This window comes from Parapedobacter indicus, assembly GCF_900113765.1.
Taxonomy (GTDB): domain Bacteria; phylum Bacteroidota; class Bacteroidia; order Sphingobacteriales; family Sphingobacteriaceae; genus Parapedobacter; species Parapedobacter indicus.
Genome location: NZ_FOQO01000010.1, coordinates 1 through 230,686 on the forward strand (window position 1 = coordinate 1; position 230,686 = coordinate 230,686).

Here is a 230,686-nt window from a genome sequence, read left to right on the forward strand (position 1 = left end):
GGGCCTCGGCTTTTACGTTTCAAATCCATGTCATAATACCCCTCGATTTTGGCCTTCAGCTTTTCGGATCGTTCCACATAAAATGCAATTTTTTCGAGTGCGTCTCCCCATCCCTCAAAAGGCGACCTAAGTATGTATCTTTCGGTATTATATTGAGTCAGCAATAGTTCCCACTTATGCTTAAATTCTTCCGGTGTATACCACTCGTCAGCGATATGGTCATAAATCCACTTATGCTCGTTCCAGGCTTCAAGCATGAACTTCTTAGCATATTTTTCAAGGCTCGTTGTAACGAAGAATCCCGGTATTTTTTTCATAACCACAAATGTAAAACTAAATATTTTAGTATTACAAGCGGCAGCGAAAAATGTTACATTGGTTGGTGTAAATCGGTAAAAAAATAACCCCCATCCGTAGACAGGGGTTCGCCCCAAGGGCTGGGGCTTCAACCTAAACCTATTGTAAAGGTAATAAATTCAATCCAGTTTCCAAATCTTTTCGGAAATCACTGTTGCCCCATAACGAATAAGCATCTCTTCCATTTTATCTAGCGATAAGGATTTCCCTGATCGTAGATAAGACTTCCACCCGGATACTGTCCGACGGTCAACACCTAGCTTTTTGTATACGCCACGTTCCTCCAGCATCTTGGAAAACGCCTCTTTGGTGCCTACTACCATAAATATATCCCCAGCACTATCAGTGCAATTGTGATGGCGATATCAAGCCACGTGAACACGATTCGGAACTCGATATTTAATTCCGCGTTATCACCCCTTATCCAAGCAGCCAAATAATTGAATAATTGTCTAATCATTGCTATATTTGCTTTACAGAACACAAAGGAAAGAACCGGGAGCCTAGCCCCCGGTTGGTGAATCACAGAATCCATTTAAGGACTTTTCTCACCGACTTGAATTTAAGTTTGACGACCAATTCAAGTCCTTTCTTTGTTATGATTAACTTAATCATATACAAATATACAAAAATGTCTTGAAATGTCAAGACTTTTTTTAAATTTTTCTTGATTTTATAGATACCTCCTCCCCGATGATTATCCCCATATCTTTCAAATAGTCCATCAATTCAGCCAATGTGCTATGGCGTGTATACTTGATGATGGTCGTGAGTTTAACCCCGTCTTCAACCATATGAATGCAACGCGTATGCTTAAACGCGTACAACGTAACACCTTCAGGAATATATATAGCCCTTCTTACTTTAATGAATCGCTTTCTAAAATATCCTTCACACACCGACTTTGGTCCAGGCGTCCCTGTGCTGGTGAAGATGTAGTCGGTGATTTTGTATTGGTGTAAGTTGAGCTCTCGAAGTATTTGGGCAAATTCATCATCTATTGGTATCCATTGCGTTCGCTTGCTTTTTGTGTTATCGCTTGGCGCCATTATCCGACGTGACACCAAATCTATGTCCCCAACCTTTAATAATCTCAATTCGGCATCTGGCCGAAGGCAAGAATAGTAAATGAACCTACAAAATTGGTACAAGTATGGATCTTTTTCCTTTGTCCAGTTCAAAACATCGCTCAATGTTCGGTTATCAAAAGGGATATTTCCTTTTTTTACAACCGATAGGCGCTTTATTTTTTTACAAGGATTTGTTTTGAGGTAATCATCATAATTGTCGACGTAATAACCCATGAAGGCTTGTATATCGTTAATATAGGAATTGTAGGTCTTGTTTGACCAAGAACGTTCGACGCGGTATTTGTTAACGAATTCGAAAATCATCTGCTTGGTTACGTCGTCAATGTTCAACATACTGAATCCGTTCATGTCAAGGTATTGCTTTAATAATAGCAACCTGTTTTCGTACACCCGGAATGAATTCCGTTTTAATGTTGATTTGACCGACAGCAGGTAATTATCGATACAATTGATGATATTGTATTTGGAAAGGCTGGTCTTATTGTAAGATTTGAATACATGAAAAGGATTGAATCCCAGCCCGAGTAAAGTCTTGATACCCTCCTTGACGATTTTTAATTGACGCTTACGTTCGGATAAAGTATGTACCGAGTTGATGGATTTACAAACCCTGAACCGCTGATATAGCGGTTCATTGGGTTTGCGTAACTTTTCGGGTTTAAGGAAGTGGTAAGAAACAAACCATTCCTTTGATAAATCGCCCCCCGCGTCATAGCTACCTACGTGCTTATATTTTGGCATTTCTGTCCGCTTTTTGTCAGGTGCTTTCCTAACAAGCTGCGAATCAGGGGTTATTTGGTGGAGTCGGAGAGATTCGAACTCTCGTCCAGTCATGGTGTAATATACGCTTTCTACATGCTTAGCTTCCGTTTTATTGTCGGGAAAGGGAAGGCCGGCTGCTCGCCTATACCATTTTCCTTAGTCGCTGTGTCTCGCCGGTCCGTCGCGACGCCGAATCGGCCAGTTCCATAAATCGATGTCCCTGATGCTACGCTACGGAACCAAGCGTGAGCGGAACAAAAGCTGAGCTAATTCTAAATTAGGCAGCTAAGGCGTAGTTATTTTCGCCATTTATAAAGTTGAAAGTTTGGATTAAAGCGCAATACTAACAACGCGCTGCATGCTTACATAACCACCGCCATCCTGTCAATTCCGGTCGACCCCATGGTATGAAATAGTGTACAAAGATACGGAGTTTTTCTGTTTATGTCAAGAAATGGAGGCTAAACGTAAAGATACCGCATTTTTGTGAGCCTGGAGGCCCTCCAGTTCGGCCAATACTTCCACCGTAGGACCAATGTTCCGCAATCCATCCGTGGTAATGTGCTGAAACGTGATTTTCTTGACAAAGGCATCCACCGAAACCCCGGAGTACGAGCGGGCAAAGCCGCTCGTGGGTAAGGTGTGGTTGGTGCCCGAAGCATAATCACCGGCACTTTCCGGCGTCAGGTGTCCCACGAATACCGATCCCGCATTACTAACTTTCCGCAACAGCGGCTCCCAATTGTCTGTTTCAAGGATCAGGTGTTCAGGAGCATACCGGTTACTGAAAGCGATGGCTTCCTCAAGATCCCCACATACTATCGCATAGGAATTGGCAAGGGCTTTTTCTGCTACTGTTGCACGGGGAAGTTGAGCTAGTTGGACTTTCAACGCCGTCTGTACCCCATCAATAAGGTACGGATCCGTACTCACCAGTATTGCTTGGCTATCTGCACCATGTTCTGCCTGTGCAAGTAAGTCAGCCGCTACGTATTCTGGATTGGCCGAGCCATCGGCGATGACTAGCACTTCCGATGGGCCAGCTGGCATGTCAATGCTGACGTTGGCCAGTCCCTGCACCAAACTTTTGGCTTTGGTGACGTATTGGTTACCAGGTCCGAAAATCTTGTCTACCCTGGGCACACTTGCCGTACCGTAAGCCATAGCGGCTACGGCTTGGGCACCCCCCACCAAATAGATCCGGTCTATCTTCAGCAATTGCAAGCAATAGGCGATGTACCCGTTTATCTTGCCATCCGCCTGCGGAGGTGAACAGACCACAATTTCCTTGCAGCCAGCAATGCGTGCTGGGACACCAAGCATGAGCAACGTACTGGGCAAAACCGCTGATCCGCCGGGAATGTACAATCCGACTTTTTCGATTGGGCGGGGTTCTCTCCAGCATTTAACACCAGGCATGGTCTCAATAGCGCGTTCCTTGCGCAATTGAGTTTCATGAAACCGGTAGATATTGGCAAAGGCTATTTCCAGGGCGCGCTGTTGCTCCCGCCCAATAGTCGAAGCCAGGGCGGCAATCTCTTCAGCCGTCAAATATAGCTGTGTCAACTGTACTCGATCCAGCTTTTCCGCATACTTCTTAAGTGCAACGTCCCCATTTGTTTTCACATCTTCAAGGATATCCGTGACCAACTGTTCGATGTTTCGCGACGGGTCAGTGTTGCGTGCCAGAAGTCGCTCGAAATCGGGCGCTTGTAGCGAGGAATAGCGGTACGTCTTTAGCATGCCTTATATGATAATCTTTTCCACGGGCATCACGACGATTCCCTGAGCGCCCGCAGCTTTCAGTTTGTTGATTTTTTCCCAGAAATCCTGCTCAGATATCACCGTATGTACGGCAACCCAGTTTTCCTCGGCCAGCGGAACTAGGGTAGGGCTTTTGACACCGGGTAGCAAGGATATGATTTCATTCAGGTTATCGCGTTCGACATTCAGTACCACATATTTGGTTTCCGCCGCCCGGAGAACGGATTGAATACGCTGCATCAGCTCACGGACCACTGGATTGCTGTCTATGCCGTTTTTACTGATCAGGATGGCTTCCGATGTCATAACGTCCGCAAACGGCACCAGCCCGTTGCTGCGCAGGGTGCCGCCTGTGGAGACAATGTCGAAAATGGCATGACTCAACTCCAATGCAGGTGAAATTTCCACCGAACCGGAAATCATTCGGATATCGGCGGTGATCCTGCTTTCGGTCAGGAATTTCTGAAGGATAACAGGATAGGAGGTAGCAATTGCTTTGCCGTTCAAATCGGACAGTTCCCGGATATCGCTATGGTTGGGTACCGCGATTTTAAGACTGCACTTGCCGAATCCGAGCCGTTGCAGGTAACGCACTTCCGCCTCGGTTTCTGCAATCACGTTTTCTCCCACAATGCCAAGATCAGCGATCCCGTCCTGTACATATTCGGGGATGTCGTCATCCCGAAGGAAAAGAATTTCCAGTGGGAAATTGGATACCGTGGTGATCAGCGAACTTTTGTAATTTTCAAAGTTCAGCCCGCAGTTTTTAAGCAATTGTACCGACTTTTCATTGAGCCTGCCGGATTTTTGGATGGCTATTTTGAGATTTTTCAAGGATTTAAATTTAATTATTAATAAAGACTAAACATCGGGATTCTTTGCTTCACGTAGAAACATACAGGTTTTCATTCGCCGCAAGGGCGATGATGGAAATGTACGTGATGAAAGAAGACACTCATGTTCACTATTAATAATCGCATGGTGGAATAATTTGGCAAATATAAAAGGTAAGTGCCGGGAAACAAAAAATATTGAAAATTAATTTGTGTAACGATAAATTGCAATAATTCATCAAAAAATGTACTTTGGCTAAATCAAAACAGGAAGTGAACATATGGCGAAGGATTTGACTAAACAACCGGAAACAGATACGGATAACGGAACACAGGTTCTCGAAGAGGGCATACACCATGTCAATAATCCGGTATTGGATCTGCCGGAAATCGTGAAAAACTATTTGGGGCCCGTGGCGGGATACCATCAGGAAAACAATAATTATTATTTTAACGATGGCAGTGCAAGTGTAGAGATAAAGGTGGTCAGTGACGAGATTATACGTGTACGGCTGGCACCCAGGGGGCAATTTTTAGAAGACTTTTCCTATGCGGTACCCCAATCGGACCAACACGTGGCCGTATATAATTTTGAAGAGGATCAGCAGGCTTATCGCGTGAAAACAAACACCGTGACGTGTGTCATTAATAAAGCCGATTTTCTCGTGTCCTTTGCCGACCGTGAAGGAAACGAATACAACAGAGATTTTGCACCGATGCATTGGGAGGAAAACCCTGATTTCGGTGGATACTATGTGTATTGTACCAAACTCGCGTTGGCCAATGAGGCATTTTACGGATTGGGAGACAAACCCACTCACCTGAATCTCCGCGGAAAACGGTTTGTTAATTGGAACTCCGATACCTATTCATTCCAGTTTCATCAGGATCCGTTATACCGGAGTATCCCCTTTTATATTGGTTTGCATGAAGGAGATGCCTATGGTATTTTCTTCGATAACACCTTTAAGACTTATTTTGATTTTGCCGCCGAGGCGCATGACCAAACGAGCTTTTGGTCGGAAGGTGGCGAGTTGCAGTATTACTACATCCATGGACCGCATATGATGGACGTGGTGAAGCGTTACCATACCCTAACCGGTACACATTACCTGCCGCCGCTATGGGCTTTGGGATTCCACCAGTGCCGATGGAGCTACTATCCCGAAAGCAAAGTGAAAGACCTCGCAAGGAACTTTCGCGAACGTAAAATTCCCTGCGATGCCATTTATCTGGATATCGACTATATGGATGGCTATCGTTGTTTCACCTGGAATAAAAGGTATTTCCCCGATCCGAAAAAGATGATTAAGGAGTTGGCCGACGATGGTTTCCGCACCGTAGTCATCATTGACCCAGGGATAAAGGTTGACGAAAACTATTGGGTATTCCGCGAGGGGAAGAAAAACCGTTATTTCTGTCGTCGGGGCGATGATTATTTCATGGAAGGCTACGTGTGGCCAGGCCGCTGCCAATTTCCAGATTTTACCAATGTTGAAGTACGTGAATGGTGGGGCGGGTTATTTAAAGGTTTGGTGGAGGCCGGCGTGGCCGGCGTATGGAATGACATGAATGAACCTGCCGTATTCGGCAGGGGTACATTCCCCAATGACGTGCGCCATAATTTCGATGGCTACCGCGGGTCGCACCGTAAAGCACACAACGTCTACGGTATGCAGATGGTGCGTGCTACTTACGACGGATTGAAAAAGCTGTTTCAGAATAAACGCCCGTTTACGATTACCCGTGCTGCATACGCCGGTACGCAGCGCTATGCTTCGGTGTGGACGGGCGATAATGTGGCTACGTGGGAGCACCTGCGACTGGGCGCGCTCCAGCTTCAGCGATTATCAACGTCCGGTATGCCTTTCTGCGGCACGGATATCGGGGGCTTCAGCGGCGAACCCGATGCCGAATTATTTACCCGGTGGATACAGTTCGGTGTATTTTCGCCCTTTATGCGCGCACATTCCGCGGGCGATACGGCGGAACGCGAACCTTGGAGTTTTGGAGAAGAATACGAAGCCCTCAACCGCAAATTTATCGAATTACGGTACAAGCTATTGCCCTACATTTATTCCGTATTTTGGGAGCATACGAGATACGGTTTCCCCATTCTCCGGCCGATAGCAATGATTGAACAACGGTTGGATGGCAACATTCAGCGGGAAGAGGAATTTTGTTTCGGCGATAAAATATTGGTGTCACCCGTGTTACATCCCGGGCAGCAAAACAAAATGGTATACCTGCCTGTTGGTGAGTGGTATGACTATTGGAACGATAGCCTGTTGGAAGGTGGTCAAGAACACGACGTGGATACACCGATCGATAAAATGCCAATATTCATCAAAGCGGGAACTGTATTGCCGGAATATCCCGTCATGCAATACGTCAGCGAGAAGAAAATAGATTCACTCAAGCTGGTTATTTATCATACGGTGCGGGAAGCCAATTCGTATCTGTATGAGGATCATGGGGACACGTTTGCATACGAACAACAGATTTATCTGGAAAAGAAATTTGTGGTAAAAGGTACTTCCGATAGTTTGAGTATCAATCAATATGTAGATGGCTTGTATTCGGAGAAATACGATACATACGATCTGCAACTTGTTGCCCTTCCCTTTAAAGTACGGCAGGTAAGAGTAGACGATACGGCGGTTCTAGTCGAATCGGATGCGACAGGAAGATATACGGTGAAGGTGTCCAAGGATTTCCGAAGTATACAGATTACAGGATGATGGATCGGGTTTGATACCATGGTTGTCCAATTATAAACGATATAGTTATGCAGGGCTTGGTAGAAGTTTATTCGCTGTTTACGGATTTTGATATAAGCCTTTTCCGGGCAGGTAGGCACTATAAACTGTATGAAAAGTTCGGTTCACACGCCATCCTGCGAAAGGATAAGGCGGGGACTTACTTTTCGGTGTGGGCTCCCAATGCTGAATCGGTATCTGTGGTGGGTAATTTCAACGGATGGAATCCTTATTCGCATATGTTATATGTCCGGTGGGACGGATCGGGCATCTGGGAAGGATTTATCCCGGACGTAGGCGTAGGCGAACTTTATAAATACCACATCCGTTCGTATCAAGGGGAAGTGCACGAAAAGGGCGATCCGTTTGCGTTACAATGGGAGCGGGCGCCCAAAACGGCTTCCGTTGTTTCCACTACCTGGTATGAATGGACCGATGACGCATGGATGAACAAACGGCATGAGTACAATGCACTCAATAAACCCATTGCGGTGTATGAAATGCATTTGGGTTCCTGGATGCGCAGTCCGGATAATCCCCAGCAATTGTTGAATTACCGCGATATCGCCGATCGCTTAGTCGAATATATCAAAGAAACGGGTTTTACGCATGTGGAACTATTACCGGTTATGGAGCATCCCTATTATCCCTCATGGGGATACCAGATTACAGGGTATTTTGCAGCTTCGTCGCGTTATGGTTCCCCCCAGGATCTGATGTATCTTATCGAACAGCTGCATCTTAATGGAATCGGGGTGTTATTGGACTGGGTGCCATCTCATTTCCCCAGAGATGCCCATGGCCTGTATCGGTTTGATGGGACACACCTGTATGAACATGCGGATCCACGGCAAGGGTATCATCCCGATTGGGGATCTTATATCTTTAATTATGGACGAAACGAGGTTCGGTCATTTCTAATCAGCAACGCATTGTTTTGGCTGGAGAGGTATCACGCGGATGGGCTTCGCGTAGATGCCGTGGCGTCCATGCTTTACCTGGATTATTCGCGCAACGAAGGCGAGTGGATACCGAACGAATACGGCGGCCGGGAAAATTTAGAGGCTATCGGCTTCCTCAAAGAACTGAACGAAGCGGTTTATAGCCATTTCCCCGATGTGCAAACCATCGCTGAGGAATCCACTTCCTGGCCGGGAGTGAGCCGTCCGACGTTCAGCGGTGGACTGGGGTTCGGCATGAAATGGATGATGGGATGGATGCACGACACCCTGCAATACTTCAGCCGCGATCCGCTGTACAGGCAGCATCACCATGGGCAGCTTACGTTTAGTATGCTGTATGCCTTCCATGAGAATTTTATGTTGCCGCTATCACACGATGAAGTAGTACACGGAAAAGGTTCGATGGTTCATAAAATGCCTGGCGATGAATGGCAGCGCTTTGCGAACCTGCGGTCACTATACTTGTATATGTATACCCATCCCGGTACGAAATTGCTGTTTATGGGATGCGAATTTGGACAGACGGCTGAGTGGAATCACAATCAATCACTGGACTGGCATTTAATGCAATATGAACCACATCAGGGAATGTTTGCATTCATCAAAGCGCTTAACTACCTGTACCGAAATGAACCGGCACTTTATGAACACAGCTTTAGTCAGGATGGGTTTGAATGGATAGAGGGGGGAGATGCGGTAAATTCGGTGGTGGCCTATTCGAGAAAAGGGATCGATGCGGAAAACGACTTGCTAATTATCTTAAATTTAACACCCGTAGTGCGTTATTTTTACCGATGTGGCGTGCCTTCACCGGGTGAGTGGAAGGTATTGCTCAATTCAGATGAGGGTACTTATTTTGGTAGCGGCATCGAGCAACAGACAGTGCAGGCGGAGCCGATTCGGTGGATGAATAAGGAGTGGTCGGCCAATTTTACACTGCCGCCCTTAGCAGGATTGGTATTTAAAAAAAAGAAGCGTAATGCCGAGTGAGCCGAAACATATCATACATTTAAGTGCAGAATGCTATCCGGTTGCTAAAGTGGGGGGACTTGGCGACGTCTTGGGATCGCTGCCAAAATATCTTCAACGTGCGGGGTTACGTACGTGGGTCGTTATGCCCTGGTACAACAAACCGTTTGTGCAACAGCGTGAATTTGAGCAAGTTTATACCGGAAGTTTCCAGCAGGGATCACGACCGTTAGAAGTACAAGTATATAAGGAAAAAGAAGACGTTTTGGGATTTGGTTTATACCTGATCAAAATACCTGGATTGCTGGATCGCGAAGAGCCCTACGGTTATACAGACGAAAGCGAACAATTTATGGCTTTCCAGCATGCTTTTCTGCATTGGATTACAGAAACCGGCATCACGCCGGATGTCGTGCACTGCCACGATCACCACACTGGGCTTATTCCCTTCTTGATGTATCATTGTGAGCGCTTTGCTGACTTAAGGCATGTACCGACTGTCGGTACCGTACATAACGGACAATACCAGGGATGGATGGATTGGAACAAAGCGATCCTGTTACCTCCATTTGATACTTGGAAGTGGGGACTGCTGGATTGGAGCGGGGTTATCAATCCACTCGGTGCACTGATTAAGTGCTGCTCGGTGTTCACAACCGTATCTGAAGGATATCTTGATGAGCTAATGACGCAGGCCAATGGCTTGGAACGTCTGTTTGCGATGGAACGTGCTAAAGGCGTCGGTATTGTCAACGGAATCGATACAACCATATGGGATCCTGCCGGGGATGCGATGCTCCCATACCATTACCGGATAGCTAATGTGCAATCCGGCAAGCGCAAAAACAAGGAATTTTTAAGTAAAGCGTATGGCTTGGACCCTGAAAAGCCATTGCTCGCGTTCATTGGCCGTTTTGCGGGGGAGAAAGGTGCTGATCTTTTGCCAGAAATTATCGAAAACTTATTGGACGACGCAGCTGTTTATCTAACGATCATGGTATTGGGCTCGGGAAATCCGCAGGTTCAAGCAAGCATCGCTTACCTTGCCGAAAGATATCCTGGAAAGTTGGGTGCTTACATCGGTTATCAAGAGGAATTGTCTCATCGCATCTATGCGGCGGCAGACTTTTTGCTGATGCCATCCCGGGTGGAACCCTGCGGGCTTAACCAGCTTTATTCCATGCGTTACGGTACTATTCCGGTTGTGCGAAGCACTGGGGGTCTGAAAGATACCGTGAGTGATATTGATGTGCAGAACGGCTATGGGATCACGTTTCTAGATGCTAACACGGCCGATGCCGCAGAGGCCATCCGTCGTGCCCTTTCGTTGTATGCTGATAATCAACGGATGCAACAACTTCGAAAACATATCATGAAGCTCGATTTTTCGTGGGACAAGTCGGCTGCCAAATACATGGAAATTTATCAGAATATAACCAATAAATTATGATCAAGCACAACGTGATTTCTGTCGTACTGGGAGGAGGAAAGGGGACACGCCTTTATCCATTGACACACCAACGCTCCAAACCAGCGGTTCCCATTGCCGGTAAATACCGGTTGGTGGACATACCGATTTCCAACTGCCTCAACTCGGGGTATAACCGGATTTTTGTACTGACTCAGTATAACTCTGCATCCTTAAATTCCCATATTAAAAACACCTACAATTTCAGCGTGTTCAGCAAAGGGTTCGTAGATATACTGGCCGCGGAGCAAACACATGAGGGTGAAAAATGGTATCAAGGTACGGCTGATGCTGTACGGCATTTACTGCGTTATCTACAGCACCATGATTACGAACATCTGTTGATCCTTTCCGGTGACCAACTGTATCAGATTGACTTTCAGGAAATGATCGAGAATCACATCGCTGCAGAAGCCGAAATATCCGTTGCGACGATTCCGGTGAATGCGAAAGATGCGACGTCATTCGGTATACTCAAATCCGATGAGGAAGGGAATATCACGTCCTTCATCGAAAAGCCGAACAGCTCGCTGCTCCCACCTTGGGTATCTGAGGTAAGTGAGGAAATGAGAACGGAAGGTAGGATATACCTGGCTTCCATGGGAATCTACGTGTTTAACAAGACTGTCCTGAAAAAGATTTTGGCCGAAAGTTCAGGTGTGGATTTCGGTAAGGAATTATTGCCAGAGGCGATCGGTAACTACCGCATTCACAGCTATCAATACCCTGGATATTGGACAGATATTGGTACCATCGACTCTTTCTTCGAGGCAAATATCAGCCTCACCGATGATATTCCGAAGTTTAATCTATTCGACAAACATACCATCTTTACCCGTGGGCGTATGCTGCCGCCCTCTAAAGTGTCGGGTACCAAATTGGAGAAGGTCGTAATTGCGGATGGCTGTATCGTTGCCGGTGAAGAGATCGAGCGGTCGGTTATCGGCATCCGTTCGCGCATCGGTGCCGGAACGGTGATTAAAACGACGTATATGATGGGAAGTGATTTTTACCAAACGCTGGAGGAAATCGCGCATACAAACACGCAGGACAGCCCCTTGGTGGGCGTCGGCGAAAATTGTTATATTGAAAATGCAATCCTCGATAAAAACTGCTGTATCGGGAATAACGTCCGCATCAAAGGAGGAGCACATTTGGAAGACGGCGATTTTGATACCCACGCCATCCGCGATGGCATTATCGTTGTAAAGAAGCGAGCTGTCATTCCATCGGGTACTGAAATCGGTTAATTTCGTAAGTTTGCCACATGGCAAATTATGATACGATTGTCGCGTTGGCCACCGCAACAGGAAGTGGGGCCATTGCTGTTATCCGCCTTTCGGGTCCGGAAGCGATACCCTTGGTCAACCGGGTTTTCAAAGGAAAGAATTTGGCAGAGCAGGCTTCACACACCGTGCATTTCGGTACCCTAAGAGACGGAGCCGAAGTGCTCGATGAGGTGCTGGTTTCTTTATTCATTGCTCCGCATTCGTATACCAAAGAAAATGTCGTCGAAATTTCCACGCATAACTCACGGTATATCATCGAGCGGATTATCCAACTGCTGATCCGGCAAGGTGCCCGTGCAGCCCGTCCTGGAGAGTTTACACTCCGCGCTTTTCTCAACGGACAGATGGATCTCTCCCAAGCCGAAGCTGTGGCAGATCTTATTGCATCTACATCGGCGGCTTCGCACCAAGTGGCTATGCAGCAAATGCGCGGCGGCTTTTCCAATGTGCTAAAACAGCTCCGCGAACAGCTTATCCAGTTTGCATCGCTGATAGAGCTTGAACTCGATTTTTCAGAAGAGGACGTTGAATTTGCCAACCGCGCTCAACTGAAGGCGCTCATATTGGAGATAAATAATGTCATCCAGAAACTCATCGCTTCGTTCGAGCAGGGCAACGTTTTGAAAAACGGCGTGCCGGTGGTGATTGCCGGGCGACCCAACGTAGGCAAGTCCACATTGCTCAATACGCTGCTTAATGAAGAACGGGCCATCGTTTCAGACATCGCGGGTACCACGCGCGATACCATTGAAGATGAAGTCAACATCCAGGGTGTGACATTCCGATTTATCGATACCGCTGGTATCCGGGATACGCTCGATGTTATTGAAGCCAAGGGTGTAGAACGCACGCGTGAAAAAATGAAAAAAGCGCGGCTTATCGTGTATCTCGCAGATCCCCAGCACGACGATCTCGAAGAAATAAAGAACCAGTTAGCCGAAGTGGAACAATTGGACGTACCTTATGTCACAGTGGTAAATAAGGTGGATTTGCTAACACAGGAGCACGTGGATACGCTATACACCATCGATCCGCTGTTCATCTCCGCCAAGAATAATGTGGGGGTTGAGGAACTGAAAGCGGAATTGCTGCACAAAGTAAATCTGCATGACTTGGGTACGGATGATGTGCTGGTAACCAATATACGCCATGTGGAAGCCCTACGGAAGACAGAAGATGCATTGCAGCGCGTGCTTTATGGCATTGATGGTGCTGTCACATCTGATTTTCTTGCGATGGATATCCGGCAGGCGCTGCACCACCTTGGCGAAATTACGGGATCAGTATCTACCGATGATTTGCTGGATAATATCTTTTCGAAGTTTTGCATCGGGAAGTAAGGTGTCTTTCTGTAATTAGAGATGTATACAGAGATAGTACCCCGATGAGTTTATTAAAGAAGCAAACCCATAAATCGGGTGCGCGACGAATAATTGGTGAACGATGAATAATGGGTGAACTATTAGTTTTAAGATGAGAGTAAGTACCGGTTTATTATTCCTGTTCATGGCGATCCAATGCTGTGGACAGAGTAAAGAACGTATGAAGGCAAATGGCAACGGGCCAATATATCGACTTAAGGTAACGAGTTCCTTATCGTACACCATCCGGGTAAACGGAATAACGACGGCCAGCAAAAACCAAAACGCGGGAAACACAAGATGGTTTCTTATCAATAACTGCATTCCCGCGTCGGGCAGTCAGGAGTTGGAAATCACGATCCGGCCGGCGATGACCGATGACGGAATGAACCACGAAGTGGCTTTGGGAAATATAGGAGATGACCATGTATTTAATGTCGAGATCGAGCGCATGGTGGGCAGCGAAGGTGCCGGAGGGTCGGCGGTTATCTATCAGTATCAATTACCGGAAGGTAATTATTCCCGGCGAGAAGCTTTTGTTCATAAAGCAACCTTTGAAGCAGACGTGCCTTATAGGCTTGAAGATTGGCGGAAAGGGAAGACGTTTGACACCACAGATAGCGTGATGCTGAAAGCGAAAGTTGTGGAGTTTTATCAAAAGCTGAAACATTATTATGAGCATCGCAACGGTGCTGAATATGTAAAGCTTATTGAAAAAGGGATGTATAACTTGGCGCAGGGAGCCTATTTCGGGGATGATGCATTGGATAGGCTGAAGCAAAGCAAAATAGACTTCATTAACAAGCAGCCGCGAATATTAATGGATCTTGATAGCTACCAGTTGGAAATTTCGGGGAATGGAAAGCTTGTATCGCTAAGAAGAACCGATGGATATAACAGGGGAGAAGGTGTACTGCGGAGAAAATATACAAAGAATGGGCGGGAAACCGTACATGTGGATGATATATGGCTCTACGCCCCCCGGGGCACCGATTCAATTGATGACTCAGAGATGTTTGAGATTATCGTATATCAAAACCTAGTTAAACCCTATTTACCTTGATCTAATAGGCTTCTGCTTCGGGCATGGCTTCCAATAATTTGCTTTGCTGGATTTTGTGTTGAAACACGTCATGAAATGCCATCCGGGCGCTGTTGGTGAGGAAAAAGTCCTTGTTTTCGTAATGAGCTGAAGCATAAATTGTTTCCTCAAATTCCGACGTATCACACCCATACCTGATCCAGTTTTGCCCGTCTTCGTCGTCGAATAATATCATGACATGGTTTCTGGCGGCGTGTGGATCTTCGCCAAGGTAGTGCCGCGGCAATCCGCTTAAATTGCCGCTTTCCCACTCGACCACTTCTTCCGGGATAAGCGAACCGAATATAACGACGGCACCATATTCAGCTTGGATGCGCTCAATGTGACGGTTGAGTTTCGCAACTTGCTTCTCCGTTAAAAGCCGCTGGTTTACTTCGCCAAAGCCTAGTTTGGCATAGCCCACATCAGCATACCTTACCCGTTCGTAGTTTTTGAGCTCTTTTTGAGCGAAGAGGAGAGTGGGGATGAGGAAAAACATTCCTGTCCAAATGAAAGGGTGATTTTTTGTAACCGCAGGCAGCATAATGGCAAACTTACATAAAAAACAAAAAACCATTGGTTTATTTGCTGTGAATCAAATCGATTAGGTTGCATATAAAAGTAAATATAGCTAAGTTTGGCTTATTAATCAGAAGTTCGATCCACGTAGCATCAACGCTCATTCCTGAACGTGGAAGCTAAATTATTTTAATCAAAGGCTCCCCGTGAAGACGGTATAAGTACTGACAACTGAAAAATAAAACAAACAGATGAAAGTAAACAAAGCGGTTTCCCTGTTAGCGATTTGTGCGATCGTTCCCAGTTTAAGTATTGGACAGCCTTCAGAAGTGCGAGAGGTGGAGCAAGCGGTGCAAGCCCTGACCCAAGCCATGATCGATGCTGATGGCCCTACGTTGCGGAAGCTAACGGCTGAGGCATTGTCCTATGGTCATTCCAGTGGGAAAATTGAAACCCAATCTGAATTTGTAGAAACATTGGTCACGGGCATATCCGTCTTTGAAAACATCCAATTGGAAAACCAGACCGTAGAAGTAGTGGATAATACTGCTATTGTTCGACACATTTTTGAGGCAAAGACCAACGACAAAGGTAAAGGACGGGGTACCGTGAAGCTAAGTATCCTGTTGGTATGGGTGAAGGATGGGACGCAATGGGTGCTATTGGCACGTCAGGCTGTTAAGGGTTCCTGATTTCGGTATTTTCCTCTTCTTCTTCGGTCTTCCGATTTACGGTAAACAGGCGCCGGAGGAACTCGTCAAACGTGTAGAATTCCTGGCGATAAACCAGTCCAAGCGCACTGACGTAATTTTCGTTAATGGTAAGCGGCAGAAAATTCCGGCTGTTCAGCCGATTGGATCCGCGTAATACCAAACGCCCGTCTTTGCGGATTAAATAGAGCAGCTCGGCATCCGTTACGATGCGATCACTGAACACATTCAGGTCGTTGAGATTGCGCCTATCAGTTACCCCCCCTGTAAAAATTAGCCGGTCATTGAAAAGACGTACAGATGCGCTTGCGTCGTTTAGTGAGCGGATATTCAGGTCTACAAATTTAAGATTCAGTGACTGGGATATAAGGTTGTTTAGTTGATTGAAAGCCAGCTCAGTACCAGCACTCAATAAGGTGTTATTCAGTTCTCGGCTGAAGTCTGCTTCAGATCCCGGGACAAAGCTACGGCGCACAATCAAGCTCAGGGCTTGCTGATTTACATTATTGGCATCGCTGAGGTAACTCTGCAGCTCATCTTTCACATAAGGGTCGTTGGGAAAATTAAGAGCAAATGTAATGTCAGGACGCATCAGGTTGCCACTTAGGTTCATTACCGCATGGGCAAGTACACGCTGTTCAACGGTTTCCCTTCCGGCCGCGTTGTAGAGTGGGCCCAAGCTGGTGCGTTGCCCATATACGGCGGCTAGATTGACGGTTGCATCGGTGGGTTGTCCCGTCCAGCGTATATTGCCGCCTTGATTGATGTCAAATATTTTGTTGATAAAATCTTGTGCAGTAAACGTGAATTTTCCGTTGTTGAACGTGTAATCACCAAACATTTCAAAGTCTCCGAGGCTCGATACGCGCATAGAAAGCAATCCTTCACCGCGGCCTGTCAATTCGCCCAAGTCGGTATATAAACTAGTTTCTGCGGCCGGTGTTATCTGTAAATCCATATTCATGCTCAACCCATTGAATAAGCGGGCTTGCGGATGTTGTGTATCAAGGGTATCATGACTCACAAAGTGAATGAAGTCATTGTCGCTTACGGTGCCAGTCGCATTCAGCGGAATGTAGAAATGTGTGTTTTCTTCTGTCCGTGCTTGTATGGATATGTTGATGCCATTCGTGGGGCCGTTGAAGGCAAATTTCCCGGTTCCATAGGCTGTACCGTAATATAGTGGGTTGTCCCTAAATGTGGTGTTGAGAACGAGAAAATTGGTTGCATCGATATTCACCGCTATATTTGGGATCAGTGGATTGCGCATGTCTACACTTCCGTTGGCGATGGCTATATTATTTTTAGGATCCGTAATTGTCAGATTCTTGAGCAAGATGGTACTATTGGACAATGAAACTTGATCGTTAATCCGGTAAGGTGTTCGGAGGTAATTGACCGTAAACCCCGCGTTGTGCAGATAACAGGTACCATTTATTCGAGGTTCAGAAACCGATCCTGCAATATTTACATCGGCTGAAATCGTTCCGCTGATATCCGATACAAGTCTACTAAGAAAGGGTTGGAAAAGTACCAGTTCGGTTTGATCAAGGTTGGCTTTTATCGCCAGCTGATCTGTTGCACCAGTTGCGTCATACGTTCCCGTGGCCATTGCGGTCGTTGTTCCACCGCGCGTGGTCTCCATTTTTACGTTTACCAGCTCGCGGACGCGGTCGAAATCGGCTTGTAGGATCATATCTCCGATTTCGGTACGATTAACGTAAACATCTGCTGCGGCAATATCTGCCGACAAATAGGGATTCTTTAAAACCGAGGTTACTTCCATGTGACCATTAAGTACCCCGCTTAGCTGAACTCCGGAGGGGAGTGTGGCCGAATTGAAGGTGGCAAGATTGAAATTCTGAAATGTAAATAACACCTTATCCTCCCGATTTCCAGATATAAACCCTTCTAATTTAGCTATTTGATCGTTGTTTGAAATTTCTAGGCCTCGTATATCAAGTCTGCCACCTTCCAAATAGAGCAACGTCTTTTCATCAAGTTTCCAAAACTCATGGTTCAAGACCAGCGTCGATGGCAGTACGCGCATTTTTATGGGTTGATCTTTCTCGAAGCTTACCAGCCCGTTAAAATCCAGTTGGTTGCCGGCCGTCACATCGGCCAGTTTCAAATTGGTATGCAGGGTATCGTTTGCCAGCGTATGGGAAAGATTAACATTGTTGACATACAGACTGTCTGAAATGCTGATCCGGTCGGCAGTAAGAAATAAGCGCAACGCACCGGAATGGGTTGACTCGTCAACAATCAACCGGTCTATAGTTAAGGTACCATGTGATAACTTAGGCACGAGTAGATTGATATTAGCCGCATTGTCGGCGGTAGAAAAATGCCCATTCACAAATGCTCCTTCTGGTAACATCAATTTTGGAAACCATAGTGCCGTAACGGCTTCAATATTTTTAAGTTCCAAATCGAAATCAAAAGCTTGTTTCCCTAAGGAACCAATCTTCAGGTCCATGGAAGGAGCATATTGCATCGCTACCGATTTAAAGTAACTGCCCAGGCTGGTTAAATCTATTTCGCCATGCAAAGTCGCATTTGCCAGGTCCGACTTAATAGCTAACGTGCGATGCTCTTGGTTACCATTGGCAGATAATGTCAGCGAATCGACTACATATCGATCCGTGTTGGTTAGAAACTGGACATTGTGTATGGCAATGTCTCCCTGAATATCGTTGATCGTACTGCCCTTGAAATTGCTGACTATGGAAGCATTTTCGACGGTGATCGGCGACTTTTTATATAGATGGATCGGATAGAGGTTCGCATAACCTACCTTCGCTGTGAAGGTGTATTCTGGGAATTTAGGATTGAGGTTGACATCGCCGTCGAAGTGTAGTTGTAAATTAGGATCATTAATCGCTATATCACCAGCAAATTGCATTTCAGCAAAGGTGCCTCCGAGATTGATGTTACGATATCGGTAGGCGCGGAAATCGAGGTAGTCAACCCGGCCTGTCACTGTACTGTTGATATCCCGTAAGGCAAAGCCACTTCCTTCTATCGTGATATCAAATCCGCTGGATCCGAGTTGTCTCTGTTGCAATAACGTACCTAAGTCAAATGCGGTAGTTAAAAGTTGGCCGGAGTAAGTGATTCCGTTGCGGATGTTGAGGTTGATGTCTGTAGTAACCGTGCCCAGTTGGGTTTGAAGCAATCCGTTGGCGACAAAATCGTAATAATGCCCCCGAAGTGCACCTTGATAGGTCAAATTGCCCATGTGGTCAACGAGGGTAGGCAGCTTTAATGTAGGTGAATTGCCCAGTTGCGGTACAAGCGTTTCAATATCATGACGGTTTGTCGAAAAGCGGTTTAGGTGCATATCGAACAGCGTTTGTTCGATATCCGGTAAGCCTTGAATTGTAAAATTGCCTGCCAGATAGGTATTGTTACCTGTCCGTAACATGACGTGCCTTGCATTGATAGCTGAAATTTTCCCGAAAAATGAACCTGATAAACGGACATCGAAACGTGTAGTGGCTACCTTAGGAGCGAAAAACTCGATGTCTTCTGAATGAATCCGCGCGCCGTTCAGGTTTAACTCAATATCAACCGCATCGATAAAGTTGCGAAAAGATGAAAAATCGTCGTATCCAAACCGAACGTAATCACCGAGTCGGCTCCGGTTGGTTTCTACATATAATTCGCGCAGTTCGATGCTGTTGGTATCTATCAATGCCAGTGTATTCATTTCGCGAACCCTGAATCCGCTTTGCTCGCGGAATTGGAGGTTTTTGACGGTCGATTTGAACAAATGGTTGGTAACATCGATGTCTGTGAAATCTCCGTCGAGTTCAGTGAGTTGAATATCGTTAAAATCAATGCCATTACTCACAGAAGGCCTTCCGACGCGTTTGTATCCGATCGAAGTATTAGCAAGTGTTACGGCGCGAAGATCGAGCCGCATGCGATTCCCTTGCTTTTTTTCCGTTGGTGTGGCCCGAAAGTAATCGATTATAAACGAGAGATTGGTACGATCACGGTCACGTTTGATGAAGAATCGGCTGTCGGTAATAGCCAGTTTTTTTATGATAACTTGTCTTTCACGTAGTTTCCAGAGATTTACGGATGCTGTCAGTTCGTTTGCATATAATAGGGTGTCACCATCCAAATCGGCTATGTAAAGGTCGTTGAGTATTAATGAAGAAAAGGGGCTGAAATACAGGCTCTCCAACGAGATGGTTGTGTGAAGCTCATTGGCAAGATAAGCAGCTGCTTTTTGCGCAAAATATGTTTGGACAGGTTTATATTGCAACGCAAAGATGAGACTCGCCGAAAGCAATAGAATTCCGGCTACTGTCCATAACGATATCTTTAATATTTTTTTGATATTTTTGCCCTTATTAAGCGTTCAAAATAGTATCCATGTCCATTATTCTAGGTATTGAATCATCCTGCGATGAGACATCCGCGGCCCTTTGTATAGACGGAAAAATCTGCACAAATATTATTGCAAATCAAACCGTCCATGAAAAATTTGGTGGGGTAGTACCTGAGCTGGCTTCGCGCGCACATCAGCAAAACATCATTCCTACCGTTGGACAGGCTATCCGCGAGGCAAAAGTACATAAAAATGACATAGATGCAGTAGCCTTTACGCGAGGGCCTGGGTTATTGGGCTCATTACTCGTAGGAACGTCTTTTGCCAAGGCTTTTGCGCTGGCACGAAATATTCCGCTGATTGACGTCAATCACATGCAGGCACATATCCTTGCACATTTTATCGAAGAACCATTTCCCGGGTTTCCATTTTTGTGCCTGACGGTTTCCGGAGGACACACGCAATTGGTATTGGTGAAAGATTATTTTCAAATGGAATTGATAGGGCAGACGTTGGATGATGCGGCGGGGGAGGCCTTTGACAAAACAGCCAAGATTCTGGGACTACCCTATCCAGGTGGCCCATTGATAGATCGATATGCGCAGTTGGGCGATGCAGAGGCATTTGCATTCCCAGAACCTCAGATTCCCGGCCTGAATTTCAGCTTCAGTGGTTTAAAAACATCGATTCTCTATTTTGTACAGAAAAAGGAAGCTGAATATCCCGGTTTTATCCAAGATCATCTAAACGATATATGTGCATCGGTACAGGCACGTATTGTATCCATTTTGATCAATAAGCTAAAACGGGCGGCGAAAGAGACCGGAGTAAGGTATATTGCGGTTGCGGGCGGGGTCTCTGCCAATTCTGGACTACGTGCGGCCGTGACCAAGTTGGGCGAGGAGCAGGGATGGCAGGTGTTTATTCCGCGATTTGAATATTGTACGGACAATGCAGCGATGATTGCCATAGCAGGACACTACAAGTATATCGCCCGCGACTTTGTAGGGCAGGACGTAGCACCGCTTGCTAGATATAATTTGTGAAAAATGGAAAGTTGAAAGAAAAATAACAGAATGCTGAAAGCCCGCAGCTGATAACTAAAAATAAAACAAATGAACTGGACACCCAATTCCGATCGTTACGAAAACATGATATTTAACCGATGCGGCAGAAGCGGACTAAAGCTCCCCGCAATTTCCCTCGGTTTGTGGAATAATTTTGGAGATAATGTTCCGCATCAAACGAAACAAGCCATATGCAGGCAGGCTTTCGATCTGGGTATCACGCACTTCGACTTGGCAAACAACTACGGTCCTCCTCCAGGTAGTGCCGAACAAGCGTTTGGTCGGATTCTGAAAGAAGACTTTGCCGGCTATAGGGATCAGCTGGTTATCTCATCGAAAGCAGGATATGACATGTGGCCGGGGCCCTATGGCGAGTGGGGTAGCCGGAAATACGTAATAGCGAGCTGTGATCAAAGTTTGAAAAGGTTAGGGATAGATTATGTGGATATTTTCTATTCACATCGGTTTGATCCGGAAACACCGCTCGAAGAAACGATGGCAGCGTTGGATCATATTGTCCGATCGGGTAAAGCGTTGTATGTCGGTATTTCCTCGTATAATTCGAAACGTACGCGGGAGGCGGTAGCGATCTTGAAAGACTTAGGTACACCCTGCCTTATTCACCAACCCAGTTATTCACTGCTCAATCGTTGGGTGGAAACAGATGGATTGCTGGATACGCTGGATGAATTGGGAGTTGGATCGATTGTTTTCTCTCCACTGGCGCAGGGTTTACTAACCAATAAATACCTAAATGGGGTGCCCGCTGATAGTCGGGCGAAAAATATCAAGCATTTTTTTCATAATGATTTTCTGAGTGAGCAAAACCTCAGGAATGTTGGGGAACTCAACGCAATTGCACAACGGCGTGGACAGACACTCGCGCAGATGGCCATCGCCTGGGTATTGAGGAAAGGGCGTGTGACTTCTGCGCTTATCGGAGCCAGCAGGCCGGAACAAGTAACAGATTGTGTTGGCGCATTGAAAAATCTTGATTTTTCCGCTGCTGAATTAGCCGAAATAGACACGTATGCCAAGGAAGGCGATATCAATATCTGGGCAAAGTCTGCGGAGCTGGAATAGGTTATTTGGGACGGTCTTTCCATTGTTGGCTGAACGACTTTTCAGCGAGCCGAGGTAAATCCCGATGCTTACCCCAGGCCTTTTTGAAAAACCGGCGAAGTAGGAAGTTTTTGACTTTTCCGCTGAAAAGATCGATGATCCCGCGTTTGGTGATAGCGAATGTAAAGCCCTTCCACGCCAACTTTTCGGTTTTGGCAACAATGCCGTTGTTGACGGCATCCCGCCGGTTAAGCAGCAACATCTGATGGATATCTATTTTGACCGGACACACTTCAGAGCATTTGCCGCATAAACTGGAGGCATAGCTAAGGTGTTTAAATTCTTCCATACCCCGCAGGTGGGGGGTAATGAGGGATCCGATTGGTCCGCTGTACGTGGTGTTATAGGTATGACCGCCTACATTTTTGTAAATGGGGCAACCATTTAAACAGGCACCGCAACGGATGCAATACAATCCCTGGCGTTGTTCTTTTTGCGCCAGCAGGGTTGTACGCCCGTTGTCTAGTAATACGACATACATCTCTTCCGGTCCATCCGTTTCCCCCTCTTGCCTAGGTCCACCGATAATACTATTGTATACCGTAAGACGCTGTCCAGTTCCATGGCTGGACAGCAAGGGCCAAAACAAATCAAGGTCCCCTAAAGAAGGAATAATTTTCTCAATACCTACGATGGCGATATGTATCTTAGGGAACGTAGTGGTAAGCCGTGCGTTTCCCTCATTCTCCGTTATGGCAATACTGCCGGTATCCGCAATGAGAAAATTACCTCCTGTAATGCCTACATCTGCCGATGTATAGGGTTCACGGAGCAATTCGCGTGCTTTGAGTGTGAGTTCCTGTGCACTTGCATCAAGCGGTGTGCCGAAGCGCTCATGGAAGAGCGCGGCAATGTCCTGCAAACTGAGATGCATGGCAGGGGTAACAATGTGATAAGGTTTTTGACCAAGTAGTTGTACGATGTATTCACCCAAATCTGTCTCAAGCGTGTTCACCCCCTTTTTTTCAAGGAAATCATTCAGTCCGATTTCCTCCGTGGTCATTGATTTTGATTTCACGACGGTCTTTGCACCGGCGCGCTGCATGATTTTCCAGATTTCTTCCCGTGCTTCATCTGCATCGTTTGCCCAGATAACCTTCCCGCCTTTTTGGATGAAATTCGATTCAAACTCGGGCAAAAGCTTATCCAGGTTTTCCATCATTCGCCATTTAATGATGTGTGCTTTACGTTTGGAATTTTCAATGTGGTGAAAATGGGTGAGCCCAATTTGGACCGCGGTATCGTATTTGTCAATATTGTAATTGATGATCTGCCGATGGCGCGGCTCAAATGCCTTGGCGGCACTGTCTTTCAGAAAAGTGGTTTCTTGTGCAGACGGCATATGCAGCGTATTTCTACACTAAATAACGTATGAAAATCAAAAGTGTTGTCATGGGCGCTTCGTGGTAATGGCCAATTCCGTCAACTGCTCATCGGAGATGACCGAAGGTGAGTCAATCATAACGTCCCTTCCCGAATTGTTTTTGGGAAAGGCAATCACATCCCGGATGCTGTCCAACTCGGCAAATATGGCTGCCAGCCGATCAAAACCAAAGGCGATGCCTCCATGAGGAGGTGCTCCATAGGTAAACGCATCCAAAAGAAAGCCGAATTGCTTCTGTGCTTCTTCGGCGCTGAATCCAAGATGCTTGAACATAAGTGATTGTAACTGACTATCGTGTATACGGATCGAGCCACCGCCTACTTCCGTGCCATTGATAACTAGATCGTAAGCATTGGCACGCACGTTGCCCGGTTGGCTATCCAGCAACGAGATGTCTTCAGGCTTGGGAGAGGTGAAAGGGTGGTGCATGGCGTGGTAACGGCCGCTCTCTTCGTCCCATTCCAACAGCGGGAAGTCGACCACCCACAGGGGAGTATACCTGCCTTTGTTCCGTAATCCGAGTTGTGATCCCATTTCAAGGCGGAGTTCACCTAATTGTTTTCTCACTTTATCGGTTTGTCCTGCCATCACCAGCAGTAAATCACCCGGCTTGGCATCAAAAGCCGCAGCCCACTGTTCAAGTTGCAGGGGCGTATAAAATTTGTCGACCGACGACTTCAATGTGCCATCTTCATTGTAGCGGAGGTATACCAGTCCACTCGCACCGATTTGGGGCCGTTTTACAAAATCTGTCAGGGCATCCAATTGTTTGCGGGTATAGGTTGCACATCCTTCGGCTTTGATACCTACGACAAGCTCTGCTTGATCAAATACAGGGAATCCCACTCCTTTAAGGGTGTCGTTCAGTTCGACGAAAGGCATACCAAAGCGGAGGTCAGGTTTATCCGAGCCATACAGACGCATTGCCTCTTCATAAGGCATGCGCGGGATATCTCCGAGGTCAATACCCTTCACCGCTTTGAACAGGTGCTTGATAAGGCCTTCAAAGACTCGCAGAATATCTTCTTGTTCTACAAAGGCCATTTCGCAGTCTATCTGCGTGAATTCGGGCTGTCTGTCCGCACGTAAGTCCTCGTCGCGGAAACACTTCACGATTTGGAAGTAACGGTCAAAACCCGACACCATCAGCAGTTGCTTGAATGTCTGCGGCGATTGCGGAAGCGCATAGAACTCACCGGGATTCATGCGACTTGGTACAACAAAATCACGAGCCCCTTCCGGTGTAGATTTGATCAGTACCGGGGTTTCCACTTCCAGGAAATCTTGCCCATCAAGGTACTTGCGCGTTTCCTGGGCAAGTTTATGCCGCAAAATCAAATTGTTGCGTACCGGACTGCGCCGCAGGTCCAGATAGCGGTATTTCATTCGCAAATCGTCACCACCGTCGGTGTCATCTTCGATCGTAAAAGGCGGTAGTTTTGCCGGATTAAGTATTTCAAGTGATGAAACCTTCAGCTCGATATCACCGGTCGCCAATTTGGGGTTTTTACTTTCCCGCTCAATAACCTGCCCTGTGACTTTAATGACATATTCCCTACCCAGTTCCCGCGCTTTGCTCCGCAACGCATCGTCGTCGGCTGCGTCAAACACCAGCTGAGTGATCCCGTACCGGTCTCGTACGTCAATAAAGGTCATTCCACCAAGATCTCGAGACTTTTGGACCCATCCACTCAAAACTACCGTCTTGCCCAAATCTGTAAGGGTCAGTTCACCGCACGTATGTGTTCTATGCATTTTTTCCGTTAGATTAAACGGCAAAAATAGCGGTTTTTTTGGAACAACCACAATACCATCAGCACAAGCATCCGGCATATGCGCGACCTAACGGTACATTTTCACCGTTGTTCAGCAAAATGTTGGATGCACTGCGCGCCCGGATCGCATCTTTATTGATCAGATAGGATTTATGTATCCGGATAAATTTTTTGTTGGTTAAGATGGTCTCGGAAACTTCCTTCAGGCATTTGCGGAGCACTATTTTTTTACTGGTCGTGATAAAAGTAGTGTAGTTTCCTTCGGCGTGGGCATAAATCATTTCATCTACCGGGATTTTTGTCTTGTGTTTCCCGTTAGGGAGAAAGATGTTTTGGTCATCTTCTGTTGTTTCAATGTGATTGAACGCAATTTCGATAGACGCATATACATCATTCCGGTTGAACGGCTTGACGATGTATCCGGCTGGCTTGGTCGATTTTGCGGCTTCAATGGTGCTGCGGTCGGCATGCGACGTAAGGAAAATAAAGGGAATACGGTAACTCCGGTTGATCTCATGCGCTAGATCAATTCCCGTCTTTTCCCCGGAAAGAATGATGTCAATTAATAGTAAATCTGGCTGATTACTCTTGATAATGGATACTGCGTCTTCATAGGTCGTAGAAATCCCACATACGTCGTATCCCAATTCTTCAAGCATATATTCCAAATCCATCGTGATGATGAGCTGGTCCTCTACGATAAGTATCTTTTTTCGTCTCATGTGATCGATAAAGGTTATATAATGACTTGTTTTGTTAAAATTCTGTATCTAATCTTTGATCGCAGACTAAAGTAGATAGACTTCGCTTATTTTGTTGTAGGATTTTGTCTACATTATTATAATTATCTATTTATCAGTTAGTTGATAAGGTGGTTTGTGGCTGGTTATTGACAGGCGCCGTCTTTTAATACCCATACCCTCGAGGTGCTGCTACTACGAGGTGTCGGTACGTCTTCCTCCTGTATTTCATATCCCAAAACAATACTTCCTCGCTGAGGGTTGCCTATGGCGGTCAATACGACACGATCTCCCTTATCTAATTGGACACTTGCTGCAAAGGGAAATGAATCCGGCTCAACCGTAACCATCCCTTTGCCGGTTTGGTAAGTAATCGAAGATACTCTTGCGTCGTCATATGCGAATACCTGATAGGTTACTAAAGTTGGTCTGGATACATGCAAGGCTTCGATGTCGCAATCGCATTGCCGGGGATACAACTCTGTGCGCTTATCACAAGACAAAAATGGAGGAATGATTAGTAATAATGTGCTGACAACAGTGACTAAGTGCATAGTAGTCTTATAGGTGTTATACCGACAAAGATGCCTATAAAACAGAGGCAAACCTGATAAAATACCTTGCTATTTTTGGTTTTGTAGCGATTTCACTACAAATATCAAAGCACCCGATTTAGCTGAATATGTACGCGACTTATATGTGGAAAACTTTTTTGTGGGGAAAAGTGGGAGGAAGTGGAGTAAATTCCTACTTTTACATCATATTTATTGGGTAAAGTGGACATATGGGGCACCTCATTGGCGAATTTGATTGCAAGTTAGACACCAAAGGAAGGATGGTGTTGCCAGCTGCGCTTAAAAGGCAAATGCCTGAAGTAGAGCAGTCTGGGCTTGTTATTAATCGTGGTTTTGAGACGCATTTGGTTATTTATCCAAGAGGCGAGTGGGATAAGATTACGGCTAAGTTGGCAAAATTGAATCAGTATGTGGCGAGAAATCGGAAATTCATACGCGATTTTACCCGAGGGGCCACAGAATTGACGTTGGATTCAGCTGGCCGCGTGCTGCTGCCTAAATCCCTACTAGAATATGCAGGGATTGAAGCGGAAATTGTGCTTTCCTGTCAGTTCAATAAGATTGAGGTTTGGTCGAAGGATGCATACAATAAGTTGTGGGAAAACGATGAAGATGACGACTTCGCCGCACTCGCGGAAGAAGTGATGGGCGGAGGAAATTTAGATACCGGCGAAGATGAATAGCACCTATCATGTACCTGTAATGCTCAGCGAATGCATGGATGCGCTGGCGATAAAGTCAGAAGGTGTATATGTCGACGTAACATTTGGGGGCGGAGGGCATTCAAGAGAACTGTTAAAGCGATTAGGGCCGAAGGGGAAATTATATGCATTTGATCAGGACCCCGATGCGTTGCGAAACGCGATGGATGATGAGCGATTCGTGCTTATTCACCAAAATTTCAAGTTTTTGAAAAGCAATTTGCGGCTTCATGGCGTCAGAGAAGTCGATGGCATACTAGCTGATCTGGGGGTGTCCTCTCATCAATTCGATAGTGCCGCGCGTGGGTTTTCAACCCGTTTCGAAGCAGTGTTGGATATGCGTATGGATCAAGCAGGTGAATTTGATGCGAAATATGTGCTGAATACGTATTCCGAGGCAGATCTTCATCGCATCTTTGGAATGTATGGTGAGCTGCATAATGCGCGTACTTTAGCGAAAACCCTCGTAGCCGCGCGCGCCAATCGGCCGATTCATACCGTAGAGACATTAAAAGAGTTGGTAAAAAAAGTAACGCCACGTGGTAAAGAGCATAAATATTACGCACAGCTATTTCAGGCGTTACGCATTGAAGTGAACGGTGAATTGGAAGCGTTGCAGGAATTTCTTCAGCAGAGTGTCTCCGTGCTTAACCCGGGAGGGAGACTGGTGGTGATGTCTTACCACTCGTTGGAAGACCGATTGGTGAAAAATTTTATGTCCAAAGGTAAATTTAGGGGAGAAGTGGAAAAGGATTTTTTTGGGCATGAAATCAAGCCCTTGAAGTTGGTTACCCGCAAAGCAATAGTGGCCAATGAAGAAGAGGTAGTTCTTAACAGCCGGGCACGTAGTGCTAAACTCCGTGTAGCGGAAAAGATATAGTGAAAATATGGCAAGGAACGTATATAAACAACAGCCATTAAGTGAAGAACAACAGGTCGAACTGCAGGAAACTGTAGAAGAAAAAGCTGATGCCACGCGTACGTTTTTTCAAACGCTGTTTGCATCCGATTGGTTTTCGTCTGCCGCATTTGTAGGGTATATTCCGTTTATTGCTTTTATCGGATTGCTAGCCATCATTTATATTGCAAACAGGCATTATGCCGAGCGGACGGTGCGGGAGATAGATCAGTTAGGGAGAGAGGTAAAAGAGATGAACTGGGACTACAAATCACTGTCGGCAGATTTTATGAAGTTGACTACCCAGACCGAAATTGCAAAGCGGGTGGATAGTTTGGGATTAAAAGAACGGACTGAGCCGCCCAAAAAATTAAGGATCGTCAAACCAAAAAAATAGCGGACGGATTAAATTACACAGACATGAATATCAGAACCGACATATTACTAAGAGTGTATCTGTCCTTCGGACTGATTGTATTGTTTGCGGTAGCCGTGCTAGTCAAACTTTTCCATTTGCAATATGTAGAAGGAGAAACATGGCGGGCAAAAGCCGATAGCATGTCTACCCGCTATGTAGATGTCGAAGCAGTACGCGGGAATATTTTTTCAAACGACGGCAGCCTGTTGGCGACATCCGTGCCGGAATATGATCTCCGGATGGATTTGTTGGCTCCAGGTATTGAAGATAACGATGTGTTTTATTCAAAGGTAGACTCTTTGGCAGCCAAATTATCTTCGTTTTTCAACGACAAATCTTCGGCCCAATATTCCCGGCTACTGAAAGAGGCACGCAAGAAAAGGAACAGGTATTATTTGGTAAAACGTGACGTTGGTCATCAGGAATTGAAACAAATCAGGGAGTTTCCCATCTTCAACTTGGGAAAATATAAAGGTGGATTGATCGCTGAACGCAAGAACAAGCGGATTTTGCCTTTTACCAATTTAGCGGCGCGAACCATTGGCTATAAGATTCCGGCCGAAGACGTACACGTGGGGCTGGAAGGTGCATATGGCGAATATATCGACGGACAGAGCGGTAAGCGCTTGGTACAACGCATAGCCGGTGGTGTATGGATGCCTGTAAACCGTGAAATCGAGGTGGCACCAGTCGATGGTTCGGATATCATTTCGACAATAGACGTCAATATGCAGGATATGGCTCAGCGCGCATTGGAAAAGCAATTAATTGCGAGCGACGCCGATAATGGCTGTGTGGTTTTAATGGAAGTAGAAACGGGCGAAATACGGGCCATTGCCAATTTTACTAAGGATACAGACGGGAAATACCGCGAAAAATTCAATTATGCCATCGCACAGAGCGCTGAACCGGGCTCGACTTTTAAACTCGCGTCTTACTTGGTTGCATTGGAAGATGGGAAAATTGATACAAATACCATCATCGAAACAGGAAATGGCACGTATCAGGTGCACCGGCACACCATCAGGGATACGCACGCTTATGGAACAGTGACCGTAAAAAAAGCATTCGAAGTGTCGTCGAACGTGGCTATCACCAAAATTATCAATACCTATTATAGGGATAGTCCGGCAGCATTTACCAAGCACCTGCATGCGTTGCACCTCAATGAACCGCTTGGCCTTCAGATTCCCGGTGAAGGTAATCCCTTAATCAAAACACCGGAAAGCAAAAGCTGGAGTGGACTTTCTCTTCCCCAGATGGCATACGGGTATGAATTGAAACTGACCCCCTTGCAAACGCTTACGTTGTATAATGCGGTAGCTAATAATGGGAAAATGGTCGCCCCGCTGTTCGTGAAGGAAATCCGGCATCTGGGTAATACCATTGAGCGCTTCGAGCCTCGTGTGATCGACGAACAGATAGCCTCCCCGAGTACGATCGGTAAATTGCGTGCCATGCTAGAAGGCGTGATGATAGAAGGGACGGGTAAGCGGTTGCTTAATCCCCTCTTTTCAACAGCTGGAAAAACCGGTACCGCACAGATGGCCGATGGTGCCGCCGGATATGCCAACCGGAAATACCAATCGTCGTTTGCGGGATATTTTCCCGCAGACAATCCGAAATATTCGATCATCGTAGTCGTTCGCAACCCACGTAATGGCTACTACGGTGCTTCCGTAGCCGGGCCCGTGTTTAGGGAATTGGCAGACATGGTTTATGCCAATGACCTAAATCTGCAGATTGATTTCGATAAGATGCGGTTTGTCGGAAATACCGAACTCCCTTCTTCACTGAAAGGGTCAAAAACGGCAACCTTACGGGTGTTCGATGCGCTGGGTATCAAAACTACCTACGCTTCCGCCGAACCTATGCAATCGATAGACACGGTTAAGGGCATCGCGTTTTCGGACGGCGAAATCAGGGAGGGAATCGTGCCGGACGTAAAAGGTATGGGATTGATTGACGCATTGTATGCGCTCGAAAACTCAGGGTGCCGCACGCAAGTAAAAGGTAAGGGAAAGGTGGTCGTACAATCATTGGCTGCCGGACAAAAGATTAAAATAGGTACTCCGATATCGATTGAATTGCAATGAAGGCATTGAAAGACATACTCCACGGCATTCCGGTGCGACAGGTGATCGGAAATCTGAACGTAGTAGTGGGCAGCCTTTGCTTCGATTCACGCAAGGTCAGGCGAGATAGCTTGTTTGTGGCGGTAGTGGGTACCCAGACCGATGGACATGAATATATCGACCACGCTATTGAGGCAGGTGCATCCGTCATACTTTGTGAACAGTTGCCTGAAATAACGCGTGACGATGTTACCTATATACAGGTAGACGATACGGCATTTGCGTTGGGGGTATCAGCCTCCAATTATTACGAAAATCCGTCCAAACAACTGCGGCTCGTTGGGGTTACAGGTACGAATGGGAAGACCACGATCGCGACGTTGTTGTACAAGCTCTTTAGAAAACTAGGTTACGAAGCAGGGTTGTTGTCCACCGTTCATAATCAAGTGGGCGATCGCATGGTTGAAGCGACACACACAACACCCGATCCCATCGCACTCAATGCGCTCCTTCAGGAGATGGTAGAAGCTGGCTGCGATTACTGCTTTATGGAAGTAAGTTCACATGCCATTGTGCAGCAACGCATTGCAGGTCTTAATTTTGCCGGAGGAATTTTTTCCAATATTACACACGATCATTTGGATTTTCATAAAACCTTTGACCAGTATATCAAGGCTAAAAAGACCTTTTTTGATGGACTTGACCGATTTGCGTTTGCACTTTCCAATGCCGACGATAAAAATGGAATGGTCATGCTTCAAAATACATTTGCGCATAAAAAAACGTATGGCATCAAAAGTATGGCCGATTTCAAGGCAAAGGTGATCGAAAGCCATTTCGATGGAATGATGCTCTATCTTGATGGTCAGGAGGTCTGGGTAAAATTGGTAGGGGGCTTCAATGCCTACAACATCCTGGCGGTATACGGTGCGGCAATCCTACTGGAACAGGAAACCGTGAAAGTACTTACCGCATTGAGTAATATCACCGGTGCCGAAGGCCGTTTTGATACGATCGTCTCGCCTAAGGGGGTAATCGGTGTAGTGGATTATGCACATACACCGGATGCGGTGCGGAATGTGTTGGAAACCATCAATAACCTTCGGCAGAAAAACGAACACGTCATTACGGTACTTGGATGTGGCGGCGACAGAGATAAAACGAAGCGGCCTCAAATGGCGGCTGTTGCCGTCAACAATAGTGATAAAGTGATCATTACGTCAGACAATCCGCGTACGGAAGATCCGATGCAGATCATTCACGATATGGAAGCCGGAATTCCTGAAGACGGCAAGCGTAAGGTGTTTTCCATTGCCGATAGGCGGGAAGCCATACGGGCTGCCTGTCACTTGGCACAACCGGGAGACATCATCCTGGTAGCCGGGAAAGGCCATGAAAAATACCAGGAAATCAATAGCGAGCGTTTCGATTTTGACGATAAGCAGATTTTAATTAACGCATTTAACGAACAATAACGTCCATATGCTCTATTATTTATTCACTTGGATCGAACAATACGTACACATTCCCGGGTCGGGCTTGTTTCAATACATTTCGTTCCGTACGGCTGTGGCAGTTATTGTGTCGTTGATTATCACCACCGGATACGGCAGCCGCTTGATCCGTATCTTGCGGGCTAAACAGGTGGGGGAAACCATCCGTGATTTAGGACTCGAAGGGGAGAAGAAAAAGCAAGGCACCCCAACGATGGGTGGCTTGATTATCATCGCCGGGATTATGATCCCTACCTTACTCTTTGCTAAATTGGAGAATATTTACGTTATCCTGATGCTGATTACCACGGTCTGGATGGGTGCCATCGGTTTTCTGGATGATTATATTAAAGTGTTTCGTAAAAATAAAGAAGGGTTGGCCGGTCGTTTTAAAATCGTCGGTCAGGTGGGGTTAGGGATCATAATAGCCTGTACAATGTATTTCCACCCCGAGGTAGTAGTTCGTGAAACGGTACCGAACCCCGTGCCTGGGAGTCCGGTTGAGGCGCATGTACGGGAGGGTACCGGCGTGAAATACTATACGAAGGATGTGAAGTCAACGAAGACGAATATTCCTTTTTATAAAAATAACGAATTTGACTATGCGAAGGTATTGAGCGCATTTGGTCTCAACAATTCCGCTCTTACATTTGTGGTTTTTTTGTTGGTTGTCGTCGTCATCGTAACAGCGGTATCCAACGGGGCAAATATCACTGACGGCATCGACGGATTGGCAACAGGTACCTCGGCTACCATCGGCGGGACACTCGCGATTTTAGCCTATGTTTCGGGCAACGTAATTTTCTCGGATTACCTCAATATCATGTATATTCCAAATTCAGGAGAGCTGGTGATTTTTGCTGGAGCATTTGTGGGGGCCTGTACCGGATTTCTGTGGTACAATTCGTATCCGGCACAGGTATTTATGGGCGATACGGGAAGTCTTGCTATCGGTGGCATTATAGCGGCGTTCGCCGTCCTGATACGCAAGGAATTGCTCATACCGATCTTATGCGGTGTGTTTCTTATTGAAAATTTATCCGTGATTATGCAGGTATCCTATTTCAAGTACACCAAGCGGAAATACGGCGAAGGAAGGCGGGTTTTCCGCATGGCTCCTCTCCACCATCATTACCAGAAAAAGGGATACCACGAAGCTAAAATCGTTACGCGATTCTGGATATTGGGAGTGATTTTGGCAATACTTACTATCGTAACGTTAAAAGTAAGATAACAGTGGCAGCAATACCTACATATCACTATCCGCAGCAGGGCAAGCTAGCCGTGTTGGGTGGCGGCGAAAGCGGTGTGGGTACGGCCATACTCGCCCGAAAGATAGGGTTTGACGTGTGGGTATCCGACAGTGGAAAGATCGCTGAGCACTACAAAACTGAATTGCAGAAAGCGGGTATCCGTTATGAGGAAGGTGCTCATAGCGAATCCGAAATCATGGAGTCCGATCTCGTGGTGAAAAGTCCGGGAATACCGCAAACCGTACCCCTTGTGCAACGGCTAAGAGCTGCCAACATCCCGGTTATCGCCGAAATCGAATTTGCCGCCCAATATACCCATGCCAAGCTGATTTGCATCACGGGCTCCAATGGAAAGTCAACCACGACGATGCTCACCTGGCATATACTGAGCCGCGGTGGCCTTAATGTTGGCCTGGCCGGAAATATCGGACGTAGTTTCGCCCTGCAGGTGGCCCGTGAACAGTACGATTATTACGTATTGGAGTTGAGTAGTTTTATGTTGGACGACATGGAACACTTCCGTGCTAACGTGGCTGTGTTGCTGAATATTACACCGGATCACCTGGACCGGTACGACCATAAATTGGAAAACTATATCGACTCCAAATTCCGCATCATTCGGAATCAACAGCCGGAAGACCTGTTTGTCTACTGCGCAGACGACCCGATGACGCTAAAAGGCTTGGAAAAACACCAGCCGACGGCCAGGACATTGCCATTCAGTATCGTTCAACGGCTTGAATGGGGAGCATACCTGAATACCGATAATGAAATAGAGATTAATATACCAAATCAAGATACATTTACAATGGACATCAACGAACTTTCGCTTCAAGGCAAACACAATGTGTACAACAACATGGCTTCCGGATTGGTAGCCAAAGCGCAGGAACTCCGTAATGCGACTATGAAGGAAAGCATGGGATCTTTTAAAAACATTCCCCATCGCCTTGAATTCGTTGCATGCATTGCCGGTGTCAACTATATTAATGACTCCAAGGCAACCAACGTAAATGCCGTATGGTATGCACTGGAAAGCCTTGCTCCGCAGATCGTATTGATCATGGGCGGCGTGGATAAAGGTAACGATTACGAGATGCTCCGTGACCTGATACGCACCAAGGTACGGGCAATCGTCTGCATTGGGAAAGACAATTCACGGATCTATGACGCATTGGAAGAAGATACGAAGATCATTGTAAATAGCTCAAGCATGCGAGATGCTGTCGAGATCGCTTCTCATCTCGCTCAAAAAGGCGATACAGTGTTGTTATCGCCAGCCTGTGCAAGCTTCGATTGGTTTAAGAATTTCGAAGACCGAGGCGAGCAATTCAAAGAAGCCGTAATGAACTTATAGGTAGCTAATAGCCGACCGTTGAAAGCTGATAGCCGAAAGCTAATTGCTGAAAGCTGATAACAAACAAAAACTATGGAAAAGGCATTTTCGAAACTAAAAGGAGACCGCTGGTTGTGGATCATCATCATTATTTTATCTGTTTGGTCACTATTAGCGGTATATAGCTCCGTCGGAACCTTGGCCTATAAAGAAGGGAAAGGCACGGAGGTATACCTTATAAAGCACACGTTGCTCATATTCGGTGGTTTTGCACTGATGTATTTTTCGCATTTGCTGGATTATCGCTGGTACGCAGGTATCTCCAAGATCCTGATGGCCATTACCATTCCATTGCTGTTATATACGTTGATTTTCGGCGAGACCATCAACGATGCAAATCGTTGGGTGACAATCCCGGTTATCAACCAAACTTTTCAGACATCTGACTTAGCCAAACTGGCATTGATTACGTTTCTGGCACGGACGCTGACACGCAAACAGGAGAATATCAAAGACGTAAAAAAAGCGTTTTTGCCGATCATGGGGTCGGTATGTCTAATTTTTGCATTAATTGCACCCGCAAACTTATCAACGGCGCTTATGCTATTTGGTGTCAGCGTGTTGTTGTTAATTATCGGACGCATCAGTATCAAGCAGATCGCTTACGTTTGCTTGGGTGTGTTTGTGCTGCTGGTTTTGGTGGTTTCATTGGGACCGAGAAGGCAGACGTATATGTCTCGCGTGCAAACTTACATCAACGGTGAAACTGCTGACGATGACAAGTCTTATCAGGCTGATCACGCAAAAATAGCGATTGCTACCGGCGGATTGTTCGGTAAAGGCCCGGGAAACAGTACGCAGCGGAATGTTCTGCCTCATCCATATTCGGACTTTATCTTTGCCATTGTCATTGAAGAATATGGAGCGGTTGGTGGTTTCGTATTGGTATGTTTATATGTGGCACTTATGTTCAGATGCATCCGCATTGTGACCCTTAGCCCCAAGGCCTTTGGGGCATTGCTAGCTGCAGGACTGGGCTTCAGTCTTACGCTGCAGGCATTTGGAAACATGGCGGTGGCCGTGGGACTCGGCCCAGTTACCGGAATACCGCTGCCCTTCGTGAGTATGGGCGGAACCTCGATATTATTTACCAGTCTGGCTTTCGGAATCATCTTAAGCGTGAGTCGCAACATCGACGAAATGAAGGAGAAAGCAGTGGAAAGCCGGGCCAAGAAAGTTGTAATCGGTGAAATTCCCGCAATGGGATAATAACAAGGAGAATCATTGAATCAGGTAAGGACCATGGCAAAGCGGATCATCATCAGCGGAGGAGGTACCGGGGGACACATCTTTCCCGCGATAGCAATTGCTAATGCGTTGAAACGGTTGGCGCCCGATACCCAATTACTTTTTGTAGGGGCTAATGGACGAATGGAAATGGATAAGGTGCCCGCCGCTGGATATGAAATCGTAGGATTGGATATTCAGGGTATCGATAGAAAGTCACTCTGGAAAAATGTTACCCTGCCGTTTAAACTATATAAGAGCATCAGCAGGGCCAGGCAGATTGTCCGTGATTTCAAGCCAGATGTCGCCGTCGGAGTAGGAGGTTACGCATCGGGGCCATTGCTTCATACTGCTTCACAGATGGGAGTCCCTTGCTTGATTCAAGAGCAAAATTCTTACGCGGGTATTACCAATAAACGCTTGGGAAAGAAAGTTGATAAAATATGTGTTGCTTTTGAAGGCATGGAGCGGTTTTTTCCCAAAGAGAAGATCCTCTTTACAGGAAATCCGATCAGACGGGAGTCGGTAACCATTCGCAACAAACGGTTTGAAGCCACTGAGTTATTGAGCCTTTCTCCACATCGGAAAACTATTCTGCTGACTGGCGGAAGTTTGGGAGCGCGTACCTTGAATGAGTGCATGCGTGCTGGCTTGGATAAGCTGATTGATGCGGACGTACAATTGGTTTGGCAATGCGGCGAATATTATTACGAAGGACTTAGTCGCGCGGTAGCGGGAAAACATGCCGATTATGTGAAGCTGACGGCTTTTCTACATCGGATGGACCTTGCGTATGCTGCTGCGGATATTGTCATAGCACGGGCGGGAGCTGGTACCATTGCAGAACTCTGCGTCGTGGGCAAGCCGGTCATTTTAGTACCCTCGCCGAATGTAGCAGAAGATCATCAGACAAAAAATGCGCTGGCATTGGTGAATAAAAATGCGGCATTGATGGTGAGCGATGCCGAAGCTCCGCAGAAATTAGTCGATACAGCATTGGATCTGTTGACTAACCGCAGTTTATGTGAAACGTTAGCAACAAATAGTAAACAATTGGCGATTTTGGACGCAGATGAAGTGATTGCACGGGAAGTGTTGAAATTGGCAGAAAGTAAGTGACATTTTAAATAAGACAGCTGAAGGCGAATGAACATTGATAACATCAGACAGGTTTACCTTATCGGGATCGGCGGTATTGGCATGAGCGCGCTGGCGAGGTATTTTCGTCACCTCGGCTGTTTGGTGGGAGGATACGACAAAACGGAAACGGCGTTGACGAAACAGTTGGTTTCCGAAGGGATTTCCGTTACATATACCGACGATTTTACATCGGTGGATGATTCCTTCCAGATTGCCGACGAACATACGTTGATCATTTATACACCCGCAGTTCCAGCGGAATTGCATATTCTCGATCAATTTCAACAATTGGGACATACCTTATTTAAGCGTTCCCAAGTGCTTGGACTAATTAGCCAAAATCGGTTTACCATTGCCGTAGCTGGAACACACGGAAAAACGACCACTTCTACGCTTGTAGCACACATCTTGACAGACAGCGGTTACGGTTGTTCAGCTTTCTTGGGAGGCATTAGCACCAATTACGCCAGCAATGTGCTTTTTTCTAATAGCGAGGTGGTGGTTGTGGAAGCCGATGAGTACGATCGATCCTTCCTCACGTTATATCCGGATATTGCTGTGGTAACTTCCGCAGATGCCGATCACCTGGATATCTACGGAGATAAAAGTCAGCTGCATGAATCTTTTGCTTTATTTCTGAATCAGTTGCATACAGACGGAACGAGTGTTGTAAAGGAAGGATTGCCGTTTAACGGCAACATACGGTATGCTGCGGGTATCCCGGCCGATGTCTATGCCGATCGGATACATATAAAAAACGGCGAGTTCTTTTTTGACTATGTTTGGCAGGGCGGGAAGCTAACAGATGTACATTTAGGAGTGCCGGGAAAACACAATGTTGAGAACGCGGTTGCTGCCATCGCAGTCGCACAGCAATTGAAAATTCCCGAGGCAAAAATTGTTAAGGCGCTATCGTCATTTTCCGGGGTAAAGCGTCGTTTCGAATACATTGTGAAGACCGACAGGGCGATCTATATTGACGATTATGCCCATCATCCGGAAGAACTGAGGGCATTTCTGTCGGCGGTAAGACAGCTTTATCCGAAGAGAAAACTGACAGTCGTTTTTCAACCTCATTTATACAGCCGCACCCGCGACTTTGTTGACGGATTTGCAGAAGTGCTCGCCAACGTGGATACCCTGTTACTGATGAATATTTACCCAGCAAGGGAATTGCCAATTAAAGGTGTGGATTCAAAAATGTTGCTTGAAAGGATCAACGTGGCGGATAAGCATATCGCTACACCCGATCAGGTAAAGGAATATGTGCGCCAACACAGGCCCGAACTGCTGGTGACGGTTGGGGCAGGTGATATAGACTTATTGGTGGAACCTTTGAAAGTGATTTTGGAAGATGTTTAGACAACTGTCATATCGTTTCAATTGGCGCAATCTGCTGTATGCCGTGATTGGATTACTGGTACTGGCGGCATCGGTATTGCTAATGAGCTTTATCGGCACGAAAAGCAGTGAACAAGGCTGCGCTGGCGTGCGAGTTATCGTATTAGGCAATGAGTCATTTATCGAGCAAAAAGACATTACATCCCTCTTGGTCGAAAAGTACGGCCAACTGGAAGGACGTACGTTGGAATCGATCCCCATTCATGAGATGGAGTCCGATTTACGACAGATTCCGTTTGTTTTTTCGGCCATTGTCACCATTGATATGGACGGGCTGTTAACCGTGCGTGTTAAGCAGCGGGAAGCGGTGGTGCGTGTCATCAACGAAAAAGGAGTGGACTTTTACATCGATATGCAGGGGCATAAAATGCCTGTATCACTCAAATATGTGCCGCATGTGCCGGTTGTAAACGGACACATCAATGAACCCTATAATGGCAGTCTCGACAGCATCGAGAGTCAGCTGGTGAAAGATATATTCAAGACGGCTCAATTTATCAGTGACGACAGTGTTTGGAATAGCCAGGTCGTTCAACTATATGTAAACAAAGAGCAGGATATTGAACTGGTGCCACGGGTAGGTAATCAACAGATTATATTGGGCAATGCGGACTCACTGAACCGTAAGTTCGAAAAGTTGAAAATGTTTTATACCAAGATTGTGCCTAAAACGGGCATTGGAGCATATAAATCAGTTAATCTAAAATTCGCCGGGCAGATCGTTTGCGAACGAAGCGAGAAATTTAAACCCGGAGATTTCATCATTCAGGATTCAATACAACAAAATAGGAGCAACAATACACAATAGCGTTATGAAGACCAAAATGAAAACCGAAAGAGACTCGCCAATCGTTGTGGGACTTGATATTGGTACCACGAAGATATGCGTCACGGTAGGCCGGCGCAGCGGGGCAAAAAAGATTGAAATTCTTGGCGTGGGTAAGGCCGAATCATCGGGGGTAAGTCGAGGCGTAGTGGCCAATATTCAAAAAACTGTAAACAGCATTGCGCAAGCGGTGGAGGAAGCTGGTGGGCAATCCAACGTCGACATCAAGGTTGTCAACGTCGGTATCGCCGGACAACATATTAAAAGTATCCAGCACCGGGGCATTCTGACACGGAAAGACGACAACGAAATCAGCCGATGGGATATTGAACGATTGATTGAAGATATGTATAAACTGGTGTTGCCCCCCGGGGAGGAAATTATCCATGTGCTTCCGCAGGAATTCACCATTGATAACGAACCGGGAATCAAAGATCCCATTGGCATGGCTGGTCGACGGATGGAGGCTAACTTCCACATTATCTCCGGGCATGTGAGCGCCATTAAGAACATCAAGAAATGCATTGACAATGCATCGTTGGAAGTGCAGGATCTTATTCTCGAACCGCTGGCATCCTCCGAAGCGGTTTTGGATGAAGCAGACAAAGATGCGGGGGTCGTGTTGGTAGATATAGGTGGCGGGACGACCGATGTGGCTATTTTCCACGAAGGCATCATCCGCCACACGGCGGTAATTCCCTTGGGGGGAAATATCGTAACCGAGGACATCAAACAAGGATGTGCCGTACTCCGTAACCAGGCTGAGTTACTGAAAATCCGATTTGGTTCGGCGCTGGCAGATGAAAATAAAGAAAACGAAGTGATTTGCGTGCCGGGGCTCCGCGGACGTGAACCGAAGGAAATTTCTGTAAAAAATCTTGCCTACATAATCCAGGCGCGGATGGAAGAAATTATCGAACACGTTTATTACGAAATCAAATCTTCGGGATACGAAAACAAGCTTATCGGAGGAATCGTGATTACCGGAGGTGGAGCCCAATTGAAACACCTCGTTCAGTTGGTTGAATACATCACCGGTATCGATTGCCGGGTGGGATTTCCGAATGAGCATCTTGCCAAAAACGAAGTGCTGCCCAAAAATATTTACGACGAGCTGAAAAGCCCACTCTATGCAACCGGTATCGGGCTACTGATTAAGGGTATCCAAGCGGAAGAAGAACAAGCGGAACTAAATGAAAAGCAAGGTGTTCAGCTGTCGGTTAAAGATATCACGGAAAAAGGATATAAAGAAAAAGGATTTTTTAAGTGGTTTAAAGATATCATTAAAGATGGTAATGAAATTGATGACGAAAGCTACTTGGGTAAAAAATAATTTTCAACAAACGCTGTTTTTTCCACATTATTAACAGTTGTGGAAAACTATTGTGTAAAAAGTGCTAATATTACGCTACGATTGTAGAGTGAAATTGAGTTTTGTATCACGCTCTATTCGAGCAAAATACGATTGAGTTATGTCTTTTAAGTTTGAAATGTTAAAGGAACAATCGGCAATTATTAAGGTAATTGGCGTTGGTGGGGGCGGTGGTAATGCAGTCAACCACATGTATAAACAAGGAATCAGCGGAGTCGACTTTATTGTTTGCAATACAGACGCGCAAGCACTTGAATTGAGTCCCATTCCGAACAAGGTACAGTTGGGAGCCAGCCTTACCGAGGGAATGGGAGCCGGAGCTGACCCTACAGTAGGAGAAAACTCAGCAATTGAGAGCATCGAAGACATCAAACGTATGTTGGGCTCGAATACCAAAATGCTGTTTATCACTGCTGGAATGGGAGGTGGGACCGGTACTGGCGCAAGTCCCGTACTTGCAAAGGCGGCCAGGGAGCTGGGTATTCTTACCGTAGCAATAGTGACCACCCCATTTGCTTTTGAAGGTAAAAGAAGACGTGTTCAAGCGGAAGAAGGGTTGGGAGAACTGAGGAAATATGTGGATTCATACCTCGTTATCTCTAACGACAGACTTCGTGACATTTTTGGTAACCTCACCATGACGGCTGCGTTCGCGATGGCAGACGATATCCTTACCACCGCTGCAAAAGGCATCGCCGAGATCATTACCATTCCCGGTTATGTAAATGTGGATTTTAAAGACGTGCGGACGGTAATGAATGACAGTGGTGTAGCTATTATGGGCAATGCGGTTGCCGAAGGCGACCAACGGGCACTACGGGCGGTAGAAGGAGCACTGGCATCACCGTTGCTAAAGGATAATGAGATCGAAGGAGCGCGTTATATTCTGCTTAATATCACTTCGGGCAAGCAAGAAGTGACCATGGATGAAGTAACGATTATTACAGATTACATTCAAGATAAAGCAGGTCTATCAGCAGATTTAATCTGGGGTAATTGTATCAATGAGTCACTCGAAAACGAATTGTCGGTAACCATCATTGCGACCGGTTTCCAAACATCGGAAGAACGGATAAAAGAAAAGGCAAATGAGCGTATTGAGATTCCGCTCACCCCTGAGGAATCAAAAACACCTTACGTAAAGCCCATCAATCGGTTTGTTCAGAAGGAAGCCGCAGAGGCAGACACGAGCAGCGCGCCGTTGATCAAACCGGAAGAGACAGAACGCAATAAGTCGCAACCTGCTGCGCAGCAAGTCGATTTATTCAACAACCCGGTGTCAAAGCCCCAATTGCGTAATAGTACTCCGGATAAAGATGGAATTATCCGCCATACGTTAGCACCCCAAGAGCCGCAAATCGAAGAAAAAGAGACAGACGACGGCTACGAAGTGAAAACTACGCCATCGGCTTTCCATTTTGAACTTCCTTCGGTGTCCGACGATCAGGTGCCCGAAATTGACGATGTATCGGTCGATAACGATCCTCCTGCTGCAATTCCAGATCCGGCGGTGTCCGCCTACAAAGCTGATGAGCACAAGACCCCCGACTACGTAGAAAAGGAATTGTTAAAAACCAAAGAACGTATTTTGCGCCTGAAGGAATTGAGCATGAAGTTGAAGTCGGCAAACGGTCTCCAGGAATTGGAAACCGAACCCGCTTATCGACGAAAGCAAATGGCATTGGACGATGTGCCCCATTCTTCAGAGTCGCAGGTTTCGAGATTTACGTTGTCCACCGATGAGGGCATCACAGAAATTCGGCCAAACAATTCTTTTTTGCATGATAATGTAGATTAGGTATCCCTGTTACCTATTCGTCAACATAACTGTTTGGTAGAGATTCGGTAGAATTGCACACCAAACAGTTTTTTAGTTTTAAAAAGATATATTTTGTGTAAATTTTATGTAAACAACCCAGGTGCAAGGCGATAGTAGGGGCGCCGTGTGTTGGTAACAGTTGATTTAAAGTTTATCTTTGCAACGATTTTTTTTACAATTAATATTAAAACACGCTTGGACTTATTTGATAAAATCACGAAAAATTTCGGACCGATCGGTCAACATTATGAATGGTCACATGGCTATTTTTCGTTTCCAAAACTGGAAGGAGAAATAGGGCCTCGCATGCTATTCAATGGAAGGGAACACCTGATCTGGAGCTTGAACAACTATCTGGGGCTGGCGAATCATCCAGAAATAAGGGAAGTAGATGCCCAAGCGGCAGCGGATTTCGGATTGGCGTACCCCATGGGAGCCCGGATGATGTCTGGAAATAGCTTGCATCACGAAGAGCTTGAGCAGGATTTGGCCACTTTTGTCGGTAAAGAAGACGCGTTTTTGCTTAATTATGGTTATCAGGGGATGGTATCTATCATCGATGCGCTGTTAGACCGTAACGATGTGGTGGTTTACGATGCAGAGTCGCACGCATGTATTGTAGACGGTGTCCGGTTGCATCTGGGGAAACGGTTTGTCTATAGACACAACGACCTCGAAAGCTGTGAAAAGCAACTGGCCAGGGCCAGCAAATTAGCCAGTGCCAGTGGCGGATCGGTTTTGCTGATCACCGAAGGTGTTTTCGGGATGTCCGGTGCACAGGGGCATCTAAAGAAAATTGCAGCACTGAAAAAGCAATACGGATTCCGTATGTTGGTAGACGATGCGCATGGGTTTGGTACGATGGGGCCTACAGGGGCCGGCACTCACGAAGCTCAAGACTGTATCGCGGATGTAGATATTTATTTCGGAACATTTGCCAAGTCAATGGCTGGAATCGGTGCTTTTGTAGCTTCTACCCGCGAAGTAGTTACCTACTTAAGGTATAACATGCGCTCACAGACATTTGCTAAGTCGTTGCCCATGCCGATGGTGATTGGATTGAAAAAGCGATTTGAGTTATTGAAAAGCAGTCCCGAGCTAAGGGGGAAACTGTGGAATATAGCCCTGGCTTTGCAAAGTGGCTTGCGCGAACGAGGATTTGATATCGGAGCAACAAACACCATGGTGACACCTGTATTCCTTAAAGGCGATCTTAATGAAGCTACGGCCTTGACACGCGATCTGAGGGAAACACACGGTGTATTTTGTTCCATCGTTGTGTATCCAGTGATACCCAAAGGACTTATTGAACTGAGGCTTATACCTACGGCCGTCCATACAGAGGAAGATGTTGCTTATACCCTGGATGCCTTTACAGCCATTAGCGAGAAGCTGAATGCAGGCTATTATAGACAAGCGGTTTCTTTACAATCGGAATGAAATTGAGTATATTTTTATAAAAAAGGCCAATAAGCGATTATTTTAAGCTTTTTGGCCTTTTTTGTTTTTGTGGAGCTATTTTTGTATTATCTACTTGATTTTCAGTGTGATAGTTGCTTAGAAGACGGTTGTATTCAGCGTGTGTTATGTTGATTGTGGAAAAAAAAGTGCATTTAAAGCCTGTTCTGCGCGTTTTTTTGTTTTTTTTTCCGAAAAAAGATTCTACTTTTAACGCGCTGTAGATTATTAACTTAATTAAATTTAAAACTAAAGGAGTATTTATTATGGCAAGTATTCAAAAATTCAATGAGCTTAAAAGCTTAATCGAGGGGTTAGACGGAGATGCTGACAAATTCTTCAACAAAGGCAACAACGCTGCCGGTACCCGGGTAAGAAAAGGTCTGCAGGACGTGAAGAACCTGGCACAGGCAATCCGTTTGGAGATACAAGACGCAAAGAACGCAAAATAAGCATAATCATTGACGATACGTCAAAGTCTTATTGAGCCCTGGTAACCCCGGGGCTTTTTTTTGTTATCGTCTCCTTTACCATTTCTTCTATTTTTTGTATTATCGCTGCAAAGATGTATACGATGACCAGCAAACGAAACAATCCGATATGGGTAATGAGTTCAGCGTTCGATAAGCTCGGATTGCCTGAACTGATCGAGGCAACACAAGCTATTGGTGCTCAAGGCATCGACTTATGCGTTTTCCGCCGCGACGGGACCCGGCAGGATCATATCGCTACACATTTGGATTATGATTACTTTACGTCGGATACCGCAAAGAAGCTCATCGATGATTTCAATACGGCGGGCTTACGGTTATCGGTAGGTTCTTTCGAAAACCTCATCGGCGGCGATCCTGCTGAGCGTATCAAGAACCAGAATCATTTGCTGAAACTGATCCGGATTGCTCATTTACTGGGCGGTGACGCCAATGACGTGAAAGTAGGGACGTTTGTCGGGTATAATCACGAGCTAGGCGCAGAAGATGGAGGATTCCAGAAGAACCTGGATGAATATCAACGAATTTTTACACCCATTATTTCCTATGCCGAAGACCTTGGGGTGACCGTATTGTATGAAAACTGCCCCATGGAAGGATGGCGCCCTGCCTCGTTTACCACTACGTACAACAATCTGCCGGGCGTGCTGGCAGCTCGCAAGCTCATGTATGCGCTTATTCCTAGTAAAGCACATGGCGAAATCTATGACCCTTCGCACGACGTTTGGCAGCACACTGATCCGGTGGATGTGGTTGCGCAGAGCGATATCTCACGTATCCAACGCATTCATGTGAAAGCCACACGTAATCTCAAAACCCGGGCACGTATCGATTGGGGCGGGATGTATCCCATGCAGTCTGTAGACGCGGATCTGGCTGAAAAGGCAGGTGTCGATGTGCCAAAAAATGATTGGGACCGCCATCATTACGAAGCCATGTTGCCAGGATTTGGAGGGTCGGATAGCATGGATTGGCGGGCATTTGTCGAGCTGCTTTCCAGTAGCGGGTTTACCGGTCCGTATGAAATCGAGAACGAGGCGGGAAATTCAAAAGACACAGGCAATTTGGCAGCCACCATACAGGGGTTCCAAGCAGCCAAAACATTTTTAGCACCTATGCTGTGGGATATGGATACCGAAAAAGGATATCAATATCGCGCTTCCAGCCCATTGTCTCAGCCCAAGCTATCCGATGTGCCAGTAATGACCATCGACAGGCTCTCATAGATTAAACACCGGAATGCAGCCGGAATGTTTCGATCAGTTCAGCAATATTGTCTACCTGTAATTTTTCGAAAATCCGCGTTTTATACGTGCTTACGGTGGAAGTACTGAGATTCAGTGCCTTGGATACTTCCATGATGCCCATGCCCTGTACGAGGTATTTGGCCACATCAACTTCCCGGTTGGAAAGCTTATTCAACGGATTGTCCGCTTTCAAGACAGATTTACCCATCGTGAGGGTATTGTAATACAATTCCCTAACCTCCGGACTCATGTATTTGCCCCGTTGGATCACCGCAAGTATGGCGTCTTTCAGGTCCGCCTTTGACGTGTTTTTGTTCAGGTAACCGGCAGCGCCGGCTTGTAGGTATCGAAGTGCATAGAGCGTTTCGTCATACGAGGAAAATACCAATATTTTAATGTTGGGCTGCACCATTAATACTTTCTCGACCATTTTGATATTATTGCCGCCCGGCATGTTAATGTCAAGGAGCAATAGGTCATATTGCCGTTCCGATAACAAATTGATCATTTCGTCGAAATCTTCGGCCTGGGTTACCTTGGCTAGCGGCAACGCCTCTTTTACGACGATTGATGTGCCCAGCCTAACGATGCCGTGATCATCTGCTATCAGTATCTCTGTCATGTGCAAGTAATGTTTGTCTTAGATGGCACCACCCATATCTGTAGCGCTTGGTTATTCATAAGCAGTGAATGTAACCATTCACATTGTTGCAAATATAGGGTAAAATATATTTGTATTAACCTTTTAGGTTAAATTTAGCGGGCTGGTAATAAAAATATGTTCTAAACGGTTAATTTGAAAAAAAATTTGATTAAACGCCAAAAATGTCCACCTTCGGGTTGAGAAAATAATTAATTAACAAATTAACCTTATTGTTTATGGGATTTTTAAAGGAGTTTAAGGAATTTGCCATGCGTGGAAGCGTGGTCGATCTCGCCGTGGGTGTGGTCATCGGCGGAGCCTTCGGCAAAATCGTTACCTCATTGGTAGATGACATCATCATGCCTCCTATCGGATATCTGACCGGAGGGATCGATTTCTCGCAGATGCGGTATGTTATTCAGCCCGGAAATGAGGCTAGTGGTACGGCCGAGGTAGCAATAACTTACGGTAATTTCATCAACGTTGTGATCCAGTTTATCATTGTCGCCTTTTGTATTTTCTTGGTGATTAAAGGGATCAATGCACTTAAGCGCAAAGAGGAAGAAGTTCCAGCTGCACCACCGGCACCTTCCAATGAGGAAGTGTTGCTGACGGAAATCAGGGACCTACTCAGAACAAAACAGTAATGAACACCATACGGCGCCGCAAGGCGCCTTTTTTAGTAAAATGTTTTGGTTGCGTCAGGGTCGGTGAGAATGATAAATCGTGCTAGGTTACTGAAAGCAGACCAATCTGGATGCGCAAAGGATTCATGTGGGAAACAGGAAATATTGGCTACAACCTTTCGCCGGAGGTAGTTACGTAAATGGGCAACCGTTCCGAGTTGCTCATCGCTGTGAAACCGTCCGTTTATATGAAGAATTTTTTTGACAGCTTTCTTTTTTGCCAGTTTGCTGATCCGATAGGCCATGGTCGCATCCCATAGATTTTGGCTTTGGTATATTTTTAGGTTTCCCATCCCTTCATGACCACCCATCAGGCGTGCGAATTTCTCGAAATAGGCCCCCGACAGCGTGTCTATCGGAAGCGGGGCAAGCAACAACCTGGCAGATTTATCCAGCACGCTGAGACTTTCGAGCCCTTCGCGGGTTACCCGGTTGGTATAACGGCTTGGCGCATTTGCGGCCAATACAGGTATGCCCTGTGCCTTGGCATATTCGACCATCGGGCGGTAGTCTTTATAGTTATTCCACAACACGGCATCTTTCGAAAGGTTACGCTCGGTGATGATATTCGACAAGTACTCATCCAATACCAGTTGGTCATCGCTGACAAACATTTCCATCGAAAGCGCTATTCCGTCGTAGCGCTCATCCATCGCTTTCAGCAGTTCGTATTCCAGTAGATGGGCCACGGAATCGTTATGTTCTTCACCAAAAAACACAACATCCGTAGCCTGCAGTGCATCCGCCAATTGCGGTAACGTGATTTCTTGTTGCGTATGGGTGTCGTAAATGCGATATAACGAACTGTCCACTTGAAAAGAAAGTACCGTTAAAGGCAATAAGCTAATCACGCAGCAGAACATTGATCTGGTCATACTGCGAATATACAGCTTTTCAAACGCTTAGCTCCCTTTGAAAAAATATCAGCGATAAATTTGATATTTATCTGATTAACCCGTACATTTGCGCTCTCATTTTCGAGAGTTATTACTAAAGATATTAAGCGTCATGAAGAGAACATTTCAGCCATCGCTACGGAAAAGAAAGAATAAGCATGGGTTCAGGGAGCGCATGAGCACCGCAAATGGCCGCCGTGTGCTGGCCGCAAGACGGGCGAAAGGCCGCAAACGTCTAACCGTATCGGACGAAAGTCGTCACAAAGCCTAATTTCGCTATTGCCGGTGACTGCTTGCGTCCGGAGCCATCAACCGGTTTCGGATGGGTCATCGATGATGAAAAAGAATACATTTTCAAAAGAAGAACGATTGTGCAGTAAGAGGTTGATCAATAGCCTTTTCCACAAAGGTTCTTCTTTTTTCATTTATCCTTATCGGATCATTTTTCTCCGCGTGGACGAGCTGCAACCTGCTGTCCAGGTATTGCTCTCGGTATCCAAGCGCAGGTTCCGTCATGCAGTGCATCGAAACCTGCTGAAACGACGCATGCGGGAGGCTTATCGCGTTCAGAAAAATGAGCAGCTGTATCCGGCCCTTGAAAATCGGTCTTTCGGATTACTGCTAGCCATACAATACGTGGGAAAGGAAGTGCTTGATTATGCAATTATGTGTAAGCGGATGGCCGACGTGTTGAAAAGATTGGGGGAAGAGACGCAATGAACCCGCTACGATTTGCATGGAAAAAACTGATCCGGCCAGCAGTGGGTGGTATTTTTCTGCTGTTGATCAGGGCATATCAGTTATTAGTATCGCCCATGCTCGGCGCATCCTGCCGGTATACACCTACGTGTTCGCAATACGCTGTGGAAGCTATCCGCAAATATGGCCCCTTTAAAGGCGGATGGCTTGCCGTCAAACGCATAGCCCGCTGTCACCCCTGGGGCGGACACGGGCACGACCCCGTTCCTTAACTCCGCAAAATTCGTTACCTTCGCACTTAGCTATGTCCAACCATCATATCCTTCAGATCGAAACGGCCACCCCAGTATGTTCCGTAGCGTTATCCACCAACGGAGAAACGATAGCATTCCGGGATGTCAACGAGCCCAATATACACGCCTCACGCCTCACTTTACTGATAAGTGAATTGCTCGAAGAGACGGGCCTGGGATTCAAGGACCTCGCAGGCGTAGCTGTTAGTAAAGGTCCAGGATCGTATACGGGATTGCGGATCGGCGTTTCAACGGCCAAGGGATTGTGTTATGCCACAGATTTGCCGCTTATCGGCGTGGATACCTTAGAAGGCATGGTAGCAGGATTTAAGGAGCTTTATCCCGGGGTATGCGCGGGATATGCCCGTCTGTACCCAATGATCGATGCCCGCCGCATGGAAGTGTATCTGGCCATCTATGATCAAACATTGCAGCCGGTTATGCCGGTTTCTGCCGTCGTCATCGACGCGCAATCCTTTAGCACAGAAGAAACTGATCGGAAGATTGTCTTATTTGGCAGTGGTGCAGATAAATTGAAAGGATTGTTCTCCGATAACGATGAGGTACATGTAGTGACCGGTTTTCTGAATTCCGCAAGATTCTTAAGCCACAAAGCCTATCAAGCTTTCTTGGCAGGCGAATTCGTGGATGTAGCTTACTTTGAACCTTACTACCTGAAAGAGTTCGTTACCACGGTACCAAAAAACCTCACAACCAACCCTTTCGCTTAAACCAAAAATAGATTCCAATGGAGAGACCCACCATAAGCAGCATGACAGCAGGATAACCGTAATACCAGGCAAGTTCAGGCATATGCCTGAAATTCATTCCATAAACGCCAACAACGAAGGTTAATGGCATGAAGAATACTGAAAAAATGGTCAGTATACGCATGATTTCATTCGTACGCTGCGAGGCGAGTGAAAAATAGACCGATAGTAGTTGAGCAGTATTCTCCGATAGATTGTCAAAAAAAGTCTGTGTACGTACGTAAAGGTCGCGAAGATCGCGTGTGTACACATCACTCTGCTCTTCCGAGTCGATGTTGTCGACGATTTCGTAAGAAAGCAGCATCACCCGGCGAATCACGTCGATTTTCCGTTTTACAAAGTATAGGCCACGGAGTATTGGAGAGGTTCGTTGGCGTAGAAAAACCCGTTCTTCATAGTAGTCCAGCGACTCGGATAGTTTGAACCCCGGCTTTTCAAACGTGAGGATTGATTCCCGGATCATAGAATTGAGCAGACACATGGTGTTGTTGCATTTGCCGGTATCGATTCGTTTGGTTTTGATCAAGTCAATAAGGTTGCCTTCTGCACGGTGGACGGTGACGATGTAATCGGTGTTAAAGAAGATAGAAATTTTATTGGTCAGCTCCTGTATGGTATCCGCCTCGTGTACGTGGTTGGGGCTGAATACGCGGAAAATAACGAATGTATAATTATCAAACAACTCATACTTGGGCAGGTGGTCGGGTTGCATGCAATCTTTGATGGATGCTTCATGCAATGTGTATTTTCCAGCGACTTCCCGAATTTCATCGTCGGTAGGAGCAGATAAGTCTACCCAGTCGAAGCCGTTTTGTTCTTTAGAAGCCAATAATTGAATCATTGTCAGTCAACGTTAATCGGGCCAAACGCAGGTGGGCCAGATGCCTAATCACCGAATGTCTAAAAAAAACTTGGCTTTTGTGCTATTTTTTCTGATAAAAATCCGTTTTTTGCCCAGTGGAAGCAGAGCCAACAGTTGAAATACATGCCAGTATCAGTAATCAGAAAAGAGAAGATATTTGAACCGGATTCCAGCCGGGTTATTACACGGTTTTTATTTGCAGGCGAGGAACGCGCAAAGCGGTTAATCATGGCGGTAATGGAGCTTCCGGATAGCCAGCAGCGGGAAATACTTGGTCAGGTATTGCGTAAATTTTCAAAGCGCCATCGGAGTATTCAAAGGATATTCGCCAATCATTTCAAGCGTCTGCTGCCCATCCTGGAATTGATGGAAATCGACTATGGCCGATTGCCGGACCATTCGAAACAGCTGATCGGGGCGTATTTCACCATGGAATATTCCATAGAAGCGGCTGCGTTTTTCAATCCTTCCATCATTGAACACCCCGATCAGACTTCGCTTGCGCGCGGTCAGAAGCGTATCATCATCAGTTTCCGGGCAACTGGCGAAGGGCATATTTCATCCATTGTTTTTAGGCAGGGTGTGTTGGAAAATAACATGGATATCGATGTTGAACCTCCCGGCAAGATGCTGGAAGTACCGGAGCACGTAAAAAACCATACGTACCATAAAAAAGCCTTCCTTCGTAAACTGAGGGAAATGTGGAGCGACAGTGGATATCGAAATGACGAAGCGTACGAGATCATCAGCGATCAACTTCATGACACATTTACCTATGAAGAGCTGAAGCAGGCGCTGAAGGAGGTGCAGGTAAAATTGGAACCCCGGCAGGAAAACCTCGCATTCCTGCAAGAAGTCCGTTGGCTGGCCTCTTCCCATTATGAAATGACCTTCTCGGCCGATACTTCGGTATGTGAACGCGTTATCTTTCCGATTGCCGACACAGAAAAGAATGGAATAGAGGATGCCCGGTTTGTCCGGTTTATTGGAGACAAGGGAGCGGTTACGTATTACGCAACCTACACCGCTTACGACGGGATATCCATTCTTCCCAAATTGTTAATGACCAAGGATTTCCGGCACTTTAAAGTGATGCCGCTGCATGGTTACATCGCACAAAACAAAGGCATGGCGTTGTTTCCCCGGAAAATAAACGGCAAGTATGCAATGCTATGCCGGATCGATGGCGTAAATAATTACATCGCCTATTCAGATTCAGTGAATGTATGGCGCGAGGCTAAACTCATTCAAACCCCAAGTCAGCCTTGGGAATTGGTGCAGATGGGCAATTGCGGCTCCCCGCTGGAAACCAAGGCAGGGTGGCTGGTGCTGACCCACGGCGTCGGCCCCATGCGGGAGTATGTACTGGGGGCATCACTGCTGGATTTGGAAAACCCCGAGCGTGAAATCGGTCGGCTCAGACAACCCCTGCTTGCACCTAACCGGAAGGAACGCGAAGGATACGTGCCCAATGTGGTCTATTCCTGCGGTGCCTACATCCACGAGGGGCAGGTAGTTATTCCCTATGCGATGTCGGACTACGCTTCTACGTATGCGGCGGTCGATCTCAATGAATTGCTGGATGCATTGCTCAAAAGTGGCCCATCCTCAATGAGCTAGCACTTGCTTGTACACTTGGATATATTGGTCTACCATTGCATCCTGCGAAAATCGTTCTTTGGCCCATTGGGTGCAGTGCTTTCTGGAAATCGCCGGAAGGTTGTCAAGCAATGGAATGACCTCATCTATATGGGCGGAAAGGAATCCTGTTTTGCCGGGAACGATCAATTCGGACATGGAACCTCGGTTGAACGCAATTACCGGCGTGCCGCACAGCATGGCTTCCGCAACACTTAATCCAAAGGGCTCCTCGAAGGAGATGAGGTGCAGCAATGCGGTTGCATTGCCCAATAACTGGTTGCGATCCGCGGGGCCGACATTGCCAACATATTGGATTTGGCTGCCGTCGAGGTAGGGTGCTACCGCAGTCTCAAAATAACGCTCATCTTGTACGAGCCCCGCAAGGATAAGACGCCTGCTCGAGCGCTTGGCCGCTTCAATGGCCAGGTGTGCCCCTTTTTCCGGATGTATGCGTCCAAAATATAACAGGTAGTCGCTCGGGTGCCCTACGTACTCGAACTGCGAAGTATCAATGCCATTGTATACCGTGGCCAGGTAAGTTAATTCCGGAGACCGATCTGCATTGCTGATGGAGACGTAAGAACACGTGTCATTGTATTTTCTGTAAACCGGGATGATCTTGGGCGACGAAAAACCATGGATTGTCGTCACCATGGGAGTGGGGATCAATCGTGAGAAGGAAAGCGGAAGAAAGTCGAAATGATTATGGATGATGTCAAACTCATGTGCGCTTTCCATTACCTGGCTGATGTGCAGGCATTCCTCCACTTTCGGATCCAAACCTAGGTCTTCCGCATATCCACGGGGAGTGCTGTATCGGAGATGTGCCCCGGTGAGGGAGTTTGCCGTGGCAAATAGCGTTACATCGAATCCACGTTTGATCAATCCTTCAGTGAGCGTAGACGCTACCTGCTCCCAGGGCCCGTATTTACGAGGTGGCGTGCGCCACGCTATAGGAGCTAGTATCGCTATTCTCATCGTCTTCTTTTTCATCAGAAAATAATCTACCATTAGCGGCCTAATGGAACCTGCATTTTCATCGCCTTTCGAATCAGGCGTTGACATGGCAGGTTTCGTTTCGTAATAGATGGTTGGCAGATTTTTCAAAAGTTTGCTGTACAGCAAGGTGCGAGATCAAGTAGGCAAGCGTGCTCTCTGCACCCTGGTTGCGGTTTACGCCATCTCGCTCCAGTCCATCGCCGCATCCCCCGGTCTCAGCGTCATAAAGGCTCATCCGTAGGTCGTTCTCGCCCAGAAACCACATAAAAGCGGTTTGGACCGACCGCAGGTAATGGGGATCTCCTGTATTGGTATAAACTTCGAGAAATAGCAGGACCGTTGCCATGGCATCAACGGGTTGCTGGTCAAACTGGGAGATCATCCCGTCCCGTTTGAACCAACCTTCGTTTCCCACCAAACTCAAGTGACCTCGGCTCATGGTGTGTTTCTCAAGAAAAGCCATGCTTTCAAACCCCACTTGGCGGAACAATGCGTTGTTCAGCAGTTCGCCTGCCCGCAGCATCGCAAGCGGCAATAGCGCGTTGTCATAGGCCAGGAGCGATTCAAACCAGTGCCAGTCGTCGTGGCGGTGTGCTTCGTATTCCCGAAGAAGCCGATGCGCAAGCCGGTGCGTCAATTCCATCATGCCGTCGTCCGTAGAATGGCTTTTAAGGTAGTGGTATAATCCGAAAATGGTATTAGCAATGCTGCGGATGGATTGCAACCGCTCAAATTGGGGAACCGCCTTGAAGAACATCTGGTGGGCCACCCGGAAATAGGCATCTTTGGGCGCTTGAGCCAGGGTATAGCCGATTGCCCAGATTGCCCGGCCAAACGCGTCCTCCGACCCGACGTCGTCTAAGAATTTACGGTCGAAGCTCATGAAATTCCGGAAGGTGCCGTCTTCATTCTGTGCATAGTGGATATAGGCCAGATACGTCGGGATGTAATGCAATGCCGTTTCGTCTTTCATCCTTCGATACGCCATCAATGCCATTAACAGCGCTCGCGCATTGTCATCCAGACAATACCCTTCATGATAGTTGGGGATGCCGTAGGTTGCATGTTGGAAAATACCCGTGCGATCGGTAAGTCGGGCTACATGATCAAGTCGCCAGGGAGGTAACATACTGCGGTCAACTAAGGAATTCTTCATCGGTGAAATCTTTATCTTTTTGGCTATGGTAAACTTACTTGTTATTGTAAAACCTATAAGAACCCAATTAGTTTGGATGGCCCGGTTTTTCCTGCTGCAGTACCCCATAAAAAAAGCCGCCTGGAGGGCGGCCTTTGAAAATTCAGTCATGAATCTCGCGGACTCATACAGATTAGTTGGTGTTTCGTGGCGAATCTACTTTTTTTCTTTAGCGTATTCCGAATTCAACGCAGCGAGCACCTCATCGGTGATTTCCAAACTCTCATCTGCATACAATACCGCGGGATTGGATGTCGAGTAGGTCAATACCAATTTGTATCCATTTTCCTTGGCGTGCTTTTTCAAATATTCGGTGATTCTGGAATAGAGTTTTTCGTTTTCAGAAGCTTCTTCCTGGGCAAACGATGCGCTGGCATTCTGATTGTGGCGTGCCAATTCATCCTGTTTACGCGCCAGCCGCTCTTCGGTGCTTTGCCGGTCGGCTGCGCTCATGGTCGGCGCCTTCTGTTGGTAGTCGGCCACCTCGCGTTGGAACGCGTTGCTCCGCGACTGAAGGTCAGCCTGTGCTTTCTTCGCCTTTTCCTCCAGTTTTACCCGTATATCTTTGAAATATTCGTATTTTTCAAGTAGCGTATCCGCGTTTACATAGACGATTTTTTCAATATTTGCTTGGGTGGAGTCGCCACCGACGGTGGCAGCAGTAGGCTTCGTTCCTTGGTTGTTGCAGGACGCCACAGCAGCTGCCAGCAACACACATATCCCTGCCTTTGCGAAAAAGGCGAATGCATTGTTCATGGTTTTTGTGATCATTTTTCTCATACAAAGCGCAAACCTACTATAAAAATCCCAATTTTCCGCACTAAAAATTACGAAAGATTGACGAAACACCGTTGATACGGAAACGGCTGATAGCTGCCGATTTTCCGATACATGGTTCTTTGCCCGCTGTCTGTGGCAAGTCTTCGGTAATCCGCTGATTCATGTTATCCGTGTACGTAATGGCGTGCCAAATCTATTTCATTTCTCCGACAAATTTTGTATCTTTGGGCACCGAATTTAACAACAGTAATGAGCGAAGAAAACAAGAATAAATCAACCTATACAGCAGATAACATACAGGTATTGGAGGGATTGGAGGCCGTTCGCAAACGGCCTTCCATGTATATCGGTGATACCGGGGTCAAGGGATTACATCACTTGGTATATGAAGTGGTGGATAATTCAATCGACGAGGCGGTTGCCGGTTACTGCGACGATATCCAGGTTATTATTCACAAAGACAACGCAATTACCGTAGAAGATAACGGTCGGGGTATCCCTACCGGCATCAATAAGAAAGAAAACAAGTCGGCGCTGGAGCTTGTAATGACCGTACTCCACGCAGGCGGCAAATTTGACAAAGACACGTATAAAGTTTCCGGCGGTTTGCACGGTGTGGGGGTATCCTGCGTCAACGCGCTGTCTACGGTACTGATAGCAGAAGTGCACAACGAGGGAAAGGTGTTCATGCAGGAATACCGCCAGGGAAAACCGCAATACGATGTGAAGGCGGTAGGAGAGAGTAGTCGCACCGGTACCAAGGTGACGTTTCACCCCGATCCGGAAATTTTTACCACAACCACCGTTTATAACTACGACACCTTGGCCAGCCGCCTCCGGGAATTGGCTTTCCTTAACAAAGGAATACGGCTCACACTCACAGACGAGCGGGAGGAGCAGGCAGATGGGGCGCTGTTGAGTGACGTGTTCTTTTCAGAAGGGGGGCTAAAGGAGTTTGTCAAATACCTCGACGGTACCCGCCAACCGCTCATTCCCGAGCCCATACACGTGGAAGGCATCAAACAGGGAATTCCCGTTGAACTGGCGTTGCAATATAACGACACGTACTCCGAGAATGTGCACTCATACGTAAACAATATTAACACCATCGAAGGCGGTACACACGTAGCCGGTTTCCGTAGGGGGTTGACCCGCACGCTGAAAGCGTATGCAGATAAATCGGGTTTGCTTAAGAATATGAAAGTCGAGATCACGGGCGACGACTTCCGCGAGGGGCTTACCGCAGTGATTTCGGTTAAGGTAGCTGAACCGCAATTCGAAGGCCAGACCAAGACTAAGCTGGGAAATAACGAAGTGATGGGTGCCGTGGATATGGCTGTCGGCGAAATCCTTTCCAATTACCTCGAAGAAAACCCGAAGGAGGCCAAAACCATCGTGCAGAAAGTGATCATCGCTGCGCAGGCGCGGGCGGCGGCACGGAAAGCCCGTGACATGGTGCAACGCAAAAATGTGATGGGCGGAAGCGGTTTGCCCGGAAAATTGGCTGACTGCTCCAACAACGATCCAACCAAATGCGAAATATACTTGGTGGAAGGGGACTCGGCCGGTGGCACGGCCAAGCAGGGCCGTGATCGCGAGTTTCAAGCCATACTGCCGCTTCGTGGTAAAATCCTCAACGTAGAAAAAGCCATGGAGCACAAAATCTACGAAAATGAGGAAATAAAAAATATGTTTACAGCCCTCGGCGTAAGTATCGGTACCGAAGACGACGCCAAGGCATTGAACCTCGATAAACTGCGCTACCACCGGGTGATCATCATGACAGACGCCGATGTGGACGGGTCCCACATTACGACGCTGATTCTTACGTTCTATTTCCGGTATATGAAGGAACTCATTGAAAATGGATATGTGTACATCGCTACACCTCCCTTATATTTAGTTAAGAAAGGGAAGGAGCAGCAGTATGCATGGAACGACGACCAACGGGATGCAGCGATACAACGGCTCAAAGGGGCGGGCAAGGAGGACAGCGTGCACGTACAGCGTTATAAAGGTCTCGGTGAAATGAACGCCGAACAACTTTGGGATACCACGATGAATCCAGAAACCCGAACACTCCGTCAGGTAACCATTGAGAATGCAGCTGAATGTGATCGCATCTTCTCCATGCTCATGGGCGATGAAGTGGCGCCGAGGCGTGAATTTATCGAGCGAAACGCCAAATACGCAAAGATTGATACTTAATAGCTATCAACTGTCAACTATCGGCCGTCTGCCAATAACGACTGCCGATAACTGATAGTTGACTACCGAAAGTCGATCACCCCACGGCAGGTAACTGCCGGTTAAAAAGGTATTTCTTCTTGTATTCCAGCGGAGTCATATCAGTCACTTTCTTAAAGTGACGATAGAAGTTTGATACATTGTTGAATCCGCATTCAAAGCAGATAACTTCTGTGGGCAAGATATCCTCCACCAAAAGTCTGCACGCGTGGCTGATGCGTATTTCTATAAGGAAATCATAAAACGTTTTTTTGGTCATCAGCTTGAAATAACGACAAAATGAAGTAACACTGAGGTTGGCAATCGAAGCAATTTCCTCCAGGCTAATTTCCTTTTTATAATTACTCAACGTATAGGTGCAGACCTTGTTAATACGTACCGCATCGATTTCATTGGATTTATAAAATGCATGAGCTGAAGCCATCGGCGTGTACTCTTCCGATTCCGCGATGGTTTTAAGAATGGACAGGAGGATGATCAATCGTTCCATGTCGGTAGCAACCGTAGCCTTATGCATCAGATCGACTAGCTTATCCCGGCTCCTCCCGTTGAATTTCATCCCTTTACGCGCCTTCTCAAATAATTTGGGAATGAGGTACGTTTCCGGTAAGTTCAGGAAATCCCGGCCCAGGCAGTCGGGAAGAAAATGGATGACAATTGCCTCCACTTTGCGGTCCGGATGGTTTTGATAGTACTCTTCATTGCATTGCCACATATGTGGAAGATTACTGCCCAGCAGCAATACTTCGCCCTCCGAAAAGTTGCCGATATTATCACCGATGAAACGTACACCTTTACCCCGAATAACGTGGTGAAGCTCCAATTCCGGATGGTAATGCCACAGCGATCCAAAGTTTGGCTGCACGTCGTGCCGTGCACTGAATGACGATTGAATCTGAGTCGGTACCTTATGAAAAAGCGGTTTCATAGTTCATAATCATTGTTTTTCCTTTTCTTTCGGCCGGAAAAGGAAGGGTTTATAATTCGTTTGACTCCTCACATGGAATATTTTATTCCCATCGTGAGTACTAAATTATGTAATAGAAAACCGATCTCCAAAGAAATGATAAGATTGTACAATAAGAAGGCAATAAGTTCCAATAATCACCCATCCTTTCACTACATTTTTGTACCGTGCCGATGAGCAAATTTCGGCCACCACTTTTTGTAAACCAATAGACCATGGATAATATCGATAGTAAAAAAGAAATTTGGCTGGTGGCAAGCGGTGATTTGCGACTGGCAGCCAACCAGTTGTGTTGGCAGGCGCAGGAAGCGATGGAGGCGCAGTTGGCCGCAGCGGTAGCAAGGCAGGGCTGGCATCTCAAACGGGCACACGCCTACGACGCTGTGAAACAGCATGGGTTTATTGACTCCCAGCGGATGGGCATTGACGTATTTAAAAATATTCCGCCCGATGCCCCGCTGATTGTCGCCGAAAGTGTGTGGCAGTATACACACCATGTGCTGGCCGGCCTTACCACGCACCGGGGGCCTGTCCTTACGGTGGCCAACTGGAGCGGCCAGTGGCCCGGTTTGGTAGGTATGCTTAATCTGAATGGTTCGCTTATCAAGGCCAATGTATCTTATAGTACCCTATGGAGTGTGGATTTCACCGACGACTTCTTTAACAATGGCCTCTGCGAATGGTTGGAAAAAGGCTCGATCAAGCATGACCTTCGGCATGTGAAACCTTTTGAGCTGGTGAAGATTCCGACTGCCGATGAAGATGCCGGCCGTTCTTTTGCGCGTCGACTCCGTACGGCGAAAGCGATCATGGGCGTTTTCGACGAGGGTTGCATGGGCATGTACAATGCCATTGTGCCCGACGACTTGCTTCATGCCACCGGCCTGTTTAAAGAGCGGCTCAGCCAATCGGCACTCTATGCCCGGATACGCACGGTCGACGATACCGAAGCGGAGGCCGTATTGCAATGGTTGATAGATCGAGGAATGACATTTAAATGGGGTGAAGACGAGGAAACCGAACTCACCCGAAGGCAAACCGTCGATCAGTGCAAAATGTACATTGCCGCTGTACGCATTGCGGCTGAGTTTGGGTGCGATACCATCGGCATCCAATATCAGCAGGGGCTGAAAGATCTGACCGTAGCCAGCGACCTCGTGGAAGGGCTGCTCAATAATCAGGAGCGGCCGCCCGTCTATTCGGAAAACGGAGCGGAGCTTTTTGCCGGAGAAGCAATTCCCCATTTCAACGAAGTGGATGAATGTGCAGGCATCGACGCACTGGTAACATACCGGCTGTGGAGAGAACTGGGAATGAGCGGTGAGAATACCCTGCACGATATCCGCTGGGGCGAACACTATACGGATGGTGACATCGATGATTTTGTGTGGGTATTCCTGATATCTGGAGCGGTACCTGCGTCCCATTTTGAAGAGGGCTATGCATCGGCAAGCAGCTGGCGGCAATCACCTATGTATTTCCGGCTCGGAGGGGGCACGCTACGTGGGGTAAGCAAGCCGGGGCCAATCGTCTGGAGCCGTATCTACGTAAAAGACGGGCGGCTGCAGGCCGATCTCGGCGTAGGCAGGGCGGTAAGCCTACCGGAAGCGGAAACGCAACGGCGGTGGCAGTCGACCTCACCGGAATGGCCCATCATGCATGCGGTGCTTCATGGCGTTGATCGCGATCAACTGATGGCACGTCATGCCGCCAACCACATACACGTGGTGTATGCGCCCGACGAGCAGGCCGCTCACCAAGCCTGCCGCGTCAAGGCTGCTGCACTGGATGAGCTCGGGATCAACGTACATTTCTGTGGCGATGTAAACTGTTCAGGCGAATGAGCAAGGCGGGTGAAAATTGGGTGATCGGACTGGATTTTGGTACCGATTCCGTACGTGCGTTGTTGGTAGATGCCGCCACAGGTGAGGAACAAAAGAGCGCGGTACGTAGCTATCCCCGCTGGAACGACGGACTTTATTGCAATAGCCGGCTGTCACAGTTCCGGCAGCATCCATTAGACCACATCGAGGCGATGGAAGCTGCTATCCGGGAAGTGCTGTCCGGCATTCCGGGCGATACAGTGAGCCGTATTCGCGGGTTATCTGTCGATACGACTGGCTCTACACCCGTTGCGGTAGACCGCAACGGCACACCGTTGGCCTTGCATCCCGAATTTGCGGAAAACCCGAATGCGATGTTCATTCTATGGAAAGACCATACGGCCATTGCCGAAGCCGACGAAATCAATCAGCTCGCGCATCGGTGGGAAACCGATTACACGATGTACTCCGGAGGTAGCTATTCGTCGGAATGGTTTTGGGCCAAAATGCTGCATATCTTCCGTACCGATCCCGAAGTGGCCCAGCACGCTTATTCTTGGATGGAACATTGCGATTGGATACCTCATCTGCTTTGTGGCCACGATGATGTATTAACCATGAAGCGCGGCCGATGTGCGGCGGGCCATAAGGCCCTATGGCACGAAGACTTCGGAGGGCTTCCCTCAGAAGCATTTCTTACGGCATTGGATCCCTGCCTGAAAGATATCCGTAGCCGACTGTACCAGCAAACTTATACCTCAGATATCGCCGTTGGTACGATATCGCCCGAATGGGCCAAGCGCACCGGACTGCCCGAGGACGTCGTTGTCGGTGTAGGTGCAATCGATGCGCACATGGGAGCCGTGGGTGCCGCCATCCGTCCATATTCACTGGTGAAAGTCGTCGGTACCTCAACCTGCGACATGCTGGTGGCACCCGTTGAAAGGCAGGTCAACTCATTGGTAAACGGAATCTGCGGCCAGGTTGATGGTTCTATTGTGCCCGGAATGCTCGGGTTTGAAGCGGGACAATCTGCCTTTGGCGACTTATACCAGTGGTTTGCCCGTTTGGTGACTTATCCCGTCACCACATTGCTTAGCGACTCGCTTAATCAAGAAGAACAACATGGACTCGTCAGTCGCATTTTGGCAACCTTGAACCGAGAGGCCGAAGCACTTCCGGTAACCGACGTAGACGAAGTGGCGCTCGACTGGATCAATGGGCGGCGTACGCCCGATGTCAATCCGGCACTGAACGGCTGGCTCACTGGCATTACCTTGGGAACGGATGCGCCACGTTTATTCAAGGCACTGGTGGAAGCTACAGCATTCGGCTCAAAAGCCATCGTCGATCGTTTTGAGGCAGAAGGTATACCCGTGCGCGAAATCATTGCCACCGGGGGCATTGCAAAAAAATCACCGTATGTGATGCAGGTATTAGCCGACGTGCTGGGACGGCCCATCAGGACCGTAAAAACCGAACAATCCTGCGCTTTGGGGGCGGCGATGTATGCCGCGGTGGTGGCAGGTGTACATCCCTCCATCGATGCCGCTCAGGAAGCCATGTCTTCCGGATTTGAACACGAATTTCGGCCACGCCCGGATCGTGTGGCTGTATATGCAACGCTCTATCAACGCTATCAAACGCTAGGAAGCCTCCAAGAAAAGGCAACATCCTATAGGCAGCCGCAAAAATAGTAGAATGAATTATCTTCCCGAGCGATTATATTTGTTTCCATGAAGAACCTTCCCCTTATTGATATTGCCGTCATTATTGCGTACCTGCTAGCCATGGTGCTGGTTGGCGTGTGGTTTTCACGGAAAAACAAAAGTGCTGATCAATTTACCAAGGCCTCAGGGATGATTCCCGGATGGGCAGTGGGGATATCGTTGTATGCGACGTTTCTCAGTAGTAACACGTTTCTCGGTGTTCCAGGTAAGGCATTTGGTAGTAACTGGAATTCCTTGGTCTTTAGTCTGTCAATGCCCTTGGCCGCTTGGGTGGCCGTGAAATATTTTGTACCGTTTTATCGCACAGCAGGTGGGGTGTCTGCATATACCCATTTGGAACACCGCTTCGGGCCGTGGGCACGTACATATGCAATGGTCTGTTTTCTGTTGACGCAACTTGCGCGCATGGGATCCATTTTTTTTGGAATCGCCCTGAGTCTGCAGGCGCTAACGGGTTACGACATGACGACTATTATGGTAGTAACGGGTATATGCATCGTTGTTTATACGGTACTCGGCGGCATGGAAGCCGTTATTTGGACTGAGGTCGCTCAGGGAATTTTACTAACTTTTGGTGGTTTATTGATTCTATACCTAATCCTTGCCAACGTAGCGGGCGGTGCAGCCGCGGTTCTCGATATCGGGATGGCCGACCAGAAATTCAGTTTAGGCAGTTTTGCCCCGGATTTTGTCGGGTCCTCCTTTTGGGTGATATTACTTTATGGTTTCTTCATCAACCTGAATAACTTCGGAATGGACCAGAATTATGTGCAACGGTATCATACAGCACCTTCAGCCAAGGAAGCTGCAAAATCTGTATGGCTCTGCGTGAAGCTGTATATTCCCATCTCCCTGTTGTTTTTTGTCATCGGCACGGGCTTATATGCTTATTATGATCAACATCCGGAATTAACCGAAACCATCCGATTGCAGGCCGCAGCGGAACGTTTGCCCGTAGGTACGTCTTCCGACGAGATACAGCGGTTTGCATCTACCTTGGTGCCTGCGGACTATGGAGATAAGATTATGCCTCATTTTATGGTTAATATGATACCTGTGGGGTTGCTTGGGCTTGTTATTTCTGCAATTATGGCCGCGGCTATGAGCACCATCAGTTCCGGTATGAATGCTTCCGCTACCGTATTTACCGAGGATATTTATAGGCGATATATACGCCCGGATAGCTCCGGCTCGCAAACGTTACGCGTCTTGTTTGTCGCCACGGCTGTGTTTGGAGTGTTAGGTATCATTACCGGGATAAGTATGATCGGCGTAAAAAGTATTTTGGATGTTTGGTGGGAACTTTCCGGGATCTTCGCCGGCGGCATGCTGGGTTTATTCCTATTAGGGATCATCAGTAAACACGCCCGCAACAGCGATGCAATTATTGCCGTGATCGCGGGAGTATTGGCGATCCTGTGGATGACGTTTTCGTATCTGATACCCGAGCAATACGATTACCTGAAATACCCCTTGCACGCGAATATGATTATTGTGGTGGGTACGTTGGTGATCTCGCTGGTGGGAGCAGGACTGGCTAGGGTTCGGCGCTTTAGGGATTAATCTTCCATTCTTGCTTCGATGTCCATTCGTTGGTATGAAGTAGAACGTTTATTTTTTCTTTTTCGCCATTTTTTCTTTAAATCGTTGGATGTCTTTCAGGATGTTGTTAGTGTTGTTGCCGAACTCAGCAATGTAGCTGGTCGAGATAGCAAAACCCGCTTTTTTTCCCAGGACAGCCATCTCGTCTGTCACGTGGAATGCTTCCAGTATGATGGTGGGATAAAATGCTTTGTCCGTTATCTGTACCCGTCGCCCCGCCCAGTTGGCAGAGAGGTAGCGTAAAGAAAATGTAACGATAACAATGGCACCTTTGGGCAATCGCCGGCTGCTTGACCAATTAATTTCCGCTTGTTGGTCGATGTTTTTGAAATCGAACACCTCTTTGTCAATGATCCGGGCGTATTCCTCAAGGAAGTGAAAAGCAGTGATGGCGATCAGAAAGCTGGGATGGTACCGCACGTAACCCGGTGGATAGTGGATGTCCTTCATTACATTGAAAGAGGGGAGGCTAAATTCGAATCGGCCATTGGGACCTACACTGAAACTTGGCCGCACCGCAACCAGCTTTTCGAATGGTGCAGCCGTGTTAAACGAAAAGCCTTTCAATGGGTCCAGATTGACGTCGTGTAGATTCCGGTCGCCGATATCCCTTTCCGAGGCACGGATGCAGGCTGCCACAGCAGCTGTTAACCTGGCCGCCATTTTGCCGTCAGCTTCCTCATATAAGCCGCTGAAGAAATTACGGAATACTTTTGCCTGTGCACTAGCCAATCCGAATTCCAGGGCGTTCAGCTTAGTGGCATAGGTTTGCTTTACACGGGCCGGGGCGATTTGCAAAACCTGTTTATCGCCCAATTCCCGATAGACGATGTTATTGATTTTACCTCGGATTTTTCCGTTTTTGTCTTGTGTTGCCATAACGTAGATTTTGTTTTTTTGTTTGAAATTCGTAGTTTAGCTAGCTCGTTTAGCCTGATCGTCTTATTTTTTCGCTTCGCTCCCTACCGTATTCGTAATCGGACTATATCTGGTCAGTACCTTCTTCGTCATGAATTAAAAGAGAAGCTGTGGTGTATCCGTGATGAGTCCAGGTATTTGCAGTAAAAAGTCGGACTCACCTCGGACTCATGTCGGACTCACCTTGGATTCACTCCGAAGAAAGTAGCAAGAAAGTACCTGCATGGTATATAGCTAAACATGAATAATATCACTGCTGATTTTTAGTTGTTCTTTAGTTGGTCGATCAAATATAGCCAGCCGATTTGAGAAAAGCAAATATCATTGATAACTTTATCCCCGATTGCATGATCCATAGTCATTCAGATCGTCGATGTTAAATAAACGTGTTTTTTTGCTTCTATGTGTCATCGGTATCGCCGTGAATGGAATCGGTCTTTTTACCGGCGTAATGATGATTGATGGCGCACTTTATGCGCTTATCGCAAAAAACATGGTATTAAATGCTAATTTTGAGTTTCTCACCCTTCATGGTTTTGATTGGCTGGATAAACCGCATTTCCCTTTTTGGTGTACGGCTTTAAGCTATCGGGTGTTTGGTATCACGGATTTTGCCTACAAGCTACCCGCATTTATTTTTTGGCTTATCGGGTTATGGTATACCTATCTGCTCGCCCGCAGGTTGCATGGCAGGAACGTGGCGCGCATAGCTGTGCTGATTTACCTCAGTGCCTTACATTTGCTATTATGCAATTCAGCCGTGAATGCCGAGCCGTACCTGACGGGAATGATCGTTGCCGCAATCTATCATTTTTACCGTACCTACCGTGGCAACGCATTCAGCCAGCTCCTGATGGGCACATTGTGGACAGCTATGGCGGTGATGACCAAAGGGATTTTTGTGTTGATTATTATCGGCAGTGGTTTCATGGTTCTGTGGCTCGTCCGGAAAGAATGGCGGCAGTTCCTCAACTATCGATGGTACCTGGCCGTGGCGCTGCTGTTGGTCTTTATCCTGCCGGAACTGTATTGCCTATACTATCAGTTTGATGTCAGGCCAATGGCAGAAGTATTCGGACGGACTCACGTGTCCGGTATCCGTTTCTTTTTTTGGGACAGTCAGTTCGGCCGCTTCTTTAATTCGGGGCCCATAACGGGCCACGGCGACCCTTTTTTTTACCTGCATACCCTGCTATGGGCGTTTCTGCCAGGGTCGCTGTTAGTGCCCTTTGCCGTCTATTTTTCCGTTGCCAAAAGAAAGCCGGCAATCGGGCATCCATTGTTGTGGGGCAGTATACTGATTACCCTTTTGCTGTTTTCCGCATCGCAATTCCAGCTGCCGCACTACCTCAACGCACTCTTTCCACTGATGAGTATCTGGGTGGCCCAGCTCCTGGCTGGTATGGACCGATTGGCGCTGAACGGTGTCATACACCGCGTACAATGGTATTCGGGCTTGTTAATCGTGATCCTGCTATGCACGTTGGTCTTCCTGTTCCACGATGACAACTGGTGGATGTTTGCGATCGGTATTGCAGGGGTGGGAGGAGCGACGTTGGTTTATGGGCGTCGGATTTCAGCAAATCATACACTTTTTGTAAGCTATGCGGTGGGCCTGTTAATTGGAATCTTTTATGGGGCATACCTGTATCCGGGACTGTTAAGCTACCAAAGCGGTGATCAGATGGGGCGTTTCATCAATGCTAATCTTACAGGCGAAAGTCATCCGGACCGTATCTATGTGCTCGACCAAGAAATAGAAAATTTTACGCTCGGTTTCCGGTGTGAAATGCCATTACGAGCCATTCGCTCCGGTGAGCAATGGGAAACCCTAAACGACGGCAGCCTGCTTGCCGTAAGCACGGAGCGGCTGAACGAAATACCGCGTGACTACGAGGTGGAGCCGGTAGCTTCTTTTGTGGGTTACCGTGTCAGCCGCTTGACACCAGAATTCTTTTATTACCGAACCCGCGATGCGCAACTCAGTAAATTCCAGTTAGTGCGGCTAAAAAAGCGCTAACATCCTATAATACCCAGCCAATTTGCTATAGAAGCGGAATGGTTTAATAAGATATCTTTGGGTGTATCAATTATAAGTTAAACAGTTACCTTTATAGCAAATGAGCGAGAAAAGCCGAGAATATATTCCCCTATTCAACGATCAAAAAATAGTTGCGTATTGTTTTATTATAGTAAGTTGTCTTTTTTCGGCAGTTAGCACCGGTTTTTCGCAAGTCGCTGGTCCGGAACGGACGGATTCCGTGCCAAGGCGTATCATCTTAAATGTAACCGAAGATTTAACTTCTTCGGTAGCAATTAATTGGCAAACGGCCGATCAGGTTAAGGAAAGCTTTGCAGAAATCGCAATCGCCGATGCGGATCCCCGGTTTGTGGATAAGGCGATCCGGAAAAAGGCAGAAACCGAATTTGTGAGTTTGGGAGATACCGTTTCTTCCAATTATCATTCACTGACATTTGATGGCCTCATTCCCAATACAAAATATGCGTATCGCGTCGGTCAGGGGAAACATTGGAGTGAATGGTTTCATTTTGTGACGGCCAGTGATAAGCAGACGGATACGTTTCAGTTTATTTATTTCGGAGATGTGCAGGTAAATATCCGGTCGCTTTGGTCGCGGGTTATACGAGAAGCGTTTGCTAAAGCGCCGAATGCCAGGCTGCAGCTTTACGCCGGTGATATCATCAACCGCGCAAATCGGGATGAAGAATGGGAAGACTGGTTTGAAGCAGGAGGATTTATACACAGTATGATACCCGGCCTTCCTTCGCCTGGCAATCACGACCACTTTAACCTGCCGAACGGGGAAAGGGCGGCATCGGTCTTTTGGAGGCCGCAGTTTAACTTGCCGTTAAATGGTCCCAAAGGATTGGAGGAAACGTGTTATTTTGTCGATGTGCAGGGCGTGAGATTTATATCCCTTAATTCGGACCAGGCGGAAGAATCGGATCGGTATCTGGAGGCCCAACGCGTGTGGTTAGATGGTATTCTAAAGAACAACCCAAACACCTGGACGGTTGTGACCTTTCATCATCCCATCTATTCGCCGAAGGGAACACGGGATAATAAGCGGATGCGTGAGACGTTTAAGCCGCTGTTCGATCGATATGGTGTGGATCTTGTGCTGCAGGGCCATGACCATACCTATGCACGGGGCATGAGTAAAATTCCGATGGATGGCAAGGGGAAATCCTCCGGAACGATGTATGTGGTTTCGGTAAGCGGCCCCAAGATGACCGGCAGCCATGTGGAGAAAAAATCTTGGATGGATCGGTCTGCCATCTATACACAATTATTTCAAGTCGTCGATGTGTCTCCCCAGAAGCTTTCGTTTAAGGCATATACGGCTACCGGAGAGCTTTATGATGCATTCGATTTGATAAAACAGGAAGGAACGATTAACAAATTGGTTGACCGGGTGCCGAGCGGAGTACCGGAACGTCAATAAGTAACACCTATCAGGATGAAGAAAAGTATAAGTATTTTAATTGGAGCTTTATGGATTGGAGCGATCGGTGCCACTGCCAAAACAACGGTACCGCGACCGAAAATTGTAATATGCATGGTCGTGGACCAAATGCGTTGGGACTACCTATATCGCTTCCACGATCGTTACGGTGAGGGTGGTTTCAAGCGATTGTTGAAAGATGGGTTCAGTTGCGATCAGACGCTGATCAGCTATGCGCCTACCATCACCGGTTGCGGACACGCATCCATCTTTACGGGCGCTACGCCCGCAGTTCATGGTATCGTTGGCAACGATTGGCCCGATTTTGAAAAAGGATATTCGGTCAATTGCGTCGGAGACGAAAATGTGTCACCCGTGGGTACCGATTCAAAAAGCGGCAAGGCGTCCCCACGTAACCTGTTGACGACGACGGTTGGCGACGAACTGAAGATCGCTACCAATTTCAGAAGCAAGGTAATCGGTATATCGATCAAAGACCGAGCCGCTATTCTCCCGGCGGGCCATACCGCCGATGCAGCATTCTGGTTTGATAAATCCAACAACAGTTTTATCACCAGTACGTATTATATGAACGAACTGCCGGAGTGGGTAACTTCGTTTAACAGCCGGGGAGTTCCGCAGAAATACCTCAGTCAAGGGTGGGAAACGCTATACCCGATTGATTCATATACCCAAAGCACGCCAGACGACATGCCCTACGAATCCAGATTTGCCAATGAGCGGCGTCCGGTATTCCCGCACAAGCTGGTCGATACCGTTACCGGTTTTGACGTAGGAATCAGCAACACACCATTCGGAAACAGTTTGTTGCTTGCATTTGCCAAGGAAGCCATTGAAGCCTGCCAACTCGGTACAGGATCGGACACCGATCTATTGACCGTCAGCCTCTCATCGCCCGATGCCATTGGGCATCGCTTCGGCCCTAACTCAATTGAAATAGAAGATAATTACCTTCGTCTCGATCGGGATTTGGCCGACTTTTTTTCCTATTTAGACAACGCTTTTGGCAAAGATCAATACCTGTTTTTTATCACTGCCGACCACGGTGCTTCACAATCGCCCGGATATTTGGCAGCAAATAAACTCCCCTTTGGTTTTATGAATGAAAAGTACTTGCTTGACTCCATTCAAACCGTTATCCGTGCTGAATATGGGCTTGACTCGGCGATTATCGCAGCTACGAATCAACAGGTTTATTTGAATAATAAGGCGATCTCCAGACAGGGGCTTTCAAAAGCTGCAATCGCCGATCGGATTACCGAGCTGCTGATGGAAAGTCCGGGGATCACCGATGCTTTTGTAACCAAAAAATTAGGTAGTGCCACCTTGGCAGAGCCGATAAAAAGCATGATGATCAATGGCTTTCACTTGAAAAGAGGGGGAGACATCGTTTTTAGTGTGCAATCCGGTTGGAAATGGGGGTCAATATCCGGCGCCTCCCATAGTCACTGGAATGCGTACGATGCACATATTCCGTTGGTTTGGATGGGCTGGGGGGTGCAGCCTGGGAAAACGAACCGGTTGGTTCACAATACAGATATCGCTTCTACCCTCGCTTCGCTGCTTCATATACAGATGCCCAGCGGTAACATCGGCAGCGTTATTTACGAGTTGACAGACCTGGAATAGAAACGAATCCAAAACATGACTAAATCAATTATGAGCGGGGAAAAATCGGCTTTCGGGGGCAAAAGAGTATTGTCTATTGATGCGCTGAGAGGATTCGATATGCTGTTAATTGCTGGTGGAGGCGCATTCATAGAGCGGTTGCATGGATTGACGGGTATAAAATGGATAGACTGGCTGGCGACACAGCTCACGCATCCGGCTTGGAATGGTTTTACCTTTTATGATTTTATCTTTCCGTTGTTCCTGTTCATCGCTGGTACCTCGCTGTCTTTTTCCCTGCAATCCGGACTGGAAAAGGGAATTTCGAAAACGGCACTGTATAAAAAAGTGTTCAACCGGTTCGTTATCTTATTCCTATTGGGAATTATTGACAAGAACATCCCGTTAGACGTGTTCCATCCTTCCAATATTCGGTACGGAACTGTGCTGGGGCGTATCGGTATCACCACGCTCATAGCTGCCATTTTGTATTTGAACTTCGGAGCAAAGGCCCGCTTGGCCTGGGTTTCCGGCATCTTGTTGGCCTATTACGCGGCCGTTTTTCTGATCCCCGTTCCCGGATTTGGAGCCGGTGACCTTTCGTTTGAAGGCAACCTCATCGGATGGGTTGACCGTACCTTTATGCCGGGGATTTTATTACAGGGAATCTATGATGAAAATGCGTTGCTCACCACATTTCCGGCTGCCTGCCTACCTCTTTTGGGAACGATCGCGGGCGACGTGCTGCGCGACGCCCGTATGCTTGAAAAATCGAAGGTCATCTACCTTTGCAGCTACGGTGCCATCCTTGTGGTGGTGGGCCTCATATGGGGTTTGAGCTTCCCGGTCAATAAACATATGTGGTCCAGCTCTTTTATTTTGCTAACGGGCGGAATGGCATTTTTCATGCTGGTTTTATTCTATGGGGTTATTGATATACTTGGCTACCGAAGGTGGTGCTTCTTCTTTGAGGTCGTCGGCAAAAACTCCATCGTCGTATACCTGGCCTATCGTTTCATTTCTTTCGATTATACTTCCAAACTGCTGTTTGAAGGTGTATACATGAATTTTGATGAAAAGTGGCATCCTGTATTTAACGCAATAGGATCCTTAGCTCTCGTTTGGCTGTTGCTTTATTTCCTCTACCGCAACCGGATTTTCGTAAAAGTATAAAAGTCAACTATTCCTGGATTGTGACGTCAGAATTAATAAGATAACTTCTGAAAATAATCCGACAAAATCGTATAAGAATCAGCCGCTTATTAAGGGGATGTTTGTATACCAATTTTACAATTTACGAATCCAAATTATGATGATTTTAAAAAAAGCGGCCTATATGCGGAGATTCCTGCCGGGTGTCGGACTTTCTTTTGCTAGTGTTTTCTTGCTGGTTTTTTTTACCGCAAACGCAAATGTGCGGCGTTCTCGCGAACAGCCAACGTATGGAGGGTTTCCTGAACAGGAATACCGGGTGAGGGGCAGCGTCCACAATGCCAAATCCGAGCCGTTGGAAGGGGTTTCAATCAACGTAAAAGGAAGCAATGCAGCCACGCGCAGTAATGGTAAAGGAGAGTTTGAACTCAACGTTCCGACACAACCGGTTACTTTGATCGTGTCTTACGTTGGATACGAGGCGTACGAAGCCACCTATACCGGACAGGACTACCTGGCTATTACGCTAACGGAAGCAAACCAAAACCTGGATGAGGTCGTAGTTACGGCCCTCGGCATTAGAAAAGAATCAAAGGCGTTGGCATATGCGGTGACCAAGCTCGATGGGGATGAGTTTGAAAAAAATAAAAATGTAAATTTTGCTAATTCGCTCAGTGGTCGGGTGGCGGGTGTTAACGTAGTAAGCACAGGAAATGGGCCTGGAGGCTCAAGCCGGGTAACGATCCGAGGGAATACTTCCATTTCGGGTGATAACCAGCCGCTGTATATTATCAACGGCATGCCGATGGATAATTCGCAGTTCGGTACTACGAATACAGTGTCCCCGGACTGGGGCGACAATATGTCGAGCATAAATCCGGACGATATCGAAGAGATATCGGTGCTGAAAGGCGCAACCGCAGCAGCACTGTACGGTTCCAGGGCAAAGAACGGAGCGATTATTATTGTGACCAAATCTGGGAAAGACCAACAAGGGGTCGGAATCAGTGTCAACTCCAATACCACCTTTGAGGTGCCTTATTTTCTATGGGAAATCCAGGATGAATACGGGCAGGGTTACGGTGGCTTCCGTCCGGCAAGCATGCAGGATGCAGCCAACCACGGCCAAAATCACTGGGGTGAAAGATACGACGGGAAGATGACGATACAGCTGGATGGCGTGGAAAGGCCCTATTCCTTTGTGAAAAATAACGTGCTCGAAGACTTCTATCAAGTAGGCAGCACGATAAATAACAATGTTTCTTTCAGCAAAGGAAATGAAAATGGATCTTTCCGTATCTCGTATACCAATTTAAGGAACAATGCGATTGTCGATAATTCGAAGCTTCAACGGAACAACCTCAGTTTGGGTTTGCAACAAAATCTGACAAAAAAAGTTACCATCGGAGCCAATATTGACTACGTCAAAGAAAAAGCAAACAATCGCCTGATTACTTCAGGTGGGCGCGCAAGCATGACAAGCACCATTCTTTGGGTAAACAGTAACATGCCCACCGAAGCACTGTCTCCGGGGTATGACGAAAATTTTCAGGAGAAAACACTGGGAACAGACCTGAATGCGACAAACCCCTATTTTGTGTTAAACAGGATGAGGAACAGCTCTGATAAGGATCGATACCTGACGACGGCCAACATACGCTGGGAAATAGTAGACTGGCTCTATGTACAGGGTAGGGTTGGGCAGGATTATTATGGTGTGACCAACACGAATATCATCCCCGACGGAACGGGCTTTCTTAAAAACGGTGAAATACAACAGCGGACTATCTCCTTTTGGGAGCGGAACTTCGAAGGAATTATCGGCATCGATAAGAAATGGAGTGACTATTCAATCACCGTGAATGCCGGAGGTAACCTCATGTCGCAGAAAAGAGGTACCACGGATGTGGATGCGTTTGGCTTTGTTGTTCCGCAGTTACATGTGATCAACAATACGTCCGATCGTCAGACGATTACGGAACTCTATCGGAAAAAGATCAACTCGTTGTTTGCCACCACTGAATTTGGGTACAAAGACTTCCTTTACCTGAACCTCACGGGAAGAAACGACTGGTTTTCGACCCTCAATCCCAAATCGAATAATTATTTTTATCCATCGGCCGGTATTAGCTTTGTATTCTCCGAGGCGCTTGAATTACCTTCCCAAATTAATTTCGGTAAACTACGGGTGGCTTATGCATCCGTGGGTGGAGATACCGACCCTTACCTGCTGAACCTTACCTATGGGTTGCAGTCTTACTCGTATAACGGCAAATCACTGGGAAAAATAAATCAGGAGAATGTACCGAATGAGAATCTGCGGCCACTGAGTGTAAGTGAGTTTGAAGTGGGATTGGACATGAAAATGTTTAATAACCGACTGGGCCTGGATATGGCATGGTATCATAAATTAACAACCAACGATATTGCCATTGAAACGATTTCCTCGACAAGTGGCTATCAAGGGATGTCGGTAAATGTCGGTGAAATAGAGAATAAAGGGTGGGAGCTTTTACTTACGGGAAAGCCGCTGAACCAAGGGAATCTGAGGTGGGATGTGGCGGCTAATTTTGCGTACAATAAAAGCAAAGTGCTGAAAATATCCAATGCATCAAAAGAGCTTGTGCTGGAAACCGTAACGCGGGGCTGGATAAAGCATATCGAAGGAATGGAGTACTCGCAAATTGTGGGACGAACGGTGTTGAAGAATGAAGCAGGCCAAGATATCATTGATGCTACGGGGTTGCCTATTGTGCCCGTGGATGTGGTGCCTTTTGGCTCTGGTATCCATAAATATACCGTAGGCCTTACCAATACGTTCAGCTACAAATCTTTTGCGCTTTCTTTCTTGATCGACTCAAAGTTCGATGCCAAAATATATTCCGGACTGAATTATGACTTGGATCACAGAGGAATGTCTTGGGGTTCGCTCTTGGGAAGGGCCGATGGGGCTACCTTAGATGGCGTTACCGAAGACGGCCAGGTCAATACTGTGCATGTGTCTGCAGATCGGGTAAACAACCGGGCGATCGTCGTCCGGCGAAGAGATGCGTTGGACGATTACCTCTACGATGCAAGTTTCATCAAACTCCGTAATTTTGCGTTGACCTATAACCTTCCCCAACGGCTTTGTAATAAGATTGGATACCTCAAGGGGGCAAGCCTGTCGTTTGTCGGCAACAATGCGCTGATTCTCCTGAAGCATACGCCGGGTATGGATCCTGAAACAAATTTCAGCGCCGGAAACGCACAGGGTTATGCAAATTCAGCCCTGCCTCCCACCCGCAGTTTTGGGTTCAATTTAAATGTCAAGTTTTAAATTAAGTGATCATGAGAACATATAAAGCAGGTATCGCATCTTTATTTTTTATTGTCTTATTGGCAGCCTGTGACAAAGGATTTGAAAACCTGAACAAAGATCCGAATGCAGTAACCGGCGACAGGTTTAATCCCGCTTATCTATTAGCGTCAGCACAACTTCAAACAGCGAAGTATGAAGGCGAAGTGAATACCAGCCTCTATTACGGCGAAGGGTTCGTTCAGCATTTTGCTTCGTTGAGCAATGTAGGGATATTTAATTTCCATGGGGATAAATATGTATATCACAAAGGCAATAACGAGGCCCTGTGGTTCGCCTCGTATGAAATCGTGAAGTTGTTGCAGGATATCATACAGAATACGCAGGAGATGGCTGAATACAACAACCTATTGCAAATGAGTAGGATCTGGAAGACTGTTGTCTTTCATCGGCTCACAGATATGTATGGAGATGTTCCTTACTCGGAAGCCGGTTTGGCTTTATACCAGCATATTTACAAACCTAAATACGACGCACAGAAGGCGATTTATGAGGATATGCTGGCTGAACTGGAGGATGCGACGGCTAAGTTGAATCCGGATATGCCGCGGTATCCCGTTGGCGACATCGTCTACAACGGAGATATCCAGAAATGGAAAAAGCTCGGTTATTCGATGATGCTGCGGTTGGGAATGCGGTTGTCGAAAGTGGAGCCCGAAAGCGCCAGGTCTTGGGTGCAAAAAGCGTACAATGGTGGTGTTTTTGAATCAAATGACGATAATTTGTTTATCAAGGGTACAGACCCCAGTGGAACAATTGAAGCACTCAGCAACGCCGATAGCTGGGTACTGAGTGTGTCTACCCGCGATCCGGGAAAAATCAGTAAAACCTTTTTCGATTTCCTGAAAAATCACAACGATCCAAGGTTAAAACATACGGTAGCGGTCTATACAGACCCAACCGATGTAAGTACAAAGAATACGGATCCTGCTCTTCAAAAAGGACTTCCGAATGGATTGGATCGGAATACGTTGGAAGCTGACCCCAGCTACGACCCGAATGCGGCCGGGCAGGAGCACCAATATTCCGGTATCAACAGGGATGTATATGGGAAGCTGGATGGCCCACGGATGTTTATTACGCATGGAGAAACCGCACTATTGCTCGCTGAGGCCTCCATCCGAGGCTGGGTAACCGGAAATCCAGCGGAATATTATCAAGCCGGCGTGCGGTCAGCCATGAAGAACCTGAGCATTTATGATGCATCGGCGCTTATTTCCGATACTGAAATCAATGCGTATTTGGCGGAAAATCCATTTGTGGGAGTACAGGATCTGCAAGCCGCGCTGGAGCAGATCAATACCCAATACTGGGCAGCGACATTCATGAACGGATATGAAGCGTTTGCAAACGTAAGAAGATCGGGTTATCCGAAACTAATTCCGGTTAATTACCCCGACAACGAAACGGGAGGTCTGTTTCCCAGAAGATTGAGGTATCCAGAAAATGAAGCCGTGCTGAACACCGACCATTATAAAGAAGCGGTTGCAAGGCAGGGCGCAGACAATTATATCACACGGCTTTGGTGGGACAAAGAAGATTGATGGTGAGTAACACTGTTAACGGTGCTTGTTCGAGGCGAACCTTCCTAAAAGGGTCATTTGCATTGGGCTTAACCGGACTGGCTGGCATGAACAAGGAGTCATTGCCGATGCCCCGTACCGTTGAACCTGTGTTGGTTCCGGTTATGCTGACACCTTTCCGTCAGGACCTGTCTTTGGATACCTATGGCTTGGAAAAGCTGATCGAATTTTACAGGAAATCGGGCGCAGGGGGACTCTTCGCGAATTGCCTGAGCAGTGAGATGTATGAGCTGACTCCGCAGGAGCAACTGACTATCACTGCGATAACGGTGAAACATTCCCGAAGCGATATTCCGGTTGTTGCTGCGGGCTCTTTCGGTGGAAATCTGGAAGATAAAATCCGGTGTACAAAACAAACGATGGAAACCGGCGTAGATGCCGTTGTGTTGATTACCAGTCACTTTGCTGACAAAGAACAGGAAACACCGGTTTTCCTTGACAATGTGCTCACGCTGGTTGATCGGACTCCGGGCATTCCGTTGGGTACCTATGAATGTCCTTCGCCTTACAAGCGGCTTCTTGATGCATCGGCATTCCAAACGCTTAATGACACAAAAAGATTTACCTACCATAAAGATACTTCCGAAAATATTGAGCAGTTGACCCAAAAGATCGAAATAAGCAAGGGAGGACCTTACAAAGTGTTTAATGCGCATTCGGGAACGGCGGTTCCTTTCGTACAAGCCGGCGGAAACGGCTTGTCTCCGATAGCGGGCAATTTTTTCCCTGAAATATTTGCATGGATATGTAAGCATGCCCACAAACCGGATAAGTCGGCACAGCTCGTGTACATGCAACAGGAATTGATACGGGCTGAGAAAATTGTGTCGCTGAACTATCCGTTAAGTGCGAAGTATTTCCTTCGAAAACGCGGACTGCCCATTCAGATAAACAGCAGAGTGCGGCGAGATGAACTGACAAAAAGTGACGTTGCGGCCTTAGATGGATTATTTGGTGAATTTGAAATATGGTGCAATAAGCTGGGGATTTCCCCTACAAAATTGATATAAACGTAAGTTAAGTATGTCGAACGTTCAAGTGAATTGGTGTGGTTTGATGGTGGGGTTATTCCTTTTTACCAACTGCGGAACTAACCCATCCGGCAACACATATCAGCGGTTTCCACCCGAGGTGGTCACGTTTACCGCATACTCCGATTCTTCATTGTTTTCCGGAACGGATTCCTCCACGTGGGATAAGGAAATCCGGGAACGTGGATTTATTATACACGATGAGGGGCAGTACAAAATGTGGTATACAGGATATAATTCGGATAGTTCAGCGGTTAAATTCCTGGGGTATGCCGTCTCAGATGATGGAATAAATTGGGAAAGGTATCCAAAGAACCCGATTTATCGGGAAAAATGGACCGAAGATGTCTTTGTGCTGAAAGACGAGGGTTTGTACTACATGTTTGCGGAGGGAGAGAATGATGTTGCCCATCTGTTGACTTCTACGGATGGGATTCGATGGGAATCCAAAGGCAGTTTAATCATACAGTCCACAAAGGGAGACACCATACCTGAACCGTACGGAACGCCGGTGGTGTTTAGTAAAGAGGGCACCTGGCACTTGTTCTACGAACGGGAAGATTCCGCCATTTGGGTAGCTACTTCAGTAGATAAGCTGCATTGGCGTAACATCCAGGATGAGCCGGTACTGATTCCGGGACCTAAGGAGTATGATAAGGGGGCGGTTGCCGCGAATCAAATCGTTGAATTTGACGGGAAGTATTATATGTATTACCACGCTACCTCAAATCCGGACTGGAACAAAGGGGGGAGCCCCGTTTACTGGAATTCCAACGTAGCGGTATCCGAAGACTTGATAAACTGGGAGAAGTATCCGAATAATCCGTTGGTGGAAAACAATGAGTCCAGTCCGGTTACCGTGTGGGATGGGAAGAAACCAAGGTTGTATACAATGCATAAAAATGTGCATCTTTACCTTCCCAATTAGACCCGCTATGTTATGAATCGAGTGAGCAACCGCTTAGAATCGTTGGACATTCTTCGGGGATTTGATTTATTTTGCCTGGTGTTCTTCCAGCCTGTGCTGTCTTCGTTAGCCAGGGCCCTGGATAATGACATACTGAACACGGCAATGACGCAGTTCAGGCATGTGCAGTGGGAGGGATTCGTTTTCTGGGATCTGATTATGCCGTTATTTATGTTTATGGCAGGAGTGTCCATGCCATTCGCGTTTCATAAACACCTCCATGAAGGCAGTAAAAAGTTCCTGTATAAACGAATCTTGAAACGTGTATTGCTACTGTGGTTTTTTGGAATGATATGCCAGGGAAATCTGTTGGCGCTGGACTTCAGTAAAATCTATCTTTATTCGAATACCTTGCAGGCTATTGCCATGGGGTATCTCATTTCGGCCATCTTACTGATTAATCTGGATGTCCGCGGGCAGCTTATCGTTACCGCGGCACTGCTACTAGCGTATTGGGGGGTTATGACATTTGTGGGGGCAAACGGATATGGAAGAGGCAATTTTACGCCTGACGGAAATTTTGCAGAATACCTGGACCGGACGATTTTAGGCAGGTTTAGAGATGGGGTTAAGCTGACCGAAGGACGACTGGATTTTGGAAATTACCGATACACCTGGCTATTGAGCAGTCTTAATTTCGGCGTCACTGTAATGACCGGTGTTTTCGCAGGACATATTTTAAGAAGTAGCAAAATCACGAAAATTAACAAGGCCGTATGGCTGTTGGGTTTCGGGATTTTACAGCTTGCCGTCGGTCTTTTGTGGGGATTGCAGATGCCCATTATTAAGAAAATATGGACGAGTTCGATGACACTTTACAGCAGTGGCATCTGTTTTATCTTGATGGCATTATTTTATTACGTCATCGATTATCTTGGCAAAGGAAACTATTTTGCATGGCTCAAAATCTATGGGATGAATTCGATCTTGGCTTATATCATATTTTCAATTGTTGATTTCAGTTCGATTATCCATTCGTTGTCTTTTGGCCTGGAGCAGTTTCTGGGAAATGGTTATCAACCGTTCGTTAAATTGTGCAGTGTGAGTTTAATCTTCTTATTATTATATTTTCTGGATAAAAGAAGAGTGTATCTCAAAGTATGACCCTTATGCAAATATCCTACAACAACAAGGTAAAATGAAGTAACCTTCCACGTCGGAAAATATAGAACTTCGGACTGTTATAAGCTAACTGATTTATAAACCCTAAAATCGACATGGCATTTAATATAAACAGCAGTAGAGACAAATACGACGTCATCATTGTTGGATCGGGCGCAGGGGGAGGTATGGCCGGTTATGTGCTGGCAAATGCAGGTTTGAAGGTATTGATGTTAGAATCCGGTCCGTTTTTCGATCCAGCCAAAGATTCATTACAGTTGCGTTGGCCTTGGGAATCGCCGCGAAGGGGCGCATCTACAAACCGTGCCTTCGGAGATTTCGATGGTGCTTTCGGAGGGTGGGAAATTGACGGGGAGCCTTATACTAACGACGAAGGAAGTGAATTCCGATGGTTCAGATCACGGATGCTTGGAGGACGGACAAACCACTGGGGGCGCATTTCCCTGCGTTTTGGTCCGAAAGATTTTAAAGGTGGAAGTTTAGACGGGGCTACAGATGACTGGCCGATCACCTATGAGGAAGTCAAGCCTTACTATGATAAAGTTGATGTATTGATTGGCGTGTACGGCACCAATGAAGGGCTGGAAGACGATCCCGACGGTGTTTTTCTAAAACCGCCGAAACCCAGGCTCCACGAAATGCTGATTACGGAAGAAGCCAAGAAAAAAGGGATTCCCGTGATTCCGGGCAGGGGGTCCGTGCTCACCGAACCGCTGAAAAACAACAGTCAGCGGGGCACCTGTTTCAATTGTGGCCAGTGTGGCAGGTCCTGTAAGGTATACGGAGATTTTTCGTCGTCGTCCGCGTTGGTCATTCCCGCTATCCGGACCGGTAACCTGGAAGTACTCCCAAACTCGTTGGTTCGCGAAGTGCTGGTAGATGGGGATGGACTGGCCAAAGGCGTGTCCTACATAAGCAAGGAAGATATGCAGGAATATCAGGTGTATGGCGCGCAGGTCATATTGGCCGCCAGTGCCTGCGAATCAGCCCGTATTCTACTGAATTCGAAATCAAGACAACACCCGCAGGGACTGGCCAACAGCAGCGGAGTGGTGGGCAAATACTTGCACGATTCCACGGGGGTAAGCGTAGCGGCATACCTTCCTCAATTGAAAGACCGCAAGCGGTATAACGAAGATGGGGTAGGTGGCCCGCACGTCTATGCACCCTGGTGGTTGGACAATTCGAAGCTGGACTTTCCGAGGGGCTATCACATCGAATTCGGTGGTGGGATGAACATGCCTTCCTATGGGTATTTGAACGACTTGCCCCGGTTTAACGGAGCGTTAGCCGAGGCAGACGGGAAGGCAAAGAAAAGTCGGGGCTACGGTCGGTCCTTGAAAGATGAATACCGTAGTTATTTTGGAACAAAAGTGGTACTGGCCGGCCGGGGCCTGGCAATTGCGCGAAAAGACAATTACTGCGAAATAGACCCCAACGCTGTCGATAAATATGGTATCCCTGTACTGAAATTCCACTATAAGTGGCATGACGCGGAAATTAAACAAGGCAAGCACATGCAAGATACGTTTCACGACCTGTTCACCGGTATGGGGGCGGTAATCACTTCGGAGTATGTGGGGGCTGACCGGAGTTATGGACTCAAAAAGCCCGGCGAGATTATCCATGAGGTGGGTACCGTGCGGATGGGGGATGACCCGAAAACATCGGCACTGAATAAATGGTGCCAGGCCCATGATTGCAAGAACCTGTTTGTCGTAGACGGTGCGCCTTTTGTACAGCAGGGCGACAAAAACCCGACGTGGACCATATTGGCGTTGTCCATGCGAACCTCAGAGTATATTTTGGAACAACGGAAAAGACGCAATCTGTAAGTACAATGAATAAAATGAAACGAAGAGATGCCCTGAAAGCCATTGGCGTGTCCATGGTGGCAAGTGGGCTGCTCTTTCACCGATGCAGTAACGAAAAAGCGGATCGGGTGATCTCCCGGGTCAATCTGGAACTGAAGGAGGGCAGGGAACTTTGGGAATGGGAGCGGCTTGATGAATTGAATTCCTTTACATTTTTCGATCGGCAGGAAAGAGGTACGCTTACGGAGCTGGTGGATCTGATTATACCCGCGGATGAAGATTCCCCGGGTGCGTCCGAAGTGGGCGTTCCCGATTTTATCGAATTTATCGTAAAAGATCAGCCGGAATTGCAGCAGCCGATGCGGGATGGGCTGAAGTGGATCGACGATTATTCCAGGCAGCAGTTCGGGAGTGCATTTATCGGAATTACGACCAATCAGCAGACGCAGATCCTGGACCGCATCGCCTACCCGGAATCGAAAAGCAGCGAGTTGCGACCGGGCATCGCATTTTTTGCGCTGCTCAGGGAACTGACGGCCTCGGGATATTTTACCACGAAAGCGGGCATCGAATACCTGGGGTATGTGGGTAACCGGCCGAATGTGTGGGAAGGAGTCCCAGCGGACGTTCTCAGACAATATCACCTGACGCATTTAATTACGTAAACCAACGAATCCAAGAATATGAAGCAAGACAGTAAAAAACAATCCAGAAGGGATTTTATCAGCACCGCCGGCCTCGCAGTTGCAGGCGTAACCATCGTGCCCCGCCACGTATTGGGCGGTAAGGGATTTATTGCACCCAGTGATAAGCTGTTGGTCGCCGGTGTGGGGGTAGGTGGCAAAGGGAGAAGCGACCTAAAGAATTTTTACGATAGCGGCAAAGCGGAAATTGCCTATCTGTGCGATGTGGACGACCGGATGGCGAAAGAATCCCGGGAACGGTTCCCCAAAGCGAAATATTACCACGATTGGCGGGAGTTATTCGACAAGGAGTCCAAAAACTTCGATGCGGTGTCGGTGTCTACGCCCGACCACAACCACGCCATCATCGCGATGAATGCCATGCAGCTTAGAAAGCATGTATATGTGCAGAAGCCGATGACGCACGACATCTATGAAGCAAGAAAACTTACGGAGGCAGCGGAAAAATACAAGGTGGTTACCCAAATGGGCAATCAGGGCGCTTCTGGCGATGGGGTGAGGCAGCTTAGGGAGTGGTTCGACGCCGGTATAATCGGCGATGTGCATACAGTTTATACCTGGACGAACCGTCCCGTATGGCCACAGGGCATTCCCTGGCCCGCGCAGTCGCCCGCTGTTCCCAAAGAACTGGACTGGGATCTCTGGTTGGGCACGGCCCCCTATAAAGAATACGTAGACGGGCTCATCCCGGGAAGCTGGCGGGGATGGTGGGATTACGGAACCGGCGCGCTGGGCGATCTGGGTTGCCACCTCCTCGAAGCACCTTTTTCCGTGCTGGACCTGAAGTATCCGACAGATGTACAGGCAACCGTTGGCAGCGTGTATACGGCCTTCGGAGAGCGTGGCTATTTTGAGGACAGCTGCCCGCCGTCGGGCTACGCCATCTTGACTTTCCCCAAAACCAGTAAAACGCAGGGGGAAGTAAAGCTGCACTGGATGGATGGGGGGATCAAGCCGATGCGGCCGGACGAACTGGAGCCGGATGAAATCATGGGCGACGGTAACAGTGGTATCCTGTTTATCGGTACAAAGGGAAAAATGATGGCCAGTGAATATGCTGCCAATCCGAGGCTTATCCCGGTGTCGAAGACCAAGGAAGTAACCGTTCCGCAGCGGTATGAGCGGGTGAAGGGCGGTGCCGACGGACATTATGCGCAGTGGGTCGAAGGGGCGATTGCCGGATATGGCAATGCCAAGCTAAGTGCACCCTTCGAACTTTCAGGTCCGCTAACAGAAACCGTGCTGATGGCCAACCTGGCAATACGGGTAGCCGACATTCCCCAGCCGCGGCCCAATGGTAAAGGCTTCATGTACCCGGGAAGCAACAAGCTGATGAAATGGGACAGCGGAAACATGCGGATTACCAATTACGAAGCCGCAAATCAATTCGTGAAGCGGGAATACAGAAAAGGTTGGGGACAATTATAAATTAGTGTATATGAAACCGAAATTTTATATAGCCTGTTTTCTTGCCCTCTGGTTTACCGGTGCGGCAGCACAAACAGGCCGCTGGATATCGCTGTTTGACGGCAAGACGCTGAACGGATGGAAAGCGAGTGAAAATGAATCGTCCTTCCGTGTGGAAGACGGCTGTATCGTGCAGGAAGGACCGCGGTCCCACCTGTATTATATGGGTGATGTAAGTAGCCATGTGTTCAAGAACTTTGAATTCAAGGCCCAGGTGTATACGTTTGAGAATGCCAACTCGGGCATTTATTTCCATACCCGTTTCCAGGAAAAGGGGTTTCCCAATTACGGATACGAGGTACAGGTGAACAATTCGCACCGAGATGCGATCCGCACGGGCAGTTTATACAACGTGGTAGATATCGCAGATAAGTACGCGGTTGATGGCGAGTGGTTTGAGCTGTATATCAAAGTGGTGGGTAACCACGTTATTATAAAAGTGAACGGTACAACCGTGGTAGATTATACCCAAATGACCGATAAAAGCCGGCTGGTAAGGCAGGAAGATCATTTCGGCCGCTATGTGGATTCCGGAACATTCGCCATCCAGGCGCACGATCCGGGTTCGAAAGTGAAGTATAAAGATATTCAGGTAAAGATTTTAGATTAAGCAACGTAAAAAATGAAGCCAATTGTTCAGATCTCATTGGATCTTACGGATATTGAGGAGGCGGTAAAGACCGCTCATGTAGCATTGCAGGCCGGTGTAGATTGGCTGGAGGTGGGGACCCCTCTGGTGCTTGCAGAAGGCCTGCATGGAGTACGGAGGCTGAGAAGCGAATTTCCGGATACGCCGTTGGTGGTCGACCTGAAGACCATGGATGGCGGCTACCTGGAAGCAGAGATGATGGCTAAGGCAGGCGCAACGCACGTGGTGGTCATGGGCAGAGCTCATGCGGAAACCATCAAATGCGTGGTGCAGGCTGGTCGTGATTTTGGCGTTAAAGTGATGGGAGACAACCTTGCGTGCGACTCGATGGTGGATGGTGCGAAGTTTTTGGAAGACCTGGGGTGTGATTATGTGATCCACCACATTGGTTACGACGAGCGGCGGGGGTTGGTTGCACAGGGCTTGCCCTGCCCCAGTCCGTTGGACCAGCTTACCGAAGTGGTGGAAGCGGTAAACGTACCGGTTCAAGCCGTTGGTGGGTTGTCCATCGACCAAGCCATCTCATGCCCGTCTTATGGGGCACCGCTGGTGGTACTTGGAGCACCTCTTACAATTGATGCCGACTCGTTCAGAACCTCGAGCAGCAACGACCTACCAAGTGTATTACGGACCATCTGCGAAAATATCCATTCGCAACAAATCAAAAAGAAATATAAACAATCATGGAGTTTTTATCAGTCGTAAATTTTGATCGCCAAAAGGGTTCGGTGGAGCTCCGGAAGGTACCCAAACCTTCCCCGAAAAGCGGGGAGGTTATTCTGGAAGTAAAGGGCGTGGGCGTATGCGGAAGCGATCTGCACCAATGGACGGCCAGTCACAGCTGGGAGGTGAACTATCCAGTTATCCTGGGCCATGAGTTCGCAGGGGTTATCGATGAAATCGGTCCAGATGTGAAAAATTGGGAAGTCGGTGACCGGGCAGTGAGTGAAACGGCCGCTGTGATCGATCTGGACAACCCGCTGTCAAAGGTGGGACTGTACAACCTTGATCCATCGCGGAAGGGATTTGGTTACGGTGTTAACGGCGCGATGACCAAGTATGTGGCCGTGCCTGCCCGTTGCCTGCATCGCATACCGGATTCCTTGGCGTTTGAAAAGGCCTGCCTGACTGAACCGTGCAGCGTAGCCTATAATGCGGTGGTAAACAATGCCGACATCAAGCCCGGCGACCGGGTGCTGGTCATCGGCCCGGGTACCATCGGGATGCTTTGCGCACTGATGGCCCAGCTAAGGGGGGCTGAAGTGGGGATCGTGGGGCTGGAAAGTGACCGCGTGCGGCTGGACATCGCAGCGGCCTACGGGATACAACCCCTCACCGACAACGCCGGTGCATGGGCGAAGGAACTGGACGGAATGGGGGTCGATTGTGTGATCGATTCCGCGGGGATCAGCCATACCCTCCAGAACGCCATCGACTGGGTGCGCCCCAACGGACAGGTGGTTAAAGTAGGATGGGGGCCGCAACCCATCGGATTTTCACTGGATCCCATCGTGCAGAAAAACGTACGGATCCAGGGCAGCTTCAGCCACAACTGGCCGGTATGGGAAAAAGTGATCCGGCTGTTGGCTACAGGCCGCCTTGACATCAGTAAAATCGTTGGCGGGATGTGGCCCCTGGAGGACTGGGAAGTGGCGTTCCGCAAGATGAAGGACGGAGAAGTCATCAAAAGTGTACTGATACCGAAATAACAATCAATCGGGAGGAACAACCATGCAAAACGATTTATTAAAAGATAAGGTGATCATCGTCACCGGCGCATTCGGGGGAATCGGGCTCGCGATTGCGAAAGCCTGCCTGAATGCCGGCGCGCAGGTGCTGCTGCACGGGCGAAGCGAACGAAACCTAGCCGACGCACTGGGCTACCTGGACGGTGGGGATCGGGTCGAACCGTTTGTCGGTGACGTGACGCGCGACAACTTTGCGACGGATTTGGTGGAAGCCACCGTCCGCCGTTTTGGCAGAATCAATGGCATCGTCAACAATGCGGCTTATGTGGTCTCGTCCAATGTGAACGATACGACGCTTGCCCTGTTCCGGGAAGTGCTGGAAGTAAATTCGCTCGCCCCGTTTTCCATCATTCAATCGGCGCTGCCCCACTTGGCGGAAACCAAGGGGGCGGTGGTCAATATCGGCTCGGTCAATGCCTATGCCGGAGAACCGGGTCTGTTGGCATACAGTGTCTCAAAGGGGGCGTTGATGACGCTTACAAGAAACCTGGGCGATAGCCTGCACCGGGACTTCGGCATCCGGGTAAACCAACTGAATGTGGGATGGGTATTGACAGAAAAAGAACAGGAGCGGAAAGTAGGTCACGGGTTGCCCGCCGATTGGTACACCCTGATTTCGCCGATGTACGCCCCTGCCCGGCGGTTATTGGATCCGATGGAGGTCGCGAATTCCGCCGTATTGTGGCTTTCGGATTCGCTGGGCCCGGTAAGTGGGCAAGCCGTCGAACTGGAGCAGCATCCCATCATTGGGCGGAATCCGGAAAAAAACTTAGACGCATTAGACATCGAATAATATGCCCAAATTAGCTGTATTCCCGAAAGCGTTTATGAAAGCGCTTTGCGTAACGGGAGAAATGACACTCGACGAATGGATCGATCTCGCATCGACACTCGAAATCGACGGACTGGAATGGTATGCAGGCTTCCTGGGGATGAAAAATCCCAGCGACTGGAGCCGCTATCGGAGCCGGGTCAGCGATGCCGGACTGGAGATACCGATGATGTGCTGCTCGCCGGATTTTACGCATCCCGATGCGGCGTTCAGGAGCGAACAGATCCAGAAGCAGAAACAATGGATCGATATGACACATGCATTGGGAGGCCGCTATTGCCGTGTCCTGTCGGGCCAGCGGCGGCCGGAGCTTTCGATTGAAGAAGGCGTAAAACTAGCGGTGGATTCGATCCAGGAATGCCTCGAATATGCCCGGACGCTTGACATCACCCTGATCCTTGAAAATCATTACAAAGACGATTTTTGGAAATTTCCGGAATTTGCACAGAAGGCTGCGGTATTCTGTCAGATCGTGGAGGCTATCGACGATCCCCATTTCGGTGTGAACTATGACCCGAGCAACACATTCCTTGCCGGTGAAGATCCGTTGGAACTGCTGGAAAAAGTGAAATACCGCATTAAGACGATGCACGCCAGCGACCGGTACCTGGTGGGCGGAACCCTAGCGGACCTGCGGAAGATGGAAGACAACGCCGAAGGGTATGCCTCGGTGCTGCGGCATGGCGAAATCGGCAAAGGACTCAATGATTACGACGCCATCTTCACAACCCTGAAAGCGGTCCGTTTTGATAGCTGGATCAGTATTGAAGACGGTGTGGACGGCATGGATCAATTGAAAAGGAGCGTGGATTTCGTAAACCGGAAGATCAGGCAATACTGGTAGCCTAACAGCAGGGTTATGGGAAAAAGCAATCGAATATTCTGTTTCGGGGAAGTGTTATGGGACGAAGTGAACGGAGAAGATTTCCCGGGAGGTGCTCCGTTGAATGTGGCGTACCATATGGCGAAAGATACTAACTTTGACGTCTACATGATCAGCAGCGTTGGCACCGATGCCCCGGGTAAGCGCATGCGGTCGCTCATCGGCGGTTGGTCTATCGATACGCGGTTTATACAATCCATCGACGACTACCCCACCGGTCGGGTGGTCGCCAATGTGTCGGACAAAACGAACGTGTCGTATGATATCCTACGGCCCGTAGCGTGGGACCATATCCGGGAAGATGGTGACCTCGGTACATATATTCCGGAAAACGCGTGCTTGATCTTCGGCAGTCTTGCCTGCCGGAATTCGGTTTCCAGGCATACCCTGCACAACCTGCTGTCCACAAAGTGTTTACGTGTGTTCGATATCAATCTGCGGGGCAACTTCTATGACAGGCAGACGTTGTCCACATTGTTAAGCAGTACTGATCTGCTGAAAATCAACGAGGAGGAACTCGCCGAGGTGACGCGTATTTTCCAGCCTGCTTCGGCACAGGCACCCGAACCGGTACAGCTGCGTGCGCTGATGGGGCGTTTTGGCATCAAGGAGACAATTCTTACCCGTGGGGCGGATGGTGCCAGCTATTACACATTCGACGGACGGGTGGATGTGGCGGGCATAACGGTGCCAGTAGCCGATACCATCGGCTGTGGCGATGCATTTTTGGCCGCCTTTCTACGGTATCGACTTGCGGGTACGACGGTACAGGCCGCGCTGTCCCATGCGGTATTGATCGGAGCGTTCATCGCAAAGCAAAAGGGCGGTTGCCCGGCCTATGCACTGGAAGATCTGGACGTATTTACAAAAGAAATTTGAGGTAGCATGCAATTACTGCACAACATATTCCAGGTCAGCGGTGACCTGGTGGGGCTAACCGTGGATGAACCGGGAGCTATCTGGAACGATTGCAACAGTTACGTGATCCGCCTGGAGGAAGGATTGCTGCTGTTCGACACGGGCTGTGGTGACACGCTGGATCAGCTGTTTGCCAATATCCGTTATTGGGGGATGGACCCGGCGGACATTCGGTATGTTTTTCTAACGCATGCCCATTACGACCACGCAGGGGGTGGCCATTTGCTGAAAGATCTCCGGATTCAGTTCGTTTCAGGGAACGAGACGGCCGATGCGGTGGGCAAAGGCGACAAGCGGTGCTGTGGCTACCTATATCACAAAGTGTTTACTCCATTTGACGTAGATACGGTCCTTAACGACGGTCAAAAGATTGTGGTATTGGGCTTGGAAATTGAAGCCCGGTTAATGCCGGGCCACAGCATGGGCTGTACCATCTATTCCTTTGTGTGGGAAGGTAAAAAGGTGGTCATCAGCGGAGATGTGATCGGTACGAAGCTTAGTGGCGATTTTGGCTGGTCCGGTTCCATTGATTTCTGTCGTACGAAATACCTGGATTCCCTGACACAGATGGCCGATCTTGAAATCGACTATATGCTGCCGGGACACGGCATGGTTTATTTCTCGGGTGCCAAACGGCGCGTTGAGGAAGTACTGAATACGGCACTCATGGAGTGGCGGCAATAAAAAAACAACATCATCGATGATTCACAGAAAACAATTATTTCAGGCCAGTTGCCTGGCGCTTCTGGTTACCTCCCTTTCTTTCGGTATCCGGGCCGGTGTACTCAATGACCTCGGTACCAATTTCCAGCTTAGCAATGCGGCGCTGAGCCAGATCACCGCAGCGGCATTCTGGGGATTCCCCCTTGCAGTGATCGCCGGAGGCTTTCTGGTGGATGCCATCGGCATGAAACGCATGGTACTGTTGGCTTTCATCTTTCACATAGCTGGGATATTGCTGACGGTCTTTGCTTCCGGCTATTGGTCGTTGTTTATTTCCACTCTACTCATCGGCATCGCCAACGGCAGCGTGGAAGCGGCATGTAATCCATTGGTCACCGCCCTGTATCCGGAGAAAAGAACCACGATGCTTAATTATTTCCACCTTTGGTTCCCCGGTGGCATCGTAGTCGGCACATTGATCGTTGTATTGTTCCATGCGATCGGACTTGGCTGGCAATGGCAGGTAGGGATGATGCTGCTGCCGGCCCTGCTATATGGATACCTGTTCATTAAACTCGATTTTCCCGAAACGGAACGCGTGTCTTCGGGTATACCAGCCAGCCGGATGTACCGGGCCGTGTTTTCGCCCTTGTTTCTGTTCATGGTCATCTGCATGTTCGGCACCGCGATTACCGAGCTCTTTACGGGGCAATGGATCGACGTATTGTTGAAGAACGTGATGGACAATGCGATTCTGATCCTCACGCTGACCACCGGAATCATGGCAATAGGCCGGGCTTTCGCTGCGCCGATCATGAAGATTATGCGCCCGGAACGGGTGTTGCTGGCGTCGATTCTCACCACGTCCTTGGGGCTTTACCTGTTAGCCACCGTGAGCGGTGGTACGGTACTTTTGGCGGCCATCGTTTTTGGTGTGGGGGTATGCTACATCTGGCCGACGATGCTTGGATTTGTGGCCGAATATGTTCCCGAATCCGGCGCACTCGGAATGAACCTCATGGCGGGAGCGGGAATGTTTGCGGTGACGCTTTATACGCTATTCATGGGAGGGTATTACGATTCCCTGATCGTGCAGGAGCTCCCGCCATCGGCGGTAATTGAGAGCTACCTGACTGCTGCCCCTGGAACGGACGAATTCGTTCAATTGGAGGCGGCAAGGGCCATTGTAGGGCCTAAGGTTCTGCTGAAAACGCTGCAGATCCCGCTCGTATTAATCATCGCATTTATCGGGCTGAATATTTTTATGGTCCGGAAAAATGCAGTAAACATAACGACACGGTAAAAATGAATAAAGCTAACGTACTCATTGATGGGCAGAACCTATTGGGCGAAGGGCCGTTGTGGTTAGAAAAGCACCGGCAATTAGCTTGGGTAGACATACTGAAAAATGAAGTTTTTCTTTATGATTTTTCACAGCCAAAGTTACGACGCTTCCGTTACGACAAGCCGGTTACGCTGTTGGTCACAACGGATGCTGCCGATAAACTGATCGTAGCGATGCAGGGAGGAATCGCGGAACTGAGCCTGCATGACGGTGCCCTGACACCGCTGTTGCCGCTGGAATCCGATAAGCCGAACAACCGGACAAACGACGGTGGATGCGATCCGTATGGCAGGCTCTGGGTGGGAACCATGGATAAGCAGTTCAAAGAAGGAGCGGGTAACTTATACATGCTTAATGATGGCCAATTCGTTTCCAGAGTGAGGAAAACAACCATCGCAAATGGATTGGTTTGGTCGCCCGATGGGCAAACAATGTATTTTATCGATTCACCACGGAAAGCCGTCAGCGCATATGCCTATGCTTCAGATGGCGGTATTACGCCCCTTGGGGATGTCGTGCGGATACCTGAAATGCTGGGTGGTCCCGATGGAATGGCCATCGACGAAGAAGGTATGCTGTGGATTGCCCATTACGGTGGATATTCGGTAGGCAGGTGGAATCCGCATAATGGAGAGCTGCTTGAAAAAATAGCGGTTCCTGCTCCCAATGTAACCGCCTGCACTTTCGGCGGAAGTGAAATGAAAACCTTATTTATTACCACGGCCAGGCAGGAAATGTCTGCTGATCAGTTAATGGAATACCCGTTAAGCGGCAGCCTTTTTTACACAGATACAAACGTAGCAGGTGTAAAAAAAAGCAAGGCATTGATAGGGTAACATCCTATAATATCCCGCCAATTTGATACAGAACTGTTACAGTCGCTTCATCTATCTTTGTTTTTATCAATTACAATACAACATTACCCAGATATCAATGAGTAGAAAAAGTAAGGGATATATTCCCGTTATGCTAACTCCTTTTACGGAAAGCGGAGCGGTTGATTTTGATGGATTGACCAAACTCACAGAGCTTTATCTCCAAGCCGGAGCGGCCGGCCTGTTTGCCAATTGCCAATCGAGTGAAATGTTTAATCTATCATCCGAAGAGCAGCTTGCTGTTACCAAGCAGGTACTGCGAGTAGCGGATGGTGCGGTGCCGGTAGTAGCCACCGGTACATTCGGTGGTCCGGTGGAACAACAGGCGGATTTCGTGAAGCGGATGTACGAAACGGGGGTGGAAGCCGTCATCGTAATTACAAATATGCTGGCAGAAGAATCGGAAAGCGCAGAAATATTTGACGAACGTTTTGGGCAATTGCTGGATGCTACACCGGGCATACCATTGGGATTCTATGAATGCCCAGAACCGTTTAAGCGTGTGCTGACCGCGGACCAACTGAAGCGCTTCGTGGGCACAGGTCGTGTTATTTACCACAAAGATACCTGCTTGGATATCGAGCAGATCAAGGCAAAACTGGAAGCAACAAAAGGGGTGCCCGAGTTTGGCTTATACGATGCGTATATGGTTCATGCGGTGGAGTCATTAAAGGCTGGCTCTGCTGGCTTGTCTTGTATCCAGGGGAATTATTACCCAGAGCTAATTGTTTGGTTATGTAACCACTACGATAGCGACGAACGGGCAAATCAGGTTGAAATCCTGCAGCAATTCTTTGTCGATCATATGGATGTGATGCACGCCGTGTATCCCGTCGTGGCCAAATATTTTTTGCAAAAAAGAGGACTGCCTATTTCAACCTTTACACGAAAAAATGTGGGTCTATTCGATGAAACCGTCAGAAAACAACTGGACTCACTTTATGTCCAGTTTCAGCAACTGTTGGAGCAGATTGAATTAAAGCCGGTATTGGCCTGATGTAAATAAGCGGCTTCTTGTGAGACGGTCAAGATTTTTTTGCTTCTACCTTTTTATCGGAATACTGGTTTTCAATTCCTGCGCAAAAGTGGATAACAACGCGCGGGATTTTTCTTTCGTTTTTATGACGGATCTTCATTTGAAGCCGGATTCGACTATATCGTCTGCTTTCGACCGGGTGATTGACACCGTAAATAGTCTTGGCGTTGACTTTGTCATCTCGGGAGGTGATCAGGTCTATGACGTGATGCGCGGAAATGTTCAACGGAGCGATTCGCTCTTCCAGTTCTTTCTCGAAAAAAAGAAACGGTTTAACGTACCCGTTTACACAACGGTAGGTAATCATGATTTATTCGGAATCTATGAAGAAAGCGACGTGGATTCAACGCACATAGATTATAAAACCGGTATGTATCAGCGTTATCTGGGTGAACCCTATTATTCGTTCGATCATAAGAATTGGCATTTCGTGGTGTTGAATTCACTAGATGTTCAGGATAAAAAATATATCGGGAAAGTTGACAGCGATCAAATGAGGTGGTTGAAGGCGGATCTCGCGGAGATTCCTGCTGAAACCCCCGTTGTCGTTGCCTTGCACATACCGCTTGTCTCTGCTTTTAAACAGGTTTATCCCGCTACCGGATCGGATGAGGCTTACCATAAACCGATGGTTATCAATAGGAGCGAAATTCTTGAACTATTGCAGCAGTATAATGTAAAGTTGGTGCTTCAAGGACATTTGCATTGGCTGGAAGATCTGGCGATTGAAAACCATACGCACTATATTACCGGAGGTTCCGTGGCGGGAAGACCGTCGTGGCGTGGCACACGTCACGGGCCGCAGGGCTTTCTTCATTTCCATGTCAGCGGAGACGAGGTGACGTGGGATTACATCGATTATGGCGGCGGAAAATCCTTCCGTGTTAATTAGCTGTTTCCAAAAAACATCTTCTTGGTTTTTTTTATAAGTATCAGATCATGAGTGTCTTGCGTTTTGTGGATTGATTTAAATTTTTCGATAAAATCCTACAATACTGCGCCAATTTTTTATAGAAGTGACTGTACTGCTTGATTTACCTTTGCTTCATTGACTCCCGGCTAGTGCCGATTGTTAACCAGTTTATATTAATCTTTTGATTTTATGATACAAACTTTTGCAAAATTCATTTTCTTGTTGGTTGGTCTGAATTATGCACAGCACGCTTGGGCACAACAGTTGACGGTTAAAGGGCAGGTAACTGATGCTGCCAGTGGCGAGCCGCTATCTGGTGCAACCGTTTCGGTTGTTGGAAGTACGGTGAGCACTACATCAGATGAAAATGGCCGGTATTCCCTAGTTGTCCACGTGACACCTGAAAAAATTTCGGTTACCTTTTTAGGTTATCAAAAACAGGAACAGCCTCTTGGAGGACAAACGGAACTGGACTTTCGGTTGGTTAAAAGCGATGCGTCTTTGGACGAGGTCGTTGTAACGGCGCTGGGTATTAAAAGGGAACGTAAATCGTTGGGATATTCCGTAGGAAATGTGGATGGTGAGGCGCTTAATGAAACTCCCCAGGCGAACGTATTGAATGCCTTGTCGGGAAAAGTAGCTGGCGTACAGATTTCCCAAATGGATGGAACCGCGGGTTCTTCTGTCAACATGGTCATCCGGGGAGCCAACTCATTGAATGGTGATAATCAACCCCTGTTTGTAATCGATGGGGTACCAGTGAGTAACCAACTGAACAATGGATTCAGCGGTGCCGATATGGGCAATGCGATATCCGATATCAATCCTAACGATATTGAAAACGTGTCGGTGCTGAAAGGCCCGAGTGCCGCAGCACTTTATGGGTCGAGGGCGGGAAATGGGGTGGTATTGATTACGACAAAGTCTGGAGCCGGGTCAAAACGCGGTATCGGTGTGTCGTTAAGTGCCGCGTTGACGGCAGAAGTCCCTTATCGTTATGTGCCCGTACAAAATAAATTCGGCAACGGAAAAGCGGGAGCTCATCTTTTGGAAGAAAGTGAAAATGAGAATTGGGGCGCTGAATTGGACGCGGGTGAACAATGGGTACAATGGAATAGCAATGGCCAGGCCGTACCCCTGGTTTCCTATCCCGATCGATTTCAAGACTTTTTTCAAACCGGTTTGACGTCTACCAACAATGTTGCGGTCGACGGTAGTTACGATAAGGGAAATTTTCGTTTATCTGTCGGTAACATGGAAAACAAAGGCATCATACCAAATACCGATCTTTCACGGGTTACGTTGGCTTTGAATACCTCGTATCGTCTAACCGACCGGTTACGAGCTACGGCGAATTTCGGTATTACCGAATCCGGTTCAGACAACCGTCCGGTAATCGACGGAGAACGGAATTCTCCCGTCAGAAGTCTTTACGAGACGGGAGCCCAGGTAAACATTTTAGATTTAGTGAATTATTGGATTCCGGGTATGGAAGGAATCCAGCAATTGAAATACAAGGACAAGCAAAACAATCCGTATTTTCTGGCTTACGAAAATCCGACCTCATTTAAGCGTAACCGTACGGTAAGCAAATTGCAACTTGATTATACGATTTCCGACGACTTCGCTTTTTTGGTACGTTATGCACGTGATGAAACGAACGAGAATCAGGAAGCGAAGCGTGCCTACAGTAATTTCAACAACCTGAAAGGCAGTTATCAATTGGATGATAATTATCGTAAAGAAGACAACATCGACGCAACCCTGTCGTATAAAAAGGAATTTGCTTCGATCTGGAGCATCAATGCGATGGCTGGTTTCAATCGCATGGAACGACAGGTACAGATAATGAATAATTATACATCAGAGCTTGTGATTCCGGACCTGTATTCCATATCCAACGGCGCTCCCGGAACCGTTGTGTATGACAGTTTCAAATCAAGGAAATTATTATATGGTGTCTATGGTACCGCGTCGGTGGGATTTGCGGACAAAATCTACCTGGATCTAACCGCCCGGAACGATTGGTCAAGTACCCTTCCAAGCAACAATCGGTCTTATTTTTATCCGTCGGCTTCGCTTAGCTTTTTGCTTCACGAACTAGTGGCGCTTCCCGATTGGCTAACTTTCCTCAAATTGAGAGCGGGCTCGGCACAGGTCGGTAACGACGTTGAACCGTACAGCCTCCGGGCTACTTATTCCAACGATTCCGATTGGGGATCGGCCAAAAGGTTGTACATGGGCAATGAATTGCGGAATGCCACACTTGAACCAGAGATATCAACTTCCCATGAGGCGGGTTTGGAATTTCAGTTTCTCGGCAACCGTCTCGGGTTTGAAGCTACTTATTATACCGTCAATAACAAAAATCAGGTCTTGTCTATCGGATTGCCGATCGAGTCTGGCGCGGGAAGCAAGCTGATTAACGCAGGGTTGGTGCGTAGCCGGGGAATTGAGGCACGGCTAAGCGGCACACCGATACAGAACCGGAATTTTAGGTGGGACATGAATGTGACGTTTACGCGCAATCGAACGGTTATCGAAGAATTGGCCGAAGGAATTGAATATTTTAATTTCACCTCTTACAGCGGTCTGGAAGTCCGGACCTATGCGGGTGGGGGTATCGGAGACATGTACATGCGGCCTATGTTGACCGTCAAGGATAAAAACTCTCCCTATTACGGATACCCGCTGCTGACCAACTCGGGGGTTTACCAAACGGACAACGATATCAGCAACTTAGTGAAGATCGGAAATTTCAATCACGACTTCATGCTCTCTTTTCAACCATCGTTCACCTATAAATCGTTCAGTTTGTATGCAAACATAGACTGGCGGCAGGGTGGGATGTTTTATTCCAATACCATGATGTTTTTAGGAAACAATGGCCAATTGGAAGAAACGCTATCTGGTGCTTCTTACGATCGTTCACGGGGTATTGAAGAACAGGTTAAAGCAAGTCCGGAAGCCTATTTTGGAAAATGGATAGGGGGAAGAAACGCCGATTATGGCGGCCTGCCGTGGCCGGGTGCTGAAAGCGAGGTAAGGAAACAGGATGCGAGCTTCAATATTGGCGTGCGAGAAGTAATCGATGAAAATGGCCACTCTTCTTACGTTGAAAACCTGGGCGGTGCCACCACAGTTTGGTTAGATCCGTTCAATGCCTATCGGTATTCAACCCGGCCATTCCCCGATCGTAATCTCTATAGCGCTACATACGTTAAATTACGGGAAATTGCCCTGACTTACCGATTGCCCCAATCATTTTCAAGCCGGTTGAGGTTGCAGCAGACTTCAGTTTCGTTTGTGGCCAATAATGTCTTTCAATGGAATGCTGCCGGTATCGATATTGATCCCGAACGTGCATATAGGCAATCGGCAGCAGGATGGATACAGGGGGTTGAATATTACAACGTGATGCCCTGGACGGCATCCTTCGGGTTAAAATTAACTGTCAATTTTTAAACTAGGTGATATGAAAAGAATTGGTGTCATCGCTACCGCTTTGTTGGTTAGCTTATTTGTATGTATATCCTGCGAAAACTTCGACGAAGTGAATGTGAATCCAAACCGTGCGGAGGAAGTTTCATCCAATTACCTGCTGTCTTATGTGCTCACCAAAACGGCGACCAACTATTATCAGTTGACAGTGCCGGGTTCGATTGTTTCTGGCACGATGCAATATATTCAGGTCGGGACGAATTTCCGGGCTGATGAGGTGAACTATTATGGTTGGAAGCCGGCTTCGTGGAATGGTTATTACGATATCCTGCGAAACAATCAATTGATTTATGACAATTCATTGGAAGACAATAACCACTTTTTCAGGGCTATTTCACTGACGATGCGTGCTTTTGTATTCGGGTTATTAACAGACCTATACGGCGACATCCCTTTTACGTCCGCATTGCAGGCCGAAAAAGGAATTTTTTTTCCCGCCTATGATGAGCAGCGTGTGGTTTACGCCGGTGTCTTAACCGACTTGCGCGAAGCGGATAACCTGCTCGCCAGTTTGGGGGATGGCGATATCGTGAATCCGACGTCGGACCTGATTTACCAAGGGAATCCGGCGAAATGGCAGAAATTTGTGAATTCGTTGCGTGTCCGCTATGCGTGGCGGCTAAGTCTCAAGGCATCAGAAATGGCCGGGTTAGGTGTAGACATTGCGGAAGAAATGCGTAGCGCTGCACCGAAAGCTTTTGCTGGTAACAGTGACAATGCCAACATCGAATTTTTGGGTTTAACGGCTGAAAATTCAGCAGAAGGAGGAAGTTTGAATTCCGCTAACCCACCCTATGGCTATAAGCCTGCCCAACCGCTGGTCAGTTTATTGCTTCAGACAAACGATCCGCGGTTACATCGATGGGTTTCGCCGGTTCTTCAAAAATGGGATTCCCATGTCGGTACGATTAGAGATTCGACAGTGACTAATATATACGGAGAAAGCTTTTCCGTCCAATTCCGGCCTGCGCCGCAAAATTACACGGTGGATACTTCGTTATATGTCGGCTTGCCGGTTGGCTTGGCCAACACGGTGGCCATGAACTATAACAAGGGGAACGATCAGGAAGTTTATCATTCGGAACGCAGTCCTTATATTTCCATGTTACATCCCCGGTACCGCGAAAATACCGATGCGCTTCTGCGCATGGAACTGATGACGTATGATGAAGTAGCGTTTATCCTAGCAGAGGCCGCCTTAGCGGGAGGTTCCGGTGTGGAGGGGAGTGCCGCGCAATATTATCGGTCGGGAATCGCTGCGTCTATGGAGCGTTGGGGAGTATCGGCAGCACCTTCGTTTAATTTCGAGAAATTTTACAGTCAGCCAAGCATCGACCTTAATGCAGCTGCCGATCCCCACAAGCGGATCATGGAGCAGAAATGGGTGGCAGCATGGCTACGGGTAGACAGTTGGTTTGACTGGCGTCGTACGGGTTTTCCAGATCTGAAGACAGGCCCGGTTGCGCAGTATGGTCCACGGTTGCCAATCCGATTTATGTATCCGACGCCCAATTTGGACCCGAACTACGTAGTTAACTATAACGAAGCCGTTGGCAGGCTGGAAGCGACAGATTATGTGCCCGAGGGTCAGACCAAAGATCATCCCTATGCCAAAATGTGGCTGTTGCAGGAAACTTCCAAACCTTGGTAGCGATGCGGTTAGAAAAAGTCCTAATATTCGCAGGGCTGTGGGCTATACTGACAGCCTATGCGGTTTTCGCCCGGGCGGCTGAACCGTCGTATATTGACTTGTCTGCCGGCGGTATCTGCAATTTCGTCGCGGATAAACAGGAGTTACTGCGGACGCAATCGGTCTTACGGGAAGAGATCGCCAAGCGGAGTGGCATTGACCTTCCGATGCTGTCTTCCCGGGAACTTGGAAAAAGGCCTAGCATTATCTTAGCACTCGAATCGGATACGAAAAGGTTGCCTCAGCTGGTGCAGGAAGCCGTGGGGCAGCTGGAACCGATCGGAGCCGAAGGATACCGGTTGGTTGCATTAGACCAATACCAGTCTGTTGTTGTGATGGGAAAAGATGCAAGAGGATTGTTATATGGCGTCGGGAAATTGCTGCGAAAGGCGACGATCACGCCTAAATCGATTTGGTTTCCGAAGGGGTTTTCGCTGACCACGACGCCTAAAAACCTCGTCCGCGGTCATCAATTGGGGTATCGACCTAAAAATAATGCATACGATGCATTTTCTGTTGATCAGTTTGATCAGTATATCCGGGACTTGGCGCTCTTCGGCGTGAACACCATCGAGCTGGTACCGCCCCGTACGGACGATGATCCGACGCATATGCTCATGAAGCTGTCACCGACACAGATGATGGTCGAGTTATCGAGAATTTGCGACAGTTACGGGTTGGATGTCAGCATGTGGTATCCCAATGTGGGAGAAGATTATCGCAGTCCGGCCGGCATTCAATCCGAACTGGCTGAGCGGGAACAGGTGTTTGCAGCGTTACCGCGGCTCGACGCATTGTTTGTACCGGGGGGAGATCCGGGGAACCTGGAAGTGGATACGCTATTCCGTTGGGTCGGACAGGTAGCCCAAGTGCTCGCTAAATATCACCCGGATAGCAAAATATGGATTTCTCCTCAGTCGTTCAATACGGACCGACAGTACGCCATGTTTTTTGAACATGCAAACCAACACGCTGAATGGTTGGGAGGGATTGTTTTCGGTCCGTGGGTAAGCATGCCGATCGATGAAATCAGGGACCGGCTTTCTCCGGAAATCCCGATTCGTCGCTATCCGGATATCACCCATAATATCAGTTGTCAATATCCGGTTCCGGATTTTGATTTAACCTGGGCGTTAACATTGGGCCGGGAGAGCATCAATCCCCGTCCACGTGAATTTAAGCATATTCATAACCTATTTGAGCCATACGCCATCGGCGGCATTACTTATTCCGAAGGAACAAATGACGATGTAAATAAGTTCGTTTGGTCCGACCAGGATTGGGATTCGTCAACACCGGTGGTAGAAACCCTGCGCGATTACGCTCGGCTGTTTTTAGATCCGCTGCATGTCGAACCCTTTGTCCATGCGATTCTGGGATTGGAGGATAACCTCCGCGGCTCACCGTTGATTAACGACGGAATCATCCGCACATTGGACCAATGGCGTTATCTGGAAGTACATTCTCCGGCGGGGAAAACGTCGAATCCCCGTTTTCAGATGGGATTGATACGTGCCTATTTCGATGCGTATACCCAACGGAGGTTGACATGGGAGACCTACCTGGAACAGCAGGCATTGGACGTCTTAAAAAATACGAAACAGGAGACAGTGGACAACGCGCTTGTGGAGGCAATTGCCTTGTTGAAGCAGGGAACGCGGCAATCGGTTTGCTTGGATTGGCGGCAACGGTGTCTGGAGCTAGCAGATTCGCTCTATGAAAGCATCGGCACGCAGTTGACGGTTGCCCGTCACCACGGATACGAAGAGCGAGGTAACTTCATTGATCACATCGATATGCCATTAAATGACGCTCCCTGGCTGTTGCCGCAACTCGAGGCGCTGCTGTCCCATTCCTCCAGTGCCGAAAAAACAAAGCAGTTAGCCGCTGTTTTGCAACGGACAGATCCTGGTCCTTGGGGGATATACGATAATTTTTCAGAAGCTGGGTCGTGGCACCGGGTGGCGAAAGGAAAGGGATGGTTGTCCGACCCGGGGAATTTGCGGTCGGCGAGCCATGGCTTTAACATCAAGGTAAAAGGGCCTTCGGAAAGAGCAGCAGAACCCAAAGCATGGATGAAGCAGGCAACAGTTCTGTATGATTACCCATTAGTTATTGACTATATGGAGCTGGATACCACTGCGGATTATTTGGTGAAAATAGCCTATACCGGGCGGTTTAAATCCCATATATCGTTGTATGCGGACGGGCTGCCGGTGCACGGTTATCAATTGGTTACGGGAAGTGACGTATATGAATTTGAAGTACCGAAAGCTGCGACATCGGACGGAAAAGTGACCTTTCAATGGATATGTAAACCGGGCGAACGCGGATTGCAGGTCGCTGAATTATGGTTAAAAAAGAAAACAAGCAATTAATTGGTTATGGACACGAATGGCTTTTATCATAAAATCAAGACCGGGACCCAGGTATATGGAACCTGTGTAACGGTATGTAATCCCCAATGGCCGGCGATGCTGAACAAAGCAGGCCTTGACTTTGTATTTCTGGATACGGAACATATCCCGTTGGACAGATCTCAGCTAGCCTATTTATGCCACGGTTATCGGGCACTGGGAATTGCGCCGATCGTGCGGATTGCGACCGCTGACGAGACACTGGCTGGCCAGGCCGTGGATGCCGGAGCCCAGGGGGTTATTGCCCCCTACCTGGAAAAGGAAGAACAAATAGACTCGTTGGTCTATGCATTGAAATATCGACCATTGAAGGGAGTCTTATTAGAACAGTATAGGATGAGGCCGGATACCTTGCCTGACTCGCTTAAAACGTATTTAGCCGCATATAACAGCGGAAATGTAGCAATAGCCAATATAGAGAGTGTCCCTGCATTAAACAATTTGGAGCGCCTGTTGGCTGTTAAGGGGCTGGATGCGGTTTTCATTGGGCCGCATGACCTGTCTGTCAGCATGGGGTTGCCGGAAGAATACGACCATCCCGATTTTGAGAAGGCAGTTGCTCATATCATTCGGCTATGCCGTTCCAACGGTATATCGGTGGGTATTCATTTTTCTTTGGAGCCCGACAGGCAGGTGAAATGGGGGCAGCAGGGTGCTAATATCATTATGCACAGTTCCGATGTTGCACTGTTTAGTCAGCGGTTGGCGTCCGATATGAAACACATCAGAAGTATGCTGGGCGATACGCAGCATGCTGGAGAACCTGATTCTATTTCCGCTATTATCTGATAATTTGCACGAATCATCCGAATCATTTGATATTTTTGATGCAGGACCAATGAACAGGATTATGAAAAGACTTTTGTGGTTATTAGTGGTAAATTTTGGGTGGATTGTTCCGTCGATATCGCAAAACAGGATGGTGTTGACTGGTATAAGGGGTACGATTATTGCCCATCAACCCGCCTCCACGCACCAATACATTGGGTCACCAAGTATTGCCATTTTACCGAATGGCGATTACGTTGCATCCCATGATCTTTTCGGGCCTACTAGTTCAGAATTTGTGCAGGCCATGACGCATGTTTACCGCTCTTCTGACAACGGAAAAACATGGCGGCGGGTCAGCGAAATCCGGGGTGCATTCTGGTCCAGCTTATTTGTTAACCGCGGTGCATTGTATCTGCTTGGACCCGACCGGCACCACGGTACGGTATTGATCCGTCGGTCGGACGATGGGGGAGATACATGGACCCATCCAACCGGCACAGAAGACGGGCTGCTGCTAAAAGGCATGTTCCATTGTGCTCCCATGCCCGTGATCGAACATAACGGGCGCTTATGGCGCGGGATGGAGACTGCGCATGGCCCCATTTTGGAATGGGGTAAGCGCTATGGCGCCATGATGATGTCGGCGCCCGTTGATGCCAATTTGCTGAAAGCCAGTAGTTGGACTACCAGCAATTCACTACCGTATGACTCGACTTATCTGAATGGGAATTTTACCGGTTGGCTGGAAGGGAATGCCGTTGTGACGCCGGATGGTGGCATAGTGGATATCCTTCGGGTAGACGATCGCACCACGCATGAAGAAAAGGCGGCAATGGTCAGGATCAGTGCCGATGGGAAGGTGGCTTCGTTCGATCCAGCGACCGGTTTCGTACCTTTCCCCGGCGGCAGTAAGAAGTTTGCCATCCGTTTTGACGATAAGTCCGGCCGGTATTGGACGCTCAGCAATAGCATTCCCGACGTGTTCCGGAAGCAGTATCCAAAGAGAAATGCTGCAAGCTTCCGGAATACGCTTGCGCTCATGAGCTCGGACGATTTGCTTAACTGGCAAATCCATGAGCTGGTCCTGCAACATCCCGATGTAATTAACCACGGTTTTCAGTATGTTGACTGGCTCATCGAAGGCGAAGACATGATCGTGGTCAGCCGGACGGCTTACGACGACGGGAAAGAGGCTGCAAACAACAACCACGATGCGAACTTCCTGACATTTCACCGGATTGAAGGTTTTCGCGAAAAAGTACAGCAAACATTGTAAACATAACCAAAATAGACATGAAGAAGCAAACAAGCATCTTTTTACCCCTTCTAGCCATTTTTTGCCTGGAATGTTCACCACCCAACGGCGTTGCCGGACACGTCAATTTACCACCTAAAGCCGATAGTACGGACGCAGCATATGTAAGCGGCGAACTCCTTTATCCCTTGGATAACAAACCTACCCCCGAATGCCATGCATCGACAATTGTTGAAACGCCCGATGGGTTGGTTGCGTCCTTTTTTGCGGGCACTTACGAAAGCCATCCCGATGTGGGAATTTGGGTGTCCCGTATGGTAGACGGCAAGTGGACCTGGCCGGAAGAGGTGGCAGACGGTGTACAGAATGATACGCTGCGGTATCCCTGTTGGAACCCGGTGCTGTTTCAACCCGAAGGTGGAGATCTTATGCTGTTCTATAAGGTGGGGCCCAGCCCGCAAACCTGGTGGGGCATGGTGATCACATCGAAAGATAATGGAAATACATGGTCGGAGCCGCGGAAATTGGGCGAGGATCCAAAAGTGGGACATCTCCTCGGACCCGTCAAAAACAAGCCGATTCAATTGGCAGATGGGACGATTATTAATCCGACGAGTATCGAGTATCCGAAGAACGACGGTGAAGACCAGGATTGGCGTGTTTACTTCGAAATCAGCAAAGACCTTGGACATACCTGGGAGGTGGTTGGACCGATTAACGACGGCCTGGAATTTGACGCCATTCAACCCAGTATTCTAACCTATCCGGATGGTAAATTGCAGGTGGTTTGCCGTAGCCGTCAGGATGTATTGGTGCAAAGCTGGTCCGAAGATCAAGGACGGACATGGAGTAAAATGACGGCTATGGAATTGCCCAATCCAAATTCGGGAACGGACGCTGTGACCTTACAGGATGGAAGGCAATTGCTGGTATACAATCATTCCACAAAGCGGGGCGAAGAGCCCAAGGATAGGAATATCCTGAATGTGGCATTGTCAGATGATGGAAATACATGGAAACCGGTAATGACACTGGAAAATGAACCCATTGAAGATGGTTATGCCTACCCAGCCGTCATCCAGTCAGCCGACGGAATGGTACATATCACCTATACGTATAACAGGAGGTCTGTAAAACATGTGGTGCTGGATCCGCAGCGGTTGTAATCTTAAGATAAGATGCTATAATCTCTCGGCAACTTTTTATAGAATAGTAGGCGAATTCTCCGGTATTTTTGAGCGTTGAACCGTAAGAAAGAACAAATGAAGGATGACAGTGGTATTAACCACTTAAACTTGAAGTAACATACGGCAATTAACTTAGCACCTGAATAAATCGATTGCACCATGCGTTGTATCAATATGACTTCTCTGCACGCTCACACATTAAAACGTGTCATCGGAAAAGTTTTTTTAGTATTTTTCCTGGTCTGGTCCGTAGTCGCGGCCGGTTTTAGTCAACAAGCCGCTATTACACCCGAGACAGCACTTCAAAGTTACCTGGATAACGGCGACCCGACCTATACATGGGAAATCAAGGATAGCCTGGTGTATGACAAGGGAACAATTTTCCAGGTATTGCTTACGTCGCAGCGCTGGCGGGAGCACACGTGGAGACACCAGTTAAATGTCATCATTCCCAACGAAGTAACCTACGATGGTGGATTACTTTTCATCAGCAGTGGCCGTATGCAGAAAGAAGATCCCGATATGCCTGAATGGCACAGCCTGGCGAAGGACGGTCTCATACAGGGCATGGCGCGGATAGCTGAGGAAAACAAGGCGGTGGCCGCTGTCATCCGGCAGGTGCCCAACCAACCGCTATACGGAGGCCTGGTTGAAGACGAGTTGATATCCTATACACTCCATCAATTTCAGGAAGACGGCGATTTTTCATGGCCGTTGCTATTTCCTATGGTTAAAAGTGCTGTGCGTGGTATGGATGCTGTACAGGAAATCGTGGCTGGCCGCTCTTCCAGACCGGTAAGGCGGTTTGTTGTTTCCGGCTTGTCCAAACGCGGGTGGACCACCTGGCTGACAGCCTCGCAGGATGATCGGGTGGAGGCGTTGGCTCCCATGGTCATCGACATCCTGAACATGCCCGTCAACCTTAATTACCAGATCGATGTATGGCACGATTACAGTCCGCAGATACAAGATTATGTGGCCCTTGGCCTTGTGCAGGACATTGAAAGTGACCGTGGCCATACGTTGGCACAGATGATCGATCCCTATTCGTATCGGAAATTGCTTGACAAGCCAAAGATGTTATTTATGGGTACGAATGATCAATATTGGGTTATTGACGCGGTAAAGCATTATATTGATAGTATACCCGGCCGTTACTATATCCACTACGTGCCTAATGAAGGGCACGACTTGGGCAACAAAGAACAGGCATTTCAGGCGTTGTCATCTTTCTGGAGCTTCACGCTGCAGCACAAACCTTATCCGATGACCGATTATAAGACCGTGGAGAAAGAAGATGCACTGGAACTGAAGATCAAGGCAACGAAGCCGAAGCTTGAAGGAGCGGTTGTTTGGAGTGCTTCATCGGACGATCAGGATTTTCGGGATGAAACATGGACAAGCCGTGACCTTCCGATTGCCCACAAACGAAAATTCAGTGTAAAAGAGATGCTGCCGGATTCCGGCTACAAAGCCTTTTATGTGGATCTGAAATACCGCGATGCCAATGGCGAACTATATACCCAAAGTACCCGCGTCTTTGTATCGGACAGCCATTCGTTTTTTTTGAATTGATGTAGTTATCAACTATTAGCAGTCGGTTAGTAGTACGTAGCGGAAGATGAGATAATTCGTATGGATAGGCAATTGATGAATGGTATGATGAGTTTGGACAACATAGCGCGGAAAGTGAGGCAAATTGCCAGGTGCTTGTCGTGGAGCGTGATTTTGATGACCGGCTGCACACGCGAGCATCGGCAACAAGATGTCACCGTACAACGCGTGATGGATAGCTTGGTAACGCGCATTTATGCGCAATGGGATGCGCGGCTGATCAATGTCTTGGATGAAAATCTAGTGTTGAAATTCGTGGACCCTGAAGAGCGCACAGCGCTCGCGGAGAACTACTGGCGGTTTCGGGTGGACGTTCCCGTAGTTGTTTCCCTGATGCGCGATAGCGCGCAGGCGTCGGTACCTTTTTGGCTGGTTGAGCGTGGTTTTGAAAAAACCGGGTATACCGTCCGGAATGAACTATACACGTATGAGGTATGGCAGAAGAGTTTTCCGGCCGGCGAGATCGGGCTTGGAATAAATGGGTTCGATAAACACCGTCCGGTTTATTTCGTCGGAGTGGCTCCTCAACATTCTGGAAAAAAAGTCAACATTACTCCGATTATACCCCAGAAGCAAGCCATCACGGTGTTGGATACGGGCGCATTTACCTACCACGATTGGGACGAGCTTGTACTCACCGAAGTGCCGCAGACCCTGAGTGGACAGCTCTTGTTGCCTACCATACGCGGACGTGCCCGTGAAGCGCATTTAATCGGTGCTTTCAGAAGAACCGAATTTCCATCAACGGCCATACCAGACCAGGTAATCCTTACCCTGCCTGACGATGCAAAACACGGTATGACGGTTCAATGGCGATGCACGCCCGATGTACAGCACGGATGGATCAAGTACTGGCAGCCGGGAGCGGAAGATACCGTACGGGTTGATGTGGATGGAACATTGCTGGAAGACCGCATGCTGCGCAACGATCGATATGTAAGCCGATTCCGTGTGCAACTTGATTCCCTGCAGCCTGGCACTGTTTATCAGTATCGGGTTGGACATGGAGCCGTTACCGGAGAAACCGCCACGTTCACGACACCGGATGCTGTCGATACGTTTGCATTTACGTGGTTTGGCGATATACACAACGACCCGATGTGGGGAAAGCTTGCGCAGGATGCCGATGTAGCACACCCGCAAACGGATTTTTACCTTTCTGTGGGAGACCTCGTTAATACCGGCCTGCATCGCGACGATTGGGATGCGCTGTTCGCATATTCAGGAGGGATTTTTCGGGAAAAGCCCTTAATGGCTGTTCCCGGCAATCATGACAGCCAGGATGGGCTGGGTGCAGGAATGTTTCGTGAATTACTATCCTATCCGGAAAACGGTCCCGACGGACTGCCGACCGGCTTTACCTATGCATTCCGGTATAAACACGCCTTGTTTTTAATGATAGACGTCGTTAGTTTTTCGGTGTCGCAGCAGGCCGCTTGGATTGAGTCCCAGTTGTCCAAAACAGACGCGACCTGGAAGTTCGTTGTTTTTCACTTTCCACCCTATACCTTAGAAGAGCCGTATCCCGATATCGTCAAAAGCTGGGTACCACTATTTGACAAGTATGGTGTGGACATGGTGATGAATGGACATTTCCATTATTACCTACGTACCCGCCCCATGAAGGGTAGCCAGCCGGTGGAACCGGAAGGTAACGGCACAAAGTACGTGATGTCTGTTAGCACACGAGGCAAAAATGACGACTCACCAGCGGAACCTTACGGAGAGAAGGTATTTAAAAAAGGGTATCTTTATCAGCATGTTCAGCTAGATGGCCGTCGACTATCATTTATATGTAAGGATGCTGAAGGGACTGTTCTGGATCGCTTTGAGTTGACTAAATAACTAACCGATAACCCTAAATTGAATCATGAAGAAGCAACTATTGACCTGTGTTTTTTTGTTTTTGTTGATCGTGGCAAAATCGGAGACGGTCCGACATCCTGAGCTAGTGGATTCGGTTCTCGTATTTCCGCTGCAGGCGCAGCATGTACACGGAAGCAGTGTGGTGGAACTGCCCGATGGAGATTTTCTGCTGGCCTGGTTCCAGGGAAGCGGGGAGCGGACGGCTGACGATGTCCGGATCATGGGGGCACGTTTGAAAAAGGGAACTAAAAAATGGAGTACACCCTTTGAATTGGCAGATACCCCGCACCTGCCTGACTGTAACCCGGTTTTGTTTATGGCGGAAGGGAAGCTATTTCTGGTGTGGATAGCGGTGTTGGCTAACCAGTGGGAGCATTCCATTCTCCGGGTGCGGTCTACCACAGCATTTGGGAAAGCCGGGGCGCCGGAATGGCAATGGCAGGATAATATCCTGCTGAAGCCGGATGAACGTTTTGTAGAAGAGGCGGTCAACAGGTTCCGTGAATTACCACCCTTGCATCACGGTTGGTCGGCCTATGCGCCGAAATATGATGAGCTTACAATAGAGGCAGCGAAAGACCCCGGAAAACGGAGTATCGGTTGGATGACACGGATTAAACCCCTTGTATTAGCGCATCGGATTCTGTTACCACTCTATTCGGATGGATTCAATTTTTCCATGCTAGCCATCTCGGAAGATGGCGGTCATTCCTGGAAGCCCAGTCTACCCATTGTGGGGCGTGGCCCCATCCAGCCGGCGCTAGCGCAGCGCACCGATGGTACACTGGTAGCTTACATGCGGGACAGCGGCGATGCGCCGGCGCGCGTCCAGGTCAGCGAATCAACAGATGGTGGGTGGAGCTGGACGGCCGCGCATAAGTCTGACATTCCCAACGGCGCAAGTGTCGACGTGCTCGTGCTTGACGATGGCCGTTGGGCCATGCTAGGCAACGATGTGGACGATGGACGGTATCGGTTGAGCCTTTATTTTTCCGATGACCAGGGAAAAACATGGCCCGTGAAGCTACCCATCGAATACGATGTTTCTAAACGAGGACGCTATTCATATCCATCGCTGATACAGGGAAGTGACGGATTGCTCCATATGAGTTATTCCTATCACCTCCATGGTGAGGAAAAAGCCATCAAATATGTTACTGTCAAACCGTAAATCTCATCCAAAACCACATACGATGAAACTAAATTTATTAGGTATTCTTTCCTTAACGTTGTTTGCCGGTGCGTGCAGTAATCATGCCTCCACAGCCGCTTTTTCCTATGCGGATACGGTGTTTACACAGGATTACAGCGTGAAGTATCTGGCGGACGAAGGCCAACAGGGAATATTCCGGCGGGTGCACACCGACCGGGAAGGAAAAGTGCAGGTATTGGCGGTGGATGGACTGAAACAGCCTTCCAACGGGCATTTTTTATATCCAGGGCATATTGTAGCGGATCATTCCTATCGATTTATGTCGGCCAAGCACCTTGTTGACATGGCAGTATGCAAGGGCCAACTCATCTACCTGGATAGCCACGTTATCTTCAGCAACGCTTGGTCGGGGAGGCTATCCATCGAACATCAACTGGCAAACCCCACCGCATTCGCGGTCAACGACAGTTTGGAATTTTTGGTAACCGACGGCGAACAGGTTCATTTCATCGACGACAACGCCGTGAAGTGGAAAGGGGAGGTGCCCGGAGGCAAGGTGCTGCAATTGATCAGTCATCCTTCCGATCACACATTTTTCTTCGTGTTAACCCCTGAAAGTATATACCGGTTTTCCGCAGTAACCCACCAATTGGAGAAAATGCACGGCGGCAGTGGGTTTACATCCGCTGATGTGGACGCGCGTAACAACCAATTGGTCGTCGGCACATCCGACGGGTATTTCAAGTACAGTCTGGAAGAGAGACAAGTCAAGGGAGGGTTAAATAGGCAGCTGCCGTGGACCGATATTGGCGTTGTCAGGGTAATCGATGGAACCTATTGGTTTGGCACCGACCGAGGTGCATTTGCGGTACGGGAGGATGGGAAAATTGATTACTACGCGGGTAAACGATGGCTGCCGGACGATCTGGTGACGGATATCGCACGAGGTGCCGGTCAGTCGGTTTTATTGTTGACCCAAAGTGGGCTCGCCAGTATACATTTCAAACCGATGACGCTGCTTGATAAAGCCATGTACTACGAACGGCAGGTAAGGGAACGGCACATCCGCAACGGATTCAATGCAACGCTGACCGGCATGACCGGCGGCGATGTAAGCACAGGTTACCTGGGGGATTCCGACAACGACGGCCTTTGGACGTCCCTGTATCTGGCGGCAGAGGCTTTTCGCTACGCCACTACCGGCGAACAACAGGCGCTGGATATCTGCATGGAGTCACTGGATGCCATGGCCCGTTTGTATGATGTTAACCCCGTGCCGGGGTTTCCGGCACGTTCGTTCGAACGCCGTGGCAGCGGCGATACCCGTCCGATGCTTTCCGACCCCGAACGCTGGCAATTAGCGGAGCACCCCGATTGGTATTGGAAAGCGACGACTAGCAGCGACGAAGCCATCGGACATATCTTTGCCTTTGGCGTGGTCGCCGAATTAGTCGACCATCGGGAAACACGCGAAAAAGCGATCCGGTTAATTGATACGCTGATGGGACATATCGTCAAAAACGACCTTTACCTGGTTGACTATGATGGGAAGCCGACAACCTGGGGGCGATGGAATCCGGAGTATGTCAACGCTTTCCCCACCAATGTAGGAGACCGGAAACTGAACGCTTCCAATATCATTGCGATGTTGCAGACTGCGTATCATTTTACAGGTAAGCCCATATACAAGGAGAAAGCATTTGACCTGATGGAAAACCACGGATACCTCGAAAACCTGCTTCGCCCCATGGACGAAATTGGAAAAGCTGCTGAGCATGCCGACGATTGGAGTCGGATGCTTTCCGGTGCGTGGAACCATTCCGACGATGAAATGTATTTCGCAGGGTATTGGGGCTTATACCGCTATGCATTCAACGATACGCTGAAGGCACAGTACAAAGATGCCATACTGGATCACTGGGAAGCGGAGCGTCCCGAAAAAGAAGGTGCCTGGAATATCTTCACTGCCATCACAGGGACGGACCACTTCGATCGGGACGAAGCAATCTGGTACCTCAAAGAATATCCCCTGGATCTTATTCAATGGACCATGCACAACAGCCATCGCCAGGATATCGCACCACTACCGCCAAATTTCCGGAATCAAACAACCGAGGAGGTGCTACCGCCCGACGAGCTGAAGATTTCACGCCACAATGCAAACCGTTTCATATTGGATGGTGGCAGTGACGGTACTGCAGAAAACAGTGCCGGAGACATTTGGCTGTTTCCGTATTGGATGGGCAGATACCTGGGAGTGATCGAGGCTCCAATCAACGAATGAATAGCTGCGGGGTAAAAGCCTTATTTATGATTTATTGATATAGAAATTACATAGAATTAATATATTTTACATTCTGAGAATCAATAGGTTGTTGTCGTTGAAATGCTAAAATTCGCCATGCAAATGATAACATCCTATAAAGATGATAAAGGTTGTTCGATTACTTTTGAGTAGTTGGAATAGGGAGATGAGTTATATGCGAGAAGGAAAACCTGCATTATTTTATCGTATCAATCGTTACCAAACAATAGAAAATGACACACCAAAAAACGAGTCAGCGTTTGATTTCCCTGGATGCATTCCGGGGGTTCACCGTGGCTGCCATGATTGTCGTTAACACACCTGCTACCGAGGAACACGTTTTTGCACCATTACGGCACGCGGCTTGGAATGGCTTTACCCCGACAGACGCCGTATTTCCCTTTTTTATTTTTGCGATGGGCATTTCGCTGACCTTATCCTATGGCAAACTAAGGGCGAAAGACGGGCAGACGAAGCGGGTATTGCTCAAAACTGCCAAACGAGCAGTACTCATTTTTCTTATCGGGGTGTTGCTGGGTCTGTTTCCCCAGTTTGACTTTTCGGAAATCCGGATTCCGGGTGTATTGCAGCGCATTGCGCTGGTCTTTTTTTTCTGTGCACTGTTATTCTGGTATACCACGTGGAAACAGCAGGCAGTCATCGGAAGTTTTCTCTTGTTGGCGTACTGGTTGGCGATGACCTGCATCCCCGTTCCCGGGGTGGGCACCGGTATCCTTGAGCCAGGGAAGAACCTTGCGGCTTGGATAGACAGCCTGGTGATACCTGGCAAGATGTGGCAGGGTACGTGGGATCCCGAAGGGATACTGAGTACGGTGCCGGCCATTGCATCTGGCATATCTGGCATGTTGGTTGGCCACTTGCTCGCCAATCCGCAGCACACGCCGGAGCGGAAGGTAAGCTGGATGTACCTTGCCGGCTTCGCTTCGTTTCTGCTCGGTTCGGCCTGGGGTTGGGTTTTTCCGATCAACAAAAATCTGTGGACAAGTTCCTATGTACTTTACACATCCGGTTTGGCTACGATGGGTTTTGCTTCTTTGTTTTTCGTAATCGAAATACTGGGGAAAGGGAACTGGGCGAAGCCGGGAGTCGTGTTTGGTTCGAATGCAATTACCGCCTATGTGATCGGCGGCATTTTGCCCGGTCTGCTGTATGCGGTTAACGATTGGTATGTACAGGCAATCGTGGATGTTTCAGGTCGCCCGGAGTGGCCGTCTTTGGCGTGGGCCATCTTTATCTGCGTGGCGTGTTATATCCCGGTTTATTTACTTTACCGAAATAAAATATTTATCAAAATCTAACTTTCTATTAATATCAAAGCGCGTATTTGCGGCTTCTTAAGCCAAGCACTAAAAGCTCAATAAATGACTGAATAATCGAATAAACCAAGAAAAATGTAAAAAGTATGAGAATGGAAAGTTTTACAATCAAGAGAGACTGGGTAAAGACATTTCTTTGCCTGGTGATTGGCCTGTGGGGATACATGGATGTACTCGCCCAGGATCGATTGAATGTGTCGGGAACGGTGACCGGCCCTGATGGCAACCCCGTTGCCGGTGTGACGGTCAGCTTGGAGGGCACGAATAGCGCTGCGGCCACCGATGATGCAGGGAGGTATGTACTCAACAATGTCGTTTCAAACGGGACCCTGGTATTCAAGGCGGTCGGCTACCAAACAACATCGGTAAGCATCGGCGGCAAGACCGTGATCAACATCGAACTGACCCATGGTCAGGAGGCCTTGGACGAAGTGGTGGTTACCGCACTGGGTATCAAACGGGAAGAACGGTCGTTGGGATATTCGGTCGGCAGGGTATCTGGAGAGGAACTGAACCGCGTGGCCAATGAAAACGTATTGAGCGGTATGGCGGGCAAGGTGCCCGGCGTGGCGATCAGCTCAACAGGCGGTACCGGATCTTCCGTCAGTATGGTCATTCGCGGTGCCACGTCGCTAAGCAGCGACAATCAGCCACTCTTCGTGGTAGACGGGGTGCCGATTGCAAACACGCTGAACAACGTGTCACAGGTGGGCAACGACAACCGGGTGGATTATGGCAACGCAATTTCAAGCTTGAATCCCGATGACATCGAAAGTATATCCATTTTGAAAGGGCCGAGTGCGGCGGCGTTGTACGGTTCCCGGGCCGGAAATGGTGTGGTGCTCATTACCACCAAATCGGGTGCTTCGGTTAACAAAATGACGGTATCCGTAAACAGCAATACCGTATTCGACATGCCGTATAAGTACCTGGACATGCACACCAAATTTGCGACGGGTGTATTTCCGTTTACGCCGGAGTTTAATCCGTTCGCGGGAGGTATTTTGGAGATTGAAGAAGGGTCGGCAGGTGGAGTAGGGCCAGAGTTGGACAAAGGATACAAAGCCATTCAATGGAACAGCCCATTGGATGAAAATGGCAATCCCATTCCGACGGAATTGAAATCCTATCCCAACAACGTGCGGAATTTTGTGGAAACAGGAATTACCACTACCAATGGTATATCCATAGCGAATAGTACCGAGAAGATGAACTATCGGGTGTCGTATTCTAATATGACGAACCGCGGCATCATTCCGAATACGGACCTTTCGAGAAACTCGCTCAACATGAGCTCCACACTGAAGCTTCACCGCGATTTCTCGATTTCTACAAACATCGATTACAGTCGGAACGGATCGAACAACCGTCCGGCAACAAACCGGGGTGCTAATCCCATGCAATGGGCATACGGTGTATCGCCGCATATCAACATCCTGGATCTCAAAAATTATTGGGTGGAAGGGAAGGAAAATATTGAGCAGCTAACGCCGGCGCTCGGTGAAAAAAACAATCCGTACTTTTTGGCATACGGGGTGAGCAACCGTTTTGTCCGGGATCGGGTATTCGGAAACGTACGTGCCGATTGGCAGATTACGCCCGAACTCGACGTAATGGCCCGGTACGCGTTGGATACCTACCAAGAACAGCGGGAGTCTAAAATCCCCTATAGCTACACCGAAGATTCACGCGGCGCTTACGGCATATTCAACCTGCACCGGCAGGAGCAGAATATCGATTTCTTGGCCACGTACAAAAAAGGCTTTAACTGGATAGACCTGTCGGTATCAGCAGGGGGAAACACAAGATACGTAAACAATCGCGACGAAAACAACTCCAGCAAAGGTGGGTCGGGATTGGTGGTGCCCGGTTTGTATACGTTGTCAAACATCAGCCCTTCGGGGTTAAATTACGGCAGTTATCTGTCGGAAAAATCCGTCAATAGCGTATACGGAATGTTGAACCTCGGGTTTAACGATATGGTTTATTTGGATTTGACTGCCCGGAACGATTGGTCGAGTACGTTACCGGCAGATAACCGGTCGTATTTCTATCCGTCGGCATCACTCAGCGTATTGCTGGACGAAGTGTTCAGTTTACCACAGCAGGTAAGCCTGGCGAAATTACGCGGTGGGGTGGCACGTGCCGGAAATGATACAGGACCCTACAACCTGATTAACGTGTTGGCTAATGCGGGTGCGTGGGACGACGTGACCCGCCTCACCAAGCCGGGAAATTTGTTATTACCGAATCTGAAACCGGAAATCGCCACATCGTATGAGTATGGCCTGGACCTGGGATTATGGGACAACCGGTTGCGTTTTGAAGGCACCTATTACCAATTGGATAACGAAAACCAGATCATTCCAACGAAGTTACCTGGTTCCAGCGGCTTTACATCGAAAAATATCAATGCAGGGTTATTACGAAGCAAAGGGTTTGAACTCTCCCTTGGCGGTACACCGGTATTGACGAACGACTGGCGCTGGGATATCAACGTAAACTGGTACCGCAACCGCACGCGGATCGTGGAATTGACCGAAGGACTCGAGTTTTACGATCTGTGGGGCGATGCGAAAGGCGGTGCCCGGACCTATGTTGGTCAGGAAATCGGTGATTTGTACGACGCGCAATTGGTAACCGTCACCGATCCCAATTCGAAGTATTACGGCTGGCCGTTACTGGATGAGTCAGGGTCGTGGCAGTCGGTTAGTATGAATAATACGACCAATAAGATCGGCAACTTCAATCCGGATTTCACGATGGGCGTTATGTCGTCGCTGAGTTACAAACAATTTTCGCTAAGCTTCTCGTTGGATATGCGTTTTGGAGGCGACTTTGTTTCACAGACCTATCGGTACTCGGAATCGGATTTACGCACGCAACGTTTCCTGGATAATCTGATTAATCCAAATGGAATGACCGGTACGGAACTTGCCAATTACTTGGTGGATAATGACTTGGTTGTGGTTCACGGCAATCGGTTTAACATTGTGGGCGGTCCTACCCAAGAGATGGGCGGTTTTCCGTTTGAGCTGGAAGATGGCTCACAATTCCCTTATGGCGGTGTTTTTAACCCCGGTGTGATCGCAGCGTACGATGGCGAAGGGAATATTACCGGTTATACCGAGAACCTGGGTGGCCCGGGCACAAAATACATTGCATATGGGGATAATTATCCGTGGGACTTCATGCGTGCCGCTACATTTGATGCGTCTTACATCAAATTACGGGAGATTTCGCTGGGATATGAACTGCCGACAAACTTTGTCCGCCGACTGGGAATCAGCAACGCGAATATCGCAGTGTATAGCCGGAACATTATTTTATGGACCAAGTCAAAGATTGGCATTGATCCCGAAATGGCATTCCAGCAGGAAAACAACGGGCAGGCGGGAACCCAATTCAGACAGGGAATTGAGCGTTACAACGTCACTCCGTGGGTGATTCCGGTCGGATTTAAATTAGGTGTTAATTTCTAAACAGAGAAACCATGAAATCGAAGAATAGCATGAACTATTTTAGCGCAGGGAAAGTGTTGGCGTTGACCATCGGAATCCTGTTTTGGGGCGGTTGTAAAGATCTAACTGAGTTAAATATTAATCCGAACGGTGCCAGCGAAGAGGAGGTAAATCCCAACCTGATTATGCCGACGGTGCTGACGGAGGGAGCAAAACTATACCTGAATCTAGGCTATCAGGATATTGCCGGCGTTGTGCAGCATACGCAAAAAGATGCTTGGGCCGAAGGTCATAACGATTACGACTGGGGTGGCGACCAGAGCTGGAATGCCTATTATGACGTGTTGCGAAACAATGCATTGTTATACAAACGCGCATCGGAAGAGAACTTGGAGTTCCATCAGGGAGTGGCGTTGGTGATGCGTGCGTTTATGTTTGGCCTCATTACGGATTTGTGGGGCGACGCTCCCTATACCGATGCACTGCGGGGTGATGAAGAAGAATTAACCTATATTTTCCCCAAATTCGATACACAAGAGACCATTTATACCGGAATTATCGGTGAGCTTGAGCAAGCGAATAGCTTGTTGTCCAAGCCTTCGTCGGAGTATGCGGGGATTATTGGTAATGCCGACGTGTATTACGGAGGAGAACCTGCACAGTGGCGCAAATTTGCAAATTCATTGCTGCTCCGGTATTACATGCGCATCTCAGAAAAAATGCCGGATGTCGCCAAAGCAGGCATCGAAAAAATAGCAGGCAATCCCAGCCAATACCCGATTATTACCGAGGCTGCCGACGATGCCACCCTGGCATTTGTGGGAAGTTCGGCGGCAGATTCGTGGCCCAATAACCTGCAATTCGATGACACGGGTGGTAGCAATTACCGGCGGTTGAAAATGTGTGCTACGCTGGTCAATCAGCTGCAAGCGTTGAATGATCCTCGATTGGCTATATGGGCAAATCGGGTGCAGGTTTCACTGAAGGTTGACGCCAGCTTGCCAGCAGGCACCGACAGGGTGGAAGGCAACGTACGGTATCTTTCGCCCGATAAAGTAGCCGGTGTATCCATTGATCAAGATCCGGATTATGTAGGAATGCCCCCAAGCTGGTCATCGTCGGTACCTTCAAGCTATAATCTGAACCCAACACCGGGTCAGTTGTCCAACAATCCACATGTGTCGTTCCTCAATGATATGTACAAGGAGGCTTCCGGGCCGCTTTTGAAAGCACGTTTGTTATCTGCTGCAGAAGTTCATTTTATCCTGGCAGAAGCTGCCATTAAGGGCTGGTCCGTGGGCAATGGCCAAGACCATTACAACCAAGGCATTGAGCAGTCTTTAGCGGCTTGGGCAGCGGGGAATGCATACGGAGACTACATCAATAATGCAGGCGTAGTTTACGACGGAACAATCGCACAGGTGATGGAACAGAAATGGATTGCGAGCTGGACGGCCGCAACTGAAGCATGGTTCGACTACCGCCGTACGGGATATCCCGATCTGAAAGCTGGCCCTGCGGCGTTACGGAGAGTGCTTCCCGTTCGTTTCTACTACATGCAGGATGAATTGAACATTAATCGCCAGAATGCCGAGCAGGCATTGGAGCGCTTGGAAGTAACCGGGTACTCCCAGGCGGACGATAAAAACAGCGCCTGGTCTAAGCCTTGGCTATTGCAGGGCACGGGAAAACCGTGGTAATGACTAAATGAAGCACAAGTTGGTCAACCTGTGCGATGACTTATTAGGTGGTGTTCATCGGATAGATGGGCACCACCTACTTATTAAACGCCCGCAAATTCTCCGAAATTTTCCCGTCTGTCAAGCGGTTTTCTAGATATCTCCTCGCATCCGCGTAATTACGCGACTTCTCCAATTCTTCGTAAAATATGGGGGATAGATTAAAAAATATCTTTCTTGAAGTGATACACAGGGGTTTTGCTATGCCAAAACAATTAATATATGCCGGAACAAAATTTAATACTTGTAAATTTTTTTTATTTTAGTTTAGTTTGTAGCGGTTATAAACATAAAGTAAAGATTATCCCAGGTAAGCAATTTCGTAAGTCTTGGCATTGGATTCTCATATCGTATTAGTTCAGCAAATCAAGGCATCCAATCGGAAGGCGTTTCAAAAGCTTTATGAATCTTGTTGGCAGGATTTATTTATCAGTGCATTTCACTTGATTGCTTGTGAAGAGCTAGCAAAGGATTTTACGCAGGATGCCTTTGTAAAACTGTGGGAAAACCGGGACAAGATAAACAGCTTCCAATCGCCCAAACCTTACCTATATACCATCCTGAAGAACAGCATCCTTAATCACATCCGGAAAGAAAAGACGCTGGCCGAAAAGAAAATCCATATCGTTGCGCACACCGCGCACGAGATTCCTTCTCCCGTCGAACAGTTGGCTGCCAAAGAGCTGGAAAGTAAGATGCTGGCGATCATCCGCGAACTGCCTCCGGCGGCACAACGTATCTGGAACCTGAGCCGACAAGAGAACCTTTCTGTCAATGAGATAGCCGGCAGGTTGGAGATCTCGCCGCTGACAGTCAAGAAACAACTCTCCAATGTACTGCGGGCACTCCGGGCCCGTTTTGCTGCCCATTTACGAAGCTAATCAGTAAAAGAATAAAATTTTAAAATGGTATACTCCTTAGGGGGCACTTTTGTGTATTACATATACCATGAGCGGAAAAGGTAATTTCAGGAAACATGTCGACCGGTTGAATCGCCAACTTCCGGATCCGCTTTCGGAGGAGGAGGAAAAATTAATCGCCGATTGGCTCGACAAGCGGGACGGATACACACGGCTCGATAGGGAACAGGATGAATCCTACCTGAAACGTGTTAAAGCCGAACTATACCAGCATATCAGCGATAAAATAGCAGGCAGCAAACCGCAAATGTCCAGAAGAATGTGGCTGCGCATCGCTGCATCGGTCATTTTCTGTGCATTTATCGGGATCGGGAGTTATCTGTTGACACGTAGCAAGGGCGAAAAGTTGATCGCCGTTCAGAACACCGGCCGAGTAACGCAAAAGTCCGTATTGCCAGATGGTTCGGTACTTTGGCTCAACGCCGCAAGCAAAGTACGGGTTCCGCTGAAATTTGATGGGAAACAACGAAATGTTTACCTGGATGAAGGAGAAGCGTTTTTCGATATCGCCAAAGATGAAAAAAAGCCATTTTTCGTACATACGCCCACGTTGACAATCAAGGTGCTGGGCACTGCGTTTAATGTGAAATCCTATAAGCAACTGGAGGAAGTACGTGTAACTGTCAACGAGGGAATGATCAGTGTAGCGAAGGGGGGCGACGAACTTGAAAAACTGGCGAAAAATAAAGAGCTAATATTTGATAAAAGAGCAAGCAATTATTCCGTCAGGGAGGTGGAGTCACAGAAGCTCAGCAGGTGGCGGGAGGGAGAAATCTATCTGCTGGATGCTCCCCTGCAAGACTTGATTCTGGCAATGGAACACAAGTACCTGGTAAACATCGGGTGTCCGGATGAATGGCTTGACAAAGAACGGATATCCATCGAGATACCTCCCGAACAGACCTTGGAAGAGGTAATGGCAGTTTTGGCGAAAATTTTCAATGTCCAATACGATCGGACCGGAAAGGAGGTAGTGATTCGTCCCCGATAAGATAGGGATGAGCCCTTCTGAACGGAAACGTTGAGACCGGAATTTATAATAACCAATAGATACCTTTTATTAACAGACCAAATTATGAGAAAACAGGTAAAGCCCACCGCTGCCACGTTGTTATTGTTGCTGATATCGGTAGGCTGCTTTTCAATCAGCCAGTCCGTGGCAGCAAAATCTTTTCGATCTACACAAAGCTTAAAAGAATTGCGGTTCAGCATTTCATTTGAAGAACAAAATCTTCATGAAGCGATCGTCACATTGTCAAAAACCCATCACATTCGGTTTTCTTACAACCCCAATGACCTGAAAAAATACCGCATCCAAAAAAGATCTTTCAATGATACCAGCCTTGGCCGTATCCTTGAAACCCTATTTACCGCGACGGACCTGACGTTTTCCGAAAACGACCGATCATTGGTCATCTATAAAAAAAGGCGTGCGGGCCGGAGTATGTCGTTCCTGCCACAGGTCAGGACAAAAGCCACCGTGCTTGCGCAGGCGGTTATCACCGGTCAGGTGATGGATGAAACGAACCGTCCCATATCCGATGTCACCGTTTCGATAAAAGGTACTAACCGAGCCGTATCTACGGATGTCGACGGAAGGTTCCGCATCGAGGGGGAACCGGGTGTAACATTGGTGTTTTCCATCATCGGTTATCAAACCCAGGAAATCCCATCGGGAGAGAACAACGAAGTGAACGTAGTCCTTCGTCAGACATTATCTTCCCTGGATGAGGTGATCGTCGTGGGCTACGGCACGACACGGAAAAGCGATCTCGTCGGTTCGGTTGCGACCATTAAAGGCGACGCAATTAAGGAAATGCCCGTCGTATCGGTCGATCAGGCTATCCAGGCACGCGTTCCGGGTGTCGTGGTTTCGCAGGCGTCTGCGGCACCGGGAGGGGGATTGAGCATACGGGTACGGGGAGCCAATTCAATCAATAGCGGCAGTGAACCGTTATATGTTATTGACGGGTTTCCGATGTATCCAGACAATGGCGCGCTCGGAACAGGCGGAAACCGCCGCCCGGCGAATGCAATGGCCAGCCTTAATCCCAATGAAATTGAATCCATTGAAATCTTAAAGGATGCCTCAGCGACCGCTATTTATGGTTCGCGCGGTTCGAACGGTGTCGTATTAATCACCACTAAACGGGGGAAAGAAGGGGCTACGGCGATTGATTACGATGGTTCTTACTCCTTTCAGAACATCGCGAATCCGGTAGCGGTATTGAATGGTGCCGATTATGCACGCTACATCAACCTGCTGGAAGAAAGCCAGGGCGGAAGCCCGCGGTTCACACAGGAGCAGATTGCCCAGATTGGCAACGGTACCAATTGGTGGGATGCAGTCTCGCGGACCGGCGGAATGTCAAACCATCAACTTTCGTTTACCGGAGGCACGGCAGTGACACGCTATGCGTTTGTTGCCAACTATATGGATAACACGGGTATCATCGAAAATACCGATTTCAAACGGTATGGTTTCCGGTTAAACCTCGATAACGATTTCTGGGCCGGACGGGCGACCCTCAGTAACAGTTGGTCCTACAATCGTACGGGTAGTAGCAACACACCAACCGATCGGGGAGGCCCGGGGGGAATCATCATTACCGCACTTGGATTGGACCCTACCGTTCCGGTATTTAACGAATTCGGCGATTACAACTATCCGAGTTATGACCAGCGTTTTCTGACCAATCCACTTGCCGAAGCCCGGGAAGGATATGACCACGACAACGCCAACCGACTTTTCGGTACCACAGCGCTGACCTTCCGGATCATCGACGGATTGCAGTTCAAAACAAGTATTGGTGCGGATGTGATGACCGCTGAACGTACGACTTTTTACAATAGCTATACGTATATCGGACGGCAATACAACCGGCAGTTGGAAAAGGCAAATAGGAACCTCGGTAACGTATTGAACGAAAATATTTTGAGTTTCAACCGCCAGTTTGGCGATCGTCATACGATTGACCTCACTGCAGGTTATACCTATCAAAAGGAACTCAACCAGTTTGTGTCGAACGTAACCCGGGACCTTCCCTCCGACGATGTGTCTTCGGTGAACCTCAACAATGGGAATCAGCCCCTTGTGCCAAATTCGAGCCGCGTGGAGTGGGAACTGCAGTCATATCTTTTCCGTGCGAATTATAATTTCGCCGATCGGTATTTAGTAACCGGTACCGTCCGTCGGGACGGTTCGTCGAAATTCGGTCCCAACAACAAATGGGCGACCTTTCCTTCGGTAGCGGTCGGATGGCGCCTGATCAATGAGCCTTTTGTCAAAAATTCGGCGTTTGCCGATGTATTTGATGAGTTTAAGTTCCGCGTCAGTTATGGCATTACCGGTAACTCGCAGATTCCGGTTTACCGATCGGTGTCGGGACTTGTTCCATATAACTATGTGATGGGAGGTACCTTAACGGCTGGGTATGGACCTAACCGTATTCCCAATTCAAACCTGAAATGGGAAAGCACGGCCATGTTCAACGCAGGGATCGACTTGGTGCTGCTAGCTAACCGTCTTTCGTTTACGGCCGACGTATTCAGCAACCGTACAGATGACTTATTGCTGGACGTATCCATTCCTCAAAGCACTGGTTTCAACAGTGTGATGCTCAACTCTGGGTCGCTGACCAACAAAGGGGTAGAGCTTTCGGCTACGTACCAGATGGCGAATAAAGAAAACTTCTTTTGGGATGTAAGCGGCAACATCAGTTTCCTCGACAACCGGATTGATAACCTGGGATTAAGCACGCCGTTCTTTTCCAATTCGACAAGCGGACACCTTGGCGTGTTGGGCAGTTGGGTGGAAGCCGGATACGCAATCGGCGTCTGGCGCGGATACCAGTATACCGGGCTGTTCCAGTCGGATGCCGAGGGAGCGGATTACTCCGCATTGGCCGGTTATCCGAAGTATCAAGATATCGATGGGGACGGAGCCTACACGGCGGATGATTACGTGGTAATCGGCGACCCGAATCCCGACTTCATATGGGGACTGAACTCGTCGGTACGGTTCAAAAATTTCGACCTTTCACTATTGATACGCGGTGTACACGGAAACGACGTACGCAACTTGCAGCAATCCGAAATGGGTGATGGCGTGCAAAAGATCAACCAGATCGGGACCATCCTGGAAGACTCATGGCGACCGGATAATGTGGATGCGCCGCGTCCGGTAATTGACGGACGACGGGATTTTATTTCGTTCAGGCGCTCGTCGTTCTTCATTGAAGACGGCTCGTTCATCCGGCTTCAGAATGTGTCATTGGGTTATACACTACCCTTAAAGACGAAATTCGTACGGCGCGCCCGTCTCTATGCAAGCGGCCAGAATCTGTTCCTGATCACGAACTACTCGGGCTTCGACCCGGAGGTGAATAACCAAGGGCAGAACAACCTGAACCGTGGGGATGATTACGATGCCTATCCACGGGCAAAGATGTTTACATTGGGCGTTAATGTTGGTTTCTAAATAATATGGCCATGATGATTCAGCAAATAAAAAAAATAGCGTTTTCCTTGGGTATCTTCCTGATCGCTGCGTGCTCCGAGTTGACCGAGGTTCCCGATTTTATCAATCCCAATACGTTCTATCAATCGGCTGCCGAATTGGAACTGGGCGTAAATGCTGTTTACGACGACTTAAATTCGAGGGGATTCGGATACTTTTACGACCGCTATGTGTTTGAATGCCTGGTAGGCTACCAGGTTGGCTGGGAGAAGGGCCCCCTGCAGTATAATCTTGGAAATGTAGATCCTGCCAATGAATATATTGAGGATTACTGGGGGATCTGTTACCGTTCCATCAACCGGGCCAACGCAGTCATCGAAGTAGCCGATCAACTGGAAGATCCGGGAAACGAAGCGCTGATTCAGCGGTTAAAGGCCGAAGCGATGTTCTTGCGTTCGTTCTACTATTACAGCCTCCTTAGCTACTTCGATAACCCACCGCTTTTGGTGGGGTCCACCCAGAACCTGGACAATCTCCCCTCCAATAGTGGCGGTAAACGTGCGGTATTGGATCAGATTATTGCCGATGCCCGGACCGCCGGTGAGGTATTGCCTGAATCCTATCCGGCTTCGGATGCGGGTCGTGCAACGAAATGGGCCGCTAAGGCGGTGTTGATGAAAGCACATCTCTGGGACGAAAATTGGTCTGCAGCCCGTGAAACCGCGGAAGAGATTATCAGCACGAGCGGCATTCAATTATTTGAAGATTTCAGCCATAATTTTGATTTGGCACACGAGAATCAGGGTGAGCGTATCTTTGAGGCCCAAGTATCGGCTTCTGCAAACCCAAGTGAATACAGTGTGCATTCCGCTCACTTTAATCCCGAGGATTTCCCAAGCCAACTGGGCGGATCAGGCTGGAGCTGGCTGAGTGCCACACAGGAATTCAGGGCGGCCTATCACCCGGATGACAAACGGATTGAAGGAACCTTTATCGAGTCCTATCCGACAGGTCGGCTGGGCCTGGTGAATGGGACGTATCCCGTGGTACATTGGAGTGCAACCGCCGACTATAACCTTTCCCGTTTTGGGGGGGTCGTCAGAGCCGATGCCAATCCCAACGATCCAAAACAGATGGTGTTCGGGAAAGCGTGGTCCGCCAAGCTGACAGAATTGGATAAGCACAATGCGCAAACGGAAAAAAATACGGTTTATATTCGTTTCGCAGATGTACTACTGGGACATAGTGAAGCGTGTAATGAAAATGGACAAGGTGATCCACTTATGGGAATAAATAAAGTCCGTACACGGGCCGGACTGGCGTCACTTCCGACCGGTATGGGACAAGACGAATTACGCGATGCCATCATTCACGAACGCATGCAAGAGTTTGTTTTTGAACAAGTAATGTATGCAGAATTGCGCAGAAAGAGTAAATTTGGAGGATCGCCCGATTATTTAGGAGATCAAATAAGACATTTTTCGGAAAAATACAATCTGGGGCGTACGGTGAAAACAAGTGATTATGTTTTGCCGTTACCTTTAAAAGAGTTGCAGGGTAATCCGAATGTTACCCAAAATCCGGAATGGCAATAACGAAATACATAAATTATGTGGTATAAATCAAAGCTTTTTATCCTTGCGGTTATTGGAGTGGCTGTTGTGCTGGTGGGGGTGTTTAGCCTGTCTTCGGAAGACGAAGTGGATTTCAGCGCTGAGATAAAGCCCATTATTAATAAGCATTGCATCTCGTGCCACGGTGGCGTAAAGAAAAACGGTGGGCTAAGCTTTTTGTTTGAAGAAGAGGCGTTTGCAAAGACCGAATCGGGAAAACCTGCCATTGTACCCGGTGATGCGGAGCATAGTGAACTCATCCGCAGACTAACCGCTGAGGACCCCGAGGAGCGCATGCCCTACGACGCGCCGCCGTTGAGTAAAGAAGAAATTAAGCTGCTGACGCGATGGATCAACCAAGGTGCGAAGTGGGGGGAGCATTGGGCGTATACGCTGCCCAAAGAGGTGGAAGTACCTCGCACGAATTTCGCCTTCGCTTCCCTATGGAACTTCGGGAGCGGTGAGACCCTGCACAGTGATATCGACTACTTTGTCAAGGCCAAACACAAAGAGCGGGGGCTTGAATTTTCGCCGGAGGCCGATCGGGCTATCCTGCTACGCAGGTTGTTTTTAGATCTGGTTGGCCTACCGCCGTCGCCCGAACAGGTGGAAGCGTTTGTGAACGATAAGCGATCGGATGCCTACGACCGGCGTGTTGACAGTTTGCTGGCATCGCCGCACTTTGGCGAACACTGGGCTTCGTGGTGGCTGGATATGGCACGTTATGCGGATACCAAGGGGTATGAAAAAGATCAATCGCGGAGTATTTGGCGGTACCGCGACTGGGTCATTAAGGCATTCAACCACGATATGCCCTTTACCCAATTCACGATTGAACAATTAGCCGGCGACTTGCTTCCGAATGCGTCAAAGGATCAGCTCATCGCGACTGCCTTCCATCGCAACACCATGACCAACGACGAGGGCGGGACAGATGACGAAGAATTCCGTGTAGCAGCGGTCATTGACCGCGTCAATACCACCTATCAGACCTGGTTATCGACCACCATTGAATGTGTGCAATGCCACAGCCACACCTACGATCCCATCAAGTTTGAAGAATATTATGAGTCGTTGGCATTCTTCAATAATACACGCGATGAAGATACACCGGCAGACTATCCAACGCTTCGGTTTTTTAACCAGGAAGACAGCCTGCAGATCGAACAGATCAAACAATGGGTGGGCGAATACGCCAATGCGGATCGGGCGGCAGCCACCGATCGTTTCCTGCACACGCTGGAACCCAAAATCCATGCCCATGCGTGTGATCAGCTGGTCAACGGCGCGTTGGTGGATACCAAATGGCTCGGAATACGCAACGGTGGAAGTGCGCGGATACCCGCTGTCACGGTGAATGACAACGATGTATTCTACCTGAACTATCGAACGGGTACTCCAGGTGGGTTGTTGGAGATGCGATTGGGGAACCTCAATGGGCCCGTGTTGGCGCGGACAAAATTAGCGGTCACTCAGGGTATGCAGACCCTAGCCATCCCGACAACCACTACGCAGGGAAAACACGACATCTACCTGATCTTCCGCAATGCTTCGCTGCCGGCGGGACAGGTTGTCTGCCTCGCCGAATGGATGGCCTTCCGGCAGCCATTGCCGGGTAGCAACAAGGACGGATATGCTGCACTGGATGAAATGTTCCTGGAGCTGGTCAACCGCCAAACACCTTCGGTACCGATCCTCATTGAAAATCCGTCTGAGATGGCCCGCGAAACACCTATTTTTGAGCGTGGAAACTGGTTGGTGCATGGTCCGGTGGTGGAACCGGATGTTCCCGAGTCGCTCAATGATTTCCCCGAGGGCGCGCCCCGTAACCGTCTGGGCTTTGCCCAGTGGCTGGTTAGCGAAGAAAATCCGCTTACCGCCCGTACACTGGTCAATCGCGTCTGGGCACAGCTATTTGGACATGGGATTGTTGAACCGCTCGGCGATATGGGCACACAAAGCGATCCGCCTACGCATCCCGAATTGCTCGATTGGCTTGCCTTGCAATTTATGCATGAAATGGACTGGAGCGTGAAACGCCTGCTGAAAGAACTGGTCACATCCACTACCTATCGGCAATCGTCCGTATTAACCCATGAGACGGCAGAAAAAGATCCCGACAACACCTATTATGCACGTGGACCGCGGTTCCGGCTTTCTGCCGAACAGATCCGCGATCAGGCACTTGCCGTAAGTGGTCTGCTTAGTGATAAAATGTACGGCCCCAGCGTGATGCCCTATCAACCGGAAGGCGTCTGGATGAGTGTTTATAGCGGCGAAAGCTGGAGGACCAGTCCGGGGGAAGATCAGCACCGGAGAGGGATTTACACATTCATCAAACGGACCAGCCCTTACCCTTCTTACATGACATTTGATGCGTCCAGTCGGGAGGTATGCCTGGTAGACCGCATACCGACGAATACGCCACTACAGGCGCTTACCACGCTGAATGATCCGGTGTATATGGAAGCCTCTGTTCACCTGGCCCGACGGATGATCGAAGCCGGAGCGGGGGATATTAGTCGTTCGATCCGGTCAGGATACCGCTATGTGATGCAACGGCCGCTTTCCGACGATAAGCTCGCCGCGCTGGAAAAGCTTTACCAGGAAGCGCATACTCATTACCGCGAACAACCTACGGCGGCCGGTACGTTGATCGGAAAGTCATCCGGCACTGCCGAGGCGGATGCCGCCACGGCGGCGTATACAATGGTGGCCAGCGCGCTGCTCAATCTGGACGAATTCCTTACAAAATCTTAATGAGTGACCATGGATAAATTATTGAAAGAAGTACAGGAAGCCGAATTAAAGGCTGTGACAAGGCGTCATTTTCTGCTGGAATGTGTGGCGGGTGTCGGTACATTGGCCCTGGGATCCATGTTGGGCGGATGTTTTGGTGGGAATACCGGAGGCAAACAAGGGGTGGGATTATCGGCCGATGCCTTGAATCCAATCGCTCCGCGGCTTCCGCATTTCCCCGGGCGCGCCAAAAGCGTCATCTATTTGCACATGGCAGGCGCACCATCGCAATTGGAATTATTTGATTACAAGCCTGAATTGCATAAGCTCCATAATCAGTTATGCCCGCAATCGTTGCTCGAAGGCAAGAAGTTTGCTTTCATCCGTGGCACTCCCAAAATGCTGGGGCCACAAGCGACTTTTCGGCAGTATGGCGAAAGCGGAGCCTGGATATCCAATCTTTTGCCACATTTTACAAAAGTGGCCGATGAGGTAAGTTTCTTAAAGGCCGTTCACACCGATCAGTTCAACCACGGACCCGCACAGCTCTTCATGCACACGGGAAACGCCCGGCTGGGAAGGCCAAGCATCGGATCGTGGGTAACCTATGGGCTGGGTACAGAGAACAGTAACCTGCCAGGCTTTGTTGTGTTGACTTCCGGTGGCAAAACCCCGGATGCCGGAAAAAGCGTATGGGGTAGCGGTTTTCTTCCATCCGTCTATCAAGGGGTGCAATGTAGATCGCATGGTGATCCGGTATTGTATATCAGCGATCCGGACGGAATGAACCGCGACATGAAACGAAAGGCGATTGATGCCATCGGTGCGGTAAACAGGGAGGAATATGCGACGTATAAAGATCCGGAGATCCTGACGCGTATCGCCCAATACGAAATGGCCTACAAAATGCAGGTGGCCGTGCCCGAGGTAATGAACATCAATAATGAGCCTGAATACATCCACGAATTGTATGGTACGCAGCCGGGCAAGGAATCCTTTGCAAATAATTGTCTGTTAGCTCGTAAGCTGGTGGAACAAGGTGTACGCTTCGTACAGCTGTTTGACTGGGGATGGGATAGCCACGGTACAGGCGCGGATACAGCGCTCGATCTGGGTTTCCGGAATAAATGCCGTGAAATCGACCGACCGATGACTGCGTTGTTGTTGGATCTCAAGCAACGGGGATTACTGGATGAAACATTGGTCGTATGGGGCGGCGAATTCGGCCGTACCCCGATGCAGGAAAACCGCGACAACAAGGATATGCCTTTCGCAGGCCGGGATCATCATCCCGATGCGTATACGATATGGATGGCAGGAGGGGGGGTGAAAAAAGGAGTCACTTGGGGAGAAACCGATGAAATCGGCTTCTCGGCTGTTAAGGGTAGCACGTCGGTTCACGATGTCCACGCCACGATGCTGCACCTGCTGGGCTTCGACCACGAGAAGTTGACGTATGAGTTTCAAGGGAGGCCCTTTAGGCTCACCGACGTAGAAGGAAACGTGATCCAGGCACTTATTTGATAATTGATGTTGCGAATACGAATGAAACCTGCCCCTATTTTAATTTATGTGTTGTTCCTGACCTTCGCTGCATCGCTTGCGGTCAACGCCCAGCAATCGGATCTTGCAACCGACATTACGTTCTTCTGCACCGACTGGGGACGGGATGTCCCGTGGGACGAATATTGCAAACGAGTGCGTGACGCAGGTTTCGATGGCATTGAAACCTGGGCTCCCACTGATATTGCGGCGCAGGAGGAGATGCTGAATGCGTTTAAAAAATATAACTTAGCCTATATTTTTCTCTGTACCGGATCGGGTGCCGACTTCAACACGTTTCTTGCCACCTATAAGCAGCGTTTGGAGCATGCAGTTGCCCTTCACCCCGTATCGATCAATAGCCATACAGGGAAAGATCATTTTGATGCGACACAGAACGAAGCGCTGATCAACCTAGCCGATTCAATCAGCCGGGCAAGCGGAGTTCCTATTGCACATGAAACACACCGGGGCCGTTTCAGTTTCGCTGCGCATATTACACAGGAGTACCTCGAGCGATTACCTCATCTGCGGCTCACCTTAGATATTTCACATTGGTGCAATGTTCATGAGTCAATGCTTGACGACCAGCCCGAAGCGGTGTCGCTGGCGCTGCAGCGAACCGATCACATCCATGCACGCATAGGACATCCCGAAGGCCCTCAGGTAAACGATCCCCGTGCTCCCGAATGGGAATCCGTTGTACAGCGTCACCTCGAATGGTGGGACGCCATTGTTGCGGCCCACGGTGAACAACGTAAGCCCTTAACCATTACGACGGAATTTGGTCCGCCGAACTACCTGCCAACGCTGCCTTATACGCGACAGCCAGTAGCTAACCAATGGGATCTTAATAAATACATGCTTGATCTTTTAAAAACCCGTTACGAAAATTGATGGAAAATAACGGTGATTTGCTCCTTTTCCTCGGGAAATGGCATCCGTTGCTGGTGCACCTTCCCATCGGAATGTTATTTATGGCGTTTGTTCTTGCGCTGCTCAGCCGGAAAAAGGCCTATACGTCGCTCGCCCCGGCAATAGCACCCACCTTACTTTTCGGGGCTGCTTCGGCTGTTTTGGCAAGTATTTCAGGATACCTGTTGTCGCTTAGTGGCGGTTATAATGTCCGGACGCTTTCGCTCCATCAATGGATGGGCATCAGTGCGGCACTGGTCAGCGTACTGTGCTGGCTGCTCTATCGCCCCGCTGTTCGTACGAAAGATATACTTTCTCCAATCAGAAAGCTGCGCTTTGCAGTACTTAGCCTGATGGTGGCCCTCCTTTGCATCGCCGGACATTTCGGCGGGACGCTCACGCATGGTGATGGGTACCTGACCGAGGCCATGCCTACTCCGATGCGAAAATTGTTTGGTTGGCAACCGGACGTGTTCACCCTGGAGAATGTCCAGGAGGCGGCCGTTTATGCCGATATTGTCCAACCCATTTTGCAACAGCGGTGCCAAAGTTGCCACGGACCGAAAAAGCAGGAGGGGGAATTGGCGCTGCATACGTTCAACGCATTGATGGAAGGAGGTGAAAGTGGGCAAGCCATCGTGGCCGGCGATACGGTAGGCAGTGAACTTTTCCGGCGGCTCACCTTGCCGGCAGGCGACGAAGACCGCATGCCTCCCAAGGGGCGCACGCCCATCACTGACGATCAGATCCGTCTGATCGCCTGGTGGATCGCTGCCGGTGCACCCGCCGATAAATTGGTGAAAGAACTGGCACGGCCCGAAGAAATCCAACCGATCTTGCTGGCTTTGGAGAGCGGCAATGCAGGCGGTGCTGCCGGCGATGGTTCTGTAGTCGCATACGAAGACATTCCCCCTGCGAAGCAGGAGGTTATAAACAAATTGCTCGCCAAAGGAATCAAGGTGGTACCGGTTGCAGAAGGCAAAAACCAACTGATGGTAAATGCAATAAATTATCCGGCATTCAATGACGATGACCGTGAACTGCTGCTGGGATTGGCTGCCAACATCGCCGAGTTAAAACTGGGAGGGACGCAGATTACAGACGCTACACTTGAGCACCTCGAACAATTCGCCGAGTTGCGGCAGCTCAACCTTGAAAATACCACAATAACCGACGAGGGGATAGCTCACTTGAAGGGATGTGACAAACTATGGTACCTCAATTTGGTCAATACCCAGGTAACAGACGAGGGACTCAAGACGTTGAGCGATCTACCGGAGCTGCGTAGGGTATATCTCTATCAAACCAAGGTGACTACTGAAGGGATCGCATCACTCGTCCAAACTGCACAGGAATTGGAAATAGATACGGGTAACTATCGGTTGCCTGCATTGCCTTCCGACACGATTGTTTATTGAGCTTATTAATTTGGCGATTACAGCCAATCTCACTAACTTTATCGCTTACAATTATTAATCACTTATTGACCCTCGTATAAAACAATGAACAGACTATCCTTTATCCGTTCCGCTTTCGCTATCTGCGGTGCCTTGTTTTTGGCGCTGACGTCATTCGCCCAATCCCGTCCGCCGCATCCCATCCAAGTGCTTGTATCACCCGATAAGCCGGATTGGACATACGCACCCGGTGAGGAAGCAACCTTTACGATACGGATTTTAAAGCATCAGGTTCCGATGGAAGATGTAGCGGTAACATATACCTTGGGGCCGGAGAAGATGCAGCCCGTCAACCAGGGGACGTTGAAGTTGAAAGGAGGTACAGCAACGGTTAAAGGAAAGCTGACCGACCCCGGCTTTTTACGGTGTGAGGCACGGATTACGGTGGATGGCACGGATTATAGGGGGCTGGCGACCGCCGGATATGCCCCGGAAAGTATCCAACCTACGCAAACCCTGCCTGCCGATTTCTGGGAATTCTGGGACCATGCCAAGGCGGAGGCAGCAAAGATGCCATTAGATGCCAAACTGACGCTGCTTCCGGAGCGCTGTACGGAAAGGGCCGACGTTTATCAGGTAAATATCCAGAATTATGAAACAGGGAGCCGTATCTATGGGATACTGGCGAAACCCAAAGCGCCGGGTAAGTATCCCGCCGTATTGCAGGTGCCGGGTGCCGGCATCCGGCCGTATTACGGAATTGTTGATCTAGCAGAAAAAGGAGTGATCACGCTGCAAGTTGGTATTCATGGTATTCCGGTGATTTATGAAACGGGTCTGTACGATGATCTTCGCGCTGCGGCATTGAAGAACTATCAGTTCTTTAATATGGACGACAGAAACCAGTATTATTATAAGCGGGTTTACCTGGGTTGTGTACGTGCGATTGACTATCTCTTTTCGCTTCCTGAATTTGATGGCAGTACATTGGCGGTTTGGGGAGGAAGTCAAGGAGGAGCGTTGTCTATCGTGACCACTGCATTGGATAACCGCGTGAAATATTTGGTATCGCTGTATCCGGCACTCTGTGACCTCACAGGGTACTTACACGGCCGCGCGGGCGGCTGGCCGCATATGTTTAACGAGTCCAATGCGCCTTTCATGGCCAAGGATGATAAAATTAAAGTTTCTGCCTACTACGACGTGGTCAATTTCGCAAAGTCTGTCAAAGTGCCAGGCTTCTACACCTGGGGATATAACGACGAGACCTGTCCGCCTACCTCGTTTTATTCGGCATATAACCAAATTAAAGCACCCAAGGAATTATTTTTGATGCAGGAAACCGGGCATTGGACATTTCCCGAACAGCAGACGAAAATACAGGAATGGTTGCTGAAGCAGTTGGTTAAGTGATAAAATTCCCCCATCTTTGAGGGTATGCGAAAGAAATTCAGTTACGGAGCCTGCCTTTTGGTAGCCTGCCTCGTGTTGGTAAGTGTTTGGTGGCCGCCTATTCTTTGGAGTTTTGTAGTTGTCGGTCCGCTGATTCTTTTGGGGGTGTTGGACATGATCCAAACCAAACAAGCGATCCGGCGGAACTTTCCCTTGTTTGGGCGATTGCGATACCTGTTTGAGAGCATACGCCCGGAGATCCAACAATATTTTGTGGAGAGTGACACGACCGGACGCCCGTTCAGCAGGATGTTCCGGAGTGTGATTTACCAGCGATCCAAGCGGGTCTTGGATACAACGCCTTTCGGCACCCAATTGGACGTATATGACAATAATTACGAATGGCTGAGCCATAGCATCGGTGCGCTCGACTATTTCAAGATCAACGAACATCCCCGCGTAACCGTAGGTGGGCCGGAATGTGAAAAGCCTTATTCAAGCAGTGTCTTCAATATATCGGCTATGAGTTATGGGTCGTTGAGCAAAAATGCTGTCATGGCATTGAATGAAGGAGCAAAAATCGGTGGTTTTTACCACAATACCGGAGAAGGCGGACTCACCGACTACCATTTGGAGGGTGGAGGAGATGTAGTTTGGCAAATCGGGACGGGTTACTTTGGATGCCGGCACCCGGATGGCAATTTCAATCCGGAAGCTTTTGCCCAAAAGGCGGTACATCCCCAGGTAAAAATGATCGAGATAAAACTGTCCCAGGGAGCAAAGCCAGGGCACGGCGGTATCCTTCCGGCCGTGAAGGTTACGGCCGAAGTTGCCCGTATACGTTTGGTTCAGGTCGGTAAGGAGGTCGATTCTCCTCCTTACCATCGGGCGTTCTCGACGCCATTGGGCTTACTGGATTTCGTTAAGCAATTGCGTACCCTCTCCGAGGGTAAGCCGGTAGGGTTTAAGTTATGTATTGGCCATCGCAGTGAATTTGTAGCGATCTGCAAAGCGATGGTTCAAACGGGCATTTACCCTGATTTCATTACGGTAGACGGGGGAGAAGGCGGAACGGGTGCGGCACCGCTGGAATTTTCTAATTCCGTAGGTATGCCATTACGAGATGCACTCGCATTTGTCTACGATTGCCTAACGGGATTCGGCCTCAAACGTCACATTAAAATCATCGCATCGGGTAAGATCGCCACAGGATTCGACCTCGTGAAAAATTTTGCACTCGGTGCTGATATTTGCAACAGTGCGCGTGGGATGATGATGGCGCTTGGCTGTATACAGGCCTTGGAATGCCACGCGAATACCTGCCCGACGGGCGTAGCCACGCAGGATCCTGCACTGGTAAAAGGATTGGTGGTAACAGAAAAGAAGGTGCGGGTAGCTAATTTCCACCACGAAACCGTGAAAAGCGCAGGCGAGCTCATGGGAGCGGCGGGAATTAAACATCCCGATCAGATACATCGGGTATACATACATCGCAGGGTGTCTCCAAATAAGATTGAGACTTACCTCGATTCTTATCCATATATTCCCAGTAGTAGCTTACTGCAACCCCCTTATCCAAAATCGTTTGAACTGCTGATGAAAATCAGCCGTCCGGACTCATTTGAACCTGATTTCTCGGATATCGATTTTGTGGAATATGCATGGGCGAAGAAGCCGATGACGGGGTAACTCAATACCCTACGCCTGTGCGCCGAGGCTGCCGAATCACCGGCCATTGCCCAGGTTGACCCTCTCTGCCCAGCGGCATGATACGTTTTTCACGATTGACCAATTCGGGTTCTTCACTTGCCTTGTACGCAAGCGTAGCGATAAGGATCACGTTGTCACGCAAGTCGTCAAAAATGAGCTTATCATAGGTGTCTAAATTGGTGTGCCAGGTAATCGTACTGTAGCCCCAAGAAAGCGAGCTCATCATGAACGCCGGTATGCCAGCTGCAGTAAACGAGGCATGGTCAGACCCACCGGTGCTAGGAGAACCGGGAAAATGGGTTTTAATATCCGCTGTGATGTTGCGGGGCGCGGCAGCCAGCCAACGGCCCATGAAATCGTAAGCATGAAGGAAACCCGATCCGTCAATGTTTGCCACCCGGCCGGTGCCGTTATCTTGATTGAAGACGGCCTGGGTTTTCTCGACGATATCGGAATGATCCAATACAAATGCACGAGAACCATTCAATCCTTGCTCCTCACTCCCCCAATGGCCAATTAATATGGTACGCTTAGGATTGGGGTATACTTTTTTCAGGATGCGGGCGATTTCCATCATCGTAATGGTGCCGGTGCCATTGTCGGTGGCGCCGGACCCGCCTTCCCACGAGTCGAAGTGGGCTGAAAGGATCACGTATTCATCCGGTTTTTCGGTTCCTTTGATTTCGGCAATGGTATTGAAGGTAGGTACGGTACCCAAGTCTTTGGAGTCGGTTTCTACCTGAATGCGGGGTTTGTGTCCGTTTTCGGCCAGCCGATAAAGGATTCCATAGTCTTCTAACGAAATATCAAGTGAAGGAACTATGGTGGTACGTGCACCAAAAATCTTGTTCGAGCCAAACTCGCGCGACCAATAACACTGAAGGATTCCTGCAGCACCTGCTTCTTCCAATATCCGGGGCAACGAATTGCTGGAAATCCCCATAGTTTGTATGTTTTGGTTCCAGGCCTCCGTCAGTGAGTCACGTTCTTTTTTCATCCGTTCCACAGACTCCGGTCGGCCAAACTCTTCCCAGTTGTGATCGGGCCTGCCAGTGGGCTGGGGCATGGATACCAGTACATACTTCCCTTTGACGGTAGGTAACCATGCTTGGAAAGCCTGCGAATCTTTCACATTGGGCAGCGTGATGACCTCGCCTTCCACTGCTTTTCCCCCGGTGGTTGGGCTCCATGCCAATTGGGTGCCTGCCAAGGTTTTCACCCGGGGATAGGTCATGTCGATATGGGAAATGCCGCGGTCCCATCCGCGCCACTCGCCGAATTCTTCATACCTTGCTTCGATACCCCAATCTTTATATTTAGACACCGCCCATTCGTGCGCATGTTTCATCTGGGGTGTGCCGACCAAACGGGGACCCACTACATCCAATAGTTCATGGGCCAACTGTTTCAGTTGTGAGTTGTGGTGTGCTTCGTTCACAATCTGTTGTACCACCGGATCCAATTGCTGTTCCGATGGCGCCCATTGTGCGTGTACAGCTGATGGAAGTAGGCCAATGGCCAATAGTAAACTAAAGATTGCATAATTCATGTGCTTCATGTCGTTTCATTTAACGGTTACCTTGCTACAAAGAAACAATTTATTTCAATGAAACTGCCATTGAAAGTATCGTGATAATGACTTTTACAAAAAGGCGGATTGCATATAATTTCCATTTTAGCTATGTTTGCCGCTTAATTTATACCAGATGAACACCGTCTTATCTGAACAGGAATTGCAACGCAGGGATGCGTTGGCCAAATTGGAAGCACTGGGAATCGATCCTTATCCGGCCGAGGCTTTCGAAATTAACGCCACAGCCAACGATATTTTAACAAATTATGAGCGTGATAAGCTCAACTATAAAACGATCAGCATTGCGGGTAGAATGATGAGCCGCCGTGTGATGGGTAACGCCTCTTTCATCGAGTTGCAGGATGCTACCGGACGGATCCAGGCGTATCTAAAACGCGACGATCTCTGCCCGGGCGAGGATAAAACGCTTTACAACACCGTTTTCAAAAAATTGCTCGACATCGGTGATTTTCTTGGTATCAAGGGATTTGTGTTCACCACCAACTCCGGAGAAATCTCCATTCACGTCCAAGAGCTTACCTTGCTGGCGAAGTCATTAAAACCCCTACCAGTCGTTAAATCTGCCGATGGCAAGACCTTTGATGCGGTAACGGATCCTGAATTCCGGTACCGGCAGCGTTATGTAGATCTGGTGGTCAATCCGCAGGTGCGCGAAACATTTGTGAAAGTATCCAAGGTAAAGACTGCCATCCGGGACTTTCTGAACGAACGTGGTGCCCTGGAAGTGGATACACCGGTATTGCAGAGCATTCCCGGTGGGGCAGCTGCAAGACCGTTCACCACACATCACAATGCGCTCGACATCCCATTGTATCTGCGCATCGCCAACGAACTTTATCTCAAACGGCTCATCGTTGGCGGATACGATTGGGTATATGAATTTAGCCGGAATTTCCGTAATGAAGGGATGGACCGGACACACAATCCGGAATTTACCGTGTTGGAGTTTTATGTCGCCTATAAAGATTACCAATGGATGATGGATATCACAGAAAAGCTTTTCGAGCGGGTGGCCATCGCAACCAACGGAGCAACATCCTTACAGGTGGGCGATAAAGCCATCAATTTCGCAGCTCCCTATCCCCGCGTAAGTATCTACGATGCCATCAAGGAACATACTGGTTTTACGGTTGATGGGTTGGACGAAGCAGGTTTGCGCAATGTATGCAAGCAATTGGGTATTCCTACAGACGAAAGTATGGGCAAGGGAAAGCTAATTGACGAAATTTTTGGGGAGAAGTGTGAACACCATTATATACAGCCTACCTTTATCATCGACTATCCGGTTGAGATGAGTCCACTCACCAAAAAACACCGCAGCAAACCTGGTTTGGTGGAACGGTTCGAATTGATGATCAATGGCAAGGAACTGGCCAACGCCTACAGCGAATTGAATGACCCCATCGACCAGCGGGCCCGCTTTGAAGAGCAGCTCCAGTTGATGGAGCGGGGCGACGATGAAGCGATGTTCATCGACCATGACTTCCTTCGGGCATTGGAATATGGTATGCCTCCCACCGCAGGTATCGGTATCGGCATCGATCGACTGGCCATGTTAATGACCAATCAGCAAAGCATCCAGGATGTGCTTTTCTTCCCACAGATGCGTCCGGAAAAAGTAGTGAAGCAAGCGAGCGTTGCAGACTATCAGGCACAGGGAGTACCGGAAGAGTGGGTGCCTGTATTGCAGAAGATGGGACTTACAACCATGGAAACGTTGAAAGCAGCCAATCCGAATAAAGTTTTCAATGATCTCGGAGGCTTACGCAAAAAGATGAAACTGGAAATCCCCATGCCGACGAAGGATGAGGTGTTGAAGTGGTTTGAATAGTTGGAAATTGAAAATGAGAAAATATGCTCATTTTCAATTTTTCACGGTGAGCGCTACCGCATATAGTTTCATCTGTTTGACCATCGACAGCAGACCGTTGGCGCGTGTTGGCGAAAGGTGTTCCTTCAATCCTATTTGATCGATGAAATAGAGTTCACTGGAAGCTATTTCCTCAGGTGTGTGTTCGGATAATACCTTGATCATCAATCCTACCAATCCTTTGGTGATGATGGCGTCGCTGTCGGCGGTGAAAATTACCTTTCCGTTTTGATAATCGGCATGCAGCCACACCTTTGACTGACATCCCTTAATAAGGTACTCATCTTTTTTGTAGCTGTCCTCAATCAGCGGCAATTCTTTGCCTAATTGGATGAGGTATTCGTATTTGGCCATCCAATCTTCAAAGAAAGCAAAATCATCAATTAATTCATCCTGTATTTCGTTTATGGTCATTTTTGGAGCTATGAGATTTGAGACATTGGCCGTCAGCTATTCGCTTTCAGACATTGGCTATCAGAATGGGTTTGTCTTACAATAGCATCGTAGCTGCCCGCCGGACCGCGGCAACCAGTATATCCATTTCTTCGCGGGTATTATACATCGCGATGGAAGCCCGTACGGTACCGGGAATATTAAACCGGTCCATGAGTGGTTGCGTGCAATGATGACCCGTACGTACGGCGATACCTAATTTATCCAGAATCACACCTACATCGTAGGGATGGACGCCATCCAGCAGAAACGAGATGACGCTTGATTTTTCTTTTGCCGTACCTACTAGGCGTAAGCCGGGTATTTCAAGTAGCTGGCTCGTGGCATATTTCAGGAGGTCGTATTCATACGAGGCAATGTTGTCCAGTCCCAGCTCCGTGATGTAATCCAGAGCATGCGTCAAGCAGATGCCCGCCTCGATATTGGGTGTACCCGCTTCAAACTTAAATGGCAATTCGTTATACGTAGTTTTAGCGAAGGTCACTTCCTTGATCATCTCGCCCCCGCTTTGATAGGGAGGCATGGCGTTGAGCCATTTTTCTTTTCCATAAAGTACGCCAACACCCGTGGGACCGTACATCTTATGGCCGGAAAATGCCAAGAAATCCACATCTAATGCCTGCACATCTATCGCTATGTGCTGGATGGCCTGTGCGGCGTCCAACAATACGGGCGCGCCGACGGCGTGTGCCAATGCAACGATCTCCTTCACTGGGTTGATCGTTCCGAGTGCGTTGGATACATACGTCATGGCAACCATCTTCGTGCGTTCGTTCAACAAAGACCGATAGGTCTCCATATCCAACTCTCCGGCATCATTGACGGGAACCACATGCAGGATAGCCCCGCGTTCTTCGCAAAGAATTTGCCAGGGTACGATGTTGGAATGATGTTCCATGGCTGAGATAATTAGCTCATCTCCGGTGTTGACAAATGCCTTGCCGTAACAACTAGCTACTAGGTTAATGCTTTCGGTAGTTCCCTTCGTGAGAATGATCTCATGCTCGTGCGTTGCATTAATAAAAGGCTGCAATTTCCGGCGTGTCACCTCAAAAGCATCCGTTGCCAGCTGGCTTAAATGATGCACACCCCGATGCACATTGCTATTCAGCTGCGTGTAATAGTTTACGATTGCGTCAATTACCTGACGGGGCTTTTGCGTAGTGGCCCCATTATCAAGATATACTAAAGGTTTGCCGTTAACGGTACGGGTAAGGATAGGAAAGTCTTTCCGGACCCTATCAACGTCAAACCGCTCCAATACTGCTGTCCGTTCCATAGGATACAAAGGTACGAGTAATTTGGTTAGGTTTTGCATGTTGCTGACTTAACAGTAATTTTACATAACGAAGCCGTGACAAGCCTGACTTAACGACATATTTCATCAATGGCGGTCTGATATTTGTGCATTTGCCCGCAGATACTAAAATAATATTCATTAATGAAATACCTATTTTTTGCGGTACTGCCGTTTCTTTGTATTCAATTCGTCCAAGCACAACAGTACCGCATCCAAGGGCGGGTATTTGCCGCCAATGATAGTGTTCCCTTTCCGAATGCGACCGTCTCTTTATTATATAAAACGGATTCACCGGCTGTCAGTGAAGCTGTAAGCCGTATGGATGGCACGTTTGAGTTGAAAGCGATTAACACGGGAGCATACGTGTTACGCATACAATACCTTGGATACGAAAATACCGAGAAGCCGATAAACGTGACCGGTAATACGAATGTAGGTTCCCTGTACCTTAGCGAGGGAGCTCAGTTATTGGATGAGATAACCATTTTAGGTCGGCCCCCCGTCGGTAAACAGCGCGGCGACACCATTCAATTCAATGCGGCTGCATTCCAGACTATGAAAGATGCTACGGCACAGAATCTGATCGAAAAAATGCCCGGGATGGGCAGTGAAGATGGTAACTTACAGGCACAAGGCGAAAATATTGTGCAAATTTTGGTAGATGGTAAACCCTTTTTTGGTACGGACGTCAAGGCTGCCTTGCAAAACCTGCCCGCAGAAATTATCCAAAGTGTCGAAGTATATGATAAACTTAGCGATAAGGCCGAATTAAGTGGGTTTGACGACGGGGAACGTCAAAAAACCATCAACATTATTACCAAACCCAATAGTCGGCGGGGACTTTTTGGTAAATCTTCAGCCGGATATGGCGATGGCGACCGCTATTTGGTAGGTGCGAGCATCAATGCGTTCAATGAGCAACAGCGGCTTACGATAACCGGGCTAACCAATAATATCAATGCGGTTGACTATTCAGCGGATCCGAACAGTCAGGGGGAGGTAAACCCGCAAAACGGTATCATCAATACCAATCGCATCGGATTAAACTATACGGACACGTGGGGTGAAAAGGTGGAAATCAACGCCAGTTATCTTTTCAACCATCGCAAGAACATCGGTGAGGCATCGCTTTTCCGTAAGTATGTGCTTCCCGATGACGACGGACAGCGCTATACCGAGTCGAGTACCAATACCCGTCGAAACATGGATCACCGATTTAACATGCGTTTCGAGTACCAGATCGATAGCAACAACCGCATTTTATTCCTGCCCAATTTCTCAGCGGAAACAGACAAAGAGAATAGTTTTTTTACCGGAAATACGTTGGCAGATTCGGGACCGGTAAATCAGACGGAAAATCATCGACAGGCAGATAATTCGGACATAGATTTCAATAGCCGGCTTTATTACAGCCATCGGTTTGCCAAAAAGGGTCGAAGCCTGCGGCTGGGTTTGGAAACCGGCGACCACCGAAACGATGACGATGCCGACCGGCAAACGGAAAATGTGTTTTATGATCCCGCTGAACGACTCGAAACCATCAACCAGCAAATCGTGCGGGCCCGCAAAGGGTTCGACTGGGAGGCCAGCGCCGGCTATACCGAGCCGATTGGCAAACGCGGCATGGTTGAATTAGAATACGAAGTGGGTAAGCGGAATAATGACTCAGACCAGCTTACTTACGATACGGACGAAATGGGGACACGGCTGCGTCTCGATACGGCGCTCAGCAACACCTTCAATAGCAAATATTTGACACAGGAAGCAGAAATAGGCTACCAATATAAGGGCGAGAAACTGCGTGCGCAGGTGGAGGCGGAATTTCAGCTTGCCAAGTTGGCGAATGACCAAGAGTTTCCAGCCATGTTTGATCTGCAACGTACCTTCCGAAGCGTATTACCATCGGTACGGCTGGATTACAAATTTACCGATTCCAAAAATCTGGAATTTGATTACGACGCGCGTACCAATGCGCCCGGTATTGGCGATCTGCAGGCGGTTATTGATAATTCGAATCCCCTGCATTTGCGTACGGGAAATCCGGACCTCGATCAATCGTATAGCAATCGCTTCAGCCTGAGGTACCGTAGCTACAATCCCGAAACGGAGCGAAGTTTCTTTGCGATGATACGTTCTACGGTTACCGATAACAACGTAGTTACACATACCACCATCGCCCAAGAGCCGATCGAACTGGCAGATGGAATTGTGTTGGAACGAGGGTCCCAACTTTCCCGCCCCGTTAACCTCGACGGCTATTGGGACCTCCATTCTTTTTTCCATTATGGACTGCCGGTGCGTTTCCTTCCGTCCAATTTCAATTTCTACGGAGGAATTCGCTACAGTCATAGTCCGGGGATGATCAATGAACAAATCAATACAGTCAATACGACCCGCTTTTTTGGCGGCGTTTCGCTGAGCAGCAACATCAGCGACCGGATTGATTTTAACATCTGGAGCCGTTCTGGATACAACATAGCCGAAAATTCATTACAGCCCACACTCAACACGAATTTTTTCAATCAAAATACCCACATTAATTACAATTGGATTCTCTGGCAGAACTTGGTGTACCGGTTAGACCTGAACCATCAATTCAATACCGGACTTTCCGAAGGATATGACAACAGCATTTTTCTGGTCAATATGGCCATCGGTAAGAAATTTCTTCGAAGCGAACGTGCTGAGGTGAGCCTGAATGTCTATGATTTATTTGGCCAGAATAATAACATTCGGCGAGACATCACTGAAACGTATATCCAGGACTCACAATCGAACGTATTACAACGGTATTTTATGTTGAGTCTTACCTATAACATCCGTTATTTTGCGCGCGGAACGACGATGAAAGACTACGAAGAGCTATACAATTGATGCCGGCATCCGGGTTATTTACGTAAGAGAAAGATTTGCAAAAAACGGTCGTTGTCTTGATCTATATAGCGGTTGTATGCTAGGGTTTTTCCGTCGGGCGACCAATTCGGTGCACCAATTGGTTTTTCGAGATCGGTGAAACGCGGTGTAATGCGTTCCGTTATACCTGTTGCTATCTCTGTAATAAATAGGCTGTTATCAGCCGGATAAGCAATCCATGTTCCCGAGGGGTCGATGTTGAATGGGCCCTGTACCGGAAAGCGATTTTGCGTGATGGATCGCGGAGTGCCGCCATTTGGAGAGATGCCAAAAAGCTGGATGATGCCTTCCTCGTCTTTAGCCAGGTAACAGATAAGCGCTCCGTCGGGTGTGGTACGCAGCCAATGTCGGGGCCCCTCAATGCCGTAGGTCAAATGGGTAATACGGCGTTGGACGATGCTTTTGGGAACTCCGGGGCGCAGCGTGGCGGTTCCTTCCACCGGCTGCCCATCGGTTTCGGCCGTTAGCTCATCCGGTAGATCAACTACAAAAATTTCGGTAATGGATTTACCGGCCGTATTTCTGACATTACCTTGAAAAGCAATGGCGCGCCGTTGACGACTGCCATCGGGTTTACGATATCCGTTTTTACCGATCCAGCATTCATCAAACGCTTTGTCAATCGCATCGCTTCCGGGTTCGGGGTTTTCGGTGACATGCGTCACGATGACCGAAAAATAGGCTCCACTGTTGTTTTCCATGCTGCTGTCGGATGCAACCGTCACAGGTTTCGGCACCATGATTCCCACCATGCGGAGGTCCTGTACCGACGCGTCTATTTTGGCTAGTTGCTCCAGCACATAGTCGTTGTACGTAAAGCTGATCCACTTTCCGTCGCCACTCCACGAATGCGCATGTGTGCCGCCCCGTAACGCACCCGGTGTAAAGGGGGGCGTGATGTCCCGCGCATCCATGAAAATGGGATGTCCGGGCCGATCGATGTCGATCGAGACACCGGTACGTCGGGTGGCACTATAAGGGTTTGTGCTATCTGCATTGCGGATACCGTGAATAAATAATACCCGGCCCTTAGTCGGTGAAAACGTTGCCGCACCAACACCGGGGCCATAAATCGTTTGATGTTCTGTGTGATAAAGTGGTTTAATCTCACCGGTCCGCACATTCGCCATCTCGATGGTACTGGTACTACCGATCTTCGTGTCGTCATTCCGTGTGTCGTATACGACCCATTGACCGTCTTCCGAAAATACCTGGGTATTGTGCAGGGTATGACCCTGCGGCGATTGGGTAAGTTGAACTTCCTGGAATTTCATAAATGATTCTTCATTGCGATGGCATGCATCCGCTACGAATAGCAGGAAAAATATGCTTAGCATCCGATATTCCATTTGCAATGCCATCGCAGCAAAAATAGGTATCCAGGTGGTATAGTTTACTATGATATCTTATTACAGGGTTATAGGATGTTGACCTGTTGGGGTTGGGAAATGTTTTTATGTCGGTTTGTGTAGCGTTTCAATTCCAATCTACGTTTACCAAATAGCGTGATAGAAAATTTGTATGGTTTGTTTTTCGTAGGATTGGCTACATAATAGGGGGAATTGGGCGTATATTTGCAAGGTGAATCCATGAGCTAATTAATAGTAGTGTAGCCGCGTAGTGAGTTTTAACATCCGACACTTAAAGGGGAAGCATGCGTTGTCATTGGAGAGCGCGGTGCGGGGGTGTGCCCGGATGGGCGACGAACGGAGCAAGGAATTTATCTACAAAACCTGCTACGGTTACGTTCGCGCGATCACCCTGCGATATGTCAAAAATGAGTTCGACGCGGAGGAACTCACCAATGAAAGTTTCATCCGGGCGTTTAACAAAATTGGGACATTCAACAGTGAAGAACTGGGTGATCGATTTGAAAAATCGTTCCGGGCATGGCTAGCGAGGATTGCAGCGAATATTTCCATTGATTTCCTGCGCGCTCAAAAGCAATTTGTGGCATTGGATGATGTGAGCGAATTGGAGATCGAACACCGCTCGGTAACCGTAGCAGGCGATTTACATGTAGAAGATATCATGAAGTTGTTGCTGCAATTGCCGGAAATCCAGCGGACTATCTTTAATCTATACGAGGTAGAGGGATATTCACATGAGGAAGTTTCGGTGTTATTGGAAATACCCGAAAGTACTTCCAGAACCTACCTGACACGGGCAAAGAAAAAATTGAGAGAACTTTATCTGGCTTCAACAAATATTACGGCAGGATTTTAATACGTATGGCGGAATGAATGGAAGTGAAAAAAATAAGGAACTGATTCAGCGGATTGCGGAAACCCTGCGCAATCATGCCGAACCTTATAAAGAGGGAGCATGGGAGCGTTTTTCTGCGGCGCAGGGTATCGTCCGAAAACGCGTGATATGGCCCTATTGGAGTGCGGCGGCAGTGTTGCTGGTGGCGGCAGTGCTATTTTTGGTTAATTCTACATCAGACAGCCCCACGCCTACGATAGCAAATCTAGACACCAAAAAAGAACAACCCATCACTTCAGCACCGGCTGAACCTCTCGCATCTACCGAAAAGGAGCAAACAACGGTTACACGGCTTCTCGAAAAGACCGAGGCGTCTCCCCAACGCGTGTCCCGTCCGAAACAACGGAGTACTGCGGTTGATGAAACACACATGGAGCCGTTGGTCGTGGCACAAGCAGCGGTACCTACTGGTGACATTTTTAAGGAACATGTTGATGAAGAAAATATCGAACGCTACAAACCGAGTATCGCTACGGAAACCGAAAGCGAAGCGCCAGGTTCTCCGGAACACCGTGTAGTGGCTGTCGAACAACCCGTAGTACCAAAGATGCCTGTTGAACACTTTTCCAAAAGGCAGGAATACGCGGCGATTGATGAAGGGGTACACGTTGGTGCTGGGCGCAAATGGGATCTCGGGGTGGCGGTGGCGCCATCAATGACTAGTGAAAAGTTAAATTTGAGCGGCGGAATTGCCGTTGCCTACCAGTTATCGGATAAATTTTCCGTGGGTTCCGGTGTCTCGATCGGGCGATTGGGCATGGGCGAAAACCCGAATTATCAACAGTCATCTGGAGAGCCGCCCGTTTATTCCCTTGAGCCGGTAGGCGGCGAATACGTGCAAGGGCTTGCCAATAAACGCGAACAGTATAAGCGGGATATTACGTTGACAAGTAGTGTGGTCGCATTGGATATCCCGTTGGATCTCCGCTACGAAGTTTTCAACGGTTTTTACACCTCGGTGGGCGTTTCCTATGTGGCGGTACTTAGCGAACAGCGTACCGAGCATTTTATCGGCGGCCTAAATGAGACCACTTTATCGGATAAAGTAGCGGGTAAGGACTTAATAGAATCTACAACCGTTGGCTATGTGTCGGAAAAAATGGATGTCCAGCCACTCAAGGGCAAAGGATATGCGGGTTTTATGAATTTTTCCGTCGGCCGCAAAGTTTCTGTTTCCAAGCATCTTTTCTTTTCAATAGAACCCTATTTTAAACTTCCCATCGGACAGCTTTCCAAAGAGCAAATGGATTTTACCAACGGCGGAATACGTATTGTCACCGGATTTTAACCCCCAACGCTTGTTTTGTAATTATTTGATGCCAATTAGTTAATTACTTGACAAAAGTATTATATTTGGGTGCCTAATTAAACATCTGTCTATTGATTTTTTTGGATTTGTCGAACATGTCGATATGATATATAGCGACATTGTAAAGACATGGGCATAAAATAGAGGAAAATGGAACGTAATACTGTGCGTTTTTGCTTGGTTCTCCTGTGGATGGTGCGTCTGGGGAGTGCTGTTTATGCTGTTCAACCTCCAACGACTCCGTCTGCCAAGGATACGACGATTATCAATGACTGGTACAAACATGCGTATGAGTCGCTGGACGACAACTTGAAAAAATCAGAGGATCTCATTAATAAGGCATGGAAGACGTCCATCGATATCGCTTACGATCAGGGTATTGCAGATGGATACTATTACACAGGATGTGTATTTGAGCGAAAAGGCACATTGAATATCGCTAAGCGATATTTCGAAAGAGCGGTTTCGTTGTATGTCCAAGGGAAATTTTTAAACAATCTGCCAGATACATATCGGCGTCTTGGGGTCATTGATATGAACGAAGATAGGCATTATTCTGCCTTCGAATATTTCCTGAACGGATTACGCGTTGCCGAGGAGAACGGATATTTGCTAAACCAGGTTGAATTGAGTATTGAGCTTGCCAGTTACCACAATAAGATTTCAAAAGATTACAAAGAGGCGGTGGCTACGTTGAAGGACGCGGAACGATTGGCGAGAGAGAACGGTTACGTAACTACCTTGGGGCCTCTCTACCTTCAATACGGTATCGCCTATGGCAAGTTGAGGGATTATGAAGTCGGTTTACGGTATTGCAACCTTGCGAAACGGCAGTTTAATACTGCTTCGGATCCTGCCGTGAAATGGCAACTGAAAACGTTGCTGGTAGAAGGGGAGATTTGCAGCAAGACGCACGATGTGGTCAGGCTAGCTGCGATATTGGAACAAATCGGCTCGATGGCCGAACTGGTTGATGATTCACAACTGGAAACCACGTATCACCTGTTGCAGGCAACTCAACTGTACTTTCAAAGAGATTATGAAAACGTCCTGAAAATATGCGCTGAACTCGATAGCCGCTTAGCGGATAAGAAGCCGCCCGAAGACGACTGGCATCGCCTCCGGTTGCTCCAACTGAAGGCATTTTATGCGTTAGGTGACGTTAACCGCGCAGATATTCTTTTGGACGACTATGAATATTCCAAGGATAGTCTCTATGCAGCTCAATATATTGGGCAGGGGAGAGAAATGAATGAGAATTACAAATTGGAAAAATTTGGGCGACAAATCAAAGAGCAGCAATTGAGGTTGGCCAATACCAACTATCAGCGATATGGATTGACTGTTGGAATTGTGGTATTGCTTACTGTTTTGACTATCCTATGTCTCCATTTTCGAGAAAAAGATCGACTTGTTCATCGGGTTGCGCTGAAGAATGCAGAAATCTCCGTTCAAAACGATATACTAAAACAGGCAAATAAGCAGAATGAATTGCTGCTTCGTGAAATACACCATCGAGTTAAGAACAGTTTGCAAATCATCAATAGCTTGCTGAGTCTTCAATCCAGAAAGACATCCAACCAGGAAGTGGTCGCAATGATGCAGGAAAGCAGTAGCCGGATCAATTCCATAGCGCTTATCCATACTAAACTTTATCAGCAGCAGAGTCTCAGTCGGTTAAATATTCAAGACTATGTCGAACAGCTGGGGATGCATCTGTTGAGTGTTTATAATGTTGCCAAAAAAAATGTATGTTTTCATGTGGATGCGAAGGACGTTTACCTCGATATTGACACAGCGATTCCTTTGGGATTAATATTGACTGAACTGATGACTAATTCATTGAAATACGCTTTTGTAGACCGGAGCGACGGCGAAATTTACGTTCAGGTAAAGCATGCGGGGGCTAAAGAATACGAATTGATCTTTAAAGATAATGGAGTAGGTATACCCGAAAGTAAATTAAAACAGACGCATGAGACGTTAGGATTCCGGCTAATCCATTCGCTGACACGACAACTGGCAGGTATTATCCAGTATACGTTTGGTGAGTTTTCGATGTACAACATCCGTTTCAAGGGGCAGGCATAGCCTTCCGGGTTCATTTAGTTATCATTTTTTTACAAAGAATTAACCTTAAGCTATTACTTTTGGCTCTTGGACCTGCGGGCGCCGAGGGGGAATGCAAGCTCCATCACCGCTGAAAGCAAAAAGCGCCGATGAAAATGCAGGTTCCACGAAACCATTAAAGACAAATAATGAATCAATAATTATTATCGAATGAAACGTAGAGATTTTTTCAGGAATACGGCTCTTGCGGCGGCTGGTTCGGCTGTGATTTCGCCCTTTCAATCCGTTGCAATGCCTACCCATAGGTTGTTGAATCATGTGGCCGGAAAAAGGGCAAAAAACATCATTTTTATGGTCAGCGATGGCATGAGCGTTGGTACGTTGAGCATGGCTAATATGCTCAGTGAGCGGCGGGAAGGAAAGTTGTGTGCATGGATGTCATTATATCAGGAGAAAAAGGCGGTACGTGGGTTGATGGATACGGCGTCGGCTAATAGCTTGGTGACCGATTCTGCGGCAGCTAGCTCTTCGTGGGGTGGCGGCGTGCGGGTGAACAACGGAGCGCTGAATGTTACGCCGGAAGGTGACAGACCCGTCCCCATTTTGCAAAAGTTTAAAGCGGCAGGGAAATCCGTTGGGTGTGTAACCACCGTTCCCATCACCCATGCAACACCGGCGGGGTTTTGTGTCAATAGCGACAGCCGCGGTGACCAGGCAGAAATCGCACTGATGTACCACGACCTACGCTTTGATGTAATGATGGGCGGCGGCACAGAGTTTTTTAGTGCCGATAATCGCAAAGACAAACAGGATGTGTTCGGCAAATTTGTTTCAAGCGACTTTTCCGTCGTAAAAACCAGGGACGAGCTGCTCGCAGCCGATGTTTCCGGAAAGCCGTTTCTCGGCGTCTTCTATCCGAATGGCTTGCCCTATGCGTTGGACCGGGAACACGATGAAGCGTTGAAGGCAAATACTCCCTCTTTAACAGAAATGGTTACGGCTGCAATCAAGCGTTTAGCGCAAAACTCCAAAGGATTTGTCCTGCAAATTGAAGCCGGTAAAGTGGATTGGAGTGCACATGCTAATGATACCGGTGCATTGATCTACGATCAATTGGAATTCGACAGGGCGTTGGCGGCGGTACTTTCTTTTGCGGAAGCAGATGGCGAGACATTGGTGATCGTAACCACTGATCATGGAAACGCAAATCCGGGGTTGTTTGGGGCGACGGCTAACTTTGAGAAGATTATAGACTTTAAGCATACCAACGACTGGGTATTACAGGGGATCGACAGAGACTTTAATGCGCATCAGGTTCGGGAGCGTATTGAATATGCTCAAGGATACGCTATCAATGCAGATGAGGCGGTACGGTTACTTGCCCATTATGTAACCGATCGTGGAGAAGATGGATTGTATAATCCTTATAAGTTACCATTTGCTGATTTTGCCGATATTCAGCGGAAATATACGTCGATTGGCTGGGCAGGAACTGGCCATTCGGGCGATCACGTGGAAGTCGCCGCTTACGGTGCTGGTGCTGAGTTGCTCAAGCCTTTTGTCCGGAATACAGACCTTCACTACCTGATGCTGGAGGCTGCTGGGGTGAAAAGCGCTCAGATTTGATCGATGCGTACCCAATCCATGCCGGCGGCAATGGCTCCCTGCACGCCTGGATTGCCATCTTCAAAGACCAGGCAATCTTGGGGTGCAACGCCCAATTGCTGAGCCGCACGTAAAAATGGGTCGGGGTAAGGTTTTCCCCGGTCAGTATCATCGGCGCAGACCAAGGTTTCGATGGTATTAATTAACCCAATGGCGGTGAGTGTACGCGTGACGGTCTTCCGGCTGCCACCGGATACGACACCGATATGGACTTTGCCCAGGTGGTTTTTCAAATGTTGCACAACGAAGTCTATGGGCTGGGTTTTCAGTACATACTGCTCCAGGAATATGGCCGATTTTGCGGCCGCAAATTCATGGGTTGGAACGTGGGTGCCGTATCGCTTATTGATTTCGGCTGCGATCAGTACCGTTGGCCAACCTGCTAGTTCGTCAATAATAGCCGTATCCAGATCGATGCCGTAGTGGGCGGCGGCGTGATGGTATGCCGCCCGGTGCATGGGCATATTGTCCGCTAGGGTACCATCGCAGTCGTACAAATAGGCGCGATAATTTTTCTGATGGCTGATCTGGGTGAGGATCTCAAGTTTGTCCTGTATGAATGTGTCTGTTGTCATTTATTGAATTTCCTTCGTTTTTTTTCCTGAGTAATCAATGAAAGTTCGCGTCCGGTTTGCCCGGCTACAGAAGTGTTTTCCTGCGCCCTTCGGAATAGATAGGGCATTACAGCCTTAACCGGCCCGTAGGGCATGTATTTTGCAACCCGATAGCCCGCTTCTGCCAGGTTAAAGCTGAGGTTGTCGCTCATACCTAAAAGCTGTGCAAAATAGAGGTGCGGATGGTTATGCGGCAGCTGTCGATGGTCGATCTCTTCGGCTAATAGCCGGCAGCTGGTCTCATTGTGTGTGCCCGCCATCATACCGATCCGATCGACATGATCTAAACAGAAGTGTGTAGCGAGATTATAATCCCGGTCGGTTGCTTCCTTATCGGGCTGAATGGGCGATAGGTATCCTAGCTCTTCGGCTCTTTCCCGCTCGATTTCCATATAAGCTCCGCGTACCAGCTTTGCTCCCAGGAAAAATCCGTCGGTCTCAGCCAGGTAATAATCGGCTTGGAGGGCTGCCAACTTATCCGTGCGGTAAAGCTGGTAGGTGTTGTATACCACCGGTGCGGTACGGTTATATACGCGCATCATATCACGGGCAATGTCGTCGATCGCATCCTGTATCCAGGAATGTTCTGCGTCGATCAATACGCGGACATTGCCGTCGTGGCAGGCCTTACATATGCGGTCGATACGTTGTTTGACACGATTGTATTCCCTTTTCTCTTCCTCGTCAAGGGCTATATTGGCATTTACCTTTTCAAATAATGAAAAGCGTCCCAGGCCTGTGGGCTTGAACACGGAGAAAGATATGTTGGGATTACGTTGAGCATATTCGACCGTACGCAACAGCTCGTTGCATGTTTCATCGAAAGCCACCTCGGCCTCTTCGCCTTCTACCGAATAGTCAAGGATGGTTTCTACGCGTTGATTTGCCAATCGGCCGATGGCAGGAAGACAGCCCTCGATGGTTTCCCCGCCGCAGAAATGGTTGAAAATAGAGTTACGGATGATGCCCGTAATGGGTAAGCCTATTTTTAGTGCGAAGTTGGTGATGGGCGGCCCCACCTTGGTCAGAAAGTTGCTACCGATGATTTTGAATAGCCAGTAAGCTTTATCCAAATCTCGATTGCTTTTACTTCTGAACGCAATTTCTGTATTTTCAAACGAGAATGTATCTCGTTGCTCCGTTTGTTGGGACATGGATGTGTGCAATTACGGGGCGAAATTAAGGATACTTTGTGTGCTTTACAAGTTGTTAGTTTTCGCCAAGATCGCAAAGTTTCGAAACCGCAAAATCGCGGCAACCACGCTATTGCAACTCAGTGTCTTGGCGTTGGCCGGCATTTTTATTTGCATACGAAAGAAATAATTTATGTACCTTTGTACACTCAAAGCATAACATGAGTGACGCTATCAAACACGAGTGCGGTATCGCACTGATTCGCCTGTTGAAACCCCTTTCATACTATCAGGAAAAATACGGTACGGCCTTATATGGCATTAATAAGCTGTACTTATTGATGGAAAAACAACACAATCGCGGACAAGATGGAGCGGGTATTGCGACGATCAAACTCGACGTGAAGCCCGGTAGCCGCTACATCAGCCGTTATCGATCCATGGCTCCCAACGCGGTGGCCGATATTTTCGAGTACGTGCAAAAGAAGTTTGCTGCCGTGCAACGGGCTTATCCCGATCGGTTTTCCGACAGTCAGTGGTTAAAAAACAATGTGAGTTTTACCGGTGAGGTATTGATGGGACACCTGCGGTACGGTACACATGGCAAGAATAGTATCGAGAGTTGCCATCCTTTCCTGCGCCAGAATAACTGGATGACACGTAATCTGGTTCTCGCAGGCAATTTTAACATGACCAATGTGGACGAATTGCTGGAGCAACTTTACGAATTGGGCCAGCATCCAAAAGAAAAGGCCGATACGGTGACCGTATTGGAGAAAATTGGCCACTTCCTCGATGCTGAAAATCAGGAGCAATTTGATAAATTCAAGCAGAAAGGATATAGCAACGTCGAAATCAGCGCCTTGATTGCTGAACACCTCGATGTAGCACGTATTCTGCGTAAATCGGCCAAAACATGGGATGGCGGGTATACCATCAGCGGCATCGTCGGCCATGGCGATGCCTTTGTTATGCGCGACCCAGCGGGTATCCGGCCTGCCTATTATTATGTCAATGACGAGGTGGTTGTTGTCACTTCCGAACGGCCAGCTATCCAAACGGCTTTCAATGTGAAGTTTGAGGAGATCAATGAGATAAAGCCGGGGTATGCACTGATTGTGAAAAAGGACGGTTCAATCACCGAAGAGATGTTTAGGGAACCGGTGGAAAAGAAATCGTGCTCATTTGAGCGGATCTATTTCTCCCGTGGCAGTGACGCAGCTATTTATCAGGAGCGTAAACATTTGGGGCGGTTGTTATGTCCGCAGATATTGCATGCGATCGATTACGATATCAATAACACCGTTTTCTCTTATATTCCAAATACCGCGGAAGTTGCCTTCTATGGATTGGGAGAGGGGATCGACGAATATGTTCGCAAATTGCAGAAGGATACGCTTCTTAATCGGGCCGATAAAATATCGGATGAAGAATTGAATGAGATGCTGAGCATCAAACCGAGGTTTGAGAAACTCAACATTAAAGATGCGAAATTGCGCACATTTATCACGCAAGATGCAGACCGGCAGGATATGGTACAACACGTATACGATACGACGTATGGTATCGTGAAAGACCATCAAGATACGATTGTAGCGGTAGATGATTCAATCGTACGTGGTACGACGCTCAAGCAAAGTATCCTTACCATTCTTGACCGGCTCAACCCGAAAAAGATCCTTATTGTATCTTCTGCGCCTCAGATCCGGTATCCCGATTGTTATGGCATCGATATGTCCCGTTTAGGGGAGTTCGTGGCGTTTGAAGCAGCGGTCTCGCTACTGTATAAGCACGGAATGGGTGAGGTTGTTGAAAAAGTTTACCAACAATGCGTGGCTTCGCTGGAATTGCCTAAAGAGACCGTCCAAAACTACGTAAAGGCTATTTATGCTCCGTTTACGGATGAGGAGATCTCGAAGGAAATTGCTGGCATTATTCGCGGTACGCATATCCAAGCAGAAGTAGAAGTGATTTATCAAACGCTGGAGAACCTGCATATCGCATGTCCGGAGCACAAGGGCGACTGGTATTTTTCCGGTGATTACCCGACCCCGGGAGGCAATCGGGTCGTTAATAGGGCTTACATGAACTGGGTGGAGGGAAAGAACGTCAGGGCGTATTTTAGTGCGTAGCGGCTTTCTGCTATTCGCTGTCAGCTTTGGGCAATCGGCTAAGGACTATATACCGAACAAATCCCTTATTTTCCGTTCGTCTTTTGCCATTTGATCGATCATCTCTTGCATGTTTTCAAACCATTGGTCATGTCGGATAAAATGGAGGAAATTCACCTGTAACGTCTTTCCGTAAATGTCCGAATGAAAGTCGAAAAGGTGCACTTCAATGCTTCTGCTGATACCGTCTATGGTTGGTCGAGTGCCAATATAACCCATACCCTTTACTACGTGTTCGGGGATGTTGGGCTGATAAGTACCGGTAGTAATGCCTGCAAGATCGATAACGGCTGCCTCCACTGCATAAATTCCATATGCCGGAATAAGTTTGTGATTTTCGAGCACTTGCAGGTTAGCGGTGGGATAGCCAATGTTGCGCCCTAACTGATTGCCTCTCACGACTTTGCCGGTCAGTTGAAAGGGATGTCCCAAGTAACTGTTTGCCGTGGCAATGTCTCCTTTAATTAATGCTTCCCTGATTTTAGTAGACGAGACGGCCACATCATTGATGTCCTGCTCGGGAATCTGTTCCACGGTATATCCGTAGATTTCGGCATGGTCCAATAGGTCTTTGAGCGAACCGCTGCGGTCTTTTCCAAAGCGATGATCGTATCCAATGATGATTTTTTTGGTGCCGATTTTGCCGACAAGCACGTCACGGATATAAGCTTCCGGCGATTGGTTAGAGAAATCACGAGTAAAGGGCGTGATGATGAGGTGGTCGATGCCCGCGTCGGCAAGTAGTGCTACTTTTTCTTCAATGTCGCTGATAAGTCGCAGGCTATCATCTTCGGGATGCAGAATCATTCGAGGATGGGGAAAAAACGTGAGCAATACCGTTTCTCCACCACTGTTCCTTGCGCACTCCTTAAGCGTGCTCAATATCTTTTGATGGCCCACATGTACCCCATCAAATGTGCCGATAGTGACCACCGCATTGTCCAAGGGAATGAAATCCTCAAGATTTCGGTATATCTTCATGTGTTGTCGTCAAGCTAAATTCCTTTATACAGTTCGTTAAATCTGCTACCTGCCACGCGTCATCAACATGGAAATCGCCGCTTTTCGTCCTTCGCAGGCGGCTTAGGTAGGCACCATTATTCATCGCTTTACCGAAGTCGTGTGCCAGCGATCGGATATAAGTACCCTTGCTGCATACGACCCGGAAGTCTACATCGGGTAGGGCAATGCGGGTGATTTCGAATTCACGGATATATATACGCCGCGATTTGACATCGACCGATTCTCCGCGGCGCGCTTTTTCATAGACCCGTTCCCCATCCATTTTGATTGCGGAATGGGCTGGGGGAATTTGCTCGATCTCACCGATAAAGGAAGCGGCTGTTTCGATGATTTGGTTTTCCTGGATACCAGACCAATCAAACCGCTGATCGATGTCCCGTTCCAGGTCATAAGAAGGTGTGGTGGCACCTAAAGTAATGGTTCCGGTATATTCTTTTTCTTGCGCTTGAAATTCGTCGAGGCGTTTGGTGAATTTTCCGGTGCAGATAATCAGCAACCCTGTTGCCAGCGGATCCAGCGTACCGGCATGTCCTACTTTTACTTTCAATGGTTTGATCGTATTACGGATTTTTCGTACCACGTCAAAACTGGTCCAGCGGATCGGTTTGTCGACCAGTAATACTTCGCCGTCAGCGAAGTTGAATACACGAGGTGATCCAGCCGCTCCCATTTATAGAATCTGTAAACTGTGTCCACTCAACAGCATGATTAGGATGATTCCTCCCACGATGATACGGTACCAACCAAACGCTTTAAAGCCGTATTTAGACACCACGCCGATGAATGATTTGATGGCGATGATCGCTACCACAAATCCGACGGCATTGCCAATGATGAGTTGATTGATTTCAGGGTTAGTTAACCCATTCCCATCGTCGAAATGACCTTTCAACTTGAGTACGGTGGCACCGAACATCATCGGTACGGCTAAAAAGAAGGAAAACTCAGCAGCAGCCTTACGGGTCAGCTGTTGGGTCATGCCCCCCACAATGGTACTTGCCGAGCGCGATGTACCGGGTATCAATGCCAGGCATTGGAATAAGCCGATTTTCAATGCCTGCCAGTACGTGATATCGTCCGAGTTGTCAATATTCGGACGGTTAAACCATTTGTCGACAAATAACAAAATAATGCCTCCCACTACCAGGGTGATGCCAACCACCAGCGGGCTTTCGAGTAATCCATCGATTTCATCGCTGAACAAAAAGCCAAAAATGGACGCTGGGATTGCTGCCACGACCAATTTGTAGTAAAACGAGAGCGACCGCAAAAACCGCCGGTAATACAGCACTAATACGGATAAAATAGTGCCCAGTTGAATTGCAATCGTAAACAGTTTGACAAATGGCGTGGGAGATATGCCCATCAATGCCGTTGCAATAATCATGTGGCCGGTCGATGAAACCGGTAGAAATTCCGTGAGGCCCTCGATAATGGCCAACACAATCGCTTCGAATAAGGTCATTAACTTTTTTCGGAATTTTTAGGTTTTATCAAAATAGATACTACGCCTAAAGCGAAACCAAGCACTACCACGAGAGGTGCCAAGGTAATTTTGGTAAAACTATAGATGTCTTCCGTACCCATCATCAGTATAAATCCAAGGGCAACTACCGCAATGCTCAGTAAAAAAAACTGGTAATTCCGTTTGCCGAACACAAAGGATGCTTTTTGTTCCTGCTGGGATTTCTTGTATAGTGACATAAGCTATAATTATCGATACAGTTCGTTTGACTTCAACCGTAAGTATTTGCCGACTGCGAAGTAAGTGCTTAATCCCGAGATCAGGATGCCAAGCAGCGTTACAATCACAAAGATGGCGATAAATTCAAACCAATTGCGGAGGAATACCAATTCCGGGACTTCCCGTTGTCCGAGGTGCAACGTGAGCAACAGCAGCAAAATGGCAATCAGGGCTCCCAGCAATCCGTGTAAAATGCCGTAACCAATAAAGGGGCGTCTGATAAATCCTTTGGTCGCACCCACCATCTGCATGCTTTTGATCAAAAAGCGCTGCGAATAGATGGCCAACCGGATGGTATTGTTGATGAGTGCAACCGCAATGACCAGGAGGAGGGCAGTAAACGCTAGAATGACGATGCCAATGGTACGTATATTCTTATTGACCATGTCAATGAGCGACTCCTGGTAGACAACTTCTTTAACCATCTCGTTGGCCGATACCTTTTTGATAAACGTTTGAATGCTGTCGGTATTGGCATATTCGGCTTTCATATATATGTCGATGGAAGAGAGTAGCGGATTATGTCCGAGAAACTCAACAAAATCTTCTCCCAGTTCCTGTGAAAGATTCTTGGCAGCCAGCTCCTTACTGATGTACTCCGAGCGCAGCACATAGGTGTCAGACTCCAGTTCTTTCTGATAGGCGAGCACATTCCCTTCGGTTACCCCTTCTTTCATGATGATGTTGAGCACGATATTCTCCTTCACATAATCCGATAGATTTTTTGCGTGTACAAGCAACAACCCTAACAATCCCGTCATCAGTAGCACCAAGGCGATACTGATGACGGTGGATATGTAAACAGATTTTGTCTTCTTCGCGGATGTACTTACTTCGTATACTTCCATTTGCCGGGTATTTACGTTGCGAAAGTAGTGAATTGCGTTGACAAATTAAAAAATATACCCGGTTTATTGCCAGCCACCTCCCAACGCTTTGTAGAGGGAAAGCTTGTTGATGGCTTTCTCTCGCCGGGTACTGACCAAGTTGAGCTCGGCGTCCAGTGCAGCACGTTGAGCGGTGATAATATCCAAATAGGAGGCTCGTCCGGCTTTGAACAATTCGTGTGCGGCGTCGACGGCTTTCTGTAGAGAAGCAACCTCCTGCAGGTTATGATCCGTTCGGCGATTGATGTACTTTTGCGCAGTCATGGTCCGTTGCACTTCCTCCCATGCTTTTAAAACGGCTCGTTCGTAGTCGTGAAAAGCGATTCCATACGTAGCTTTTGCCGTTTCATACGCGGTCCGGATGGTGCGTTGGTTGAAGATCGGCGCGGTGAGACCGCCTACCAGGCCATATGCCACGGACGTAGGGGCCAGCAGCAATTTATCGATATCAAAAGCCTGAAGTCCGACGTAAGGCGAAAGAACCAGGGATGGCAAGAACTCCGCCTTTGCGGCCAGTTGTTCGGCCCCCGACGCCGCCAGCTCCAGCCTGGCTTGCCGGATGTCGGGGCGGAGGGCAAGAAAATGCGTCGGCACACCGACGTGGATGGAGTCTGTAAATGCCGAGGTCATCCACAAGGTGGTGTCTCGTGGAATACCCCCTTTGAACCGGCCCAGAAGGAAGTTTAGATGGGCTTCGGCCGCTGAGATCTGTTGCCGCACTTCCTGCTCTTTCCCTTGGGCATGGTGTACCATAGCGATAAACTGCTGAACACCCAGCTCATCTGCCCGTCCCGCAGCTTTCTGTACGTTGATGATGTCCAACGCATTTTTTTGCAGGTTGATGTTTTTGCGGAGAATCGCTAACTCATTGTCCAAAGCCAGGAGGTCGTAATAGGTCGTAGCTACCTCTTCGATCAGGGAAGTTTGCACCAGATGCCTTCCTTCGTATGACGACAAAAACCGCTGGTAAGCAGCGCGTTTCCGATTTCTAAGTTTACCCCATAGGTCGATTTCCCAAGTTGTGCGCAATCCTACGAAATAGTCGGGCAGGGGATCGGGGAGTTTTTCATCGTCTTTCAGGTTTTCGGAGAAATTCGTATCATAATTACCGATGCCGTCCATCGTATAAAAACCATATCGGCGGAGGCCGGCTTCGGCCAACGCATCGACCGAGGGGAAGAATGCCGACTTCCTCAACCTGAGGTTGGCTTGGGCGATTTCGATTTGATGAAGTGCAGCCGACATGTCGGGATGGTTGGTCAACGCCGTGTCGATAAGTGCTATGAGATTCGGATCGTTGAAGAAACTACGCCAGCGTTGATGGGCGGTGTTTAAGGTATCGGTGTTGCCTGCGTAGGTTTCCGGTAACACGCGATGCTGGGGATCGGGAAGGCTTTTTACGGTGGTACATCCCGACAGTAGCCCGATGGCGGTGATCATCAGCAACCCGGCGGTTCCCGCCTTGATTGCTTTTCTCTTTTTGTTCCGTCGGACCGCGGTAAACAACACATACAAGCCCGGGATGACGATCACACCGACCAGCGTGCCAACGATCATGCCGCCGACCGCGGTGGTTCCGATCGAACGGTTACCCAATGCGCCTGCCCCGGAAGCCATTGCCAAAGGAATCAGTCCGGCAATGAAGGCAAACGACGTCATTAGGATCGGTCGGAGACGGGCCACCGATCCTTCGATAGCCGCCTGCAGCTGCGTGGCCCCTTGCTTGTAGCGGAGAATCGCATATTCCACAATAAGAATGGCATTTTTACCCAATAGCCCGATTAACATAACCAAGGCGACCTGCGCATAAATGTTGTTTTCCAGTCCTAGCAACTTCAGAAATAAGAATGCACCGAATACCCCCGCAGGTAAGGAGAGGATTACCGGCAGCGGCAATAAGAAACTTTCGTACTGTGCGGCAAGGATCAAATACACGAATAAGAGGCACAATGCAAAAACATAAATGGCCTGATTACCCGATAAGATCTGTTCGCGGGTCATTCCCGACCATTCGATCGCGTATCCTTGGGGCAGGGTTGCCGCGGCGACCCGCTCCACGGCGTCGATCACCTGTCCGGAGCTGAATCCCGGAGCTGCATCACCACTGATCAACGCCGAGCTGAACATGTTATACCGGGTTACCTGTTCCGGTCCATAAACACGTTCCATGGTGATGAATGCCGAAAATGGAACCATTTCGCCGGAATTGTTTTTCACATGGAGTTTGAGCACGTCCTCTGGTTTCTCCCGGTAGCCCGGTCCGGCTTGGACCATCACTTTATACATTTGGCCAAACCGTATGAAATTCGTTGCGTAAAAGCTGCCCATTAGCGTTTGTAGGGTAGTCATGGCATTTTCTACACTGATTCCCCGTTTCGCCGCCATGTCGTGGTCCACATTGACAAGGTATTGCGGAAAACGCGGATCGAATGTGGAAAACGTATTCCCCACCTCGGGCGTTTCTTCCAGTGCGGTCATGAACGTTTCCAGGACATCGGCGGTATGTTGCAGGTTGTCGGCCCCTGACCGGTCGAGCAACCGGAGCTCGAAGCCGCTGGAATTTCCAAAACCGGGAACGGTGGGCGGGGGAAAGTACTCAATGCTGGCGTCCATCAGGTGACCGGTGTTGTCTTCCAGCCAGTCTATCACGTCAGCAACCGATTCCCTGCGGTTTTCCCAGGCTTTCAGGTTGATCATACCCATGCCGTACGAGGCACCGGATACTTCCGTTACAATGCTATATCCCGCTAGGGTCGACACCGTCTCTACTGCTTCGTGCTGTCGGCTGATTGAATCGATTTGATTCAATACGGCAATGGTGCGGTCTACCGTAGCGCCGGGTGGCGTAGTCACATTCACATAAATCATTCCCTGGTCTTCCGTGGGGATGAAACCGGATGGAAGAATGCTGTTGACGCCCCATGTCGCCACAAAGAATCCTGCCAGCAAGCCCAACGTCACTACCCGGCGTCCGGCAATTTTTCCGATGAGGCCTGCATACCGGGACGATATCCCATTATACCAGCGGTTGAAGCGCTTGAAGAAGCTAGGCAACCATCCCTTTGACGGGGGCTTTCCGTGCGGCGAGCGCAGGAAAAGTGCGCAAAGCGCCGGTGTGAGTGTGAGCGCATTGATGCCCGAAATCACGATGGCTGCCGCCAATGTGAGTGAAAACTGCCGGTAAAAGATGCCCACCGGACCCGATAGGAAGGCCACTGGCACAAAGACGGCCGACATGACCAGCGTGATGGCCACCACCGCGCCGCCGATCTCTTTCATTGCCGCCAGAGTTGCCTCCATTGGCGGAAGGTGATCCTCTTCCATTTTTACGTGGACGGCCTCGACCACGACAATGGCGTTGTCGACCACGATGCCGATCGCAAGCACCAGGGCAAATAGCGTCAGCAAGTTGATCGAGAATCCGAGCAATTGCATGAAAAATAGCGCGCCGATAAGGCATACCGGTACGGCTAGGGCCGGTATCAGTGTCGACCGGAAATCCTGCAGGAAAATGAATACAACGAGGAATACCAAAAGGAAAGCCTCGATCAGCGTGCGGATTACTTCGTTGATTGAAGCATCCAGAAACCGGGATACGTCGTAGCTTACCGTATATTTCATTCCCGGTGGAAACGACGTTTCCTGGAGTTCAGCCATACGCTGTTTTACGTTTTCAATAACTTCCTGCGCGTTGGAACCCGGAAGCTGTTTCATCATGATGGAAGCGGATGGCCTTCCATCGGTCCTCGATTCCATTTCATAATCGAGCGAGCCGAATTCCACCTCAGCGATATCACCTACGCGCAAAACGGAGCCATCCGCGTTTGCACGGATGGGGATGTTCCGGTATTGCTCGGGTTCAGAAAACTTACCCGGATACCGCAGCACGTATTGCTGCATATTAATCCGTTGGTCTGAGCCGATGCCGGTTTGGCCGGGAGCGGCTTCCACGTTCTGCGCGCGCAGCGCCGCGATAACTTCCTCGCTGGAAATGTCATAGGCGGTAAGCCGATCCGGTTTCAGCCATACCCGCATCGCATAGTCGCGCATGCCCATGATCTGGGCAAACCCGACGCCCTCAATGCGTTTTAGCTCTTTGAGGATATTAATGTCCGTAAAGTTGTAAATAAACCGCTCGTCTGCCGTAGGGTCATCGCTGAACACATTGAGGTACATCAGCATGCTATTTACCTCTTTCTCTGTAGTCACACCGGCTTTGATGACTTCTTCGGGCAGTTCGTCGAGTACGGTGGTGACGCGATTCTGTACGTTCACTGCGGCAATGTCGGGATCGGTGCCGACTTTGAAAAATACCTGGATGAGCGTGGTTCCATTATTGGTCGACACCGACGTCATGTAGGTCATGCCGGCCACACCGTTGATGGCACGCTCCAGCGGAATGGCCACTGCATCGGTGCACACCTCCGCATTGGCACCGGTATAGTTCGCGGTGACCACGACCGAAGGGGGTACAATATCCGGGAATTGTGTGACAGGCAATGTGAAGAGGGACAACAATCCCAACAACGTAATCAATAGGGAGATAACCAGTGATAGCACCGGCCGTTTGATGAAAGTTTCAAGCATGATAGTTAAAGCAAAATTAACCGACGTTCATTGATTAGGGGATGCTGTTTACGGCCATTTCCGGCCCTTCATTGCTGTTAATTTCCTGCGGAGCGATGACCATGCCGTCTCTTAGATTTTGCGCTCCTTCGAAAACAACTTTATCGTCTGGCTCTAGGCCCGCCTCCACCAAATAGTAGTGGCCCACTCGCTGGCCAGCTTTAAACGGCGTCATGGCAATCGTACTATCCGCGTTGACTTTATAGACGTAGGTCCGGTCCTGGATTTCAAATACAGACTTTTGGTGGACCACCAGGTTCTGCCCGCTTTTCATGGGTACGCTCACCTTGCCAGAGGCCGCATGTTTGATCAACCCTTGTGGATTTGGAAAGAGTGCGCGCAACGAAATGGTACCTGTGGTTGCTTCAAATTCATTTTCGGCGAACTCTGCTTTCCCTTCATAGGGATACACCCGATCGTTGGCCAGGGTCAGCTTTACGGGCATGCGGGGATCTGCCGTGCGAACGCTGTCGTTGGCGACAATGCTGAGGTACTCCTGTTCAGAAATGTCGAAGTAAGCATAGACCTTGGTGAGGTCCGAAATCGAAGTAAGCAACGTGCCTTCATCCAATAGGCTTCCCTCTTTCAGCGGTATGCGGTCGATGCGTCCGGAAAACGGTGCACGGACGATGGTATAGGAGAGTTGTGTTTTCGCATGTTGGAGTTGCGATTTCGCTTCCTTAATCCGGGAGTCAGCGGCACTCAGCTGCGCTTCCGCGACTTCCAGGTCGGTCGACGAAACAATGTTTTTTTCAACGAGCAGCCGGGTGCGCTCCACCTCCAAGGCGATAGTCTTCCGATCAGCAATAGCAGTACCCAAAACGGCTTCCGCGCGGGCAACCTCCGCTTGACATTCGCTGTCATTCAACTGAAAAAGAGGCTGCCCCTGCCTTACTTCACTTCCCTCGTCCACATAGATTTTATCCAAAAACCCTTTCAGTCGGGAACGGATTTCGACATTTTTGAACGCCTGAATGTTCGCGACGTAGTCCTGATGGATGGTTGTATCGAGTTCGACGATGGATGCGACCGGTGCTGTCGGGATTGCGTTCGTATCGTTGATTTCCTGGGCGTCGCCGGTGCAGGCGGTAATTGATACGGCCATTACGCCGAGCGAAAAAATAGTAAGTCTGTTTGTTTTCGTATTCATCTTTTTAAAATTCGAGTGGTAACTGCGTTTAAACTCAGTAAGAACCTTTGCCAGATCGGCAGCGATTCCTACCGATAGGGTAAATGGGAAAACATCTCGCCAGCCAAAGGGAGGCGTGATTAACGTTTAATAAATAAATGGATAAGTGCCGAAACCGTTAAAACGGTTTAAGCCGAAAAAGGAAGCTATAATACCCCAATAAGCAGCTGATTTTGGTGTTCAGCGTAAGCCGGGCAGTATACTGGAAAATATCCAGGCCCCAAAGGGGTTTGAATTCGGATTTCTTTTCTGGGGGCGCAATGGAGAGCCATTTGGAAGAGGCAGGTCTGTAATCATTATATTGGAAATCGTCTGACGCTCCATCTTCGTCACTGCACGGAATGTCGAGCACATCTTCCAGAATGATTTCGACTAACGGTGCACCATCTATGATTTGGCCGGAGGTTCGACCGTGCACATGACCATCCTCATAAAAGATGGTGTTGATGTAGGCAATAAGAGCAAGAAAGCAAAACAATCGCGTACGCATGACCGGACGCAAAGATAGCATAATTGGTAAAAACGGACGGATATGATCATGATTTTGTTACGTGTGGATGTCATTTCCTCCATTGCCCAAAAAATTGTAATTTCGCCGTCCTTACCATATACCGTAGCTATGGATTATCATCATCGTGCGATTGAAAGAAAATGGCAGCAATTCTGGGCGGACAATCGGACGTTCCGTGTGAGCAATGCATCCGACAAGCCCAAGTATTACGTGTTGGACATGTTTCCCTATCCGTCTGGTGCGGGACTGCACGTGGGGCATCCGTTGGGCTACATCGCTTCAGACATCTTTGCGCGTTACAAGCGGTTGAAAGGATTCAATGTGCTGCACCCAATGGGGTATGATTCGTTTGGTCTTCCGGCCGAACAATATGCCATCCAAACCGGGCAACATCCGGCTATTACAACGGAAGCGAACATTGCGCGTTATCGCGAGCAGCTGGATAACATCGGCTTTTCGTTTGATTGGGAACGGGAGGTGCGCACGAGTGATCCATTGTTTTATAAGTGGACACAATGGATTTTCATGCAGCTCTTTAATGCGTGGTATGATAAGTCACGGGACTGCGCAGTGCCCATTGACAAATTGGTGGCGCATTTTGAAACCCACGGCACACAGAATGTCCACGCCGTTTGCGATGAGGATACCCATTTCTTTACTGCGGATGAATGGAAAGCATTTACCGACGGCGAAAAACAACGGGAATTGCTGAAATACCGATTGGCTTACCTAAGGGAAAGCACTGTCAACTGGTGCGCTGCGTTGGGCACCGTACTAGCCAATGATGAAGTGGTCAATGGTGTGTCCGAGCGGGGTGGTTATCCGGTTGAACAGAAGAAGATGATGCAATGGAGCATGCGCATCACGGCATATGCTGAACGTTTGCTCAAAGGCTTGGAAACGATTGATTGGCCGGAGCCATTGGTGGAGATGCAGCGCAATTGGATTGGCAAAAGCGTTGGTGCCAGTGTGCGTTTTGCCGTGCCTGCTTTGGGCGACCGATCTATCGAAGTGTTCACGACACGGGTAGATACCATTTACGGAGTGAATGCGTTGGTGCTTGCCCCGGAACATGAATTGGTGGGGGCACTGACCACTGGTGAGCAAAAAGCCGAAGTAGACGCCTACATTGCGCAGACCAAAAAGAAGTCTGAACTTGACCGGATGGCCGATGTAAAGGCTGTTTCCGGTGCGTTTACAGGCAGCTACGCCGCACATCCACTTACTGGTAAAGACGTGCCCATCTGGATTGCTGATTATGTATTGGCAGGATACGGTACAGGTGCTGTCATGGCGGTGCCTTCGGGCGACCAGCGGGATTACCTATTTTCCTCACATTTTGGGTTACCAATTATTCCTATTTCAGACGCCCAGCAGTTGGATGGGCAGGCAGATCCCACCAAGGAAGGCCGGTACATCAATTCCGATCTTATTAATGGCATGACCTATGCGGAAGCGGTGGATACCTTGATTACAAAATTGGAATCAATCGGTGCGGGTAAGGCAATGATCAACTACCGGATGCGCGACGCGATTTTTGGCCGCCAGCGTTACTGGGGTGAACCTGTGCCGGTGTATTTCGAAGGGGGGATACCCCGGTTGATTGATGAACAGGACCTCCCGCTGTTACTTCCCGAGGTAGACAAATACCTGCCTACGGAAACCGGAGAACCACCCCTGGGACGTGCTAAGGATTGGAAGTATCACGGCACGTTTGACTACGAATTAAGTACCATGCCAGGCTGGGCAGGATCGAGCTGGTATTGGTACCGATATATGGATGCACAGCATACCGAAGCGTTTGCCTCAAAAGAAGCAATCGGCTATTGGAAGGATGTCGACCTGTACATCGGCGGATCAGAACATGCGACCGGGCACTTGTTATACAGCCGCTTCTGGAACAAGTTCCTTAAAGACATGGGGTATGTGATGGAAGAAGAGCCCTTCAAGAAACTCATTAACCAAGGAATGATTCAAGGGCGGAGCAATTTTGTGTACCGTGTGTTGGACGGGGAAGGCAAGGGTACGAACACCTTTGTATCCCATGGGTTGAAGGATGATTATCGCACGATTGCCCTGCACGTGGATGTCAATATCGTTAGCAATGACGTGCTCAATCTGGACGAGTTCCGGAAATTCCGACCGGATTTTGCGGATGCGGAATTTATCCTTGAAAACGGCAAGTACGTCTGTGGCCACGAGGTTGAGAAGATGTCGAAATCCAAATACAATGTGGTGAATCCTGACGATATCATCGAACAATATGGTGCGGATACGCTGCGCATGTACGAGATGTTTCTCGGCCCCTTGGAGCAAAGCAAGCCCTGGAATACCAATGGGATTGAAGGAGTTTATAAGTTCCTTCGGAAATTTTGGAAACTGTTTCACGATGCGGCGGGCAACTTGGCCGTCAGTGACGAAGCACCCAGCAAAGCCGAATTGAAGGCGTTGCATAAAATTATCAAGAAAGTTGAAGAGGATGTTGAACGGTTTTCTTTTAATACGTCGGTTTCTTCGTTTATGATCTGTGTCAATGAACTGACGGATCTGAAGTGCAACAAACGTGCTATTCTACAGGAACTGTGTGTTGTATTGCAACCGTATGCACCGCATATTACCGAAGAATTGTGGGAATTGCTCGGAAATGCATCCGGCACCTTGTCGTATGCATCCTATCCGGCTTTCAACCCCAGCTACCTGGTAGAAAGCGAATTCGCTTATCCGGTATCGGTTAACGGCAAGACTCGGATGAACCTTACTTTGCCGCTCGACCTAGCACAATCGGAGGTTGAAAAGGCAGTACTGGAGAACGAGGATTTGCAACGTTATTTGGAGGGGAAGCCTGTGAAAAAAGTAATTTACGTAAAAGGAAGGATTGTGAATGTTGTTGTATAATTCACAACTTACGGATGAGTTCGTCGGGAGGAAAACGGGTATGGCGGCGGTTTTGAAATCTTTGATGTTTCTGGTAACGATGCGGATTGGCACATAAACACGAGCGATCAATCCACCGGATGAATAACGCAACAACTAGCATATATGAATAAACTACATTTAGCCGCCAGCATGTTTCTATTATTGGGGAATCTGGTGTCGGCACAAACCAAGCGCTTGGACCTGGAACAATCCCTCGGTCTTAAGTCTTCACTTACCAAGCCGATCAATTCGGTCCGCGGCTGGGCGGATGCCCAGCATTACATTGAATACGACGTCCAAACGGGCCGGACGTATCAGGTACACATAAAAACCGGCAAGCACGATTCCTACACGCCTCCACCAACCAGCGATGTGGAAGTGTACCTGCAGAATAACGATGTTTTTATCCGTTGGGGTACCGGTGCACCCAAACAGCTAACTCACTCGCCAAAAGTTGAGGAAAAGAATCCGACATTGTCGCCCGACAATCAATATGTGGCTTTTACCCGTGAAAACGACCTATATGCCGTGCAAGTAACGGATGGCCGCGAAATCCGCTATACTTCGGATGCCACAGATGTTATTTACAATGGATGGGCATCGTGGGTGTATTACGAAGAAATTCTGGGAAGGGCCTCCGAATACAAAGCCTTTTGGTGGGCTCCCGATAGCAAGTCTCTTGCATTTATGCGCTTTGACGATACGCGCGTGCCGATGTTCCCGATTTACAATGCAACTGGGCAGCATGGATTTTTGGAGCAGACCCGTTATCCGAAAGCCGGCGATCCCAATCCGGAAGTGCGGGTAGGGTTTGTCCCGGTGAAAGGAGGAAGCGTCGTTTGGGCAGACTTTGACGAAGAAGCCGACCAGTATTTCGGACAGCCCTATTGGAGTTACGACAGCAGCAACCTGATGGTACAATGGATGAACCGCGACCAGACTGATCTCAATTTCTATCAAGTGGATCCCACTACCGGGGCCAAGCGGGAAATCTACCATGAGCATCAGGACTCCTGGATCGATCTGAGCCATGAAGAACGGATTACTTACCTCAAAGACAATAAACATTATATTCTGAAAAGTGACAAGACCGGTTGGGCGCACTATTATCTTTATGAACTGGACGGAACGTTGTTGAACCCCATTACCTCGGGTAAGTGGCAGGTCTCTTCCCTGGAATTGGTGGACGAAAAAAATAAGGTTGTTTATTTTACGGCTCGCAAGGAGCATTCCACCACGGTAGACCTCTATCGCGTTGACTACAGCGGCAAAAACCTCAAACGGCTCACTTTTGGCGACTATACTCACGAAGTGTCGGTAGCCCCCGACGGCAAGCATTTCATCACGACATATTCCAATGTAAGTACGCCAACCAAGGTAGCCTTATTGGATAACAACGGGAAATTAATCAACGAATTAGCTGATAGCAGAGCTACGGATTTTAAAGACTACCTCTTCGCCAAAACGGAGATGATCACTATTCCCACGCCGGATGGCTATCAATTGCCTGCTGTCATTACTTGGCCCACTGATTTTGACGAGACTAAGCCACATCCAGTTATTTTCAATATCTACGGCGGCCCGGATGCCGGTACGGTGAAGAACACGTGGAAAGGTACGGCCAACCAGCATTGGGCCAATGAGGGCATCATCCAGATCAGCGTAGATCACCGCGCGTCCGGTCATTTCGGCAAGGAAGGGGTCGCCTTGATGCATCGCAACCTCGGCCACTGGGAGATGATTGACTACATCACCGCCGCCAAATGGCTCAAGAGTAAGCCGTGGGTTGCTACGGATAAGCTGCTAATTACCGGGCATAGCTATGGCGGTTACATGACCTGTCTGGCACTGACCAAGGGAGCCGATTATTTTGATTATGGCATTGCGGGGGCACCTGTGACCAGTTGGGAATTGTATGATACCCATTATACGGAACGGTATATGGATACCCCTCAGGACAATGCCGAAGGTTATAAAAACGGATCTATACTGACCTATGTAAATCAATACAAAGGTGTGCTGCGCATCATGCATGGTGATATCGATGATAACGTGCACTTGCAAAATACCATTCAGCTTGTGGATGCGTTGACCGATCGCGATCGGCCGTTTGAACTAATGATTTATCCCGGAAGTCGCCACGGTTTTTCGCGTGAGAAGTCGGCTTACGACCGCAAGGAGCGGTATCGGTTTTACTATCAATATTTGTTAGAGAAACCGATGCCAGCCGGATTGAGGTAGATAACCAGACCCAACGCTTATTTACGGCGAGTTGTACCCTGCTATATCCACCCTTTTTCTACCGCCAGTGATATCAGCTCGATTAAGCCGCGTGTTTGGGTTTTTCGGAAAATATTCCGGCGGTGCGTGGCAACGGTCAGCGAACTGATGAATAAAGCCGCAGAAATTTCATCGGTTGTCTTGCTTTGAGCCAGTAGGTTCAATATCTCCAGTTCCCGTGCTGTTAGCTCAATGTTATCGGGAATCGATGTGTTCCGTTGGCTGGTATGGAGGAATTTCTTCCGTGCATGTACCAACGACAGGTTGAGCGTGACCAATAGCTGGTCTTTGTTGAAAGGTTTAATGAGGTACGCATAGGGGCAGGTCACTTCGGCCCGCTTAAGCGTGGGAAGGTCGCTGTATGCGGTTAGGAATACCACCGGCACTGAATCCCGTACTACATTTTCCACAAAGGTGATGCCGTCGGTTTCGTGGTTCAGGTTAATGTCGCACAGCAGAATATCGAACGGTAATTCACCGAACAGCGCTTCTGCATCCACCGGGTTTGTGGCGATTTCAGCGTCGTATCCATTTGCCTGAAGGTGAAGCTGAATGCTGTTAGCAATGATGATCTCGTCTTCCAGGATTAGGACTTTCTTTTTCATAGGGTGATAATTTTGGGAAGATAACAGGTAAACACGGCCCCCGAGTTGTTTTCGAGTTCAATGGTACCTTTCAGTTCGCGGGCCAGGTTTTTGACGAGGTTGATACCCTTCTTTGTTCTTCTGTCGTTGGCGGCCTCGGCTTCCTGGAATCCCTTTCCGTTGTCGCGATAGACGAATTTCAATCCGCCATTTTCTTCATGCAGTGAAATCCCGATTCGCTTGACTTTCTGCTGTCCGTCGAACGCGTGTTTGAAAGAGTTGGTAATCAATTCATTCAGGATGAGTCCGAGGTGTGTCAATTTGTTGATTGGAAAATAGATCGGTTCAACGTTTACCTCGAGGTCGATAGACAGACCTGAAAAAACAATCAGGTCAGTTGCCAGATCGGTGATGAACCGGTCGGTACGTACACTGTTCCTGGCATCTTTCTGGTTAAGGATATCATGGATTTTGGATACGGTAAACACCCGTGATTGGAGGATCCTCAGTTTATCCTGGATATCTGCATCTTCAATTTCAAAGCTCTGGATGTCAATCAGACTGGTAATCAGTTGGAGGTTATTCTTTACGCGATGGTTTAGCTCCTGCATCAGGAAGGTAATGTTTTCCTTTTGCTGTTGGGTGGTTTCGAGTGAGTCATTGAGTGCCGTGTTGGCTTGCCGAAGTTCTTCGGTACGTGCGCTGACCATAGCAGACAGCTTCAGGTTCATTTTTTTCTGTTGATAGTTCTTATACGCGAAGGTACTGGTAACTATCAATACCAGTAGGGCACCCGCCGTTACCCGAAACCAAATAGACGCATACCACGGCGACTGGATGATGACCGTCATCGTATCGGTATCGCCCCACAAGAGCTCATTGTTACTTCCCTTCACCCGGAAGGTGTAGGTGCCCGGATCCAGGTTGGTGTAGGTGGTCGACCTGTCCAGAGTGATCGGTCGCCAGGTTTTATCGAATCCCTCAAGGATGAACTGGTACCGGTTTTTCGTTGCCCAAAGGTAATTGAGACTGGCAAAATCAAACGTAATGACGTTCTGGTTATGAGAGAATACCAACGTATCTGTGTAGGGGATGTTCTCTGGAATGGGCATGCCGAACAATTGGACGTTCTCGATCAGTGTTTTCCCTACTTTTCGATTTACATAGACGCTGTCTGGATGAAAAACGTTGAAACCGTTCATCCCTCCAAAATAAAGATAGCCCAGCGCGTCCCTATAACCGGCTTTTCCATTGAACTCGTTATTCTGCAGCCCATCATCCTCGGTATAATTTTTGAAGGTCTGATGGAGGCGGTCTAATACCGAGAGACCGTAGTTCGTAGACACCCATATATTGCCCTTTGCATCGGATTCCACGCTGTAGATAAAGTCGTTGGGTAATCCAGCTTGTTGCATATACGTGGTGATGCGTCCGGTTTGGGTATCAATGCGGTTCAGTCCCTTGGCGGTGCCTACCCAGATGTTGTGCGCTGGATCTTCGGTAATCGCAAACACCCGTTCGTTCGATAATGAGTCGTAGGAAACAGACTGATTGCCCCTTATCTGATATAATCCTTCATCGCTCCCAATCCAAATCGCCCCCGAAGCATCGATGAAACTGGTGCGCGACCGGACCAATTGCTGACCATGAATCGGACGGGGGGTAACTCCGAAATTGTGTACATTGAGTGCATAAATGCCGCTTGACCAGGTGTGTACCCAAACCGTATCGGGGGAAATGGGGGTTATTTCTATGACATCTTTATCGGCAAATGGTAGTGGAATCGGATCGAAACGATCTTCCTGCCGATTATATTTCAGGAGGCCCTGCCCGAATCCGCCCGCCCAGATGGTGTGATGTACATCTTTAGCCAGTGCATATTCGAGAAGGTCGGTCCGGTACAGCTTATACCGGTCGGTCCGTAGGTTATGTTTGACAAACCCGAGGTCTGTGGCCATCCATAGGTCGTCTCCGTCCCGTAGGAAATGAAAAATGCTGATAAAGTCTTTTTTCGGTGCGTTGTTGACGGTGATGCGGGAGGGCGTAAACTTACGTTGATGGGGGTGGTAGTAAAAGACTCCCCGTCCAGCGGTGCCCATCCACACCCCACCCAGTCCATCTTTCCTTACATGTAAGATGCTTGCCTGCAGTTCTTTTTCCGCATCATCCAGAAAAACTACCTGCTGCCAATCCCCGTTGTTCCGGATGAAGTAGGCTTCGTTGAACCCGCCGGCCAGTACCGTATGGTCATCCCATTGATGCAGGCTTTTTACCGTCGTATTTCCGATTTTCCGAAGTGTACCGCCGTTTTCATGGTATTCATATAGTCCATCTTCTGTACCGATCCATAGTTCATCGGGAGACCGTTGAAAAAAGGTGTTTACCGCCGTGTTTGTTAGCGGCGCCAATGCCGATACGGGTTGTATGGACCGGTTGGCAGCATCCAAGGAATACACGCCGCTTGCATTGGTTCCGATAAGGAATTTTCCTTCAGGTAATTCGATGATAGATGTGACGTAGTCATTATCAGTAACTTCAGGAATAGGCAGTATGTCGAACGTCAGTTTACTTCGGTCGATCAGTACGCAGTTGCCGATGGTTCCTGCGATCAATAAGCCTTCCGAAGCCGGATACAGTATATAACCGAACTTGACAAATGGATGGCGGTCGGTATCAAGTTGCAGCTGGAAATCAATGAACCGATCTTCCGCCATAAGGTACGCACATATCGAGCGTGTATTGGTGGCCAGCCACAGGGTATCGTTTGCGTAGTACATAGATCGGATGTGGTCATCGGGCAGGCCGCCGTCCTCATTGCTGGCCTTGTATACGTTCATTTGATATCCGTTGAAACGATTTAGGCCATTTTCGGTTCCCACCCAGAGGTAACCATTGTCATCAAAGTCCATGGCCAGCGCACCGAGCTGCGACAGGCCCACTTCCTGCGCGATGTGGACAACCGATAGGGAATCCGGGGCATTTTGCCTGATCACGGCCACTGCTGCCTGCATGCATACAACAATCAACCCAAACGATAGAAAAAAGCTGATATAAAATAGGCGCATTAAACGATGGATGACATATGGTTCATGATAGGCAAAGATATTAAACTGAATTTTCCGGGTAAATACCCGGTGTAGGGTATTTAATTCAACTTAAATAATGCCGTGTTCTTTGGCGAAGTGATACAGCGACATGTTGCTGGAAGTACTGCCGTTGAGATCGAGTTTTTTGAGAATGTTACGGCGGTGTGTCTGTACGGTAAATGCGGAAAGATAGAGGCGTTCCCCGATTTCTTTGGCGCTGAGGTTTTGGCAGATCAACCGGATGATTTCCAATTCGCGGGAAGTCAGCTTAAACTTCCGGACAAATGTATCGTTTTCGTTGAAATGTGCAAGGAGCTGGGCTGGATTTCCCAATGTGGAAGTGGCGGGGAAGAAGCGCTCTCCGGCGATCACTTTCCGGATAATCGCAGCGATATCTTGCAGGTCGTTGGTTTTGATCACATAAGCCATCGCTCCACGCTCGCGACAAAGGTCAATAAGCGTCGGCGAATGGTAGCTGCTAATCACGATGACCTTCGGACGTGCCGACCGCTGTTGGAGTGCTTCCAGTACGGCCAGTCCGTCCATGTCGGGAATATTCAGATCAAGTAGCAAGATGTCGGCATGTGGCAATTCAAAAGATTCCACCAGTGTGCGGCCGTTATCAAACGTGCCTATCACCATAAATTCCCCGGCTTCGGCGAGCATTTCCTTTAATCCCTGAATAATCAGTGGGTGATCATCGGCGATTAGGACTGTTTGGTTTTGCATGTAATCGGTGTTTCTGGTAGTTAGCTCTGAATTGCAATGATACTTATTTAGCGGGATAATGCAAAATTAATCGAAAAAGTGGGCAATCAGCACGTTCAATCGAGCCTTTGAAAATTACCCACTGTTAAGTATAGGAACCCCGGGATTGACGTTGTATTTTTGAGGCTGATGACTGTCCGATTGAATATTGTCCTGATATGTCTTTCTTTTCTCGGAGGGCGGTTTTTGGTTGCACAAGAACAACCTGCCGCCATGGAGATGCATCAAATCGGACAGGTATATTTGAAAGCAGGGCATCCAAAAGAAGCGATTCAGTATTTCAGAAAAAGCTCGGGAAAGGCGGAGCAACCTGCCGATGCCAAGCTGATCGCGATGAATGAGCTGTATATTGCGGTCGCTACGGGTCAGACAAGGCCGACAAATACACAGCTCGACAGCTGTTTTAAAGCGGTTCTTGAGCGGTTTCAGCACACGAAGGATTCCCGAGGTGAATACCTTGCCCTTCACGAGTATGGCTTGGCATTGGAACGCCAACATCGTTATGACGAAGCTGTACAGGCGCTGAATAGCGCGTTACAGGGCCGTGAAAAATTGGCGTTGGAGCAGGAGACCGCACAATCCTTGACAGCGCTTGCTCGGATCCATCACGAACAGGGCGATGACCGTGAAGCTGTACCGTATTTACATCGTGCCGAGCAATTGGTCAATGTTAAAAAATATCCGGAGACCTTGATGGATATATACCGCCTGCTGCATCGGATATACCTTACCGCCGACAATGAGGAACTTGCTGCGCCATATCGGCGTAAATTACTGGGGCTCGAACGTCAAAGGGATGAAACCATTGCGGCGCAACAGGCGTTCAAGACCGGCCAGCGGGAGGAAGCTGAACGACTGGATTTGCTGCATGCACTCGATCGGGCCGAGCAGGCAATGCAATTTAACCGGCGTATTTTCCTGGCGATCGTTGGAATGTTGCTATTATTGGTTATCGTCGGCATAATGATTCTGCATAGGCGGCAGCGGGAGAAACTCCATCGTGCTCAGCTCAATCAACTCCAGCAGGAGCAGGCGCTTAAAACTGCCGCCGCAATCATGGACATGCGTGAACAAGAACGAGCCGCCATCGCCTCGCATCTGCACGACGAAGTAGGTGCGCTGATTGCGGTTGCCAAGTTGAATCTTCGTAAGGTAGCAAATGACCATGCGCTGCTTGAGGGAAAAACTCGTCTGGTATCAGCACAACGGCTATTAGATGATATTGGTACTACCGTAAGGCATGTAAGCCATGGCTTGATGCCACCGTTGCTGGAAAAAGTAGGGTTAAAGGCGGCTGTTACAGAATTTGTTGAGGAGATCATGGCTACGGAGGCAGTGTCGGTATCCATCCTTATCGTTGGGTTGGATGACACGTCTGCTTGGAAGAAATCCGACCAGATCACGCTCTATCGGATGGTTCAGGAGCTGATCGCCAACGCCCTCAAACATGCCCATGCATCGAAAATCGATGTGCAGTTGGTTGAGCTGGAAAACGAAGTAACGTTGATGGTGGAAGACGATGGCCGCGGAATGGAGTCACCCAACGCGCACAACAAAGGTATGGGGCTGGCATTAATTCGCAAGCAGGTGGAACATTACGGTGGTCAATTGGAGATCAGCGGCCGCCACCCTCGGGGCACGGCAGTCGTGGTTGTCCTTCCGTTGCCGACTGTTTCCTGCTAATTTTCATTGCTGCGTAACCTCGCAGTTCTGCTGTCAATTGGTGATGAGGATAAAATCACTGTAGCTGCTTCCCCAGTTTTTGACGACAATCTTGTAGTCGGCCTTGTTCGATGGCGTAAATTGGACCTCGCAGGCATCGGTATGGCTGTCGTCCTGTGCGATTATGTTATTGTGCTTGTCGAACACAAACAAGTCCAGGTCGTTGTCGCCATCGCCGATTACCGATACGATTGCCTTTTCACTGCCTTTAAACGACCAAGTGGTTGCAAACGAACTGCCCCCTTTCACCTGTGCGGCCATGGTTTTTGGCCCTTCTGTGCGGCCGCGGGACCGTAGGCCTAACTCCCAATCGACTTGGTCGGCCAGAGTGAGCGCTGCTGTATTGTTTTGAGACAACCGGCGTCCCCATGCCAACAGGGTATCGGCATTGAGCATAAAAGGATGTTGCCGTAGTCGTGCGGATGTATCGGACAGCGAAATCTCAATCTGGTTGTTCGGGATGACTTCGACGGGCTGCTTTGCAAGCAGCCGTGCCGCCTGTATAAAGCTGAGGCCGTCCTGATGGGTATGGCCGTATCTCGTTAAGTATGCCATGGTCTTCAACGTCTGTATTTCAGGTGGTACTTTTGCTGTAGCGGCACGTTTTTGAGCAATTCCCAATGGAACAGTTGCAAACCATAACAAGATTATAAGCGAAAAAAATTTCATGGTTAACCCTAATGGATCCAAAAATACAAACTTAAACCATTGCTCAAAATACCTTGTAGTGGGTATTTCGCGTTTCTACAAAATTACCTGACGTTCGGTATTTATTCTGACAGATAGCAATCGTAATTTTGGTTTTCCGAAGTTGTATATGTTATTTTAGCTGCTGATGCGCAAAAGTATATATTATGGTTTGCTATTGTTGATGGGGTGTAGCTGTGTGGTGTTTGGAGTCCGTGCCGACGAAATTAAACCGGTATTGATTGATTCGGCGGCAACCTACAGCCTTAACGGGTATGTAGCGTATTACGAAGACAGCACGCTGAACGCTACACCGGAAGGCGTACTTGCACTTAAAAATACGGGGCGGTTTACCAATATCAACGGCGATGAATACATCAGCTTCGGCTATACCGATTCGTACTATTGGTTGGTTATCGAATTAAAAAATACACTTACCGATTATGTGAATTTATTTCTGTCGGTTCCGAGTCCGAGTATCAATATATTGGAATTATACCAATACCGGGCGGAAGACAGTACAATCACGCTGGTAAGCAGAACCGGCGATCGATTGCCATTCGCTCAACGTCCATGGCCGGTATGGGAGTTTCTTTTCCCCATCCGATTAGGCGGACTGGAAACCTCAACGCTGTTATTCAAGGTGGATAAGCGCGGTCAAAATTTTCTAATTAAAACCAAATTGGGTAAACGGGCACCTATTCTACAGGAAAATATCCCTATTTATGCAGCGTTTGGATTTTACGCGGGGATATTCGTATTTGCATTGCTCTTCAATATCCTCATGTACCTGTCTGTGGGGGATCGAATCCATCTATACTATTCACTGTATATTTTTTGTTCGGTTATCCTTGTGCTCGATGAAGTGGGATTAACGAAGGAATGGTTATTTCCTGACCTCGGCCGATTTCACGATTATACGAAGGCAACAAGCGGTATATTGAGCTGTGCCTTACTGATTCAGGTGATGCAGTTGTTTACCAACCAGACCGCAGCAAACAGCAAACTTTATTACTTTACTAATTACTATAAATACGTGCTCTGGGTACTGGGAATGATGCCTTTTTTCGCACTGCTTTTTCCCATAGATATCCGGGTAGAAAAAGCAATTTTCTTTTCGGCCAATATACAGGGCATCCTTTCGATGTTGATGATCCTGGTTTGTGTTATCGAGCGCATAAAGGGAGGCTTTATACTCGGCTATTATTATTTGCTGGCGGTATTACCACTGATCGTGGGTGGTATTAATTACGTTTTGCAGGTAATGGGTGTGGTGGGAGCACAACTGTTCAAACCCAATGGCGTGATCGTCGGGTTTGCTACTGAAGTGGTAATCCTCTCGTTTGCTTTTACCCAGCGGTATAACTTCTTGAAGCGCGAGAAAGCACTGTTAAAAAAGGAGAACGACCGTATCAAGCTGCAGGCTGTCCGGCAGGTCTTTCAGGCGCAGGAAGATGAGCGTGACCGGTTGGCCAAAGACCTCCATGATGACTTAGGCGGTACGCTTTCGGTCATCCGTTTAAAGGCGACTGACTTCCAAAAGAAGTTGGACCTTCTCCGCCCTGAGGAACGTACCGTTTACAGCGAAACCATACAGCTTATCAGCCGGGCATGCGACGATCTACGCGAGATATCACACAGCCTCAAACCCAAGTTTTTTATGGAGAATGGGCTTATTGGCACCATACAAGAACGACTTTCCATCCTTAACCGGGTAAGTGCGGTCAGCTTTGAATTTGTGTATCAATATACACAGCGTCGGGATTCCGAAATGGAGTTGTCCATTTATCGTATCGTCAACGAGCTTATCAATAACGTGGTGAAGCATTCTTGTGCAACGCAGGCAACCGTACAGTTGGTCGAGACGGTTCAGGAGCTTGTTGTTACGGTAGAGGACAACGGCATCGGATTTGATGGATATGAAACTTTTAAGGGCATCGGGCTCAAGAATGTATACTCACGTATTCAGTATCTAGGAGGACGCTATGCCATTGATACCAATCAAAATGGAACCACCATTACGATCGAAATACCCCTGCAAAATGACAGAAACCAGGCCAATTGATTCCCCGAAAATAAACCTCCTGCTGGTAGATGATCATCAGCTTTTTATCGATGGATTGCGTTCCATTTTGGATAACCATCCAAGTTTTACGGTATGGCGTACGGCGCGGGACGGTCGTGAGGCACTTCAATTACTTCAGCATCATACGCCAGACGTGGTTATCATGGATCTAAACATGCCGAAGGTCGATGGACAGCAAGCGGCGGCCAAGGCACTATCCATGTACCCCCAATTAAAAATCCTGGTGGTTTCGATGTACTACACGGCGTCGCTACAAGATACCTTGCAGGGGGTGGGTGTAGCGGGCTTTTTACCGAAAGATTCGGACGCCACGGTTCTTATACAGGCTATTGAAGAAATCCATGGCGGTGGACGGTATTTTACAACCTATTTGGATCGTCCTTCTGCCGACGGAGAAAACGATCAAAAAAGTGTACGGCAAAAGTACAACCTTACCAAGCGGGAAGTGGAAATCATCCGGCTGGTTAGGCAAAACAAAACAACCCAGGAAATAGCCGATCAGCTCTTTGTTAGCCCGTTTACGATCGAAACACATCGAAGGAACATTTGTGTCAAGCTGGATATCAAAGGAAACAATGGTCTGTTTGTCTTTGCCCAGCAGCATGTGGAGATTTAAGGAGACACTGGTGGAAAAATACACCTAAATAGGTATTGTTCGGATGGTTGTTTTTTTCTTTTTTTGTCTGGCGTAAAGCCGTACAGTAACCGTCGGCACCTGTGACACTCAATATCAAAAGCACAACATCACCATGAATAAAACTAGAGTCAATGAAACCGTAATGCAAAAAGCCATCCGTGCATCTGCAGACGGGAAGCGGGTATGTGATATTTGCAAAGAATTGAATATTCATCGGAATACGTTTTACCTATGGAAAAAAAAGTACCAGAAAATACGTGAAGATGGGCGACGGCGACTGGATGAATTGGAAGCGGAAAATGTACGGCTCAGACAACGAAATTCGGCCTTAGAGATGAACAACCGCGCCATTGTCGACCTGTTGTTGTCTTAAAGGATTCAGCGAATTAAATTTTATGCCACTGCTTGCAAGTGAAATCAATTTTCTCTATGTTTGCAGTCCGCCAAACGGGGGTTTAGCTCAGCTGGCTAGAGCGCTTGCCTGGCAGGCAAGAGGTCACCGGTTCGAATCCGGTATCCTCCACTTGATTAAGCACTTACATCATGTATTTGTAAGTGCTTTTTTTATATGCATACATTTTGCATACTTTTTCATTTGTTTGCAACAAGCCTGAAAAATATTAAAAAAAAGTCGCTTTAAGACCCCATAGTCTTGATTTTCAATAAAACCGTATTTTCCGATTATACAAAGCGCCTCGGATGTTGAATTTTCAGCTTCTAGTTGCGTGACGAAAACTAAGGAATATGAGCATTTATTTATCAAATGTAAATGTCTTAGACACAAATTGCCTTTTATAGCCATATTCAGTCACATAATGAACCTCAAATCTTTCAACCAGATTGAAAAATTCATCAATGGTAATATCATTAGGTGTAATTATAAGTGGGCAAGGCCATTAAGCCTTGTCGGCAGTGGCTATGATACTTTTGTTCTTCCGTCATTGCCAGACAGGCACAATAAGACCATCCCATTTTTCCGGGTGGTCTATTTTTTGGTTTTTTCCGATACTGTTTCGTTGCGTTAAAAAACCCCATTTAGGGGGTATCGCGGGAAATGTTGCAACGGTAACTTTGCTTTTATTAATGAAGGTGTAACGGTAATACAAGCCGGATACGATAACCGGACAACATTATAAACGATAAAATAAAAGAGATGAAAACAACAATCAGAAAAACACTCGGTCTGCTCACTATAGCCTTAGCCGTGGTATCTTGCTCCAAAAAAGATGATCCAAATCCGGAGGGCACTTCGGAGTGCTGGTACAAAGTTACGATCGATGGGGAAACGACGAGTCCGAATCAGTTTGGTCAAGACAAGGTCGTCATCACCGGAGGAGTAGATCCAGACTCTGGAATAGAGAACTTTATTTTTGCAATATATCAAGAAAAAGGGGGGAATAGCCAAGAAGTTGCATTAGGAACCACTGTTCACGGCCTTTTTAACAGCAAGAGTGCTACAGGAATTTATCCTGCAGGATCATTTCAATCAGGCTCCTTTAGTACACCGAGATATGAACTTTACCCCAGATATTATATAGGTAACTACAATGACGATCATATCGAACACAGTCTCACGTTTACCTTGCTGGAGAATTCTGATCAGCGGATACACATGAAAGTATCAGGGACAGTAATAAAAGAAGATAAGGTAGGAAACGAGGTAGTAGAGATCGGACCTGTTCCCATAGAGACAGAAATAAAGATTGATCGAAGCCATTACATGGAGACCATTGTTGAAGGCGCTATAGTTGGCGGGGCTTACTGCGAGTGTCAAGAACAATAATCATAAACCATTTTAAATCTATAAACTTTAAAAGCCATTAAAAAAGCAATCTTTACCCTTATGCTGCAAAAGATTCAACGCAATCGTTTGAGGCAACAAGTTAACCTTATGGAGACTCTGATTTCATTCAACTATCGGTTCGGTCAGGGCCAGCATGGCTGCAATCGCCGTTGAGCTATCCATCGGTTCAGGTGCAACGGCTTCATGTTCCGGATTTGAAGTAGTGGGACCGAAAGTTCCGGACAATGCAATCACTTGGTTGTCCTGATTATCTATATGGGCTAGCCTAATGTACAGCTCGTACCGCCAATCACCTTTTTCATTATTCCTGTAACGCAGGGCAAATACGTTCTCATAAGGTGCTTTCCCCAATCTTCCATCAGCAATTTCCTCCATATCGGGGAACATATCCAATATTTCATCCTTTGTCTCCTTTCCCATACCTGACTGTGCGTTGATGGAACGCCAAGCATACACATAGCCATTAATATCATCTTTGAAGTTCACTGTATAAAAGTAAATATGCGGTATTGTCGGATAATGCCCTTCATCTGTAAAGCTGCCTGTTTCCTGCGTTTCATATCCCTGCATTTGGGATGTAAGTAATGCGGACACCTGGTTTATCGTAGTGAGGTGTTTCAGGCGCACACCGGTACCCCTTGTATCCGGTTCTCTGTCCTCCTTACTGTCACAGGCAGACAGCAGGAAGGTTCCTGTAAACAATAACGCGATCGGTGCCCATACAAATTGGTTTTTGAGTTGTCTAGTAATTCTGAATTTAGCCATAGTTCTGTTTTTTAATGATTTTATCAACTCTTTCAGCAGGTTCTTTAAAAGTAAAGTGATGATTAGATGTATTTCATTTCGGTTGCTTTATGGATAAGTGCCACAGCGTTGGATTACCGTTTCTCCTTTAATAGCCTTGCGAACACCCATGATGACAAGCGTAAAATTAATGATTTCAACTTCATCTATGTATATCGCTATATTCACTCCACCCAGAATGTCGGGCCATCAACCGCAGGAAGGATCTCTTCCCCTTCAGGTTGTATGACAATTACTTCTTCGTCACTATCCATGTTATACACCCGGCCGTCGTTCGGGATAATGGCAAGGTTCCAGTAAAAGAACGTAGGCCCGATTTTTTTCGCTACCAGCAGGTGTTTCCCGTCGGGAGAGAAGTCGGCCTGGATTTCACCGCCGCTACTTTCCGTAACCTGCCGTAAATCATTACCGTCCACATCCATCACGTATATATGATTGCTCACCATCATCGCAAGCTGTGTGCCTTGCTTGTTTGCCCGCAGGTTGCCCCACACCGTATAAGGCATCTCTTTTACCAACGTAAGGTCTGTATAGGGTGGGTCAGATCGGAAAATATACCGTTCGTTTAAGGTAAAGACAATACGGTTGCCCGGAAGCCATCGCACCTCATCACTGATCCCGAAAGCCATGGGGCCCGTTTCGGTGTTCACCGCCTCCAAATGAGTGAGCACCTTCCCGTCCAAATCGGTTATGACGATGCCATTGTCAAATGTCGGGCTGTACAGCACTTTCTTATTATCGGGCGAGAGCAATGCTTTTACGTCTGTGTCTACACCCTTCGGTGAAACATAATCAAATTCATCGGCGATCGTTCCATCCGAATTGCGTATTAACGTGATTTTGGCCACATCGAATACACCGGCTTCCCGTTCGCTGGTCAGCCTGAACTGTCTGTCCAGGCCCATGTCCCAAGAATTGAATCCGTAGGTGTTGAACGTGAAGTAAGTGCTTTGCCGGTTTGTCTGCAAATCCAGCTGATACACATTTCCGGTAAAGGTGTATAGGAGTTTGCCGGTCAGACTCCTATTTCCGCCATTTTCATTATCGGGATTGGCACCCTTGTTTTTGCTGCACGACAAAATGCCGAACACTGCGACTAGGACGAGAGTAATGGTTTGTACTTTCCTTTTCATATATCAATTAATGTATGAAAACAAAGTTATCAGGTGCTTTTGTTCTGGGCAATCCACGAAAACAAGGATTTATGTTCCCATTTACCAATTGAAGCCTTTGGAATCGTGGATCAACAACTGGAATGTGGTTAACCTGTTCAATTGATTTTAACAAATATTCCTCTTCTGTCCGTTTTGGTTCTCAGTTCTGATAGAATTGTTCAAATACTGGTTAATTCTGTGAAAACAGTTCTGTGAGCTCTGAGATATCTTTGTATTAAGATTAGTTGCTAGAAAAGTCAATAGTTTTACTTCATTCAAAGAGATGTATTTTTCTTTTGTCGAAAACGATGACGATCAGGTTTAGCTAACCAATGAATGAAATATTATTCGGTATCCGCGCGGCCAACGGAGTGATTATCGTGTTCGAATCCGGTATCATCCATATGATTATCACGCACTTATGATCGAATCGTAAGTGCGTTTTTTGTGCTTATTCGACAACTATTTTACCGCACTCATAGTTCCACAGTAATTGCGGAACCACCCAGATTTTTCAACGCCTGTTGTACGGAGTCTATCATTGGCTCCGGGCCACAGACATAAAAATCCTGGTTGAAATCCTGTATCTTATCCTTTAAATAGGCCTCGTCGATGCGGCCATGATCATAGCCGGGAGTATGATCATCCGTGATCGTGTTGATGAAATTTCTACCCAACATGTCAGTGAACTCATCCTTCAATATAATATCCGCCTCGGTTTTGTTCGAACAGAGCAATTTATTCGCGCCGATCATTCCGTCCTGATACAGCTGCCGGAAAATGGCAATGAACGGCGTAACGCCTGCTCCGCCGGCAATAAAGGTTCCTTCCCCTTTGTATTGGATGGCGCCCCATACGTCGTGCAGAATCAGTTCATCCCCGGGTTTCAATACTCCTAGCTGATGCGTAACTTCCTCATGCTCATCGTATATCTTGATCGTGAATTCCAGGAAATCCCATGTGTTGAGCGAGGTGAAGGTAAACGGGTTCCGCTTGTCCAGCCAGCCCTCCTTATTGATGGTAACCTCGGTGGCTTGTCCGGGAATAAAGGTGTAACCGTCGGGTTTTTCCACCCGGAATCGCTTTACATTGTGCGTATCGGGCTCAACTGACAAGATTTTGACAATATGCTTTTCTTCCATGTTTTTATCTGTTTCTAATTGTAGGAATGGAATTCTTTCATTTAAGGTGGAGTTCCTTTAAATATAGTGGCAATGTACAAACTTTTTGCGGTTAATTCAAGTGTAAACAATCCTACTGGGGCATAACTTGCCCTTCGGTAAAGCTTTCTTTTTTATATTTGTAGTCATGCAATTTTACACCCCTTAATTCGGGATCATGTAAATTACACGGCGGTAGAGAGACCCAACGAACACTATGATTACGGATAACCATGGACGCGAGATCAACTATTTAAGACTGGCCGTTACCGACCGGTGCAACCTGCGGTGTAGTTATTGCATGCCTGCCGAAGGGCTTGACTGGCTACCCCGGAGGGAATTAATGACGTATGAAGAAATGCTCCGGATATGCTCCCTGTTCATAACCATGGGGGTCGAAAAAATCCGAATTACCGGTGGGGAGCCGCTTGTACGAAGGGATTTAGTTCCTTTCCTATATAAGCTTTCGGAAATCGGTGGACTAAGGGAACTGACACTGACCACAAATGGCTTATTGACTGGAGACTTCGTTTCCGATTTCAAGGAAATAGGCATCAAGTCGGTTAACCTCAGTTTGGACACATTGGATAAGGACCGCTTCTTCCAGATTACGCGTCGGGAAGGGTTGAATAAAGTGCTGGAGACGATGGACAAGCTTCTGGAAAATGACATCAGCATAAAAATCAATACCGTGGTGATGGCAAATAAAAATATCGCAGACATCATCCCGTTGGTGCGGCTTACGCAACACCTCCCGGTAAGCGTACGCTTTATCGAAGAAATGCCGTTTAATGGAGGTACCCATCAAGTTACATTGGATTGGGATCACCGGCATATATTGGATCATATCCGGAAGCAATTTCCTGCGATGGAAAAGCTTCCCGATGCACCCTATTCCACTTCATACAACTACCACATCCCGGGGTATAAAGGGAAGATCGGCGTCATCGCCGCTTATTCGCGTTTGTTTTGTGGCTCGTGCAATCGCATCCGTATTACCTCAACGGGCGTATTGCGTACCTGCCTCTATGAAACCGGATCTTTGAACCTGAAAGATGCCATCCGCGAAGGATGCACGGATGCTGAGTTGCGAAAGCGGATAACGGAGACCGTGCTGAAGAAGCCAGCGGATGGCTGGGAGGCGCAGGATACATTGATGACGCAACATCGGGAACAGGAATCGATGGCTACAATCGGAGGATGAAATTAAAACGATGGAACTTATCACGGTAGAACGGGCAGAACAGATCATCCAATCCCAAACAAGGGACTACGGCACCATACGGGTCCCTTATGAGCACTCCCTGGGCCGGGTTTTGGCAGAAAAGCTGGTTGCCGACCGGGATTTGCCGCCTTTCAACCGTGCTACCGTAGATGGTATCGCCATAGCTTACCGAGCCTATAAGGAGGACGGCTTACGTTCCTTTACCGTCAATGCTATACAGGCTGCCGGAGAAACGCCCCTTGCTATCTCGTCAACAAATGAATGTATCGAAATCATGACCGGCGCAGCATTGGATAGTTCGTTGGATACGGTAGTGAGGTATGAAGATATCGTAGTGGCTAACGGAACGGCTACGGTAAACGACATTGAAATCAAGCAAGGGCAAAACATACATTTACAGGGAAAAGACAAAAAAGAAGGCGATGTTGTAGCCGATGCCTGCCGGCTTATCACGCCGGCGTTGGTAGGCTTAGCGGCTTCCGTCGGTAAAACAGATTTGTTGGTAAAAAGACTGCCCAAGGTTGCCATCGTTACCACAGGCGATGAACTGGTCGGTGTCGAAGAAAATCCCACTCCCTACCAATTAAGACGTTCCAATGATGTAACGATACAATCCGTTTTAACGCGTTACGGTATCCAGGCCGACAGGCTGCACGTAAACGACGATTACGACACGATGAAAGGTACGTTCCAACGATGCTTACAATCCTATGATGTACTGCTGCTGACCGGAGGTGTTTCCATGGGTAAATTTGATTATATCCCGCAGGTACTGGAACATCTCGGTGTGAAAAAGCTATTCCACAAAGTCAGGCAGCGTCCCGGAAAGCCATTCTGGTTCGGTACGTACCAAGATCAGCAAGTAATTTTTGCATTTCCGGGCAATCCGGTTTCTGTATTTATGTGCCTGCACCGCTATTTCCTTCCCTGGTTGGAACGTTCTTTGGACGTGAAAATATCATCACCTCAATACGCCGTTTTACAGCATGATATGGATTTTTCCTATCCCTTACACTATTTTGCGCAGGTGAAGCTGGAGGTGGATCACCAAGGGACAGTAACCGCACAGCCTGTAGAAAGTAACGGTTCGGGCGATTTTTCCAACCTGATTTATACCGATGCTTTTATGGAACTGCCATTGGAAAAAAACAAATTTAAAAAAGGCGAAGTGTACAAAATATGGCCGTATAACGTTTAATTTCAACGCTTACCGATGACTGAATTTTCTCATTTAAATCAAAATTCCCAACCGAGTATGGTGGATGTGGGTGGCAAGAAAGTTACCCATCGAAAAGCGGTTGCCCAATGCATTGTAGCCCTGCCGGAAGAAGTTTTGGAAGCGCTTCAGAAAGATGATTTCAAAACCAAGAAAGGTTCGGTATTCCAAACAGCCATCATCGCGGGAATCATGGCGGCTAAGAAAACGGGTGATTTGATTCCATTGTGCCATCCATTGGGATTGCATAACTGTGAAATCGATGTGAAGCTGAATGGCCCGAAGGAAATCATCATTCATTGCACCGCAAGCATTGAAGCCAAAACGGGCGTGGAAATGGAAGCACTTACCGGTGCTTCGGTAGCTGCGCTGACGATCTATGATATGTGCAAGGCATTGAGCCACGACATCGTGATCAAAGAAGTCAGATTAATGGAAAAAACCGGAGGGAAAAGTGACTTTCAAAGACAATAGCATGCCCTCCGTGAATGGATTGGTGCTGGCCGGGGGCAGAAGCAAACGGATGGGCAGCAACAAGGATCTCATAAAGTGGCATGGAAAAGAACAACGCTTTTTTGCGGCTGATTTGTTGAAAGACCTTTGTCAGGACGTTTTTATTTCGTGCCGGCAAGACCAGTTGGTGCACTTTGATCCCGCCTACCATGCGTTAACCGATACGTTCCTGAATATGGGCCCATTCGGGGGCATACTTTCGGCGCTTCGTTCGGATAGGGAAAAAGCCTGGTTGGTTGTTGCCTGTGACCTGCCGCTGCTGGATGAGGAATCCCTGCGTGTTTTAATCGAAAACAGGTTGCCGGACAAAGTAGCTACCACGTACGAAAGCCCTTTTGATGGCTTGCCGGAGCCGTTGATCACTATTTGGGAACCGGCAAGCTATCCGGTATTGTTGCGCTTTCTGGGAGAAGGGATCACCTGTCCGAGGAAAGTATTGATAAATGCCGATACGCATATGCTGACACCCCGTAACCCAGACGCGCTGCTGAATGTCAATACGCCCGAAGATGCAGCTGTTGCCAGCAAAATCCTGCGGCGAGGAAATGCTGTCCCGGATGCTCAAAAACCCGACATGAATGACTGAAAATTTTGAACGATACCATTGCCAGATGGCATTGCCCGGATTTGGAAAGGCTGCACAGCAGCGTTTGCAAAACGCTAAGGTATTGGTTGTAGGTGCTGGCGGATTGGGGTGCCCGGCTGCGCAATACCTTGCCGCTGCAGGTATCGGCACCATCGGCATCGCCGACGATGATGTCGTTTCTTTACGTAATTTACACCGTCAAATCCTATATACCCCAACCGATGTGGGACGCCCGAAAGTGGAAGTCGCCGCGGGGAAACTACAGCAACAAAACCCTGCAATCAAGATCCTCCCTTACCGGCTGCGGATCACTCCGGATCATGCCATGGAGCTGATTGAAGGATTCGATCTCGTCATTGAGGGCACGGACAATTTTGAGACGAAACTGCTGCTAAACGATGCCTGCGTATTGTCGGGCAAACCGTTGGTTTACGGTGCCATTTATCAATACGAAGGGCAGGTAAGCGTTTGGAATGTATTGCGGGAGGACGGCACCTATTCCCCCAACTACCGGGATGTATTCCCCGACGCGGAAAAAGCACAGGTGCCGAATTGCGCCGAGGGCGGCGTTATCCCCACGCTGGCCGGCATCGTTGGCTGTATGCAGGCAAACGAAGCGATAAAGTACCTGATCGGTTCTGAGAACGTATTGGCAGGTAAACTATGGATCATGAACGTTCTGGACGGTCAAACCCGCACCATTAAATTAAAGAAAACGGATGTTCAGATAAATGGGCTTCCTGACATCGTCCGTACCATTACATTGGATGAGCTAACCAATGGGGCCGGAAATTATGAATTGATCGATGTAAGAACTGAACATGAGCATGAGGCCTTTCATATCGGCGGCCTGAACATTCCGTTAGCAGATCTGGAAGACCGGCTAACTTCCATAAACCATGTTGTTCCGATCGTCTGTTACTGCACTACTGGAAAAAGGAGTGCTTCAGCAGCTCTTTTGATTAAACGTCGGTTTCCCGAAGCGGTGGTGTATTCATTGAAAAATGGAATTGAGAAAACGCAGGGTAACTATATTCGGGCGTTTAAAGGGAAAAACACGGTTTAACGAAATAAAATAAAACAGGGGATTTATTAATGATTGATGATCTTGATCTGGATGAGCTGAGGAAAATGCGCCGCATTGGATATTATTTTCGCTATCCACTGCATCGTAACAACTTTCATGATCTCAAAATAAAGGATCGTATTTGCGGACATTATACCGCAAAACCGTTATATGGCCGACTCACCCCGAAGGGGCATGTTGATAAATCAGCCGGGTTCAATGGTGATGTCGCTGTGCTTTATGTGCCGTTGGAAGCCAAGACTTCGGATGACGCGGAGCTGTTTATCTCACACACAGATCCAAAGAACATTCAGTTGGCAACGGGAAAACGGAATTGGAAAAAGATTAATGAAATAGCGGTGAAATCCATTATAAAACGATTGGATGAGCATGAGTCACCGGCTCGTTGATGCTTTCCGCATAGGGAGGTCGGGGTCATGCTTTTTAATCTTTATCTTCACATATTTGGATGCCGGCATATTGCTCCCCTTCACCACGTTATTCACGGAGACCAGCACATTGGTTTCGGGGAAATAGGTCATCGTATTCCGTTCCGGTATGGGATAAGGGACGATGATGAATAACGGCGCAACACGCTCGATACCATCGTCATAATTGAATAAATCTACTTTGTCGCCCGGCTTAAATCCAGCTTGCGCAATATCTTTCTCATTCATCATCACTACCCTTCGTTCATTAAAGATCCCGCGATACCGGTCATCGAGCCCATAAATGGTCGTATTGAACTGGTCGTGGGTTCGGGTGGTAGCCATCAGGTATTCATCCGGTGCAAGCGTATTCTCAGGGACGGTCGTCAATGTAAACGGCGCACGACCGTTGAATTGTTTGGCGAATCGCTGCTCATCGCGTGCCGCATTGGGTAGGTAGAATCCGCCCTTTTGCTTTACACGGATGTTATAATCCTCAAAACCGGCGATACATTTTTCAATGTCATCCCGCACAGCGTCATAGCTATCGTGGTACCGCTGCCAATCAACGACCGTTCTGTTCCCGATAGTCGCCCTTGCCATGCGGCATACAATTTGTGTTTCATTGATGAGGTCATCCGAGATGGGCTTCAACATCCCTTTCGACCACTCTACCACACCCATCGAATTTTCGGTGCTGACAAATTGCTTTTCCCCCTTCACCATATCAATCTCGCTCCGCGATTTGGTCGGTAATATCAACGACTCCTTTCCATGGATCAGATGGCCTCGATTAAGTTTGATGGACACAAATGCCGTCAGGGCCAGTTTCCTCATCGCCTCGGCGGTATACGTGGTGTCTGGCGTGGCAGACAGGAAGTTGCCGCCCATGCCAAAGAAGACGTTGACCTTACCGGCATGCATCGCCTTTATAGCGTTTACGACATCATAACCACCCGTCCGTGGCGGATTAAATCCGAAAACCTGCTGCAGGCGGTCCAGCTGCTCCGCCGTGGGATGGTGATTGATCAGCATGGTACGGTTTCCCTGCACATTGCTATGGCCCCGGACGGGACAGGCGCCCGCACCCGGCTTGCCAATACTGCCCTTTAGCAATAGGATGTTAACGATCTCCCTGATCATATCCACGCCATTATGTTGTTGCGTGAGGCCCATCCCCCAGCAAAAGATAATACGCTTTTTAAATGCGATCAGTTGGGCTGCTTCATAAAGCAAAGCTGTCGATACACCGGATGCGGCAGCGAGATCATCCAGCCGGTAGTGATCAAACTGCTTGATAAAGGCGTCATAACCAACCGTTTTCTGGGAAATAAATTCGTGGTCAAATACTTCACCCGGGGATTTCTTTTCAAAATCAAGTAACAACAGCTCCAGGGCCTTCAATAAAGCCAAATCACCGTTTATTCTTACCGGAAGGTATAGGTCGCCGAGGTTAACTCCACCGCCAATGACGCCGGATAGTTGTTGCGGATTACGGAAGCCCATTAATCCGGCTTCGGGCAATGGATTGATTGCAATAATTTTTGCACCCTTCTTTTTGCCTCTTTCCAAGGCGCTCAACATGCGGGGAGCATTGGTTCCGGGGTTTTGCCCGATGATCACAATGACATCCGTGTCGTAGAAATCATGCAATTTTACCGTCCCTTTTCCAATTCCGATGGTGGGTGAAAGGGCAAATCCGGAGGTCTCGTGACACATGTTGGAGCAATCGGGAAAATTGTTGGTGCCGAATTCCCTTACAAAAAGCTGGTAGACGAACGAGGCTTCATTGCTTGTCCTTCCCGACGTATAAAATATCGCTTCATCCGGTGACGCCAGCCCATTGAGGTGTTCGGCTATTTTTTTGAAGGCGTCATCCCAGCTTATCGGCTGGTAATGTGTACCGCCTTTGGGCAGATACACCGGTTCGCTCAGCCTGCCCAGGTGCCCGATCTCGTAATCTGTTAATTTAGCCAGATCATAAACCGAATTGTTTTTAAAAAAATCCGCCGTAATTTTTTTGGTTGTGGCTTCTTCCGCAAGTGCTTTCGCGCCATTTTCACAATATTCAGCGATGGGCGACCGGTCGTCATCCGGATCGGGCCACGCACAGCTTGGGCAATCAAAGCCATCAAACTGGTTCATCTTGAATAATGCTTTCCCACCGCGAAGAAGGGTCTTCTCACCGATCAGGTCCTTCACTGAAGCCACCACCCCCGGGACGCCCGCAGCCCATTTTTTTACCCCGCCAACGGTAAGGTCCAATAATTCATGGGGTGGCTCTGCGGAAGGCTTTTTGTTAGCTTCCGGTCTGGTTTCCTTTATATCGTTTTCTTCTTTCATGGTGTTGGATGTTAATCACATGATAGCGAAGGGTTGGGGTAATGATCACTTTGGTCTTCTTCTGTATTGTCAATACAGGCAAAATCTTTCTCCACCAATAAACTTACCGTGCCGGACGTATCTTCGAAACCCACTTTATCGGTGTTATACAATTCATCAATCATGGTCCTGGGCATGTTCAGCACAATCTTGTTTTCAATAAAATCAGCGGTCAGCCGATCACTGTTGCCCGTTTCGATGGCGTAGGTAAATGTCTTGCCATCAAACGCAGTATGTTCCTCCAAGCGACCCGCTGCTTTCAGGCCGGCTACTTCCGACCGGGTCAGTCTGTATCGTAATGAGTTGCCTTTAATCCGTATTTTCATTCGAATAAATTGTCTTTTTAATGGTAATGAAACTTGCATAAATTATTTTTCACCTCTTGTTTGTTTTCAGCGGCGTTCAAGAGATCGCGTCGCTTAGTCCATGTTCTTTTGTTTATGGCAATTTATGCAGGTTTCATCTAATCTGTCCGTATTAAAACGTTATCACTTAAATTGTAAATGTTGAAGCTCTCTTCTTTGAGAAAGCCAATAAGCGTTATACCCAGTTCCTCGGCCAATTCCACTGCCAGGCTCGACGGGGCACCAATGGCAGCAATAAGGGAAATACCGGCCATAGCTGCTTTTTGGATCAATTCAAAGCTTGCCCGTCCACTTAACAGCAAAATATGCTGGTTCAACGGCAGCGCATTATTCATCAGGGCGTTCCCAATCAATTTATCGAGTGCATTATGCCGGCCAACATCTTCCCGTAAATCCACCAGCTCGCCCAGCATGGTAAAAAGTCCGGATGCATGAATCCCTCCGGTAGCAGCAAAACCACTTTGGGCCGCTCTTAATTTCTCCCGCAACGGATAAAGAACATCTTTGGATAAATCCAACTTCGGCTTTTTGTTGGTGAGAAATGGGCTCACTGTTTTTATGGATTGTATCGAGCTTTTCCCGCAAACGCCGCAGCTCGAAGTGGTATAAAAATTCCGGTCAGCCTGATGAAGCCGGGGAACAAAATCTTCTGTAAAATTGACCAGCACAATATTCTCTTTTTGCACCGAACAATTCATGCCCGCATGTTGCGTGCTTTGTATCGTTTCGTAAGAGGTAATGATTCCTTCCGTGAATAAAAAACCAAGCGCGAGCTCCGGATCATTGCCCGGTGTGCGCATGGTTACGGAAATGCTTTTCTGCATCCGTTCATGCCCGGGGCCATAGCTGATTCTTATTTCAAGAGGTTCTTCAACGGAAAGCACATCGGGGAATAACGTATCTGCGTGTCCGTTCACCTTCGTCACCTGTATGGGTTTAATGGAACCTGCCGTAAACTCCCTCATTTTCGTATCGATTTGTAACGATGTGTAAATTTACTAAAAACTCACGCATGTGGGGATACCCATACCTCACCATTTTCAAAAACTTCCTTTTTCCAGATGGGCACGGTTATTTTCAAGGTATCTATCGCGTAGCGGCAGGCATCAAAGGCCGCAGCGCGGTGTGCAGCGCCTACGGCAATGATCACCGCAACATCTCCTACGTTCAAAACCCCCACACGGTGATGGATTACTATATTATTAATTTTCCACGATTCGACAGCATGCGCTGCAATTTTTGCCAGTTCCTTCAATGCCATTGATTCGTAGCATTCATATTCCAGTCGTACAACCTTTCGCCCATCTGTCTTGTCGCGGACCACGCCTATAAAACTTGCCGTACCTCCGCATGCAGCATCCGTTGCATTCCCGATGCAACTTGCTGTATCCAACGGCTCGTTTAAAATTTTAATGTCAATCATTTCATCTGATTATTTTTTTGCCGGCCGATGAGCGCTCGATGTGAATTTTAGCCGCCGCTTACCGGCGGAATGATTGCAATTTCATCTTCAGGACGGATAACCAATTCATCTTCGGCATATTCATCGTTAACGGCAACCATGTATGTCCGTAGCCTTTTCAGGTCCGGGTAAGTTGCTTCCAATTTTTCCTTTAACCCGGCAACAGTAAGCCTGCCCTGTAATTCCAATGCGATGGAAGGGCCACCGAAGAACTCCTTTACAATACCGAACGCCAGTATATTTATATCCATTTCTGTTAAAACAATTGTTCAAAAAATAAAGGGAAGTGCTTAACTAACACGTTTACCCCCGCACTACATACTAGCACCGCCGTCATGCGGCGAATGATTAACGGGTTAAATTTTATGGCCATTCGGGAACCCGCTTGCCCCCCGATAAGTACCGCAACGCATAACAAACCGATCCGGGAATAATTGATGTTTTCGGGCAAGCCGGTAAGCTGTCCTGCAATACCGGAGATGGAATTAACCAATATAAAAACACTAGCGGTTGCAGCTATTTTCTTAGGTAGATCCCATTTCATTAGGTTCAGTACCGGCGATAGGAAAATGCCCCCACCAATACCCACCATACCCGACAGAAAACCGATGGACCCGCCCAAAGTGCTGTTTTTCAAGAAAGCATGTCTTTTCGGTTCGTTCAGTTGGTCAATGGTGGCGGGGCCCGTTTTTATCCAAAGCAATATGGCAGCGATCACCAGGCTGCATCCGAGGATGACAAAAAAAGTGTGCTGGCTGATACGCACGATAGCACCCAAATATGCCATCGGTATACTCAGCAAAACAAATGGAACAATCTTTTTCCAGTTTACCTGTTTATTTTTTACATAGATATAGACACCGCCGGAAACGACGATGATGTTACCTATCAACGCAATCAAACGTAGTTCTTTAAACGGCAGTGCATAGAGGGCTAAAATCGCCAGGTAGCTGGAGCCACCGCCGAACCCCACCGAGGCATATAGAAAAGCGATAAGCAGAAAAAAAAGTAACAATTCCCAGTGTTGCATGATACGTATTGACGATTGTAACAACTATACCAACCACGACTGTTGTCATGGTTTGAAACTTGTATCCACAAAGAGACCGCAAAATAGCGTTTTTTTGTCTATTTGCTTTCTTTCTTGAAAAGAGAAGGGGAGATATTCATTTCAAATGCAATTTCGGCGACGGTTAGACCGGTTTCTTTGCGTAATTTACAAGTTTTTTCCAGCTTGAAATTAAGGAGGTATTGGCCGGGGGAAACGCCGATAACTTCTTTAAACGCCTTCCTGAACCATGTATAGCTGACATTGTGTTCGGCGGCCAGTTCGTCGAGGTTAAGATGGTTGCTCAGGTTGTCATGCATTATCTTTTTGGTACAGTCGCGTGGCCATCGGTGATGATGAGAGGAAGTTATTTTTAAAATAAAAAACTTTATCCCACCTTTGTCCTGATAATTGGCCGATCCGATGATTCAATTTTTGAAGGACAGTACATTTGCGGTAAATGAAGTGATCAACAGATCGTGGGATCTGCTTAGACACCATTATTTTTCAATTGCGGGATTATGTTTCCTACTTTTTCTCACGTCCAACACCTCAGGAATTCTGGCTTTTTACTTCAGCGAGGTTAATACCTTCCTGAGTGTATTTATGGCCTTTCTTTTTGCTATATTGTATTTCGGTACCCAACTTACACTCTTCAAGTATATTTTTACCTTAATAGATCACCGGGAAAAAATTCAATTTATCCAAACCATACCCAGTACCAAAGAGCTGTTATATTTTTTTACCGGCATGTTTAGCATAGCTTTGCTTGCCCTGGTATTTTATTTGGTAATCTCTATCATCGCTTTTCCGTTAGTCTACGCCCGCATTGAGGTATCACTTATGGTTAACATAGCACGTGTTGTTTCCGCAATCGTCATCTTTGCCTTTCTGCTCCGTGTTGCGTTTTATCCGTTTTTTATCATCGATCGGAATGCCGAGCCTTTCCGGGCCATACGGCTTAGTTTTGCGCTAACGAAGGGAAATGTGACCAAACTGTTGCTCATCTTGGCATTTTTTGCCATTTTGCACCTTTTATATTTATATTTCAACTATGCTGGATACCCGATGGTGTCCACGGTGTTGAGCTTAGTCAATTCGTTTCTAGTCGGGCCGTTATCCAGTGTGGTGGTTGCCGTAGCCTATCGTAATATGATGGCTGACTATCAAGGAGGTGATGATCCGGAGTTGATGAAGAATATTTTGTGAACGAGGGAGTAAGAGGATGCGATTGTAATATTGTGAATATTTAAGATTATTTTGATAAAGAAGCAGATAGCCTTATTGGGTTCCACAGGGAGCATAGGCACGCAAGCGTTAGAAGTGGTTCGTGCATATCCGGAACGATTCGAAATACAGGTAATTACCGCGGCGACAAATGCCGAGTTGTTGATTCGGCAAGCGTTGGAGTACCGCCCCCACACGGTGGTCATCGTAGATGAAGGGAAGTACAGTGAGGTAAAAGAGGCGCTTTCAAGTGTAACCACTACCGTGTTGGCGGGTAAGGCAGCTCTTGAAGAAGTGGTCACTTATCCCGCCGTTAACTTGGTCATTAATGCCCTGGTTGGATCGGCCGGTCTACGTCCGACGGTCGCAGCCATCAAGGCAGGCAAGGACGTTGCTTTAGCCAATAAAGAAACCCTCGTCGTGGCTGGCGAATTGGTGACGGATCTGGTTCGGAAAAACGACGTGAAGCTGTTGCCGGTGGATTCGGAGCATTCAGCCATCTTCCAATGTTTGGTGGGGGAAAGCGATAATCCCATCGAGAAGATTTACCTTACTGCATCAGGAGGGCCGTTTCGAGGGAAGCGCAAGGAATACCTGGCCACCGTAGGACCGGAACAGGCATTGCGTCATCCCAACTGGGTGATGGGAGCCAAAATCACGGTAGACTCCGCTACGTTGATGAATAAGGGACTGGAGGTTATCGAGGCAAAATGGCTGTTTGGGTTAGAAATGCGACAAATTGACGTAGTCGTTCATCCCCAATCTATTGTGCATTCCCTGGTGCAGTTTGCCGATGGTAGCATCAAAGCTCAACTCGGGTTACCCGATATGAAACTGCCTATCCAATACGCGCTTACCTATCCCCTGCGCGTCAAAAACAGCTTAAAGCGCTTCAATTTTATGGATTTTCCAGCGTTGACATTTGAGCAAGCCGATCGGGATACGTTTCGTAATCTGGCGTTGGCTTACGATGCATTGGATGCACGAGGCAATATGCCGTGTATTCTCAATGCTGCCAATGAGGTGGTCGTGGCAGCATTTTTGAAAAGCGAGGTTGGATTCCTGCAAATGAGTGACATCATTGAAGAAACGATGCGGACGGTTCAATACCATGCGGCGCCGTCGCTGGATGACTATGCAGAAATCGATCAGATCAGTCGTAAGGTTGCGAAAGAGCTGGCAGCAAAAAGCAAAAAAGTATATCAAATAGCAAAATAAATTAAATGGGTGTATTGATAATGATTGGGCAAGTGATATTGGGCTTGTCCATTTTAGTGGTACTGCACGAGTTCGGTCACTTTCTGGCGGCCCGTGCATTTGGGATTAAGGTTGAGAAATTCTATTTATTTTTTGATGCCTGGGGGATTAAGTTGTTCAAGTTTACGTATAAAGACTGTGAGTACGGCATCGGATGGCTTCCGCTGGGTGGATACGTAAAGATTGCCGGGATGATAGACGAGTCCATGGATACGGAGCAGCTTAAGGGCGAGCCCCAGCCGTGGGAGTTCCGTTCGAAACCGGCTTGGCAACGCCTTATCGTAATGATGGGGGGGATTATCGTCAATATTATTTTGGGGATGTTTATCTTCTGGATGCTGACCTACAAATACGGTGAGACGTATGTAGATAATACGAAGTTGGTTAACGGTATTGCGCCGGGTGTTATCGGCAAGAAGATCGGGCTGCAGGCGGGTGACCACATTACGGAGATCGATGGGCAACCGGTATTGCGGTTTGACGAGCTGCTAAGTTCCAAGGTACTGATGGGTAATACCACCCTCACGGTAGAACGGGATGGGCAGACACTTTCCCTCGAGGTGCCGGGTGATATTCTCAACGATGTGGCCGATCACGACCGCAATGAGTTTGTCGGACTCCGTTCACGTACGATGGCCGTGGATTCCGTGGTTGTGGGGAGTGCAGCGGAGAAGGCGGGAATGCGTTCGGGCGACAGCATCCTGATGATCAATCATACCACGGTTCCATTTTGGGATCAAGTGAGAGGACTAATCAGCGAAAGTGCAGGCGAAGAGATCACCTTAAGCGTGCTACGTGATGGGGATACCGCTACCGTCCGGGCAACGGTTCCCGAGGAGGGTACGCTGGGCTTCAGCATCCATCCAGACACGGATTTCCCTTCGGTAACCACGCATTATGGATTCTTCGAATCGCTGCCCATCGGCTCGGCTAAAGCTTGGGGTACCCTGATAGACAATGCCAAGGGGTTGGGTAAGATTGCCACGGGCGAGTTAAGGGCTGATAAGGCGATTTCGGGCCCAGTGCGTATCGCAACGATGTTTGGTTCCGAAGTAAATTGGGTCAAGTTTTGGACACTGGTGGGACTCCTATCTATGGCGTTAGCATTGATGAATTTCCTGCCGATTCCTGCGCTTGATGGCGGACATGTGTTGTTTTTATTGGTGGAAATGATACAGGGCAAACCATTGAGTGACAAATTTTTGGAAAAAGCCCAAATCGCGGGTTTCTTTATCCTATTGGCACTGATGGTATTTGTCTTCGGTAATGACATCTTGAAAATTATGAATAAATAAACTCAATATGGAAAGACGACGTTTCATCAAGCAGGCCGGAGCAGCAATTGCTGTGGCTGGAGCGGGGGGCGGCCTATTGGCTGCGTGCGCCTCACCGACCTCCAATCAGGAAAATGATCAAACTAGTGAAAACCCAGAAACCAACACAACGATGGAAAACAACGAAGTAATTGCACATTACGTACTTTTTTGGCTCAATGACGGGCTCTCTGAACAAGAAATTAATGATTTTGCCAACTTTTTTGAAGAACTGAAGACCATTCCGGAAATTAAGTCGCTTCATTATGGCCGCGCCGCAGCGACACACGCCCGCGACGTAGTTGACAACAGCTTTACTTATAATTTGCTGGTGTTTTTTGATAGCTTGGATGAAATTAACGTCTATGAAACGCATCCTACCCATTTGGCCGCTATCGAAAAATATTCCAAATTCTGGAATAAAGTGGTCGTGCACGATTCCGTGGTAAAGCAAGCGGTGGTTTAAGGTCGACCGTCGAAAGCTGAAAACATGAACGGACAGCATCGCAAGGATATCTACCCGGGGTTGGAGGTAGCTATTATTCTCAAAAAGGACCAACGTACCGGAAAGCTAACTGAGGGTGTTGTAAAAGACATCCTCACTTCAGCGCCTTTTCATTCCAGGGGCATCAAAGTGCGTTTGGAGGATGGCCAGATCGGTCGTGTGGCGGAGATCTTAGCGTAAAATCCGGTGCCGGTTTTCAAGAGGATGTACTTACGTCGGCAAGAGTGCTTCTTTGCGCTCGCCGATCTGTTGCCGCCACATGGCATAGTAGAGCCCTTTTATATCCAGCAGTGCTGCATGATTTCCTGTTTCCGCAATCGTTCCTTTTTCCAATACAAAAATACGGTCGGCATGCATAATGGTCGATAGTCGGTGGGCAATCATGATCGTAATATGCTGCCGTTCGGCCGTGATATGACGGATGGTATTGGAGATTTCTTCTTCGGTTATGGAATCCAATGCGGAAGTAGCCTCATCGAAAATCATCAAATGTGGCTGCCGCAACAAAGCCCGTGCGATGGAAAGCCGTTGCCTTTCGCCCCCCGATAGCTTCAGTCCGCCTTCGCCGATCACGGTATTCAACCCGTTGTCTGCCCGTGCGAGGATGTTTTGTCCCGCTGCTTTCTGCAGCACATCCAGAATCTGTTCATCGGTTGCACCGGGGTTCACAAAGAGCAGGTTTTCCCGTATCGTGCCGGAAAATAGCTGGGTATCCTGAGTCACGAAGCCGATTTGGTGGCGGAATGTATCAAAGTCTATGCGGTCGCCACGGAAATCGTTGTAAAAGATACGTCCTTCACTGGGATGGTATAGGCCCACCAGCAGTTTTACCAACGTGGTTTTGCCGGCGCCCGAGGGACCTACAAACGCAATGGTTTCTCCCCGTTTTACTTCAAATGAGATTCCTTCCAGTGCGGGCCGGCTGGCCGACTGATGTTGGAAGGATACATTGTCAAACCGCAAGCTTGTTATGGCGTTGATTTTTTCTGGGTTTGCAGGCTGAAACTCCGGTTTACGGCTAAATAGCTCCTGCAGGTTATTTAACGATGCTTCTGCCTCTCGATAAGAGAGGATGATGTTGCCCAGTTCCTGTAATGGGCCGAAGATGAAAAACGAGTAGAATTGCATCATCATCAGTTGCCCTACCGTGATCTGGTCCCTGAAGACAAAAAACAGTAACGAGAACATGATGCATTGCTGCAGGAAATTCACAAATGTGCCCTGCACAAAGCTTACTGCCCGGATGCTTTTTACCTTGCGCAATTCCAGCTTTAGGATTTTGAGGGTGGTGCTATTCAGTCGCCCGATTTCCTGTTGGGTTAAGCCAAGGCTCTTGACGAGCTCGATGTTGCGTAGCGATTCGGTGGTAGACCCAGACAATGCATTGGTTTCTTTGAGGATGTTTTTCTGGATGAACTTGATTTTCTTGCTCAGGTAGCTGGTTAAGAATGCCAGTGTGAACGCACCGACAAGGTAGATCAGTGGCAGCGACGGACTTAACCGGAATGACACAATCACCACGAAAACAATACCCACTAGCGTAGCAAATAGGACATTTACAAAGTTGGTGATAAACTTCTCGCAGTCTGCCCGTGCTTTTACCAGTACAGACAACGTCTCACCGCTACGCTGGTCTTCGAAATCCTGATAAGGCAACTGCAACGCATGTTTGAGGCCATCGGTATAAAGCTTGGCACCGAACTTTTGGATCACCACATTGACGACATAGTCTTGGAAAGCTTTAGCTATTCGTGACACCATAGCGACACCAATGATGAGCAGGAGCCCGATGGTTATTCCCCTGAAAAAAGTTGCATCGGCCCCCTCGGCCCGAAAATCAGCCGCTTTATTGGCATAAGGGTCAATAATCAAGTTGCCAAAAATATAAGGGTTCAGCAGGGAAAAGACTTGATTGATAGCTGCCAGTAGAAGCGCCAGCAGGATCAATCCCTTGTATCTACTTAAGTAAGACAATAGTAATTTCATCGCGAAAGGACCGGACAATTATGAAACCATTTTTTTCGCATGTCAGTAAAAAGCTATCAATTTGTATCCTGTGTCGGTTTATTTTTACGACGAGCAGACAATAGCCGGCCGTTTTGGCACGCTTTTAAAAATGCCTATGTTTGTTTCAAATTCCAAAGTTAGCATGTCCAATGTATTAAAGGCCCATTTAAGCAAATTTATCGTCATCGATGACGACGAGTTTACCGAAATATTGTCCTATTTCGAAGCTCAGAATGCAAGAAAGAAAGAAAACCTGCTAATCGAAGGAGCGATCTGTAAGCGGCATTACTTTGTTATAAAGGGAATCCTGCGCAAATTTTTTGTCACGGATAAGGGAGTGGAGCGGACCACCGAATTCGCGATCGAAAACTGGTGGATGACCGATCATTTTGCTTTCGAAGCCGGATCGACATCGCAGTTTTATATTCAAGCGGTGGAACAGGCAGAATTGCTCGCCATCACCCGGGATAAACAAGCGGAAATGCTGCGGCGACATCCCCTGATGGAGAAATATTTCCGATGTATTTATCAAAAGGCTTACGGGGCAGCTCAGATGCGGATGAAATTCCTGCATGATTTTTCGCGGGAGGAGCTGTATCATCATTTCCGTAAGAGTCAACCTGATTTTTTGCAGCGTGTTCCTCAATATCTGGTTGCTTCCTATCTCGGATTTACGCCGGAATACCTAAGTGAAATCCGCAGGAAAAGCATTTCTTAAACCCGTTTAAGTTTTTTCGGTTTGTTGTTTTTCAACTTTGTGCCATCAAAGTTTAACAGAATAGAATCATGGAAAAACGTATCAACATCAACACGGTAGCCCCCCAAGCCTATAAGGCTATATTTGCATTGGAAGGTTACCTGGCAAAAGCTGAAATCTCGAAAAAGCTGAAGGAACTTATCAAAATCCGGGCCTCGCAGATCAATGGTTGCGCCTTTTGCATTAATATGCATACCAAAGACGCGTTAAAAAACGGCGAAACCGATCAACGTATTTTTTTACTGAATGCATGGCGCGAAGCGCTTGGATTTTTTACCGAGGAGGAGCAGATTGTCTTGGCGATGACTGAGGAGATTACGCTGATCAATAAGGAAGGACTGACGGATGATACGTATGATAAGGCTTCGGCTGTTTTCAGTGAAAATCAGATTGCTGAAATCATCACAGCCATCGCGACCATCAATGTATGGAATCGGATCGCCATAAGCACGCGAATGCAGCCGGGGGAATAAGGATTACGCGCTTATGTTTGGGGAACGACTAAGGTTCGCTGAAACCGTGGTATAAATACAGCGCTCCATACGTCCAGTTCGGTCCTTCCAATCCGGGATAATTGAATCGGTCCATCATCAGCGCTACATAACGGAACGGATAGCCATCGGGCAATTCCACTACATTGGGCCAGACCCGGGTGCCGGATTTTTCATCCCACGGGGGGAGATCCATTTTGAGTGTGCCTGCTTCGTGGAGGTCGGGATATGAATAGACAAAGATTTTCCGTTCCTGGCTTCCGGAAAAACAAAAGAGTTTTCCGCCGATGCGCTGGATGGATGTTCCCGTCGAATTATGGCTTACAGGACCGGCGATGCGTCGGTAGTCTTTATTCCACGTATCGGATTCCAATAGGACGGCTTTATAGCCGTCGTTGTTCTCGCAGGTTAGTATCCGCCATTTTTCGGCCTTAGCATCATATAGAATATGTGGATCTTCGATGTCACCCACAACGCCGAAAGGCGTAGCCCGCATACTGGAGAATCCAAAACGGGGGTCTTTCACGCTTTCTACGGCCAATAGTTGCTTTTGCTCATCGGGACTGGCATAGGCACTAAATCCGGTGGTAATACCCCGCCAAACCTTGTGATTTCTGTCATAGAAAATATGGGACGCAACCTCATTCCGAAGGATGCCGTCCTGCCGGTCGAACACAATAATTCCCTCAAACCGGAGATCAAACACGGAAGGATCCATGCTGAAAACACCCTGTATGTGTTGGGGCAATGCGCGTCCCCGGATGGTCATTGTGTACCAAATCCGGCCCTGGTCCAGCAGTGGCGTCCCATCTTCGTAGGTGATGGCACGGATGTCTGCGAGGCCCATGCCGCTGCTGAGTGCGGATGTCACTTTGTTTACCTGAATGGCCCCGTATTTGATCTGCACAAACAAGTTTGATTGGAAGGTATTCAGGTATTCTTTCTTCCGTAGGTCAATGTGCTGACTGAAATCCGACTGGGCGATTGGCAGGGGAAGGCCATCGCCTTGGCAATACAAGGTCAGACCGCTGCCAAGCATTTGGAGAATGAGCTTTCCGTTGGCAGCTGTGTTAGCTTGGGTAGCGATGCAGATTGACTTACGCGAAATCACCTCATCGCCTCTCATGATCAGTTGGTGAACATCGGTGATGTAGTTGTCCCGATAATCGATGGTGATGAGGAAACGTTCCATTTTGGTGCCATCCGAAAATTCAAATCCAATGGCACCTTCCCCTTCACAGGAAGCCAGATCTAGCGTGTATGTTGAAAATGGATTGAACCCACCAAACCAAATAGACGTTTCCGTTTCGGTATCCGCCACAATCTGCAGTTGCTCGTGGCGTACGTTTATTTGCGCATGGGCTTCCCTATGGTGGGTGATGGGATACATGGCAGACATTCCGATAATTTCACGGGGGTTGAGCGCGGCCAGCGGAATGGTATGTAAGTCGTCAAAGATAAATCGCCGAACTCCCTGCCGTACAAAATTGATGTCATCGGGAGCCGGTTGACTTTGAACAGAAACAGCCATCGACATGAGAAATATATGGAGTACGGAAAAAGCTAGTCTGCGTAATTTGTTCATAAGAGTAATGACCATTGGCCGGGTAAAAATAACGTTTTGCCGGTAGGTTCCCAAGCGTTGCTGTTTGGGAGTACTACTCGTAACCAAAGCATGTTTTTCGAGTTCTGTTGCATCGAGTCAAACTTTTACCTAAATTGCGGATTGTAAGAGAAAACATGCCTGATCGGATGATTAAACTGATAATAAGCTTGCTCATAGTGACTTCATGCAGCGGAGCCGCCGAGCGGTCGGACGAAACCACCGGCCAACCCGAGGCAACGGAAGCGATTATTACCGGTGCCGACCAAGTGGAAAGCTATGTGCCTTATCTGATGGGGAAACGTGTGGGAATGGTCATCAACCAGACTTCCATCATCGGCGATCAGCTGAGTGTGGATAGTCTGCTTGCGTTGGGAGTCGATATTAAAGCGATTTTCGGGCCTGAACATGGATTTCGTCAAAATGCGAGTAACGGTGCGGCAGTCGGAGATGAAATTGATCCACAGACCGGCATACCCATTGTTTCACTGTATGGCAAAAATAGAAAGCCCTCCCAGACACAGATGGAAGCGCTGGATGTGATGGTTTTTGATGTTCAGGATGTAGGCTGCCGATTTTACACGTACATTAACACCTTGGCGGACATCATGGAAGCCTGTGCGGAATATGGAAAAAAGCTGGTTATCTTAGACCGCCCCAATCCCAATGGATTCGTGGACGGTCCGGTGTTGGATATGCAGTTTAAGTCGGGTATTGGGAAGTTTCCGATACCGGTTGCACACGGGATGACCATGGGTGAGTTTGCCCGCATGTTAAATGGCGAAGGCTGGCTCGCCAATGGTATCCAATGCGACATCAACGTTATTCCCATCAAGAACTATACCCACGATCTGTATTATGAGTTGCCGGTACCTCCATCCCCAAATCTCAACACACAGGCATCCATTATTCTCTACCCGTCCTTATGTCTGTTTGAAGGTACGATTATCAGTCAGGGGAGGGGTACCTACATGCCTTTTACGGTGCTGGGAGCACCCGCGTTGAAGGGACAATATGATTTTTCTTTTAAGCCGGTAAGTATACCCGGTATGTCTGAAGCACCGTTGCACCAGGGTAAAATGTGCTATGGGATAGACCTGAGAGATTATGATATTAAGAGGTTGCATGCCAGCGGCCGGATTAATTTGCAATGGATGCTTGAGTTTTATAAAGCTTTCCCCGAGAAGGAACGTTTTTTTGATTCCTCACAAAGCCCCGCCATGGGGCGAATTGAGGCATTGATTGGAAATAATGTGTTTAAAAAGCAGGTGATGGATGGCCTGAGTGAAGAAGAAATCCGGAAATCCTGGGAACCAGGATTGAGCGACTACAAAGAAATGCGTAAACAATATTTATTATACAAATGAAGAAATCATTGATCGTATACATACTGGTCGGCATGTGCTTTCTCGGAGGTTCCGTGAGAAGTTATGCGCAAACAAACAAGGGAAGTTTCAACCACATTGCGTTATCCGTTTATGACCTTCAGAAAAGCGCGTCGTTTTATCGGGAAGTCTTGCAGTTGGATACCCTTCCTGAACCGTTTAAAATAGGGAAGCATGTGTGGTTGGAGATTGCTCCGGGGTTTTCGCTGCACCTGGTTGCGGATGCAACCGAACTGAAAGAACACAGTCGGAATACCCACATTTGTTTCAGCGTAGCATCTATGGATGAGTTCGTTGATCGGCTTGGTGAATTTGGCATTGTTTATTACAATGTGCAGACTGAACCGGGTAAAGTTGGAACCCGTGTGGATGGAGTTAAACAGCTTTATATCCAAGATCCCGATGGTTATTGGATCGAGGTCAATGACGAAAAACGCTGAGGCGGTTATTTTGACCTGTTCCAATAGATTTTCAGGTTGTGGGTTGAGCTGCCATAGGCAATGATGTCGGGTTTCCCATCGCCATCCATGTCTTCAATATCGAGATCTTCGCAAGCAATACCACCTCGATCCACCCAGTAGACGTCGATCGCTTCCCAGTATGGGTTAAATGGTACATACAATTTGATTCCGAAAAGCCCATCTTCATTGGGCCTTTTCCATCCGGCGACTACCTGATCTCGCCCTAAGTCCAAAAAATCAGCCATTCCCAATCCGTATCCTGCTTCCATCTTCCGTTCAAGTACTCTCCTTTTAATTTTGTCGTATACCAATACGCTATCGGCGAGTCCGGGTGTATAGAGCGTTATCCGATTGCCATGAGTCGGTTCAATAGCTGCAAAAACATGTGTATTCCGGCTCGCTAGGGCGCCAATGCGCGCCCTGCCCAGCCGACGGCCTCTGGCCAGCCAATCGGCTGTGTTACGGATCCAACGTCCATCCCTAAAGAAGAATGCCATCATACCGCCCGCTCCGCTGATATAAAATACTTCCTGGTGGCCATAGTTGTACACTTCCAAATCATTGGCCCGCGGTAGGGGAAGCCCGATGAACCGCTGCTTCCACGGTAAGGTTAGGTCCGTCGGTTTTTCATACGTCCGTATAGTTGGAGCTTGCGTTTGGCTGTCATCACTTTCCATGCTGTATTTCGGCAATACCACCAATTGATACGTGCTGTCGCTCACCTTCACCCATTGCATCCGGTGGGCAGGAGGGACCTGACGGAGCTGGACCGACGTCCACAAGTGGGTTGGGTTTTCGGGACAGATCAAATAATAGACAGAATCGGACGCCACCGCGATCTCGGCTTTTCCATCGCCGTCGATGTCACGCGCGGCAATGCAAACACCGTCATCATTAGTAAGGTTATCCACCATCACGAATCGTTTCCAATCCCCGTTGCGATACCAGACAACCCGATGCGAATCCGCGAGTATAATATCCGGCTTGCCGTCACCATTTACATCGCCAATTGTCAAGTCATGTCCCCCGTCGATCCGATCGTCAATGATTTCCGTTGCGAAGCGGGGTTCCTTCCCAATGAGGGAAACCATACCAGTAAGCATAATTAATGACGGGTAGAACATAGGTTATTTAAAGACTTGCGATGCTGTTTGTTTTCATGTCACGAATTTAGTAAAATTGCATAAGTAACGATCCATGAAACAAAGTGCCGGTATTCTACTGTTCCGCCGAATAGATCGGAAACCCCAATTTTTTCTGGTGCATCCCGGTGGTCCCTTTTTTGCCAAAAAAGATGCCGGGGCATGGACCATTCCCAAAGGAGAGATCATCCCGCCTGAAAGTCCGCTGGACACCGCTATCCGTGAATTCGAGGAAGAAACAGGACGGCGTCCTGTCGGTCCTTTTATCCCATTGGATGCCATCGTCCAGAAGGGGGGCAAACACGTGTTGTGCTGGGCGGTGGAGGGAGATTTGGATCCGGAAAAGGTGGTAAGCAATACCTTCGAATTGGAGTGGCCACCGCGTTCTGGCACAAAGGTTTCTTTTCCGGAAATAGACAAGTCGGGTTGGTTTACACTGGCGGAAGCCAAGCAGTTAATCAATGAGCGGCAGGTCTCCTTGCTGGAGCAGCTTGTCATGTTTCTGAATGGATAATAAAAAAAAGAGTATTTTAGCCCGTAAGAATCATTGGAAGTTAAGTTTTGTAATTAAAGTTTAAGATATGCGGAGAGGTTTGTTGACGTTAGTATATACAGTTGTGATGGTCTGGAGTGCGTTGGCGCAGGATCAAACAGATCGGGCTAAATACGAGCTCATCCGGGAGACCATCAATTTTTTGGCGACAGATAAAGCCGTTTCACCGGATACCAGTTTCAGGATATCCTGCGAAACGTTGGATTACGACTGCTTCAAACAACAGTTATCCAGCAATCCCGTAAATGGTATTGAGCGGTGGTACAATGCGTGGCGATCTATGAAAGCCACAGATGAAGCGGGATTGGCTACCTTGCGTAACCAAATATTTTCAGATATCTTCGAAAGGCCGGGGAAGGGGTATCGAAAGCAACTTGCCGGTTATAAAGCCTACGTTGAACGTGCCGAAAATCTGATACGTCCATCGGTGAATGAAGTGCCGGTGGACCAAATAGCCATGGATTCTGATGAGGCACCGCAGCAACACCCTGCCCAATCCGACATCATCTATCCTGAACAAACAAATGAAGGAAACGAAAACCCAGAAAAAGAAGATACTATGATTGCTTACCTCGCTATCACCCTCGCCATCATTGCGCTAATCCTTGTCGCCCTGCCGCTATTCAAGAAAAAAGAGCCGCAGCCAGTTGCTGATTTCTACGGATTACAAGAGCGCCTGGATGAATTAGCCGTGCGGATGAAACACTTGGAACAAAAACTGTCGGATGGCCACGTAAAAGATGAGGCCATTACTAATTTAATCGAAATCATGGAATCGGTCGAAAAGCGGGTAGTGGAATTGGAACACAGATGTATGTAACCTTATTGGCCCTGCACTCGCTGGTTCGCTGGTTGGTGTTGGCGAGTTTGCTTTTCGCGATCGGCTGTGCATACCGCGGATGGTTGGCTAATAAGCAATTTTCGCGTTTCGATAATTCGGTTAGGCACTGGACGGCAACCGTCGCCCATATTCAATTGCTTGTGGGGGGTGCACTATATGTCATCAGCCCGATTGTAAACCATTTTCTGCACAATTTCAAAGAAGCCGTGCACCAGCGGGATCTCCGTTTTTTTGGTATGGAGCATATTACGATGATGCTGTTGGCCGTTATCATGATCACCATCGGTTCGGCCAAGGCCAAGCGTAAGCCAACCGATCGGGAAAAATATAAGACCCTGGCGATCTGGTTTACCGCTGGCCTGCTTATCATCCTGTTGTCCATCCCCTGGGCTTTTTCGCCATTCACGAGTAGACCTTACCTCAGGCCCTTTTAGTTAGATATATTACCTGCTTAACTCCCTACTTTTTCCTGCCTATTTCCTGCCGTTTACTATGCGGGGAATAAGGTTCATCTAACCTGTATCTATTAAATTGATAGCCACCGGACGGATATGGCATAAATACCGCTTACATTACGGCAGGAGAAACGCAAAAGAAAGGCAGGAAAAAGTGGCCAATTATGTATGGCTAAAAAGCATGAATAAAAAAAATGAAAAAAGTTCTTGACTCTTACCTTACGTCATAGCCTACCTTTGTCGGGACAATGGATAAACACATGACAAAATACACGGTAAAGAAGCTTGCAAAGGCGGCCGGTGTGAGTGTGCGCACGCTCCATCATTACGACCGGATTGGTCTGCTGAAGCCGTCGATCCGCACCGCTGTAGGGTATCGGTTGTACGGTGAAAACGAACTGCTGCGGTTACAGCAGATCCTTTTCTATAAGGAATTGGATTTCGGACTGAAGGAGATCGCTGCATTGATCAATCGTCCAGATTTTGACCGGATACGTGCACTTGAAAGTCAAAAGCAGCTGCTGAAAGCACGCAGGAAGCGTATCGACCGGCTTATGTCAACATTGGATAAAACTATCTTACACATAAAAGGAAAAATCAAGATGAATTACGAAGAATTGTATGAAGGGCTCCCGAAGGAGCAGGCTGCCGCATGGCGAAAGGAAGCCTTGGAAAAATGGCCGGACCAAGTGAAGCAATCGGAAAAAGTACTTATCGGCATGAGCATGGAAGAATTTGAGGTGCTGAAATCCGGTTTCAAGGAAAACTTCGAAACATTGGCTTCCCTTTGTGGCCACGGTGCCGATCCCGCTTCCGAACGGGTTCAGCAAGAGATCGACAGGCACTATCATTATATCCTGCGTTTTTGGGGTAAACCGGGAAACCAGGTAGAGGCTTACAAAGGACTTGGCGAGCTCTATCTAGCCGATCCCCGTTATACGGGAACGGGGGGTGCGCCTTTTGGACTGTTTATGAAACAGGCAATTGATCATTATGTGACGAGCCTACCGGCCTAATCCTTATATTTGTCGCAAACATATTGCATATGTCTACGCTTTTCAGTCCCCTAACCATTAAAAGCATCACATTGAAAAACAGGCTCATTGTGTCGCCTATGTGCCAATATTCATCTGTGGATGGATTCGCTGACGATTGGCATTTGGTACACTTGGGAAGCAGGGCAGTGGGAGGGGTATCCATGGTTATCTCTGAAGCTACGGCGGTAGCTCCGGAGGGCCGGATATCGCCGTATGACTTAGGTATCTGGAAAGATGAACACATCGGAAAGCTGGCGCAGATCACTGCTTTCATCAAGAGTCAAGCGTGCGTGCCGGGCATTCAGCTTGCACACGCTGGCAGGAAAGCCAGTACCGCCGTACCCTGGAAAGGTAGAGGCAAAGTGACCGAGGAAGCAGGAGGATGGACGCCGGTGGCGCCTTCGGCTATAGCATTTGCCGGTCACTATCCGACGCCCGATGAATTGGATGCGGAAGGCATCCGTAAGGTGATCACGGACTTTACGGCGGCCGCGCAACGGGCACAACGGGCGGGTTTTCAAGTGGCTGAGATTCATGCGGCACATGGTTACTTGTTGCATCAATTTCTCTCTCCGCTGAGCAATCAGCGCATGGATAACTATGGTGGAAGTTTTGAAAACCGCATCCGGCTGCTGCTGGAAGTCATCGAAAGCATAAAGACGGTATGGCCGGCCGATTTGCCGCTGCTTGTCCGCATTTCAGCCACAGATTGGGCCGAAGGTGGATGGAATGGCGACGATTCGGTACGGCTGGCGGCCATACTGCAAACAGTGGGTGTGGATCTGATCGACGTGTCAACGGGCGGACTGGTAAGCCATCAGCAGATTCCCGTGGGACCCGCTTACCAACTGCCGTTTGCCGCCCGGATCAAAAAAGAAACGGGTATATTGACTTCTACCGTTGGATTGATTACCGATGCTGTGCAGGCAGAGACGATACTGGCCAACGGTGATGCCGATGCCGTGATGATGGCTCGGGAGCTGTTGCGCAACCCCTATTTTCCACTAAAAGCTGCTGCTGAGCTGGATGATAGCATCGTATGGCCGGTACAATATGAGCGGGCGAAGTCGTAATAAGCATCATGCGCAATGGCATGTTAGAATTGTCATGCTGGGCAGACTCCGTCTACTAGTAGTTAATGTCGGTAAGTGTAGATAACGTTTTATTGGTAGAATTCCTGATGATCAGTGAGGTCTCCAATACGCGTATCTCCGGACGATAGTCTTCGCCCTTTTCGATATGTTCTAATAATAGGTTGGCTGCCACTTGGCCGATCTGAAAAGTTGGTTGTACGACAGAAGTTAGCGGGGGATCTACAAATGCGCTGTGAGGTGCATTGGAAAAACCTACTAAAGCGATATCATCTGGAATGTTTAGGCCATTTTGCTTAATGCAGATCAGCGCCTCGATTGCTGTAGGGTCGTTAACTGCAAATATCGCATCGGGTTTATCGTCCATGGCAATTAATTGCTGTGTACATTCTCTTGCTTTGTCATCGACAAAATCTGCGTGGAGGATATAATTCTCGTTGATTGGAATTTGATAATGATTCAACGCATCTAAATATCCTTGCAGTCTACTCTCGCACATGGTCAGGTTTTTGGGCCCTGATATATGGGCTATTCTTCTGCAGCCTACTTCAATTAGGTGCTTCACCGCTTCATAGGCTCCTCCGTAGTCGTCAACCAAAACTTTAGAACCCGATATCTCGTCCGTTATTCGGTTGAAAAAGACGATAGGTGTTTTCTCCTGTACTTTTTTGATGTGTTTATAATGATCCGTTTCGCGACTTAACGCCATAATAAGACCGTCTACGCGGCTGGACACGAGCGCCTGAAGGTTTTTTTTCTCGAGATCGAAGGATTCGCTTGACTGGCAGATCATTAGTTTATATCCTGCTTTATTGACAACATCCTGTACGCCCAATATAACACTTGGGAAATAAACATGTACGAATTCAGGAACAATGATGCCAATGATGTTGGTTTTATTATTCCGGAGGCTGGCGGCAACCGTATTGGGCTCATAACCTATTTTTTCGGCCATTGCCAAAACCGCTTTTTTGGTATGTGTATTTACATCAGGCGCGTTGCGTAACGCTCTGGATACAGTAGATATGGACAGGTTCAACCTGACCGCAATATCTACAATCGTGGGTTGTTTGGTATGAGTTGCTGTCGACATAATTGGTTATTATTTTCAGTTTAAAGATACGAAAAATGTACAAACTGTTTATCGAAACGTTGCCGGTAACGTTTTCATTTGGTCGAGATTGCAGTAGTTAAGTTATTCTATTTATCATTGTTACAGAATTATAAATCGCTGCGGCGCGAAAATTATGAGAAGCGAAATTTCTGGACTACGCTATTTGGTGTGGATAATCATTACGCGATAACTTAAAAACTATTCGGATAACTTAACTAACAGTAGATGAACTTAAAGCGATCAATTATTAATGGAAGCTTAGCACGTGCAAAACACGTTATTGAACATTTTGGATTAAAACTTCCTCCTTTTGGTTATTGGAATGTAGCAGATTGGGATAAAGCTGGAGTTGAATACGATGAAATCAGAAATTGTTTGCTGGGATGGGATGTTACGGATTTCGGAAGTAAGGATTTCCATAAAATTGGCCGTACATTATTTACACTACGGAATGGCAGAAAGGGAATTGCAGGCTACCCAAAGGAGTACGCGGAGAAGCTACTGATCGACCCCGAAGGGCAACGGGCGCCAGCACATTATCACTTATCTAAACGAGAAGACCTGATCTGTGTAGCCGGGGGAAATATTTTGGTGCAATTACGGAAAGCTGACAGAGAAGGCAACGCGTCCTCCGAAGCGTTTACCATACAGGTGGATGGTTGTGAGAGACGGTTGCAGGCCGGTGACATCATCCGCTTGAAGCCGGGGATGAGTGTGTGCGTTCCCCCGCGCACCATCCATCAATTCTGGGGCGAGGAGGGAACCGGCTACCAGGTAGATGGAGTGGGATATACACTGAGCAGCGAGGTATCAAGTGTTTGTGACGACTATAACGACAATGTTTTCTTAGTGGATTATGCTGTTCGGTTTCCGGAAATAGAAGAAGATGAACCCAAAGATTGCTATTTATGTCATGAATACCCTAAAGCAACTTCTTATGAAACGAAGTAATCAATTTCAAGCATTGCTGACCGTTGTTTTGTTTTTGTTACTCGGTAACGTGTCAGCCCAGCAGACAGATTGGCGTAACATCCGTTCCGGGTGGGTCATTCCGGATGAAAGTTACAGCGACCAACCCTATGTTATTAAAACGGATGATGGCGCCTGGCTCTGTGTACTTACTACCGCGCTGGGGCATGAAGGTTCGTCGGGGCAACACCTCATTACCCAGCGTAGTTTAGACAACGGAAAAACATGGGAAGACCGGATTGCTGTTGAGCCGTCCGATGGGCCCGAAGCTTCTTATGCGGTATTATTAAAGGCCCCTAGCGGGCGCATATTTGTATTCTATAACCACAATACCGACAATACCAGGTGGGTTAAGGGAGATAATCCGCCTTACAGGGACGGTAAGGTAACGCGTGTTGACAGCCAGGGACACTTTGTCTTTAAATATTCGGACGACCATGGCAAGACATGGTCCGCAGCCCGCTATGATATTCCCATGCGCGCATTCGAGATCGATAAAAACAATCCCTACGGTGGTTCAATCAAGTTCTTCTGGAATGTGGGTAAGGCTTTTACACATAAAGATAAAGCATATGTGCCCGTGCACAAGGTAGGTGGATTTGGGGAGGGATTTTTTACATCAAGCGAGGGAGCCCTGCTGTGCAGCGGTAATCTGTTGACCTTGGCCGACCCCGCAGCGGCCACATGGGAAACCCTCCCCGATGGTGAAATCGGTTTGCGGGCGCCTTCTGACGTTGGGGGGCCGATTGCCGAGGAACAGAGTTTCGTGGTATTGAGCGACGGGAGTTTCTTTTGTGTATATCGTACAATTGACGGCTATCCGGTTTATACCTACAGCCGCGACGGAGGACATACCTGGGACCCGCCGCAATATATGCGCTATGCCGATGGGCGATTGATGAAACATCCCCGTGCAGCTAATTTTGTATGGAAATGTGAGAATGGTAGGTATTTATATTGGTTTCATAACCACGGCGGCCGGTTTATCAGGGAACACCCGCAACGGCGTAGCATAGCTTACAACGATCGCAATCCGGTATGGCTGTCGGGCGGCATAGAAAAAGACTCACCCGAAGGTAAAATCATTGAATGGAGTCAACCGGAGATTCTTTTTTACGATAACGACCCGCTGATACGGATGAGCTATCCCGATCTGATTGAAGAAGCAGGGAAGTACTATGTAACGGAAACCCAGAAAGATATTGCAAGAACCCATTTAGTCGACACGCGTTTATTGGAGCATCTGTGGGAGCAACAGGAAAATATCACAAAAACCACCCGCGGTGTGCTGTATCATTGGGAAAGTCAACGTTCCAAACCGGGAGATGTCGTGGAAGTGACCTGGGGCGGCTTTCCGGAATTTTACAAGCGAGACCTGACAAAAATTGACCATGGCGGAAAGCGAACCAACGGGGGCTTTTCGATTGATATTGCTTTTCATGTTCCATCACAGAAGGGGAACGTAAAGTTACTAGACGCGATGGATGAACAGGGGAGGGGATGGCAGATCACGATCAATGATGAACAATGCCTTGAAATCGCGTTTAACGACGGTCAGACCCGCGCCATATGGGCATGTGATAAAGGTCAGCTTCGGGCAGGTGCCGATTGTTACGCGAGCATTATCGTAGATGGGGGACCAAACGTTATCTCTTTCGTCGTAAACGGATTGCTGAATGACGGCGGCGACAGCCGTCAGTTCGGATGGGGGAGGTTCAGCCCATACATAAAGTCAGCTAATGGTAATCCGGCAATATCAGTCGATAACAATGTCAGGGAGTTTACACTTTATGATCGCGCTTTGCGGACCTCGGAAGCAGTTGGTAATTACCGGGCGCCTAAAAATTAAATGGTAACGAATATGCACAGGTTCCGTAAGCTTCTACTGTTATTTTCCGTGGCGTTGACTTTTTGTGCGGGTTTGGTGTTTTGGTTGCGCAAGGATACATCAACTGGACCTATTCTGCTGTTGGTAGGTTTGGTGTTAACAGCACTCGCTTTCCTTCGATTTAAATCGCTCAGGGGTTTTTCTTACACGGTTTGGATACTGGTTGCTGTCGCAGCGGCCATGTTCTATCCCCATCTCTTCCACCGTATTGGCAGTTTTGAACTAAAGAATGTGATTGTTCCGTTCGTGCAAGTCACGATGTTTGGAATGGGCGCCCATATGAGTTTCAGCGATTTCAAGGGGGTGGTCATGATGCCGAAAGGAGTGATTATAGGCGTTTGCTGCCACTTCCTTGTCATGCCGCTGGTGGCATACGGTCTCTCCCATATCTTTCCGTTTCCAGCAGAAATTGCCGGTGGTGTCATCCTGATCGGATGTGTTTCGAGTGCAATGGCTTCAAATGTTATGTCTTATCTTTCCGGTGCCAATTTGGCACTTGCAATCACCGTTGGCGCTGTATCAACGATTGTGTCTCCATTTGTTACACCGTTTCTGATGCTGTGGCTGGGCGGTCAGTATGTTGAAATAAATACCATTCATATGATGATCGATATTATCAATATGATCATCATTCCCGTGGTAGCGGGATTTATATTCAACCTTTTTTATGAAGCCTCTGCATCGAGGGGCCAAATGGTAGTACAACTTGTTTCGTATGCCCTCATTATGTTGATTACCAATAGTGTGTTGACAGTCATAACGAAAGGTTCACTGCTTGATTTTGTTTACGCGACACTTTCCTCTTTTTTCTGGTTTTATCTGTTACCAATGTTGGGTGCCATCTTTTTCCGGAAGGTTAAGGACACCGTTTCCCGGCAGCAGTTGGAAGGAGGCTTATCGTTTGCTGCGATGTTGGGAATTGTGGTGAATACCGTCGTTATCACTGCTTCCGGCCGTGATAACCTGCTGGAGGTAGGCGGACTGCTTATCATCACCTGTTTGCTCCATAACGTCGCCGGATTAAGTTTAGGCTATTTTCTGGCCAGATTGTTCGGTTTGCCCGAAAAAGATCGCCGCACCATAGCCTTCGAAGTGGGAATGCAGAATGGAGGAGTAGCCACAGGATTAGCCCTCCAGATGGGCAAGGTTGCTACATTGGGTTTAGCGTCTACGATTTTCGGGCCGCTACAGAATATTACTGGATCCGCATTGGCGAACTGGTTCAAAAAGAAGGACCACCGCGGGGAAGCAAAGAGCCCCCCCGGTATAGAGACAGTTCGTCAAGCTGTATAAACCGTTTTGCTACGAGTAAGACGTGGATTTCTGACTTGCGTCTGCGATATCAGAATAATATCTCGGTGATTTATGTCAGTTGACAACTGTTGAAAAATCGAGGAAATCGACGGAACAAATTGTCGTCAGGGACGATCCGTTTGGAATTAACTAACCAATAGAGAACATGAAAATTAGACTACAAAAAAAGGACGTAAGACGAGTGGGACTATTGCTCGCCATGCTGTTAGGTGTCATAAGCAACCCTCTTCATGCGCAACAGACCGTTACGGGTACAATCTTCGATCAGGATGATCGGCCCCTGCAGGGCGTGAATGTTCGTGTTATCGGAAAAAATCAAAGTACGGCTACCGCTGCTGACGGGCAGTTTGCGTTGGATAATGTGGACGCAGAGGCTACCCTTACTGTTTCCTACTTAGGATACCGGACACAGGAGGTTGCATTACAAGGACGGACGAATATCTCGGTGATATTGCAATCCGACGCCGAATTGTTGGACGAAGTCGTGGTGATGGGCTACGAATCCAGAAGCAGGCAGTCATTGACCGGTAGCGTGGTCAATGTGAATACAACGGAGTTGAAAAAAATGAATCCGGTGAATAACATTACCAATGCCTTGCAAGGCATGATTCCGGGGGTAGTGGCAAATAGTGGGAATTTGCCAACTTCCGGTGCAGATATCCAGATTCGCGGAATCGGTACAATCAATAATACATCGCCGTTAATTATTGTAGACGGGGTACCCTCAGGAATCGGGCAACTGAATCCGGCTGAGATTGAATCCATGTCCGTTTTGAAAGACGCAGCATCTACTGCCATATACGGTGCCCGCGGTGCAAATGGGGTCATTGTGGTAACCACCCTCAAAGGAAAACGAAATCAGGCTCCCAAGGTGGCTGTAAACGCACGGACAAGTATCAGCGGGCTACCCCCGCAATACGATATGCTCAATCCAACCGAATTTGGTGAAATGCTTTGGATGTCATTTAGAAACGCGGGAATACAGCCGAACCATCCTCTCTATGGGAATGGAGAAAATCCCGTTATTCCAAAATACATTTATCCAGCGGTAACAAACGACATCGATCTAAGCAAATACCATGCGTACGATTATCAGATTGTAGAATCTACTCCGGAAGGTACAAATTGGTTTGACCACGTTTACCAAAGGTCGGTAAAGCAAGATTATGATGTAGCGATAAATGGCGGTACCAACAATCTGTTGTATAGTTTTGTGCTTGGCTATACCGATAATACCGGTTCGGTTAAGCAATCGGGCTACGATCGGTTCAATTTCCGAACCAATTTATCGGTTAACTTGACCGACTGGTTGGAAATTGGTGAAAATCTAGGAATTAGGTCTCAGAATATTTATGGGCGGCAATCGGATGGTGGCGAAGGAAGTACAATCGGGATGACGTTACTGATGCCGCGTCTGAGTCCGGTATACGATATCATGGGCAACTGGGCCCCCGTGACGAAGCTGATCGGATTTTCATCCAATCGCAGCGAACCTTCTGAAATTTGGAGACAAAGTGATTATACCCAGAAACACCTCGCTATTGACGGGAACGTATTTGTGAATATCAACGTTCTGAAGAACTTGACTGCAAAATCCGTGGTGGGAATAAACACCGGCAACGGCAACAATAACTATCCAACGGAGGCAAACCCATGGAATTACGCGGGGACAACGCTGGACAAGCTTACTGTTTCTTCCAGCAATAACCGGAGCTGGAATTGGGTAAATACACTAAACTACCGGCAGGACATCCAGGATCATACGTTTGATGTTTTGCTAGGCTTTGAAACCGGCGCAAGCAGGTCTGAGGATATGGAAGCCGCGCGGGAAAAATATTTTCTACAAACTCCGGAGTATTTTGTGCTCAGCGCTGGTGAAGGGACCCAAACCAATAGTGGCGGTTATTCAGAAAGCTCGTACGCATCCTACTTCGGACGGTTGCATTACAATTTTAACAATCGCTATTTTTTTGATGGCGTGCTAAGACGGGATGGTTCGTCTGTTTTCGCAGAAAACAACAGATGGGGGACATTTCCATCGATCGCTGGGGCTTGGGTTGTTTCCGAAGAACAGTTTATGAATGGGATCAACTGGTTAAACTTTTTAAAGCTCCGCGCCAGTTGGGGGCAATCAGGAAATAACCGTATAGGCACCTATAATGGGTTCTCTACGTTCCAAACCAATATCAACTTTTCATACTATCCGATTGATGGGTCAAGCAACAATCCACAGTCGGGCTTCGAAACCAGAGGTTTTGGTAACCGCGACGCCAAATGGGAAACTACTACAACGATTAATCTCGGGTTGGATGCCAACTTCCTTGAAAATTTCTCCCTGGGGTTAGACCTGTGGACGAAGCAGACAACCGATATGTTGTATCCGAAAGCAATTCCTGCGGTTTATGGCTATGCTGCCGCGCCTTCGGTAAACATCGGCGACATGTTAAACCGGGGTATTGACCTGTCGGTCGGCTATAAGGGAGTGGCGTTGAACAATGATCTTTCTTTTGACGTGAATTTGGTGGCGTCAACCTATAAAAATGAAATACTTAGGTTATCAGACGCTGTTGATGAGGTCAGGTATGGGACTATCTTCCGGGATCAATATTATACGTTTGCAAAAAAGGGCACAGCGTTTCCTGAGTTTTATGGCTATCAAGTGTTAGGAATCTTCCAAACCAGCGCCGAAGCCGATGCGTATGCTCCCAATGAATTGGATCCTTCCTATAACAAACCGGGCCACTTTAAGTTTGCAGATGTCAATGGTGATGGGGTAATAAATTCGGACGACCGAACATCTATTGGTAATCCACACCCCGATTTGACGCTGGGGTTAAACCTAATGCTACGGTATAAAAATTTTGATCTTCTCGCATCCATCTACTCCAGTATCGGCAATGATGCAATGAATTTAGATAGACGGATCATGGACTTCAACTATATGGATTTCTGGAGAGGAACGCGGCGGTTGTACGAATCTTGGGGCAGTCCACATCTTTCGGACAATGCCAACGCAAAAATGCCTATCGCCGAAATAAACGACCAGGTGAGCCAACTACCTTCTTCGTATTATGTGGAAGATGCGTCCTATGTACGGGTCAGGAATCTCCAGTTAGGTTATAACATTTCAGGCGATTGGTTTAAAAACATCGGGGTAGAGAATTTGCGCATATATGTGGTCGGATCGAATCTCTTTACCTTCACTTCATACGAAGGATTGGATCCTGCGTTTTATAATTCAGGTATAAACCTCGGTATTGATGGAGGTAGATGGCCTACGGTCAAATCTTACATTGTCGGAGTGAACATAAATTTCTAGTTTGTTACCCCCTAAATTTTTGATGATATGAAAAAAATACTAAAAAATAGCAGTGGTAAAACCTCACTGGTATTACTGCTGGTCGTGGGATTATCGTTGTCATGTAGCGAGGATTTTTTATATAAAAAGCCAACCGGCGTGGTATCGCTTGAAGATCTGTACACAAAAGAGGGTGTCGACCTGCTGCTAACGGCCAGTTATTCGTTAATCAAAGGCGCCGCCATCAAATCGGGGTGGCCCGCCGAAGCGTATTCGGCCTCCATTACCAACTGGGTCTGGGATCTTGCGTCGGACGACGCGTATAAAGGGTCTACCTTATCGGATCTCGCAGACGGCGGAGAGATCGAACGTTTTGTGGCTTTACCGAATAATGCACACATCATCAATAAGTGGGTTGTCATGTACGATGGTGTATCAAGGTCTAACGATTGCATCAACGCAATTTTGAATGCCAAGGACATGACTGATCAGGAAAGAAGCGAGGCAATGGGGCAGGCAAAATTTTTACGGGCGCTCTTTCATTTTAGAGTGCAGCAAATGCATTATCAGGTGCCGTTTATATCGCATGAGGAAAGTAATCCCGGGTCAGTTCCCAATGATCATCCGATTTGGCCGGAAATCGAAGCCGACTTGACCGAAGCAATTTCGTTATTACCTGAAAGATTCCCTAGCGAACCGGGACGAGCAACAAAATACGCCGCGCTGGCATTGAAATCTTATGTGTTACTCCATCAAGGAAAATATACTGACGCCAGTCCATTACTTGACGAAATTATAAACAGCGGCATATACAGCTTGGCACCTCATTTTTTTGATAATTTTGATTACGACCACCGAAACAATTCGGAGTCCATCTTTGAAATACAACGTGCGGTCAACGACGGTACGGCGCAAGGTTTCAACGGGACTCCCGATATTTGGACTACAAATCCGCCTACTACTTCCGGGCTCCCCGTTTGCTGCGGTATGTACCAACCCTCAATGGACTTGGTGAATGCGTTTAAGGTAGATGGAAACGGATTGCCATTATTGGGATATGAGGGGCCCAGGTATGACGAGTCTAACTTAAAAAATGATATGGGCTTGGGTCCCAATGATGAATTTATCCCACCTACCGATTTGCTGGATCCCCGCCTGGACTGGACCGTTGCCAGACGTGGAATTCCGTTTTTGGATTGGGGGATATGCACAGGGTGGGCACGCGACCAGATAAATGGAGGCCCCTTTGAACTGAAAAAGAGGATGTATCCTAAGTCACTCGAAGGGATTGCATCCCATACCTCTTTTGCAAGGTCCACGGCGCTGAACACCCGGTTTATTCGATATGCGCATGTCTTGCTTTGGCGGGCAGAATGTGCAGTTGAAGCAAACGACCTTGAACGGGCACGGAACCTGGTCAATCAGGTAAGGGAACGTTCATCCGACGACTTCGTTATGGGAAGAACGTTGTCTTACACGTTTCCTAACGCCCCTGGATCGGAAGGTGCCGAGGTGGACTGGGATCAGCCAGCTGCTAATTATCTTTTGGGAACGTATGACAGCTTTCCTGATCAGCAATATGCAAGGGATGCCGTTCGTATGGAACTTCGGCTTGAAACGGCAATGGAAGGAAATCGTTTCTTTGATCTGCGGAGGTGGGAAATCCTGGATGAGGTTATTCCGGTCTTTATCGAAAAGGATGCTAACTTCCGGTCTTTCATGCAGGGAGCCGTATTTAATGCTGAAAAACATGACTATTGGCCATTGCCGGAAAGCCAACTAGACATTCAAGCAGGTGTTTTACAGCAGGATCCCGCTTGGTAGTTGTTTTTAATAGGTGTAATACCATGGATGACATGAATAATCGTTTGAATAGCGCCACCGTAGGCGGCCACAGATATCCAGCGTGTTTATTGCTGACGTCTTTATTCATTATAATAACTTCCTGCACAGGCGGGACAGGCGGTGAAAAGGAAACTTCACAGGAATCCGATCTGAAGCCGCTCTTCAGTCGGCAGGAACTGATCGATATGAATTATCCATTCGGCCGATACGGAAAAGATGTGCCGTTGGGCGATCCGGATGTAGAATGGAAAAGAAGTAATCCCGACATTCTGGTGTACGTACCTACCGGCTCGGGTATTTATAACGGTGACAACGAACATTTTCTTGTTTTTAAAGCTCCCAAAAGCGAGGAACTATTGGCACTATGGACGCAAAGTTCGGTAGAAGGTAGCGGAAATAACCACCTGGTGTTGGCACGTAGCGCCGATGCCGTCAATTGGTCGGCCCCAGCATATTTGGTAGGTGCCAACTATGGCCGGAGTGAGCTGCAGGCGAGCTGGGGGTTTCCCGTTGTATCAAAAAGTGGTCGGATTTATATTTTTTACACAAAGGAAGTCGAGCCCTATGATAACAATCGCCAGGGCAGCGGTACAATGGGATGTATTTTTTCGGATGATAATGGCGTTACCTGGACACCGCCTGAAGAAATCCCTATGCCACGGTCCAAGTACGATAACCCCGATACCACTTACCCCAAAAACTGGATTGTGTGGCAGCGTCCTACCAAAGACAGCGAAGATAAGTGGATAGCCGGGTACACGTTGATCACATCCAACACCGTGATGAAAGATGAACCGAATTGGGTGAATGCCGATTCCCGGTGTTATTTTATGCGATTCATGAATCTGGATGAAGATCCCTTTCCCAATGAACTGGAAATCGACTGGTATCCGGAAAACGACCTCGGCCTGGAGGTGCAAAACCCGGTATATCCACATCTTTCGGTAGCTCAGGAGCCGGCTGTGGTCCTCTTGCCTGATGGGCGGCTGTTTACGATTATGCGGAATATGACGGGGTTTATTTACTATGCCGTTTCTTCCGACCAGGGGAAGACTTGGACAGACCCGGAAATGCTCAGGTATTCGGACGATGGACCGGGGATTGAACACCCCATGTCGCCTTGTCCAATTTATAGGCTAACTAATGGGAAATTTGTGCTGTTTTTTCACAATAACACGGGCGAGCGGCTGGGATACGACCAAGCGGCCAAGCATTGGGATATTAATGTGGCTAATGTGGTAAGGAATCCAACTTATTATGCGGTCGGTGAATTTAACGCAATGGCAAAACAACCCATATGGTTTGGAGATCCCGTCGAAATATTAAATACAGGTGACGTTGCTGTACCACCGAAAATGACCGCGGAGATAGGAACATACCCCAGCGTGACGGAATTCGGTGGCAAAACAATCCTTTGGTATCCCGACCGGAAGCGATATCTTCTTGGGAAATACCTTGAGCTAGGTGATGAATGATGAATTCGGTAGCTGAGGTCTACGCTTTTGGGTTACTTGTTATATCCTTATACATTTTATTCAGTTAAATCTTAGTCTTATGATCCGCTTGTTGATGTTATTCGCATTCGTAACGGTGCTCTTACCGTCAGCCCTACAATCGCAAACCATTGAGATAACCAACACCGATGCCAGGTACATTGGTAATGGAAGTGAACTGCCCAGTGAGCATTATGCCGATCAGCCCTATGTAATAGTTTGTGATGACGGGAGTTGGGTATGCACAATGACCACGTCTTCCGGAGTAGAATCTGCGTACATGAATCACATTGTCTCTACAAAAAGCTATGACCAAGGAAAAACTTGGAGTCGACTTACCGATGTAGAGCCTTCCGGAGTTCCCCAGTCGTCTTGGGCTGTTCCGCTAAAAGTCCCCAGCGGCCGAATCTATGTGTTCTACAATTTCAATCGGGATCGTCATCCCGGGCTTGCTGGAGTGATGAGCGGACCGTTTGCGTTTCGGTACTCAGATGATCACGGAAAATCGTGGTCAACTGAGCGATATGAAGTCCCCATGCGGAAAACCAAAATCGATTACGATAATTTCTCGAATGGATCGTATCAATTTTTCTGGAGCGTCGCCAAACCGGTCGTCACTGACAAAGCTGCATATATTACTTATTCAAAATTGCTTGTCGATAATCCCGAAGCTAAGGGGTTTCACCGAAGGGCAGAGGGGTTTATTCTCAAAAGCTCGAATCTATTAACGGAGAGCGATCCCGAGAAGATCCGTTGGGATTTACTGCCAGAAGGAGAGATAGGAATTAACAATCCCCAATTCGGTGACGTGCAGGAGGAACACCACACCGTTGTGATGGAAGACGGCAGTCTGTATGTGGTGTACCGTACCGTAGAGGGCCATATGGCTTATTCCATAAGCAGGGATGATGGGCGGAATTTTTCGCTTCCCCAGCAACTGACGTATGCTTCCGGTGGGGTGATGGGCAATCCGCGAGCCTGCCCACGGATACATCGTACCCGCGACGGAAAATACCTGCTTTGGTATCACAATAACTTTAGAACCCGTACCTACCAAGGCAGGAATCCAGTATGGTTGTCTGGCGGAGTTGAAAAAGATGGAGAAATAGCATGGTCACAGCCCGAAATCGTACTTTACGACATGGATCCCGAGGCTTTCGGAATGAGCTATCCCGATTTTGTTGAACAAGACGGCAAGCTATGGATCGTGGAAACACAAAAGAATTATGCGCGGGTCCACGAAGTGAGTCAGGATTTGCTGGACGGAATGTGGTCGCAGTTTTTGGAAAACAAGGGGCGTATTGTAAAAGAGGGGTTGGTTATGGAGAGCAACGATAACATGCTGAAAGCAGGAAGCATCAACTTTCCCACACTGCCAAATTTGATGACCGGTGGTGGCTTTACGCTAGCGTTGTGGTTTACGGCGAAGGACTTGGAGCCTGAACAAACGCTATTGAGTACGTTTGGTTCCAAACATAAGGGATTGGAAGTTTCGCTAGCTGAAAACCGTGCGATCCAAATCAAAATCCACGATGGCGAAATGAGGGATGCGGACGGCCCGTATCGCGAAGGTCAGGTTTTCGTGTCCGATACGGATGTTCTCTCCCCGGGTACACTCCACCACGTTGTATTTGTGGTAGATGGAGCATCTGGCATCGCGTCTATTATTGTTGATGGTATGTTGAGCGACGGCTCGTTAGGTACACGGCCCTATGGCTGGGGTCGCATATACACGTTCATGGGAGATCTCAATGACACCTACACCTGCAAGGGCAATCCTGATTTTAACGGGCAACTGCGGCATATCAGAGTGTATAATAGGTACCTAACTACGTCTGAAGTTATAGCGAATTATCAGGCTGGATTATAAGAAATGTAGACGAATATGGAAAGCTGGAAATCAGATAATGAACTGTTCAAGCTGATACGAGCTGAATTGTTCACGGCTGTTGTGGGCGATATTATGGATAAAATGGGCTACTTATGCCAATTTTTGCCGCCCCAAATTCAACCGTTGCGCGGTGACATGTTGGTCGCAGGGCGGGCGATGACCGTTCTTGAAGCGGATAGTTTTGGTGATTCATCAGCAAGCACGAAGAATGCGGTTCTGCAGCAGCATTTCGGTCTGATGCTTGATGCGCTGGATGACCTGAAGGAAAATGAAATTTATGTATGTACGGGCTCCTCTCCGTCATACGCGGTATGGGGGGAGTTGATGAGTGTAAGGGCGATGAAGCTCGGGGCGGTGGGTGCCATTGTCAATGGCTACTCTCGGGATACCGATAAAATATTGGAATTAGGGTTCCCTACGTTTTCCTTAGGTAGGTATGCCCAAGACCAGGCACCCCGTGGAAAGGTTATCGATTTTAGGGTGCCGATAAAGATAGGTGAGGTCAGCATTTACCCAGATGATATCTTAATCGGGGATATCGACGGCGTTTGCGTGGTTCCGCAGGTAGCAGAAAGCGAGGTAATCCGAGGAGCATTGGAAAAAGTCCGTGGAGAAAGGGCGGTAAAAGATGCCATGCTGGACGGGATGAGTGCGAAAGCGGCTTTTGGTAAGTTCGGAATCATGTAACCGGGTAGTGGTATGAAAATAACCGAAGTTAAAGTCTGGTTGGTGGAAGGCATCAAGTACAATTGGACACTGATAAAAATTTATACGGATAGCGGCTATACCGGTGTAGGCGAGGCTACCAACTGGCCGGGGAGCCCAATTGTATACCATGCCGCTAAGCACGTCGGTGAACGCGTTGTAGGCCTTGATCCCATGCGCACCGATTTTATTTGGACGAAGCTATACCGCGATCTGAACTGGGTAGGTCCTTATGGCGCAAGTATGTGTGCAATTAGTGGCATTGACATGGCACTACTTGATCTAAAAGGAAAGGTACTAGGCGTACCCTGTTATGAACTTTTGGGTGGGTGCTTTCGTAAAGAAATACAACTTTACGCTAATTATTGGTTCATAGCGGGTGGCCACAATGAAATCGACTACGCAAGCCAGGCGGCAGCCGTAAAAAAGGCGGGTTTTACGGGGTTGAAATTCGATCCCTTCGCACATACCTCTTATTTGTATGATACGGATCTTTCTACCAATCTCAGTTTAACGGCCTCGCAGCAAAACCGGGCATATACCATCAGTAAGTCGGTTAGGGATGCCGTAGGTCCGGATGTCGATATCATGATTGAAACACATGCCATGCTCAATATCCGGACGGCCATAAAAATGGCGCAATTGCTGGCCCCGCTTGATATCGCGTGGTATGAAGAACCCGTCGGCCCTGAAAATGTAGCGGCGTTGAGGGCGGTACGTGACCGACTTCCCGGCAATATGGCCATTTGCGTGGGCGAACGATTGTATACGCGCTTCGGGATACGTGAAGTCCTCGAAAAACAATTGGTAGAAGTAGTGATGCCAGATATTACCCGATGCGGAGGGCCATCCGAATTAAAACGTATAGCGACGTTGGCTGAAACGTACAACGTGCTGATTGCGCCGCATAATCCAAACGGTCCGCTATCCACCTTGGCAAGTGCGCACGTATGTGCCAGTATCCCCAATTTTTTTCGTCAAGAATTTATGTTTAACGACGTTCCTTGGCGGGATACCGTCATTGATTATCCCCTGTCACATATGATATCCGAGGGTCATTTGAAACTGTCAGAACGGCCCGGACTTGGGGTCGATTTAGTGGAAGATGAAATGGAGAAGCATCCCGGGATTCTCGAAGAAAAGGAAGGGTTTTATGTGTAAGATATCCGGACGAGGAGAAATCATTGAAAGCGTGTAAAAAGAACAATGAATCAAAAACAAAAGGTGTTGATCACCAGGCGCGTGCCCCACGAATGGCTGTCGGTACTTGATGATATTGCCGAAGTAACCATTTGGGACGGGAAAAATGCATCCTTGATGCCCAGGGACATGTTGATGGATTTAATTGGCAATTACAATGCGGTGATTAATTTCACCGATATAAAAACAGATGAGGAATTCATTCATCAAGCCCGACAACTAAAAATTATTGCTAACGTATCCATTGGACATGACAACCTGAATTTGCCACTTCTTACCGAAAAGGGTATTTGGGCAACGAATACGCCGGGCTTTTTTACGTATCCAACCGCCGAATATGCATTTGTGGGCATGATGATCATCCTAAGAAAGATGTTGGAAGCCGACAGTTTCGTCAGGAATGGTGATTGGCACGGCTTTGAACCGGGCAGATGGGATGGCGTTAGTCTGCATGAATGCAGCGTGGGAATAATCGGTCTCGGAAGCATTGGAAGCCAGCTAAAGAAGCTTGTAAAGGCCATAGGCGCTGATGTGGTATATTATACAAGAAAAAAAAGCAACGAGAAGGATTATCGGCCATTGGACGAATTACTGAGGAGTTCGGACATTATCTCGCTACACGTTCCACTTAATTCTTCCACGAAAAAAATGGTAGACGCCAATTTTATCTCGAAAATGAAAGATGGGGCCATATTAGTGAATACCTCGCGGGGCGGTATTTTGGATTTAAATGATTGCATTGCGGCGCTAAAAACCGGGAAGCTCGGAGGAGCGGTGCTGGATGTTTTCGAGGATGAACCGCATGTGCCTGCACCGCTAAGAGCGATGAAGAATGTATTGTTAACACCCCATATGGCTGGTGGCACGCACACGGTAAGGGAGTTGAGTGTCAGTGCGGCTGCAAGGAATGTTGCAGATGCGTTGAGTGGTAAAAAGCCCCAGCATGCACTTAACAGCATTTAGATTCAACTTAGATTCAACCTAATCGATTTCGCTAAGACCCCATCTTGATAAAATCATTGACAACACCGTTAAGAATCATCATAACGGGTGGCCCCCCGTCTGCTACCTTTGCTTCGTAACTTTTTAAATCTAATAGTATGATCAGCGTTAAATGTATTTTAGACAGGGCGCTGTGCGATTCGCGGTTAAAACGGATCGTACATGTGATTCTTGTGCTGGCCTCTGTGGGATGGGCGGGGGGAGTAGGGGCCTACGCCGCCTCAGTCCAGCAGCGAACGGTAATCGGCACAGTTGTGGATGCAGACGGACAATCGTTGGAGGGGGTAACTGTAGCTGTGAAAGGAACTGAAACAGCAACACAAACGGATGCTTCTGGCCGGTTTTCGCTGCGCGCAGAAGCCAGTGCCGTACTGGTGTTTACCTCAGTAGGATTCCTCACACAGGAGGTGGTAGTTAGTTCATCGGATGTATACCGTGTAACACTTGAGAGCGACCGCGAAGATCTGGATGAGGTTGTCGTGGTGGGATATGGCAGCCAACGGAAAATCAACCTGACGGGTTCAGTGGCGAGCGTCCCGTCCGATGTATTGCTGAAACGACCGACACCCAATGTGAGCAATATGTTGCAGGGACGGGTAGCAGGGTTACAGGTAACACAAGGTACGGGGCAGCCGGGTAGGGAAAATACTTCGCTTAGCGTCCGTGGTCAGGGTTCATACGGTGCTTCGTCGGCGCCAATGGTGCTGATTGATGGTGTATTGGGCAACCTGGCAGCTGTAGCTCCTGAAGATGTCGCCTCCATCAGTGTGTTAAAAGACGCAGCGTCGGCGGCTATCTACGGTGCGCGAGCGGCGAACGGGGTCATCCTTGTCACTACAAAGCGCGGTTCTTCCGGTGCACCCAGTATTACGTATTCCAACAATTTTGCCATGCATGAAGCGACCCGGCTGCCGGATTTGATCTGGAACTCCGCCGAAACGATGGAACTCTGGAATAGTGCGGTGGCATTTAGTGGCAGCGGCTATGCAACTTTTACGGAAGAAGAGATTGCTGCCTACCGAAACGGTTCGGATCCGCAATATCCGAATTACAACTGGGTAGACAATACGTTCAAGAAAGCTTTTGTCCACAACCATCACGTGGCAATAAGTGGTGGCGGTGAACGTTCTACGTACCAATTGTCTTTGGGATACTTAAATCAGGATGGAGTACTGCCCGGTCACGACCATCAGCGGTATACAGGAATGATCAGTGTCAATACCGACATTAGGGACTGGATCAGCGTGGGCTCCAACATTGCGCTTGCGCAACGCGACCTTCGGGCTCCCTCGTTTGAAAACGATGAATATGTGCTGATGATCTATTCGCAGACGGGCCTTTCCCGTCCCTATCTACCTGATGGCAGCGGTCGGTATTCGGCAAGGGCCTACGAAAAAGTATGGCAGAACCGTAATCCCATGGCTATCGCTAACGAAGGGGGACGCAACCGCACGGACTACAATATCCGGGCACAGGCTTATGTAGACGTTAAGCCGTTGCCCGGCTTAACCTGGAGTACCAAGGTGGCTGTAAACCTTGACGAAGTTCACGATAAACTGCGTGCATACGATATCGATGCCTATTATTATCAGAAGGTGAACGCAAACGATGTGGATTATACCTATGCCGGAAACCTATGGCCCATCATCGACAATGGCCTCAATCAAGATAATTATCGAACCAATTTGTACACATTATTCTCTACCGTGCAGTATGATAAAACGATGGGTAGCCATGATTTTTCTGTATTGGGCGGATATAGCCAGGAATATCAGAAATACAGTCAATTGGGCGGTTCACGGATCGGCATCCCGTCGCCCATATTGAATGAGTTAAATGCAGGTACGCCGCAAGGACAGTCTACCCGCGGTACAGCCAACGAATGGGCAATCCAATCGTTGTTTGGTCGGGTGAACTACAGTTATGAAGGAAAGTACCTGTTGGAGGCGAACCTGCGCTACGATGGTACCTCACGAATATATAGTGATAACCGCTGGGGCTTGTTTCCGTCGGTTTCCGCCGGATGGCGGCTCTCTCAGGAGAATTTCATGCAATCACTGGATTGGCTTGACGACCTGAAAATCCGGTTGTCGTATGGGAAATTGGGTAACCAAGAGATCAATAACTACCCCTATCAGGACATTCTCTCGCAGGCTAACTATGCGTTCGGATCGAGTCTCACACCGGGCGCTTATGTAACCCGGCTAACGGATAAGAATTTGGTCTGGGAATCTACCGAGGTATTCAACATCGGTTTAGATTACAGCATGCTCAACGACCTGTTTGGCTTCTCACTGGATGTGTATCGTAAGAATACAACGGACATCCTCTATACGCAGCCTGTACCCGCCAGCGTGGGGTTGGATGCACCTACCGTCAACTTCGGGGCGATGCAGAATAAAGGTATTGACCTCGAATTGCGCCATCGCCATCATATCGGTGAGGTCAACTATCGGATAAGCGGAATATTCAATACCTATCGCAACGAAGTAACCCGGTTGCTGTCGCCAGCTATCGGCACCTATACGCTGTCCCGCGAGGGTGAGCCTTGGAATTCGTTTTACATGCTTGAATGGATCGGGGTATTTCAATCGGACGAGGAAATTGCCAATTCGCCTACGCAGCCGTTTAATCCCAAGCCGGGTGATCTGAAATTCAAGGATCAGGACGGTAATGGCTCTGTGGGACCTGAAGATCGTATTATCGTAGACGGAGCCCACCCGAAGTTTGCGTATTCTTTCGGTCTTGACGTAGAATACCGGCAGTTTGACCTGACTGCTTTTTTTCAGGGGGTAGAAGGCCGTAAGCTGTATGTAAATCAATTTGGTAGCGAACCGTTTTACCAAGCCGGGGCTCCGCCCGCAAAATGGCGTAACGCCTGGACGCAGGAAAATCCAACCAATGAACTGCCGCACATTTACGTAGGAGGAAACAGCGAGTATAGTCCGGTTAATGGCAATGCATCCACCTTTTTCCTACAGGATGCCTCATACTTTCGGCTCAAAAACGTTCAGATCGGCTACAATTTCCCCACTGCCCGTGTCAGCAAAATCGGGCTTGCGGGGCTGCGGCTGTTCGTTGCAGGCGACAACCTGCTGACCGCTACGAAATACGACGGGGCGGATCCCGAACGTGCAAGTAACGGACGCTATGCGCAATACCCGCAAGTACGGATATTTTCTGCCGGACTGAATGTTAAACTCTAAAATGCGATCAACGATGAAAACGAATAAATTATATACGGTTCTGGTGGGCGCACTGGTCACGATAGGGAGTATCTCATGCTCGGATTTCCTGGACCGCGCACCTTTAGACCAGATGTCAAGTGAAACATTCTGGCAATCGGAAGTCGATGTGGAAATGGCCCTAACCGGCTGTTATCGCAGACTCAGGGATGAGCAATATTTTGGATGGAAACGGGTAGATTTGGACTGTCTGACAGACAACGCCCAGCAACGCCATAACCATGGCGCTGTGACCGACATCAGTCGCGGTGTGATTGAAAAAACGACTGGAGGAATCATTTCTGCGATATGGGGCAGTGCCTACAAGGGGATCAACACGTGTAATTACTTTTTGGAAAACATAGCGCGCGTACCTGGTATCGACGAGCAGAAAAAGAATCGCTATATGGCTGAAGCACGCTTTTTAAGAGCGTTCTTCTATTTTGAGCTGGTGCACTTCTTTGGCGACGCGCCGCTTTACCGGGATGTGCCGACCGTTGAAACCGCCAGCATCCGGCAATCGCCCAAAGCCGAACTATTGGCCTTTATCCACGAAGACCTCGACTTCGCCATACAACAACTGCCTGATGTACCCTATACAGACGGACATGTAGTGAAAGGAAGTGCGCAGGGCTATAAAGCCCGTATCTTGATGTACGAAGAGCAATTTGCGGAAGCTGCTGCGCTCTGTAAGGAAATTATAGACGCTGGAAATTTTCAGCTGGGCACCAGCTATTCAGGACTGTTTATCACGCCAGGGCAGGCTAACAATCCCGAAATCATGTTTTCTACCCGGTACGTGGCACCCGACGATTATACGGAGATGGATATTCAGGTGAACTGGTGGTCGTCAAACAATCCACGCCAGGAGTTTGTGGATGCCTACGAAACAACAGACGGTAAGGCCATAAACGATGCAAGCGGCATTTACGATCCGGACCAGCCCTATGAAAATCGTGACCCCCGGTTGGAAATGACGGTAATGCTACCCGATGAGGTTTGGTTGAATCCCGATGGCTCGCCGTATACGCCCGAGCACACCACCACAGGTTACCGGCAGAAAAAGTACATCGATCCGACCATCGTACCGATTGATTATGCCACCAGGAGTGACCAAGATTACGTGCATCTCCGCTTTGCCGATATCCTGTTGATGTATGCAGAAGCTCAAAATGAGGCAAATGGACCAGATCAATCGGTGATAGACGCGATCAACCGCGTCAGGAACAGGGAGGATGTGCAAATGCCTCCGGTGGAAATGGAAGCG

177 protein-coding genes, 1 tRNA gene and 1 other RNA gene (1 of these 179 cut by a window edge) are annotated in these 230,686 nt (G+C 48.0%); 128 read left to right on the plus strand and 51 right to left on the minus strand.

Going from position 1 to position 230,686, the window contains the following annotated elements:
- The 5 genes from BMZ56_RS18960 to hisG form a co-directional block, all read right to left on the minus strand.
- The coding region (locus tag BMZ56_RS18960; protein WP_143072970.1) for a hypothetical protein at positions 1-317 on the minus strand (317 nt) is incomplete at its 3' end.
- Between the two features lie 696 nt (positions 318-1,013).
- Positions 1,014-2,189, minus strand: a complete 1,176-nt coding sequence (locus BMZ56_RS18970) for a tyrosine-type recombinase/integrase (RefSeq protein WP_090629385.1) — start codon at positions 2,187-2,189, stop codon at positions 1,014-1,016.
- 55 nt (positions 2,190-2,244) lie between these two features.
- Positions 2,245-2,612: a transfer-messenger RNA gene (ssrA, locus tag BMZ56_RS18975) on the minus strand.
- Between the two features lie 45 nt (positions 2,613-2,657).
- Positions 2,658-3,953, minus strand: a complete 1,296-nt coding sequence (gene hisD, locus BMZ56_RS18980) for a histidinol dehydrogenase (RefSeq protein WP_090629388.1) — start codon at positions 3,951-3,953, stop codon at positions 2,658-2,660.
- Positions 3,954-3,956: 3 nt separating this feature from the next.
- Positions 3,957-4,808, minus strand: a complete 852-nt coding sequence (gene hisG, locus BMZ56_RS18985) for an ATP phosphoribosyltransferase (RefSeq protein ID WP_090629390.1) — start codon at positions 4,806-4,808, stop codon at positions 3,957-3,959.
- 280 nt (positions 4,809-5,088) lie between these two features.
- Between hisG and BMZ56_RS18990 the strand changes: the two genes are divergently transcribed.
- The 6 genes from BMZ56_RS18990 to BMZ56_RS19015 all read left to right on the plus strand — a co-directional run bounded on the left by BMZ56_RS18990 (position 5,089) and on the right by BMZ56_RS19015 (position 14,678).
- The gene (locus BMZ56_RS18990; RefSeq protein WP_090629393.1) at positions 5,089-7,548 is read left to right on the plus strand and encodes a glycoside hydrolase family 31 protein; all 2,460 of its coding nucleotides are present in this window, start codon (positions 5,089-5,091) and stop codon (positions 7,546-7,548) included.
- Positions 7,549-7,595: 47 nt separating this feature from the next.
- Positions 7,596-9,518 carry a 1,4-alpha-glucan branching protein GlgB gene (glgB, locus tag BMZ56_RS18995; RefSeq protein ID WP_090629394.1) on the plus strand — a complete coding sequence of 641 codons (1,923 nt, stop codon included), beginning with the start codon at positions 7,596-7,598 and terminating at the stop codon, positions 9,516-9,518.
- Entirely contained in the window at positions 9,508-10,947 is a 1,440-nt protein-coding gene (locus tag BMZ56_RS19000) for a glycogen synthase (RefSeq protein ID WP_090629397.1), read from the plus strand. Before glgB ends, BMZ56_RS19000 begins: the two co-directional genes overlap by 11 nt.
- Positions 10,947-12,215, plus strand: a complete 1,269-nt coding sequence (locus tag BMZ56_RS19005; protein ID WP_090629917.1) for a glucose-1-phosphate adenylyltransferase — start codon at positions 10,947-10,949, stop codon at positions 12,213-12,215. The genes BMZ56_RS19000 and BMZ56_RS19005 overlap by 1 nt, the downstream gene beginning before the upstream one ends.
- A gap of 17 nt (positions 12,216-12,232) precedes the next feature.
- Entirely contained in the window at positions 12,233-13,594 is a 1,362-nt protein-coding gene (mnmE, locus tag BMZ56_RS19010) for a tRNA uridine-5-carboxymethylaminomethyl(34) synthesis GTPase MnmE (protein ID WP_090629399.1), read from the plus strand.
- Between the two features lie 133 nt (positions 13,595-13,727).
- On the plus strand, positions 13,728-14,678 hold the full coding sequence (locus tag BMZ56_RS19015) for a hypothetical protein (RefSeq protein WP_090629402.1): 951 nt from the start codon (positions 13,728-13,730) through the stop codon (positions 14,676-14,678).
- A gap of 1 nt (position 14,679) precedes the next feature.
- On the opposite strand, the gene BMZ56_RS19020 is transcribed toward BMZ56_RS19015, so the two are convergent.
- Positions 14,680-15,195, minus strand: a complete 516-nt coding sequence (locus tag BMZ56_RS19020; protein WP_143072971.1) for a hypothetical protein — start codon at positions 15,193-15,195, stop codon at positions 14,680-14,682.
- Between the two features lie 271 nt (positions 15,196-15,466).
- On the opposite strand from BMZ56_RS19020, the gene BMZ56_RS19025 reads away from it, so the two are divergent.
- Positions 15,467-15,907 carry a nuclear transport factor 2 family protein gene (locus BMZ56_RS19025; RefSeq protein ID WP_090629408.1) on the plus strand — a complete coding sequence of 147 codons (441 nt, stop codon included), beginning with the start codon at positions 15,467-15,469 and terminating at the stop codon, positions 15,905-15,907.
- Here the strand turns inward: BMZ56_RS19025 and BMZ56_RS19030 are convergent.
- Positions 15,894-20,228 (minus strand): translocation/assembly module TamB domain-containing protein, encoded by a 4,335-nt coding sequence (locus BMZ56_RS19030; protein ID WP_143072972.1) that lies wholly within the window; start codon positions 20,226-20,228, stop codon positions 15,894-15,896. The two genes, BMZ56_RS19025 and BMZ56_RS19030, sit on opposite strands and share 14 nt — an antisense overlap.
- Positions 20,229-20,311: 83 nt before the next feature.
- Here BMZ56_RS19030 and tsaD point away from each other — a divergent pair, with 83 nt between their 5' ends.
- The gene (gene tsaD / locus BMZ56_RS19035) at positions 20,312-21,313 is read left to right on the plus strand and encodes a tRNA (adenosine(37)-N6)-threonylcarbamoyltransferase complex transferase subunit TsaD (RefSeq protein WP_090629415.1); all 1,002 of its coding nucleotides are present in this window, start codon (positions 20,312-20,314) and stop codon (positions 21,311-21,313) included.
- A 69-nt stretch (positions 21,314-21,382) separates the two neighbouring features.
- Complete coding sequence (gene mgrA, locus BMZ56_RS19040) at positions 21,383-22,417, plus strand: L-glyceraldehyde 3-phosphate reductase (RefSeq protein ID WP_090629417.1); 1,035 nt, start codon at positions 21,383-21,385, stop codon at positions 22,415-22,417.
- 1 nt (position 22,418) lies between these two features.
- Here mgrA and BMZ56_RS19045 read toward each other — a convergent pair whose 3' ends face one another.
- The 4 genes from BMZ56_RS19045 to BMZ56_RS19060 form a co-directional block, all read right to left on the minus strand.
- Positions 22,419-23,798, minus strand: a complete 1,380-nt coding sequence (locus tag BMZ56_RS19045) for a LutB/LldF family L-lactate oxidation iron-sulfur protein (RefSeq protein ID WP_090629421.1) — start codon at positions 23,796-23,798, stop codon at positions 22,419-22,421.
- A gap of 48 nt (positions 23,799-23,846) precedes the next feature.
- Positions 23,847-25,595 carry an aspartate--tRNA ligase gene (gene aspS, locus BMZ56_RS19050; protein ID WP_090629920.1) on the minus strand — a complete coding sequence of 583 codons (1,749 nt, stop codon included), beginning with the start codon at positions 25,593-25,595 and terminating at the stop codon, positions 23,847-23,849.
- Positions 25,596-25,653: 58 nt separating this feature from the next.
- On the minus strand, positions 25,654-26,337 hold the full coding sequence (locus BMZ56_RS19055; protein ID WP_090629423.1) for a response regulator: 684 nt from the start codon (positions 26,335-26,337) through the stop codon (positions 25,654-25,656).
- A gap of 164 nt (positions 26,338-26,501) precedes the next feature.
- Complete coding sequence (locus BMZ56_RS19060) at positions 26,502-26,909, minus strand: hypothetical protein (protein ID WP_143072973.1); 408 nt, start codon at positions 26,907-26,909, stop codon at positions 26,502-26,504.
- 230 nt (positions 26,910-27,139) lie between these two features.
- On the opposite strand from BMZ56_RS19060, the gene mraZ reads away from it, so the two are divergent.
- The 16 genes from mraZ (at position 27,140) to BMZ56_RS19140 (ending at position 46,124) form a co-directional block, all read left to right on the plus strand.
- Positions 27,140-27,613: a division/cell wall cluster transcriptional repressor MraZ gene (gene mraZ, locus BMZ56_RS19065; RefSeq protein WP_090629428.1), complete on the plus strand. Its 474-nt coding sequence runs from the start codon at positions 27,140-27,142 to the stop codon at positions 27,611-27,613.
- Positions 27,606-28,511, plus strand: coding sequence for a 16S rRNA (cytosine(1402)-N(4))-methyltransferase RsmH (gene rsmH, locus BMZ56_RS19070; RefSeq protein WP_090629431.1), 906 nt, complete (start codon positions 27,606-27,608; stop codon positions 28,509-28,511). The genes mraZ and rsmH overlap by 8 nt, the downstream gene beginning before the upstream one ends.
- Before the next feature lie 7 nt (positions 28,512-28,518).
- On the plus strand, positions 28,519-28,926 hold the full coding sequence (locus tag BMZ56_RS19075) for an FtsL-like putative cell division protein (RefSeq protein WP_090629433.1): 408 nt from the start codon (positions 28,519-28,521) through the stop codon (positions 28,924-28,926).
- A 23-nt stretch (positions 28,927-28,949) separates the two neighbouring features.
- Positions 28,950-31,043 carry a PASTA domain-containing penicillin-binding protein gene (locus tag BMZ56_RS19080; RefSeq protein WP_090629436.1) on the plus strand — a complete coding sequence of 698 codons (2,094 nt, stop codon included), beginning with the start codon at positions 28,950-28,952 and terminating at the stop codon, positions 31,041-31,043.
- Positions 31,040-32,497 carry a UDP-N-acetylmuramoyl-L-alanyl-D-glutamate--2,6-diaminopimelate ligase gene (locus BMZ56_RS19085; protein WP_090629439.1) on the plus strand — a complete coding sequence of 486 codons (1,458 nt, stop codon included), beginning with the start codon at positions 31,040-31,042 and terminating at the stop codon, positions 32,495-32,497. The genes BMZ56_RS19080 and BMZ56_RS19085 overlap by 4 nt, the downstream gene beginning before the upstream one ends.
- Positions 32,498-32,504: 7 nt before the next feature.
- Complete coding sequence (gene mraY / locus BMZ56_RS19090; protein WP_090629441.1) at positions 32,505-33,749, plus strand: phospho-N-acetylmuramoyl-pentapeptide-transferase; 1,245 nt, start codon at positions 32,505-32,507, stop codon at positions 33,747-33,749.
- Between the two features lie 2 nt (positions 33,750-33,751).
- On the plus strand, positions 33,752-35,125 hold the full coding sequence (gene murD / locus BMZ56_RS19095; RefSeq protein WP_090629444.1) for a UDP-N-acetylmuramoyl-L-alanine--D-glutamate ligase: 1,374 nt from the start codon (positions 33,752-33,754) through the stop codon (positions 35,123-35,125).
- A 72-nt stretch (positions 35,126-35,197) separates the two neighbouring features.
- Positions 35,198-36,373 (plus strand): FtsW/RodA/SpoVE family cell cycle protein, encoded by a 1,176-nt coding sequence (locus BMZ56_RS19100; RefSeq protein WP_090629446.1) that lies wholly within the window; start codon positions 35,198-35,200, stop codon positions 36,371-36,373.
- Between the two features lie 33 nt (positions 36,374-36,406).
- Positions 36,407-37,510 carry an undecaprenyldiphospho-muramoylpentapeptide beta-N-acetylglucosaminyltransferase gene (gene murG / locus BMZ56_RS19105; RefSeq protein ID WP_090629449.1) on the plus strand — a complete coding sequence of 368 codons (1,104 nt, stop codon included), beginning with the start codon at positions 36,407-36,409 and terminating at the stop codon, positions 37,508-37,510.
- Between the two features lie 27 nt (positions 37,511-37,537).
- The gene (gene murC / locus BMZ56_RS19110) at positions 37,538-38,893 is read left to right on the plus strand and encodes a UDP-N-acetylmuramate--L-alanine ligase (protein WP_090629452.1); all 1,356 of its coding nucleotides are present in this window, start codon (positions 37,538-37,540) and stop codon (positions 38,891-38,893) included.
- Complete coding sequence (locus tag BMZ56_RS19115) at positions 38,886-39,740, plus strand: cell division protein FtsQ/DivIB (protein ID WP_177195216.1); 855 nt, start codon at positions 38,886-38,888, stop codon at positions 39,738-39,740. Before murC ends, BMZ56_RS19115 begins: the two co-directional genes overlap by 8 nt.
- A gap of 4 nt (positions 39,741-39,744) precedes the next feature.
- Positions 39,745-41,091, plus strand: a complete 1,347-nt coding sequence (gene ftsA, locus BMZ56_RS19120; protein ID WP_090629454.1) for a cell division protein FtsA — start codon at positions 39,745-39,747, stop codon at positions 41,089-41,091.
- Positions 41,092-41,230: 139 nt separating this feature from the next.
- Positions 41,231-42,928 carry a cell division protein FtsZ gene (ftsZ, locus tag BMZ56_RS19125; RefSeq protein ID WP_090629457.1) on the plus strand — a complete coding sequence of 566 codons (1,698 nt, stop codon included), beginning with the start codon at positions 41,231-41,233 and terminating at the stop codon, positions 42,926-42,928.
- Between the two features lie 216 nt (positions 42,929-43,144).
- Positions 43,145-44,389, plus strand: a complete 1,245-nt coding sequence (locus BMZ56_RS19130; RefSeq protein WP_090629922.1) for an aminotransferase class I/II-fold pyridoxal phosphate-dependent enzyme — start codon at positions 43,145-43,147, stop codon at positions 44,387-44,389.
- Between the two features lie 284 nt (positions 44,390-44,673).
- On the plus strand, positions 44,674-44,859 hold the full coding sequence (locus BMZ56_RS19135; RefSeq protein ID WP_090629460.1) for a BF3379 family histone-like protein: 186 nt from the start codon (positions 44,674-44,676) through the stop codon (positions 44,857-44,859).
- Between the two features lie 122 nt (positions 44,860-44,981).
- Positions 44,982-46,124 carry a sugar phosphate isomerase/epimerase family protein gene (locus tag BMZ56_RS19140; RefSeq protein WP_090629925.1) on the plus strand — a complete coding sequence of 381 codons (1,143 nt, stop codon included), beginning with the start codon at positions 44,982-44,984 and terminating at the stop codon, positions 46,122-46,124.
- Between the two features lies 1 nt (position 46,125).
- Here the strand turns inward: BMZ56_RS19140 and BMZ56_RS19145 are convergent, their stop codons facing one another.
- Positions 46,126-46,767, minus strand: coding sequence for a response regulator transcription factor (locus BMZ56_RS19145; RefSeq protein WP_090629462.1), 642 nt, complete (start codon positions 46,765-46,767; stop codon positions 46,126-46,128).
- A gap of 257 nt (positions 46,768-47,024) precedes the next feature.
- On the opposite strand from BMZ56_RS19145, the gene mscL reads away from it, so the two are divergent.
- On the plus strand, positions 47,025-47,435 hold the full coding sequence (mscL, locus tag BMZ56_RS19150) for a large-conductance mechanosensitive channel protein MscL (RefSeq protein ID WP_090629465.1): 411 nt from the start codon (positions 47,025-47,027) through the stop codon (positions 47,433-47,435).
- A 32-nt stretch (positions 47,436-47,467) separates the two neighbouring features.
- Here mscL and BMZ56_RS19155 read toward each other — a convergent pair whose 3' ends face one another.
- Positions 47,468-48,349, minus strand: coding sequence for a ChaN family lipoprotein (locus BMZ56_RS19155; RefSeq protein ID WP_090629467.1), 882 nt, complete (start codon positions 48,347-48,349; stop codon positions 47,468-47,470).
- Positions 48,350-48,482: 133 nt separating this feature from the next.
- Here BMZ56_RS19155 and rpmH point away from each other — a divergent pair, with 133 nt between their 5' ends.
- From rpmH to tsaB, 4 genes are all read left to right on the plus strand, one after another.
- Positions 48,483-48,641: a 50S ribosomal protein L34 gene (gene rpmH, locus BMZ56_RS19160; protein WP_090629470.1), complete on the plus strand. Its 159-nt coding sequence runs from the start codon at positions 48,483-48,485 to the stop codon at positions 48,639-48,641.
- A 62-nt stretch (positions 48,642-48,703) separates the two neighbouring features.
- Positions 48,704-49,090 carry a ribonuclease P protein component gene (locus BMZ56_RS19165; protein WP_245893316.1) on the plus strand — a complete coding sequence of 129 codons (387 nt, stop codon included), beginning with the start codon at positions 48,704-48,706 and terminating at the stop codon, positions 49,088-49,090.
- Positions 49,087-49,341 carry a membrane protein insertion efficiency factor YidD gene (yidD, locus tag BMZ56_RS19170; protein ID WP_090629473.1) on the plus strand — a complete coding sequence of 85 codons (255 nt, stop codon included), beginning with the start codon at positions 49,087-49,089 and terminating at the stop codon, positions 49,339-49,341. The genes BMZ56_RS19165 and yidD overlap by 4 nt, the downstream gene beginning before the upstream one ends.
- 32 nt (positions 49,342-49,373) lie before the next feature.
- The gene (tsaB, locus tag BMZ56_RS19175; protein WP_090629474.1) at positions 49,374-50,093 is read left to right on the plus strand and encodes a tRNA (adenosine(37)-N6)-threonylcarbamoyltransferase complex dimerization subunit type 1 TsaB; all 720 of its coding nucleotides are present in this window, start codon (positions 49,374-49,376) and stop codon (positions 50,091-50,093) included.
- Here the strand turns inward: tsaB and BMZ56_RS19180 are convergent.
- Positions 50,071-50,973, minus strand: a complete 903-nt coding sequence (locus BMZ56_RS19180) for a magnesium transporter CorA family protein (RefSeq protein WP_090629477.1) — start codon at positions 50,971-50,973, stop codon at positions 50,071-50,073. The two genes, tsaB and BMZ56_RS19180, sit on opposite strands and share 23 nt — an antisense overlap.
- A gap of 144 nt (positions 50,974-51,117) precedes the next feature.
- On the opposite strand from BMZ56_RS19180, the gene BMZ56_RS19185 reads away from it, so the two are divergent.
- On the plus strand, positions 51,118-52,614 hold the full coding sequence (locus BMZ56_RS19185) for a glycoside hydrolase family 130 protein (RefSeq protein ID WP_090629479.1): 1,497 nt from the start codon (positions 51,118-51,120) through the stop codon (positions 52,612-52,614).
- On the opposite strand, the gene BMZ56_RS19190 is transcribed toward BMZ56_RS19185, so the two are convergent.
- The 3 genes from BMZ56_RS19190 to BMZ56_RS19200 all read right to left on the minus strand — a co-directional run bounded on the left by BMZ56_RS19190 (position 52,603) and on the right by BMZ56_RS19200 (position 55,585).
- Positions 52,603-53,700, minus strand: coding sequence for a glycosyltransferase family 4 protein (locus BMZ56_RS19190; protein ID WP_245893314.1), 1,098 nt, complete (start codon positions 53,698-53,700; stop codon positions 52,603-52,605). The genes BMZ56_RS19185 and BMZ56_RS19190 overlap by 12 nt on opposite strands.
- Positions 53,687-54,790: a hypothetical protein gene (locus tag BMZ56_RS19195; RefSeq protein ID WP_143072974.1), complete on the minus strand. Its 1,104-nt coding sequence runs from the start codon at positions 54,788-54,790 to the stop codon at positions 53,687-53,689. The genes BMZ56_RS19190 and BMZ56_RS19195 overlap by 14 nt, the downstream gene beginning before the upstream one ends.
- Positions 54,791-54,985: 195 nt before the next feature.
- Positions 54,986-55,585 (minus strand): OmpH/Skp family outer membrane protein, encoded by a 600-nt coding sequence (locus BMZ56_RS19200; protein ID WP_090629932.1) that lies wholly within the window; start codon positions 55,583-55,585, stop codon positions 54,986-54,988.
- A gap of 273 nt (positions 55,586-55,858) precedes the next feature.
- Here BMZ56_RS19200 and gyrB point away from each other — a divergent pair, with 273 nt between their 5' ends.
- Positions 55,859-57,817 carry a DNA topoisomerase (ATP-hydrolyzing) subunit B gene (gyrB, locus tag BMZ56_RS19205; protein ID WP_090629484.1) on the plus strand — a complete coding sequence of 653 codons (1,959 nt, stop codon included), beginning with the start codon at positions 55,859-55,861 and terminating at the stop codon, positions 57,815-57,817.
- A 76-nt stretch (positions 57,818-57,893) separates the two neighbouring features.
- Here gyrB and BMZ56_RS19210 read toward each other — a convergent pair whose 3' ends face one another.
- Positions 57,894-58,784 (minus strand): AraC family transcriptional regulator, encoded by an 891-nt coding sequence (locus BMZ56_RS19210; protein ID WP_090629485.1) that lies wholly within the window; start codon positions 58,782-58,784, stop codon positions 57,894-57,896.
- 254 nt (positions 58,785-59,038) lie between these two features.
- Here BMZ56_RS19210 and BMZ56_RS19215 point away from each other — a divergent pair, with 254 nt between their 5' ends.
- Genes BMZ56_RS19215 through BMZ56_RS19225 form a run of 3 tightly spaced genes read left to right on the plus strand, consistent with a single transcriptional unit; the run spans position 59,039 to position 63,939 of the window.
- A complete protein-coding gene (locus BMZ56_RS19215; RefSeq protein ID WP_090629488.1) occupies positions 59,039-60,667 on the plus strand; it encodes a fucose isomerase in 1,629 nt (542 codons plus the stop codon).
- On the plus strand, positions 60,664-62,343 hold the full coding sequence (locus BMZ56_RS19220; RefSeq protein ID WP_090629490.1) for a ribulokinase: 1,680 nt from the start codon (positions 60,664-60,666) through the stop codon (positions 62,341-62,343). The genes BMZ56_RS19215 and BMZ56_RS19220 overlap by 4 nt, the downstream gene beginning before the upstream one ends.
- 39 nt (positions 62,344-62,382) lie before the next feature.
- Positions 62,383-63,939 carry a sodium:solute symporter family protein gene (locus BMZ56_RS19225; RefSeq protein ID WP_090629493.1) on the plus strand — a complete coding sequence of 519 codons (1,557 nt, stop codon included), beginning with the start codon at positions 62,383-62,385 and terminating at the stop codon, positions 63,937-63,939.
- Between the two features lie 48 nt (positions 63,940-63,987).
- Here BMZ56_RS19225 and BMZ56_RS19230 read toward each other — a convergent pair whose 3' ends face one another.
- Entirely contained in the window at positions 63,988-64,857 is an 870-nt protein-coding gene (locus tag BMZ56_RS19230) for a hypothetical protein (protein ID WP_090629496.1), read from the minus strand.
- A gap of 412 nt (positions 64,858-65,269) precedes the next feature.
- Here BMZ56_RS19230 and BMZ56_RS19235 point away from each other — a divergent pair, with 412 nt between their 5' ends.
- The 46 genes from BMZ56_RS19235 (at position 65,270) to BMZ56_RS19460 (ending at position 134,014) form a co-directional block, all read left to right on the plus strand.
- Positions 65,270-66,916, plus strand: a complete 1,647-nt coding sequence (locus BMZ56_RS19235) for an ArnT family glycosyltransferase (protein WP_090629498.1) — start codon at positions 65,270-65,272, stop codon at positions 66,914-66,916.
- 100 nt (positions 66,917-67,016) lie between these two features.
- A complete protein-coding gene (locus tag BMZ56_RS19240; RefSeq protein ID WP_090629501.1) occupies positions 67,017-68,363 on the plus strand; it encodes a purple acid phosphatase family protein in 1,347 nt (448 codons plus the stop codon).
- A 15-nt stretch (positions 68,364-68,378) separates the two neighbouring features.
- Positions 68,379-70,013: an alkaline phosphatase PafA gene (gene pafA / locus BMZ56_RS19245; protein ID WP_090629505.1), complete on the plus strand. Its 1,635-nt coding sequence runs from the start codon at positions 68,379-68,381 to the stop codon at positions 70,011-70,013.
- Positions 70,014-70,028: 15 nt separating this feature from the next.
- Entirely contained in the window at positions 70,029-71,165 is a 1,137-nt protein-coding gene (locus BMZ56_RS19250) for an acyltransferase family protein (RefSeq protein ID WP_090629507.1), read from the plus strand.
- Positions 71,166-71,301: 136 nt separating this feature from the next.
- The gene (locus tag BMZ56_RS19255; protein WP_177195217.1) at positions 71,302-74,463 is read left to right on the plus strand and encodes a SusC/RagA family TonB-linked outer membrane protein; all 3,162 of its coding nucleotides are present in this window, start codon (positions 71,302-71,304) and stop codon (positions 74,461-74,463) included.
- An 11-nt stretch (positions 74,464-74,474) separates the two neighbouring features.
- The gene (locus BMZ56_RS19260; RefSeq protein ID WP_090629512.1) at positions 74,475-76,046 is read left to right on the plus strand and encodes a SusD/RagB family nutrient-binding outer membrane lipoprotein; all 1,572 of its coding nucleotides are present in this window, start codon (positions 74,475-74,477) and stop codon (positions 76,044-76,046) included.
- Entirely contained in the window at positions 76,046-77,095 is a 1,050-nt protein-coding gene (locus BMZ56_RS19265; protein ID WP_090629515.1) for a dihydrodipicolinate synthase family protein, read from the plus strand. The genes BMZ56_RS19260 and BMZ56_RS19265 overlap by 1 nt, the downstream gene beginning before the upstream one ends.
- A 13-nt stretch (positions 77,096-77,108) precedes the next feature.
- Positions 77,109-78,044 carry a glycoside hydrolase family protein gene (locus BMZ56_RS19270; RefSeq protein ID WP_090629518.1) on the plus strand — a complete coding sequence of 312 codons (936 nt, stop codon included), beginning with the start codon at positions 77,109-77,111 and terminating at the stop codon, positions 78,042-78,044.
- Positions 78,045-78,056: 12 nt separating this feature from the next.
- The gene (locus BMZ56_RS19275; protein ID WP_090629521.1) at positions 78,057-79,187 is read left to right on the plus strand and encodes an acyltransferase family protein; all 1,131 of its coding nucleotides are present in this window, start codon (positions 78,057-78,059) and stop codon (positions 79,185-79,187) included.
- A 113-nt stretch (positions 79,188-79,300) separates the two neighbouring features.
- A complete protein-coding gene (locus tag BMZ56_RS19280) occupies positions 79,301-81,040 on the plus strand; it encodes a GMC family oxidoreductase (protein ID WP_090629523.1) in 1,740 nt (579 codons plus the stop codon).
- A 14-nt stretch (positions 81,041-81,054) separates the two neighbouring features.
- On the plus strand, positions 81,055-81,684 hold the full coding sequence (locus BMZ56_RS19285; protein ID WP_181127814.1) for a gluconate 2-dehydrogenase subunit 3 family protein: 630 nt from the start codon (positions 81,055-81,057) through the stop codon (positions 81,682-81,684).
- A gap of 18 nt (positions 81,685-81,702) precedes the next feature.
- A complete protein-coding gene (locus BMZ56_RS19290) occupies positions 81,703-83,151 on the plus strand; it encodes a Gfo/Idh/MocA family protein (RefSeq protein WP_090629529.1) in 1,449 nt (482 codons plus the stop codon).
- A 10-nt stretch (positions 83,152-83,161) separates the two neighbouring features.
- On the plus strand, positions 83,162-83,800 hold the full coding sequence (locus BMZ56_RS19295) for a 3-keto-disaccharide hydrolase (RefSeq protein WP_090629531.1): 639 nt from the start codon (positions 83,162-83,164) through the stop codon (positions 83,798-83,800).
- Between the two features lie 12 nt (positions 83,801-83,812).
- The gene (locus tag BMZ56_RS19300; protein WP_090629534.1) at positions 83,813-84,544 is read left to right on the plus strand and encodes an orotidine 5'-phosphate decarboxylase / HUMPS family protein; all 732 of its coding nucleotides are present in this window, start codon (positions 83,813-83,815) and stop codon (positions 84,542-84,544) included.
- Entirely contained in the window at positions 84,523-85,548 is a 1,026-nt protein-coding gene (locus tag BMZ56_RS19305) for a zinc-binding dehydrogenase (RefSeq protein WP_090629539.1), read from the plus strand. The genes BMZ56_RS19300 and BMZ56_RS19305 overlap by 22 nt, the downstream gene beginning before the upstream one ends.
- A gap of 22 nt (positions 85,549-85,570) precedes the next feature.
- Positions 85,571-86,380 (plus strand): SDR family NAD(P)-dependent oxidoreductase, encoded by an 810-nt coding sequence (locus BMZ56_RS19310; RefSeq protein ID WP_090629542.1) that lies wholly within the window; start codon positions 85,571-85,573, stop codon positions 86,378-86,380.
- A gap of 1 nt (position 86,381) precedes the next feature.
- Positions 86,382-87,263: a sugar phosphate isomerase/epimerase family protein gene (locus tag BMZ56_RS19315; RefSeq protein ID WP_090629545.1), complete on the plus strand. Its 882-nt coding sequence runs from the start codon at positions 86,382-86,384 to the stop codon at positions 87,261-87,263.
- A gap of 15 nt (positions 87,264-87,278) precedes the next feature.
- A complete protein-coding gene (locus BMZ56_RS19320; RefSeq protein ID WP_090629547.1) occupies positions 87,279-88,181 on the plus strand; it encodes a PfkB family carbohydrate kinase in 903 nt (300 codons plus the stop codon).
- Positions 88,182-88,187: 6 nt separating this feature from the next.
- Positions 88,188-88,904 carry an MBL fold metallo-hydrolase gene (locus BMZ56_RS19325; RefSeq protein ID WP_090629550.1) on the plus strand — a complete coding sequence of 239 codons (717 nt, stop codon included), beginning with the start codon at positions 88,188-88,190 and terminating at the stop codon, positions 88,902-88,904.
- Positions 88,905-88,920: 16 nt separating this feature from the next.
- Positions 88,921-90,186 (plus strand): MFS transporter, encoded by a 1,266-nt coding sequence (locus BMZ56_RS19330; RefSeq protein WP_090629554.1) that lies wholly within the window; start codon positions 88,921-88,923, stop codon positions 90,184-90,186.
- A gap of 2 nt (positions 90,187-90,188) precedes the next feature.
- Positions 90,189-91,064: an SMP-30/gluconolactonase/LRE family protein gene (locus tag BMZ56_RS19335; protein WP_090629557.1), complete on the plus strand. Its 876-nt coding sequence runs from the start codon at positions 90,189-90,191 to the stop codon at positions 91,062-91,064.
- 97 nt (positions 91,065-91,161) lie between these two features.
- A complete protein-coding gene (locus BMZ56_RS19340) occupies positions 91,162-92,100 on the plus strand; it encodes a dihydrodipicolinate synthase family protein (protein ID WP_090629560.1) in 939 nt (312 codons plus the stop codon).
- Between the two features lie 124 nt (positions 92,101-92,224).
- The gene (locus BMZ56_RS19345; RefSeq protein ID WP_143072975.1) at positions 92,225-93,031 is read left to right on the plus strand and encodes a metallophosphoesterase family protein; all 807 of its coding nucleotides are present in this window, start codon (positions 92,225-92,227) and stop codon (positions 93,029-93,031) included.
- 210 nt (positions 93,032-93,241) lie between these two features.
- Entirely contained in the window at positions 93,242-96,517 is a 3,276-nt protein-coding gene (locus BMZ56_RS19350) for a SusC/RagA family TonB-linked outer membrane protein (protein WP_090629565.1), read from the plus strand.
- A 10-nt stretch (positions 96,518-96,527) separates the two neighbouring features.
- Positions 96,528-98,204 (plus strand): SusD/RagB family nutrient-binding outer membrane lipoprotein, encoded by a 1,677-nt coding sequence (locus tag BMZ56_RS19355; protein ID WP_090629568.1) that lies wholly within the window; start codon positions 96,528-96,530, stop codon positions 98,202-98,204.
- A 2-nt stretch (positions 98,205-98,206) separates the two neighbouring features.
- Positions 98,207-100,621 carry a glycoside hydrolase family 20 zincin-like fold domain-containing protein gene (locus tag BMZ56_RS19360; RefSeq protein WP_218146617.1) on the plus strand — a complete coding sequence of 805 codons (2,415 nt, stop codon included), beginning with the start codon at positions 98,207-98,209 and terminating at the stop codon, positions 100,619-100,621.
- A 6-nt stretch (positions 100,622-100,627) separates the two neighbouring features.
- The gene (locus tag BMZ56_RS19365; RefSeq protein WP_090629570.1) at positions 100,628-101,449 is read left to right on the plus strand and encodes an HpcH/HpaI aldolase family protein; all 822 of its coding nucleotides are present in this window, start codon (positions 100,628-100,630) and stop codon (positions 101,447-101,449) included.
- Between the two features lie 61 nt (positions 101,450-101,510).
- Positions 101,511-102,707, plus strand: a complete 1,197-nt coding sequence (locus BMZ56_RS19370; RefSeq protein ID WP_245893311.1) for a sialidase family protein — start codon at positions 101,511-101,513, stop codon at positions 102,705-102,707.
- A 17-nt stretch (positions 102,708-102,724) separates the two neighbouring features.
- Positions 102,725-103,852 carry a sialidase family protein gene (locus BMZ56_RS19375; protein ID WP_090629572.1) on the plus strand — a complete coding sequence of 376 codons (1,128 nt, stop codon included), beginning with the start codon at positions 102,725-102,727 and terminating at the stop codon, positions 103,850-103,852.
- Between the two features lie 180 nt (positions 103,853-104,032).
- On the plus strand, positions 104,033-105,448 hold the full coding sequence (locus BMZ56_RS19380; RefSeq protein WP_218146618.1) for a PhoPQ-activated pathogenicity-related family protein: 1,416 nt from the start codon (positions 104,033-104,035) through the stop codon (positions 105,446-105,448).
- 60 nt (positions 105,449-105,508) lie between these two features.
- Positions 105,509-107,332 carry a purple acid phosphatase family protein gene (locus BMZ56_RS19385; RefSeq protein ID WP_218146619.1) on the plus strand — a complete coding sequence of 608 codons (1,824 nt, stop codon included), beginning with the start codon at positions 105,509-105,511 and terminating at the stop codon, positions 107,330-107,332.
- Between the two features lie 25 nt (positions 107,333-107,357).
- The gene (locus BMZ56_RS19390; protein WP_090629579.1) at positions 107,358-108,524 is read left to right on the plus strand and encodes a sialidase family protein; all 1,167 of its coding nucleotides are present in this window, start codon (positions 107,358-107,360) and stop codon (positions 108,522-108,524) included.
- A 22-nt stretch (positions 108,525-108,546) separates the two neighbouring features.
- Positions 108,547-110,790, plus strand: coding sequence for a hypothetical protein (locus tag BMZ56_RS19395; protein WP_090629580.1), 2,244 nt, complete (start codon positions 108,547-108,549; stop codon positions 110,788-110,790).
- A 254-nt stretch (positions 110,791-111,044) separates the two neighbouring features.
- Entirely contained in the window at positions 111,045-112,130 is a 1,086-nt protein-coding gene (locus tag BMZ56_RS19400) for an acyltransferase family protein (RefSeq protein ID WP_090629583.1), read from the plus strand.
- Positions 112,131-112,240: 110 nt separating this feature from the next.
- Positions 112,241-115,630 carry a SusC/RagA family TonB-linked outer membrane protein gene (locus BMZ56_RS19405; RefSeq protein WP_219822845.1) on the plus strand — a complete coding sequence of 1,130 codons (3,390 nt, stop codon included), beginning with the start codon at positions 112,241-112,243 and terminating at the stop codon, positions 115,628-115,630.
- An 11-nt stretch (positions 115,631-115,641) separates the two neighbouring features.
- Positions 115,642-117,309, plus strand: coding sequence for a SusD/RagB family nutrient-binding outer membrane lipoprotein (locus BMZ56_RS19410; protein WP_090629587.1), 1,668 nt, complete (start codon positions 115,642-115,644; stop codon positions 117,307-117,309).
- A 368-nt stretch (positions 117,310-117,677) separates the two neighbouring features.
- The gene (locus BMZ56_RS19415; RefSeq protein ID WP_090629589.1) at positions 117,678-118,229 is read left to right on the plus strand and encodes an RNA polymerase sigma factor; all 552 of its coding nucleotides are present in this window, start codon (positions 117,678-117,680) and stop codon (positions 118,227-118,229) included.
- Positions 118,230-118,296: 67 nt separating this feature from the next.
- Entirely contained in the window at positions 118,297-119,259 is a 963-nt protein-coding gene (locus tag BMZ56_RS19420) for a FecR family protein (protein WP_090629592.1), read from the plus strand.
- Between the two features lie 84 nt (positions 119,260-119,343).
- Positions 119,344-122,748 (plus strand): SusC/RagA family TonB-linked outer membrane protein, encoded by a 3,405-nt coding sequence (locus tag BMZ56_RS19425; RefSeq protein ID WP_218146621.1) that lies wholly within the window; start codon positions 119,344-119,346, stop codon positions 122,746-122,748.
- Between the two features lie 11 nt (positions 122,749-122,759).
- A complete protein-coding gene (locus BMZ56_RS19430; protein ID WP_090629943.1) occupies positions 122,760-124,322 on the plus strand; it encodes a RagB/SusD family nutrient uptake outer membrane protein in 1,563 nt (520 codons plus the stop codon).
- 15 nt (positions 124,323-124,337) lie between these two features.
- Positions 124,338-127,100, plus strand: coding sequence for a DUF1553 domain-containing protein (locus tag BMZ56_RS19435; RefSeq protein WP_090629597.1), 2,763 nt, complete (start codon positions 124,338-124,340; stop codon positions 127,098-127,100).
- Between the two features lie 9 nt (positions 127,101-127,109).
- Positions 127,110-128,603 carry a DUF1501 domain-containing protein gene (locus BMZ56_RS19440; protein WP_090629600.1) on the plus strand — a complete coding sequence of 498 codons (1,494 nt, stop codon included), beginning with the start codon at positions 127,110-127,112 and terminating at the stop codon, positions 128,601-128,603.
- A 6-nt stretch (positions 128,604-128,609) separates the two neighbouring features.
- Positions 128,610-129,518: a sugar phosphate isomerase/epimerase family protein gene (locus BMZ56_RS19445; RefSeq protein ID WP_218146622.1), complete on the plus strand. Its 909-nt coding sequence runs from the start codon at positions 128,610-128,612 to the stop codon at positions 129,516-129,518.
- Positions 129,518-130,954, plus strand: coding sequence for a c-type cytochrome domain-containing protein (locus BMZ56_RS19450; protein WP_090629604.1), 1,437 nt, complete (start codon positions 129,518-129,520; stop codon positions 130,952-130,954). Before BMZ56_RS19445 ends, BMZ56_RS19450 begins: the two co-directional genes overlap by 1 nt.
- An 84-nt stretch (positions 130,955-131,038) precedes the next feature.
- Positions 131,039-132,346, plus strand: a complete 1,308-nt coding sequence (locus BMZ56_RS19455) for an acetylxylan esterase (RefSeq protein WP_090629607.1) — start codon at positions 131,039-131,041, stop codon at positions 132,344-132,346.
- A 24-nt stretch (positions 132,347-132,370) separates the two neighbouring features.
- Complete coding sequence (locus BMZ56_RS19460; protein WP_090629609.1) at positions 132,371-134,014, plus strand: FMN-binding glutamate synthase family protein; 1,644 nt, start codon at positions 132,371-132,373, stop codon at positions 134,012-134,014.
- Position 134,015: 1 nt separating this feature from the next.
- On the opposite strand, the gene BMZ56_RS19465 is transcribed toward BMZ56_RS19460, so the two are convergent.
- A complete protein-coding gene (locus BMZ56_RS19465) occupies positions 134,016-135,593 on the minus strand; it encodes a M20/M25/M40 family metallo-hydrolase (RefSeq protein WP_090629612.1) in 1,578 nt (525 codons plus the stop codon).
- 148 nt (positions 135,594-135,741) lie between these two features.
- On the opposite strand from BMZ56_RS19465, the gene lysS reads away from it, so the two are divergent.
- Positions 135,742-137,460 (plus strand): lysine--tRNA ligase, encoded by a 1,719-nt coding sequence (lysS, locus tag BMZ56_RS19470; RefSeq protein WP_090629615.1) that lies wholly within the window; start codon positions 135,742-135,744, stop codon positions 137,458-137,460.
- A 33-nt stretch (positions 137,461-137,493) separates the two neighbouring features.
- On the opposite strand, the gene BMZ56_RS19475 is transcribed toward lysS, so the two are convergent.
- The gene (locus BMZ56_RS19475) at positions 137,494-137,913 is read right to left on the minus strand and encodes a SufE family protein (protein ID WP_090629617.1); all 420 of its coding nucleotides are present in this window, start codon (positions 137,911-137,913) and stop codon (positions 137,494-137,496) included.
- A 76-nt stretch (positions 137,914-137,989) separates the two neighbouring features.
- The gene (locus tag BMZ56_RS19480) at positions 137,990-139,231 is read right to left on the minus strand and encodes a cysteine desulfurase (RefSeq protein ID WP_090629620.1); all 1,242 of its coding nucleotides are present in this window, start codon (positions 139,229-139,231) and stop codon (positions 137,990-137,992) included.
- Positions 139,232-139,393: 162 nt separating this feature from the next.
- Between BMZ56_RS19480 and BMZ56_RS19485 the strand changes: the two genes are divergently transcribed.
- A complete protein-coding gene (locus tag BMZ56_RS19485) occupies positions 139,394-142,126 on the plus strand; it encodes an outer membrane beta-barrel protein (protein ID WP_090629622.1) in 2,733 nt (910 codons plus the stop codon).
- Between the two features lie 14 nt (positions 142,127-142,140).
- On the opposite strand, the gene BMZ56_RS19490 is transcribed toward BMZ56_RS19485, so the two are convergent.
- On the minus strand, positions 142,141-143,502 hold the full coding sequence (locus BMZ56_RS19490) for a DUF3748 domain-containing protein (protein WP_245893309.1): 1,362 nt from the start codon (positions 143,500-143,502) through the stop codon (positions 142,141-142,143).
- Between the two features lie 283 nt (positions 143,503-143,785).
- Between BMZ56_RS19490 and BMZ56_RS19495 the strand changes: the two genes are divergently transcribed.
- The 4 genes from BMZ56_RS19495 to BMZ56_RS19510 all read left to right on the plus strand — a co-directional run bounded on the left by BMZ56_RS19495 (position 143,786) and on the right by BMZ56_RS19510 (position 149,435).
- The gene (locus tag BMZ56_RS19495) at positions 143,786-144,391 is read left to right on the plus strand and encodes an RNA polymerase sigma factor (RefSeq protein ID WP_245893307.1); all 606 of its coding nucleotides are present in this window, start codon (positions 143,786-143,788) and stop codon (positions 144,389-144,391) included.
- Between the two features lie 13 nt (positions 144,392-144,404).
- Positions 144,405-145,718, plus strand: a complete 1,314-nt coding sequence (locus BMZ56_RS19500; RefSeq protein WP_090629625.1) for an outer membrane beta-barrel protein — start codon at positions 144,405-144,407, stop codon at positions 145,716-145,718.
- Between the two features lie 171 nt (positions 145,719-145,889).
- The gene (locus tag BMZ56_RS19505; RefSeq protein ID WP_090629628.1) at positions 145,890-147,830 is read left to right on the plus strand and encodes a sensor histidine kinase; all 1,941 of its coding nucleotides are present in this window, start codon (positions 145,890-145,892) and stop codon (positions 147,828-147,830) included.
- Between the two features lie 189 nt (positions 147,831-148,019).
- Complete coding sequence (locus BMZ56_RS19510) at positions 148,020-149,435, plus strand: alkaline phosphatase (RefSeq protein WP_090629630.1); 1,416 nt, start codon at positions 148,020-148,022, stop codon at positions 149,433-149,435.
- Here the strand turns inward: BMZ56_RS19510 and BMZ56_RS19515 are convergent.
- Together BMZ56_RS19515 and BMZ56_RS19520 are read right to left on the minus strand one after the other, a co-directional pair.
- Complete coding sequence (locus BMZ56_RS19515; protein ID WP_090629633.1) at positions 149,426-150,049, minus strand: HAD family hydrolase; 624 nt, start codon at positions 150,047-150,049, stop codon at positions 149,426-149,428. The genes BMZ56_RS19510 and BMZ56_RS19515 overlap by 10 nt on opposite strands.
- Positions 150,046-151,242, minus strand: coding sequence for a proline dehydrogenase family protein (locus BMZ56_RS19520; protein ID WP_090629635.1), 1,197 nt, complete (start codon positions 151,240-151,242; stop codon positions 150,046-150,048). Before BMZ56_RS19520 ends, BMZ56_RS19515 begins: the two co-directional genes overlap by 4 nt.
- 200 nt (positions 151,243-151,442) lie before the next feature.
- Between BMZ56_RS19520 and BMZ56_RS19525 the strand changes: the two genes are divergently transcribed.
- A complete protein-coding gene (locus BMZ56_RS19525) occupies positions 151,443-153,353 on the plus strand; it encodes an amidophosphoribosyltransferase (protein ID WP_090629638.1) in 1,911 nt (636 codons plus the stop codon).
- 45 nt (positions 153,354-153,398) lie between these two features.
- Here the strand turns inward: BMZ56_RS19525 and BMZ56_RS19530 are convergent, their stop codons facing one another.
- The 8 genes from BMZ56_RS19530 to BMZ56_RS19565 form a co-directional block, all read right to left on the minus strand.
- Entirely contained in the window at positions 153,399-154,373 is a 975-nt protein-coding gene (locus BMZ56_RS19530; protein ID WP_090629640.1) for a bifunctional riboflavin kinase/FAD synthetase, read from the minus strand.
- On the minus strand, positions 154,351-155,085 hold the full coding sequence (gene truB / locus BMZ56_RS19535; protein ID WP_090629643.1) for a tRNA pseudouridine(55) synthase TruB: 735 nt from the start codon (positions 155,083-155,085) through the stop codon (positions 154,351-154,353). The genes BMZ56_RS19530 and truB overlap by 23 nt, the downstream gene beginning before the upstream one ends.
- Positions 155,086-155,880 (minus strand): undecaprenyl-diphosphate phosphatase, encoded by a 795-nt coding sequence (locus BMZ56_RS19540; protein WP_090629646.1) that lies wholly within the window; start codon positions 155,878-155,880, stop codon positions 155,086-155,088.
- The gene (locus tag BMZ56_RS19545) at positions 155,880-156,119 is read right to left on the minus strand and encodes a DUF3098 domain-containing protein (RefSeq protein WP_090629648.1); all 240 of its coding nucleotides are present in this window, start codon (positions 156,117-156,119) and stop codon (positions 155,880-155,882) included. Before BMZ56_RS19545 ends, BMZ56_RS19540 begins: the two co-directional genes overlap by 1 nt.
- A gap of 9 nt (positions 156,120-156,128) precedes the next feature.
- Positions 156,129-157,007, minus strand: coding sequence for a cell division protein FtsX (locus BMZ56_RS19550; RefSeq protein ID WP_090629650.1), 879 nt, complete (start codon positions 157,005-157,007; stop codon positions 156,129-156,131).
- 63 nt (positions 157,008-157,070) lie between these two features.
- Positions 157,071-161,633, minus strand: a complete 4,563-nt coding sequence (locus tag BMZ56_RS19555) for an efflux RND transporter permease subunit (protein WP_090629652.1) — start codon at positions 161,631-161,633, stop codon at positions 157,071-157,073.
- A 34-nt stretch (positions 161,634-161,667) separates the two neighbouring features.
- On the minus strand, positions 161,668-162,822 hold the full coding sequence (locus BMZ56_RS19560; RefSeq protein ID WP_090629655.1) for an efflux RND transporter periplasmic adaptor subunit: 1,155 nt from the start codon (positions 162,820-162,822) through the stop codon (positions 161,668-161,670).
- 157 nt (positions 162,823-162,979) lie between these two features.
- On the minus strand, positions 162,980-163,351 hold the full coding sequence (locus BMZ56_RS19565; protein ID WP_090629657.1) for a hypothetical protein: 372 nt from the start codon (positions 163,349-163,351) through the stop codon (positions 162,980-162,982).
- A 129-nt stretch (positions 163,352-163,480) separates the two neighbouring features.
- Here BMZ56_RS19565 and leuS point away from each other — a divergent pair, with 129 nt between their 5' ends.
- Together leuS and BMZ56_RS19575 are read left to right on the plus strand one after the other, a co-directional pair.
- Positions 163,481-166,267 (plus strand): leucine--tRNA ligase, encoded by a 2,787-nt coding sequence (gene leuS / locus BMZ56_RS19570; protein WP_090629948.1) that lies wholly within the window; start codon positions 163,481-163,483, stop codon positions 166,265-166,267.
- A gap of 144 nt (positions 166,268-166,411) precedes the next feature.
- Positions 166,412-168,529, plus strand: coding sequence for a S9 family peptidase (locus tag BMZ56_RS19575; protein WP_090629660.1), 2,118 nt, complete (start codon positions 166,412-166,414; stop codon positions 168,527-168,529).
- Between the two features lie 41 nt (positions 168,530-168,570).
- Here the strand turns inward: BMZ56_RS19575 and BMZ56_RS19580 are convergent, their stop codons facing one another.
- The 3 genes from BMZ56_RS19580 to BMZ56_RS19590 all read right to left on the minus strand — a co-directional run bounded on the left by BMZ56_RS19580 (position 168,571) and on the right by BMZ56_RS19590 (position 172,967).
- Complete coding sequence (locus BMZ56_RS19580) at positions 168,571-169,173, minus strand: response regulator transcription factor (RefSeq protein WP_090629662.1); 603 nt, start codon at positions 169,171-169,173, stop codon at positions 168,571-168,573.
- Positions 169,170-172,217: a ligand-binding sensor domain-containing protein gene (locus BMZ56_RS19585; protein WP_090629665.1), complete on the minus strand. Its 3,048-nt coding sequence runs from the start codon at positions 172,215-172,217 to the stop codon at positions 169,170-169,172. The genes BMZ56_RS19580 and BMZ56_RS19585 overlap by 4 nt, the downstream gene beginning before the upstream one ends.
- A gap of 90 nt (positions 172,218-172,307) precedes the next feature.
- Entirely contained in the window at positions 172,308-172,967 is a 660-nt protein-coding gene (locus BMZ56_RS19590) for a response regulator (RefSeq protein ID WP_090629668.1), read from the minus strand.
- A 252-nt stretch (positions 172,968-173,219) separates the two neighbouring features.
- Here BMZ56_RS19590 and BMZ56_RS25880 point away from each other — a divergent pair, with 252 nt between their 5' ends.
- A complete protein-coding gene (locus BMZ56_RS25880) occupies positions 173,220-174,689 on the plus strand; it encodes a tetratricopeptide repeat-containing sensor histidine kinase (RefSeq protein WP_181127813.1) in 1,470 nt (489 codons plus the stop codon).
- A gap of 33 nt (positions 174,690-174,722) precedes the next feature.
- On the opposite strand, the gene BMZ56_RS19600 is transcribed toward BMZ56_RS25880, so the two are convergent.
- Positions 174,723-175,283: a hypothetical protein gene (locus BMZ56_RS19600; protein ID WP_177195218.1), complete on the minus strand. Its 561-nt coding sequence runs from the start codon at positions 175,281-175,283 to the stop codon at positions 174,723-174,725.
- A gap of 280 nt (positions 175,284-175,563) precedes the next feature.
- On the opposite strand from BMZ56_RS19600, the gene BMZ56_RS19605 reads away from it, so the two are divergent.
- The 5 genes from BMZ56_RS19605 (at position 175,564) to BMZ56_RS19635 (ending at position 179,921) form a co-directional block, all read left to right on the plus strand.
- Complete coding sequence (locus BMZ56_RS19605; protein WP_090629674.1) at positions 175,564-177,480, plus strand: sensor histidine kinase; 1,917 nt, start codon at positions 175,564-175,566, stop codon at positions 177,478-177,480.
- Positions 177,458-178,117: a response regulator transcription factor gene (locus BMZ56_RS19610; protein WP_177195219.1), complete on the plus strand. Its 660-nt coding sequence runs from the start codon at positions 177,458-177,460 to the stop codon at positions 178,115-178,117. The genes BMZ56_RS19605 and BMZ56_RS19610 overlap by 23 nt, the downstream gene beginning before the upstream one ends.
- Before the next feature lie 133 nt (positions 178,118-178,250).
- Positions 178,251-178,511: a transposase gene (locus BMZ56_RS19615; RefSeq protein ID WP_090629678.1), complete on the plus strand. Its 261-nt coding sequence runs from the start codon at positions 178,251-178,253 to the stop codon at positions 178,509-178,511.
- Between the two features lie 76 nt (positions 178,512-178,587).
- Positions 178,588-178,661, plus strand: a tRNA-Ala gene (locus BMZ56_RS19620).
- A 630-nt stretch (positions 178,662-179,291) separates the two neighbouring features.
- Positions 179,292-179,921, plus strand: a complete 630-nt coding sequence (locus BMZ56_RS19635) for a hypothetical protein (protein WP_090629686.1) — start codon at positions 179,292-179,294, stop codon at positions 179,919-179,921.
- 123 nt (positions 179,922-180,044) lie between these two features.
- On the opposite strand, the gene BMZ56_RS19640 is transcribed toward BMZ56_RS19635, so the two are convergent.
- The 3 genes from BMZ56_RS19640 to BMZ56_RS19650 all read right to left on the minus strand — a co-directional run bounded on the left by BMZ56_RS19640 (position 180,045) and on the right by BMZ56_RS19650 (position 183,042).
- Entirely contained in the window at positions 180,045-180,707 is a 663-nt protein-coding gene (locus BMZ56_RS19640) for a hypothetical protein (protein ID WP_090629688.1), read from the minus strand.
- Positions 180,708-180,910: 203 nt separating this feature from the next.
- On the minus strand, positions 180,911-181,879 hold the full coding sequence (locus tag BMZ56_RS19645) for a TolB family protein (RefSeq protein WP_090629689.1): 969 nt from the start codon (positions 181,877-181,879) through the stop codon (positions 180,911-180,913).
- A gap of 497 nt (positions 181,880-182,376) precedes the next feature.
- Positions 182,377-183,042 carry a ferredoxin reductase domain-containing protein gene (locus tag BMZ56_RS19650; protein WP_090629692.1) on the minus strand — a complete coding sequence of 222 codons (666 nt, stop codon included), beginning with the start codon at positions 183,040-183,042 and terminating at the stop codon, positions 182,377-182,379.
- A gap of 235 nt (positions 183,043-183,277) precedes the next feature.
- On the opposite strand from BMZ56_RS19650, the gene moaA reads away from it, so the two are divergent.
- Genes moaA through BMZ56_RS19680 form a run of 6 tightly spaced genes read left to right on the plus strand, consistent with a single transcriptional unit; the run spans position 183,278 to position 188,076 of the window.
- Complete coding sequence (gene moaA / locus BMZ56_RS19655; RefSeq protein ID WP_090629694.1) at positions 183,278-184,264, plus strand: GTP 3',8-cyclase MoaA; 987 nt, start codon at positions 183,278-183,280, stop codon at positions 184,262-184,264.
- A 10-nt stretch (positions 184,265-184,274) separates the two neighbouring features.
- Positions 184,275-185,483 carry a molybdopterin molybdotransferase MoeA gene (locus tag BMZ56_RS19660; protein ID WP_090629697.1) on the plus strand — a complete coding sequence of 403 codons (1,209 nt, stop codon included), beginning with the start codon at positions 184,275-184,277 and terminating at the stop codon, positions 185,481-185,483.
- Positions 185,484-185,498: 15 nt separating this feature from the next.
- Positions 185,499-185,975, plus strand: coding sequence for a cyclic pyranopterin monophosphate synthase MoaC (gene moaC, locus BMZ56_RS19665; RefSeq protein WP_090629699.1), 477 nt, complete (start codon positions 185,499-185,501; stop codon positions 185,973-185,975).
- The gene (locus tag BMZ56_RS19670; protein ID WP_218146623.1) at positions 185,956-186,600 is read left to right on the plus strand and encodes an NTP transferase domain-containing protein; all 645 of its coding nucleotides are present in this window, start codon (positions 185,956-185,958) and stop codon (positions 186,598-186,600) included. The genes moaC and BMZ56_RS19670 overlap by 20 nt, the downstream gene beginning before the upstream one ends.
- Positions 186,593-187,666 (plus strand): HesA/MoeB/ThiF family protein, encoded by a 1,074-nt coding sequence (locus BMZ56_RS19675; protein ID WP_090629704.1) that lies wholly within the window; start codon positions 186,593-186,595, stop codon positions 187,664-187,666. The genes BMZ56_RS19670 and BMZ56_RS19675 overlap by 8 nt, the downstream gene beginning before the upstream one ends.
- 29 nt (positions 187,667-187,695) lie before the next feature.
- The gene (locus BMZ56_RS19680) at positions 187,696-188,076 is read left to right on the plus strand and encodes a hypothetical protein (protein WP_218146624.1); all 381 of its coding nucleotides are present in this window, start codon (positions 187,696-187,698) and stop codon (positions 188,074-188,076) included.
- Here BMZ56_RS19680 and BMZ56_RS19685 read toward each other — a convergent pair.
- From BMZ56_RS19685 to BMZ56_RS19715, 7 genes are all read right to left on the minus strand, one after another.
- On the minus strand, positions 188,062-190,437 hold the full coding sequence (locus tag BMZ56_RS19685; protein ID WP_090629706.1) for an FdhF/YdeP family oxidoreductase: 2,376 nt from the start codon (positions 190,435-190,437) through the stop codon (positions 188,062-188,064). The two genes, BMZ56_RS19680 and BMZ56_RS19685, sit on opposite strands and share 15 nt — an antisense overlap.
- An 11-nt stretch (positions 190,438-190,448) precedes the next feature.
- The gene (locus BMZ56_RS19690; RefSeq protein ID WP_090629709.1) at positions 190,449-190,802 is read right to left on the minus strand and encodes a DUF7009 family protein; all 354 of its coding nucleotides are present in this window, start codon (positions 190,800-190,802) and stop codon (positions 190,449-190,451) included.
- Positions 190,803-190,939: 137 nt separating this feature from the next.
- Positions 190,940-191,806, minus strand: coding sequence for a formate dehydrogenase accessory sulfurtransferase FdhD (fdhD, locus tag BMZ56_RS19695; protein ID WP_090629712.1), 867 nt, complete (start codon positions 191,804-191,806; stop codon positions 190,940-190,942).
- 41 nt (positions 191,807-191,847) lie between these two features.
- Complete coding sequence (locus tag BMZ56_RS19700) at positions 191,848-192,264, minus strand: molybdenum cofactor biosynthesis protein MoaE (protein WP_090629714.1); 417 nt, start codon at positions 192,262-192,264, stop codon at positions 191,848-191,850.
- 47 nt (positions 192,265-192,311) lie between these two features.
- Positions 192,312-192,554, minus strand: coding sequence for a MoaD/ThiS family protein (locus BMZ56_RS19705; protein WP_090629715.1), 243 nt, complete (start codon positions 192,552-192,554; stop codon positions 192,312-192,314).
- A 5-nt stretch (positions 192,555-192,559) separates the two neighbouring features.
- Entirely contained in the window at positions 192,560-193,333 is a 774-nt protein-coding gene (locus BMZ56_RS19710) for a sulfite exporter TauE/SafE family protein (RefSeq protein WP_090629718.1), read from the minus strand.
- Between the two features lie 98 nt (positions 193,334-193,431).
- Positions 193,432-193,671, minus strand: coding sequence for a helix-turn-helix domain-containing protein (locus BMZ56_RS19715; protein ID WP_090629721.1), 240 nt, complete (start codon positions 193,669-193,671; stop codon positions 193,432-193,434).
- A 103-nt stretch (positions 193,672-193,774) separates the two neighbouring features.
- Between BMZ56_RS19715 and BMZ56_RS19720 the strand changes: the two genes are divergently transcribed.
- Genes BMZ56_RS19720 through BMZ56_RS19740 form a run of 5 tightly spaced genes read left to right on the plus strand, consistent with a single transcriptional unit; the run spans position 193,775 to position 197,833 of the window.
- Positions 193,775-194,560 (plus strand): beta-carotene 15,15'-monooxygenase, encoded by a 786-nt coding sequence (locus BMZ56_RS19720; RefSeq protein ID WP_090629723.1) that lies wholly within the window; start codon positions 193,775-193,777, stop codon positions 194,558-194,560.
- Between the two features lie 54 nt (positions 194,561-194,614).
- Positions 194,615-195,796 carry a 1-deoxy-D-xylulose-5-phosphate reductoisomerase gene (locus BMZ56_RS19725; protein ID WP_394341163.1) on the plus strand — a complete coding sequence of 394 codons (1,182 nt, stop codon included), beginning with the start codon at positions 194,615-194,617 and terminating at the stop codon, positions 195,794-195,796.
- Positions 195,797-195,801: 5 nt separating this feature from the next.
- A complete protein-coding gene (gene rseP / locus BMZ56_RS19730; RefSeq protein ID WP_090629728.1) occupies positions 195,802-197,130 on the plus strand; it encodes an RIP metalloprotease RseP in 1,329 nt (442 codons plus the stop codon).
- Between the two features lie 7 nt (positions 197,131-197,137).
- Positions 197,138-197,614, plus strand: a complete 477-nt coding sequence (locus BMZ56_RS19735; RefSeq protein WP_090629730.1) for a Dabb family protein — start codon at positions 197,138-197,140, stop codon at positions 197,612-197,614.
- Positions 197,615-197,638: 24 nt separating this feature from the next.
- The gene (locus BMZ56_RS19740; RefSeq protein ID WP_090629733.1) at positions 197,639-197,833 is read left to right on the plus strand and encodes a YwbE family protein; all 195 of its coding nucleotides are present in this window, start codon (positions 197,639-197,641) and stop codon (positions 197,831-197,833) included.
- A 30-nt stretch (positions 197,834-197,863) separates the two neighbouring features.
- On the opposite strand, the gene BMZ56_RS19745 is transcribed toward BMZ56_RS19740, so the two are convergent.
- Positions 197,864-199,639, minus strand: coding sequence for an ABC transporter ATP-binding protein (locus tag BMZ56_RS19745; RefSeq protein WP_090629735.1), 1,776 nt, complete (start codon positions 199,637-199,639; stop codon positions 197,864-197,866).
- A 163-nt stretch (positions 199,640-199,802) separates the two neighbouring features.
- Between BMZ56_RS19745 and BMZ56_RS19750 the strand changes: the two genes are divergently transcribed.
- A complete protein-coding gene (locus BMZ56_RS19750; protein ID WP_090629953.1) occupies positions 199,803-200,378 on the plus strand; it encodes a Crp/Fnr family transcriptional regulator in 576 nt (191 codons plus the stop codon).
- A gap of 68 nt (positions 200,379-200,446) precedes the next feature.
- Positions 200,447-200,890, plus strand: a complete 444-nt coding sequence (locus BMZ56_RS19755) for a carboxymuconolactone decarboxylase family protein (protein ID WP_090629738.1) — start codon at positions 200,447-200,449, stop codon at positions 200,888-200,890.
- A gap of 28 nt (positions 200,891-200,918) precedes the next feature.
- On the opposite strand, the gene BMZ56_RS19760 is transcribed toward BMZ56_RS19755, so the two are convergent.
- Entirely contained in the window at positions 200,919-202,439 is a 1,521-nt protein-coding gene (locus tag BMZ56_RS19760; protein ID WP_218146625.1) for a hypothetical protein, read from the minus strand.
- Between the two features lie 221 nt (positions 202,440-202,660).
- Between BMZ56_RS19760 and BMZ56_RS19765 the strand changes: the two genes are divergently transcribed.
- A complete protein-coding gene (locus tag BMZ56_RS19765) occupies positions 202,661-203,878 on the plus strand; it encodes an exo-beta-N-acetylmuramidase NamZ family protein (RefSeq protein WP_090629955.1) in 1,218 nt (405 codons plus the stop codon).
- Complete coding sequence (locus BMZ56_RS19770) at positions 203,875-204,336, plus strand: VOC family protein (RefSeq protein ID WP_218146626.1); 462 nt, start codon at positions 203,875-203,877, stop codon at positions 204,334-204,336. The genes BMZ56_RS19765 and BMZ56_RS19770 overlap by 4 nt, the downstream gene beginning before the upstream one ends.
- Positions 204,337-204,341: 5 nt before the next feature.
- Here the strand turns inward: BMZ56_RS19770 and BMZ56_RS19775 are convergent, their stop codons facing one another.
- Entirely contained in the window at positions 204,342-205,448 is a 1,107-nt protein-coding gene (locus tag BMZ56_RS19775; RefSeq protein ID WP_177195220.1) for an FG-GAP repeat domain-containing protein, read from the minus strand.
- A 106-nt stretch (positions 205,449-205,554) separates the two neighbouring features.
- Here BMZ56_RS19775 and BMZ56_RS19780 point away from each other — a divergent pair, with 106 nt between their 5' ends.
- The 5 genes from BMZ56_RS19780 to BMZ56_RS19800 all read left to right on the plus strand — a co-directional run bounded on the left by BMZ56_RS19780 (position 205,555) and on the right by BMZ56_RS19800 (position 209,458).
- Positions 205,555-206,013 carry an NUDIX hydrolase gene (locus BMZ56_RS19780; RefSeq protein ID WP_090629747.1) on the plus strand — a complete coding sequence of 153 codons (459 nt, stop codon included), beginning with the start codon at positions 205,555-205,557 and terminating at the stop codon, positions 206,011-206,013.
- 67 nt (positions 206,014-206,080) lie between these two features.
- Complete coding sequence (locus BMZ56_RS19785; protein WP_143072977.1) at positions 206,081-206,872, plus strand: hypothetical protein; 792 nt, start codon at positions 206,081-206,083, stop codon at positions 206,870-206,872.
- Positions 206,863-207,327 carry a hypothetical protein gene (locus BMZ56_RS19790; RefSeq protein ID WP_090629751.1) on the plus strand — a complete coding sequence of 155 codons (465 nt, stop codon included), beginning with the start codon at positions 206,863-206,865 and terminating at the stop codon, positions 207,325-207,327. Before BMZ56_RS19785 ends, BMZ56_RS19790 begins: the two co-directional genes overlap by 10 nt.
- Before the next feature lie 281 nt (positions 207,328-207,608).
- Positions 207,609-208,364, plus strand: a complete 756-nt coding sequence (locus BMZ56_RS19795; protein ID WP_177195221.1) for a MerR family transcriptional regulator — start codon at positions 207,609-207,611, stop codon at positions 208,362-208,364.
- Between the two features lie 29 nt (positions 208,365-208,393).
- Entirely contained in the window at positions 208,394-209,458 is a 1,065-nt protein-coding gene (locus tag BMZ56_RS19800; protein WP_090629757.1) for an NADH:flavin oxidoreductase/NADH oxidase, read from the plus strand.
- A gap of 55 nt (positions 209,459-209,513) precedes the next feature.
- Here the strand turns inward: BMZ56_RS19800 and BMZ56_RS19805 are convergent, their stop codons facing one another.
- Positions 209,514-210,569: a LacI family DNA-binding transcriptional regulator gene (locus BMZ56_RS19805; protein ID WP_090629759.1), complete on the minus strand. Its 1,056-nt coding sequence runs from the start codon at positions 210,567-210,569 to the stop codon at positions 209,514-209,516.
- 246 nt (positions 210,570-210,815) lie between these two features.
- Here BMZ56_RS19805 and BMZ56_RS19810 point away from each other — a divergent pair, with 246 nt between their 5' ends.
- The 12 genes from BMZ56_RS19810 to BMZ56_RS19865 form a co-directional block, all read left to right on the plus strand.
- Complete coding sequence (locus tag BMZ56_RS19810) at positions 210,816-211,541, plus strand: D-lyxose/D-mannose family sugar isomerase (RefSeq protein WP_090629761.1); 726 nt, start codon at positions 210,816-210,818, stop codon at positions 211,539-211,541.
- Positions 211,528-213,408 (plus strand): exo-alpha-sialidase, encoded by a 1,881-nt coding sequence (locus BMZ56_RS19815; protein ID WP_218146627.1) that lies wholly within the window; start codon positions 211,528-211,530, stop codon positions 213,406-213,408. The genes BMZ56_RS19810 and BMZ56_RS19815 overlap by 14 nt, the downstream gene beginning before the upstream one ends.
- A gap of 12 nt (positions 213,409-213,420) precedes the next feature.
- The gene (locus BMZ56_RS19820; RefSeq protein ID WP_177195222.1) at positions 213,421-214,740 is read left to right on the plus strand and encodes a bile acid:sodium symporter family protein; all 1,320 of its coding nucleotides are present in this window, start codon (positions 213,421-213,423) and stop codon (positions 214,738-214,740) included.
- Positions 214,741-214,906: 166 nt separating this feature from the next.
- Complete coding sequence (locus BMZ56_RS19825) at positions 214,907-218,080, plus strand: SusC/RagA family TonB-linked outer membrane protein (protein WP_090629768.1); 3,174 nt, start codon at positions 214,907-214,909, stop codon at positions 218,078-218,080.
- A gap of 27 nt (positions 218,081-218,107) precedes the next feature.
- Positions 218,108-219,883: a RagB/SusD family nutrient uptake outer membrane protein gene (locus BMZ56_RS19830; RefSeq protein WP_090629770.1), complete on the plus strand. Its 1,776-nt coding sequence runs from the start codon at positions 218,108-218,110 to the stop codon at positions 219,881-219,883.
- A gap of 32 nt (positions 219,884-219,915) precedes the next feature.
- Positions 219,916-221,379: a sialidase family protein gene (locus tag BMZ56_RS19835; protein WP_177195223.1), complete on the plus strand. Its 1,464-nt coding sequence runs from the start codon at positions 219,916-219,918 to the stop codon at positions 221,377-221,379.
- A gap of 79 nt (positions 221,380-221,458) precedes the next feature.
- Complete coding sequence (locus BMZ56_RS19840; protein ID WP_090629773.1) at positions 221,459-223,267, plus strand: exo-alpha-sialidase; 1,809 nt, start codon at positions 221,459-221,461, stop codon at positions 223,265-223,267.
- A gap of 15 nt (positions 223,268-223,282) precedes the next feature.
- Positions 223,283-223,975: an RraA family protein gene (locus BMZ56_RS19845; RefSeq protein WP_090629775.1), complete on the plus strand. Its 693-nt coding sequence runs from the start codon at positions 223,283-223,285 to the stop codon at positions 223,973-223,975.
- Positions 223,976-223,987: 12 nt separating this feature from the next.
- Positions 223,988-225,154 (plus strand): mandelate racemase/muconate lactonizing enzyme family protein, encoded by a 1,167-nt coding sequence (locus tag BMZ56_RS19850; RefSeq protein WP_090629778.1) that lies wholly within the window; start codon positions 223,988-223,990, stop codon positions 225,152-225,154.
- Between the two features lie 45 nt (positions 225,155-225,199).
- The gene (locus BMZ56_RS19855; protein WP_090629779.1) at positions 225,200-226,156 is read left to right on the plus strand and encodes a 2-hydroxyacid dehydrogenase; all 957 of its coding nucleotides are present in this window, start codon (positions 225,200-225,202) and stop codon (positions 226,154-226,156) included.
- A gap of 137 nt (positions 226,157-226,293) precedes the next feature.
- Positions 226,294-229,401: a SusC/RagA family TonB-linked outer membrane protein gene (locus BMZ56_RS19860; protein WP_090629782.1), complete on the plus strand. Its 3,108-nt coding sequence runs from the start codon at positions 226,294-226,296 to the stop codon at positions 229,399-229,401.
- A gap of 13 nt (positions 229,402-229,414) precedes the next feature.
- A protein-coding gene (locus tag BMZ56_RS19865) for a RagB/SusD family nutrient uptake outer membrane protein (protein ID WP_177195224.1) crosses the window boundary here: on the plus strand, positions 229,415-230,686 show its 5' portion. It continues 237 nt past the right edge of the window; 1,272 of the gene's 1,509 nt are visible here — the first part of the coding sequence; its start codon is at positions 229,415-229,417; its stop codon lies beyond the right edge, outside the window.

Bases quoted from the DNA above. Each gene is read 5' to 3' on its own strand.
- BMZ56_RS19285 (WP_181127814.1), top strand. From the start codon at position 81,055: ATGAAACGAAGAGATGCCCTGAAAGCCATTGGCGTGTCCATGGTGGCA.
- BMZ56_RS19085 (WP_090629439.1), top strand. From the start codon at position 31,040: ATGAAGGCATTGAAAGACATACTCCACGGCATTCCGGTGCGACAGGTG.
- mraZ (WP_090629428.1), top strand. From the start codon at position 27,140: ATGGGGCACCTCATTGGCGAATTTGATTGCAAGTTAGACACCAAAGGA.
- BMZ56_RS19340 (WP_090629560.1), top strand. From the start codon at position 91,162: ATGAGTAGAAAAAGTAAGGGATATATTCCCGTTATGCTAACTCCTTTT.
- BMZ56_RS19075 (WP_090629433.1), top strand. From the start codon at position 28,519: ATGGCAAGGAACGTATATAAACAACAGCCATTAAGTGAAGAACAACAG.
- BMZ56_RS19475 (WP_090629617.1), bottom strand. From the start codon at position 137,913: ATGACCATAAACGAAATACAGGATGAATTAATTGATGATTTTGCTTTC.
- BMZ56_RS19795 (WP_177195221.1), top strand. From the start codon at position 207,609: ATGACAAAATACACGGTAAAGAAGCTTGCAAAGGCGGCCGGTGTGAGT.
- BMZ56_RS19485 (WP_090629622.1), top strand. From the start codon at position 139,394: ATGAAATACCTATTTTTTGCGGTACTGCCGTTTCTTTGTATTCAATTC.
- BMZ56_RS19805 (WP_090629759.1), bottom strand. From the start codon at position 210,569: ATGTCGACAGCAACTCATACCAAACAACCCACGATTGTAGATATTGCG.
- BMZ56_RS19240 (WP_090629501.1), top strand. From the start codon at position 67,017: ATGAGCGAGAAAAGCCGAGAATATATTCCCCTATTCAACGATCAAAAA.
- BMZ56_RS19305 (WP_090629539.1), top strand. From the start codon at position 84,523: ATGGAGTTTTTATCAGTCGTAAATTTTGATCGCCAAAAGGGTTCGGTG.
- BMZ56_RS19800 (WP_090629757.1), top strand. From the start codon at position 208,394: ATGTCTACGCTTTTCAGTCCCCTAACCATTAAAAGCATCACATTGAAA.
- BMZ56_RS19295 (WP_090629531.1), top strand. From the start codon at position 83,162: ATGAAACCGAAATTTTATATAGCCTGTTTTCTTGCCCTCTGGTTTACC.
- BMZ56_RS19515 (WP_090629633.1), bottom strand. From the start codon at position 150,049: ATGACAACAGACACATTCATACAGGACAAACTTGAGATCCTCACCCAG.
- leuS (WP_090629948.1), top strand. From the start codon at position 163,481: ATGGATTATCATCATCGTGCGATTGAAAGAAAATGGCAGCAATTCTGG.
- BMZ56_RS19380 (WP_218146618.1), top strand. From the start codon at position 104,033: ATGCGTTGTATCAATATGACTTCTCTGCACGCTCACACATTAAAACGT.
- BMZ56_RS19850 (WP_090629778.1), top strand. From the start codon at position 223,988: ATGAAAATAACCGAAGTTAAAGTCTGGTTGGTGGAAGGCATCAAGTAC.
- BMZ56_RS19825 (WP_090629768.1), top strand. From the start codon at position 214,907: ATGAAAATTAGACTACAAAAAAAGGACGTAAGACGAGTGGGACTATTG.
- BMZ56_RS19685 (WP_090629706.1), bottom strand. From the start codon at position 190,437: ATGAAAGAAGAAAACGATATAAAGGAAACCAGACCGGAAGCTAACAAA.
- BMZ56_RS19550 (WP_090629650.1), bottom strand. From the start codon at position 157,007: ATGGAAGTATACGAAGTAAGTACATCCGCGAAGAAGACAAAATCTGTT.
- BMZ56_RS19830 (WP_090629770.1), top strand. From the start codon at position 218,108: ATGAAAAAAATACTAAAAAATAGCAGTGGTAAAACCTCACTGGTATTA.
- BMZ56_RS19690 (WP_090629709.1), bottom strand. From the start codon at position 190,802: ATGAAAATACGGATTAAAGGCAACTCATTACGATACAGACTGACCCGG.
- BMZ56_RS19575 (WP_090629660.1), top strand. From the start codon at position 166,412: ATGAATAAACTACATTTAGCCGCCAGCATGTTTCTATTATTGGGGAAT.
- rpmH (WP_090629470.1), top strand. From the start codon at position 48,483: ATGAAGAGAACATTTCAGCCATCGCTACGGAAAAGAAAGAATAAGCAT.
- aspS (WP_090629920.1), bottom strand. From the start codon at position 25,595: ATGCATAGAACACATACGTGCGGTGAACTGACCCTTACAGATTTGGGC.
- BMZ56_RS19610 (WP_177195219.1), top strand. From the start codon at position 177,458: ATGACAGAAACCAGGCCAATTGATTCCCCGAAAATAAACCTCCTGCTG.
- BMZ56_RS19335 (WP_090629557.1), top strand. From the start codon at position 90,189: ATGAATAAAGCTAACGTACTCATTGATGGGCAGAACCTATTGGGCGAA.
- BMZ56_RS19760 (WP_218146625.1), bottom strand. From the start codon at position 202,439: ATGGCTGTTTCTGTTCAAAGTCAACCGGCTCCCGATGACATCAATTTT.
- BMZ56_RS19015 (WP_090629402.1), top strand. From the start codon at position 13,728: ATGAGAGTAAGTACCGGTTTATTATTCCTGTTCATGGCGATCCAATGC.
- BMZ56_RS19385 (WP_218146619.1), top strand. From the start codon at position 105,509: ATGGATAGGCAATTGATGAATGGTATGATGAGTTTGGACAACATAGCG.
- BMZ56_RS19530 (WP_090629640.1), bottom strand. From the start codon at position 154,373: ATGAAGATATACCGAAATCTTGAGGATTTCATTCCCTTGGACAATGCG.
- BMZ56_RS19600 (WP_177195218.1), bottom strand. From the start codon at position 175,283: ATGGCATACTTAACGAGATACGGCCATACCCATCAGGACGGCCTCAGC.
- BMZ56_RS19450 (WP_090629604.1), top strand. From the start codon at position 129,518: ATGGAAAATAACGGTGATTTGCTCCTTTTCCTCGGGAAATGGCATCCG.
- BMZ56_RS19500 (WP_090629625.1), top strand. From the start codon at position 144,405: ATGAATGGAAGTGAAAAAAATAAGGAACTGATTCAGCGGATTGCGGAA.
- BMZ56_RS19435 (WP_090629597.1), top strand. From the start codon at position 124,338: ATGTGGTATAAATCAAAGCTTTTTATCCTTGCGGTTATTGGAGTGGCT.
- BMZ56_RS19790 (WP_090629751.1), top strand. From the start codon at position 206,863: ATGTATGTAACCTTATTGGCCCTGCACTCGCTGGTTCGCTGGTTGGTG.
- BMZ56_RS19365 (WP_090629570.1), top strand. From the start codon at position 100,628: ATGGACACGAATGGCTTTTATCATAAAATCAAGACCGGGACCCAGGTA.
- mscL (WP_090629465.1), top strand. From the start codon at position 47,025: ATGGGATTTTTAAAGGAGTTTAAGGAATTTGCCATGCGTGGAAGCGTG.
- BMZ56_RS19785 (WP_143072977.1), top strand. From the start codon at position 206,081: ATGCGGAGAGGTTTGTTGACGTTAGTATATACAGTTGTGATGGTCTGG.
- BMZ56_RS19720 (WP_090629723.1), top strand. From the start codon at position 193,775: ATGATTCAATTTTTGAAGGACAGTACATTTGCGGTAAATGAAGTGATC.
- BMZ56_RS19845 (WP_090629775.1), top strand. From the start codon at position 223,283: ATGGAAAGCTGGAAATCAGATAATGAACTGTTCAAGCTGATACGAGCT.
- BMZ56_RS19265 (WP_090629515.1), top strand. From the start codon at position 76,046: ATGGTGAGTAACACTGTTAACGGTGCTTGTTCGAGGCGAACCTTCCTA.
- BMZ56_RS19370 (WP_245893311.1), top strand. From the start codon at position 101,511: ATGAAAAGACTTTTGTGGTTATTAGTGGTAAATTTTGGGTGGATTGTT.
- BMZ56_RS19255 (WP_177195217.1), top strand. From the start codon at position 71,302: ATGATGATTTTAAAAAAAGCGGCCTATATGCGGAGATTCCTGCCGGGT.
- BMZ56_RS19565 (WP_090629657.1), bottom strand. From the start codon at position 163,351: ATGCGTACGCGATTGTTTTGCTTTCTTGCTCTTATTGCCTACATCAAC.
- BMZ56_RS19225 (WP_090629493.1), top strand. From the start codon at position 62,383: ATGAAGAACCTTCCCCTTATTGATATTGCCGTCATTATTGCGTACCTG.
- BMZ56_RS19585 (WP_090629665.1), bottom strand. From the start codon at position 172,217: ATGCGCCTATTTTATATCAGCTTTTTTCTATCGTTTGGGTTGATTGTT.
- lysS (WP_090629615.1), top strand. From the start codon at position 135,742: ATGAACACCGTCTTATCTGAACAGGAATTGCAACGCAGGGATGCGTTG.
- BMZ56_RS19645 (WP_090629689.1), bottom strand. From the start codon at position 181,879: ATGAAAAGGAAAGTACAAACCATTACTCTCGTCCTAGTCGCAGTGTTC.
- BMZ56_RS19775 (WP_177195220.1), bottom strand. From the start codon at position 205,448: ATGGTTTCCCTCATTGGGAAGGAACCCCGCTTCGCAACGGAAATCATT.
- BMZ56_RS19660 (WP_090629697.1), top strand. From the start codon at position 184,275: ATGGAACTTATCACGGTAGAACGGGCAGAACAGATCATCCAATCCCAA.
- truB (WP_090629643.1), bottom strand. From the start codon at position 155,085: ATGGGAGCGGCTGGATCACCTCGTGTATTCAACTTCGCTGACGGCGAA.
- BMZ56_RS19360 (WP_218146617.1), top strand. From the start codon at position 98,207: ATGCGGTTAGAAAAAGTCCTAATATTCGCAGGGCTGTGGGCTATACTG.
- BMZ56_RS19750 (WP_090629953.1), top strand. From the start codon at position 199,803: ATGTCCAATGTATTAAAGGCCCATTTAAGCAAATTTATCGTCATCGAT.
- BMZ56_RS19155 (WP_090629467.1), bottom strand. From the start codon at position 48,349: ATGACCAGATCAATGTTCTGCTGCGTGATTAGCTTATTGCCTTTAACG.
- BMZ56_RS19290 (WP_090629529.1), top strand. From the start codon at position 81,703: ATGAAGCAAGACAGTAAAAAACAATCCAGAAGGGATTTTATCAGCACC.
- BMZ56_RS19640 (WP_090629688.1), bottom strand. From the start codon at position 180,707: ATGGCTAAATTCAGAATTACTAGACAACTCAAAAACCAATTTGTATGG.
- BMZ56_RS19315 (WP_090629545.1), top strand. From the start codon at position 86,382: ATGCCCAAATTAGCTGTATTCCCGAAAGCGTTTATGAAAGCGCTTTGC.
- moaC (WP_090629699.1), top strand. From the start codon at position 185,499: ATGACTGAATTTTCTCATTTAAATCAAAATTCCCAACCGAGTATGGTG.
- fdhD (WP_090629712.1), bottom strand. From the start codon at position 191,806: ATGAGGGAGTTTACGGCAGGTTCCATTAAACCCATACAGGTGACGAAG.
- BMZ56_RS19355 (WP_090629568.1), top strand. From the start codon at position 96,528: ATGAAAAGAATTGGTGTCATCGCTACCGCTTTGTTGGTTAGCTTATTT.
- BMZ56_RS19580 (WP_090629662.1), bottom strand. From the start codon at position 169,173: ATGAAAAAGAAAGTCCTAATCCTGGAAGACGAGATCATCATTGCTAAC.
- BMZ56_RS19815 (WP_218146627.1), top strand. From the start codon at position 211,528: ATGAAACGAAGTAATCAATTTCAAGCATTGCTGACCGTTGTTTTGTTT.
- BMZ56_RS19045 (WP_090629421.1), bottom strand. From the start codon at position 23,798: ATGCCGTCTGCACAAGAAACCACTTTTCTGAAAGACAGTGCCGCCAAG.
- rseP (WP_090629728.1), top strand. From the start codon at position 195,802: ATGGGTGTATTGATAATGATTGGGCAAGTGATATTGGGCTTGTCCATT.
- BMZ56_RS19700 (WP_090629714.1), bottom strand. From the start codon at position 192,264: ATGATTGACATTAAAATTTTAAACGAGCCGTTGGATACAGCAAGTTGC.
- BMZ56_RS19705 (WP_090629715.1), bottom strand. From the start codon at position 192,554: ATGGATATAAATATACTGGCGTTCGGTATTGTAAAGGAGTTCTTCGGT.
- BMZ56_RS19145 (WP_090629462.1), bottom strand. From the start codon at position 46,767: ATGACAGAGATACTGATAGCAGATGATCACGGCATCGTTAGGCTGGGC.
- BMZ56_RS19000 (WP_090629397.1), top strand. From the start codon at position 9,508: ATGCCGAGTGAGCCGAAACATATCATACATTTAAGTGCAGAATGCTAT.
- gyrB (WP_090629484.1), top strand. From the start codon at position 55,859: ATGAGCGAAGAAAACAAGAATAAATCAACCTATACAGCAGATAACATA.
- BMZ56_RS19710 (WP_090629718.1), bottom strand. From the start codon at position 193,333: ATGCAACACTGGGAATTGTTACTTTTTTTTCTGCTTATCGCTTTTCTA.
- BMZ56_RS19465 (WP_090629612.1), bottom strand. From the start codon at position 135,593: ATGAAGCACATGAATTATGCAATCTTTAGTTTACTATTGGCCATTGGC.
- BMZ56_RS19650 (WP_090629692.1), bottom strand. From the start codon at position 183,042: ATGGAAGAAAAGCATATTGTCAAAATCTTGTCAGTTGAGCCCGATACG.
- BMZ56_RS19735 (WP_090629730.1), top strand. From the start codon at position 197,138: ATGGAAAGACGACGTTTCATCAAGCAGGCCGGAGCAGCAATTGCTGTG.
- BMZ56_RS19310 (WP_090629542.1), top strand. From the start codon at position 85,571: ATGCAAAACGATTTATTAAAAGATAAGGTGATCATCGTCACCGGCGCA.
- BMZ56_RS25880 (WP_181127813.1), top strand. From the start codon at position 173,220: ATGGAGATGCATCAAATCGGACAGGTATATTTGAAAGCAGGGCATCCA.
- BMZ56_RS19020 (WP_143072971.1), bottom strand. From the start codon at position 15,195: ATGTTTTTCCTCATCCCCACTCTCCTCTTCGCTCAAAAAGAGCTCAAA.
- ftsA (WP_090629454.1), top strand. From the start codon at position 39,745: ATGAAGACCAAAATGAAAACCGAAAGAGACTCGCCAATCGTTGTGGGA.
- BMZ56_RS19180 (WP_090629477.1), bottom strand. From the start codon at position 50,973: ATGATTCAATTATTGGCTTCTAAAGAACAAAACGGCTTCGACTGGGTA.
- BMZ56_RS19140 (WP_090629925.1), top strand. From the start codon at position 44,982: ATGACCAGCAAACGAAACAATCCGATATGGGTAATGAGTTCAGCGTTC.
- BMZ56_RS19325 (WP_090629550.1), top strand. From the start codon at position 88,188: ATGCAATTACTGCACAACATATTCCAGGTCAGCGGTGACCTGGTGGGG.
- BMZ56_RS19260 (WP_090629512.1), top strand. From the start codon at position 74,475: ATGAGAACATATAAAGCAGGTATCGCATCTTTATTTTTTATTGTCTTA.
- ftsZ (WP_090629457.1), top strand. From the start codon at position 41,231: ATGTCTTTTAAGTTTGAAATGTTAAAGGAACAATCGGCAATTATTAAG.
- BMZ56_RS19835 (WP_177195223.1), top strand. From the start codon at position 219,916: ATGAATAATCGTTTGAATAGCGCCACCGTAGGCGGCCACAGATATCCA.
- tsaD (WP_090629415.1), top strand. From the start codon at position 20,312: ATGTCCATTATTCTAGGTATTGAATCATCCTGCGATGAGACATCCGCG.
- BMZ56_RS19405 (WP_219822845.1), top strand. From the start codon at position 112,241: ATGGAAAGTTTTACAATCAAGAGAGACTGGGTAAAGACATTTCTTTGC.
- BMZ56_RS19235 (WP_090629498.1), top strand. From the start codon at position 65,270: ATGTTAAATAAACGTGTTTTTTTGCTTCTATGTGTCATCGGTATCGCC.
- BMZ56_RS19220 (WP_090629490.1), top strand. From the start codon at position 60,664: ATGAGCAAGGCGGGTGAAAATTGGGTGATCGGACTGGATTTTGGTACC.
- BMZ56_RS19375 (WP_090629572.1), top strand. From the start codon at position 102,725: ATGAAGAAGCAAACAAGCATCTTTTTACCCCTTCTAGCCATTTTTTGC.
- BMZ56_RS19555 (WP_090629652.1), bottom strand. From the start codon at position 161,633: ATGCTTGAAACTTTCATCAAACGGCCGGTGCTATCACTGGTTATCTCC.
- BMZ56_RS19165 (WP_245893316.1), top strand. From the start codon at position 48,704: ATGATGAAAAAGAATACATTTTCAAAAGAAGAACGATTGTGCAGTAAG.
- BMZ56_RS19490 (WP_245893309.1), bottom strand. From the start codon at position 143,502: ATGCTAAGCATATTTTTCCTGCTATTCGTAGCGGATGCATGCCATCGC.
- BMZ56_RS19780 (WP_090629747.1), top strand. From the start codon at position 205,555: ATGAAACAAAGTGCCGGTATTCTACTGTTCCGCCGAATAGATCGGAAA.
- BMZ56_RS19635 (WP_090629686.1), top strand. From the start codon at position 179,292: ATGAAAACAACAATCAGAAAAACACTCGGTCTGCTCACTATAGCCTTA.
- pafA (WP_090629505.1), top strand. From the start codon at position 68,379: ATGAAGAAAAGTATAAGTATTTTAATTGGAGCTTTATGGATTGGAGCG.
- BMZ56_RS19480 (WP_090629620.1), bottom strand. From the start codon at position 139,231: ATGGAACGGACAGCAGTATTGGAGCGGTTTGACGTTGATAGGGTCCGG.
- BMZ56_RS19350 (WP_090629565.1), top strand. From the start codon at position 93,242: ATGATACAAACTTTTGCAAAATTCATTTTCTTGTTGGTTGGTCTGAAT.
- BMZ56_RS19025 (WP_090629408.1), top strand. From the start codon at position 15,467: ATGAAAGTAAACAAAGCGGTTTCCCTGTTAGCGATTTGTGCGATCGTT.
- BMZ56_RS19840 (WP_090629773.1), top strand. From the start codon at position 221,459: ATGATCCGCTTGTTGATGTTATTCGCATTCGTAACGGTGCTCTTACCG.
- BMZ56_RS19250 (WP_090629507.1), top strand. From the start codon at position 70,029: ATGACTAAATCAATTATGAGCGGGGAAAAATCGGCTTTCGGGGGCAAA.
- BMZ56_RS19605 (WP_090629674.1), top strand. From the start codon at position 175,564: ATGCGCAAAAGTATATATTATGGTTTGCTATTGTTGATGGGGTGTAGC.
- BMZ56_RS19505 (WP_090629628.1), top strand. From the start codon at position 145,890: ATGGAACGTAATACTGTGCGTTTTTGCTTGGTTCTCCTGTGGATGGTG.
- glgB (WP_090629394.1), top strand. From the start codon at position 7,596: ATGCAGGGCTTGGTAGAAGTTTATTCGCTGTTTACGGATTTTGATATA.
- mnmE (WP_090629399.1), top strand. From the start codon at position 12,233: ATGGCAAATTATGATACGATTGTCGCGTTGGCCACCGCAACAGGAAGT.
- BMZ56_RS19190 (WP_245893314.1), bottom strand. From the start codon at position 53,700: ATGTCAACGCCTGATTCGAAAGGCGATGAAAATGCAGGTTCCATTAGG.
- BMZ56_RS19745 (WP_090629735.1), bottom strand. From the start codon at position 199,639: ATGAAATTACTATTGTCTTACTTAAGTAGATACAAGGGATTGATCCTG.
- BMZ56_RS19860 (WP_090629782.1), top strand. From the start codon at position 226,294: ATGATCAGCGTTAAATGTATTTTAGACAGGGCGCTGTGCGATTCGCGG.
- BMZ56_RS19210 (WP_090629485.1), bottom strand. From the start codon at position 58,784: ATGAAACCGCTTTTTCATAAGGTACCGACTCAGATTCAATCGTCATTC.
- BMZ56_RS19680 (WP_218146624.1), top strand. From the start codon at position 187,696: ATGATTGATGATCTTGATCTGGATGAGCTGAGGAAAATGCGCCGCATT.
- murC (WP_090629452.1), top strand. From the start codon at position 37,538: ATGAACATTGATAACATCAGACAGGTTTACCTTATCGGGATCGGCGGT.
- BMZ56_RS19425 (WP_218146621.1), top strand. From the start codon at position 119,344: ATGAGAAAACAGGTAAAGCCCACCGCTGCCACGTTGTTATTGTTGCTG.
- BMZ56_RS19400 (WP_090629583.1), top strand. From the start codon at position 111,045: ATGACACACCAAAAAACGAGTCAGCGTTTGATTTCCCTGGATGCATTC.
- BMZ56_RS19135 (WP_090629460.1), top strand. From the start codon at position 44,674: ATGGCAAGTATTCAAAAATTCAATGAGCTTAAAAGCTTAATCGAGGGG.
- BMZ56_RS19545 (WP_090629648.1), bottom strand. From the start codon at position 156,119: ATGTCACTATACAAGAAATCCCAGCAGGAACAAAAAGCATCCTTTGTG.
- BMZ56_RS19820 (WP_177195222.1), top strand. From the start codon at position 213,421: ATGCACAGGTTCCGTAAGCTTCTACTGTTATTTTCCGTGGCGTTGACT.
- BMZ56_RS18970 (WP_090629385.1), bottom strand. From the start codon at position 2,189: ATGCCAAAATATAAGCACGTAGGTAGCTATGACGCGGGGGGCGATTTA.
- BMZ56_RS19525 (WP_090629638.1), top strand. From the start codon at position 151,443: ATGAGTGACGCTATCAAACACGAGTGCGGTATCGCACTGATTCGCCTG.
- BMZ56_RS19275 (WP_090629521.1), top strand. From the start codon at position 78,057: ATGAATCGAGTGAGCAACCGCTTAGAATCGTTGGACATTCTTCGGGGA.
- BMZ56_RS19440 (WP_090629600.1), top strand. From the start codon at position 127,110: ATGGATAAATTATTGAAAGAAGTACAGGAAGCCGAATTAAAGGCTGTG.
- BMZ56_RS19590 (WP_090629668.1), bottom strand. From the start codon at position 172,967: ATGCAAAACCAAACAGTCCTAATCGCCGATGATCACCCACTGATTATT.
- BMZ56_RS19715 (WP_090629721.1), bottom strand. From the start codon at position 193,671: ATGCATGACAACCTGAGCAACCATCTTAACCTCGACGAACTGGCCGCC.
- BMZ56_RS19080 (WP_090629436.1), top strand. From the start codon at position 28,950: ATGAATATCAGAACCGACATATTACTAAGAGTGTATCTGTCCTTCGGA.
- BMZ56_RS19520 (WP_090629635.1), bottom strand. From the start codon at position 151,242: ATGTCCCAACAAACGGAGCAACGAGATACATTCTCGTTTGAAAATACA.
- BMZ56_RS19280 (WP_090629523.1), top strand. From the start codon at position 79,301: ATGGCATTTAATATAAACAGCAGTAGAGACAAATACGACGTCATCATT.
- BMZ56_RS19770 (WP_218146626.1), top strand. From the start codon at position 203,875: ATGAAGAAATCATTGATCGTATACATACTGGTCGGCATGTGCTTTCTC.
- BMZ56_RS19410 (WP_090629587.1), top strand. From the start codon at position 115,642: ATGAAATCGAAGAATAGCATGAACTATTTTAGCGCAGGGAAAGTGTTG.
- BMZ56_RS19430 (WP_090629943.1), top strand. From the start codon at position 122,760: ATGATGATTCAGCAAATAAAAAAAATAGCGTTTTCCTTGGGTATCTTC.
- BMZ56_RS19320 (WP_090629547.1), top strand. From the start codon at position 87,279: ATGGGAAAAAGCAATCGAATATTCTGTTTCGGGGAAGTGTTATGGGAC.
- BMZ56_RS19395 (WP_090629580.1), top strand. From the start codon at position 108,547: ATGAAACTAAATTTATTAGGTATTCTTTCCTTAACGTTGTTTGCCGGT.
- mraY (WP_090629441.1), top strand. From the start codon at position 32,505: ATGCTCTATTATTTATTCACTTGGATCGAACAATACGTACACATTCCC.
- BMZ56_RS19060 (WP_143072973.1), bottom strand. From the start codon at position 26,909: ATGCACTTAGTCACTGTTGTCAGCACATTATTACTAATCATTCCTCCA.
- BMZ56_RS19215 (WP_090629488.1), top strand. From the start codon at position 59,039: ATGGATAATATCGATAGTAAAAAAGAAATTTGGCTGGTGGCAAGCGGT.
- BMZ56_RS19345 (WP_143072975.1), top strand. From the start codon at position 92,225: ATGACGGATCTTCATTTGAAGCCGGATTCGACTATATCGTCTGCTTTC.
- murG (WP_090629449.1), top strand. From the start codon at position 36,407: ATGGCAAAGCGGATCATCATCAGCGGAGGAGGTACCGGGGGACACATC.
- BMZ56_RS19540 (WP_090629646.1), bottom strand. From the start codon at position 155,880: ATGACCTTATTCGAAGCGATTGTGTTGGCCATTATCGAGGGCCTCACG.
- BMZ56_RS19270 (WP_090629518.1), top strand. From the start codon at position 77,109: ATGTCGAACGTTCAAGTGAATTGGTGTGGTTTGATGGTGGGGTTATTC.
- BMZ56_RS19810 (WP_090629761.1), top strand. From the start codon at position 210,816: ATGAACTTAAAGCGATCAATTATTAATGGAAGCTTAGCACGTGCAAAA.
- BMZ56_RS19510 (WP_090629630.1), top strand. From the start codon at position 148,020: ATGAAACGTAGAGATTTTTTCAGGAATACGGCTCTTGCGGCGGCTGGT.
- BMZ56_RS19200 (WP_090629932.1), bottom strand. From the start codon at position 55,585: ATGAACAATGCATTCGCCTTTTTCGCAAAGGCAGGGATATGTGTGTTG.
- BMZ56_RS19055 (WP_090629423.1), bottom strand. From the start codon at position 26,337: ATGAGACGAAAAAAGATACTTATCGTAGAGGACCAGCTCATCATCACG.
- BMZ56_RS19390 (WP_090629579.1), top strand. From the start codon at position 107,358: ATGAAGAAGCAACTATTGACCTGTGTTTTTTTGTTTTTGTTGATCGTG.
- BMZ56_RS19445 (WP_218146622.1), top strand. From the start codon at position 128,610: ATGTTGCGAATACGAATGAAACCTGCCCCTATTTTAATTTATGTGTTG.
- yidD (WP_090629473.1), top strand. From the start codon at position 49,087: ATGAACCCGCTACGATTTGCATGGAAAAAACTGATCCGGCCAGCAGTG.
- BMZ56_RS19455 (WP_090629607.1), top strand. From the start codon at position 131,039: ATGAACAGACTATCCTTTATCCGTTCCGCTTTCGCTATCTGCGGTGCC.
- mgrA (WP_090629417.1), top strand. From the start codon at position 21,383: ATGAACTGGACACCCAATTCCGATCGTTACGAAAACATGATATTTAAC.
- rsmH (WP_090629431.1), top strand. From the start codon at position 27,606: ATGAATAGCACCTATCATGTACCTGTAATGCTCAGCGAATGCATGGAT.
- BMZ56_RS19300 (WP_090629534.1), top strand. From the start codon at position 83,813: ATGAAGCCAATTGTTCAGATCTCATTGGATCTTACGGATATTGAGGAG.
- BMZ56_RS19560 (WP_090629655.1), bottom strand. From the start codon at position 162,822: ATGAATACGAAAACAAACAGACTTACTATTTTTTCGCTCGGCGTAATG.
- BMZ56_RS19420 (WP_090629592.1), top strand. From the start codon at position 118,297: ATGAGCGGAAAAGGTAATTTCAGGAAACATGTCGACCGGTTGAATCGC.
- BMZ56_RS19460 (WP_090629609.1), top strand. From the start codon at position 132,371: ATGCGAAAGAAATTCAGTTACGGAGCCTGCCTTTTGGTAGCCTGCCTC.
- BMZ56_RS19615 (WP_090629678.1), top strand. From the start codon at position 178,251: ATGAATAAAACTAGAGTCAATGAAACCGTAATGCAAAAAGCCATCCGT.
- BMZ56_RS19115 (WP_177195216.1), top strand. From the start codon at position 38,886: ATGTTTAGACAACTGTCATATCGTTTCAATTGGCGCAATCTGCTGTAT.
- BMZ56_RS19855 (WP_090629779.1), top strand. From the start codon at position 225,200: ATGAATCAAAAACAAAAGGTGTTGATCACCAGGCGCGTGCCCCACGAA.
- BMZ56_RS19195 (WP_143072974.1), bottom strand. From the start codon at position 54,790: ATGAAGAATTCCTTAGTTGACCGCAGTATGTTACCTCCCTGGCGACTT.
- BMZ56_RS19740 (WP_090629733.1), top strand. From the start codon at position 197,639: ATGAACGGACAGCATCGCAAGGATATCTACCCGGGGTTGGAGGTAGCT.
- BMZ56_RS18990 (WP_090629393.1), top strand. From the start codon at position 5,089: ATGGCGAAGGATTTGACTAAACAACCGGAAACAGATACGGATAACGGA.
- tsaB (WP_090629474.1), top strand. From the start codon at position 49,374: ATGTCCAACCATCATATCCTTCAGATCGAAACGGCCACCCCAGTATGT.
- BMZ56_RS19755 (WP_090629738.1), top strand. From the start codon at position 200,447: ATGGAAAAACGTATCAACATCAACACGGTAGCCCCCCAAGCCTATAAG.
- moaA (WP_090629694.1), top strand. From the start codon at position 183,278: ATGATTACGGATAACCATGGACGCGAGATCAACTATTTAAGACTGGCC.
- BMZ56_RS19330 (WP_090629554.1), top strand. From the start codon at position 88,921: ATGATTCACAGAAAACAATTATTTCAGGCCAGTTGCCTGGCGCTTCTG.
- BMZ56_RS19185 (WP_090629479.1), top strand. From the start codon at position 51,118: ATGCCAGTATCAGTAATCAGAAAAGAGAAGATATTTGAACCGGATTCC.
- BMZ56_RS19765 (WP_090629955.1), top strand. From the start codon at position 202,661: ATGATTAAACTGATAATAAGCTTGCTCATAGTGACTTCATGCAGCGGA.
- hisD (WP_090629388.1), bottom strand. From the start codon at position 3,953: ATGCTAAAGACGTACCGCTATTCCTCGCTACAAGCGCCCGATTTCGAG.
- BMZ56_RS19675 (WP_090629704.1), top strand. From the start codon at position 186,593: ATGACTGAAAATTTTGAACGATACCATTGCCAGATGGCATTGCCCGGA.
- BMZ56_RS19230 (WP_090629496.1), bottom strand. From the start codon at position 64,857: ATGGCAACACAAGACAAAAACGGAAAAATCCGAGGTAAAATCAATAAC.
- BMZ56_RS19100 (WP_090629446.1), top strand. From the start codon at position 35,198: ATGGAAAAGGCATTTTCGAAACTAAAAGGAGACCGCTGGTTGTGGATC.